Annotated in this window: 188 protein-coding genes, 7 tRNA genes, 1 rRNA gene, 1 other RNA gene, 1 pseudogene and 2 riboswitches (1 of these 200 only partly in view); of the genes and pseudogenes, 39 read left to right on the forward strand and 159 right to left on the reverse strand. The window is 49.8% G+C overall.

Annotated elements, in window-relative coordinates:
• From sufU to EDC33_RS06165, 12 genes are all read right to left on the reverse strand, one after another.
• Nucleotides 1-434, reverse strand: the 5' portion of a protein-coding gene (gene sufU / locus EDC33_RS06110) for a Fe-S cluster assembly sulfur transfer protein SufU (RefSeq protein ID WP_040105063.1). 7 nt of this gene lie to the left of the window's left edge; only the first 434 of its 441 coding nucleotides appear in the window; it begins with the start codon at nucleotides 432-434; its stop codon lies off the left edge, out of view.
• Nucleotides 424-1,644, reverse strand: a complete 1,221-nt coding sequence (locus EDC33_RS06115; protein WP_124010522.1) for a cysteine desulfurase — start codon at nucleotides 1,642-1,644, stop codon at nucleotides 424-426. Before EDC33_RS06115 ends, sufU begins: the two co-directional genes overlap by 11 nt.
• Nucleotides 1,645-1,665: 21 nt before the next feature.
• A complete protein-coding gene (gene sufD / locus EDC33_RS06120; protein ID WP_094906594.1) occupies nucleotides 1,666-2,982 on the reverse strand; it encodes a Fe-S cluster assembly protein SufD in 1,317 nt (438 codons plus the stop codon).
• Nucleotides 2,983-2,997: 15 nt separating this feature from the next.
• A complete protein-coding gene (sufC, locus tag EDC33_RS06125) occupies nucleotides 2,998-3,783 on the reverse strand; it encodes a Fe-S cluster assembly ATPase SufC (protein ID WP_040105066.1) in 786 nt (261 codons plus the stop codon).
• 213 nt (nucleotides 3,784-3,996) lie between these two features.
• Nucleotides 3,997-4,362, reverse strand: a complete 366-nt coding sequence (locus EDC33_RS06130; RefSeq protein ID WP_228310935.1) for a DUF4870 domain-containing protein — start codon at nucleotides 4,360-4,362, stop codon at nucleotides 3,997-3,999.
• Nucleotides 4,363-4,547: 185 nt separating this feature from the next.
• On the reverse strand, nucleotides 4,548-5,432 hold the full coding sequence (locus EDC33_RS06135) for a MetQ/NlpA family ABC transporter substrate-binding protein (protein ID WP_124010523.1): 885 nt from the start codon (nucleotides 5,430-5,432) through the stop codon (nucleotides 4,548-4,550).
• Nucleotides 5,433-5,471: 39 nt separating this feature from the next.
• The gene (locus EDC33_RS06140) at nucleotides 5,472-6,164 is read right to left on the reverse strand and encodes a methionine ABC transporter permease (protein WP_124010524.1); all 693 of its coding nucleotides are present in this window, start codon (nucleotides 6,162-6,164) and stop codon (nucleotides 5,472-5,474) included.
• Nucleotides 6,161-7,180: a methionine ABC transporter ATP-binding protein gene (locus tag EDC33_RS06145; RefSeq protein WP_124010525.1), complete on the reverse strand. Its 1,020-nt coding sequence runs from the start codon at nucleotides 7,178-7,180 to the stop codon at nucleotides 6,161-6,163. The genes EDC33_RS06140 and EDC33_RS06145 overlap by 4 nt, the downstream gene beginning before the upstream one ends.
• 107 nt (nucleotides 7,181-7,287) lie before the next feature.
• Nucleotides 7,288-7,386: riboswitch (SAM riboswitch) on the reverse strand.
• Between the two features lie 40 nt (nucleotides 7,387-7,426).
• Complete coding sequence (locus tag EDC33_RS06150; RefSeq protein WP_084184997.1) at nucleotides 7,427-7,744, reverse strand: thioredoxin family protein; 318 nt, start codon at nucleotides 7,742-7,744, stop codon at nucleotides 7,427-7,429.
• Entirely contained in the window at nucleotides 7,695-8,102 is a 408-nt protein-coding gene (locus EDC33_RS06155; RefSeq protein ID WP_031547483.1) for a toprim domain-containing protein, read from the reverse strand. Before EDC33_RS06155 ends, EDC33_RS06150 begins: the two co-directional genes overlap by 50 nt.
• A gap of 62 nt (nucleotides 8,103-8,164) precedes the next feature.
• Entirely contained in the window at nucleotides 8,165-8,545 is a 381-nt protein-coding gene (gene gcvH / locus EDC33_RS06160; protein WP_031547485.1) for a glycine cleavage system protein GcvH, read from the reverse strand.
• 63 nt (nucleotides 8,546-8,608) lie between these two features.
• Nucleotides 8,609-8,971, reverse strand: a complete 363-nt coding sequence (locus tag EDC33_RS06165) for a Spx/MgsR family RNA polymerase-binding regulatory protein (RefSeq protein ID WP_124010526.1) — start codon at nucleotides 8,969-8,971, stop codon at nucleotides 8,609-8,611.
• A 141-nt stretch (nucleotides 8,972-9,112) separates the two neighbouring features.
• Between EDC33_RS06165 and EDC33_RS06170 the strand changes: the two genes are divergently transcribed.
• The gene (locus EDC33_RS06170; protein ID WP_094906600.1) at nucleotides 9,113-9,430 is read left to right on the forward strand and encodes a thioredoxin family protein; all 318 of its coding nucleotides are present in this window, start codon (nucleotides 9,113-9,115) and stop codon (nucleotides 9,428-9,430) included.
• Between the two features lie 39 nt (nucleotides 9,431-9,469).
• On the opposite strand, the gene aroD is transcribed toward EDC33_RS06170, so the two are convergent.
• Nucleotides 9,470-10,213 carry a type I 3-dehydroquinate dehydratase gene (gene aroD / locus EDC33_RS06175; RefSeq protein ID WP_094906601.1) on the reverse strand — a complete coding sequence of 248 codons (744 nt, stop codon included), beginning with the start codon at nucleotides 10,211-10,213 and terminating at the stop codon, nucleotides 9,470-9,472.
• Between the two features lie 145 nt (nucleotides 10,214-10,358).
• Between aroD and EDC33_RS06180 the strand changes: the two genes are divergently transcribed.
• Entirely contained in the window at nucleotides 10,359-10,706 is a 348-nt protein-coding gene (locus EDC33_RS06180) for a DUF488 domain-containing protein (protein ID WP_094906602.1), read from the forward strand.
• 119 nt (nucleotides 10,707-10,825) lie between these two features.
• Here EDC33_RS06180 and EDC33_RS06185 read toward each other — a convergent pair whose 3' ends face one another.
• From EDC33_RS06185 to pgaC, 6 genes are all read right to left on the reverse strand, one after another.
• Nucleotides 10,826-12,283 carry a Mur ligase family protein gene (locus EDC33_RS06185; RefSeq protein WP_124010527.1) on the reverse strand — a complete coding sequence of 486 codons (1,458 nt, stop codon included), beginning with the start codon at nucleotides 12,281-12,283 and terminating at the stop codon, nucleotides 10,826-10,828.
• Nucleotides 12,284-12,387: 104 nt separating this feature from the next.
• Nucleotides 12,388-12,765, reverse strand: coding sequence for a YbgA family protein (locus EDC33_RS06190; RefSeq protein WP_124010528.1), 378 nt, complete (start codon nucleotides 12,763-12,765; stop codon nucleotides 12,388-12,390).
• Nucleotides 12,766-12,835: 70 nt separating this feature from the next.
• Nucleotides 12,836-13,873: an acyltransferase family protein gene (locus tag EDC33_RS06195; RefSeq protein WP_124010529.1), complete on the reverse strand. Its 1,038-nt coding sequence runs from the start codon at nucleotides 13,871-13,873 to the stop codon at nucleotides 12,836-12,838.
• On the reverse strand, nucleotides 13,874-14,731 hold the full coding sequence (gene icaB / locus EDC33_RS06200; protein WP_124010530.1) for an intercellular adhesin biosynthesis polysaccharide N-deacetylase: 858 nt from the start codon (nucleotides 14,729-14,731) through the stop codon (nucleotides 13,874-13,876).
• Nucleotides 14,728-15,030 (reverse strand): intracellular adhesion protein D, encoded by a 303-nt coding sequence (locus EDC33_RS06205; protein ID WP_124010531.1) that lies wholly within the window; start codon nucleotides 15,028-15,030, stop codon nucleotides 14,728-14,730. The genes icaB and EDC33_RS06205 overlap by 4 nt, the downstream gene beginning before the upstream one ends.
• Nucleotides 14,982-16,229 carry a poly-beta-1,6-N-acetyl-D-glucosamine synthase gene (pgaC, locus tag EDC33_RS06210; protein ID WP_124010532.1) on the reverse strand — a complete coding sequence of 416 codons (1,248 nt, stop codon included), beginning with the start codon at nucleotides 16,227-16,229 and terminating at the stop codon, nucleotides 14,982-14,984. The genes EDC33_RS06205 and pgaC overlap by 49 nt, the downstream gene beginning before the upstream one ends.
• Nucleotides 16,230-16,539: 310 nt before the next feature.
• Here pgaC and EDC33_RS06215 point away from each other — a divergent pair, with 310 nt between their 5' ends.
• Entirely contained in the window at nucleotides 16,540-18,186 is a 1,647-nt protein-coding gene (locus EDC33_RS06215) for an ABC transporter substrate-binding protein (protein ID WP_148087052.1), read from the forward strand.
• Between the two features lie 199 nt (nucleotides 18,187-18,385).
• Nucleotides 18,386-19,966 (forward strand): ABC transporter substrate-binding protein, encoded by a 1,581-nt coding sequence (locus EDC33_RS06220; protein ID WP_170156366.1) that lies wholly within the window; start codon nucleotides 18,386-18,388, stop codon nucleotides 19,964-19,966.
• A 111-nt stretch (nucleotides 19,967-20,077) separates the two neighbouring features.
• On the opposite strand, the gene EDC33_RS06225 is transcribed toward EDC33_RS06220, so the two are convergent.
• The 18 genes from EDC33_RS06225 to EDC33_RS06310 form a co-directional block, all read right to left on the reverse strand.
• Nucleotides 20,078-21,073, reverse strand: coding sequence for a phosphoribosyltransferase-like anti-phage protein (locus tag EDC33_RS06225; protein WP_124010535.1), 996 nt, complete (start codon nucleotides 21,071-21,073; stop codon nucleotides 20,078-20,080).
• Between the two features lie 196 nt (nucleotides 21,074-21,269).
• Nucleotides 21,270-21,692, reverse strand: a complete 423-nt coding sequence (locus EDC33_RS06230) for a universal stress protein (RefSeq protein WP_124010536.1) — start codon at nucleotides 21,690-21,692, stop codon at nucleotides 21,270-21,272.
• A 199-nt stretch (nucleotides 21,693-21,891) separates the two neighbouring features.
• Nucleotides 21,892-22,257: a transfer-messenger RNA gene (gene ssrA / locus EDC33_RS06235) on the reverse strand.
• Between the two features lie 74 nt (nucleotides 22,258-22,331).
• A complete protein-coding gene (gene smpB / locus EDC33_RS06240; RefSeq protein ID WP_040105080.1) occupies nucleotides 22,332-22,796 on the reverse strand; it encodes an SsrA-binding protein SmpB in 465 nt (154 codons plus the stop codon).
• Between the two features lie 2 nt (nucleotides 22,797-22,798).
• Entirely contained in the window at nucleotides 22,799-25,108 is a 2,310-nt protein-coding gene (rnr, locus tag EDC33_RS06245; RefSeq protein ID WP_124010537.1) for a ribonuclease R, read from the reverse strand.
• A gap of 11 nt (nucleotides 25,109-25,119) precedes the next feature.
• A complete protein-coding gene (locus tag EDC33_RS06250; protein WP_094906614.1) occupies nucleotides 25,120-25,869 on the reverse strand; it encodes an alpha/beta hydrolase in 750 nt (249 codons plus the stop codon).
• A gap of 96 nt (nucleotides 25,870-25,965) precedes the next feature.
• Entirely contained in the window at nucleotides 25,966-26,196 is a 231-nt protein-coding gene (gene secG / locus EDC33_RS06255; protein ID WP_031547522.1) for a preprotein translocase subunit SecG, read from the reverse strand.
• A 98-nt stretch (nucleotides 26,197-26,294) separates the two neighbouring features.
• Nucleotides 26,295-27,263, reverse strand: coding sequence for a carbohydrate kinase family protein (locus tag EDC33_RS06260; RefSeq protein WP_094906810.1), 969 nt, complete (start codon nucleotides 27,261-27,263; stop codon nucleotides 26,295-26,297).
• A 105-nt stretch (nucleotides 27,264-27,368) separates the two neighbouring features.
• Entirely contained in the window at nucleotides 27,369-28,670 is a 1,302-nt protein-coding gene (gene eno, locus EDC33_RS06265; RefSeq protein ID WP_124010538.1) for a phosphopyruvate hydratase, read from the reverse strand.
• A 63-nt stretch (nucleotides 28,671-28,733) separates the two neighbouring features.
• Nucleotides 28,734-30,260, reverse strand: coding sequence for a 2,3-bisphosphoglycerate-independent phosphoglycerate mutase (gene gpmI, locus EDC33_RS06270; protein ID WP_124010539.1), 1,527 nt, complete (start codon nucleotides 30,258-30,260; stop codon nucleotides 28,734-28,736).
• Nucleotides 30,257-31,009 carry a triose-phosphate isomerase gene (tpiA, locus tag EDC33_RS06275; protein WP_124010540.1) on the reverse strand — a complete coding sequence of 251 codons (753 nt, stop codon included), beginning with the start codon at nucleotides 31,007-31,009 and terminating at the stop codon, nucleotides 30,257-30,259. Before tpiA ends, gpmI begins: the two co-directional genes overlap by 4 nt.
• A 36-nt stretch (nucleotides 31,010-31,045) precedes the next feature.
• Complete coding sequence (locus EDC33_RS06280; RefSeq protein ID WP_124010541.1) at nucleotides 31,046-32,233, reverse strand: phosphoglycerate kinase; 1,188 nt, start codon at nucleotides 32,231-32,233, stop codon at nucleotides 31,046-31,048.
• 100 nt (nucleotides 32,234-32,333) lie between these two features.
• A complete protein-coding gene (gap, locus tag EDC33_RS06285) occupies nucleotides 32,334-33,341 on the reverse strand; it encodes a type I glyceraldehyde-3-phosphate dehydrogenase (protein ID WP_124010542.1) in 1,008 nt (335 codons plus the stop codon).
• 34 nt (nucleotides 33,342-33,375) lie between these two features.
• Complete coding sequence (locus EDC33_RS06290) at nucleotides 33,376-34,395, reverse strand: sugar-binding transcriptional regulator (RefSeq protein ID WP_094906619.1); 1,020 nt, start codon at nucleotides 34,393-34,395, stop codon at nucleotides 33,376-33,378.
• A gap of 118 nt (nucleotides 34,396-34,513) precedes the next feature.
• Nucleotides 34,514-34,774 carry a glutaredoxin family protein gene (locus EDC33_RS06295; RefSeq protein ID WP_040105089.1) on the reverse strand — a complete coding sequence of 87 codons (261 nt, stop codon included), beginning with the start codon at nucleotides 34,772-34,774 and terminating at the stop codon, nucleotides 34,514-34,516.
• A gap of 2 nt (nucleotides 34,775-34,776) precedes the next feature.
• Nucleotides 34,777-35,229 carry a threonine/serine exporter family protein gene (locus EDC33_RS06300; protein WP_094906620.1) on the reverse strand — a complete coding sequence of 151 codons (453 nt, stop codon included), beginning with the start codon at nucleotides 35,227-35,229 and terminating at the stop codon, nucleotides 34,777-34,779.
• 12 nt (nucleotides 35,230-35,241) lie between these two features.
• Entirely contained in the window at nucleotides 35,242-36,027 is a 786-nt protein-coding gene (locus tag EDC33_RS06305; protein ID WP_229716606.1) for a threonine/serine exporter family protein, read from the reverse strand.
• Nucleotides 36,028-36,045: 18 nt separating this feature from the next.
• Nucleotides 36,046-36,117: transfer RNA gene (locus EDC33_RS06310), tRNA-Arg, on the reverse strand.
• Between the two features lie 179 nt (nucleotides 36,118-36,296).
• On the opposite strand from EDC33_RS06310, the gene clpP reads away from it, so the two are divergent.
• The 3 genes from clpP to EDC33_RS06325 all read left to right on the forward strand — a co-directional run bounded on the left by clpP (nucleotide 36,297) and on the right by EDC33_RS06325 (nucleotide 38,266).
• Complete coding sequence (clpP, locus tag EDC33_RS06315; protein ID WP_040105091.1) at nucleotides 36,297-36,890, forward strand: ATP-dependent Clp endopeptidase proteolytic subunit ClpP; 594 nt, start codon at nucleotides 36,297-36,299, stop codon at nucleotides 36,888-36,890.
• A 116-nt stretch (nucleotides 36,891-37,006) separates the two neighbouring features.
• The gene (locus tag EDC33_RS06320) at nucleotides 37,007-37,945 is read left to right on the forward strand and encodes a TIGR01777 family oxidoreductase (protein WP_094906675.1); all 939 of its coding nucleotides are present in this window, start codon (nucleotides 37,007-37,009) and stop codon (nucleotides 37,943-37,945) included.
• 72 nt (nucleotides 37,946-38,017) lie between these two features.
• Complete coding sequence (locus EDC33_RS06325; protein WP_094906676.1) at nucleotides 38,018-38,266, forward strand: PspC domain-containing protein; 249 nt, start codon at nucleotides 38,018-38,020, stop codon at nucleotides 38,264-38,266.
• A 43-nt stretch (nucleotides 38,267-38,309) separates the two neighbouring features.
• Here the strand turns inward: EDC33_RS06325 and whiA are convergent, their stop codons facing one another.
• The 22 genes and pseudogenes from whiA to EDC33_RS06445 all read right to left on the reverse strand — a co-directional run bounded on the left by whiA (nucleotide 38,310) and on the right by EDC33_RS06445 (nucleotide 63,135).
• The gene (gene whiA / locus EDC33_RS06330) at nucleotides 38,310-39,257 is read right to left on the reverse strand and encodes a DNA-binding protein WhiA (RefSeq protein ID WP_040105093.1); all 948 of its coding nucleotides are present in this window, start codon (nucleotides 39,255-39,257) and stop codon (nucleotides 38,310-38,312) included.
• Nucleotides 39,258-39,276: 19 nt separating this feature from the next.
• The gene (locus tag EDC33_RS06335) at nucleotides 39,277-40,257 is read right to left on the reverse strand and encodes a gluconeogenesis factor YvcK family protein (RefSeq protein ID WP_094906677.1); all 981 of its coding nucleotides are present in this window, start codon (nucleotides 40,255-40,257) and stop codon (nucleotides 39,277-39,279) included.
• Nucleotides 40,244-41,128, reverse strand: coding sequence for an RNase adapter RapZ (gene rapZ / locus EDC33_RS06340; RefSeq protein WP_124010544.1), 885 nt, complete (start codon nucleotides 41,126-41,128; stop codon nucleotides 40,244-40,246). The genes EDC33_RS06335 and rapZ overlap by 14 nt, the downstream gene beginning before the upstream one ends.
• A 154-nt stretch (nucleotides 41,129-41,282) precedes the next feature.
• Complete coding sequence (gene trxB / locus EDC33_RS06345) at nucleotides 41,283-42,227, reverse strand: thioredoxin-disulfide reductase (RefSeq protein ID WP_040105096.1); 945 nt, start codon at nucleotides 42,225-42,227, stop codon at nucleotides 41,283-41,285.
• A 66-nt stretch (nucleotides 42,228-42,293) separates the two neighbouring features.
• Nucleotides 42,294-43,712 carry a tetratricopeptide repeat protein gene (locus tag EDC33_RS06350; protein ID WP_124010545.1) on the reverse strand — a complete coding sequence of 473 codons (1,419 nt, stop codon included), beginning with the start codon at nucleotides 43,710-43,712 and terminating at the stop codon, nucleotides 42,294-42,296.
• A 19-nt stretch (nucleotides 43,713-43,731) separates the two neighbouring features.
• Nucleotides 43,732-43,881 (reverse strand): annotated as a pseudogene (locus EDC33_RS12925) (DapH/DapD/GlmU-related protein); the annotation flags it as partial.
• 323 nt (nucleotides 43,882-44,204) lie between these two features.
• Nucleotides 44,205-45,029 (reverse strand): prolipoprotein diacylglyceryl transferase, encoded by an 825-nt coding sequence (gene lgt, locus EDC33_RS06360; protein ID WP_124010546.1) that lies wholly within the window; start codon nucleotides 45,027-45,029, stop codon nucleotides 44,205-44,207.
• A complete protein-coding gene (gene hprK / locus EDC33_RS06365; protein WP_124010547.1) occupies nucleotides 45,019-45,957 on the reverse strand; it encodes an HPr(Ser) kinase/phosphatase in 939 nt (312 codons plus the stop codon). Before hprK ends, lgt begins: the two co-directional genes overlap by 11 nt.
• A gap of 194 nt (nucleotides 45,958-46,151) precedes the next feature.
• On the reverse strand, nucleotides 46,152-47,303 hold the full coding sequence (locus EDC33_RS06370; protein ID WP_124010548.1) for a DUF4097 family beta strand repeat-containing protein: 1,152 nt from the start codon (nucleotides 47,301-47,303) through the stop codon (nucleotides 46,152-46,154).
• A gap of 1 nt (nucleotide 47,304) precedes the next feature.
• Entirely contained in the window at nucleotides 47,305-50,145 is a 2,841-nt protein-coding gene (uvrA, locus tag EDC33_RS06375) for an excinuclease ABC subunit UvrA (protein ID WP_124010549.1), read from the reverse strand.
• A 6-nt stretch (nucleotides 50,146-50,151) separates the two neighbouring features.
• Nucleotides 50,152-52,125 carry an excinuclease ABC subunit UvrB gene (gene uvrB / locus EDC33_RS06380; RefSeq protein WP_124010550.1) on the reverse strand — a complete coding sequence of 658 codons (1,974 nt, stop codon included), beginning with the start codon at nucleotides 52,123-52,125 and terminating at the stop codon, nucleotides 50,152-50,154.
• Nucleotides 52,126-52,204: 79 nt separating this feature from the next.
• A complete protein-coding gene (locus EDC33_RS06385) occupies nucleotides 52,205-52,441 on the reverse strand; it encodes a DUF2198 family protein (RefSeq protein WP_040105103.1) in 237 nt (78 codons plus the stop codon).
• Nucleotides 52,442-52,444: 3 nt separating this feature from the next.
• Nucleotides 52,445-53,083 carry a YfbR-like 5'-deoxynucleotidase gene (locus tag EDC33_RS06390; RefSeq protein WP_094906685.1) on the reverse strand — a complete coding sequence of 213 codons (639 nt, stop codon included), beginning with the start codon at nucleotides 53,081-53,083 and terminating at the stop codon, nucleotides 52,445-52,447.
• On the reverse strand, nucleotides 53,083-53,631 hold the full coding sequence (locus EDC33_RS06395) for a TlpA disulfide reductase family protein (RefSeq protein WP_229716678.1): 549 nt from the start codon (nucleotides 53,629-53,631) through the stop codon (nucleotides 53,083-53,085). Before EDC33_RS06395 ends, EDC33_RS06390 begins: the two co-directional genes overlap by 1 nt.
• A 157-nt stretch (nucleotides 53,632-53,788) precedes the next feature.
• Complete coding sequence (locus EDC33_RS12725; RefSeq protein ID WP_188358155.1) at nucleotides 53,789-54,919, reverse strand: LysM peptidoglycan-binding domain-containing protein; 1,131 nt, start codon at nucleotides 54,917-54,919, stop codon at nucleotides 53,789-53,791.
• 333 nt (nucleotides 54,920-55,252) lie between these two features.
• Entirely contained in the window at nucleotides 55,253-55,672 is a 420-nt protein-coding gene (locus tag EDC33_RS06415) for a c-type cytochrome (protein ID WP_124010551.1), read from the reverse strand.
• A gap of 182 nt (nucleotides 55,673-55,854) precedes the next feature.
• Nucleotides 55,855-56,968 (reverse strand): peptide chain release factor 2 gene (gene prfB, locus EDC33_RS06420; protein ID WP_124010552.1). Its coding sequence is split into 2 segments (ribosomal slippage): nucleotides 55,855-56,895 and nucleotides 56,897-56,968, totalling 1,113 coding nucleotides; the frame shifts between segments, so codons are not numbered across the junction.
• A gap of 17 nt (nucleotides 56,969-56,985) precedes the next feature.
• Nucleotides 56,986-59,508 carry a preprotein translocase subunit SecA gene (gene secA / locus EDC33_RS06425; protein WP_124010553.1) on the reverse strand — a complete coding sequence of 841 codons (2,523 nt, stop codon included), beginning with the start codon at nucleotides 59,506-59,508 and terminating at the stop codon, nucleotides 56,986-56,988.
• A 146-nt stretch (nucleotides 59,509-59,654) separates the two neighbouring features.
• Nucleotides 59,655-60,224 (reverse strand): ribosome hibernation-promoting factor, HPF/YfiA family, encoded by a 570-nt coding sequence (gene hpf, locus EDC33_RS06430; RefSeq protein WP_094906690.1) that lies wholly within the window; start codon nucleotides 60,222-60,224, stop codon nucleotides 59,655-59,657.
• Nucleotides 60,225-60,279: 55 nt separating this feature from the next.
• The gene (locus EDC33_RS06435; RefSeq protein ID WP_124010554.1) at nucleotides 60,280-60,948 is read right to left on the reverse strand and encodes a ComF family protein; all 669 of its coding nucleotides are present in this window, start codon (nucleotides 60,946-60,948) and stop codon (nucleotides 60,280-60,282) included.
• The gene (locus tag EDC33_RS06440; RefSeq protein WP_124010555.1) at nucleotides 60,945-62,195 is read right to left on the reverse strand and encodes a helicase-related protein; all 1,251 of its coding nucleotides are present in this window, start codon (nucleotides 62,193-62,195) and stop codon (nucleotides 60,945-60,947) included. The genes EDC33_RS06435 and EDC33_RS06440 overlap by 4 nt, the downstream gene beginning before the upstream one ends.
• A gap of 67 nt (nucleotides 62,196-62,262) precedes the next feature.
• Nucleotides 62,263-63,135, reverse strand: a complete 873-nt coding sequence (locus EDC33_RS06445) for a DegV family protein (RefSeq protein WP_094906693.1) — start codon at nucleotides 63,133-63,135, stop codon at nucleotides 62,263-62,265.
• A gap of 116 nt (nucleotides 63,136-63,251) precedes the next feature.
• On the opposite strand from EDC33_RS06445, the gene EDC33_RS06450 reads away from it, so the two are divergent.
• The gene (locus EDC33_RS06450; protein WP_094906694.1) at nucleotides 63,252-63,884 is read left to right on the forward strand and encodes a YigZ family protein; all 633 of its coding nucleotides are present in this window, start codon (nucleotides 63,252-63,254) and stop codon (nucleotides 63,882-63,884) included.
• On the opposite strand, the gene EDC33_RS06455 is transcribed toward EDC33_RS06450, so the two are convergent.
• Complete coding sequence (locus EDC33_RS06455) at nucleotides 63,885-64,937, reverse strand: glycosyltransferase family 4 protein (protein ID WP_094906695.1); 1,053 nt, start codon at nucleotides 64,935-64,937, stop codon at nucleotides 63,885-63,887. It lies immediately after the preceding gene.
• A gap of 143 nt (nucleotides 64,938-65,080) precedes the next feature.
• Between EDC33_RS06455 and EDC33_RS06460 the strand changes: the two genes are divergently transcribed.
• Together EDC33_RS06460 and gdpS are read left to right on the forward strand one after the other, a co-directional pair.
• Complete coding sequence (locus EDC33_RS06460) at nucleotides 65,081-66,037, forward strand: LCP family glycopolymer transferase (protein ID WP_094906696.1); 957 nt, start codon at nucleotides 65,081-65,083, stop codon at nucleotides 66,035-66,037.
• Between the two features lie 23 nt (nucleotides 66,038-66,060).
• A complete protein-coding gene (gdpS, locus tag EDC33_RS06465; RefSeq protein WP_094906697.1) occupies nucleotides 66,061-67,107 on the forward strand; it encodes a GGDEF domain-containing protein GdpS in 1,047 nt (348 codons plus the stop codon).
• 32 nt (nucleotides 67,108-67,139) lie between these two features.
• On the opposite strand, the gene ytxJ is transcribed toward gdpS, so the two are convergent.
• Complete coding sequence (gene ytxJ, locus EDC33_RS06470; protein ID WP_094906698.1) at nucleotides 67,140-67,460, reverse strand: bacillithiol system redox-active protein YtxJ; 321 nt, start codon at nucleotides 67,458-67,460, stop codon at nucleotides 67,140-67,142.
• Nucleotides 67,461-67,563: 103 nt separating this feature from the next.
• On the opposite strand from ytxJ, the gene EDC33_RS06475 reads away from it, so the two are divergent.
• On the forward strand, nucleotides 67,564-67,806 hold the full coding sequence (locus tag EDC33_RS06475) for a hypothetical protein (protein WP_094906699.1): 243 nt from the start codon (nucleotides 67,564-67,566) through the stop codon (nucleotides 67,804-67,806).
• A gap of 8 nt (nucleotides 67,807-67,814) precedes the next feature.
• Here EDC33_RS06475 and EDC33_RS06480 read toward each other — a convergent pair whose 3' ends face one another.
• Nucleotides 67,815-68,714, reverse strand: a complete 900-nt coding sequence (locus EDC33_RS06480) for an EMYY motif lipoprotein (protein WP_124010556.1) — start codon at nucleotides 68,712-68,714, stop codon at nucleotides 67,815-67,817.
• A 167-nt stretch (nucleotides 68,715-68,881) separates the two neighbouring features.
• Between EDC33_RS06480 and murB the strand changes: the two genes are divergently transcribed.
• Nucleotides 68,882-69,823 (forward strand): UDP-N-acetylmuramate dehydrogenase, encoded by a 942-nt coding sequence (gene murB, locus EDC33_RS06485; protein WP_124010557.1) that lies wholly within the window; start codon nucleotides 68,882-68,884, stop codon nucleotides 69,821-69,823.
• A gap of 44 nt (nucleotides 69,824-69,867) precedes the next feature.
• Here the strand turns inward: murB and EDC33_RS06490 are convergent, their stop codons facing one another.
• From EDC33_RS06490 to nrdI, 13 genes are all read right to left on the reverse strand, one after another.
• The gene (locus tag EDC33_RS06490) at nucleotides 69,868-70,869 is read right to left on the reverse strand and encodes a siderophore ABC transporter substrate-binding protein (protein ID WP_170156367.1); all 1,002 of its coding nucleotides are present in this window, start codon (nucleotides 70,867-70,869) and stop codon (nucleotides 69,868-69,870) included.
• Between the two features lie 132 nt (nucleotides 70,870-71,001).
• Nucleotides 71,002-71,811 (reverse strand): iron ABC transporter ATP-binding protein, encoded by an 810-nt coding sequence (locus EDC33_RS06495; protein ID WP_124010558.1) that lies wholly within the window; start codon nucleotides 71,809-71,811, stop codon nucleotides 71,002-71,004.
• Entirely contained in the window at nucleotides 71,808-72,767 is a 960-nt protein-coding gene (locus EDC33_RS06500) for an iron chelate uptake ABC transporter family permease subunit (protein WP_124010559.1), read from the reverse strand. Before EDC33_RS06500 ends, EDC33_RS06495 begins: the two co-directional genes overlap by 4 nt.
• Nucleotides 72,760-73,728, reverse strand: coding sequence for an ABC transporter permease (locus EDC33_RS06505; RefSeq protein WP_124010560.1), 969 nt, complete (start codon nucleotides 73,726-73,728; stop codon nucleotides 72,760-72,762). Before EDC33_RS06505 ends, EDC33_RS06500 begins: the two co-directional genes overlap by 8 nt.
• Before the next feature lie 142 nt (nucleotides 73,729-73,870).
• Nucleotides 73,871-74,548, reverse strand: a complete 678-nt coding sequence (locus tag EDC33_RS06510; RefSeq protein WP_124010561.1) for an SDR family NAD(P)-dependent oxidoreductase — start codon at nucleotides 74,546-74,548, stop codon at nucleotides 73,871-73,873.
• Between the two features lie 92 nt (nucleotides 74,549-74,640).
• Complete coding sequence (locus EDC33_RS06515; protein WP_124010562.1) at nucleotides 74,641-75,051, reverse strand: FixH family protein; 411 nt, start codon at nucleotides 75,049-75,051, stop codon at nucleotides 74,641-74,643.
• Nucleotides 75,052-75,188: 137 nt separating this feature from the next.
• Nucleotides 75,189-75,653, reverse strand: a complete 465-nt coding sequence (ribH, locus tag EDC33_RS06520) for a 6,7-dimethyl-8-ribityllumazine synthase (protein ID WP_094906708.1) — start codon at nucleotides 75,651-75,653, stop codon at nucleotides 75,189-75,191.
• 13 nt (nucleotides 75,654-75,666) lie between these two features.
• Nucleotides 75,667-76,839, reverse strand: a complete 1,173-nt coding sequence (ribB, locus tag EDC33_RS06525) for a 3,4-dihydroxy-2-butanone-4-phosphate synthase (RefSeq protein WP_124010563.1) — start codon at nucleotides 76,837-76,839, stop codon at nucleotides 75,667-75,669.
• On the reverse strand, nucleotides 76,832-77,473 hold the full coding sequence (locus EDC33_RS06530) for a riboflavin synthase (protein ID WP_124010564.1): 642 nt from the start codon (nucleotides 77,471-77,473) through the stop codon (nucleotides 76,832-76,834). Before EDC33_RS06530 ends, ribB begins: the two co-directional genes overlap by 8 nt.
• A gap of 5 nt (nucleotides 77,474-77,478) precedes the next feature.
• Nucleotides 77,479-78,513 carry a bifunctional diaminohydroxyphosphoribosylaminopyrimidine deaminase/5-amino-6-(5-phosphoribosylamino)uracil reductase RibD gene (gene ribD, locus EDC33_RS06535; protein WP_229716605.1) on the reverse strand — a complete coding sequence of 345 codons (1,035 nt, stop codon included), beginning with the start codon at nucleotides 78,511-78,513 and terminating at the stop codon, nucleotides 77,479-77,481.
• 152 nt (nucleotides 78,514-78,665) lie between these two features.
• Nucleotides 78,666-78,807, reverse strand: a riboswitch (FMN riboswitch).
• 126 nt (nucleotides 78,808-78,933) lie between these two features.
• Nucleotides 78,934-79,908 carry a class 1b ribonucleoside-diphosphate reductase subunit beta gene (nrdF, locus tag EDC33_RS06540; RefSeq protein ID WP_094906712.1) on the reverse strand — a complete coding sequence of 325 codons (975 nt, stop codon included), beginning with the start codon at nucleotides 79,906-79,908 and terminating at the stop codon, nucleotides 78,934-78,936.
• A gap of 32 nt (nucleotides 79,909-79,940) precedes the next feature.
• Nucleotides 79,941-82,046 (reverse strand): class 1b ribonucleoside-diphosphate reductase subunit alpha, encoded by a 2,106-nt coding sequence (gene nrdE, locus EDC33_RS06545; protein WP_124010565.1) that lies wholly within the window; start codon nucleotides 82,044-82,046, stop codon nucleotides 79,941-79,943.
• Complete coding sequence (nrdI, locus tag EDC33_RS06550; protein ID WP_040105266.1) at nucleotides 82,009-82,416, reverse strand: class Ib ribonucleoside-diphosphate reductase assembly flavoprotein NrdI; 408 nt, start codon at nucleotides 82,414-82,416, stop codon at nucleotides 82,009-82,011. Before nrdI ends, nrdE begins: the two co-directional genes overlap by 38 nt.
• 371 nt (nucleotides 82,417-82,787) lie before the next feature.
• Between nrdI and EDC33_RS06555 the strand changes: the two genes are divergently transcribed.
• Nucleotides 82,788-83,651 (forward strand): DMT family transporter, encoded by an 864-nt coding sequence (locus EDC33_RS06555; protein WP_124010566.1) that lies wholly within the window; start codon nucleotides 82,788-82,790, stop codon nucleotides 83,649-83,651.
• Between the two features lie 30 nt (nucleotides 83,652-83,681).
• On the opposite strand, the gene recQ is transcribed toward EDC33_RS06555, so the two are convergent.
• From recQ to EDC33_RS06585, 6 genes are all read right to left on the reverse strand, one after another.
• The gene (recQ, locus tag EDC33_RS06560; protein WP_124010567.1) at nucleotides 83,682-85,472 is read right to left on the reverse strand and encodes a DNA helicase RecQ; all 1,791 of its coding nucleotides are present in this window, start codon (nucleotides 85,470-85,472) and stop codon (nucleotides 83,682-83,684) included.
• A gap of 157 nt (nucleotides 85,473-85,629) precedes the next feature.
• Nucleotides 85,630-86,571, reverse strand: a complete 942-nt coding sequence (locus EDC33_RS06565; protein ID WP_124010568.1) for a 5-oxoprolinase subunit C family protein — start codon at nucleotides 86,569-86,571, stop codon at nucleotides 85,630-85,632.
• Nucleotides 86,568-86,825, reverse strand: coding sequence for a hypothetical protein (locus EDC33_RS06570; protein WP_094906716.1), 258 nt, complete (start codon nucleotides 86,823-86,825; stop codon nucleotides 86,568-86,570). Before EDC33_RS06570 ends, EDC33_RS06565 begins: the two co-directional genes overlap by 4 nt.
• A gap of 24 nt (nucleotides 86,826-86,849) precedes the next feature.
• The gene (locus EDC33_RS06575) at nucleotides 86,850-87,035 is read right to left on the reverse strand and encodes a hypothetical protein (protein ID WP_228311001.1); all 186 of its coding nucleotides are present in this window, start codon (nucleotides 87,033-87,035) and stop codon (nucleotides 86,850-86,852) included.
• A 31-nt stretch (nucleotides 87,036-87,066) separates the two neighbouring features.
• On the reverse strand, nucleotides 87,067-88,734 hold the full coding sequence (locus EDC33_RS06580; RefSeq protein ID WP_170156368.1) for a chorismate-binding protein: 1,668 nt from the start codon (nucleotides 88,732-88,734) through the stop codon (nucleotides 87,067-87,069).
• A gap of 13 nt (nucleotides 88,735-88,747) precedes the next feature.
• Complete coding sequence (locus EDC33_RS06585; RefSeq protein WP_211328325.1) at nucleotides 88,748-89,350, reverse strand: anthranilate synthase component II; 603 nt, start codon at nucleotides 89,348-89,350, stop codon at nucleotides 88,748-88,750.
• 196 nt (nucleotides 89,351-89,546) lie between these two features.
• Here EDC33_RS06585 and EDC33_RS06590 point away from each other — a divergent pair, with 196 nt between their 5' ends.
• Entirely contained in the window at nucleotides 89,547-90,749 is a 1,203-nt protein-coding gene (locus EDC33_RS06590; protein WP_124010570.1) for an MFS transporter, read from the forward strand.
• A gap of 100 nt (nucleotides 90,750-90,849) precedes the next feature.
• Nucleotides 90,850-91,107 (forward strand): GlsB/YeaQ/YmgE family stress response membrane protein, encoded by a 258-nt coding sequence (locus EDC33_RS06595; RefSeq protein WP_040105136.1) that lies wholly within the window; start codon nucleotides 90,850-90,852, stop codon nucleotides 91,105-91,107.
• A gap of 27 nt (nucleotides 91,108-91,134) precedes the next feature.
• Here EDC33_RS06595 and EDC33_RS06600 read toward each other — a convergent pair whose 3' ends face one another.
• A complete protein-coding gene (locus tag EDC33_RS06600) occupies nucleotides 91,135-91,437 on the reverse strand; it encodes a hypothetical protein (protein ID WP_124010571.1) in 303 nt (100 codons plus the stop codon).
• A 132-nt stretch (nucleotides 91,438-91,569) separates the two neighbouring features.
• On the opposite strand from EDC33_RS06600, the gene EDC33_RS06605 reads away from it, so the two are divergent.
• A complete protein-coding gene (locus EDC33_RS06605; RefSeq protein WP_094906720.1) occupies nucleotides 91,570-94,449 on the forward strand; it encodes a DEAD/DEAH box helicase in 2,880 nt (959 codons plus the stop codon).
• 35 nt (nucleotides 94,450-94,484) lie between these two features.
• Here the strand turns inward: EDC33_RS06605 and EDC33_RS06610 are convergent, their stop codons facing one another.
• The 10 genes from EDC33_RS06610 to EDC33_RS06655 form a co-directional block, all read right to left on the reverse strand.
• The gene (locus EDC33_RS06610) at nucleotides 94,485-95,816 is read right to left on the reverse strand and encodes a hemolysin family protein (protein ID WP_124010572.1); all 1,332 of its coding nucleotides are present in this window, start codon (nucleotides 95,814-95,816) and stop codon (nucleotides 94,485-94,487) included.
• Nucleotides 95,817-96,142: 326 nt separating this feature from the next.
• Nucleotides 96,143-96,994 (reverse strand): DegV family protein, encoded by an 852-nt coding sequence (locus EDC33_RS06615; RefSeq protein ID WP_124010573.1) that lies wholly within the window; start codon nucleotides 96,992-96,994, stop codon nucleotides 96,143-96,145.
• Nucleotides 96,995-97,057: 63 nt separating this feature from the next.
• A complete protein-coding gene (locus EDC33_RS06620; protein WP_124010574.1) occupies nucleotides 97,058-98,674 on the reverse strand; it encodes an ATP-binding cassette domain-containing protein in 1,617 nt (538 codons plus the stop codon).
• Nucleotides 98,674-100,245, reverse strand: coding sequence for an ATP-binding cassette domain-containing protein (locus tag EDC33_RS06625; RefSeq protein ID WP_124010575.1), 1,572 nt, complete (start codon nucleotides 100,243-100,245; stop codon nucleotides 98,674-98,676). Before EDC33_RS06625 ends, EDC33_RS06620 begins: the two co-directional genes overlap by 1 nt.
• A 50-nt stretch (nucleotides 100,246-100,295) precedes the next feature.
• A complete protein-coding gene (gene moaA / locus EDC33_RS06630; protein ID WP_040105143.1) occupies nucleotides 100,296-101,318 on the reverse strand; it encodes a GTP 3',8-cyclase MoaA in 1,023 nt (340 codons plus the stop codon).
• A 12-nt stretch (nucleotides 101,319-101,330) separates the two neighbouring features.
• Nucleotides 101,331-101,909 (reverse strand): molybdenum cofactor guanylyltransferase, encoded by a 579-nt coding sequence (gene mobA, locus EDC33_RS06635; RefSeq protein WP_124010576.1) that lies wholly within the window; start codon nucleotides 101,907-101,909, stop codon nucleotides 101,331-101,333.
• A complete protein-coding gene (gene moaD, locus EDC33_RS06640; protein ID WP_124010577.1) occupies nucleotides 101,906-102,139 on the reverse strand; it encodes a molybdopterin converting factor subunit 1 in 234 nt (77 codons plus the stop codon). Before moaD ends, mobA begins: the two co-directional genes overlap by 4 nt.
• A gap of 1 nt (nucleotide 102,140) precedes the next feature.
• Nucleotides 102,141-102,584, reverse strand: coding sequence for a molybdenum cofactor biosynthesis protein MoaE (locus EDC33_RS06645; protein WP_124010578.1), 444 nt, complete (start codon nucleotides 102,582-102,584; stop codon nucleotides 102,141-102,143).
• Nucleotides 102,571-103,038 carry a molybdopterin-guanine dinucleotide biosynthesis protein B gene (gene mobB, locus EDC33_RS06650; protein WP_124010579.1) on the reverse strand — a complete coding sequence of 156 codons (468 nt, stop codon included), beginning with the start codon at nucleotides 103,036-103,038 and terminating at the stop codon, nucleotides 102,571-102,573. Before mobB ends, EDC33_RS06645 begins: the two co-directional genes overlap by 14 nt.
• A complete protein-coding gene (locus EDC33_RS06655) occupies nucleotides 103,035-104,291 on the reverse strand; it encodes a molybdopterin molybdotransferase MoeA (RefSeq protein ID WP_124010580.1) in 1,257 nt (418 codons plus the stop codon). The genes mobB and EDC33_RS06655 overlap by 4 nt, the downstream gene beginning before the upstream one ends.
• Before the next feature lie 62 nt (nucleotides 104,292-104,353).
• Between EDC33_RS06655 and moaC the strand changes: the two genes are divergently transcribed.
• Entirely contained in the window at nucleotides 104,354-104,836 is a 483-nt protein-coding gene (moaC, locus tag EDC33_RS06660) for a cyclic pyranopterin monophosphate synthase MoaC (protein ID WP_040105149.1), read from the forward strand.
• Nucleotides 104,837-104,856: 20 nt separating this feature from the next.
• Here moaC and EDC33_RS06665 read toward each other — a convergent pair whose 3' ends face one another.
• The 11 genes from EDC33_RS06665 to EDC33_RS06715 form a co-directional block, all read right to left on the reverse strand.
• Nucleotides 104,857-105,357: a MogA/MoaB family molybdenum cofactor biosynthesis protein gene (locus tag EDC33_RS06665; protein ID WP_124010581.1), complete on the reverse strand. Its 501-nt coding sequence runs from the start codon at nucleotides 105,355-105,357 to the stop codon at nucleotides 104,857-104,859.
• Between the two features lie 10 nt (nucleotides 105,358-105,367).
• Complete coding sequence (locus tag EDC33_RS06670) at nucleotides 105,368-106,369, reverse strand: ThiF family adenylyltransferase (protein ID WP_124010582.1); 1,002 nt, start codon at nucleotides 106,367-106,369, stop codon at nucleotides 105,368-105,370.
• Between the two features lie 10 nt (nucleotides 106,370-106,379).
• Nucleotides 106,380-107,558, reverse strand: coding sequence for a nitrate/nitrite transporter (locus EDC33_RS06675; protein ID WP_124010583.1), 1,179 nt, complete (start codon nucleotides 107,556-107,558; stop codon nucleotides 106,380-106,382).
• Between the two features lie 110 nt (nucleotides 107,559-107,668).
• On the reverse strand, nucleotides 107,669-108,202 hold the full coding sequence (locus tag EDC33_RS06680) for a hemerythrin domain-containing protein (protein ID WP_094906734.1): 534 nt from the start codon (nucleotides 108,200-108,202) through the stop codon (nucleotides 107,669-107,671).
• Between the two features lie 15 nt (nucleotides 108,203-108,217).
• Entirely contained in the window at nucleotides 108,218-108,868 is a 651-nt protein-coding gene (locus tag EDC33_RS06685) for a response regulator (protein ID WP_124010584.1), read from the reverse strand.
• Between the two features lie 11 nt (nucleotides 108,869-108,879).
• Complete coding sequence (locus tag EDC33_RS06690; RefSeq protein WP_124010585.1) at nucleotides 108,880-109,911, reverse strand: sensor histidine kinase; 1,032 nt, start codon at nucleotides 109,909-109,911, stop codon at nucleotides 108,880-108,882.
• Nucleotides 109,904-110,362 carry a GAF domain-containing protein gene (locus tag EDC33_RS06695; RefSeq protein WP_170156369.1) on the reverse strand — a complete coding sequence of 153 codons (459 nt, stop codon included), beginning with the start codon at nucleotides 110,360-110,362 and terminating at the stop codon, nucleotides 109,904-109,906. Before EDC33_RS06695 ends, EDC33_RS06690 begins: the two co-directional genes overlap by 8 nt.
• A gap of 51 nt (nucleotides 110,363-110,413) precedes the next feature.
• Nucleotides 110,414-111,088, reverse strand: coding sequence for a respiratory nitrate reductase subunit gamma (narI, locus tag EDC33_RS06700; RefSeq protein ID WP_040105156.1), 675 nt, complete (start codon nucleotides 111,086-111,088; stop codon nucleotides 110,414-110,416).
• Complete coding sequence (narJ, locus tag EDC33_RS06705; RefSeq protein ID WP_040105157.1) at nucleotides 111,081-111,659, reverse strand: nitrate reductase molybdenum cofactor assembly chaperone; 579 nt, start codon at nucleotides 111,657-111,659, stop codon at nucleotides 111,081-111,083. The genes narI and narJ overlap by 8 nt, the downstream gene beginning before the upstream one ends.
• Nucleotides 111,652-113,205: a nitrate reductase subunit beta gene (gene narH / locus EDC33_RS06710; protein ID WP_040105158.1), complete on the reverse strand. Its 1,554-nt coding sequence runs from the start codon at nucleotides 113,203-113,205 to the stop codon at nucleotides 111,652-111,654. The genes narJ and narH overlap by 8 nt, the downstream gene beginning before the upstream one ends.
• Entirely contained in the window at nucleotides 113,195-116,866 is a 3,672-nt protein-coding gene (locus EDC33_RS06715) for a nitrate reductase subunit alpha (protein ID WP_124010587.1), read from the reverse strand. The genes narH and EDC33_RS06715 overlap by 11 nt, the downstream gene beginning before the upstream one ends.
• A gap of 223 nt (nucleotides 116,867-117,089) precedes the next feature.
• Here EDC33_RS06715 and EDC33_RS06720 point away from each other — a divergent pair, with 223 nt between their 5' ends.
• Both EDC33_RS06720 and pnpS read left to right on the forward strand, forming a co-directional pair.
• Nucleotides 117,090-117,788: a response regulator transcription factor gene (locus tag EDC33_RS06720; RefSeq protein WP_040105160.1), complete on the forward strand. Its 699-nt coding sequence runs from the start codon at nucleotides 117,090-117,092 to the stop codon at nucleotides 117,786-117,788.
• On the forward strand, nucleotides 117,785-119,566 hold the full coding sequence (gene pnpS, locus EDC33_RS06725) for a two-component system histidine kinase PnpS (protein WP_124010588.1): 1,782 nt from the start codon (nucleotides 117,785-117,787) through the stop codon (nucleotides 119,564-119,566). Before EDC33_RS06720 ends, pnpS begins: the two co-directional genes overlap by 4 nt.
• Before the next feature lie 88 nt (nucleotides 119,567-119,654).
• Here the strand turns inward: pnpS and EDC33_RS06730 are convergent, their stop codons facing one another.
• Nucleotides 119,655-120,344: a DUF542 domain-containing protein gene (locus EDC33_RS06730; protein ID WP_249036079.1), complete on the reverse strand. Its 690-nt coding sequence runs from the start codon at nucleotides 120,342-120,344 to the stop codon at nucleotides 119,655-119,657.
• 130 nt (nucleotides 120,345-120,474) lie between these two features.
• On the opposite strand from EDC33_RS06730, the gene EDC33_RS06735 reads away from it, so the two are divergent.
• Both EDC33_RS06735 and EDC33_RS06740 read left to right on the forward strand, forming a co-directional pair.
• Entirely contained in the window at nucleotides 120,475-121,443 is a 969-nt protein-coding gene (locus EDC33_RS06735; protein ID WP_124010589.1) for a hypothetical protein, read from the forward strand.
• Between the two features lie 44 nt (nucleotides 121,444-121,487).
• Nucleotides 121,488-122,078, forward strand: a complete 591-nt coding sequence (locus EDC33_RS06740) for an LOG family protein (protein WP_124010590.1) — start codon at nucleotides 121,488-121,490, stop codon at nucleotides 122,076-122,078.
• Between the two features lie 13 nt (nucleotides 122,079-122,091).
• Here the strand turns inward: EDC33_RS06740 and EDC33_RS06745 are convergent, their stop codons facing one another.
• The 6 genes from EDC33_RS06745 to EDC33_RS06770 all read right to left on the reverse strand — a co-directional run bounded on the left by EDC33_RS06745 (nucleotide 122,092) and on the right by EDC33_RS06770 (nucleotide 128,999).
• A complete protein-coding gene (locus EDC33_RS06745) occupies nucleotides 122,092-122,631 on the reverse strand; it encodes a GNAT family N-acetyltransferase (RefSeq protein WP_094906743.1) in 540 nt (179 codons plus the stop codon).
• Between the two features lie 91 nt (nucleotides 122,632-122,722).
• Entirely contained in the window at nucleotides 122,723-123,064 is a 342-nt protein-coding gene (locus EDC33_RS06750) for a hypothetical protein (protein WP_124010591.1), read from the reverse strand.
• Nucleotides 123,065-123,130: 66 nt separating this feature from the next.
• A complete protein-coding gene (locus tag EDC33_RS06755) occupies nucleotides 123,131-123,406 on the reverse strand; it encodes a hypothetical protein (protein WP_094906745.1) in 276 nt (91 codons plus the stop codon).
• 100 nt (nucleotides 123,407-123,506) lie between these two features.
• Nucleotides 123,507-125,222: a glutathione ABC transporter substrate-binding protein gene (locus tag EDC33_RS06760; protein WP_124010592.1), complete on the reverse strand. Its 1,716-nt coding sequence runs from the start codon at nucleotides 125,220-125,222 to the stop codon at nucleotides 123,507-123,509.
• A gap of 180 nt (nucleotides 125,223-125,402) precedes the next feature.
• Nucleotides 125,403-127,079: a glutathione ABC transporter substrate-binding protein gene (locus tag EDC33_RS06765; protein WP_124010593.1), complete on the reverse strand. Its 1,677-nt coding sequence runs from the start codon at nucleotides 127,077-127,079 to the stop codon at nucleotides 125,403-125,405.
• A 249-nt stretch (nucleotides 127,080-127,328) separates the two neighbouring features.
• Nucleotides 127,329-128,999, reverse strand: coding sequence for a glutathione ABC transporter substrate-binding protein (locus EDC33_RS06770; RefSeq protein WP_094906748.1), 1,671 nt, complete (start codon nucleotides 128,997-128,999; stop codon nucleotides 127,329-127,331).
• A 429-nt stretch (nucleotides 129,000-129,428) separates the two neighbouring features.
• On the opposite strand from EDC33_RS06770, the gene EDC33_RS06775 reads away from it, so the two are divergent.
• The 4 genes from EDC33_RS06775 to EDC33_RS06790 are packed head-to-tail and all read left to right on the forward strand — an operon-like array spanning nucleotide 129,429 to nucleotide 133,379.
• Nucleotides 129,429-130,337, forward strand: coding sequence for an ABC transporter permease (locus EDC33_RS06775; RefSeq protein ID WP_094906749.1), 909 nt, complete (start codon nucleotides 129,429-129,431; stop codon nucleotides 130,335-130,337).
• Between the two features lie 10 nt (nucleotides 130,338-130,347).
• Nucleotides 130,348-131,268: an ABC transporter permease gene (locus tag EDC33_RS06780; RefSeq protein ID WP_094906750.1), complete on the forward strand. Its 921-nt coding sequence runs from the start codon at nucleotides 130,348-130,350 to the stop codon at nucleotides 131,266-131,268.
• A gap of 16 nt (nucleotides 131,269-131,284) precedes the next feature.
• A complete protein-coding gene (locus EDC33_RS06785; RefSeq protein WP_094906751.1) occupies nucleotides 131,285-132,301 on the forward strand; it encodes an ABC transporter ATP-binding protein in 1,017 nt (338 codons plus the stop codon).
• Nucleotides 132,279-133,379 carry an ABC transporter ATP-binding protein gene (locus EDC33_RS06790; protein WP_124010594.1) on the forward strand — a complete coding sequence of 367 codons (1,101 nt, stop codon included), beginning with the start codon at nucleotides 132,279-132,281 and terminating at the stop codon, nucleotides 133,377-133,379. Before EDC33_RS06785 ends, EDC33_RS06790 begins: the two co-directional genes overlap by 23 nt.
• 38 nt (nucleotides 133,380-133,417) lie before the next feature.
• Here EDC33_RS06790 and EDC33_RS06795 read toward each other — a convergent pair whose 3' ends face one another.
• From EDC33_RS06795 to EDC33_RS06805, 3 genes are read right to left on the reverse strand one after another with little or no spacing between them, the layout of a single operon-like run.
• A complete protein-coding gene (locus EDC33_RS06795) occupies nucleotides 133,418-133,903 on the reverse strand; it encodes a DUF456 domain-containing protein (protein WP_040105172.1) in 486 nt (161 codons plus the stop codon).
• Nucleotides 133,903-135,108, reverse strand: a complete 1,206-nt coding sequence (locus EDC33_RS06800; protein ID WP_094906754.1) for an MFS transporter — start codon at nucleotides 135,106-135,108, stop codon at nucleotides 133,903-133,905. Before EDC33_RS06800 ends, EDC33_RS06795 begins: the two co-directional genes overlap by 1 nt.
• A gap of 33 nt (nucleotides 135,109-135,141) precedes the next feature.
• Nucleotides 135,142-135,999, reverse strand: coding sequence for a LysR family transcriptional regulator (locus tag EDC33_RS06805; RefSeq protein WP_094906755.1), 858 nt, complete (start codon nucleotides 135,997-135,999; stop codon nucleotides 135,142-135,144).
• A gap of 142 nt (nucleotides 136,000-136,141) precedes the next feature.
• On the opposite strand from EDC33_RS06805, the gene EDC33_RS06810 reads away from it, so the two are divergent.
• Nucleotides 136,142-137,020 (forward strand): SDR family oxidoreductase, encoded by an 879-nt coding sequence (locus EDC33_RS06810; protein WP_052443641.1) that lies wholly within the window; start codon nucleotides 136,142-136,144, stop codon nucleotides 137,018-137,020.
• A gap of 39 nt (nucleotides 137,021-137,059) precedes the next feature.
• Here the strand turns inward: EDC33_RS06810 and EDC33_RS06815 are convergent, their stop codons facing one another.
• From EDC33_RS06815 to EDC33_RS06845, 7 genes are all read right to left on the reverse strand, one after another.
• Nucleotides 137,060-137,590, reverse strand: coding sequence for a ribonuclease FAU-1 family protein (locus EDC33_RS06815; protein ID WP_040105175.1), 531 nt, complete (start codon nucleotides 137,588-137,590; stop codon nucleotides 137,060-137,062).
• Nucleotides 137,591-137,667: 77 nt separating this feature from the next.
• Complete coding sequence (locus tag EDC33_RS06820; RefSeq protein ID WP_124010595.1) at nucleotides 137,668-139,674, reverse strand: ABC transporter permease; 2,007 nt, start codon at nucleotides 139,672-139,674, stop codon at nucleotides 137,668-137,670.
• Nucleotides 139,646-140,551 (reverse strand): ABC transporter ATP-binding protein, encoded by a 906-nt coding sequence (locus EDC33_RS06825; protein ID WP_124010596.1) that lies wholly within the window; start codon nucleotides 140,549-140,551, stop codon nucleotides 139,646-139,648. The genes EDC33_RS06820 and EDC33_RS06825 overlap by 29 nt, the downstream gene beginning before the upstream one ends.
• On the reverse strand, nucleotides 140,541-140,927 hold the full coding sequence (locus EDC33_RS06830; protein WP_040105178.1) for a GntR family transcriptional regulator: 387 nt from the start codon (nucleotides 140,925-140,927) through the stop codon (nucleotides 140,541-140,543). Before EDC33_RS06830 ends, EDC33_RS06825 begins: the two co-directional genes overlap by 11 nt.
• Before the next feature lie 88 nt (nucleotides 140,928-141,015).
• Nucleotides 141,016-141,789: an SDR family NAD(P)-dependent oxidoreductase gene (locus EDC33_RS06835; protein WP_124010597.1), complete on the reverse strand. Its 774-nt coding sequence runs from the start codon at nucleotides 141,787-141,789 to the stop codon at nucleotides 141,016-141,018.
• Nucleotides 141,790-141,808: 19 nt separating this feature from the next.
• The gene (locus EDC33_RS06840) at nucleotides 141,809-142,528 is read right to left on the reverse strand and encodes a YebC/PmpR family DNA-binding transcriptional regulator (protein ID WP_040105180.1); all 720 of its coding nucleotides are present in this window, start codon (nucleotides 142,526-142,528) and stop codon (nucleotides 141,809-141,811) included.
• 55 nt (nucleotides 142,529-142,583) lie between these two features.
• Entirely contained in the window at nucleotides 142,584-143,198 is a 615-nt protein-coding gene (locus tag EDC33_RS06845; RefSeq protein WP_094906761.1) for a Bax inhibitor-1/YccA family protein, read from the reverse strand.
• Between the two features lie 262 nt (nucleotides 143,199-143,460).
• On the opposite strand from EDC33_RS06845, the gene EDC33_RS06850 reads away from it, so the two are divergent.
• Nucleotides 143,461-144,324, forward strand: a complete 864-nt coding sequence (locus EDC33_RS06850) for a CHAP domain-containing protein (RefSeq protein ID WP_124010598.1) — start codon at nucleotides 143,461-143,463, stop codon at nucleotides 144,322-144,324.
• A 57-nt stretch (nucleotides 144,325-144,381) separates the two neighbouring features.
• On the opposite strand, the gene EDC33_RS06855 is transcribed toward EDC33_RS06850, so the two are convergent.
• Both EDC33_RS06855 and EDC33_RS06860 read right to left on the reverse strand, forming a co-directional pair.
• Nucleotides 144,382-145,296 carry a Rossmann-fold NAD(P)-binding domain-containing protein gene (locus EDC33_RS06855; RefSeq protein WP_094906763.1) on the reverse strand — a complete coding sequence of 305 codons (915 nt, stop codon included), beginning with the start codon at nucleotides 145,294-145,296 and terminating at the stop codon, nucleotides 144,382-144,384.
• A 29-nt stretch (nucleotides 145,297-145,325) separates the two neighbouring features.
• Complete coding sequence (locus tag EDC33_RS06860) at nucleotides 145,326-146,474, reverse strand: MFS transporter (protein WP_124010599.1); 1,149 nt, start codon at nucleotides 146,472-146,474, stop codon at nucleotides 145,326-145,328.
• Nucleotides 146,475-146,543: 69 nt separating this feature from the next.
• Here EDC33_RS06860 and EDC33_RS06865 point away from each other — a divergent pair, with 69 nt between their 5' ends.
• Complete coding sequence (locus tag EDC33_RS06865) at nucleotides 146,544-146,951, forward strand: potassium channel family protein (protein WP_124010600.1); 408 nt, start codon at nucleotides 146,544-146,546, stop codon at nucleotides 146,949-146,951.
• A gap of 14 nt (nucleotides 146,952-146,965) precedes the next feature.
• On the opposite strand, the gene EDC33_RS06870 is transcribed toward EDC33_RS06865, so the two are convergent.
• Together EDC33_RS06870 and EDC33_RS06875 are read right to left on the reverse strand one after the other, a co-directional pair.
• Nucleotides 146,966-148,150: a dicarboxylate/amino acid:cation symporter gene (locus EDC33_RS06870; RefSeq protein ID WP_094906766.1), complete on the reverse strand. Its 1,185-nt coding sequence runs from the start codon at nucleotides 148,148-148,150 to the stop codon at nucleotides 146,966-146,968.
• Nucleotides 148,151-148,244: 94 nt separating this feature from the next.
• Complete coding sequence (locus EDC33_RS06875; protein WP_124010601.1) at nucleotides 148,245-148,751, reverse strand: GNAT family N-acetyltransferase; 507 nt, start codon at nucleotides 148,749-148,751, stop codon at nucleotides 148,245-148,247.
• 104 nt (nucleotides 148,752-148,855) lie between these two features.
• Here EDC33_RS06875 and EDC33_RS06880 point away from each other — a divergent pair, with 104 nt between their 5' ends.
• The gene (locus tag EDC33_RS06880) at nucleotides 148,856-149,140 is read left to right on the forward strand and encodes a hypothetical protein (protein WP_094906768.1); all 285 of its coding nucleotides are present in this window, start codon (nucleotides 148,856-148,858) and stop codon (nucleotides 149,138-149,140) included.
• Between the two features lie 36 nt (nucleotides 149,141-149,176).
• On the opposite strand, the gene queF is transcribed toward EDC33_RS06880, so the two are convergent.
• From queF to queC, 5 genes are all read right to left on the reverse strand, one after another.
• On the reverse strand, nucleotides 149,177-149,665 hold the full coding sequence (queF, locus tag EDC33_RS06885; RefSeq protein ID WP_094906769.1) for a preQ(1) synthase: 489 nt from the start codon (nucleotides 149,663-149,665) through the stop codon (nucleotides 149,177-149,179).
• A 94-nt stretch (nucleotides 149,666-149,759) separates the two neighbouring features.
• Nucleotides 149,760-150,455, reverse strand: a complete 696-nt coding sequence (locus EDC33_RS06890) for a DsbA family oxidoreductase (protein WP_124010602.1) — start codon at nucleotides 150,453-150,455, stop codon at nucleotides 149,760-149,762.
• A 67-nt stretch (nucleotides 150,456-150,522) separates the two neighbouring features.
• Entirely contained in the window at nucleotides 150,523-151,242 is a 720-nt protein-coding gene (queE, locus tag EDC33_RS06895) for a 7-carboxy-7-deazaguanine synthase QueE (protein ID WP_124010603.1), read from the reverse strand.
• Nucleotides 151,239-151,652, reverse strand: coding sequence for a 6-carboxytetrahydropterin synthase QueD (gene queD / locus EDC33_RS06900; RefSeq protein WP_228311059.1), 414 nt, complete (start codon nucleotides 151,650-151,652; stop codon nucleotides 151,239-151,241). Before queD ends, queE begins: the two co-directional genes overlap by 4 nt.
• A 5-nt stretch (nucleotides 151,653-151,657) precedes the next feature.
• Nucleotides 151,658-152,311, reverse strand: a complete 654-nt coding sequence (gene queC, locus EDC33_RS06905) for a 7-cyano-7-deazaguanine synthase QueC (RefSeq protein ID WP_094906773.1) — start codon at nucleotides 152,309-152,311, stop codon at nucleotides 151,658-151,660.
• 179 nt (nucleotides 152,312-152,490) lie between these two features.
• Here queC and ggt point away from each other — a divergent pair, with 179 nt between their 5' ends.
• Both ggt and trhO read left to right on the forward strand, forming a co-directional pair.
• The gene (gene ggt / locus EDC33_RS06910) at nucleotides 152,491-154,203 is read left to right on the forward strand and encodes a gamma-glutamyltransferase (protein ID WP_124010604.1); all 1,713 of its coding nucleotides are present in this window, start codon (nucleotides 152,491-152,493) and stop codon (nucleotides 154,201-154,203) included.
• 147 nt (nucleotides 154,204-154,350) lie between these two features.
• Nucleotides 154,351-155,307, forward strand: coding sequence for an oxygen-dependent tRNA uridine(34) hydroxylase TrhO (trhO, locus tag EDC33_RS06915; protein WP_124010605.1), 957 nt, complete (start codon nucleotides 154,351-154,353; stop codon nucleotides 155,305-155,307).
• 45 nt (nucleotides 155,308-155,352) lie between these two features.
• Here the strand turns inward: trhO and EDC33_RS06920 are convergent, their stop codons facing one another.
• The 4 genes from EDC33_RS06920 to EDC33_RS12870 form a co-directional block, all read right to left on the reverse strand.
• On the reverse strand, nucleotides 155,353-156,339 hold the full coding sequence (locus EDC33_RS06920) for an acrylyl-CoA reductase family protein (RefSeq protein WP_124010606.1): 987 nt from the start codon (nucleotides 156,337-156,339) through the stop codon (nucleotides 155,353-155,355).
• A 112-nt stretch (nucleotides 156,340-156,451) separates the two neighbouring features.
• The gene (locus tag EDC33_RS06925; protein WP_124010607.1) at nucleotides 156,452-157,396 is read right to left on the reverse strand and encodes a bile acid:sodium symporter family protein; all 945 of its coding nucleotides are present in this window, start codon (nucleotides 157,394-157,396) and stop codon (nucleotides 156,452-156,454) included.
• A 135-nt stretch (nucleotides 157,397-157,531) separates the two neighbouring features.
• Nucleotides 157,532-158,170 (reverse strand): O-methyltransferase, encoded by a 639-nt coding sequence (locus EDC33_RS06930; RefSeq protein WP_031547167.1) that lies wholly within the window; start codon nucleotides 158,168-158,170, stop codon nucleotides 157,532-157,534.
• Between the two features lie 124 nt (nucleotides 158,171-158,294).
• A complete protein-coding gene (locus EDC33_RS12870) occupies nucleotides 158,295-158,429 on the reverse strand; it encodes a hypothetical protein (protein ID WP_282957577.1) in 135 nt (44 codons plus the stop codon).
• Nucleotides 158,430-158,583: 154 nt separating this feature from the next.
• On the opposite strand from EDC33_RS12870, the gene EDC33_RS06935 reads away from it, so the two are divergent.
• Nucleotides 158,584-160,059, forward strand: coding sequence for an MDR family MFS transporter (locus EDC33_RS06935; RefSeq protein ID WP_124010608.1), 1,476 nt, complete (start codon nucleotides 158,584-158,586; stop codon nucleotides 160,057-160,059).
• 41 nt (nucleotides 160,060-160,100) lie between these two features.
• Here the strand turns inward: EDC33_RS06935 and EDC33_RS06940 are convergent, their stop codons facing one another.
• Nucleotides 160,101-160,295: a YwbE family protein gene (locus EDC33_RS06940; RefSeq protein WP_094906780.1), complete on the reverse strand. Its 195-nt coding sequence runs from the start codon at nucleotides 160,293-160,295 to the stop codon at nucleotides 160,101-160,103.
• 28 nt (nucleotides 160,296-160,323) lie between these two features.
• Nucleotides 160,324-161,088 carry an SDR family NAD(P)-dependent oxidoreductase gene (locus EDC33_RS06945; protein ID WP_124010609.1) on the reverse strand — a complete coding sequence of 255 codons (765 nt, stop codon included), beginning with the start codon at nucleotides 161,086-161,088 and terminating at the stop codon, nucleotides 160,324-160,326.
• Nucleotides 161,089-161,307: 219 nt separating this feature from the next.
• On the opposite strand from EDC33_RS06945, the gene EDC33_RS06950 reads away from it, so the two are divergent.
• Nucleotides 161,308-161,793 (forward strand): metal-dependent hydrolase, encoded by a 486-nt coding sequence (locus tag EDC33_RS06950; protein ID WP_094906782.1) that lies wholly within the window; start codon nucleotides 161,308-161,310, stop codon nucleotides 161,791-161,793.
• Nucleotides 161,794-161,862: 69 nt separating this feature from the next.
• Here EDC33_RS06950 and EDC33_RS06955 read toward each other — a convergent pair whose 3' ends face one another.
• The 6 genes from EDC33_RS06955 to EDC33_RS06980 form a co-directional block, all read right to left on the reverse strand.
• Nucleotides 161,863-162,462 carry a response regulator transcription factor gene (locus EDC33_RS06955; RefSeq protein WP_040105201.1) on the reverse strand — a complete coding sequence of 200 codons (600 nt, stop codon included), beginning with the start codon at nucleotides 162,460-162,462 and terminating at the stop codon, nucleotides 161,863-161,865.
• 2 nt (nucleotides 162,463-162,464) lie between these two features.
• On the reverse strand, nucleotides 162,465-163,586 hold the full coding sequence (locus EDC33_RS06960; RefSeq protein ID WP_124010610.1) for a sensor histidine kinase: 1,122 nt from the start codon (nucleotides 163,584-163,586) through the stop codon (nucleotides 162,465-162,467).
• A gap of 112 nt (nucleotides 163,587-163,698) precedes the next feature.
• Nucleotides 163,699-164,721, reverse strand: coding sequence for a Delta(5) desaturase DesA (desA, locus tag EDC33_RS06965; protein WP_124010611.1), 1,023 nt, complete (start codon nucleotides 164,719-164,721; stop codon nucleotides 163,699-163,701).
• 98 nt (nucleotides 164,722-164,819) lie between these two features.
• Nucleotides 164,820-165,383, reverse strand: a complete 564-nt coding sequence (locus tag EDC33_RS06970) for a DUF4256 domain-containing protein (protein ID WP_124010666.1) — start codon at nucleotides 165,381-165,383, stop codon at nucleotides 164,820-164,822.
• A gap of 111 nt (nucleotides 165,384-165,494) precedes the next feature.
• On the reverse strand, nucleotides 165,495-165,905 hold the full coding sequence (locus EDC33_RS06975) for a GlcG/HbpS family heme-binding protein (protein ID WP_124010612.1): 411 nt from the start codon (nucleotides 165,903-165,905) through the stop codon (nucleotides 165,495-165,497).
• 144 nt (nucleotides 165,906-166,049) lie between these two features.
• Nucleotides 166,050-166,985, reverse strand: a complete 936-nt coding sequence (locus EDC33_RS06980) for a cation diffusion facilitator family transporter (protein WP_124010613.1) — start codon at nucleotides 166,983-166,985, stop codon at nucleotides 166,050-166,052.
• A gap of 195 nt (nucleotides 166,986-167,180) precedes the next feature.
• Here EDC33_RS06980 and EDC33_RS06985 point away from each other — a divergent pair, with 195 nt between their 5' ends.
• The 3 genes from EDC33_RS06985 (at nucleotide 167,181) to EDC33_RS06995 (ending at nucleotide 169,318) form a co-directional block, all read left to right on the forward strand.
• Complete coding sequence (locus EDC33_RS06985; RefSeq protein ID WP_094906787.1) at nucleotides 167,181-167,615, forward strand: DUF1801 domain-containing protein; 435 nt, start codon at nucleotides 167,181-167,183, stop codon at nucleotides 167,613-167,615.
• Between the two features lie 33 nt (nucleotides 167,616-167,648).
• Nucleotides 167,649-168,185 carry a D-glycero-alpha-D-manno-heptose-1,7-bisphosphate 7-phosphatase gene (locus tag EDC33_RS06990; protein ID WP_124010614.1) on the forward strand — a complete coding sequence of 179 codons (537 nt, stop codon included), beginning with the start codon at nucleotides 167,649-167,651 and terminating at the stop codon, nucleotides 168,183-168,185.
• A gap of 65 nt (nucleotides 168,186-168,250) precedes the next feature.
• Nucleotides 168,251-169,318: an aldo/keto reductase gene (locus EDC33_RS06995; protein WP_094906789.1), complete on the forward strand. Its 1,068-nt coding sequence runs from the start codon at nucleotides 168,251-168,253 to the stop codon at nucleotides 169,316-169,318.
• Between the two features lie 67 nt (nucleotides 169,319-169,385).
• Here EDC33_RS06995 and EDC33_RS12645 read toward each other — a convergent pair whose 3' ends face one another.
• From EDC33_RS12645 to EDC33_RS07010, 4 genes are all read right to left on the reverse strand, one after another.
• Nucleotides 169,386-169,547, reverse strand: a complete 162-nt coding sequence (locus EDC33_RS12645) for a hypothetical protein (RefSeq protein WP_170156371.1) — start codon at nucleotides 169,545-169,547, stop codon at nucleotides 169,386-169,388.
• 97 nt (nucleotides 169,548-169,644) lie between these two features.
• Complete coding sequence (locus EDC33_RS07000; RefSeq protein ID WP_170156372.1) at nucleotides 169,645-170,244, reverse strand: class I SAM-dependent methyltransferase; 600 nt, start codon at nucleotides 170,242-170,244, stop codon at nucleotides 169,645-169,647.
• 179 nt (nucleotides 170,245-170,423) lie between these two features.
• Entirely contained in the window at nucleotides 170,424-171,875 is a 1,452-nt protein-coding gene (aldA, locus tag EDC33_RS07005; RefSeq protein ID WP_124010616.1) for an aldehyde dehydrogenase, read from the reverse strand.
• A gap of 128 nt (nucleotides 171,876-172,003) precedes the next feature.
• Nucleotides 172,004-174,139, reverse strand: a complete 2,136-nt coding sequence (locus EDC33_RS07010) for an ATP-dependent Clp protease ATP-binding subunit (RefSeq protein WP_094906792.1) — start codon at nucleotides 174,137-174,139, stop codon at nucleotides 172,004-172,006.
• A 536-nt stretch (nucleotides 174,140-174,675) separates the two neighbouring features.
• Between EDC33_RS07010 and EDC33_RS07020 the strand changes: the two genes are divergently transcribed.
• A complete protein-coding gene (locus EDC33_RS07020) occupies nucleotides 174,676-175,875 on the forward strand; it encodes a cystathionine gamma-synthase family protein (protein ID WP_124010617.1) in 1,200 nt (399 codons plus the stop codon).
• A gap of 52 nt (nucleotides 175,876-175,927) precedes the next feature.
• Nucleotides 175,928-177,100 carry a M24 family metallopeptidase gene (locus EDC33_RS07025; RefSeq protein ID WP_094906794.1) on the forward strand — a complete coding sequence of 391 codons (1,173 nt, stop codon included), beginning with the start codon at nucleotides 175,928-175,930 and terminating at the stop codon, nucleotides 177,098-177,100.
• A 46-nt stretch (nucleotides 177,101-177,146) separates the two neighbouring features.
• Here EDC33_RS07025 and EDC33_RS07030 read toward each other — a convergent pair whose 3' ends face one another.
• The 6 genes from EDC33_RS07030 to EDC33_RS07055 form a co-directional block, all read right to left on the reverse strand.
• Nucleotides 177,147-177,959 (reverse strand): SurA N-terminal domain-containing protein, encoded by an 813-nt coding sequence (locus EDC33_RS07030; RefSeq protein WP_124010618.1) that lies wholly within the window; start codon nucleotides 177,957-177,959, stop codon nucleotides 177,147-177,149.
• 483 nt (nucleotides 177,960-178,442) lie between these two features.
• Nucleotides 178,443-180,245: a glutamine--fructose-6-phosphate transaminase (isomerizing) gene (gene glmS / locus EDC33_RS07035; RefSeq protein ID WP_124010619.1), complete on the reverse strand. Its 1,803-nt coding sequence runs from the start codon at nucleotides 180,243-180,245 to the stop codon at nucleotides 178,443-178,445.
• 332 nt (nucleotides 180,246-180,577) lie between these two features.
• Entirely contained in the window at nucleotides 180,578-181,927 is a 1,350-nt protein-coding gene (glmM, locus tag EDC33_RS07040; RefSeq protein WP_094906797.1) for a phosphoglucosamine mutase, read from the reverse strand.
• Nucleotides 181,928-181,954: 27 nt separating this feature from the next.
• The gene (locus EDC33_RS07045; RefSeq protein ID WP_094906798.1) at nucleotides 181,955-182,896 is read right to left on the reverse strand and encodes a CdaR family protein; all 942 of its coding nucleotides are present in this window, start codon (nucleotides 182,894-182,896) and stop codon (nucleotides 181,955-181,957) included.
• Nucleotides 182,883-183,707, reverse strand: a complete 825-nt coding sequence (gene cdaA / locus EDC33_RS07050; protein ID WP_040105219.1) for a diadenylate cyclase CdaA — start codon at nucleotides 183,705-183,707, stop codon at nucleotides 182,883-182,885. Before cdaA ends, EDC33_RS07045 begins: the two co-directional genes overlap by 14 nt.
• Nucleotides 183,708-183,729: 22 nt before the next feature.
• Nucleotides 183,730-184,677, reverse strand: a complete 948-nt coding sequence (locus tag EDC33_RS07055; protein WP_124010620.1) for a helix-turn-helix domain-containing protein — start codon at nucleotides 184,675-184,677, stop codon at nucleotides 183,730-183,732.
• A gap of 163 nt (nucleotides 184,678-184,840) precedes the next feature.
• On the opposite strand from EDC33_RS07055, the gene EDC33_RS07060 reads away from it, so the two are divergent.
• Nucleotides 184,841-185,296: an ArsR/SmtB family transcription factor gene (locus EDC33_RS07060; RefSeq protein WP_094906800.1), complete on the forward strand. Its 456-nt coding sequence runs from the start codon at nucleotides 184,841-184,843 to the stop codon at nucleotides 185,294-185,296.
• Between the two features lie 44 nt (nucleotides 185,297-185,340).
• Here the strand turns inward: EDC33_RS07060 and rocF are convergent, their stop codons facing one another.
• From rocF to rrf, 8 genes are all read right to left on the reverse strand, one after another.
• Nucleotides 185,341-186,252 carry an arginase gene (gene rocF, locus EDC33_RS07065; protein WP_124010621.1) on the reverse strand — a complete coding sequence of 304 codons (912 nt, stop codon included), beginning with the start codon at nucleotides 186,250-186,252 and terminating at the stop codon, nucleotides 185,341-185,343.
• Between the two features lie 128 nt (nucleotides 186,253-186,380).
• Nucleotides 186,381-186,453: transfer RNA gene (locus EDC33_RS07070), tRNA-Lys, on the reverse strand.
• A gap of 1 nt (nucleotide 186,454) precedes the next feature.
• Nucleotides 186,455-186,529 (reverse strand) — tRNA-Gln (locus tag EDC33_RS07075).
• Nucleotides 186,530-186,542: 13 nt separating this feature from the next.
• Nucleotides 186,543-186,623 (reverse strand) — tRNA-Tyr (locus EDC33_RS07080).
• 1 nt (nucleotide 186,624) lies between these two features.
• Nucleotides 186,625-186,700: transfer RNA gene (locus EDC33_RS07085), tRNA-Val, on the reverse strand.
• Nucleotides 186,701-186,706: 6 nt separating this feature from the next.
• A tRNA-Glu gene (locus EDC33_RS07090) sits at nucleotides 186,707-186,778 on the reverse strand.
• A 26-nt stretch (nucleotides 186,779-186,804) separates the two neighbouring features.
• A tRNA-Asn gene (locus tag EDC33_RS07095) sits at nucleotides 186,805-186,879 on the reverse strand.
• Between the two features lie 14 nt (nucleotides 186,880-186,893).
• Nucleotides 186,894-186,987 (reverse strand): 5S ribosomal RNA (gene rrf, locus EDC33_RS07100); the annotation flags it as partial.

The raw sequence follows: 186,987 nt of genomic DNA on the forward strand, positions 1-186,987 counted from the left end.
TTGCTGTCAGCCTTGACACCTTTTTCAAGGGCCTTCCAGGACAGTGTGGCACACTTGATGCGTGCCGGGAACTGGCTTACGCCTGACAGCGCTTCGATATCTCCCATTTCTTCGGAGATATCATAGTCTTCACCGAGCATCATTTTGCTGAATTCGTCTCCCATGGAGAGTGCTTCATTGATATTCTTCCCGGTGATGGACTCGGTCATCATGGAGGCACTGGCCATGGATATGGAACAGCCTTCCCCATCGAATTTGACGTCTTCGACGATTTCATCGACGACATTCAAAGTAAGACGGATGCGGTCTCCGCATGTCGGGTTGTTCATATCCACCGTCAGTGTACCATCTTCGATGACCCCTTTGTTGCGCGGATTCTTATAGTGATCCATGATGACTGAGCGGTATAGCTGGTTGAGATTGTTAAAATTCATAAGAGAAAAACTCCTTCGTACGCTTGAGGCTTTCGATAAAGCTGTCAATCTCTTCTGTAGTGTTGTATATATAGAAACTTGCACGGGCCGTAGATGATACCCCCAGCCACTTCATCAGCGGCTGTGCACAGTGGTGGCCCGCCCTGACAGCTATGCCTTCAGAATCGAGTGCGGTGGCAAGATCATGCGGATGCACATCTTCGAGGTTGAATGTGATCAGGCCTGCACGTGACTCGGGACCATAGATTTCGATGCCCTCCACTGCGTTCATGCTTTCAAGCGCGTAGTTCACAAGTTTCTGTTCATATTCCAAAATGGCTTCCGGGCCGATGTCTTCGATATAGTCGATTGCTGCAGCAAGGCCGATTGCTTCTGCGATCATTGGCGTTCCTGCCTCGAACTTCACAGGGAGGTCCGTCCAGGTGGATGTCCTGAGATCGACAAAGTCAATCATATCCCCACCGTATTCAATCGGTTCCATATCGTCAAGCAGTTCACTTCTTCCATAAAGTACACCGATTCCCGTCGGGCCGAGCATCTTATGGCCGCTGAATGCGTAGAAATCGACATCCAGGTCCTGTACATCGACCGACATGTGGGGAACGGCCTGCGCCCCATCGACTGCGATATAGGCATCATTCCTGTGGGCAACTTCTGCGATTGCCTTGATATCATTGATGGTGCCAAGGACGTTCGAAACGTGGGTGATGGCGACGATCTTCGTCTTTTCGCCGATTGTCGCCTCCACATTCTCCATCGTCAATGTGCCGTCCGACTCCATGGGAATGAACTTCAATTCCGCCCGGGTGCGTTTGGCCAATTCCTGCCAAGGCACTATATTGGCATGGTGCTCCATCTCCGTCACTACAATTTCATCGCCCGGCTCTATCACCATGTCACCGAAACTGCGTGCTACAAGGTTGATTGCTGCAGTGGTTCCCCGCGTGAATACGACTTCCTCAAATCGCTTGGCATTGATGAATGATCTCACTTTCATACGTGCCTGTTCGTAACCATCTGTCGCTTTCGTGCCGAGTGTATGCACCCCGCGGTGCACATTGGAATTGTAAGCTTCATAATACGCAGTCATTGCATCTATTACAGGTGACGGTGTCTGACTCGTTGCTGATGTATCAAAGTAGATGAGGTCATTGCCGTTGACCTGCTGATCAAGGATTGGGAAATCCTTTCTGATATCTTTTGCATTCATGCGGGAAAACCCCTTTAACGCTTATTTTGAAAGAACTTTAAGTTCTATGACTTCTCTGAGCTGGTTTTTCACGGATTCAATCGGCAATGCACGCACTACCGGGTCGAGGAAGCCGTGGATGACGAGCCTTTCCGCCTCTTTCTGGGAGATGCCGCGGCTCATCAGGTAGAACAGCTGGATCGGATCCACACGTCCGACGGATGCTGCGTGGCCTGCTGTAACGTCGTCTTCATCGATCAGAAGGATCGGGTTCGCGTCACCGCGCGCCTTCTCACTCAGCATCAATACTCTGGATTCCTGCTGGGCGTCACTGCGCGTTGCGCCATGCTTGATGTGTCCGATGCCATTGAAGATGCTGGATGCACTGTCCTTCATTACGCCGTGCTTCAGGATATGGCCTGAAGAGTCCTTGCCGTAGTGGATGATCTGTGTCGTGAAGTTGAGCGTCTGCTCTCCACGGCCCACAACGACCGTCTTAAGGTTGGAGACGGAATTATCTCCCATGAGGTAGGTCGTGTTGTCATTGATGACATTGGAGTCGTTCATCAGACCGAGCGCCCAGTCGAGTGTTGCGTCACGGCCGACGATACCACGACGGTTGACGTAACCTGTGAAGCCTTCAGAAAGGAAGTCCACTGCACCGTAGTTGACCTTCGCGTTATCTTTCGCAATGACTTCTGAAATGATGTTGAACTGTTCATTGGATTTATCTACGTTGGAAAGGTAGTTTTCGACATAAGTCAGTTCCGAACCTTCATCCGCGACGATCAGTACGTGGTTGAAGAGAGAAGTCTTCTCATCATCATGGAGTACAACCATCTGTACCGGATCTTCAATCTGTACATTCTTCGGTACATAGACGAACAATCCGCCGTTCAGCATTGCTGTATGATAGGCAGCAAGCTTGTGCTCATCAATCTTTACGCCTTCGGTCATGAAATATTTCTCCACGAGTTCCGGGTGGTTTGCACTGGCTTCGATGATGTTTTCGATTATCACGCCCTGATCGAGCAGTTCATCGGAAACTTGAAGATATGCAGGCGTATTGTTGTGCTGTACATAGATGTTTTTCGTGTGCTCGATGTCGAGAAGGCTCTTGACCGCTTCAGGCAGTTCTTCCAGGGAGCCGTATGTCGCGCTATCCGTCACCGGCTGGGATACTGTGAAGAAATCCCACTTGTTGAGTTTCGTCTTGTCCGGTTTCGGCATATCGAGTGATTCGATTTTTTCTAGTGCTTCTTTTTTCTTGCTGATGAGAAGTTCAGATTCACCGCGTGATTCTGCACGGGAAATGACTTCATCAGCATTGATAACATATTCATTAACTTCAGTAGCCATGGTCATCCTCCTGTCCTATTCTACATCTGCAGCGATAGTTTCGTCTTCAATGCCAAGTTCTTCCTTGATCCAGTCGTAGCCTTCCTCTTCAAGACGCTTGGAAAGCTCTTCTCCACCGGATTTCACTACACGGCCCTGCATCATTACGTGGACGAAGTCAGGTGTGATGTAGTTCAGAAGACGCTGGTAGTGTGTGATGATCAGTGCGCCGAAGTTTTCGCCACGCAGTTCATTGATGCCTTTGGATACTACTTTGAGTGCATCGATGTCGAGGCCGGAGTCTATCTCATCCAGGATGCCGAATTTAGGTTCGAGCATCATGAGCTGCAGGATTTCGTTACGCTTCTTCTCACCGCCGGAGAACCCTTCATTCAGGTAGCGTGTTGACATGTCGAGATCCATTTCCAGGTAGTTCATGTTCTTGTCCAACTTCTTGATGAACTGCATCAGGTTGATTTCGTCGCCCTCTTCGCGCTGTGCATTGATTGCGGAACGCAGGAAGTCGGAGTTCGTCACACCAGAAATTTCGGATGGATACTGCATGCCGAGGAAAAGACCGGCCTGGGCACGTTCATCAACTTCCATTTCGAGTACGTTTTCGCCGTCTAGCAGAACTTCACCTTGAGTCACTTCGTACCTTGGGTGTCCCATGATCGCCTGGGCAAGCGTGGATTTACCTGTACCGTTCGGCCCCATCACCGCGTGGATTTCTCCTTGCTTGAGTGTGAGATCGACACCTTTAAGAATTGGTTTGCCGTCTATTTCGACGTGCAGATCTTTGATTTCTAGAACAGAAGCCATTTATTAACCCTCCAACAGATTATTTTGTATAAGTTTCTCCATACCAGTTTATAATAATTATAAATAATAGTCAAAGCCTGGTACGGGATTTAAATTACCATTATATTATAACGTAAATGCGCCACACTTTAAACCTTTACCCCCCTTTTCACGGGAAAAGGCCCATAAAATAGACCTCACGACTGATAATGGTCGTGAGGTAAATGAAAATGGCTACTTGATGATGTCCAGGGTGAATGGGGGTTTGTAGACTTTCCCGTCATTCGCCTGGATGGCGCCGATGATTAGGAATACATAGAATGCGATGGTGATGATCGGGCCGATGATCAGACCGATGAGGATAAAGGATGTAAGCCAGGCGATGAACATGTAGATCGTGTAGGAAAGGCCGAAATTGACTACATGCCTTAATGCTTCTCCTGTAGCAGGATCATCGTCCTTCTTAAGTACCCAGATGAGCAGCGGGCCGAGGACAGCTGTAAAGGCGGATACGATGAATGAAACCATTACGAGGGACTTGTCGAAGACGTGGACTTTTTCTCCATCTACGTTTCTTCCGTTCATATTTCCTTCGTTCATTTCTCCTCCCCCTCCAATTAAAATACTATACAGTGTATATTTACCCTAATACCTCAAAAAATAACACGCTGTTTCAATTTCTTTCCAGTATCCATTCCATGAGAATTGAAAAAAGGACAGGATTTTTTTCAATTAAAACATATTAATCGTAAGAAAACCCCCGGTCCACAACCGGGGGCCCTGCATTATTCTGTTGGAATGACTGCACCTTCATAATTCTCTTCGATGAACTGCTTGATCTCTTCACCCTGGAGCACTTCCATGAGTTTCTGGATGTCTTCACGCTCTTCATCGCCGGTGCGGACTGCCACAAGGTTGGCATAAGGGGAATTTCCATCTTCGACGACGATGGAATCCTCCGTCGGGCTCAGTCCGCCGTCCAGTGCGAAGTTGGAGTTGATGATGACTGCCGGGGCTTCATTGTTTTCATACATGCTGACAAGCAGCTCCGGAGCAGTCTGGTTATCGAATTCAAAATTCTTTTCATTTGATGTGATGTCATCGAAAGTCGCATCTTCAATGTCAATGCCATCTTCGATTTCAACCAGGCCTGCATCTACGAAGAATGAAAGGAAACGCCCTTCTTCAGCAGGGTTGTTGGACACGAGGATGGTGGATCCATCGGGCAGATCCTCCAGTGAGTCGTAATCCTGGGAATATACGGCCATCGGCTCGATATGTACATTTCCCGCACTTGTGATGTCATAGTCGTGGGATTCCTTTTCCGTTTCCAGGTATGGCGTATGCTGGAAGTAGTTTGCATCCACTTCCTCGTCAGCAAGCAGACGGTTTGGCGTCGTGTAGTCATTGACGATGGAAATATCGAGTTCTATCCCCTCTTCCTCAAGAACCGTTGCCGCTTCTTCAAGGATTTCTGCATGTGGTGCTGGAGATGCTGCGATGGATATCGTACCGCCCGCTTCTTCCGTCTCTTCGTTCTCAGCGTTCTCCGTTGTTTCTTCGCTTTCTTCACTGTCCTCAGTTACGGCATCTTCCGAACCGCCGCTGCCGCATGCGACCAATAGAGCTGCAAAAATAGAAATGGTGAGCAGCAAGAAAATCTTCTTCATTACACTTTCCCTCTTTCCTGATTGGTTTTATTTTAATGACTACCGCTTGTCGACCGCTTTTGCGGTCAAGTCCCCAAGAATCTGGATGACAAAGACGATAATCAGTATTGCTACAGTTGCGACCAGGGTGACATCACTCTGGTTTCTTGTGAAACCGACCATATATGCCAGGTTGCCGAGGCCCCCCGCACCGATGACGCCGGCAATCGCTGTGGAGCCGACAAGCATGATGGCGGTGACGGTGATGCCTGAAATGAGCGCCGGCAATGATTCCGGCAGCAGCACCTTCCAGATGATCGTCCATGTATTGGCGCCCATGGATTCGGCGGCTTCAATCACCCCTTTGTCTATCTCCTTGAGCCCGATTTCAACGAGGCGTGCATAGAAGGGCGATGCACCGATGATGAGTGCAGGCAGTGCCCCCTGCGACCCCATGATCGTCCCCATCAGCACCTTCGTGAATGGAATGAGGAGGATGATCAGTATGATGAATGGAATCGCACGGAACAGGTTGACAAGGAAAGCAGTGACGCCATAGACCGGCGCACTGGCCGCATGCTCGCTTTTGGATGACAGGAAAAGGATGATTCCGAGAATCAGCCCGAATATGAATGTAAACGCAGTGGAAATGACGGTCATGTAAAGCGTTTCGTTCGTCGCCGTAAAGACATCATCCCATTTGACGTTTTCGAATGAGAACATCTCGGCGAATGCATTGATGAATTCGCTCATCCTTCCACCTCCACTGTCACAGCATGTTCAGCCAGTTCCTGCTCCAGGCTTTCAAGGTCCGCATCATCAATGTCGATTGCCACATACAGGTGGCCATAGGACTCATTGTTCGTCCGCTTGATATTGCCCGAGAGGATGTTCAGATCAAGATTGTATTTCTTGACGACCTGCGAGACGATCGGCGCTTTGGACTGAGAGCCGACAAAGCCGAGCTTGAGTATTTTCGAGGTCGGGAACATCTCCCTGACCTCCTCGAATGACAGGGCCGTCTCCTCATCGTTGATGTCATCTTTGACAAAGCGTTTCGTCACGCCATGCTCCGGATTCTGGAACAGCTTTATCACCGGCCCTGTCTCCACGACCCGGCCATTTTCCATCACTGCCGCACGGTCGCATATCTTGCGGATGACATGCATCTCATGGGTGATGAGGACGATGGTGAGATCCATTTCATCACGGATCTTCACCAGCAGCTCGAGGACCTCGTCGGTCGTTTCGGGATCGAGCGCACTCGTCGCCTCATCACACAGAAGCACTTCCGGCCTGTTGGAGAGAGCCCGTGCAATGCCGACCCGCTGCTTCTGACCACCGGAGAGCTGGCTTGGGTAGTTATCTTCGCGCCCCGTGAGACCGACGAGGTCCACGAGCTCGGCTACACGGCGCGCACGCTCCTTCTTCGGTACACCGGCAATCTCCAGCGGGAAGCTGATGTTTTCGGCGACGGTCCGCGACCAGAGCAGGTTGAAGTGCTGGAAGATCATGGAGACCTTCTGGCGTTTCCTGAGCAGGTTTGCCCGGGTCATCGCACTGATGACATCTTCGCCGATCACCACTTCGCCCGAAGAGGGCTGTTCCAGCCCATTCAGCATTCTGATCAGCGTGGATTTGCCCGCACCAGAATAGCCGATGACACCAAATATCTCCCCTTCCTTGATATGGAGATTGACATCATCCACAGCCTGGATGGTATTGTTCTTTGTCTTGAAAACTTTCGTTGCTTTCTTTATATCGATCATACGTTTCACCCTGACTTGTATATTGGAAAGGTCGTACATTTTCCGTTCCACTAAAGAAATAAAAAGCCCACTCAAAAGTTGAGTAGGCACCGGTTTTATCCATCAGCCTCTCATCTTCGACCAGTCGATCAGTGAATTGGCACCTTGTCATAAAGACGGTTGCCGTGGTTTCATCGGGCACTTCCCTCCACCACTCTTGATAAGAGTTTCATTATTAGATTGTTAATAATACTATCATCCGCATTCCTATTCGTCAACAAGGAATTCATCGAACACTTCCGTCAGATGGGTCACCGACTGGAAGGCATATACTTCCCTGATCAGTCTGCCCTTCCTGAACAGAAGCAGTGCGGGCGCCGATCTGATTTCATACAATTCAATGAGATCCTTATGATAGTTCAAATTTATGGAAGTATATGAAAATCCCTTCATTTCAGAGACGATATCGAGCATCCTTTCCGCAATCTGGCAGTTGGCACATATCGGCGCATAGCCATAGAGCACGAACGTCTCCTCAGATTGAATACGGCTGGTAATATCGATTGTCCTTGGTTCTTTCATCATTACTGAACTTACCTTTCATGATCAAGCTTGTATCTACATAGAAATCGTGTCTCATAAGGAGGTTTGCCAAGTAGTCGCGTGGGCAGCGGCCCACTTCACCGAATTTCGGGTCAATATATATGTGAGTACTTTCACTCAGATGTTTTTTAAACCATTTCCTGATGTTTTTTCCCTCTTTGTCCGCGTCGGACAGGATATAGATGTCGGAGCCATTCAGCTGGTCGAGAATCTCATCCAATTTTGAGATTCCCATTGTACCATGGGTGCATATGATCTGTACAGGTTCAATCAATACTTCTTCGATGCGCCGCTTATCCGTCTTTCCTTCGACAATGAGCACTTTATCGGAAAAATACATTGTATTCACCCCTGGTATCATATTTGAAAAAAAACTCCAGACGATGTCCAGAGTTTCAGTTTTTATGCATCCACCATTTCTTCGTAGGCATCCGCATCCATCAGTTTATCAAGTTGTGATTCATCGGACAGTTCAATGACCACCATCCATGCTTCCTCATAAGGAGATTCATTGACAAGCTCAGGGCTGTCCTCGAGTTCTTCATTGATTTCGACTACTGTACCACTGAGCGGCGCATACAGTTCGGATACCGTCTTAACGGACTCCACACTGCCGAACGATTCCCCAGTAGTAATTTCATCGCCTTCAGCAGGCAGCTCCACAAATACGATATCACCGAGTTCGGATTGGGCGAATTCCGTAATACCGATTGTTGCCTTGCCATCTTCAAATTTGACCCATTCATGGTCTTCTGAATACTTGAATTCTTTAGGTGTTGCCACGACAAAAACCTCCTTTTTCTTATACACTTATATAATCTCATAGTTCACACTATTTAGGCAAGGCTAATTCTGGCTGTTCACAAATTGTTTGTATTCCTCTTCCTTGAAGCCGAGCACTACGCTGGAGCCGTCATAGAGAAGGGGGCGCCTGATCAGCATGCCGTCTGTTGAAAGCAGTTCAACCTTCTCCTCTTTCGTCATTTCATCGAGACGTTCCTTGAGGCCGAGTTCCTTGAACTTCTTGCCGCGCTTGTTGAAGAATTCGTCGATATCCCTGCCCGAGCGCTCCACCAGTTCGGACAGTGTGCCGGCTGCCGGCGGCTGCTTCACCATGTCTATGCTCTCGAATTCAACGTCATTTTCCTGCAGGAACTTCTTTCCTTTGCGACAGGTCGTGCATTTCGGGTATTCATATAATGTAATCATCCATTACCTCCAGAAGGGTTGTTATCCATAATATACTTGCAAATAAATGCATATTGCAAGCGGAATCGGACTGCCCGTTTCATATTCCGTCCGAAAGATGATAAAATGGATGATAATCACACTGTTAAAGGAGCATTGATAATGGAAGCAATCAGACAATATGATGACTATAGCAAGAAAATACAGGGCGATGACAAGATCATCATCAAATTCTTCGCCGACTGGTGCCCGGACTGCACACGCATGAACATGTTCATCGATCCGATCCTTGAGGAATACAAGCACATCGACTGGTATGAACTGAACCGTGACGAAGTGCCGGAAGCGGCGGATGAAAATGATGTCATGGGCATCCCGAGCCTGCTCGTCTTCCAAAATGGGGAGAAGCTCGCGCATCTCCACTCTGCAGATGCGAAGTCCCCCGAATCGGTCAAGGATTTCCTTCAGAAAAGCATATAGCACAAGGAAAGCGTCCAAAGTTGGACGCTTTTCTTATGGCTATTCGAATATCTTCAAGTTCTCCTTGAGGACCTCGGCATGAACCTGTCCCGGGGCCGCCTTATGGGAGATATACCCGTATGTCAGGCAGGAGCCGAATACTCCGCCTGCAAGACGTGTGATCCTGCCCATCTCACCCATCGCAATCCCGACTATCTGGCAGTTGAACTTTTCCCGTGCGTCATGGACGGCGCTGAGTACGCTGAGCACATCCCGTCCGTCTGAGGGCTTGTAGGCAAGCTTCAGTATGTCTCCGCCCCGTTCATACATATTCATATATGTCGCCATCATCTCATCAAAGTGCGGTGTATCCTTGAAGTCATGCTGGCTCAGAATGACGCCGACACCCTTCTCCTTCGCCTTCTGGACAAGGTTATCCACGATATCCTCATATTTGAAGAATTCGATGTCGATGATGTCGATGCTGCACTGTTCAAGTACAGCATTGAGCAGGGATTCGTACTCCGCCGCCGTCTTCTGCCCCTTTCCGCCTTCATTCAGCGTACGGTACGTATAGATGATCGGATAGTCCTTCATCTCTTCGACGATGTGGTTGATCAGGTTGATGTGTTCTTCATGACTCAATGCGTCGAATGCATCACTCCTGATTTCGACAATGTCGAATATCCCCGGGTGGGATAGCGCCGACTCGATTTCTTCGTCGATCGTCTCTTTGGAATGGTTCGTAAAAGAAACCACCACCTTCGGTTGCCCTGCTCCAATTTCTACACCTTTAATATTCATATGGATCCCTCTCGCAATCTCTTTTTATTTATATACATTATAGAAAGTTTAAAGAAAATTCAATCACCTTAATGGAATATATGTAAAATTCCTATATTGTTTATTCCCTTAATACAACGGGGACAATCATAATGAGGTGATGAAAATGCTGAAGATGAAGCGGGCTTATGATGATATATCGAAGCAGGATGGAAGAAGGATACTCGTCGACGGTATCTGGCCGCGGGGCATCAGCAAAGAGGACCTGGCACACGACGAATGGTACAAATCCCTGGCGCCCTCCAAGGAACTCAGGCAATGGTTCGATCATGACCCCGGGAAGTGGGACACCTTCAAGGAAAGGTACTTCAAGGAACTCGACGGCCATAAGGAGACCCTCAAAGAAATAAAAGCACAGAGCGCGGGTCATAACGTCACACTCCTGTATGGAGCGAAGGATGAAAAGCACAACCAGGCCGCAGCCATAAAGGAATACATTGAAAATATGGATTGAGCCACTGCTTCAAGGGTCATCTATATTCCTTGAGCCGGTTGGTGATTGTATGGATAAAGTATCCATACAATCATCGTGAAGAGGACACTTCCGATTGGAAGTGTCCTTTTACGTTTACCCTAATCCTCCAGATACTGCAGGATGAATTGCCTGTCATCGTGGGCAATCACATCCCCCCTGTAATGCTGGGGTTCATTGATGCCCGTCAATAGTATGATCGTATCCGGACCGGCATTGCCGATGGCCCGCATGATGCCCTCCTGGCGTGATAATGCCGTAGTGGTGTTGGAATCATCATACGATGGTGGCAGATGCTTCTGCATCATGCCGACGATCTTCTCCTCATCTTCATAGCCGATCTGCTCTGCAGCCAGCACCAGGTGATGCAGCCCCTCAGGGACCAATTTCATCGTCATCCTGATCTTGCGATATCCCCTCATTCCAATTCCAGTCACCATGACGATCAGCTTCTTCTCCATCTTTTCCGCATATTTCATCGCGTTGATGATGGATTCCTTGATTGCAACCGGAGTGTGGGCGAAATCCAGTATGAATTGATGCTGTCCTTCTGAAAACAGCTCGAAGCGGTGTATTGGAGGCGTGACCACATCTGCTGCCCGGATCACCGCTTCAACATCATGCCCTAATTTCAACAGGGCGAATATGCCCGTCGCCAGGTTGATGTAGTTATGCTCACCGAGGAATCGGGGCCTGACTTCATAATGGACATCCCCTACATGGAGGTCGATATGGTCGATGTCCGTCCGATAGCGGTAGTAGGTATCCTCGTGCTCAGAAAAATGATGCCTGTCCTTCGCCAGTACCCGGTATTCGGAGGCATCCATATTGACGAGCACCTCGTCACTCAGCTCGGCCAGGCTCAGCTTCGATTCGAGATACCGTGACATCGTCCTGTGGTAGTCCAGATGCTCCGGACTGAAATTGATGAATACCGCCAGGTCATTGCGTATGAATCCCGTCCGCCCCTGGTCCAGGGCGATGGATGTGGCTTCATAGACGATATAATCATATTCCCTCGTTGAAAAGTACTTGATGATTTCAGCGAACTCGAAGTGCATCGGAGTGGTCGGCGTCGTGTGTGCAAAGTCCACCTTTTCGTATGCGCCATCGAACACCCCGAGGGTACCGATCGTCGCCACTTTATAGCCGAGTTCCGACAGCAGGCGTCCGATGAAATGGCTTGTCGTCGTCTTGCCGTTCGTCCCGGTCACCGCGATATATTTCAGGTTTCTGATGTGCTCACCGTAGAAGAGTTCCACTAGCCTGATCGACACCCTGGCGAAGTCATCGACATAGCAGATGGCGACTTCATCATGGAAATCGATGAAGGCATCCTCTTCAAAATCAGTGATGATGAGCACCGGTTTCCGCAAAATCGCCTCCTGAAGATACTTTGCTGAGTTTTTTGATGCTTTGAGCATGAAGATATGGTCTTCCCCGAGGTTCTGGTACATCGAAGTGATGCCCTGCACCACTTCTTCATTGTGCATTTCTGTATTCACATTGTAACCAGTGATGTTTTCCCGAATCGTTTCGAATACTGTTGCCGCCTTCATCAAAGTCCCCTTTATTCCTTTAATTGTAAATTCACCCTATGGTTGGTCCTTATACTATACATTAAATCACCCCGTCATAATACCTCCGGGATAAAATTTTTGCGCTATATATATGATTCCATAATCGACGAATTGAGCAGATACTGCTCATGATATTTCTTTGAGAGGACAGCCAGGAAGTAAAGCAATGCTTCAGCCTCCACTTCACCTTCCAGAAGATGCTCCTTTAGTCTCCTGTACTCCGTTTTCTCGTCCTCATCGCTGCAATTCCTGAAATAGCCCCACATATGATCGATGGCATTCATCATAGACCCTTTGGTTGGCGAGACCTTGATTGCTTCCATGATCAGCCTTTCGACCGTCTCATAGGAAGCGGCACCCTTCAGGACTTCGCGGATTTCATTGTAGTGCTTCTGGCTGTGGAACATCACCCGGTATTTTTCATGGGCCCACAACTGCTCCATTCTGCCCCTTTCCTTCATATCCTTCCCTCCTCCTTCCCATTCTACCCATGATAAAAAGCCTGCAACCGTTGGCTGCAGGCTTTGGTGGTTATATCCTGTCTATCTTGTAGGGCTGTTTTCCGATCAGGAATTTGAAGATCGGGAACTGCTTCAGTATGATTCCGATGCCGAGGCACATTCCGATCGTCAAGAGGAGTGAAGTCAAGATGAAGATGATCGTCATATCTGCAAACACAGAGGTTGTACTGTATATTCCCGGCAATATGATCGGATGGAACAGGAAGATGAAGAATGAGAAGCTTGATATCAGGGCATACACGTTCGGCGCCAGACCTGTCAACTGTGTAGAGGTATTCAAAATGAAGAGGAACCCTACAGTATGAAGCGGCATGAGTGCATAATCAAAGCTTGTCACAGTATAGTAATCTCCACGGTTCATGAATATCAATATCGTGTAGGAGATGATGACCAACAATAGGATGATGGCAATCTGATCATGGATGAAGGCCAGCACCTTTTCATAGTTTGCACCAATATAGGCACCAAAAAAGTAGAAGAATATCCATCCGAGTATAAACGTTTCATTGCCGAACGGATAGATGTTATCCACAAGGTTTCCTGTGAAGCTGTGATTATAGTAGCTGTACAGGAATGCAAAGTTCACGATGAATGACACGAACAGCAGCAGCTTTGAATTCAGGATCTTTGGGCTGATTCTGAATATGATCCAATTAAGAACGAAGAACTGCATGATGACCAGTATGAAATAGCCATACCAGTTGCCCAGCAGTACGCTGTCCAGAAAGATTTCCCAGAACGTATCCTCCCTGAAGGTGTTTTCTGTAAAGGCATAGATGATGCCCACCATCAGGTAGGGAACCAGTATGAACTTGACCCGGTTCCATAAATAGTTCTCCGGGAGCTTTTCCCTGTAGTTCATTGTGCTGAGCAGTACTGAGAGTATGATGAAGCCCGGTGTCGCCACGATGAAGATGTTTCTGATCCAGTACAGTACCTGTATCTGGTTTTCATCCGGTTCGGTGCTTATGGCGTACTGGGTGAGCAGGTGGGTCAGGACGATGAATACACTCAGTATGACACGCAGATAATTCAGTTCTGTCTTCATTTACCTCAACCCTTCCCAGTCCTCAATCAGCAGTTCGAAGGCGTCTTCACTGACCAGCACCCTAGGAATATAATAAGGATGTGAATCCGGCCGGATTTCCTTCTCTTCCAGAGTGAAGCCGTAATCTATCCCCTGGTCTCCAAAAACTTCTGTAGCCGTGTCATTCGCTTGGCCGAACGGATACGCTATCGAGTTGATATCTTTACCATCAAACTCAGACTCGAAGTAATCCTGGCTCGCTTGTGTATCAGCTTTCACCTCTTCTTCATTCTTAGTCAGCAGTCTCGCTGTATTGCCGTCCAGATGATGGAAATCATGGGTATGTGTCGAAAATTCCCAGAGTCCCGACGCTTCCATTTTATTCAGCTGTTCCTGCTCCAGCAATGAAATATTATTGAAATCTTCATTGCCCACTTCACCAGTTATGACAAAGCCGGTGGCAGGGATGCTGTATTTTTCCAATATCGGATGGGCATTCTCACGGATTGTCGTATCCATATCATCAAAACTGACCCAGACGCAGCGTTCCGGGAAATTCCCTTCTTCATAATATCCGATCAGTTCCTCCATGGTGACGAAATTGGCATCCTGGTCACGCAGGAATTTCATCTGAGATTCGAATGCTTCCGTCGAGACACTGTAGACACTGAGTTCCTTGTTGCTTGAGAGGAACCTGAAAACATTCTCCACCACTCCGTAATCCCTGACCCTGTGATAGTTCAGCCCCACACAGCTGTTCTCTTCATGGGCCAGATCTTCGGGCCTGTCCTGCTCGGGATATTCCGTAGAAAGGTTAGCTTGATTCAGTATAAGCGACATCATCATTGCACCGGACATCATCAATTTTAAAAAAGTCATTTTGAAGTCACCCTAACTAGATTGGCAAAATAGGTTGCCAGAAGATAAACGAATGAAACTGCAGCACCAATGACTACTACCGTGAATATGAACTCGATGTCAGCCGGATCCACATTCAAAATCGTGCGGCTGAGCTGGACATAGTAGGTGTCCAAATTGAGCAGCGTGAAAGATATTGTCATAAGCGCCACTGTACTATACATCCAAAGCAGCAGGGAAAATGCCGAGATGAACACTTCCCTGAGTATATTTAAATTTGATTTGACTGTTGGATATCTCCTCTGTCTGGACTTTTCCATGTCGCAAATTCCCCTTTCTTACGTTTGATTGCGCGCGGCAGTGCAATGACAGCCACTACAGCATTGATCAGCCAGTAGAATACCGGATACCAGCTCAGGAAGACGATGTAGAGGAGGTTCTTCTTCTCATACCTGCTGTCTATCAGGACTGATATCGTAAATTGTATGACGTTTACAAAGGTGAGTACGAAGGCTGACAGGAATACGAGGTTCAAGTTGAAGGCATAGAAGTAATAATCCAGGAAATTGGTGCTGAGCAGTGCATATAGGAGAGTCGCAATGATGGAGTATACCCAGATTACTGAGAACACCTGCTCAAGGTAGAGTATCCATAATGAAGGGTTTTTCACTTTGAGCATGTTCTTGAAATCCCTGATGAGTACTTCCTGTCCTCCCTGTGCCCACCTCAACCGCTGGGTGAAGAGTCCCCTGAAAGTCTCGGGCACCAGCATCCAGCAGAGTGCACGCGGTTCATATTGGATCTTGTATCCAGCAAAGTGGAACTTCCATGATACTGCAATGTCTTCAGTAATCATGTCCGTATCAAAATATCCCACATCTTTCAGTGCCTTCTTGTCAAATAGGGTGAAGACCCCTGAAATCGTGTTGACGAAGCCGGTCAGCACCTGTGCACGTTTGATGCATCCGATGATGCTGGCATATTCGACCGTCTGTATTTTCGCAAGCAGCGAAGATTTGTTCCTTATTCTCGGGTTGCCGGTGACGGCACCGATGTTATTGAATTTTTTGAAGTTCTCCATCATGTAGTACGGCGCAGCATCATCCACCATCGTATCTGCATCGATGACCATGACATAATCATGGCTGGCGTTTTCAACCGCAGTGTTCAAAGCATTCGCCTTGCCCCTGTTCACCTTCAGGTCGATGAAAGTGAAGTCATATTTGGCATTGAGTTCGTGCAGAACCTCAGACGAGCGGTCACTGCTTCCGTCATTGACGACCATTATTTCCTTTTGGGGGTATTTGAGCGCATCGAGGCTCACGATCGTCTCCTTGATGGTGTCTGCTTCGTTATAGCAGGGGACGATGAATGTAATCCCTTCTACATCCTCCTTGTCCGTATCGATCTTCCTGCTCAACCATACTTCACGCAATACGAAGAACATTATCGTGCCGATGAGCCAGAAGACGGATATGACAATCGGATAGAAAAGAAGCAGGTCAAGTAGTATTTGCATAGTTCAACACACTCCTAATAACATTTCCAATACCTTCTATTGGGTGCATTGACTATCGTAAGGCGATATGCTTGTCCAGAAAAGGGACAATTAATCATACCGTGTCCATATTAATTCGCCAGTTATCAATTAATTCAATATATTGTAAGCGCTACCATTGTATATTCCGGATATAGTTGTATAATGAAAGCGAGTATACTATCGTATTTGGCAACATGGACAAGATTGAAGATGGTGTCCTTGTTTAATGTCTTTCCAGATGTCTCCCCCCTTTTACCAGAAGGAATAATGCATAAGTGAGGTGTTTCTCTTGATCTATTTGGATAAAAAACTGCTGCTGCTTTATGATTTCATCGAAAATCATGAATTCGACCGCCGGCAAATCGCCGAGAGACTGGAAGTGTCGGACAGGCATTTGACGAGATTATTGAACCTTTGGCACGAAGAAGGAGTGATCGAGTACAAAAAGGGGCAGGGCCGGGGCATCCATTCTGAAGTGCTCTTCAAAGTCAATCCCGAGGAACGTTTCGTTAATGAATTCATGAGGAATATAAACAAGCTTACCTTGGGCGATATAGAGGAGACATTGAACCTCCCCATCTCGGACATATCAAAGATGGTGATAAAGGAAAAGACCGAAATGCTCCTGTACCAGCACCCTGTACAGGAATCTCCCGGGGAAGAGGGTAATGTGTTCGTCGACTATATGGATCCGGTTCCGGATAGGGAGCTGGAAGAGGCGGTGTGGCATGCACAATCGGACCATATCCTCTTCAATACCATGTGCCGGCTGTACGACCTGGATGATTCCGGTGCAGTCAAGAGGGGTCTTGCATCCTTTGATGAATGGCATGGCAACAGGCTCAGGATCTATATCAGGAAAGATATCCAGTTCTATAATGGAGACATACTTTATGCGACTGATGTCGTCGATTCCCTGAACCGATATCTGCAGAACCAATCCAGCGATGTGATGGACGGAATCATACAGTCCATTGAAGTGCTTTCTGCGTTTCAATTGGAGATCCGGGCAGCCTACCGCACCGATCTGCTTAAACCAATGCTCACCTCACTTGAAGCCGGCATCTATAAAATCGAAGGCGAACAAGTCCTGACCACCGGACCTTTCTATATCGACACTTCCAATCATAGAGGCATCACCCTCTTGAGGAATCCATACTATATGAACCCGGCAGGAGACCTTAAAAAGATAAGGCTGATAAGCGACATAGAACAATACCTTCCATATTTGAACCAAAGGGATATGGAGACACGTTCAGTTCCACTCCAAAACAGGGTCGAATATGCATTGGTCAACCCCCACAGCGACGCTTTGGACCATAACCAGAGGCTCTACGTACTCTCGGTCATGCAGAAATTCAAGGAAGAATATGTTAAAGGGGAGCAGAAGATAGACCACAAGACCTTTCAGCAGTATAAGGAAAGACTCGCAAGCAGCGGATTGGATGCCGTCAGTTTCGAAAAGCCCCTGAAACTGCTCTGCATCGACAGAGTGTCCTTCGGCACAGATCAATTGATCCATTTTCTCATTGAACACGACGTCCCTGTGCTGGTCACCTATATGAGCTTGGAAGATTACCATGAGATGGACACAAGATCACTGGAGGTGGACATTCTCCTGAACTGCGAGTTCGTTCCCAGTGCCTACAAATACCTGCATCTGGTCAGCCATGCCAGATTCAGTGGCTGGTTCAATGAAAGTCCCATCGCAAAAGACCTGATTCATGTATATAAAAACAAGCATAGAGAGTACTGGACACATATGGAAAACCGGTTCATCAGCCACCTGGTCAATCATGCATATGTTCTTCCGTTCACCTACTCCCAAAAAAGAGTCAATGTGCCGGCATCCTTCAGGAACATAGCAAGCAGCCCATTTGGTGTCATCGACTACAACCGGATTATGGTCATCGACCAAGAGGAGGCAAAACAGTAAAGCATACATAATGAAGGGGGTGTTACCTAAATCCAATTAAGGGAGAATGGTGCATTTTAAGGGGGTGCACCATTTGAAACCAAATCAACGGAGGGTGCATTTTAAGAGGGTGCACCTTCTGAACCTAAGAGGGGATGCACTATGAAAGGGGTGCATCCGAAAGGGTGCAGGACGAATGATGGATAAGCGTCTACTCATTTTGGAAAGATATTTGGAAAAGTATAGACAGGATTTCACGCAGCTGAGCGATGAATTGAATGTTTCATCCAGACAGCTGTCCAGAATTTTAAGGAAGTGGGATGAAGAAGGATATATAAAATATATTCCGGGTCACGGTAGAGGTGTCAAAACGAAAATCAAACTCAATATGGATATTGCCCGGGAACTGTTCAATGAGATGAACAAATACAGAGATGAGCTCTCTATTGAAGAGTTCAATAGATATCTCGAACTGCCCTGGCCTGTCGAGTACATCGAATCGATCGGAAAAATCATCGAATATGAACGTGGACAGGCTCCTGCGACTTCCAACTCCATGGCAATGATGGATTATCTGTATAAGGTGCCGGAAACATTCATCCCTGCCTTAAGTATCGAACATGCTTCCACACTGGTCGGACTGCAAGTATTCGAGACGCTCTACAGAAATGATGTGAATAAGGAAATCAAGGTTCATCTGCTGAGGTTTGATGAATGGAGGGGGGATGAACTCCACCTCTTTCTAAAAGGCGGGATACAATTCTCAGATGGGGAGATGCTTGACAGCACACATGTAAAGACGGTATTGGAGACATTGAAGAATGAAAGTGTCTACACGGAGATTTTTCAGCTGATGGGAAAGGTGAAGGTATACGACAATCTGCATCTGTCGCTCCATGTGAAGGACGCCAGCCTTATGATGAAATATTACCTCGCTGAGCCAATGAGTGCCATTTTCAAGTTTGACAAAAATGGAAGGCCCGTGGGCACAGGTTCATACAAGGTTGAGAAATACAACAGCAGGTCTGTCATCCTCTCCGAAAACAAACATTATACTTTCGGTCTCCCTGATGTGAAAAGGCTTCATCTCATAACCAACGAATCGAAAATAGAGAAATACCAGCAGAATGCTTTCGAAGGGACATACTTTCCTGAGATCTACATGTGGAATATCTTCATTTTATTCAACCCGCTGAAAAACCGGCTGTCATTCGAACAGAGAAGCTATCTGAAACAGATCTTCCTGGATGCCACTTATAATGGGAGCACCAGCGAAAATGAACTGTACCGAAAAGCTTCTGCTTTTACACCGGAAAGAAGAATGATCACACCCAAATTCGATTTCCCGATAAAGTTGATGCTGGATAGGTTGAATCCAAGCATCTCGGAAGATATAAGAAGAAGGTTGAGTGCATCCGATATCGAAGTGGAATTTGTCGAGATGGATCTGCATGAATATCTCGAAACAGATCTGAAGACACTCGATGTCGACATGATCCTGATGAAGGAAAGCTATCATCAAAGCCATCCCTGGCAGCTGATTGATCTTCTGACCCACTGCAAGTTCCGGGAATGGTACGGTGGACTTGAAGAAATGAAAGGGTTTCTCGGCATGGCCCACGCCAATGACGAAGAAGCCCGGGACATGAGCCAGAGAATATTGAAGCATATCAATGATAGTGTCTACATTGTCCATCTATTCAAAAAGTACCGGAAGGTCTTTCTGCCTGCCGGTCTGAAGAATATTGTGGAAATGGATTATGGCGCTGTGGATTACAGCAGCATCATTGCTGCAAAATAAATGAAGGACAGACATCAACGGGCTCCTTCATGGCCCTTCTCCTTATGCTGCTCTGTTCAATGAAAAAGCCTGCGACTTTGGTCGCAGGCTTTTTCATTGGATGACAATCGATCAGTTCCCCTTCCTCGGAAACAGAGGATACCATCCACCCTCCTCCCACCACATGACAAGAGGGCAATGGTCCGAGATATTCAAGTGTGAAATATAATATGAACCGAAACCGAGTGTCCTGGAAGCATCATATCCCAGAGGCTTCATATAGACTTCCGGCTTCATCATATGATTGACGATCTCTACCCCCTTCTCGAGGAAGAGCTTTTCCACCAGCTTCCTGTTCATGGCCCCTGTAAAGTATGCATCGGATTTTGGATGTCCGCTTTTACGCAGTATGGGCACTCCTTCATCCCGGACATTGGATCTCATCTTCACGATACGGCTGATGTAGTCGGTGGTTTCTTCATTATAGCCGATTCCTGAAGAGGGCCAATAGCCCTCGTAAACCTTCTTCGCATCATCCAGCCTGTTTTTGAATTCGATGAAATGCCGCAAGTATATTCTTGTGTGCGGCAGAAGCCTTTCCATTTGTGCGGTGATATAGTCCAGATCCCTCGTGTGGACAGCGAAAACGATGATGTCCAATCTCTCTATGGACTGGAGATCATCGAAGGTCGCCACCCATCTCCTCAGTCCGTCAACGAACCGCTCACCCGACCAGATTGCTTCATCGATGTAGATGTATGAAGCAACCTCTCCTTTCCCACATTCAGCCATGGAGATGCCGTATACTTCAGAAAGGGCTTCATCGAACATCTGCAGAACCATCTTCTGGTTCCCTTCCGCCTTTCTTGGATCCATGAACTTAACCGATTCCACGCTGTCCGGGAATATATTAGCATCCGCTGTGATTTCACCTATCATCCGCTTCATTTCCATCCTGGAAAGATATGACCTGCCCAACACATTTGCCAGTTCCTTCAATATGACCTTATGATGTTCCGCAGGAAACTGCTCCAGCCACCTTTCAACATGTCCATCGCTGAAGTTTATGTTCCCATAATCGCTGACAGCAGCCAAAAGCGAAGATATCAAATCCCCTGTATCCTTCATCAGCACTCCCCCCTGAAAGGCTGTACCATATTTCCTACCATCATCTGCCTGTACCTCGTAATCATATGTAATTGAGCTGCGTCTTCCACTTTTATGGCCAAAAAAAGCCTGCATATGGATGATGCAGGCCGGTGCGATGGACCCTTCTCCTAATCCCGGAAAGTGGCAGAGCCGGGTCGGAAGGGATTCGAAATCGTTATTTGATGATCAGGACCGGCGTGTTGACACGTTTTGCCACTTTGTGTGTGACATGTCCAAGTACATGTTTGATCTCACGTTTTGAACGCCTGTTGCTCATGACGACAACTTCATAATTGTTTTCATTTATCTCCTTCAGAAGCTCGTTCGTCACACGTCCTTTACTGAAGCGGGTCGTATAGTTCAACCCCCTTTCCTCCAGTTCTTCGAGGAAAGGTTTGAGCTTCTCCTCCTTATCGCGGATGATTTCCTGAAAATGTTTGCCCTGATACTTTACGTTATCCACCATTTCGCTCTCCGGAATGACATTGAAGATCGTGATCTTCGCATCCTCGCTGTTGTCGGTCAGTTTGACCAATTGATCCGGTACGTTATTGAAGGAATTCCCAAAGTCGTAAGGCAGAAGTATATCCTTGTACATAGTCACACACCCTTCTGTTTTCTTAAGTTTCCTGCCTCTAAAATAACAGATTTCAATAAGTTTATCCAATAATTATTCTGAATTTTAAAATTGTGCTCATCCGGTAGTTTTTTGGCCGCCTCTTTCATTTGAAGGACTGCAGAACCCTTTTAGCCGGAACCACAAAAAAGCCCCCGGCCCGATGATGGGCCGGAGGCAGATATGGAGACGGCGGGAGTCGAACCCGCGTCCAGAGACTTTGGCACAACTCTTTCTACGTGCGTAGTCCATTTTTCAATTTCGCATGGCTGATGGTAATGAACGGACCATAGATCCATGCTAGTCTGATTGATCTCTTCACCCGGTTCTCCAGACGGAAGAACCGGATGCGTATCCTGTTAAGGTTGAATCATCCGATCACGACGCACAGGAAACGTCATGGGATGATGCAGAGTGCTCTTAGGCAGCTACTGCGAAGTTATCTTGTTTGCCAGTTATTATTAACTGAGTATCGTTTATGACGGAGCCGATACCTCCGGCACGCTTAAGTTGCTCAAACAGCCCCTGTCGAATCCGGAACGTCCCCGGATTAAAAGGTACATCCCTCTCGAGACGTATACTATATAATACCATATTCCGGAATGAAAATCAAGGTGGATGCTACTGCATACGGTCCTTGAGCGCGCGGTCGACGTCGCGTTTCATCTGCTTGCGCTTCAGGTCTTCCCGCTTGTCATACTTCTTCTTGCCGCGTCCGACACCAAGCAGCACTTTGCAGAAACCGTTCTTGATGTAGAGCTTCAGCGGAATCAATGCATATCCTGCCTCCTGCACCTGTCCCTGCAGCTTGTCGATCTCCTTCCGCTTCAGCAGCAGTTTGCGTGTCCGCAGTGGATCGTGGTTGTAGCGGTTGCCCTCCTCATAGGGGGCGATATGCATGTTGTACACATACATCTCACCCCTGTAGACCCGCGCATAGGCATCCTTCAAGTTGGCCGACCCCCGTCTGATGGACTTGATCTCGGTCCCCCTGAGCTCGATGCCCGCTTCGATCGTATCTTCAATATGATAATCGTGGCTCGCTTTCCTGTTCTGTGCAAGGGGTTTATCATGTGTCTTCTTCATAATTACTTCTTCCTCTTACTTTTTTTGGCGCCTTTGTAGAATGGCTTCTTGTTGGTCTTGCCCTTATCGAAGTTTTTCTTGCCATCCTGCTTCTTATCACCGGCCTGCTTCTTTTCACCATTCTTCGGTTTGGACTTGGCCTTGATCTGGACAGGCTTGTCCCTGCGTTCCCTCGGCTGTCGTTCAGGCATTCCGACGACCTTGAAGTCGATCAGCCGCTCTTCGAGGTTGACGCTCAACACTTCCACTTCGACAGGGTCCCCGATGCGGTAGACGGTGCCCGTACGGTCGCCGATCAATGCCATATGACGCTCCTGGTACTGGTAGTGGTCGTCCGTCATATAGGAGACATGGACAAGACCTTCTATGGTATTCGGCAGCTCTACGAACATGCCGAAGTTCATGACGCCGGAGATGACGCCTTCGTACGTCTCGCCCACATGCTGGATCATATACTCCGCCTTCTTCAGGTCATCGGTATCCCGCTCTGCTTCCTGGGCCCTTCTTTCCCTGTTTGAAGTGTGCTCTGCGATATCAGGCAGCTCGGCATCGATCTCATTGATCGTCTTCCGGTCCGTCTTCCCTTCGATCAGATACTTCCTGATCAAACGGTGGACGACGAGGTCGGGATAACGGCGGATCGGGGACGTGAAGTGCGTATAGTACTCGGCCGACAGGCCGAAGTGTCCAAGATTATCCTCCGCATACCTTGCCTGCTGCATGGAACGCAGCATCAATGTACTGATGACCATCTCTTCCGGACGGCCTTCAACTTCTTCGATGATCTCCTGCAGCGCACGCGGATGGATTTCGTTGCCCTTCCCTTTGACGATGATGCCGAAGTTGGTCACGAATTCGAAGAACTGGCGCAGCTTCTCCTCTTTCGGGTCTTCGTGGACACGGTAGAGGAACGGGACTTCCATCCAGTGGAAATGTTCAGCCACCGTCTCGTTGGCGGCAAGCATGAACTCCTCGATCATGCGCTCGCCGACGGAACGTGTACGGAGGACGACATCCGCCGGGGTGCCATCCGCTTCAACGAGCACCTGCGCTTCATTGAAGTCGAAATCGATGGCGCCGCGCCGCTCCCTTCTGCCACGGAGTATCTTGGCCAGTGCTTCAGCCTCCTGCAGCATCGGATAGACGTCACTGTATTCGGAAATCAACGCTTCATCTCCGGAATCCAGCATATTGTTGACTGCGTCATATGTCATGCGGCGGTCCGAATGGATGACACTCTGGAAGATGTCGTGGTTGACGACCTTGCCCGCAGAATCAATCTCCATCCGGCAGCTCATCGTCAGACGGTCGACATCAGGATTCAATGAACAGATGCCGTTCGACAGCCTGTGCGGTATCATCGGGATCACCCGGTCGACCAGGTACACACTCGTCCCCCGCTCATATGCTTCCTTATCGAGGGGAGAGTCCTCCTCCACATAGTAGCTGACATCAGCGATGCTGACGATGAGTTCATGATTGCCGTTGTCGAGCTTCTTGACGGAAATCGCATCATCGAGGTCTTTCGCATCGGCTCCGTCTATCGTAATCGTGAACTCATCACGCAGATCCGTACGGCCTTTGAGTTCTTCCTCATTGATCGTATCCGGTGCAGCCTCCGCCGCCTTCATCACTTCATCCGGGAACTCGATTTCTATTCCGTGTTGGAAGATGATGGATAGTATATCCACTCCAGGGTCATTCTTGTGGCCCAGTATCTGGATGACGTGACCTTCCGGATTTGATTCCTCTTCACGGTATTTGGTGATTTCGACGAGCACCTTATGGCCATCCACTGCTCCGAGGTTCTGGTTCTTCGGAATGAAGATGTCATCGACGACCTTCTTCGAATCGGGGACGACGAATCCGAAATGCTTGCTCGCACGATACTCCCCGACGACACGTGTCGTACCCCGGGTCAGTATGGTCGTGACCTCGCCTTCCTGGTTGTCCCCCTGCGAATGCTTCTGCACTTCCACAAGGACGATGTCCCCATCGAAGGCACCATTGATGGCATTCGGCGGAATGAAGATGTCCTCCATCTCGATGTCTTCCGGACGCAGGAAACCGAAGCCGCGCTTATGAAGGGAGAGCTTACCTTTGACGAGGTCCGTTTCGCTCATCTTCATGTACTTGTCCTTCTTCGTCCTGTAGACTTCCCCCGACTCTTCAAGGGCAACCATCTCTTTCACCATTTCCTTGAAGTCTTCGGAGTCATATGCAGACAGTTCCTGCTGGAACTGGTCCATTGTCATCGGCCGATAATCTTCGGATCCGATCATTTCCAGAATCTTTTCTCTATAGTTACCCATGAATATGCCTCCTATTGCTCATTCCAGTCCAACTGGTTCATAAATGCGTGTATATCTTCGAACAGTTCCTTCTTCTCTTTATCTATCGTCAGTACATGCCCTGATTCCGGGTACCACTTCAGCTGCTTCTCATCTTCTTCAGTCCCGGACTCGTCATGGATGATGTTCGCCGAATCCGGATTGATCATTTCATCCTTTTCAGATTGGGCGATGAAGAGCGGTACATGCACATCCGGCAGACTGTCTTTTGCCGTCTCGATCATATCCCTGACCTCATCCAGCATGACGGTCGGTTCGAATGCCGCCATTTCACGCTCGATCTCCCCTTCCGACTTGCCTTCCATCTTCTTGAATCCCCGTGCGTATTCAAGCACACCCTCATACATCGTTTCGCGATCCTTGAGGTACATCGGGCTGCAGATGGTCGAAACGCCCACTACATCACGCACTGTCGCAAGACGCAGTGCAAATACACCACCGAGTGAAAGGCCGGCTACGAATATCTTTTCATATCCCTTATCCACCAGGAAATCATAGGCTTCAAGCACCTGGGCCCACCATACGTGCGGGCTTGACTTCAGAAGGTTCTCCGGGGGTTCGGCATGCCCTTCGTAATGGGGGGCATAGGAAGTGATCCCCTGCTTCTGGAGATGGCGTCCGAGCTGCCTTACATCCGATGAATTGCCGGTGAATCCATGGAGCAGCAGGACCGCCTGCTCCCCCTCCTCGAAGAAGAATGGCTGCGGTAACTGAATCTTCATTATTTATACCCTACTTTCAATTCATTAATTTCATTGTACTTTAAAAATCGTGCTTATAAAAATAAAAACCCCCTATGACATAGGGAGCTTCATATATTAGCTTAAATATGTGAGCAGCAGCATGATCAGGAAGAACAACAATGATAGAATGACGGTTGCCCTATGAAGTATAAGATCCATGCCACGCGCTTTCTGTTTACCAAATAATTGCTCTGCACCGCCACCGATTGCACCTGAGAGGCCGGCGCTTTTCCCTGACTGTAGCAATACCACTGCAATTAAAGATATACAAACGATAATCAATAGCACGACCAGTAGTGTTTGCATGTGGTAATCCCTCCGAATGATATTAACATTATGCATTTTATCAGATATGACGGGTGATTGCAAACTGGGAAGAGCAACCGCAGTGCCCTTCCGTCCACCTACCTGCAGTCCCTGATGAACGCTTCAACTTCCCCCTGTTCAGGGATGCTCGTGATGGCGCCTCTTTTAGATGTGGAGAGGGCACCGACTGCATTCGCAAAGCGGAGCACCTCCGGGCCGTTCTGCCTCAGGGTTTCAAGGGCGGACCCGGAGTCCGAGGAAAGCTTACGGAGCACTGCCCCTATGAATGCATCCCCTGCGCCGGTCGTATCGATGGTCTCCACTTCAAAGCCCGGATGCTCACAGCGTCCGCCTTCCCTGAAGAGTATCTCACTGCCAAGCGGCCCTTTCGTATAGATGACGGCTTCTGTATCCCCTGTGAAAAGTGCGCCCAGGGCAGTGGATTCCCTACTGATTCCGGTGATGAACTCAAGCTCTTCATCCGACACCTTTATGATATCGGCAAAACCCATGAATTCACGCACCGCTTTCCGGCACGCCTCTTCATCTTCCCACAGCGGCAGGCGGATGTTCGGATCGAAGACGATGGTGCCGCCCGCCTCCTTCACCTTCTGGATCACCGTCCGGTGTGTCTCCTTCATGACACTCTCCACAAGGTCGACCGAACAGAAATGCAGGATGTCGGACTTCGCGAAGTCGATTCCGCTGACTGCCGCACTGTCATATAGAAGATCGGCCGAAGGGTTCCTGTAGAACGAAAAGTCCCTGTTCCCCGCCTCATCAAGAGAGACGAAGGCAAGTCCCGTATTCGCTTCATGTGTCCGGGTGATGTACGCCGTATGTACCCCCTTCGCTTCAAGGAGTTCCAGTATACGGTCACCGAATGCGTCTGTGCCGAGCTGTGTCAGAAGATGGGATTCCCCGCCGAGTATCGCATGTGCCGCAGCGACATTCGCCGGTGCACCCCCGACCTGTGGCTCGAAGCCATCGACATCCTTCAGCTTCCTCCCCTTTTCTGAAGGTATGAAATCGATCAGTGCTTCTCCGATAGTATAAAGGCGTTTCAACATCACCATCTCCATTCTTATGCTTGTTGCGAGAATTATATCATATGAGCGGCAGCGGTTTCTCCATAAAAAAAGCCTCCCCTGGCAGGGAGGCTATGATCTGTACTACTTCTTGTCCAGATTATAGAAGGAGGAGAGTCCTTCGTATTTTGCCGTTTCGAACAGTTCGTCTTCAATCCTGAGCAGCTGATTGTACTTCGCCACCCGGTCCGTACGGGATGGTGCACCTGTCTTGATCTGTCCGGCATTGACCGCAACAGCGATGTCTGCAATCGTCGTATCTTCCGTTTCGCCAGAGCGGTGGGAGATGACGGCTGTGTAGCCGGCACGTTTTGCCATTTCAATCGCTTCAAATGTTTCTGTCAGCGTTCCGATCTGGTTGACCTTGATCAGGATGGCATTGCCGACACCTTCATTGATTGCGCGGGCAAGTTTCGTCGTGTTCGTCACGAAGAGATCATCGCCGACGAGCTGTACCTTGTCACCAAGCTTCTCGGTGAGCAGGCGCGTACCTTCCCAGTCGTTTTCATCCAGGCCATCCTCGATGGAGATGATCGGGTATTTCTCGATCATTTCTGCATACCAGTTGACCATCTCTTCAGATGTGTAGGATTTGCCTTCACCTTTGAGTTCATATTTGCCTGTTTTTGCATCATAGAACTCACTGGAAGCGGCATCCATTGCGAGACGGATCTGGTCGCCTGGTTTATATCCTGCCTTCTCCACTGCTTCAATGATTGTTGACAGCGCCTCTTCATTGGATCCAAGGTTCGGTGCGAATCCACCTTCATCACCAACACCAGTGTTGTAGCCTTTATCCTTCAGCACCTTCTTCAGGTTATGGAAGATTTCAGCTCCCATGCGGAGGCCTTCCTTGAATGACTCTGCGCCGACAGGCATGATCATGAATTCCTGGATATCGACGTTGTTGTCTGCGTGCTCTCCGCCGTTGATGATGTTCATCATCGGTACTGGAAGCTGCACAGCACCGAAGCCGCCCAGATATTTATAGAGGGGCTGGCCGAGGAGATCCGCTGCAGCTTTCGCTACGGCCATTGAAACTCCGAGGATGGCATTGGCGCCGAGCTTCCCTTTATTTTCAGTACCATCGAGTGCGATCATCATCTTATCGATCGATACCTGCTCGAGTACACTGAAGTCGCCATCTACAAGTTCAGGCCCGATGACTTCATTGACGTTCTCGACTGCTTCTTCGACACCTTTTCCGACGTAACGTGTGTCATCGCCGTCACGCAGTTCGACAGCTTCATATTCTCCTGTGGAGGCACCTGAAGGGACGAGTGCACGTCCAAAGGCGCCGCTTTCCGTCAATACTTCCACCTCAACTGTCGGATTCCCGCGGGAATCGAGGACTTCGCGTGCATAAACATCTGTAATTAATGGCATATCAATGTCTCCTTTTGTGTTGGTTTATATATTTGTCAGGAAAGGATACCTTTCCGGCAACAACTATCTGATTAGACTTTCACCTGTCATTTCTTCCGGCTTATCGATGCCCATCAGGTCGAGGAGGGTTGGGGCAAGGTCGGCCAGACGGCCGCTTCCCACTTCCACGCCCTCTTTGGTGACGATGACCGGCACAGGGTTTGTAGTATGCGCAGTCATCGGTTCCCCTTCGATGGTCGTGACTTCGTCGGAGTTGCCGTGGTCTGCGGTGATGATTGCTGTACCGCCCTGGGCGAGTATCTCATCGACGATCGGGCCGAGACACTCATCCACTGCTTCAATCGCCTTGACGGTCGGCTCCAGCTTGCCGCTGTGTCCGACCATGTCCGGGTTGGCAAAGTTCAGGATGACGAGGTCGAGGTCTTCCTTGGCAAGCTCATCCATGCAGCGGTCCCTCACTTCGTAGGCGCTCATTTCGGGCTGGAGATCATAGGTCGGCACTTTCGGGGAATCGATCAGCGCACGGCGCTCACCGTCGAATTCATTGTGCCGTCCCCCGCTCATGAAATAGGTCACATGCGGGTACTTTTCCGTCTCTGCAATGCGCAACTGTCTCTTGCCCGCCTTGGAGACGACTTCCCCTATCGTGTTGATGATGTCATCCTTTTCAAAGACGACATCCGCCACTACATTGTCACTGTATTTTGTGAAGGTGACGAATTTCAAGTCCGAATACTTCTCCTCGATTTCGAAGCCCATGAACTCCTCATTGGTATACACTTCGGACAGCTGGGCTGCACGGTCGGGACGGAAATTGTAGAAGATGACTGCATCATTATTCATGATGCCGCGGTCGTAGTCGCCGTCCTGGCCGAATACGATGAAGGGCTTGACGAACTCGTCATGGATGCCTTCTTCATAGCTCGCACGGATGCCTTCTTCAGCATTATCGAACCTTTCACCGACACCATTCGACATCGCCTGATATGCGAGCTCCTCACGATCCCAGCGCTTGTCCCGGTCCATGGCGTAATAACGGCCGCTGACTGTGGCAAATTCACCGATGCCGATTTCCTCAAAGCGCTTTTCCGACTCTTTGACATAGTTGATGGCGGATTCCTGATTGACATCACGGCCATCGAGGAATGCGTGTACATAGACATTCTTCAGGCCTTTCTCCTTGGCCATCCTGAGGATAGCGAACAGATGCTCATAATGGGAATGCACCCCGCCGTCACTGAGCAGGCCCATCACATGCAGGGCACTGTCATTCTCATTCACATGATCCATAGCATCAAGCAATACTTCATTGCGGAAGAAATCCCCATCCTCTATGGACTTGTTGATCCTCGTCAGGCTCTGATAGACGACGCGGCCCGCACCGATGTTCAGATGCCCGACTTCCGAGTTGCCCATCTGCCCTTCCGGCAGACCGACATCAAGACCGCAGGCACTGAGTTCATTATGCGGATATTTATTGAAATAGCGGTCGAAGTTCGGTTTGTTGGCCGCCTTAACGGCGTTTCCTTTCACTTCATCCCTGTTGGCGAAGCCATCGAGGATGATGAGACCTACTGGTTTTGCCATCATTTAGCACCTTCCAACAGTTGAACGAAGGACTCGGGTTCCAGTGAGGCACCGCCGACCAATGCACCATCGATATGCTCCTGTGCCATATACTCCTTGATGTTCCCAGGCTTTACGGAACCGCCGTATTGGATGCGGATTGCATCTGCAGTCTCCTGGTCATATAGTGAAGCGACCGTTTCACGGATGACGCCGCACATTTCATTGGCATCGTCGCTGGTTGCGGATTTGCCTGTACCGATCGCCCAGATCGGTTCATAGGCGATGACCGACTTCTTGACCTGTCCGGCATCGAGGCCTTCAAGTGCCTGTGTCACCTGATCCTTGACCTTGTCGGCCGCCTTGCCCGACTCGCGTTCCTCATCTGATTCGCCGCAGCAGATGATCGGCACGAGACCTTTGGAATGGAGCGCATGCGCCTTCTTGTTGATGTCCGCATCCGTTTCATTGAAGTGCTCCCTGCGCTCGGAGTGGCCGATGATGACATAATCCACGCCGAGGTCCTCCAGCATGGCCGGGGATACTTCACCCGTATATGCACCGCTGTCCTCAAAGTGGCTGTTCTCAGCACCTACACCCAGTTCCATTCCTTTCGTCTTCTCAACGAGGGAAGGGAGGTGGATGAACGGTGCACATACCGCACTTTCGACCTCACTTTTCTTCGGCAGGTCGCCGAGTGCATCGATGAACGCCTCACCTTCAGAAATCGTCTTGTTCATCTTCCAGTTGCCTGCTATAAATGGGGTCCTCATAAATCTTCCTCCTCATATTATAAAATCAGTCCATACCTATTTATCGTCTATGACGGAAAGTCCCGGCAGTTCCTTGCCTTCGAGATATTCGAGCGAAGCGCCGCCTCCTGTGGAAATGTGGGAGAAGTCATCCGCATATCCCAAGTCCATGGCTGCTGCTGCGGAATCGCCGCCGCCGATGATCGTCTTGGCATCTGTAAGTTCCGCTATCGCCTTGCATACACCAATCGTCCCTTTGGCGAAGTTCTCCATTTCGAACACGCCCATCGGCCCGTTCCATACGACGGTCCTTGCACCTTGAAGCACTTCCTTGAAGTTGGTCACCGTGTCCTCTCCAATGTCGAGCCCTTCCATATCTGAAGGGATTTCATCTACAGAGACGGTCCTGTGCTTGGCATCGGCATCAAAATCTTCTGCCACTACGATATCAATCGGAAGCACAATCTTATCGCCAGCTTCTTCAAGGAGGGATTTTGCAAGTTCCACCTTGTCCGCTTCAAGCAGAGAATTGCCGATTTCCTTGCCCTGTGCCTTAAGGAAAGTGTAGGCCATACCGCCGCCGATGATCACCTTGTCCGCCTTGTCGAGCACGTTCTTGATGACACCGATCTTGTCGGAGACTTTGGCACCTCCGAGGATGGCTACGAATGGACGCTCCGGTGAATCGATGGCGCCGCCGATGAAGTCTATCTCCTTCTGCATGAGGTAGCCGGATACCGTTTCAATGTTCGAACCGATGCCGACATTGGAAGCATGGCTCCTGTGGGCCGTACCAAATGCGTCGTTGACGAAGACATCCCCAAGGGAAGCCCAGTATTTTCCGAGCTCTGCATCGTTGCCGCTTTCCTTCTTCCCGTCGATATCTTCAAAACGGGTATTTTCAAACATCAGAAGTTCCCCGTCCTCAAGCTTGTCGATCGCCTGTTCAAGGGCATCTCCACGTGTATGCGGAACAAAGGGTACATCCTTGTCGAGCAGTTCAGCCAATCTTTCGGCTACAGGCTGGAGCGTCTTATCCTTCTTGTCCTCCTCGCTCTTCACTTTCCCGAGGTGGGAGAAGAGGATGACCCTTCCGCCCTGCTCAAGTACATACTTAATCGTCGGAAGCGCCTGTACGATACGGTTGTCATTCGTGATCTCCCCGTCTGACATCGGAACGTTCAAATCAGCGCGGAGAAGCACCTTCCTGCCTTTCAGTTCTACATCTTCTACAGTCTTCTTCATTGCCATGCCTCCTATACTTTTCTGTCCATTCTTATTATACCCATATGTAAATGGGAATAAAATAAAAACGGGCGGTTCCCCGCCCGTTTATTCATCGGCATTACTTATTGTTCGTCACCATGTGGTTCAGTGTTCTTACAAGCTGGGCAGTGTAGGACATTTCATTGTCGTACCATGCTACTGCACGTACAAGCTGTTTTCCGTCGACATCGATGACACGTGTCTGTGTGGCATCGAACAGGGAACCTTCTTTGATTCCGATGACATCAGTAGATACAATCTGATCTTCAGTATAGCCGAATGAAGGGTTCTTGGCTGCCTTCATCGCTTCGTTGACGTCTTCTGCAGTGACCGTCTCATTGAGTACTGCCGTCACTTCAGTGAGCGAACCTGATTTTACCGGTACACGCTGCGCACCGCCATCGAGCTTGCCATCGAGTTCAGGAAGCACGAGGCCGATCGCCTTTGCAGCACCTGTGGAGTTTGGCACGATGTTCTCTGCTGCTGCACGGGCACGACGGTAGTCGCCTTTCGCGTGTGGCGCATCCAGTGTGTTCTGGTCACCTGTATAGGCGTGGATCGTCGTCATCAGGCCGCGTTGGATGCCGTATTTGTCATTGAGCACCTTAACGACCGGAGCGAGACAGTTTGTTGTACAGGATGCAGCTGAAACTACCTCTTCAGAACCATCGAGTACATCTTCGTTCACACCGTATACGATCGTTTTCATATCGCCTTTGCCGGGAGCGGAGATGAGTACTTTCTTGGCGCCTGCATCAAGGTGTTTTCTTGCATCTTCTTCATTGGTGAAGAAACCAGTACATTCCAGGACGATATCGATATCGAGATCTCCCCAAGGAAGTTCTGCAGGATCTTTTCTATTGAAGGATTTGATTTCCTTGCCATTGATTTTGAATCCACCGTCAATCTGCTCAACTTCACCTTCGAAGCGTCCTTGAGTGGAATCATATTTGAAGAGGTGCGCGAGAAAATCGTCATCTGTAAGGTCGTTTACTGCCACCACTTCCATATCGTCATAGTTCAGAATTTCCCTTGCCGCCAATCTGCCGATGCGTCCGAATCCATTAATTGCTACTCTAACCATAATTTATGTCCTCCTTGATTTCATATATCATTATTATTTAACTGTCCAATAAAAATTCTGCGATGGTCTCATCAATAAAAAGCACGGTATTCCTGGGTGCCATCTTCATGTAGGCTCTGACCGCCTCTTTCTTGCTGCTGCCGCCAGCTACGGCCAGAATGGCCTTCTTGCTTTCCAGATCTTCGAGCTGGAGGCCGATTGTTTTGACTTTTCGGACGATGTCCCCCTCTTTGTCGAAATAATAGCCGAAGGCTTCACCCACTGCGCCGCTATCCTTCAACCCGGCGAGCGTCTCGTCGTCCACATTGCGCCGCTCGGCCATCGTAAAGGCTTCTCCGATGCCATGGATGACATAGTGCGATTGCCTGTTCAGTTCAGCGATTTCCTTTACGGATGGCTCGGCCTTCAACGATTCAAGTGCACTTTCACCGACGTTGTCCGGGGCATAAAGCACCTTGTGTTCACCACCGGTTGCTGAAGCCAGCCGGCTCGCTATCGAGTTCGCCTGGTTGCCCAGTTCCTCACCAAGTCCGCCACGTGCCGGAACGAACAGCAGCTTTTCATCTGCGGGGTGCAGGTACTTCCCGACATTGGCCATCGTAGAGCCGCCCGTCACGGAAATGACTGCACCATTGAAGAGCATCTTCTGGAATTCCTCGGCCATGAGCTTCGCCAATTCCTGCTGAAGTTCAGGACTTTCGTCTGCATCACCACGGATGATGAAGAAATCCTGCAGCCCATATTTGTCCCTGAGTCTGCGCGCAAGATCGGTTCTTCTGTCCAACGTGGTCATGTAGGGGGATAAATCCCGCAATACTTCAATACCCGATTGGGAGATGGATATGCCTTTTTTATCTATATCTATCAACCCCAGGGCATAAAGCGAATCCACTTCTTTCCTTAAAACTCTTTCCGTCATGTTCAATTTCCTCGAAAGTGTCCGGCGCCCTATCGGCTGATGGGCTTCAATCTGCTTGAGTATGCTGGAGCGCTTCTGCAATTCCAGGACAACTTCCGGGGCGATGCGTTTCTGGATGTCCAACAGTTTCTGCCACATGAGACTCAACACCTCTCGTCAAAGTGAGACGTATTACGTCCCACAAGGGACAAAAAATAATTACATCATTTAATATATCATAAATATTAAAGAATGCAATTATTTCTATTGCGTTATTCTATTCTTTACCCACAATATCCTTAAGATAATCATAGACGTATACAAAATCTATGATGCCCTCCTGGATGACCTGCCCTTCGTGCATGAGTACAGGGACCCGGATCATATACTCCTCCTGGAGTGCATCATCCTGATCGATGTCGATGCTCCGCATCTTTACATCACTGTATCTGAGTTCCGACAGGGCAAGCTTTATCTGCTCTATCCCTTCGTCGCATAAAGAACACCGTTCCCTCGTATAATATGTCAGTTCAAGCACATTTATACCTCTTCTCTCTTCAATTTCCTTCTGATCGTCTGCAGAACCTGGTCGGCCATCTCGGTACTGATGATGCCCATGGCGATGGCAAGCGAAATCAGTGCAGCTTCGAATCCATACTCCAAAGCGGTCATATATTCATTTAATACTACGTGGCGCATCGCATCATATGCCAATCCACCAGGGACGAGCGGGATGATCCCACATGTGATGAACAGGATGATCGGCATCTTCCTGCGCCTGGAATTCAGGATGGCGATGGCGGAGAGTATCAGCGCACCCAGAAAGGAGGAAAGGACGAGATCCGTCCCACCCTCCCTGAACAGGTAGAAGACGATCCAGCCGAAAGCACCTGTGGTACCGCAGCTGATGAGCGCATTCCTCGGCGCATTGAAGAGCACACCGAAGCTGGCGGATGCAAAAAAGCTGAGTACGAATTGATAGAAATAGATCAACAGCATCCCCTCCTATACCAGCATCAATACGAGTCCGACACCCGCACCGATGGCAATCGCAGTCAGGCCGGCTTCAGCGCCCTTCATGATGCCAGCCATCAGATGGCCACGGATCATTTCCCTGATGGCATTCGTGATGAGCACGCCCGGAACAAGCGGCATGACGCTGGCGATGATGATAGTATCCAGCATGATGCCATACCCGAGCTCGACAAAGATGACTGTCACCGTCGCTATATAGAGCGCTGCGAAGAACTCTGTGAAGAACTGGACCCGTGTATAACGCTGGATGCCCTCCATCAGGAAGACGCCTCCGGCACCTCCTATGAAGGCAGCCGGAATATCCCTTGCGATCCCCTCGAAAAGCAGCAGGAACATGATGCCGATGACGCCGCCCGAGAGGACGAGGAGCCACAGTGGGAAAAACCGCGTATTATGTATCTTTTCCATTCCCCTTATCGCCTGCTTCAAAGGCAGCCCGTCGGAAATCCTCCTGGACAGCTCGTTGACGACCATGACCTTCTCCAGATTGTTGGACCGTTCCTCGATACGCAGCGTCTGGGTCAGCGCATAATCGTTCAGGGAAAAAATAATGACCGTGGGAGTGACGAAAACCTGGGCATTTTCAATACCATAGTTCGAAGCGATGCGCAGCATCGTATCTTCAATACGGTATGTTTCAGCTCCACTCTCCAACAGCATCTTCCCGCAATTGATCGCAATGTAGAATACATCGCGTACAAAATCTTCGCCAAGGACTTCATCTGGAGCTTCTATAACCTCAAGTTCGCCACTCACACGGCCCACCTCGATTGACACCCCCGGAGAGAATCGAACTCCCATCTCAAGAACCGGAATCTTACGTGTTATCCATTACACCACGGGGGTATGATAAAATCATATTAATATTTCTTAATAAAGCATATACAAGTATAGCAATAATTTCAAATGAATTAAAGGCTTAATTTTACTCTTTATAGCAGATGTTTTTCTTTTGACCTAATTTGACTAATGTGGTATAAATGAATTAGTGAATGATAGCAATCATATTCCCAGGAGGTAATACAATGAACTTAATACCTACAGTAATTGAACAGACAAACCGCGGAGAACGTGCCTATGATATCTACTCTAGACTGCTCAAGGACAGGATCATCATGATCGGCACAGGCATCGACGACAACGTAGCGAACTCCGTCGTCAGCCAGCTGCTCTTCCTGCAGGCACAGGATCCGGAAAAGGATATATTCCTCTATATCAATTCCCCAGGCGGCAGTGTGACTGCCGGCATGGCGATCTATGATACGATCCAGCACATCAAACCGGATGTACAGACGATCTGCCTCGGCATGGCGGCATCCATGGGCTCATTCCTGCTCGCTGCAGGTGCCAAGGGCAAAAGGTTCGCACTGCCTAATGCTGAAGTCATGATCCACCAGCCGCTCGGCGGGGCGCAGGGTCAGGCGACAGAAATAGAGATCGCAGCCAAGCACATCCTGAGAACACGCGAGAAACTTAATAAGATCCTTGCCGAGCGCACCGACCAGCCTCTGGACAAGATCGAAAGGGATACGGACCGCGACTTCTTCATGACAGCGGAAGAAGCTAAGGAATACGGCCTCGTGGACGAAGTGATGGAGCCTGAAAAGCTTAAAGGCTGATCCGTTCCAGATGGAAAGCGTCGGGAGAGATTTTCTCCCGACGCTTTCTTTTTTTGGGTGAATCCTGATTATACATATACTTTAAAGGCTATAAAGACACTAAGGAGCGTGATGATATGAATATATTGATAACAGGCGGTTCAGGTTTCGTCGGTTCCAGGCTGACGGATATATTGAAGCAGGAGCAGGACCACGTCTATATACTCAGCCGCAGTGACCGTAATTCGGACCACCCTTTCGTGCATTATATACAGTATGACCCGGATCATCCGGAAGATGATTCCTGGATGGAGGATATGCCGCTCAAGGTGGACGCCATCTACAATCTGGCCGGCGCTTCGCTTCAGGAGAAATGGAGTGATGAACACAAGGAGGAAATATTCAATTCAAGAGTGACTGTCACCCGCATGCTCAGGCGCTGGGTGGAACAGGCGGACATCACCCCGAAAGTGCTCGTCAATGCCAGTGCCATCGGCTACTATCCGGTCAGCAAAAGTGTCCGTTATACTGAAGCGGATCAGTTTGCGCCCCATGATTTCCTCTCCAGGGTGATTGTGGCCTGGGAAGGCGAGGCGGAGAAGTTCGAAGATTTGGGCGTCCGTGTCGTATGTGCACGATTCGGCCTTATACTTGACGCCGAGGAAGGGGCACTGCCGAAGATGAGCATCCCCTATAGGCTGGGGGCCGGCGGGCCCCTGGGAAGTGGTGAGCAGTGGTACAGCTGGATCCATATTGATGATCTCCTGAACGCCCTCCTCTATGTGGCGGTACACTCGGAAATCTCAGGACCGGTCAACTTCACCGCGCCCATGCCGCTCAGACAGAAGCAGTTCTCAAAATACTTGAGTTCCGCACTCGGTCGTCCGGATTTCATCAAAACACCGGCATTCGTGATAGAGAAACTGCTCGGGGAACAGTCACTCCTCATCTTGAAGGGACAGTATGTACTCCCTGAGGTGCTGATGGAAAACGACTTCAAATTCCTTTTCCCGACCCTTGAAATTGCACTCGAGGATATATTCGACCTTGAGGACAAGAAGAAGACCGTCGGCTGATTGGAACACTAATCTTTTTATCCCCCCATCAGCAAGTGGTATAATTGAGGCGCTTTAGAAAGGAGATTGTATATGGACAATAGGAAACTTGTACGCTCCTCAACCGACTCCTATATCATGGGAGTATTCGGCGGCCTTGGCGAACGGACCGGCATCGACTCGACGATACTGCGGATCATCTTCGTGGTACTGACTGTGGCGACAATGAACATCTTCCTTGTAGTACTGTACTTCATCGTCGGCTTCATCATGCCGACCGATGATGAAACCGGCCGTACTACCGGACGCCCCAGCGAACCTTTCGATTCCGATTCATTCTGATCCATGCAAAAATGCTTGTACTCATCATCGAGTACAAGCATTTTTATTTGAAGGTGACCTCTTCGCCGCTTCTAAGCTTGTCTGCAATCTTATCAAGCTTTCTGAGGCGGTGGTTCACACCTGATTTTGAAATGACGCCTGTGGACATCATTTCTCCAAGCTCCTTCAAGGAGACGTCCTGATGTTCCACACGCAGCCTGGCAATCTCCCGAAGCCGCTCCGGCAATTCGTCAAGGCCGATCTCCTCATCGATGAACTGGATGTTTTCCACCTGACGCATGGCAGCGCTGATCGTCTTGTTGAGGTTCGCCGTTTCACAATTGACGAGACGGTTGACTGAATTCCTCATGTCCCTGACGATGCGGATATCCTCGAATTTAAGGAGGGCCTGGTAGCCGCCGATCAGGCTTAGAAATTCAGCAATCTTCTCCGCTTCCTTGAGATAGGTGATATAGCCGCGTTTCCTTTCGATGAACTTCGCATTGAGCTGATATCCATTCATCAGTTCTGTGAGGCTTTGTGCATGTTCTTCATACAGCGAGAATATTTCCAGATGATAGGCTGAAGTTTCGGGATTGTTTACAGACCCCCCAGCCAGGAAGGCCCCGCGCAGATAGCTGCGGATGCAGCACTCCTTCTCCTTGACCGAATCGCTGATTTCATGTGAGAGTACGCCGCCCTTCATGATATCAAGATCCTCCAGCACCTTCCGGCTGTCCTTCTTTATGCGGGAGATGTAGACATTGTTCTTCTTCAGCTTCATCTTCCTGCGGACAAGCAGTTCTATCTCGACACCGTAGAGATTCCGTATCAGTGAAAATATACGCCTTGCGATGGCGGCATTTTCGGTCTGGATATTGATGATCCATTCCCCATTGAAATGGCTGAGTGCCCCATTCATCTTGATGAGTGCAGAAAGTTCACTTTTCATGCAGCACGTATCCACTTCGATTCTTGTCAATTCATTCTTCATCTCGGAAGCAAATGACATGCAATCACGCCCTTATCGTTTATTTCTTATATTGAAGCGTGCTGATTTCCTTGAGTGCAATATCGTATATGATCTCTGCCAGCACTTTGTTGTTGTGGCGCACGGCGCCCTCTTCATCGATCTGGACCAGATGATCGTCTGTGACCACTGTGGCCCCCATCTCCTTCAGACGCTCCCTGTCGCTTTCAACTGTCGTCATATCGTTCCGGCTGTAGTAGTCGGACACACGGCCCTTGATGTCCTCTTCGTTCAGGATGATGAAATCGACGACGTTGCTGCCCATATGCCTGTTGATCGCTTCCAGGTGATCGGCTGCGGAATACCCGAGCGTCTCACCCATCTGCGTCATTATGTTGGATACATAGACCTTGATGCCTTTGGCATCCTCCACCGCTTCCCGCATCCCTTCAGGAAGCAGGTTCGGGATGATGCTGGTGTACAGGCTTCCAGGCCCGAAGACGATGACATCGGACGCCTTGATGGCTTCTATCGCCTCCGGCGTCGCCACGGTGTCATTAGGTATAAGATAGACTTCCTCTATCTTCTGCTTCACTTCCGGAATATAGCTCTCCCCCACGATGATCGAATTGTCCTCCATGCGTGCTGCGAGCTTCGGACTGATGTTCGTGGATGGAATCACCGTACCCTTCACGTTCAATATCTTGCTCAGTTCCTTGACCGCCACGGCGAAATCCCCAGTCATATCATACATCGCAGCGAGCATCAGGTTGCCGAGGGCGTGACCACCAAGCGCTTCCTTTTTGAAGCGGTAGGCAAAAAGGTTCTCAAGCTTCGTCTCCACATCACTCAGGGCTGTCAGCACGTTCCTGATATCCCCCGGTGCAGGCATATCGATCTGGTCCCTTATCAATCCCGTCGAACCCCCATCATCGGCAACGGAGACTATTGCGGAAATATCCACAGGATACTTCCTGAGCCCCCTGGCCAGTACGCTCAGGCCCGTACCACCACCGACCAGTGTGATCCTAATCTTCTTCATTTTCCGTACCTTCAACCGGCGCGTCCCTGTGGACTGCGCGGATAGCAAAATCAAAATCGTCGCTGAGGTCCCTGACCAGTTTTTCAGCAAGCGTCACCGAGCGATGCTGACCGCCTGTGCATCCGATTGCGATGACAAGCTGCGACTTCCCTTCCTTCATGAACTGGGGGAGCATGTATTTGATGAGGTCATAGAATTTCGCATAGAAGGTCTTCGTTTCCTTCCACTTCATGACATAGTCGGCTACAGGCTTGTCGAGTCCCGTATAGGGCCTGAGTGCATCGACATAGTGTGGATTCGGAAGGAACCTCACATCGAATACAAGATCCGCATCGATCGGTATGCCGTGCTTGAAGCCGAAGCTCATCACATTGACGTTGAAGACGGAGCGGTTTTCACCGGCGGACATATCGAACATCATGCCCCTGAGCTCTTTCGGGGTCGTCTGTGTCGTATCGATGATGTGGGTGGCCCGCCCTTTCAGGTCACTCAACAGCTCCCGCTCCTTTGTGATGGAATCCAGAAGGTTCGCTTCATTGTCGAGAGGATGGGCGCGCCGTGTCTCTTTATACCGTGTAACGAGGCGGTCGTCGGCTGCATCTATAAAAATGATTTCAAGGGCCAGGTTGGGATGGTCCCCTATCTTTTCGATTTCGGCCACAAGGTGGTCGAAGAACTCCTTGCCCCTAAGGTCGATGCCAAGGCCGACACGGTCCATCTGACCATCAGTCGTCTCCATCAGTTCCACAACCTTCTGCAGTAGGATCGGCGGCAGGTTGTCGATGCAGAAATATCCTATGTCCTCCAATGCTTCGATGGCTACGGATTTCCCGGCACCGCTCATTCCCGTTACAATAATCAGCTGCTTCATTGCTCCACATCCTCTTGTCTTTTTCGTCTTTCTTTTCCCTCAATTAAACCACGCCTGAAGCTTTGTAGCAATATTATATGATACGCCCTATATGTGCTGTTTTCAATCGAATGGCTCAAAAAAATCCCCAAGGGAGATGTCCTTGGGGAAGCTGCTATTTGCTTTCCTGCATATCTGCAAGCTTTTCGATATAATGCTGTGCATTCTGTGCAGCAATGCTGCCGTCGCCTGTAGCTGTAACGATCTGGCGCAGCGTCTTGTTGCGCACATCCCCTGCTGCAAAGATGCCCGGGATGGATGTTTCCATTTCATCATTGGTTTCCACATACCCAAGTGTATTGAGTATACCGAGACCCTCAAATGGGGCTGTCAGAGGCTTCATGCCGACATAGATGAAGACGCCGTCTGCATCATACTCGTATTTGGAACCCGTATTCTTGTCGAGCAGCGTGACGCTTTCCACTCTGCTGTCCCCATTGATGGACTGGATTTCAGTGTCCCAGATGAACTCGATCTTATCGTTCTTGAATGCACGGTCCTGAAGGATCTTCTGCGCACGCAGCTGATCCCTTCTGTGTACGATGGTCACTTTGCTGGCAAACTTGGTCAGGAATACACCTTCTTCGACTGCGGAGTCCCCGCCGCCGATGACGACAAGCTCCTTCTCCTTGAAGAAGGCACCGTCACATACGGCACAGTAGCTGACGCCGCGGCCGCCGAGGGCATCCTCGCCGTCGACGCCGACCTTCTTGTATTCAGCACCCGTCGCAATGATAATCGTACGTGTAAGGATGTCTTCGCTGCCGGTCTTCAATACTTTGTAGTCGCCTTTATCCTCTACGGATTTGATGTCTCCGTATTTATATTCGGCACCGAACTTCTGGGAGTGCTCGAACATTTTCGTGGACAGCTCCGGACCCGTGATGAAATCAAATCCAGGGAAGTTCTCCACTTCTTCAGTGTTGGCCATCTGGCCGCCCGGCATGCCGCGTTCCAGCATGACCGTCTTCAGGTTGGCACGGGAAGCATAGACGGCAGCCGTCATACCTGCCGGTCCTGCACCGATGATGACGACATCATAGATATTTTCTTCAGTCATGAGATAAAACTCCTTTTCTTCTGTATCAGCTATCAAATATTATAAGGGCTATCGTCCGATTTTTCATCAAATCTGCTTGACCTTCTCGAGCGCCTTGTTCAGGCGGTAGAGGGTCGTATCAAAACCATCGACGAGTGCCTTCTTGGTGAGTTTCCTGCCGCGCTGATGAAAGTACAGCGTGGCTGCTGCGAAGGCATTGATGTCCTCAAGTTCCACCTTGCTTTCATAGAGGGCGTGGAACGTCTCTATCCAGGCCAGCTGGTCCTCCTCCTCTTCGTATCCCGCACGGCGCATGGCTTCAAGCCCTTTATGCATACGGCCGAGGCGGACGAGCTTCAGTCCCTGGAAGAGGAAGGAGATATAGAGTTTCTCATAGTCTTCCAAAGCTTCTATCGTCTCCCATACATCGTGGCCCAATATGGCATCGCGCGGCACTACATTATAGATCTTGTATAGACCGAGCAGACGCACATAGGGGTCATCATCCTTCAGGTAGAATGCCTCAAGATCGGCAATCCGCTGCGTTGCCTCCTGGCGCTTCCATGGACTGTATATTTCATTTACCTGATGGAATGTCTGCATCCGTTCCCAGAACATCCGGGCTTCCTCGTCATGCCCTATATGATAGCTTGCATGACTGAGTGCATGAAGGAGCTGGAAACTGACGAACGCCTGCTTCTTGTACAGTGGGAACAGCAGTTCATAGGATCGTTCATACTGCTGGAGGAAATTGAGGACGAGCCCGACCTTGAAGCGATCGTCATCATCAAGCGGCTGGACGACTTCGAGCTTCTTGAGGAAGGTCCTGTATTTCTCCTCCTCCCCTGTATGATAGTACAGCAGTGTCATGTGGCTGAGGGCGTGCATGTCCGTACGATCCTCCTTCAGCAGCTGTTCAAGCAGTTCGTGCGCCTCTTCGTAGCGGTTCAGGAACAGCGCCGCCATCGCTTTCTGGTTGCGGAATTCCCGTTCCTCCCGGATCGATTCGGGAATGGTGGAAAGGAAGTCCAGCGCCTCTTCTATGCGCGCATTCATGAAAAGATGCTGGAACAGGTGCTGGCCTGTGAAGCGGACCGCTTCCCGCTCGACTTCATCCTCATCCTGGATGCTGACCTCGAACATCTGCTCGAGCTCCTCATCATAGCCGGATTCCGGCTCATGCTGGACGTACTGCACGCCGAAGAGGAACGCCTTGTTGGGGTCGTTCATGATGATGTAGAGCTGGCTCAGTATAAAATAAAATTCAGCATCATACTGATGCTGAATGAAGGCATTAATCAATATATGTTCAGCTTCTGCTCCGCGTCCATTTTCAGCAAGCAGGTATGCGTACTGGGAAAGGTATGCCAAGTTGTTCTGATCGAGCTCGAAGGCCTTATGAAAACTCTTCAGTGCCGCCTGCTTCTTATTCTGTTCTGTTTTTTTCAAGCCCTGATTAAAATGGAACTCTCCATTCTGATCGAAAGGGATCACTTTCCTATTCATTATTCCTACTCCTTACTATAAGCGGGTTGCCGTAGCAGATTGAATGGTCGGGAACATCTTTCGATACCACACTGCCCGCACCGATGATGGCGTGGTCTCCGATCACCACACCAGGCAGAATCGTCACATTCGCTCCCACCATAGTATCGTGGCCGATGCGCACGTCTCCGATCCTGTACTCATCCACCAGATATTCATGAGTCAATATTACTGTATTATACCCGATTATACTGTTTTTGCCAATGTAGATACGCTCGGGATGCATCAGATCCGGCATCGCCTTGAATGCCAGGGAGACATTATCTCCGAGCTTCATTCCAAGCAGAGTGCTGTAGAGTCTGTGCTTCCATTTCGTCGACGGGCAGTAGCGTCCGATTTCAATGACGATGAAATTCCTGACGACCTTGAATCGGGAGATGGTCTGGTACATGTTCCACAGGGGATTGACCCCGGCCGCCTTGATCCTCTTCAATCTTCTCATGATCCATCCCCCTATCTTCCTTTGTATACACCTTCTGTATCCTTGTATCTCGGCAGCTTGTATTTCATTTCACGATAAATCCATACAGCAGCCGCTGCCACAATGATCAGTATGGAGATGAACTGTGCAGTCCGCAGGCTCTCCCCGATCATAAGGCTGTCCGTGCGCATGCCCTCTATGAAGAAGCGCCCGATTGAATAATAGACCAGATAGAGCAGTATGGTCTGACCGATCTTCAGTTTCGGACGGAGCAGGATGAGCAGGACGAAACCGATGATGTTCCACACCGATTCGTAGAGGAACGTCGGGTGGTAGTAGGCACCGTCTATGTACATCTGGTTGATGATCCATTCCGGCAGCATCAGGGATTCCAGGAAGCTCCTGGATACTTCGCCACCATGGGCTTCCTGGTTCATGAAGTTCCCCCAGCGTCCGATGGCCTGGCCGAGTATGAGGCTCGGCGCTGCAATGTCTGCAAGCTGGAAGAAACTGAAGCCTTTTATCCGGCAATAGATGATGCCGGCGAGAAATCCACCGATGAGTCCGCCATGGATCGCCATGCCGCCTTCATTCACCATGATGATGTCGAGCGGATTCTGGCTGTAGTACTCCCATTGGAATACGACATAATACAGCCTCGCCCCGACGATCGAGGCGATGATGATGTAGAACATCAGATCCATGAAGAGCCCTTCGGGCAGACCTTTGCGGTTCGCTTCACGATCTGCGATGAAGTAGCCGATGAGCATCCCGGAGGCGATGATGACACCATACCAGTAGATGCTGAGCGGCCCGAGTTCTAGAGCGACGGGGCTGAAGGGGGCATTAAAGATCATCGATCATACCTCCATTGACCTGGATCTGACGGTTCAGACGGTCGTTGAATTCCTGGGCAGCGTCATACCCCATGTACTGCATCCGGTAGTTCATCGCTGCAACCTCTATGATGCCGGCCAGACTCCGTCCGGGACGGATCGGAATCGTCTTCTGGTCTATCTCCGCATTGAGTATGCGCATCCGTTTCTGGTCGAGACCTAGCCGTTCATATGTCTTGCCGGGCTCCCATGTCTCCAGATTGACATTCAGCATGACCCGCTTCTCCTCAAGTATGCTGCCCGCCCCAAAGAGTGTCATCACATTGATGATGCCAAGCCCCCGGATCTCGAGCAGATTGCGGATGAGCGGCGGCGCCGAGCCCATAAGGACGTTCTTGGATACTTCCTTGATTTCGACATTATCATCAGCTACAAGGCGATGCCCGCTCTTTACGAGTTCAAGTGCCGTCTCGCTTTTGCCGACACCGCTTTCCCCGGTGATCAGCACACCGATGCCGTATATGTCGACCAGGACACCGTGCATGTTCGTTTCTGGTGCCAGCGCCTTTTCAAGGAAATTCGACATGCGGCTGATGAAGTTCGTTGTATTATCCTCCGTAACCAGCAAAGGTGTATGCGTCTGGTTGCACGCCTCGATCAGCTCAAGGGGGGCGCTCAAATTACGTGTGATGATGATGCACGGGGTCTCTTTCCGGCACAGCCGCTTCGACCTGTCCTCCCGCTCCTCCTCGGTGAGCATACGTTCGAAGAATGAGGATTCCGTCATTCCAAGCACCTGGACGCGGTCTGAGGAATAGTGGGAGAAGTATCCGGCCACTTCAAGGCCTGGACGGGATACATCGATGTTCTCGATCTCCTTGTCTATCCCTTCGTTACCGGAGATGAGTTTCAAATTGAATTTATCTATTATCTTCTTTACTGTAAGCATCTTGTCACCTCGGCTGTTTATTACTTCAACTATAAAGAATCGGAAAATCATTTTCAATAAATCGGGTTGCAGGCGAGCGGCAATTTGGGGCCAACCCCCTTATTTCACAGGGCCGCCATATTTGTTCCAGGCGGGTGTTCCGTACAGAACGAACAAAGCCCGGCAGAGGCTGCCGGGCCATGGGTTCATCCTATTCAGCTGCGGTGCAGCGTTACGCTGCCGAACTTCGTCCCCACTTCCAGGAGGAGCGCCTTCTCATCGGTATCATTGACGAGCATGAGCTCCTTGAAGCCGATATCCTGGGATTTCATGAACCTGGCGTCCAGATCCGGTGGATAGTTGATCTGGCCGACGACGGTGCTCAACCGTCCTTCCAGGGCACGGTCATGCGGCACATTTATATTGATGCTGCCCATGTTCGCATTGATGGTGGCCGATTCGGTACGCTCGTTGAGGGAGATGTTCACCGAACCATTGGATGATACGGTGACATCCTGTGCATTGAGTGTTTCGGTATTGATCGTCCCGACCATCGAGATTAGTTCAAGGGCGCCGTGGGCACCGCCTTTGACATTGACGTTGCCTCTTGAAGTCCGTATGAAGGCACTGCTGCTTGCCGTCTCGTCCAGATTGATGCTGCCGTTCAGCAGATCCACGGTCAGATCATTGAATTCCTGTCCCTCGATGCTGACGTTTCCGTTTGACCCGGATACGATCAGCCTGTTGACGATGGATGGGTTCACCTGCAGCTCGACGTTCACCCGTGCTGTCCGGATGTCGGAAACGATGATGAGCTCGTCATTCTTGACTTCACAGATGATGTCCTGGAAATAGTTCCTCTGCTTGTCGAGCTTGCGGTAGAAAGGCGTGACTTCGAATTTCGCCGTCGTCACCCTGTCCGTCGGCACCACCTTGACATTGCCGTTCGTAATATCGACCGAGATGTTCGAATAGCTGTCTTCGATCGTTTCAATCAGACGGTTCTTCGACCCTTGTGTGAACATCGAATCGATTGTGCTGTTTTTGACATTATCGAATGCCTTTTCAAAGGTCTTGTAGACCTGCGCCGTCTGCTTCTGCCCTTCAAGCCTGCTCTTCACCTGGCTGAATGCCTGATTTGCCTTATCGGTATTGACGTATCTCTGGAATTCACTCATGAACTGCTGGAAGACATCCTTAGAATCTTCTTCGGCTGTATTCCTGGTGTGTTCCTGGCGGCTGCCTTCATTTTGCTCCGTCTGTCCCCTGTCCGGTTTGGACTCTATTGCGTCGAGAAGCCGGACTGCTTCCTCGGATGTGATCTTTCCTTCTTCCAGCATTTTTAGAATGCGGTCTTTATTATCCATTTCAATCCCCCTGGTGGTTTCTGTCCAACCATTTTTTTAGATGATGGCCCGTATAGCTGTCCGCTTCCGCCATGACATCCTGCACGGATCCTTCGACCACGACCGTGCCGCCGCCATCGCCGCCCTCGGGACCCAGATCGATGATGTGGTCCGCCACTTTGATGACGTCGAGATTGTGCTCGATTACGATGACGGTGTCCCCGTTGTCGACGAGCCTCTGTATGACGGTGATCAGCTTTCCGATGTCTTCGGAATGCAGTCCTGTCGTCGGCTCATCGAGTATATACAGCGATTTGCCATCGGACCGCCTATGAAGCTCGGAGGCCAGCTTGACACGCTGGGCCTCCCCGCCGGACAGTGTGGTCGCCGGCTGGCCAAGCCTGACATAGCCGAGGCCCACATCGAGCAGCGTCTTGATCTTGCGCTTGATTTTCGGGATGTTCTCAAAGAAATAGTACGCCTCTTCAACAGTCATCGCCAATACGTCTGCAATGCTCTTATCCTTATATTTCACTTCGAGTGTCTCTCTATTATAACGCTTTCCATCACATACTTCACATGGTACGAACACATCCGGGAGGAAATGCATTTCTATCTTGATGATGCCATCGCCCTTACAGGCCTCACAGCGCCCGCCCTTGACATTGAAGCTGAAGCGGCCCTTCTGATAGCCCCGCACTTTCGCCTCGTTGGTCTGGGCGAAGACATCGCGGATATTATCGAATACCCCTGTATAGGTGGCCGGGTTGCTCCGCGGTGTCCTGCCGATCGGCGACTGGTCGATGTCGATGATCTTCTCAATATTTTCCGCCCCTTTGATTTCCCTATGCTTCCCTGGTATCTGCTTCGTCTTGTAGAGTTTCGAGTGCAGTCCCTTATACAGTATTTCATTGATCAGGGTACTCTTCCCGGAACCGGAAACCCCCGTCACGACATTCATTACAGACAGAGGCACCTTCACATTGATGTTCTTCAGGTTGTTCTCCTTGGCGCCGCGCACTTCAAGGACGCGCTTCATGTCCGGCTTACGGTAGTTTTCGGGCAGCGGTATCTCCTTTTTGCCGCTGAGATACTGTCCGGTGATGGAATTCTCATCCTTCATCACTTCCTGCGGGGTGCCCTGGGCCATCACACGGCCCCCGTGCTCCCCTGCCCCCGGACCGATATCGATGAGGTGATCGCTCGCAAGCATCGTATCCTCATCATGTTCTACGACGATCAGCGTATTGCCGAGATCCCGCATGTCCTTAAGGGTTCTGATCAGCCGGTCGTTGTCGCGCTGATGGAGGCCGATTGACGGTTCGTCAAGTATATACAGCACTCCGCTCAGCCTCGAGCCGATCTGGGTCGCCAGCCGGATGCGCTGGGCTTCGCCGCCTGAGAGCGTCCCGCTGCGGCGGTTGAGTGTGAGGTAGTCGAGACCGACATTGTACAGGAACGTCAGCCGTTCATTGATCTCCTTCAGGATCGGTGCCGCAATCTGCCTGTTCTTCGGCGACAGTTCGAGGCCCGTGAAGAACTCAAGCGCCTCCTTGACAGGCTCGTCGACCGCCGCTCCGATATGACGGCCATCGATTTTGACGGCCAGTGCCTCCTCGTTCAGGCGGTATCCCCCACATGTCTTGCATTCGATTTCCCTCATGTAAGTGCTCATGATGCCGCGTGTATACTCGGAAGGACTTTCCTTATACCTGCGTTCGATATTGTTGACCAGGCCTTCATAAGGCATTCTGCGCTGACGGACGATGCCATTGCTCTGCCTGAATTCATAGTTGACCATCTCACCTTTCGAACCATAAAGGAGCAGGTTCTTTTCCTTCTTCGGCAGCTCCTTGTAGGGCGTCTTCATATCGATGCCGAAATGATCGCACGTCTGCCTGAGCAGCGTCGGATAATAGTCTGAACTGATCGGCTGCCATGGCACAAATGCACCATCTTCAAGGGTAAGGGAGTCGTCGGGGATGACCAGGCGCTCATCCACTGCCATCTTCATTCCGAGGCCATCACAATCCGGACAGGCACCATAGGGGGCGTTGAACGAAAACAGCCTCGGCTCCATTTCCGATAATGTGAATCCGCATTCGGGGCATGAGAAATGTTCCGAGAAGTGCATGTCATGCCCATCGATCACATTGACTGTGACATTGCCTTCGCCTTTTATGAGTGCGGTCTGCAGCGAGTCGCTCAGACGGGATTCTATGCCCTCCCGGACCGCCAGGCGGTCGACGACGACATCGACGTCATGTTTCTTGTTCTTCTCCAGTTCCGGCACAGATTCGATATCATACATCTCACCGTCTACGATGACGCGGGCGTACCCCTCCTTCGCCAGCTCTTCGAACACTTTTTCATGCATGCCCTTGCGTCCTTTGATGATCGGGGCGAAGAGCTGGATCTTTGTCCTTTCAGGCAGTTCCATGACACGGTCCACCATCTCCTGGATCGTCTGGGAAGTGATTTCTATATTATGGATGGGACAGTATGGCGTTCCGGCACGTGCATAGAGCAGGCGCAGATAGTCATAGATTTCCGTGATCGTCGATACGGTTGAGCGGGGATTGTTGCTCGTCGTCTTCTGGTCTATGGAGATTGCCGGGGAAAGCCCCTCGATCGAATCGACATCCGGCTTCTCCATCTGTCCAAGGAACTGTCTTGCATATGCGCTCAACGATTCGACATAGCGCCGCTGGCCTTCTGCATAGATCGTGTCGAATGCCAGGGAGGACTTGCCGGAACCGGACAGTCCCGTCATCACCACCAGCTGGTCCCTTGGGATATCTACATTGATGTCCTTTAGATTATGCTGTCTTGCACCTCTGATGCTGATATTTTTATTTTTCAAAAATGATCACCCTTCTGCTTTCAGCTCAAACAATGCGTCTCTCAACTCTGAGGCAGTCTCGAAATCGAGTTCCTTGGCCGCCTGTTTCATATCTGCTTCCAGCTGAGCCATTATTTTTTCTCTTTCCTTCTTCGTCATCTTGCCTTTCTTCTTGCCGTCTTTCTTTCTGCCTTCCTCTTTCAGGTCGACCTGGGCGCTGATCGTGTCGCGGATCTCCTTCTGGATGGTCTGCGGCGTGATGCCATGCGCTTCATTATAGGCGATCTGCGTGTCCCGGCGCCGTTGCGTCTCATCCAATGCATACCGCATGGAATCGGTGATCTTATCACCATACATGATGACATGACCACCGCTGTTCCGCGCTGCACGTCCGATGGTCTGGACGAGGGAACGGCTGGAGCGCAGGAATCCTTCCTTATCGGCGTCGAGTATCGCTACAAGGGACACCTCCGGGATATCCAGACCTTCCCGGAGCAGGTTGATGCCCACGAGGACATCGTACGTGCCCATGCGCAGCTCCCGCAGTATTTCTATCCGCTCGAGCGTCTTGACCTCGGAATGGAGATACTGGACCTTGACGCCGGACTCCTTGAGGTAGTCCGTCAGATCCTCGGACATCTTCTTTGTAAGTGTGGTGATGAGTACACGCTCGTTCCTTTCGGTACGTGTGACGATCTCCTCGAGCAGATCATCGATCTGGTGCTCCGTCGGCCGCACATCGATGGTCGGATCGAGCAGGCCGGTCGGACGGATGATCTGCTCCACCATCTTCTCGGTGTGTTCGATCTCAAATGGTCCCGGCGTCGCTGAGACATACAGCAGCTGCTGGGTCTTGGCCTCGAATTCCTCGAACTTCAACGGCCGGTTGTCAAGCGCACTCGGCAGCCTGAAACCATGGTCGACGAGCACTTTCTTCCTCGCCTGGTCACCGTTGTACATCCCCCGTATCTGCGGCAATGTAACGTGGGACTCATCTATCATTACGAGGAAATCATCAAAATAGTCGAGCAGTGTGTACGGCGTCGATCCCATCGGACGGAGGGTGAGGTGGACGGAGTAGTTCTCGATGCCGGAACAGAAGCCCATCTCCCGCATCATCTCAAGATCATAGTTCGTCCGCTGCTCGAGGCGCTGGGCCTCAAGCAGCTTGTTGTCCTCCCTGAGGATCTGGAGCTGTTCCTCAAGCTCACGCTCAATCCGTTCGATCGCCACTTTCATCTTCTCTTCACGCGTGACGAAGTGGGATGCCGGGAAAATGGCGAAGTGTTCCCTTTCGGCGAGCACTTCCCCTGTAAGATAGTCCACTTCCCTGATGCGGTCGATTTCATCCCCGAAGAATTCGACACGGATGCACTGTTCGTCCCTTGAAGCAGGGAAAACTTCCACTATATCTCCCCTTACCCGGAATGTCCCCCGCCTAAAATCGATATCGTTGCGTGCGTACTGGACATCGACCAGTTTGCGGAGAAATTCATTTCGGTCCATCTGCATGCCGACACGCGCACTGACGACCATATCCTTATATTCTTCAGGATTACCGAGGCCGTAGATGCAGCTGACCGAAGCGATGATGATGACATCATCACGCTCGAACAGCGAGCTTGTCGCAGAGTGCCGCAGCTTGTCGATTTCGTCATTGATCTGGGCGTCCTTCTCGATGAATGTATCAGTCTGGGGCACATAGGCTTCCGGCTGATAGTAGTCATAGTAGCTGACGAAATACTCTACCCGGTTGTTCGGGAAAAATTCCTTGAATTCGCTGTACAGCTGGCCCGCAAGCGTCTTGTTGTGGGCGATGATCAATGTCGGCTTGCCGACCTCCTCGATCACCTTGCTCATCGTATAGGTCTTCCCTGTACCCGTGGCACCGAGCAGCGTCTGGTGCCTGTTGCCGGACTTGATCTGTCCGCTTATCTCTTCTATCGCTTTTGGCTGGTCACCTGCCGGCTTGAACTTGGAAACGACTTCAAATTTTGCCATTCGACTCTTCCCCCATTTTTTACTCAAACACTATTCTACAAAATAAAAATAGAAATAACAAACATTTGTTCGGTTATTTCTATTCTTCATCCACTTGATCTAAACTGTATATTTCCACCAGCATATAGCCGATGACTATTGAAATGGCATCGATGAAAATGACCCATTCGGAATGATAGAATCCACGATAGATCGACACGCCGAAAATGATGAACGTCAAAAGGACGGCCAGAAATTTATTGCGTGTCAACCGTGTGAATACCACAACGGTAATTGCAGGAACGACCATTGCCATCATGTACCAGTAAAGCGCCATCCATCAGATCTCCTTGTTCATGATGGATTCTGTAATATCCATCAGTTCCGTTTTCGGTATAAAACGCTCTTTCAGCATATCCGTAAGTATATTCTCGAGAAAGTCCTGCACGCACGTGAGGTGGGAGAATTTTCTTATGGTAAGGAGGGACATCTCATAGATTTCGAAGAACAGGGGTTCCGGATTCCGCTTCTGTATCTCACCGAAGGATTCGTACAGGAGGTCGATCTTGTCGGCTACGGAGAGGATCTGCCCCTCCAGGGTCCCGTCCTTTCCCTCACGGAGGCGCTTCAGATAGATGTCATGATACTCGGGCGGAAACTCTTCTTCTATAAAACGGGTCGTCATGCTTTCCTCCACTTCCTTGAAGAGCATGTTGAGCTCCCCGGATGCATATTTGACCGGTGTCTTTATATCACCTGTGAAAATTTCCGGATAATCATGGTTCAGTGCTTTTTCATACAGACTCTTCCAATTGATTTCGTTTCCGTGGTACTCTTCCACAGTCCCAAGGTACTGTGCAATCTTCGTCACTTTGAAAGAGTGGGCTGCGACATTATGATCCTGATATTTGAATTTGCCCGGGCACCTGACCAGTTTCTCCAGGTCATTCAGGCTTTTGAAATACTGATGGACCCCCATTAGGATTCCTCCTTGACGTAGTTAGTATAATCGTTGATCAGATTCTGTTCCACTTCGCCGACATATGCCCTGATGATTTCACCTTCACCATCCACAAAGAATGTGGTGGGCATGAGATGGATGTTATACGATTCGATGGATTCAGCCTCATCAGCAAACTCGAATACCGGATATGCCACTTCGAACTCCTCCAAAAAGGCATCCCTGTTCGAAGGCTTATCGTCCACATTGATGCCGACGATGGCGACCGGCTCGTCTTTTTTCCCTTCATGGAAAGCATTCAGTTCCGGCGTCTCCCTGCGGCATGGATCACACCAGGAAGCGAAGAAATTGATGACGGTCACCTCGTTCGATCTGATGATCGACTCAAGGGAATCCTCATCATTGCGGAGGCCCTTCATCGGCTCACCGAGGATGTTCATGCCGACGGCATGATGGTTGTCACGCCCTTCAGAATCCTGAAGCGTCTGGAGGGACTGCTCCTTGAGCCCCTCTTCCGACATATTCACAACAGCTGCAATACCTGCACCGACAAAGAAGAAGAACACTGCCAACAATAAAATTATGATTATATTTTTCGTTTTCATCATTCAACATACCTTATGATTTATTTAGATTAGTTTAACATAATAGGTCTCTGCTTACATTGTTTTAAGCATGCAAAAAAGGTCAGAACAAAGTTCTGACCCTGTAGATTCATATATATTAGTATCTGAAGTATCCGTCTATCGTACCATTCACATAACTTACAGCACGTTGTCCGACACCTTCGGAAGGGTTGAGTGCATCAACCATCTGGCCGTTTCCGATGTAGATTCCGACGTGGGAACCACCGTTGAAGAATACAAGGTCGCCAGGCTGTGGATTGGATACCTGGGTGCCTGCCGCCATCTGAGCTGCAGCTGTTCTTGGAATGCTCTTGCCTTTATACGCCTGCATGAACTGCTGTGTCAGTGCCGAGCAGTCCACTACTGAAGCAGAGTTTCCACCATAAACATATGATTTGCCTGCCGCTACGGAGTGGGCAACGGATGCCGCATTCCCACCGCCAGTAGAAACTTGCTGGGATTGTGCCTGTTGAGCTTGCTGCTCCTGTGCTTCTGCCTGCTCTGCTTCACGTTGCTGGATTCTTTCCTGACGCTCAGCTTCTGCCTGTTCAGCCGCTCTCTGCTCTGCTTCTGCCTGTTCAGCCGCTCTCTGCTCTGCCGCTGCCTGTTCAGCCGCTCTCTGCTCTGCCGCTGCCTGTTCAGCTGCCTGGTTGTCATTTTGTGCAGCTGCTGGTGCAGAAGGCTGGTCCTGTTCAGTCTCTTCAACTGCTGGTGCTTCTTCCACGACTTCAGCCTGCTCTTCTTCGACTGCCGGTGCTTCTTCCACGACTTCACTCTGCTCTTCAACTGCTGGCGCTTCCTGTACTGCTGGCGCTTCTTCGACGGTTTCAGTAGCCGGTGCCGCGCTTGCAGCTACAATCAATGTTTTGCCTGCATAGATCATATCTGTAGAAAGATTATTCCACTCCATGATCTTCTGATAGTCTACATCGAACTTCTGTCCGATTTCAAAAAGCGTGTCACCGGATTTGATGACGTATGTACCGTCATTTTCCTGAGCATCTTCTTCTGAAGGTTCTGCATCGACTTCAAGTACATCTCCTGGAACAATGAGATCTCCGGAAAGTTCATTGACTTCTTTAAGAGTGGAGACGGATGTGCCGCTTTCATTTGCAAGGCTCCATAGTGTATCTCCACTCTCTACCGTGTACTCTGCTGCTGATATATTGTGTGACGCGATCCCTGTAAGTGCTGTAACTGTTGCTACTGACAGTAGTGTCTTCTTCATAATAAGTAAATCCTCCTAATTTCTTTTGAACCTTAATTGATGTTTCATTGTTTATATATGTCCCCGACCGGGTAATTTTCTAATGTTAGTTTGTCTTTAGGCATGTCCTTTTGACTACGGTGCACACTATAGCACACAAAAATTGCTTTATGGGCATTTGTAATTGACTTGTAATGTAAACGAAATGAGGGGAATGGACTGTAATATGCAGTATCACCCACCCCCAAACAAAAATAAAACAGGCTGAGCCCCATGCCCAGCCTGTTTTCGCTATTTTTATGGATATTCAATTGATGCATTTCTTTCTCTTATTGAAGTGTCATTGTAATATTTCTATTCACCGGTCTGAGTGGACAGCCATTGAACAAGAGCATCCAGTTCCTCTTCATCACTTACCAGTCCGGATGGCATGCCGTTCCCGCCCTCTTCGATCGTAGTGCGGATTTCATCCTCTGAAAGGCGGCTGCCTACATCCGTCAATGCCGGACCGCTCGCACCTTCCAGGTCTTCACCGTGGCAGCTCATGCAGTTGTTCTGCTGGAATGCTTCCTGTGCAAGCTCGGAATCGCCGGCATCTGCACTGTCGGACTCCTCAGTACTTTCCTCGGTCTCCTCTTCGGTGCTCTCTTCCATTGTCGTCTCTTCAGTTGTTGCTTCATCAGTAGCCTCTTCTGAATCTCCACCGGAATCTCCGCCACAAGCACCAAGTACAAGCACCATCGCAAAACTCATAAGTAACCAGAACTTTTTCATCAGCCTGTCTCCTTTACCAATATAATTGTTTATATTAGCTCCATACCCCGGGGCATTGAGTACTTAAACACCATTTTCGGATGTTGGGGCAGAATTATGAATTTTCTAAAGTCTGCCTAGAGCAATCCAATGAAGTTTTCTGGCCATAAAAAATGTTCCCCCAACCGGGGGAACATGATTCATCATCCTTCATCATCCATCGTCATTCGGAGATAGGCATCGATGAACGGACCGATATCACCGTCCATGACCTTGTCGGTGTTTCCGACCTCCATATTCGTACGATGGTCCTTCACCATCGAATAGGGGTGGAAGACGTAGGAGCGTATTTGGCTGCCCCATCCGATCTCCTTCTGTTCACCCTTGATGGCATCGATCTCTGCCCGCTGCTCCTCAAGTTCCCTCTGATACAGTTTGGACTTCAGCATCGTCATCGCCTGGTCGCGGTTTTTGATCTGTGACCGCTCATTCTGGCATGTCACGACAATGCCGGTCGGATGGTGGGTGATCCGTACTGCAGAGTCGGTCGTATTGACGTGCTGCCCGCCGGCGCCGCTTGCTCGGTAGGTGTCGACGCTGATCTCTTCAGGCTTCACTTCGATCTTGATGTCCTGGTTCTCAAACTGCGGTGTAACTTCACATGAAACGAATGAAGTATGCCGTCTGCCTGATGAATCGAAAGGCGAGATGCGCACCAGGCGGTGCACGCCCTTCTCGGCCTTCAGCAGCCCGTAGCTGTTGAGGCCCTTGATCAGCAGCGCGACACTTTTGACACCTGCTTCGTCTCCGGCCTGGTAATCGAGCGTTTCGACTTTGAAGCCCTGCTGATCGGCATAGCGCTGGTACATGCGCAGCAGCATCTCCGCCCAATCCTGGGATTCGGTGCCGCCGGCGCCGGGATGAAGTTCAAGTATCGCATTCAATCCATCATGCTCGTTGTTCAGGAGCATATTGAGTTCGAATGCCTGGATCTGGGCGCGCACCTGGGACACATTCTCTTCCAGCGTACGGTACATGTCTTCATCGTTTTCCTCTTTAAGCAGCTCATATGAAACCTCAATATCCTCGACGGCTGCTTCAATGTTGTGGAATTCATCGACGACTTTTTTCAGGTTGTTGTTGCTGTCGATGACCTGCTGCGCCTCCTCCTGGTTGTCCCAGAAGCCAGGGTCGGTCATCCTTTCTTCATACTCCCTGATCTGGATCTCTTTTTCCTCTAAGTCAAAGAGACCCCCTGAAGTCATCAAGTTTCCCGTGCATGTCACCAATGAAATTCCTTATCTCATACAATTCCATAAATATCCCTCTTTCATCTATTTTCCATGACAATTCTTGTATTTCTTCCCTGAACCGCATGGGCATGGGTCGTTGCGGCCGACTTTCATTTCTTTCTTGGCCGGCTCTTTCTTCACTTTCTCCTTGCTGTCTCCGGCATGCATCTCACCTTTGTCGATGACCTGCTCGCGCCGGATCTCTTCGTCTGACTTCACTTCAGTCTTCATCACATACTTCGCCGTATCGTCCTCGATGGATACAAGCATGTCCTCAAACATCTGGAGCCCTTCATTCTGATACTCCCGGAGCGGGTTGATCTGCCCATAGGACCGGAGGTGTATGCCTGTCCTGAGCTGGTCCATGCTGTCGATGTGCTCGACCCACTTCTGGTCGATCGTCCGCAGCATCATCATGCGCTCGAACAGCCTCATCTTGTCGGCACCCAGCCGCTCTTCCTTCTCAGCGAGTTCATGCTCAATCTTTTCGAGGATGAGTGGAACGATCTCTTCACTTTCCTTGCCTCTGACATCCCCAACTTCAATTGATTCTTCAGTCAGGTACATGTCTTCCACCGTCTTGATGAACTGCTCGTAGTCCCTCAGTTCCTCATCTTCAAGTATATAATAGTTCGTCGTACGTTCTACAGAAGATTCGATCATCCCCATGAGCTGCTCGCGTACATCTTCCTTGTCGATGATCTCATTTCTTTCTTCGTAGATGATCTCCCTCTGCCGCCTCAATACATCATCATATTCAAGCAGTTTCTTCCGGGAGTCGAAGTTGTTCCCTTCGACGCGTTTCTGTGCAGACTCGACTGCCCTGGCGATCATTTTGGAGGTCAGTTCCTCCTCTGCCATGCCCAGACGCTGCATCGTGCTCTGCATACGTTCGGAACCGAACCGTCTCATCAGGTCATCTTCAAGTGATAGGTAGAATGTACTGATACCGACATCACCTTGACGTCCGGCACGCCCACGGAGCTGGTCGTCTATACGCCGGGACTCGTGACGTTCAGTACCGATGACGGCGAGCCCGCCGACTTCTTTGACGCCTTCACCGAGTTTGATGTCCGTCCCACGTCCGGCCATGTTGGTCGCGATCGTCACAGCGCCTTTCTTGCCGGCGTTTGCAATGATTTCCGCTTCCCTTTCGTGGTTCTTCGCATTGAGCACATTATGCCGGATGCCTTTCTTGCGCAGCATTTCCGAGATGTACTCGCTTGTCTCGACGGCGACTGTACCGATGAGCACCGGCTGGCCCTGGCGGTACCTTTCCACCACTTCATCGATGACATGCTTGAACTTGTATTCCTTCGTCGAATAGATCTTATCTGTACGATCGGTTCTGGCGATCGGTTTGTTCGTTGGGATCATGGTGACCTTCATATTGTATATGTTGAGGAATTCTTCCTCTTCCGTTTTCGCTGTACCCGTCATACCCGACAGCTTATTGAACTGCCTGAAGAAGTTCTGGAAAGTGATGGAGGCCATCGTCTTGGACTCGTTCTGGATGTCCATACCTTCCTTGGCTTCGATCGCCTGGTGCAGACCATCCGAGAAGCGGCGCCCCTTCATCTTACGGCCGGTGAACTGGTCGACGATGACGATCTTTTCGTCTTCCACGACGTAGTCGATGTCACGCTGCATGGAGAAATGCGCCTTCAGCGCCTGATTGATGTGGTGCAGGAGGTTCACGTGCTTCACATCATAGAGGTTTTCCACCTTGAACCATTTCTCCGCCTTCTCCATCCCTTCGTCGTTGAGCTGGATGTTCTTCGTCTTGACGTCATACGTGAAATCCTCATCTTCCTTGAGCATTTTGACGAAGGCATTCGCCTGGATGTACTGTGTATTGGACTGGTCCGCCTTGCCTGAAATGATGAGCGGTGTACGCGCTTCGTCTATGAGGATCGAGTCGACCTCATCGATGATGGCATAGTTCAGGCCTCTGAGCACCCGGTCCCTCCTGTAGGTGACCATGTTGTCCCTCAAGTAGTCGAAACCGAGCTCGTTGTTCGTCGTATAGGTTATGTCCGCAGCAAATGCCTCACGCTTCTCCTCGCTGTTCTTTGCATTGAGGTTCAGTCCTACGCTGAGGCCGAGGAAATTATACAGTACCGACATTTCCTCCATCTGCGTGGCAGAAAGGTATTCGTTGACCGTGATGACATGGACGCCCTTTCCGGTCAGGGCATTCAGATAGACCGGCATCGTCGCAGTGAGGGTCTTACCTTCACCCGTCTTCATCTCGGCGATGTCCCCTTTGTGGAGGGTCACCCCGCCCATGATCTGAACAGGATAGGGTTCCAGCCCCAACGTGCGCTTTGAGGCTTCCCGCACCGTCGCAAAGGCTTCAGGGAGGATGTCATCCAACATCTTCTCCTGCTGCTTCTCATCTTTGGCTTCGCCAAGCTTTTCCTTGAATTCATCGGTCTTCACCCTGAGCTGCTCATCGCTCAACTTGGCGAAATCCTCTTTATATTCCTCTACTTTATCAGCAACTTTACGGAGTGATTTCAGCTCCCGTTTATTGCCGTCGTAGATCTTATCCAAAATACCCATGGATTTCTCTCCCCCGCTCTATCTCACTGTTAATTCATTTCATAATAATATCATTAAATGGGGTAAAAATAAAATGAACACAATCAGAAGGAGTCCCTGATTGCATGCAATCAGGGACTCCTTGTAATTATGGATGGAACGCGTCATCAGACGCCTTCATTCGTTTCGATCAGGCCATACTTGCCGTCGTTGCGTCTGTAGACGATGCTTGTACCTTCCGTTTCCCTATCATTGAAGATGAAGAAGTCATGACCAAGCATATTCATCTGCAGTACCGCCTCTTCAGAGTCCATCGGCTTCAGCTGGAATTGCTTGGAGCGCACGATATCGATGCCTTCATCGCTCTCCTCTTCCTCTGTACCATTCGCGCCCGCTTCCAGTGCTGCAAAGAATTCCTGTTCCGGATTCTTTTCCCTGAATTTGCGGTTGATCTTCGTCTTATGCTTTCTGATCTGCCTTTCCAGCTTATCTATTATAAGGTCGACAGCTGCATATAGATCATCATGTCTTTCCTCTGCGCGTAGTGTCAGGTCTTTCATAGGGATGGTGATTTCAACTTTGCCCTTCTTGTTGCCGTATGTCTTGATGTTGACATGGGCGTGTGTATTTGGAGCATTTGTGAAGTAACGTTCCAGCTTGCCCACTTTCTCCTCTATGTGGCTTCTGATTGCATCTGTCACTTCGATATTTTCTCCACGAATTTCACATCTGATCATGGTGAAACCCCTCCTTAAGTACGTTATTCTTCCTACTTTCATTATACCAAACTGTTCAGGCTTTTGAAAACGTTAACACATCGATGATGCCGGGGAAAAAGGTGTATAGTTTCTCCATTGCCTGATGCACCGTCATCCCTGTCGTGTAGATGTCATCGACCAGAAGGATACGCTTGCCTTCAAGATCTTCACGGCGGCAGTTCAGAAGGAATGGATTATCCCTACGGGCCCTCTCTGCCTTTCCAAGTCCGGACTGGCGGCTCCTGGTTTTCGTTTCGAGAAAAGGGCTGTAAGCCACTCCTTTTGCCTCCAGCACCATGGTCGTCTGGTCATAGCCGCGCTCTTCCATCCTGGCCTTCGAGATGGGTATTGGTATGATTACATCATATTCCCTGAAACGGCTGTCGAGAAACATCGCAACCACTTCGGCGAGTGCACAATCACCTGTGAACTTATAGCGGTGGAAAAGCATTTTTACTGCCCCGTGATAATCGAGCAGACAGGTGATGCTCTCAGGTGGACGGAAGCGGCTGGACAGGAAGCGGCAGTCCAGGCACACCGTTTCATCGGTCTGCATCAGCCTGTGGCAGAATCCGCAGCGCTTCCCGGCGCGCCATCGGGAGAGTGCATCGCGGCATCCATCACACAGGGGAGCCCTTTTCTTGAACAGATTGACGATATCCACTTCTTCCTGCATTGCTTCATGACAGTAGTAGCAGATCATCCTTCCACCCTCCTGCGGTTGAAGTCGTGGATGGTGCTCAGGGTCTTCCTGATGCTGGCACTCTGATGGTGGGCGATGAACCAGATGCGGCCGACTGGATCCGTCGTCTTCCTCCCTACACGGCCGCACATCTGTATGAGGCTTTCCGAATTGAACCTTTCCGCATGGATGATTATGGCATCGAGCCGGTCGAATGTGACACCCCGCTCAAGAATCGTCGTCGTCAGCATCACTTCAATCTCCCCTTTCCGCATCCGCTCCACTTTCCCGCTCCGTTCGGGGTCACCGCTGTGCACCGAGGCGGAGGCTGGAAAATAGGCGCTGATCAGGTCGAAGAGCGTTTCCATCATGTGGATTTCCGGCAGGAATATGAGCACCCGCCTTTCTTCTGCAAGTATGGCATCGATCAGCATCATCAATTTTTGGGGAAGACGCCCATGGCCAAGGTCCCGGGAGACATTATGCCAGACCAGCTTCGGCACTGCCAGATCATGTCCGTGGTACCTTCTCGGCAGTGTAATGACATTATCCCTGCCCACCTCCCGGATCAGCTGCCGGGAAGGCGTGGCCGTCATGAATATGAAGGAGGCACGGGGTGACGCTGCACGACGGACCACCTGCATGAGCAGCGGATCCTGCGGCAGCGGGAAGGCATCCGTTTCATCGACGATGATCAGATCGAAGTGTCCGATGAAATTGTACAGTTGATGGATGGTGCATACGGTGAAGTGATGGTTGTACACTTGCTTGACCCCGTCATGCATGAGGTCGATGTCACTTCCCTTGAATGCCACACAGAGGCGCATATGCACTTCCTTCACCACATCTATCCTCGGGGAGGTGAAGGCCACATTCAGCCCGTTCATCCGTGCCCATTCGATACTTTCAAAGGTCATCTCCGTCTTGCCGGCCCCAGTCACTGCATGGACCAGCAGGGAGCCGCCCGTCTTCACCGTTTCAAGGATCCTTTCCGAAGCACGGGTCTGTTGGCTGCTGAGGGTGAAGGAGAGTCCATATGGACTCTCTTCCGCCACCCTTTCAGTGTCCCGGCATCTAAGCGGGGTGACGCTGTCCGAGCGGCCCAGATTGACGCATTTCATGCAGTAGATGACCACCGACCCATGAAAATCCGCATAGTAAGTGTAGAAATAACGCCTATCCCTGTTTCCGCAACGGTGGCATAGCGGCGGTTCGGCCTCCACACCTGCAGGTTTGTAGGTGATGTTGCCTGTATGGTCGAGTATCATCAATCGGCTCCTTTATTTTGGAATGAAAAAGGACGCAGCAAAGAATGCTGCGTCCCTGATCTATAGTTCAGTAGTCTGTATCGATTTCATAGGTCGTATAACCGAGCCCGAGCGCACCCTCACCAAGATGCGTTGCAATCACCGGCCCAAAGTAGCTCAACCTGAATGTTATATCCGGATAGTCGGCCTGCAGACTTTCCATCCATTTTCTACCCTCTTCTTCTGCATTGCTGTGGATGACGACCGCTGTTACCGGTTTGCCCTTATGGCGCTCCATCTCCTTGGCGAACACTTCCTCCACACGGGTCAATGCCTTCTTCTTCGTCCGTATCTTTTCGAAGGGTACGATCCTGCCCTCTTCGAATGCAAGTATTGGCTTGACTTTAAGCAGACTGCCGACCAGCGCCTGTGCATTCGTCAGCCGTCCGCCCTTCTGAAGGTTCGAGAGGGTGTCGACGACGAAATACGCATTCGTATGCTTCTGGCGCTTCATTTCCTCCAGCCGCTCCAGCAGCGTGTCCAGGGGAAGACTGCTTTTGTTCTGCGCAGCATAGAGTGCCATGAATCCCTGGACGTAGCAGGCGACCTCAGAATCGACTGCATGGACTTCGATTCCTTCAACACTCTGGCCCGCAGCCATCGCATTCTGGTAAGTGCCGCTGAGTGCACCTGAAAGATGGACGCTGATAACATCCGTGAAGCCTTCGCTCCTCAAAGATTCCAGGAGGAGGATATAGTCACCGATTGATGGCTGGCTCGTTGTCGGCAGTTCATCCATCTGACGCATCTGTTCGAAGAATTCTTCGTTGGTGATGTCTTCATCCTCCCTGTACACCTGGTCACCCATGAGGACATTGAGCGGGATGGTACGGATATCGTATTCTTCTTTCAGCCCTTTGGGCAGGTAGGATGTTGAATCCACTACTACCGCTATCTTCATTCTCGTTCCTCCAATTTGCATTCACACTTCTATTTTCCATTCACACTTGATATACAGTTTACTACATTCCTAAGGAATCCGTCCATGTGTTACTATGTTCTAGAGGTGAACATATTATGGAACAGCAGTACATGAACAGGGTGGACACGACCACCGAAACAACCATCAACAAGTCACGCTTCATCGCTTACATCCAGCGTACCGACTCGGAGGAAGCGGCAAAATCCTTCATAAATTCAATCAAATCACGGCATAAGGATGCCAACCATAACTGCAGTGCATACATCCTCACACAAAGCGCCCTCATACAGAAGGCTGATGACGATGGAGAGCCCTCCGGCACTGCCGGTGTCCCCATACTCGAAGTGCTCAAACGGGAAGGACTCTATAATGTGACCGTTGTGGTCACCCGGTATTTCGGCGGCATCAAGCTTGGGGCCGGCGGATTGATACGCGCATACTCTGGAGCCGCTTCCGATGCTGTGAATGCAGCAGGCAAGGTAGTGGAGATCGACATGATCCCGTACAGGATTACGATGGACTATACGTATACGAACCGCTTCGAACATGAGCTCGAAGCATCCGGCATCGCCATCAGCGACACGGTCTACACGGACAAGGTCACCTATCTCGTACATGTGGAGGAGGATGCCCGGGGGGCATTCCTCGACCGGGTACAGGAAATCACCAAGGACACCGCCACCCTGGAAGAAATGGAGATGATCCAGGCTGAAAGCCCCGTGGAATGATCAGGGGGACATGCGGTGGAAAATCCTTCTGGCAAAGTCCAGGACGGGTTTTTTATCGCTGTCGATGAGGTTGGTCGCCTCAACGATGATCTCCGTCGTAAGGATGAGCAGAAGAAAGATGATGACCGACCCCGGGATGGTGGACAGGTAGAGGATGATGCTTGCCCCTGAGTACAGAAGGGCGATGAAATAGATCAGCACCACGCTCTCTGCATGTGTATATCCCATATTCTGCAGCCTGTGGTGGAGATGGCTGCGGTCCGCCTTCACGAGCGAGACATTGCTGCGGTAGCGCCGCAATGCGGCAAAGAACATGTCTATGAAAGGCACCGCAAGAATGATGATCGGGAAGAACAGTGAAATCAGTGTAATGTTCTTGAACCCCATGAGCGACACGACGCTGATGATGAAGCCGAGCAGCATCGCTCCATTGTCTCCAAGGAATATCTTGGCCGGGTGGAAGTTGTATACAAGAAAGCCCAGGCACGCGCCGATGAGAATGACGCATATCATCATGACGAATATATTGCCCTGGAGGATGGTGATGAAGCCGATGCTGCTCAACGCAATGATGGAGACCCCTGTGGCAAGTCCATCCAGGCCGTCGACCAAGTTGATGGCATTGATGATTCCCACCATCCAGAGTATAGTAATCGGAATCGCCAGTACGCCGAATTCGATTTCAACGCCGAACGGTGTGATGCGGTCGATGAGGATGCCATATGAGACCGGGACCAGGCTCGCCGCTATCTGCCCGATGAGCTTGAGTCCCGGTTTCAGATCATACTTGTCATCTATTATCCCCACAATGACGATGACGATCCCCCCGAGGATGATCGCTTTGTATTCCGCCTCGATGGGACGGGAGATGAGCACACCGATCGCAAAGGAGATCAGAATGGCCACACCTCCGAGGTATGGTATAGGTTTTAAATGGACTTTTCTGCTGTTTGGGTAGTCTACAAAGCCGAACTTGCGGCTCCCCCAAATGAAAATCGGCATCAGAATCAATGAAATCAAGAATGACACCGTCAATAGAAATAGAGTATACATATCATCACCGTCTTAAATATTTCCAATTCACTATATCACATTCCACTTTAATTATGGAACGCGCATCCATTTTTGCACATTTATATTTTTCATTGGTCTGTGTTTCGTTGTATAATTATGTCACTAAGACAAAGGAGAATTCTATGAAAAGAACAGAAAGAAGAAGGATGCATCCTGCATTAAAGATACTGCTCGCTGTGGTCCTCATATCAGTCCTTGTTTTCGCAGGACTCATCGCGTATGTGTACTTCCAGCTTAAAGGCACTACCGGTCAGGTGTTTGACGACGATTTTTCCAACGCCACTTCGGAGCTCAGGGAAACGGATGTCAGCTTCCGGAACGGAGACCCGATCTCGGTCGTACTGTTCGGCACGGACGACGACCAGGAACGCAATGAAAGCGGAATGGGGCAGCGCTCCGATACGATAATGGTCGTGACCCTGAACCCCAATACCGACGAGGGAAGAATCGTCAGCATCCCCCGGGATACACGTGCTGAAATAGCAGAACGGGGGACGGTGGAGAAGATAAACCATGCATACGCCTACGGTGGTCCTGAGATGGCGAAACGCACTGTAGAGAATTTCCTCGACCTGCCCATCGACCACTTCGTCTCCATCAACATGGATGGATTTACGACGATCATTGATGAAATCGGCGGCGTCACCATAACGAGCCAAGATACATTCGAGCAGTCGGGTTACCAGTTTACAGCAGGCGAGACCTATGAGATGGATGGAGATATGGCCCTCGCCTTTTCAAGAAGCCGGAAGGCTGAAGGTGCCGGCGGCGACGCGGGGCGCCAGAATAGACAGCAGCAGGTGGTTCAGGGCATTGCCCAGGAGATCATGAGTCTCCAGACGCTCACCAACTTCAATGGTGTGCTCAATGTCCTGAGCGACAATGTGAGGACGGATATCCCATTCGGTGAATTGAATGCGCTCCGTTCGGATTATCAGGAGGCTGCACGGAATATGGACCGTCTGACATTGGAAGGTACAGACCAAAGACTGGATGATGGCCTGTGGTATTTCCTCCCGAATGACGAATCGTACAATGAGTTAAGAAGAGAATTGCGGGAGAACCTGGAACTGGAATAAGAAATGGAAGGGAGGACAAGTATATGCTCATCGATTTCGTACTGAATATTTCAATCACCATCACCGGCATATACCTGTTCCACCGGCTCCAGTACCTGGAAGACCGCAGATTCATCGATTCGGACATCTTTCAGGCGCTGCTGATGACCACCCTGTCCGTACTGCTGCTGATGGTGCCGATACATATGTATGATATGGTCTTCAGCCTTTATTTCATTCCATTGCTGATTCTCGTCAAGTACAGCGTCCCCTACCTGATCATCGTTTCGGTGCTGATCGTCTTCATGTTCCACCATATGATATTCAACTTCGACTGGCAGCTCTACCTCATATTCTTCATCCTCTATATACTGATCATGATGATACTGCCTTTCCTGAAATTCCAGAAGTTGAAGGAGCTGACTGCAGCAAGCATCATCTTCACTTCACTCTATGTCATCAGCATCCACATCTTCGTACAGCCACTCACTGCGTTCCAGATGATCGTCTTCATCCTGGCGAGCACCCTCGTGATGTTCGTTGCAATGATGATGTACGAGGACATCAATGCAATCCTAAGGCTCCTTAAACGCTATGAGGAGGAGGAATATAAGGATTTCCTCACCCAGCTGGGAAATGTCAAGGCGCTGGACAACGCTGTCGTCGAACTTCTGGAGGAGAGTGATACACTCAGCATGCTGCTCATCGACATCGATAATTTCAGTCTGATCAATGATGAACACAGCCACGCTTCAGGGGATGCACTGATTAGACAGATGGCGCACCTTCTGAACAACCATGCCCCGACAGGCGGGATGCTATTCAGAAGCAGTGGAGAAGAGTTTTCCATGGTCATACCGGATCTATCCTTCGATAGGACGGTCAGGCTGGCCGAAGCAATCCGCAACAGCGTCGAGCGTGCAAACTTCCATATAAGCGATACGGACACGGTACACCTGACCGTATCGATTGGTGTCGGATACCAGGTTGTCGTCCCCAATACGAAGGGAAGGCTGCTCAAGGAAGCGGACGATATGGTACACGCTGCAAAAAAACAGGGGCAGAACCGCGTCATGTTCAATCCATTATAAAAAAACCAGGATTGCATATCGCAACCCTGGTGCTAGTCTTCTACCGAGGAAAGGTTTTTAAGTGTAATGTTATGATGTGAGCCACTCCACTTCAACTTTCCACCCTCAAAATAGAAAGCCTGGGGAGATTCATGTTTGATATCAAAATGTTCAGCGATATAATTGGATAGGTTCCGATGGTCCTGAACGACCAGGTAGTATCCATCCATATCCCTTTCATAATGGAATTTCTGGAATTCGTCGAAGGCACCAGCCGAAATCGGACATGTACTGCTATGCTTCATAAAAAAGAAATCTTTATTATCCTGCAACAACTTTTGAAAAGCTTCAACCGATGTTGTTTTTGTTAGCATTTCATCACCTTCTCATTAAACTGTTAATAACTTATCATTTATTGCTTCATTTAGCAAATACCATTCTTTGCTGTGTTATAATGACTTTGATTGGAGGATTCACATGAATAATAAACCACTTAAAAGATGGACCTTCCTGGATACCATCAATGCAGCCCTGCTGATAGTCGTTCTGCTGTTCATGCTCGATTTCGAGAACAACAGAGCCGTATCCATCATTCTTCTGGCTGTATTTGCATTCTGGATTACAACCGTGATCCTGAGGAACGTCTTCATCTCCAAAATTGAAAAGGACCCGAACCATCCGATGCATAGGCAGCAGTCGGGTAAAGGGGAAGATAAATAGAGAGCGAACTATGACAGTTCGCTCTCTATTTCGTTGAGCTGATCATAATACTCCTGATCCAGCTGCTGATAAGTCTCCCTTAATGGGAGTATATTCTGCAGCTGCAGTTCCTGGAGCTGTTCATTGTACTGCATCGTGTTCTTGCGCTCTTCGTAGTACTTTTCAAAACCATAGTACATCTCAAGGGTGAGGCTGCGGACACGTACTCCCTTATCGGTCTCGAGGTTCATTTCATTCAGTGATTGTATATGTTCGTTAATGAGGGGGAGCATGACTTCATCGATATGCTCCATCTTCTCCGCCCTGGATTCATCCTGCTGCAGCATCTCGGCCTCTTCTTCGAGCGCCGTGCTATTTTCATTGATCTGGGTGACGATTGCATCCATCTCTTCCGTCTCAGCTTCATCGCTGATCGAATCTATCACTGCATCCCTCTCCTCCTGGTTTTCCATGAAGGTCTGGCTCAGTTGGATGAGCGACTCATTGGAACGGACGGACATATAATACGTTTCTGTATAGTCACTCAGCTGCTGGACGAAGGTCCCCTTCAGCTCCAGGCTCTCAAGGTACGATTCATGGATTTCCGCCAGTTCCTCATTTGAGACTTCGATGCCTGCCACTGCCTCTTTCATCTCCGAGACAATGGGCATGATCTCCTCATCCAGCGTTTCAATCAGGGAAGCAAGCCTTTCCATATCAATCTCCTCGTTTCTGGGAGAGAGCGTTTCGGGCAGATCACCGATTTCCAGCTGACTCATCTTCTCGTCATATTCGGAATCAAGCACATGCACATCATCCATGCTTGCCATATAACTTTCGACATCCGCCTGGAAACTGGAAGTGCAGCCCGCCAACAGGAGGATACCCAGCACCATGGATACTATAATTGAAATTTTTTTATTATGCACGGAAGGTCACACTTTCATATTGTTATAGTGAGGCGGCCTCTGCTCCAATTGCTAAACAAAATATAGCACACATGATGAATCATAACAATGGAATGGATATTGGATTGGCAAACCGGGGGATATTGCCTTATAATGGTGATAAGTATTTTCTCTTGAAAGGAAAAGTTATGGTGAACCATACTCAAATCGAAGAAGACTTAAGGTCTCTATTAGATCATTCAGAAATAAAAACATATGAACCCTTAAAAAAATATACATATACGGAAACCGGAGGTCCTGCAGACTTCTACATCACCGTCCATGATATCGAAGACGCCTCCCGCGTCCTCCAGTACAGTTACAGTAATAATATTCCTGTAACTTATCTTGGCAATGGCTCCAACATCATCATAAGGGATGGCGGGATCCGCGGCATTGTATTGAACCTGCTCGAGTTGAATTATTTATTCGAGTCGGATGACATCATTACAGTAGGCAGCGGACGCGCCATCATTGACGTCTCCAACTATGCAAGGGACCTCTCGCTGACCGGTATGGAGTTTGCCTGTGGCATCCCCGGGAGTGTCGGGGGCGCCGTCTATATGAATGCAGGTGCCTATGGCGGCGAAATCAAGGACTGCCTCCTCGAGGTCACCGTTTTGGATGAAACCGGCAGAAGAATCACTTTGAGGAATGACGAGCTGGGACTCGAATACAGGAAAAGCATGGTCCAGGAAAACGACTATGCTGTGGTCGAAGCCAAGTTCAGACTGAAACCCGGGAAACTGGATGAGATTCAGAAAATGATGGATGACCTGACGGAACGCCGGTCAACCAAACAACCTCTCGAGTACCCCTCATGCGGGAGTGTCTTCCAGAGGCCGCCCGGCAATTTTGCAGGTAAACTGATCCAGGAGGCTGGCCTTCAGGGCTACCGTATCGGTGGCGTCGAAGTTTCGAAAAAGCATGCCGGCTTCATGGTCAATGTGGATGGCGGCACAGCAGGTGACTATGAAGCCCTGATTGAACATGTGCAGAAAAGGGTCTTCAACCTTTTCGGTGTCACCCTGAACCGCGAAGTGCGCATCATCGGTGAACCTGCCCATAAGCAGGTGGAACCCTACAAGTGACGTTCCGTATAATAAAAGACCCATCAAATGATGGGTCTTTCTTTTTATTGCTCCAGAGCCTGCTCGATTTCTTCAAGCTGGCCGATTGTCGTCATCACACCGCCTGAAGCGAGGTACCAGAGTTTTGCGTCGAGGTCGACAACCCTGTCGTTCTTGATCGCGTCCACATCCTGTATGACATTATTGTCAAGGACTGTGCTGGAGGAGGACTCTCCACCAATGGCGCTTCCCCTGTCGAGGGCAAGGATGATGCCTGGGTTCCTATCATTGATATATTCGTAACTGATGGCCTGGCCATGCCTTGTAGTCGAGATTTCCTCATCTACCGGTTCAAATCCAAGGTCTTCAAAAAGGAATCCGTAACGTCCACCTGGTCCGTGTGCTGAAAGTTCACCTTCATTTGCCATGACGAACAGCATCGTTTCATCTGTATCCGTCACTTTCTGCTTCACTTCCTCTATCTTGCTGTCAAGATCTGCATTCAGTGACTCAGCTTCTGAAGATTTGTCGTAGATGTCCCCGATCATCTGTGTATAATGTTTGACTTCTTCGAAATAATTTTCATTCGAAGGTGCGACATAGAGCACTTGGGCATCCGGTGCCGCTTTCTCAAACTCATCAATCATTGCGGAAGTCGCCTGACGTCCTGAAATCATGATGACCTCAGGCTGCAGTTCAGCAATCTTTTCGAAGTCCGGATCTTTCAGTGTACCGAGGTTTGCGTACTCATCTCCCTGAAACGCTTCAAGTTCATCAGGCAGTGTGCTTGCACTTTGTCCTTTAGGCAGTCCGACGACGCTGTCCGCCTCGCCGAGTTCATGGATTGTGGAAAGTGCACCATAGTCGAATACTGCGACTTTTTCCGGATTCACCGGCACTTCCACAGTTTCCGAAACTTCTTCACTTGCTTCTTCTCCTTCTGCAGCTTCATCGGAAATCGTGAACTGGTTTTCCACTTCAACAGTTTCCTGCCCTTCCGATTCTGACGCTTCACTTTCAGAGGTACTTTCTCCATTTCCACATGCTGCAAGGACCATGAGTACCATTACAGTAAACAATAAGTAAAATTTCTTCATTTTCCATTCCTCTTTCCAATTAGTGTTTTCAGCCCCCACTAAAAACATCCATATATCCGATAAGTCCCCATCACCTCCTTAAATGCATACGCCTCACATATACTATGCCCGTACCTGGTCTTCGATGAAATCATCCACCGAAGCATCTTGATGCTCGTCGAAGTACACGCATATCTGCTGTCCATAGATGCACTCTATATTGATGTCCATTTCGTATATGTCCTCAAGGATTTCCTTCTTGATGACATCATCCTTCTTGCCGCTGACTGCCACTTTCCCGTCTTTCATTGCAACGATGTTATCGGAATAGCAGGAAGCGAAATTAATGTCATGGATGACGATGATGATCGTCTTATTGCGTTCCCTCACGAGCCTCCTCAAGATCTGCATGATCTGCACGGAGTGCTTCATGTCAAGATTGTTGAGCGGTTCATCGAGGAAGATGTATTCAGTATCCTGGGCAATCGTCATGGCAATGTATACACGCTGCCTCTGGCCGCCGGAAAGTTCATCGATATAGCGCTCTTCATATTCCTCAAGTTCCATGTAGCTGATCGCCTCATCGATGATTTCGTGGTCCCTTTCGTTCAGCCTTCCCTTTGAATAGGGGAACCGGCCGAAACTGATCAGTTCACGTACCGTGATCTTCAGATCCATGTGGTTGGACTGCTTCAGGATGGCAATCTTCTTGGCAAGGGCATCACTTGGTGCCTGAAGGATGTTCTTCCCTTCCAGCAGCACCTCTCCACTGTCCTGGTCGAGCAGGCGTGTGATCATGGACAGCAGCGTACTCTTGCCGGCGCCATTCGGTCCGATGAAGGAAGTGACTTTCCCTTTGGCAATTGAAACGGATACGTCATTGACTACTTTCTTTTGGCCGTAAATTTTTGATATACCTTTAAGATCGATCATCTTCGACTCTCCTTAAGCATTAATATGATGAAGTACACACCGCCGACAAGGTTGATGATTACACTGATCTCAACCGCCTGGTTGAATACGTACTGGGTCAGCATCTGACCGAGGAGTAACGTAATCACTGCAAGCAGCGTACTCCCGAGGAGCAGGTAGCGGTGTTTGAACGTTTTGAACATTTCATGCGCCAGGTTGACAACAAGCAGGCCGAGGAACATGATCGGCCCTACGAGTGCGGTCGATACCGATACCAGAACCGCAATGATGAGCAGAAGCTGGGAAACTTTTCTATCGTAGTTTATACCCAAGTTTATCGCATGATCCCGTCCTAATGCAATCACGTCCAGGGAATGGAAGTCCCTGAGTACTATGATCAGCATGAGGAGGACGATTGCACCGGTGATCCAGATCAGGGAATCATTGATGGCATTGAATGATGCGAACATCGAATTCTGCAGGATCAGGAAATCGTCCGGATTGATCAGCATCTGCATGAACGTCGACAGGCTGTTGAAGAACGTGCCCAATATGATGCCGATCAGGAGCAGCAGGAATACATGGCTGCCGGTAAGCTTGAAAAGATACTTGAATACCAGGACTGTAAAGATCACAAGCCCGAACATGCTGACCAGATAGTTGACGAAATCATTGGTGAGCAGCGGGGAATTGGTCCCTACTATGAATACGATGATGGTCTGTATGAACAGATAGACCGAATCAAGCCCCATGATTGATGGGGTCAGAATGCGGTTTTTCGTGATCGTCTGGAAGATGACTGTCGAAATCGCAATCGCTATGCCTACGATCAGCATCGTCACCACCCGGTTGACCCGGGAAGGAAGCTGATAGAACAGTATGTCGAAATTCAACTGATAGAGGACATAGAACCCTGCAATCGCCAACGTCACAATCGTCAATATGAGAAGCAGGCGGTTGTTCTTTCCATTATGCATTTGATTTCACCCTCCTGAATATCATGATCAAGAAGATGAAACTTCCTATGACACCGATCATCAGCCCGATTGAAATTTCGTACGGAAAGATGATCACACGTCCAAGAATATCACATATCATTACGAACACTGCCCCAAGTACTGCTGTTTGAAGAATCGTATTCTTCAGGTGATCCCCCTGAAATATGGAAATGATATTCGGAATGATCAGACCAAGGAATGGCAGCATTCCCACAGTAACGACTACAAGCGCTGTAATCACTGCAGTAATAAGCAGACCTATGTTTATGACCCTTTTGTAGTTGAGCCCAAGATTCTTTGAAAAATCCTGTCCCATTCCCGCAATCGTAAATTGATTGGCATACAGAAGTGCAATGATCAGGAATGGAATGCTTATGTATAGGACTTCATACCGGCCGGAGATGATGATCGAAAAATCCCCCTGCAGCCAGCTTGATAGGGACTGGACCGAATTCGTCCTCAGGCTGAGGAAGGTCGCCACGCTGGAGACCACATTCCCTAGCATCAGCCCGATGAGTGGAACGAATACCACATCCTTGAACTGTACACGCTGTATAATCTGCATGAACAGCAGTGTACCTGCCAGGCTCAATGCCGAAGCGAAGAGCAGTTTCACAAGAAGGCTCGCCGTCGGGAAGAACATCAGTGCGATCAATATGCCGAGCCGTGCCCAATCCATCGTACCCGCAGTGGTGGGAGAAACAAATTTGTTGCGGGTCAGCTGCTGCATGATCAGGCCACACACACTGAGTGATGCACCTGCGATGATGATGGCGATGGTCCTTGGAAACCGGCTCTCCATGATGATGTTCTTCTGGTTGTCGGTCAAGTTGAAAAGATCACCAGGAGCAAGGTCGACGACGCCCACAAACATCGAAATAATTGATAGCACGACCAATAATATAATCATGATGTCCAGTCTGAATAGTTTATGTATCATATTAATCCACCTTAATTGATAATGATTATCACCGATAATCACAGTTACAATTATACACTGAAAGCTGTTATTTTCAAGCGTTTACACGATTCAGATAAAAAATAAAGCCATCCAATTGAACATCAGATGGCGTGTTTTAGTATCAGTTGATGATGATGGTGTTGCCGTTCGGCGCCTCTTCCGAGCCTGAAAGGATGGACATGACCGTGTTGATGGCCTCGGAATTCGAGCGTTCCGGTGATTCCTCATATCTGATGGAAGGACGGTAGCTGAGTGCATACACATCGACATCCTCCTTCCTAAGCTCTGCAGCAGTGGAATGTGTGAGTGCCTCGATGGCCCCGGTCACCGTATAGTACAGGTTCCGTTCGAAGACATCTTCAAAGGATGGTTCGATGACATTGATGATCTTGGCGTCCCGCTCATCCTTCAGCATGGGCCGCAATGTACGTATGCCGAGATAGGTGCCCCATACATGCTCATACATCACCTGGTTGAACTCATCAAACGACACATCATATACGGAACGGTTTTCTGTAAATATGGTATGGACGAGTATGATTCCATTCAATGTATTATAATCCTGCTGTATTTCCTCGACGGTAGCCACCCAGTCGATCTCCTTAGATTGCTCCAGAAGGACCACCTTATGATTGCCTTCCGAACGCTCCTGGAGCGCCTTCAGAAGATTGTCCAGCTCCACGTGTTCAAGCCCTGCAAGAATGACATTTGCACCCTGCTCTGCCAGATGCATGGACAGTTCCTTGCCGAGCGGTGTGACAGCACTCGATACGATATAAGTTTTATCCTGCAAATTCATGGTTTCCTCCTGATTTCAAGCTTCCAATCTATATATATTGTAAACCTTAAGAGGCCACTTTACAAACAGCAGTATCTGCATGAGGAACCGGTCTACTCTACAGTGATCTCGGCTTGTGGCATAGTATGCAGTTGCATTGCGTCGACATGTGAAATGACCGTATAGGTACCCGCTTCTTCGAATGTATACTCCATGGTGTACACCCCATCCGCGTCATGCTGCGCTTCAATATTTTCCAGGCTCTCCTCGCCAGACAGTACTTCGTACATCACTTTGTCCGCATCCGTGATATCCTCGCCATTTGAATGCACGTGGGCGCTGAATTCGACTGTATCGCCGGCTTCTGCAGTCTCCGGCACTTCCAGGTCGACTTCAAGTGCATGCACTTCATCCTCGCCTGGGTTGTCATGGTTCATTTCAGCCTCAGTCTCCCCACCATTGCCGCAGGCCGTGAGAAGTGCCAGACTGAGCATCATTGCAAACATCATAAATTTCGATTTCATGGTTATTGCTCCTTTTATAAATCTATATATGAAATCATAGCACGGAAAAGGACAGCACGTTTACACCCTAATTGTCATTTGTTTGAAAGCATTGTGTCGGAAAAATGACAAAAAGCCGATTTTCATCGGCTTCCTGATCATCGTATCTTTTTCATGAGGTTGGCCATTTCTATGGCGCCGGTTGCAGTTTCCGCACCTTTGTTCCCGGCCTTGGTGCCTGCACGCTCGATTGCCTGCTCGATATTTTCAGTGGTGATGATGCCGAACATGACGGGGACACCTGTAGTGAGCCCCGCCTGGGAAATGCCCTTGGCGGCCTCATTGCAGACATAGTCATAATGCGTCGTACTGCCGCGGATGACACAGCCGAGCGCCACCACTGCGTCATAATTCCCCGACTCCGCCAGCGTCTTGGCTGCAAGCGGGATTTCAAATGCACCCGGCACATAGATGAGGTCGATGTCTTCAGTATCGACATCGTGGCTGACGAGCGCCCCTTCTGCTCCGCTGACGAGCTGGGATGTGATGAAGTCATTGAACCTTCCGGCCACAATGGCAATCTTAAGGTCTGTACCGATCAATTTTGTGTCTATTCTATTCATATAATTTTGCCTCCTAGAGCAGATGTCCGAGTTTTTCCTTTTTGGTCTTCAAATAATCCTGGTTGACGACATTCGCCTGAACAATGTGGCTCTGCCGGTTCACCTTGATGCCTTCCTCTTCGAGCCCCCTGATTTTTCTTGGGTTGTTGCTGAGCAGTGTCACCTCATCCAGCCCGAGCTGGTGGAGCATATCCGCAGCAACATCGTATTTCCTCAAGTCGGCATCAAAACCGAGATGCTCGTTTGCACTTACCGTATCATAGCCCTGCTCGATCAGTTCATAGGCTTTGAGCTTGTTGATCAGACCGATCCCCCGGCCTTCCTGCCTCATATACAGGATGATGCCATCCTGGTCGTTTATGATGCGCATCGCACGTTCCAGCTGTTCTCCACAATCGCAGCGCTGACTGTGGAAGACATCCCCGGTCAGGCATTCGGAGTGGATCCTCACTGTCATGTTGTTCTTCAGTTCGCCGTGTACAAGCGCAAGATGTTCCTTGCCCGTGTCATTGTCTACGAATCCGTACATCTTGAACCGGCCATAGTCCGTCGGCAGCTGGACGGTACTTTCCAGGGTGACGCCTGTGAATTTCTGCATGTGCCGCTTCAGATCTTCTATCGTTATCATTTTGAGGTCATGCTTCTCCTTGTAGATTTCAAGGTCGTCCACACGCGCCATCGTGCCGTCATCATTCATGATTTCACATATTACTCCAACCGGCACCGCCCCTGACAGGCGGGCCAGATCCGTCGATGCTTCGGTGTGTCCCATGCGTTCAAGCACTCCGCCATCCTTTGCCACCAGCGGAAATATATGGCCGGGGGCGTTGAAATCAGAAGGCTTAACCCCTCCCTCCGTCAGCGCACGGATCGTATCATACCGTTCATGGGCACTGATGCCGGTCGTCGTGGAGACATGGTCGATGGAGGCCGTAAAAGCCGTCCCATGGGGATCTCTGTTGTTGTTCACCATCGGGGAGAGCCCGGCCTTTTCTGCAATTTCACCGGTCAGCGGCGTACAGATCAGGCCGCGGCCATGGGTGGCCATGAAGTTCACTTCATCGGCTGTAATATACTCTGCGATACCTACCAGATCCCCTTCATTTTCACGATCCTCATCATCCACCACAATGATCAGTTTCCCCTGCTTCAGATCTTCAACTGCAGATTCTATCGTATCAAACATGGCGGTCACCCACTTCTTCGAGCGCCCCGATATTCAAGGTGCCTCCTGAGTGGAGCAGATGGTCCACGTGCTTCATCAGCATATCCGCTTCGATATTGACCCGGTCGCCCGCGCCCTTTTGTGCAAGCGTTGTCCGTTCCTGGGTCTCCGGAACCAGGTTGAGGATGATTTCAGACGCTTCCAGATCGACGTCGAACAATGTCAGGCTGATGCCATCCACTGCGACAGATCCTTTCTTCACCATATATTTCATCAATGATGAAGGGCATGCGATATGCATGACAAGCGCACTGCCATCATCATTGACGGAAGTGATTTCACCGGTGCCGTCGACATGGCCGGAGACGATATGACCGCCGAGCCGTGTGGACAGTGTCAATGCCCGCTCGAGATTGACGGGCATTCCCGCTTCGATCTTGTCGAGGCTCGTTATACGCTTCGTTTCATTGACCATCTCGACAGTGAAGCTGTCCGCATCAATCCCGGTCACTGTCAGGCATGTTCCGTTCACACTGACCGAATCTCCAAGTTTCAGGTCATCGAATGTCCCTGTAAATATTTCAAACACCGTATGTTCTCCTGTATCCGCCGCTTTCTTCACTTCGCCGATCTGTTCGATAATTCCTGTAAACATTATGCTCAAGCCTTTCTGTAAGTTAATTTAAGGTCGGACCCGAGCTTTTCAACATCAACCATCTCAAGCTGAACCGCCGCTTCCATCGAAGCAAGCTGTTCCTTATATAGTGTGTGTCTTGATTCACCAAATATCTTCGGGGCAACGTAAGTCAATATCCGGTCGTATAGTCCTTCTTTTATGAAGGCAGTCAGGACGCGCGCGCCCCCTTCCACAAAGAGGGATGAAATGCCTTTGCCATAAAGGTCGTCCAGTATGGCTTCGGGGGACCATTCCCCCACCCTCACTTCGCATTTTCCATCATGCTTCAAGTTTGCTTCATTCGTCGTATAGATGATCGCCCGTTCCGGATGCTCAAATATCTTCATCCCATCCGGCAGTACATGACCTCCGGCCATCACCACCGGCACCGGTGATGCGCCACCGCCTTCGATCCTTGCGGTGAGCATCGGATCATCATGGAGAAGTGTGCCGCCACCGACAAGTATCGCATCGTGGACATGCCGCTCCTGATGGACATCAGCCCGTGCCGCTTCACCTGTGATCCATGTGCTTGTCCCATCATCGAGTGCAAGTTTGCCATCCAGGCTCATTGCACATTTCAGAGTCACATTCGGCCGATGCCGTTCCAGATGACTGAAGAAAGGTGCATAGAGCTGATCGATCGCTTCATCCGGCTGGTGAAATACATTCAGCCCAGCATCAGCAAGCACTTGATGGCCGCTCACCTCCGGGTTCAGATCCTTGGCCCCGTAATGGATGTTGCTGAGGCCGGCTTCCATGATTGCTTCAGTGCACGGCGGTGTCTTCCCATAATGGGAACACGGCTCCAGTGTGACATAGATGTCTGCGCCCGCCGGGTCCTCACTGCAGCTCGACAGTGCCTGCCGCTCTGCATGAGGTTTGCCGTAGCCGAGGTGTGCCCCCATGCCGATCACTTTTCCTTCTTTGACTATGACGGCGCCCACTGCAGGGTTCTTCCCCGTCTGTCCCACTGTCATGCGGGCCAGATCGAACGCCATCTTCATATATCGATTCAAGTTTTTCCCTCCTGAACATAAAAAGCGCCAATGAATAGAAATATCCATCGGCGCTGTAAAAATATATGCAGAAATAAGCATTGCTGGCAATGCTGAATAAGCACTACTGTATGAAGGTATGACAAATAGCCCCATCTCCATAATAGGCTCTGCAATTCTTTCTCCCATCCAGACTCTCACTGTCGGCTCCAGACTTCCACTGGATCAGCCACATCGTCAAAGACGATGCAGGTCGCGGGCTTGCTATAAAGCTTTACCGCCGGTTGGGAATTTCACCCTGCCCCGAAAGAATGATTGTATTCAGTTGAAAAACTCTACCCTTATCATATGACATTCATACGAATTGTCAATACAATTGCCTATATTAAAAATATAAAAAGGCTCCAGCGTCCAATATATCGGACCTGAAGCCTGGTTTTTCTATTTTACTTCATCAAAGATGAAATCCTCATCCTGAATCGGCTCGACATTGAGTGCGATCACATAGCCGTCGCCTTTGACACTGAAGAAGTCATGGTTCTTCGTTGTCGTATCGAGGGCATTCTCGATGATCGGGTTGAATGTCTTCTCTTCAAAATATGCATCGAAGCCGAGATTCGAGAGCGCCTTGTTCGCATTGTACTGGACATAGTTGAGGACATCTTCCGTCAGACCGAGTTTATCATAGAGGTCTTTCGTATAGACTTCCTCATTGGCGTAGAGTGCTTTGAGCAGCTCATACATCTCCTTGTCCGCCTGCGCCTTTTCTTCAGCCGAGAGTTCTCCCCTCAGGGATTGTGCATCCAGGCCTGTAAACACACCGTGGATGGATTCATCGAGAAGGATTTTCCTGATGATTTCACCACTTGTCGTCATCCTGCCCTGACCGGCAAGATACAGCGGATAGTAGAATCCGGAATAGAACAGGAAGGACTCGAGGAATACACTGGCGACACGCGCCATGTACTGGTCGTATACGGAAGCTTCCTTGCCATAGAGTTTATGGTAGTATCCGACAATCTTATCCGCCTTGTATTTGAGCTGTTCGTTTTCGATCACCCAGACATCCAGGAGTTCATTCGTGTCCTTGGATGACAGGAGTGTCGTGAATATATGGGAATAGGATTTTGCATGGATCTGCTCCATCATTCCCATGAAGGAGTACACTGCTTTTTTACGGAGGTCGTCCGTATGGAGCATGATGAGCGGCATGCCGTCATCGGCCTGGTGTGTATCCAGTCCTGTGAGCCCCGCGAGGACCTTTTTGAATGTGTCCTGTTCATCTTCTGTCAGGCTTGACCATGAACTCAGATCCTTGGAGACCTTGAATTCCGATTCCACCCACATCTGTGAGATGTTCTGACGCCAAAAGACATTCGTCATGTCGTCTTCTTTATTCCAGTTTACTGCAATCATTTTAATGACTCCTTTATCGTCGCTCGATTATATTATATGGAACAGCTTGTGCATTCTTCTACGCTGAGCAGTTTGTTCCTTGTATAATAGAGGGATTTCAACCCTTTATGGTGCGCATATATATACAGTCTTGCCAATTCTCTTGTGGAAATATCGGAGTTCACATACAGGATTGTGCTGATGCCCTGGTCGATATGCTGCTGGATTGTCGCAATCATATCGAGGAGTTTCATCTGATCCGTATTGAATGCACTCTTGTAGTACCACATCGTCTCCGGAGAAAGGAACGGCATCGGATAGAATGTTTCGGAATTGCCGTATGTCCGGCGTTCGATCGTATCCACGATCGGCATCACGGAACTTGTCGCATTCTGTACATAGGAAATGCTCTGTGTCGGCGCAATTGCCAGGCGGTATGCGTGGAACAGACCATTTTCCATCACTTCATCACGCAGTGCCTCCCAGTCCTGCTGACTTGGGATATGGATGTTCGAGAACAGGCCGGCAACCTTTTCGGATTTCGGCTCCACCGCTTCTGAAATGTAACGCTCGAAATATTTGCCTGTCGCATATTCGGACTTGTCGAAATCCTTGAATGTTTCTCCGCGTTCCTTGGCGATCAGCATTGATTTCTCAAGGGAGTAGAAGTTGAGCAGCATGAAGAAGACATTGGCAAAGTCCCTCGCCTCTTCGGATTCATAGCTGATCTTGTTCTTCGCGAGATAACCGTGGAGGTTCATCGCCCCAAGGCCCACGGAATGCAGTTCATCATTCGCCTTCTTGACGCCCGGCGCATTTGCGATTGCAGTATCATCACTGACGACGGTCAATGCTTCTATGCCGTCATGGACGGAATCGCGCACCTTGCCGGACTCCATTACATTGGCGATGTTCAGTGAGCCCAGGTTGCAGGAGATGTCACGGCGGATTTCATCATCCGTACCGTAGTCATTGATTGTGGATGTCTCCTGAAGCTGGAAGATCTCGGTACAGAGGTTGCTGATTTTGATCTGTCCGATATCCTTCAGCGGGTGGACCTTATTGGCATTGTCCTTGAACATGATGTACGGATAGCCGGACTGCAGCTGTGTCTGTGCAATCGTATTGAGCATCTCGCGTGCATCCATCTCACGTTTCTTCACCTTATCGTTTGCGACGAGTTCATCGTACATCTCGTCGAGATTCATATCATCCAGAGACTGGCCGTATTCGCGTTCGACCGTATGCGGTGCGAACAGATAGAACGGATCGTTGTTTTTGGCCAGGTCGAAGAACTTGGATGGCACGACGAGTCCAGTGGAAATCGTCGCAAGGCGGATATCTTCATCCGCATTCACTTTCTTCGTATCCAGGAATTCCGGAAGGTCATAGTGGAAGATGTTCAAGTAGACAGCACCGGCACCGGGTCTTTGGCCCAGCTGATCGGCATAGCCGAATCCGCCTTCAAGCGCCTTGGCGACCGGCAGTACACCTTTCGCTACGCCTTCAATGCCTTTTATCGCTTCGCCACGGGCACGCAGTTTCGACAGGTTGATTGCAACCCCGCCACCGATCTTGGAAAGCTGTTTGGCTGTGGAATCGATGTAGTTGATTGAATTCAGGCTGTCATCGACTTCAAGCAGGAAGCAGGAGACCATTTCGCCGCGGCGTGCGCGTCCTGCATTCAGGAATGTCGGTGTCGCAGGCTGGTAGCGCTGTTCGATCATCGACAGGATGAAGCGTTTGGCCTGTTCCTTGTTGCCCTTGGCCAGGTAGAGGCTCACGATGACCACGTGCTGCTTGTAGTCCTCGAGGTACTGCTTCTTGTCGTTCGTCTTCAATGTATAGTCCTTGAAGAACTTGCTTGCTGCCATATAGCTCTTGAACTGGAATGGGATGCTGTCCGCGTATGTGACGATGTCCATCACATCCTCATCGGAATACTCCGCAAACAGGTCATAGTAGAAATCGTTGTCCACTAGGTAGTGCAGACGTTCGAGCTCGCTGTCGAAATGGATGGTCTTGTCCTTGACCTCCTCCATGAAGACGGCCAGTGCCTCCTGATCCTTATGCAGCTGATAAAAACCTGTTTCATCGCGCTTCGTCACTTCGTTATTCAGTTCAATATGGTTGTATTTCTTTTCGTCCAAGACTTTCATGCATAGCCCCTGCCTTTTCAATGAATTCTTCTCTGTCTTTCTGGTTTCCATGAAGCTCAAACTTCATCAGCAATGGTACTCCGTATTCGTCACTGATATGCTCTCCGGCACGTGCAAAGTTGTTCCCCCAATTCCGGTTGCCGCTTGAGGCGACACCCACCATCAATTCGTGGTTCACTTCAAGAAACGTCTTCACTTCATCGGGTACTCCGCCGAACCCGTAGGTTCCGGTAACGAGTATGAAGGGTTCCCGGATCTGCTCGCTGCTGTTTGAAGCATTGATTTCGTAAGTATCATACTGCTCCGCCACCTGCGCGTTTCTGATGAAGCGCCTGGTATTCCCCGTCATGGAATAGAATGCAATCATCATGCCATCGCCTCCCCATTCCTTCTCCTGCAAAATAAAATAATCGAACTCCCGTCCGACAATCATGGTTGCATCTATTATCTCTTTACACGCTTCTTAAAGCAGGTAAACACTATATATTGTGTCCTACGGAAAATTTACACACAATATATGTGTATTGCACGTTCTATAATGACATAATCATACAGAATTATCAATGGCATAATAAGACATTTCATTGGGAATAATATCACTTAAATATAGACAAAGTCGCATCATATGTATGTTATACTATAGCAAAAATTCGACCAAAAATTTTTTGGTAAAACTCTCTCTGCATATAACTGTGAAATAAAAATTTCACCAAAAATTTTATCATGGAGTTGTTTCTTAAAATGAACAATACGACGAAAGGCATCATCGCCCTTCTCATTTCATCCCTCGGGTTCAGCCTGATGGCCCTGCTTGTAAAATACAGCGGAGATCTGCCGACGGTCCAAAAGGCATTCTTCAGGAACTTTGTGGCGATGCTCGTCGCCCTCACCCTCGCATTATACTACAGGGAGAAACTTTTTGGCCGGAGGGAGAACCAGGGGCTGCTCATGCTGCGTTCGACCTTCGGTGTACTCGGAGTCTTACTCAACTTTTTCGCAATCGACAGGATGGTTCTGAGCGATGCGGACATCCTCAACAAATTGAGCCCCTTCTTCACCATAATACTATGCGCCATATTCCTTAAGGAATACATACGGAAATATCAGATGGCCGCAATCATCATCGCCTTCATCGGCGCGATCTTCATCATCAAGCCCTCCATGTCGAGTGAGACGCTGTATGCCGTGGTCGGCGTACTCGGCGCCCTGCTGGCAGCTGGCGCCTATACTGTGCTCCGGGTGCTCGGGAGCCGGGAGAAGTTCTACACGGTCGTCTTCTATTTCTCCTTCTTCTCCTCGGTTGTTCTGCTGCCCTTCTTCATCTGGCAGTTTGAACCGATGACCGCCTCGCAATTCTGGATGCTCGTCTTCTCCGGCCTGTGCGCAGCTTTCGGCCAGTTTGGCCTCACCATCGCATACAGTTTTGCACCGGCCAGGGAGATATCCATATTCTTCTATTCCACAATACTCTACACGGCTATCTTCAGCATCGTCTTCTTCAATGAAGTGCCGGACATGCTGTCCGTCTTAGGTTATATCATCATCTTTGCAGCCAGCTTCTACATGTTCATGAAGAACAGGCCGCCGAAGCATTCCACAATGTAACTATAATAGCCGGCCAAAGGCCGGCTTGAGTCATTCCATTTCAGTCGTCTGCTTCTTGTAGGCGTTGATCGTTTCCAGAAACTCTGGACAGTAGTGCTTCAGCTTATAGTTCCCGACTCCCTGGATATGCACCATATCCTGCTTGGTTTCGGGAACTTTTTTGGCAAAATCCCTGAGGACGTTGTCCGTGAATATGGATGTTTCCTCCACATCATGCTTTTCGGCAAGGCGGCGTCTTGTCTCCACGAGTTTTTCATACAGTATCTCATTCGGGGAGGATGCTGTGCTGATGTCCACCTTTTCATTGAAGTATCTCCTGAAAGGAACGGTGTAGAGTGTGGCCGACCCATTCATCACCCTCCTGCTCCGGTCGACGATATAGAGCTGCTCATCCCTCAGATGGACATAGCCCCTGTAGATGAGCTCCTCCAGTATATGGTTGAGTTCGCTCGTCAGATAGCTCTCCATCGTGCCGAAGGCGCTCAGAGTGTCGAGGTTGAAGGCAAGGATGTTTTCGGCCGATTCACCCCGCAGTATCTGGATGGCCTGCTCCTTCGTCACAGGAATCTCGCTCTGTGCCAGAAGGTTCAAGACAAGCTTCGCCTCCAGTGTCATGTCATAGGTGCGCTCCGGATTCAGACAGTTCGAACACTGTCCGCACTCGACCACATATTCATCGGCATCAAAGTACTTGATGATGAAGCTGCTCAGACATTTGTTCGTCCGGTTGTACTGGATCATCCTGTCGAGCTTCGCCCGCATGTGGTCCTTATACTGCTCGGTCGAGCTTGAACGGTCTATGAAGAACTGGTGGAGGTTGACGTCCCGCGGGCTCGACAGCAGGATGCATTCACTGGTCTTCCCGTCCCGTCCGGCACGTCCGATTTCCTGATAGTAGCTTTCGAGGTCGCCCGGCAGGTTGTGGTGGATGATGAACCGGATGTCCGCCTTGTCTATCCCCATGCCGAAGGCATTCGTCGCCACAGCGATGTCCACTTCCCCTGTAATGAACAAACGCTGATTGCGGTTCCTCTCCTCTTTGCCGAGGCCGCCGTGATAGATGACATTTTCAATCCCATGTTCCTCGAGATGGAGGGATATCTTTTCCACCTCTGCGCGTGTAGCCGCATAGACGATGCCGGGAGCGCCGGGACGATCTTTGATGTAGGATTCTATGAACTGTTCACGCTGGTATGTCGGGTTGACGCTGAGATGCAGATTATCCCGCGCTACACTTGTGCTGTAGACACGTGCCCCTTCGATGTCGAGGAGCTCCTGGATGTTCTCCTGGACCTCCTCTGTTGCTGTGGCGGTCAGCCCGACCGTGGTCGCTTCCGGCACGAGTTCCTTCAATACAGGTATGATGTTCTGGTAGCTCGGCCGGAAGTCATGGCCCCACTTCGAAATGCAGTGTGCCTCGTCGAATGCAATCAGTGAAACATCGAGCCTGCTGACCAGCTGTCTGAACTCCTCGTTATTGAACCGCTCCGGCGCCACGTAGAGGAACTGGTAACGGCCCGACTCAAGGCCTGCCATCACAGCTTCTATTTCCTTCTTCTTCAAGGTTGAATTCAAGTAGGCGGCAGGAATGCTCTGCGCATTCAATGTTTCCACCTGATCCCGCATCAATGAGATCAACGGGGAAATGACAAGCGTCAGGCCGTCCATTTCCAGCCCCGGCACTTGGAAACAGAGCGACTTTCCGGACCCTGTAGGCAATACTCCCAGAGTATTGTGGCCGCTTACGACCGATTCTATGATTTCCTTTTGCTTAGGTCTGAAATTTTCAAATCCAAAATACTGCTTCAAGATTTTTTCCATATCGAAACCGATCCCACCGTTCACTGGTCATTACCAATAACCCATTATTTCTGATATGTCATTATACCTTATTTTTCATCGCAATTGTTGCTGGTAATCTAAATTCCGGAAGAAATCATCAAAAAAATTCCGGAGCATGGGCCCCGGAATCCGCTTCCTACATCTTCTCTTTTATGAGCTCTTTAGACAGTTTATAATCGATTGCCTTGAATAGGCTCTTCACCCACAGGTGATGGGCGTAGAGGTTCGCATGGGCGTCGTCCGCGCCGATGCATTTGAAGCGTATATGGGACCCTGCCCGCTTCTGGACGAGCTTGTGCAGATGATAGGAAGGTATCGTACCGATATGCGGAGCAGTCGTATAGTCATTGAAATCATTCAATGCAAGTACCGGCTGGCCATCGGCGATATATACTCCACCCTTCAGGCCCGGGTGTTCGATGCCCTCGGTGTCCATGTCGACCCCTGCTCCTTCAAGGTAGAGGGCGGCACGGTATTTCTCATTCCTTACCGTATACTCGTTTGCCTCGAGTGCTTCGTAGACCGCATCCGGCACATCCGGACGCCTGACTATATGGTATGTGTCCGATAGATATACTTCCACGAGCGCATATGTGTCCACACCCCAGCTCACTTCCTTCTGCTGCTTGAGCATATTGAAGAGCTCATCATGCTGCGGAGTGTAGTCGCGGCACATGATGACTTCGTCGCCGGACCGGAGGACATTCGACCCTTCGACTTTTATGCCACCGGCAACAGCAAGGTAGACCCTGTTTCCTCTTGTGGACTCGCCGAAGATGAGTTCATCCCCACGGTCGAACAGATATATCCTGTTGATGAATATATCGCGGTCCCCGGACTTCGCCTTGAACTCTGCACCCGAGAACGCGACGATGGTCGGTTCGGTGAATTTGATGGCCCCGGGACGCAGCGTCATTTCGATGGTCGGCTGTTCGGGACTGTTCCCCACAAGCTGGTTGGCCAACTGATGGGCCAGACGGTCGCAGGCCCCGTTGTATTCATTGCCTCTGGCGGAAACCTCAGGGTCCAGCGTCTGCAGAAGTGTCAGCATTCCGCTATCCTGTATGATCAGGCTCATATTGAAAACTCCATTCCTGTGAGAAATTCCCGGACTTCCTCTATGATGATGTCACTAGGTTCGATGGTGTTCTGCTCCTCCATCACTTTGATGGGTGAATAGTAGAAAGTAAGGGTGTGCTCGGTCGTGATCATGCTGTTCAGATAGACATGCTTCCCCTCTTCAAATGCCTTTTCCAGCTCCACCCGCTTCGTGGAATCGATCGGGTCAGGCTGCTGGTACGTGATATAGCAATCCCCATTTGCAAAAATCATGACTGGTTCCTCCTAAATGTTCTTCTAATTGTCCCTGTAGAAAATATCCAATTCATCCGCCACGAAATCGGTGACGCCACTGATGATGAACTGTACGATGATGATGGCTGCGATGACTCCGACGAAAGCAAGGAGCACCCCCACGATCTTGACGTCATTTTCAATGAGGTATGTCACTACGAAATGGGTAAACATCACAATCGCAATCACCAGTATTATTAAAAAGAGAGTTAACATGCATTCACCCCGGAATATTCAGATTGATCCGCACCCATTCTTTCAGGCTGTTGATCATGTATATTTTTATGCTGCCGTCTTCGAGCTTCTCAAGGAACGTTTCCATGGGATAGCCCCGCTCCTCCAATCTTCCATCCGCCATCAGACTCTGGCGCATCACGCCATCAAGCAGTCCGCTGGTGACAGGTGGTGTATAGAATCTCCCGTCTTCCTCGACGACCAGGTTGCCGATGTTGAATTCGGTCAGTTGCTGATACTCATTATAATATAAAACGATGGGGAAATCATCGCCCACACCATGATAATGGTGCCTGACCGTCGTTTTGTTCGTCAGGAACATCGGAGGGGCCTTGATCGCCGCATCCGCAAGCCTTGCATCTGCGTACTCCACAGCTTCAACTTCTCCATGTGAGAACGTCATCTGTCCCGAGGCATCCGCAACTGCACGCAGCCTGTAGATGTCGTCTGCTTGGTCCAGACCATGCCTTTTAACGTATGCCTCGACCTCCTCCTTGAAATCCGGTGTAGAGAAGGCCAGGGCATCCGCCGATTTCAGGATACGCTTCTCGTGGAGCGCGAACCGTCTGACGGTCCCGGATTCGATGCGCATGGTCTCGATCAGCTTGTATCTTCCGTCCTCAAGGAACGCAGTCTTTGCGACCATTTCATCATATTCGCTCTCTGGAATCGAGTCGTAGGTGATGCCGCCGCCTGTCCCGTATTCATAGCGGCCGCCTTCGATATACAGTGTGCGGATGGGGACATTGAAGACTTGGGAACCGTCCGGGTACATGATGCCGAGTGTCCCGCAATAATAGCCCCTCGGCGTGCTCTCGAGCTTCCGTATGATATCCATGGTGGACTGCTTCGGTGCACCGGTGATCGAACCGCAGGGGAAGAGGGCTTTGATCAGCTCGGGCAGGCCCACCCCTTCCTCAATTTCCGCCTCGACCGTCGAAGTCATCTGGTAGACCGTATCGTAGCGTTCGATGGTAAACCGTTCCGGCACATGCACGCTGCCCTTCCTGGCCACTTTGGAAAGGTCATTGCGCAGCAGGTCGACGATCATGACATTCTCCGCCCGGTCTTTACCCGAATGCCTCAGGAAATCGAAGCTCTCCTGGTCCTTCACTGGATCGTCATACCTTCTCGCCGTCCCCTTCATCGGACGTGTGGAAATCCTTCCGGAAGCATCGACTTCAAAGAAGAGCTCCGGCGAACAGCTCACTATGGACGTGCCCTTCCAATGGATGAACATCGTATAATCACCATTGTTCCTTGCGATGAGCTGTTCGAACAGTGCATGTACATCCCCGGAAAAAGTGCCTTTGAGCCGGGTCGTATAGTTGACCTGGTATGTATGGCCATCCCTTATGCTGTTCCGGATCTCTTCAATATCGGACATGATCTTCCCAGGCGCCTCCGTAAATGCCGGCTCCCCCATCATGTAGACACCTGCACCATCATAAGCCTCGAGAAAAGCTGTCCTGTCCACTGGCGCCCCAAAGACGCCGATGACGAAGGGGCCGCCTTCCTTCGCCTCATAGCTCAAGGCCGGAATCACATACCGTCCCGTATCAGCATGCTTCTGGGCGCTTGCCAGTGCTTCTTCCAGACTCATGTACTGTCCGGTCAGCACTTCAAGCGGCTCCGCAAAATACAGTTCTTCCATTCTCTCCGCCTTTTTAAACTTTACATGGACCTGCATCCATTTCACCTTCCTTAAGAAAACTGATGAACCTGCCCAGCTGCTCCCTGCCATACTCGGACAGGATCGCTTCAGGGTGGTACTGCAGCCCGTAGATTGGATAGTCCAGATGTCTTATCGCCATCACAACCCCATCTGCGGTCCGGGCCGAAACGGTGAATCCATGAGGCGCTTCCCCTGAACATACAAGCGAGTGGTACCGGGTTACTGCGAACACCTCCGGGAGTCCCGCGAACAACCCCTGGCCATCGTGGGTGATTTCAGACACGTGGCCATGGACCGGGCGCACTCCACGTCCCACCATCCCCCCAGCCATATGCCAGAGCATCTGATGTCCGAGGCAGATGCCGAGGATAGGATGTGAAGACCAGCAGCTTTCGATGAAATCCATCACTTCCCGACGGTCTGCAGGATGTGAAGGGCCTGGCGATATGATGACGCCCGAAATGTCTTCCAGGCGGACCTGCGAGAGTTCATCTGGTGTCCGGACCAGAACTTCAGCCACTTGCGGGACATCTTCCAGGTAATGGACAAGATTATATGTAAAAGAATCGTAATTGTCTATCATGAGTATCTTCATCAATGCACTATTTCCTTTGTTTTTGTTTCCTATAATTCTACCACATTCCGTTTTCTTTAAGAAAACCCAAATATACGCTTCAGGATGGATGAAAAATTAATTTCATTGTTGTAGAATGAACATTATTACTTTTTTCGAAAATCGAAATAAAATTATCTTTATAAAAAACAATCAAAAGTAAGAAGGTTGAAATTACATGTCGGATACAAAACAGAAAATATGGACTAAGGACTTTATACTCATCGTCATCGTCAATTTCTTCATATTCACTGCCTTCCAGATGACCCTGCCCACCTTGCCGCTGTTCGTACAGGAAATCGGGGCAAGTGACCGCTGGATAGGAATCGTCGTAGGGATATTCACCTTTTCCGCACTGCTCATACGTCCAAGCGCCGGCAAACTGCTGGATACGAAGGGACGGGCTCCGGTGTTTCTGACTGGACTTGCACTCTTCGTCATTTCAATGTTCTCGCTTGCAGCAAGTTTCACGATTCTCATGCTGCTGATGGTCAGGATCATCCAGGGGGTCGGATGGGGGCTCTCCAGTACTTCCGCAGGGACGATCGCCACAGACCTCGTGCCAAAAAAGCGCCGCGGGGAAGGGCTCGGTTACTATGGTTTGAGCGGCAACATCGCCCTTGCCTTCGGTCCCGCCCTAGGCCTCTTCCTCGTCAACCATATCTCCTTTACGATGCTGTTTGCGATATGCGGCCTGCTCGGCCTCACGGCCATCATACTCGCCGCCAACATCAAATATGACAAGCCGGAAAAAGTCGCCGACACACGCAAGCAGAAGGAGTCCTATCCACACTTTGACATTGTGGAGCGGCGGGCGCTCGCTCCCGCGTCACTCCTCTTCTTCATCACCGTGACTTTCGGAGGCATCGCCACATTCCTCCCGGTCTATACGTATGAAAAGGGCTTCGACTCCACGTATATCCAGTTCTACTTTGTGATATATGCAGCTTTCCTGATGCTCTCACGCATACTCGCCGGCAGACTGTATGACAGGCACGGCATCACCATCGTATTCATACCGGGCTCCCTGTCCATCATTGCAGCAATGATCCTGCTCGGCTTCCTGCCGGCTCCGATCTTCCTGTTCGTGGCCGCGGCACTCTACGGCTTCGGTTTCGGCTGTGTACAGCCGGCACTGCAGGCCTGGGCCGTCAACCGCGTCGAGAACAACCGCCGAGGCATGGCCAATGCGACATTCTTCTCCGCCTTCGACCTCGGTGTCGGACTCGGTGCCATCAGCTATGGTTTCGTCGCCGAAGCATTCGGCTACAGCACCATCTATTTCTCCAGCGCCGTCAGCGTCACAGTGGCACTCATCCTCTTCCTGTTCATCATGAGGAGGTACAGGAAAGACACGATGGACACAGCAAAAATTTCATAATTTTGTTTAGAAAAACCAATCCATGGGTATCTATTCTACTAGAACGAAGTTTTATTTCTACTGTTAAAACGGACAATCATGACATAAGGAGGAATCACCCATGGGTTGGATTATCACATTGATCGTAGGCGGCATCATCGGATGGCTCGCCGGACTCATTCTCGGTAAAGACGTGCCATTCGGCATCATCGGAAACATCATCGCAGGACTTGTCGGTGCTGCAATCGCAAATGCACTCGGTCTGAGCTTCGGACCTGAAGTCGGCGGTGTAAGTATTATCGGTGGCCTGCTCGGTGCAATCATTTTAATTCTTATTGTTTCATTCATTATGAAAGCACTTGGCGGCAACAGGGCATAATACGTGAAAACCCTTCGTAAATTCATTTTACGAAGGGTTTTTTTCTTTATTTTCTTCAGTAGTATCCTTGATCAGCCAGCGTGACTCCCTGGATTCATCCAGACGCCGCTGTCCGCTTTCCTCCTTCATGCGGTCGAGTTCAAGCTGCATATGCTTGTTTTCAAGCAGGAAATTCTCCTGTCTGAGCCGTTCCAGCTCTTTCTCCTCCTGGAGCCTGCGGATTTCAAGCTTCTCCTTCTTCTGCCTGTGGCTGACGTTGATGGCATAGAGCGGGATGGAAAAGAAAAGTGCGACCGGTACGATTGTGACAAGAAACTCAAAAATACCCATATGGACACCACCCTCGTTTGTTACCTACAGTTTATCACACCCCCATATGCAATTGCATATTTTGAAAATGGTCATGGGATCTTGGAAAGTATCTGCGGTTCCCATATAATGAAGAGAAAGAGGTGTCATTATATGGAATTGAACAGAGATAACTTATTGAATGCATATGAACAAGGTTTTCTGGACAAGGATACGCACAAGATCGGACATCACCCTCCTCGCATGATCATCAATTCCAAGGAGGAGAATGTACTTTCTTCCATGCTTGATGAAATGGAAAGCTGCCTTTCTTTCTCCATATCCGTCGCCTTCATTACAGAAGGTGGTCTGGCTACCTTGAAGACGGCACTCTATGAACTTGCAAAGCAGAACAGGGGCGGGAGGATCATCACCTCTACATATTTGAACTTCAATAAACCCAAAGTATTCAAAGCTCTGCTCAATATACCGAACCTGGAGGTCAGAGCAGCAGATAAGGAAGGTTTCCATGCGAAGGGCTATGTCTTCCGCAATCCCCACTATTCCTCCATGTTCATCGGCAGTTCTAACCTTACCGACGCTGCCCTGAAGAAGAACTACGAATACAACCTCAAGCTGACCAGTCTTGAAAATGGCGCCGTTATCCAGCATTTCAACAGTCAGTTTGAAAAGTTATGGGAAGAGTCCACCGCTGTAGATGACGAATGGATACGGAGATATGAACAGGCCTATGTTGAACAGCCGGAACAGCGGAAAGTCCTGGAAGTCATCGAAGACCGTTCAAGATATCATCACCAGACGATGACCGGTCAGGTCATCCAGCCGAACATCATGCAGAAGGAGGCGTTGATGGAGCTTTCTGGCCTTCGGAAGGCCGGAAAGGACAAGGGTCTTGTCGTCTCTGCTACAGGCACCGGAAAGACATATCTGGCAGCATTCGATGTACAGCAGTACCGTCCCGGGCGCATGCTCTTTCTGGCACACCGCGAACAGATTCTTGAAAAGTCCATGAATGATTTTTCAAAACTGCTCGGCGAATCCCTCTCCAACTTCGGGCTCTACAGTGGCAGAAGCAAAAAAAGCGAAGCGAAATATCTTTTCGCCACTGTACAAACATTATCGAAAGAAGCCAACCTGGGACAGTTCAATCCGGATGAATTCGACTACATCATCGTGGATGAGGCCCACCGTTCCAGTGCTGCAACATATACGAAGATCCTCAATCATTTTTCCCCCGGTTTCCTGCTTGGAATGACAGCCACACCTGAACGGGCGGACGATATGGAGATATTCAGCCTGTTCGACTACAACATCGCGTATGAAATCCGTCTTCAGCAGGCACTGGAGGAGGAGATCCTCTCCCCCTTCCATTACTTCGGCGTCACCGACTACGAAAAGGATGGCATGAGCGTCGATGATACAACTGCCCTCGGACAGCTGACGAGTAATGAACGCATCGCCCATCTGATTGCAAAGATCGAATACTACGGCCATTCCGGCGAAACGCTCAGGGGCCTGATGTTCGTATCCAACAGGGCAGAAGCAGCAGAACTGAGCCGATCGCTCAATCATCACGGTTACAGGACCCGCGCCCTGACAGGTGATGATTCCCAGCAGATGCGCCTACAGACGGTCAGGGAACTGGAGGGTGGGATGCTCGACTATATCATTACTGTGGACATCTTCAATGAAGGCGTCGACATCCCTTCCATCAACCAGGTGGTGATGCTCCGCCAGACGCAGTCGAGCATCATCTTCATCCAGCAGCTCGGCCGCGGGCTCAGAAAACATGATGACAAGGAGTACCTGACCGTCATCGACTTCATCGGCAACTACAGAAACAACTATATGATCCCCATCGCCCTTACAGGCGACAGATCCTACAATAAGGACAGGCTCAGGAAATCACTGATGGACCGGAATACACTCACCGGTGTTTCGACCATCAACTTCGAATCGATCGCAAAGGAAAAGATATACAAGGCCATCAATACCACCACACTCAACACCCAAAGCTTCCTGAAGGAGATGCACCTGTATTTGAAGAATAAGATCGGCAGGCCTCCTGCACTCATCGATTTTCATGATGATGCGGATGTCATCGATCCTCTTGTGATACTTCATAAGTACAGCCATTACCTGGAATTCCTGGTTAAGATCAAAGAGAAGCATCTGACCATATCAAAGAATGACCATCAGGTCCTGAGCTTCCTTTCCAAGGAAATCACCGAGGGCAAGCGTGTCCATGAGACCCTCCTGCTTCAGCAGATCATCGAATCCCCGGTCAATATGAGGGACTTTCAGTTGGAGATGCATCGACGGGGCTACCATATGACGGATGATACGATGCGCTCGGTCCTCAGAAACCTTACCCATGCTTTCCATACGCAGCAGGATCTCAAAAAATATGGCGGCCCCCTCATAGAAGTGGCAGACGACCTCATCCGCCCCGCCCCTGCGTTCTCCAGTGCATTGGAGAATCCCGAAATCAGGGCCCACATCACCCAGGTGCTGGAGCTGTCCCTCGCCCTAAGCAGATCATATGACCAGTCGAAACCCCTGACAGTCAACCGCAAATATTCAAGGAAGGACGTCTGCCGCCTGCTCAATTGGGATAAGGATGAATCCTCCACATTATATGGATATAAATATAAGCATGGGACATGCCCTATCTTCATCACCTACCACAAGGACGAAGAGATTGAAGATACAATCCGATACGAAGACCGCTTCCTCGACCTGAATACGCTGAAATGGTTCACCCGGAGCAACCGCACCCTCCAATCCAAAGAAATCAAAGCCCTTCTCGAGGGCCACAGGGAGGGCGACCCCATCCACATCTTCGTAAAGAAGGACGATGATGAAGGAAGCACATTCTACTACCTCGGTGAGGGTCACATCGATCATCAGACATTGGAAGAGACGAGGATGAATGATGGTACGGGCAAACCGGTAGTGAAGATGAACATGCTGATGGAGAATCCGGTCGACTATGACCTATACAAATACCTGGAATCCGGTACACACGAATGAAAAAATGGAACCCCACGAAACGTGGGGTTCCATTTCTATTCCTCTTCTTCGTCACCATCCGGCTGGTTATAGCCTTTGAGCAGGGCGACCTGCTTGATCAGATGGCTGTCCATATCGAGTACGATCCATTTGTCTTCTTCCGTATTGACATAGTCATCCGTTTCAATATCAGTATTGATGCTCTGGAGCCAGCCGCCGATGGTGTCGATGTCATCACTGTTATCGAATGTGATGTCGAACTGTTCATTGAGGTCGTCGAGCAGTACACGTCCATTTATGTGGTAGATGTCATCTTCCACTTTGACGATATCAGGTTCTTCATCCTCATCGAATTCGTCCCTGATTTCTCCGACGATCTCCTCAAGGATATCCTCCATGGTGATCATGCCGGCAGTACCACCATACTCATCGATGATGAGGGCGATATGCACACGTTCACGCTGCATCTTCACCAGTGCATCGCTGATGCGTGATACTTCAGTAAGCATCGGTATTTCATGTATATGATCTTCCGGCCTGACTTCCTCGTCGGATACATGGTTGGTCAGGAACTCCCTCACATTGAGGAAGCCGATGATCTGGTCCTTGTCCCCGCTCTCATCGGTGACCGGATAGCGGGTATAGTTGTGCTCTTTGACATTCTCCAGTACATCTTCGATGTTTACGGGATCCGTCAATGTGATCATCTGCGTCCTTGGCACCATGATGTCCTTTGCGAGCCTTTCGTCGAAGGAAAAGATGTTCTGCATATATGCAAGTTCTGTCTGATTTATTTCTCCACTTTGATAACTTTGTGTCATTATAATCTTAAGCTCATCTTCCGAGTGCCCCTGTTCTACAGCCACATCCTTGAATCCGACCAGTCTGACGAGGAATCTTGCAGTACCGTTCATCGTCCAGATCAGTGGTTTCATGATGACACCGAAGAAATAAAGGGGCCCTGAAATTACCAATGCCAATTTTTCTGCATACTGGATTGCAACTGTCTTTGGTGCAAGTTCACCGACGACGACATGGATGAAGGTGACGATGATGAATGCCAGCGCTACGGTCAATACTGTGGTCAACTGGTCCGGTATTCCGATCAGTTCAAAAAGGGGATGCAGTACGACTTCAAATGTCGACTCCCCGATCCAGCCGAGACCGAGGGCGGTTACAGTAATACCCAGCTGGCATGCAGACAGGTAGTAGTCGAGCTCCATCGTCATCTTGCGCACACGGCGCGCTTTCCTGTTGCCCTCTTCAATGAGCTGATCGATGCGTGACAGCCTTGCTTTGACGAGTGCAAATTCAGATCCTACAAAAAGCATTGTGAGTATTATAAGGATTACAAATAAAATTAAGTTCCATATCGTGGTTATGTCCAATTAGTTCCCTTGTCTAGAAGGGATTCACCTCCGGTAATATTTGACTACAATCTTTGCGTATAGTGCTTTCTGAAACAGGGTAACGATTCTCTTCTAACATCTCAGTCGGCACATGAAATTTCAAATCCGCCTTCCCAATTGTAGTCACCTCCCAAAAGTTAATAATTATAGTCATTTTACCATAATCACTTTTCTCCTTGCTACATCTAATCACTTTTCAAACTATATAATATGTAGGTTTTATGTCGAAGCGACGTTTTCCGGCACTCCCGCTTCCTTGTTTGCATAAAAAAATGCGATCCGGAACTGATTCCGAATCGCATATCCTATCGGCCTTTTGTAAATCCAAATCCAATTGTACCATGTCCGGTATGCACGCCGGCTACAGTTACCAGAGGCTCTACCATCAGGTTGACATCAGGCAGCCTTTCCTTGATCTTCTTCTTCCATTCGTCCACCAGGCTTGCACTTCCCGCATGTACGAGGCCGAGCGTCTTCACTCCCTCTTCTTTTACGTGTTCCTCAAGATTAGCAAGCACTGCATTGTATATCTTCTTTTTCGTGCGCAGTTTCTCTCCGATAACTACTTTGCCGTCATCGAATTCGAGCTTCAGGTGGATGTTGAGGACGGAGGCGAGCATGGACTGGGAAGCGGATACCCGTCCGCTCTTCCTCATCTGGCTGAAGCTCTGCGGCAGAAGGTAGAGCTGGGTGCTTCTGGTCATCTCCCTGATTTCCTCCACCACTTCTTCAATATCCTTGTCGGACTCCCTCGACTCCACCGCATGTTCGACCATCTGCTTCATCGGATAGCTGCCGATGCGCGAATCGATGACATATACAGGTTTTGACATGTCTTCCGAAGCACTGAGCGAGCTCTGGTATGTCCCCGTCAGTTCACTCGACGCATGTACTGCAATGACAGCTTCATACTCATCATCCGCTTCAATCGCTTCATATATCTCCATGAATTCCCCTATTGTCGGTTGGGAGGTCTTTGCCCCTTCCCCGCTCTCTTTCAGCATGTCATAGATTTCCTCAGTCGTCGCATCAATGCCGTCCCTATAGGCGACGCCATCGATGATGACAGACATGGGCAGCACCTTGACATCATGCTTTTCCCTGTATGCCTGATCGACGCCCGAGGCGGAATCCGTCACCACTGCTATCTTTTTCATATTAATCCCTTCCTTCGTACCGCGTAATGTTTCAACCAGTGTAGCATTTACTCCCATATAATACTATAAATAATCCCTGAAGCGCTGTACCGCCTGATGGACGGCACCTTTCTCCTTCATCAGGGCTTCATATGAGCCCGATTCGATGATGCGCCCCTGCTCCATATAATGGATGAAATCGAATGATTCGAGTCTGCTGAGATCGTGTGTGCTGATGATGAGGGTGGGCTTTGACAGTATGCGGTCCCACACCTTCTGCTTCAGACTGTCATCCAGGCGTGCCGTCGGTTCGTCCATGATCCACCATGGCTTATCTTCTGCCAGCATCCGGATGAAATGCAGCCGTTTCTGTTCCCCACCCGACAGTCTGCCGGTGAATTCGATGGGGGTATCAGGACTGTAGTATGCCATCCCCATCTCTTCCAGATCGGCCGCCACTTCTTCCGGTGACCTGTCGATATGGCCAAACAGAGTGACATTATCCATTACAGTCGCATTATAGAAATCCAGCTGCTGGGGCATGATCGAGGCATTGCCGGCCAGTGCCCCGTAATCTGTTTCGCTGCCCCCGCTGTACACAGTGACTGCAGGATCTGCATGGATGATGCGCTCTATCAGCGTCGTCTTTCCTGAACCGCTGCTGCCGATGATTGCATGCTTCTCCCCTTTTTTGAATGTCACAGAAATATCCTTCAGTACATCCAATGATGCATTCGGATAGCGGAAGTTCAGACCGTCCGCCCGGATGGCCGTCAATTCCGCCCCAATGTCCCGCTGTTGAGAAGCAGGGACATCCGTCTCCAGTTCGGCAACTGCCGACTTCACCCTTCCATATTGGCTGGCAGGATTCATCACGGGCATTATCAGGTCGAAATAGCTCAAGGCAATGAGCATCACCATCGGTACCCAAAGCGGCGTATCTTCATAGGTCAGGACGATGATCAGAACGATGGCTGCAATCTGGACTGCCTGGGCGATGAACTGCATCATCGCTTCGTATGCGGCGAGCCGGTCCTCGTTTCTTCTGATGGCCCACAGTTCAGGGGAGAGTCCTTCCCTTTGTGCGTCAGCTTTCTTCGTCACCCACAAATCGGTATAGTCATGGATGAAGTGGTACAGTTTTCCGTAAAGTGCATCATCCGTGGCTTCCCTTGCCTCGAGTGCTTTTGCCATCCTTCCTTCAAACATCTTGGGGATGGCGAATAGCAGTGTGAGTGCAATTGCTCCTGCCAGCGCCGCAAAAGCAGGACCGAAATAGATCGACAGCACTATGAGCAGCAGTGAGATCAGTACGGCTACGATATAGGGATAGATGATCCGTATATAATAGTTCTCCACCTGCTCGAAATATTGATTCAGCCTTTGGATGAACTTTACGCTATGCGTATTCCTGCCGGTGCGGATCGTACTCCTGAAATAATCCAGCCGAAGCCGCCCGATCAGCTGGAAGGTCGCCTCATGCGAAAGGAGGCGTTCTATATACTTGAATGCCCCTTTCATCATTCCGAAAAGCTTGATGACTGCGATGATCAGTATGATGACGAAAAAAGGCGGGTCAAAGAAGCTCAGACTGATCATGTAGCCGCTGAGGCCAAATAGCGCGATGCCGACAAGACCGCCCGAGAGGCCGAGGATGATGCTGTAGAGTATCTGCTTTCTTTCATTCTTTAAAAATTCCATCACGATGCCCCTTTCGCGAGGGTGATCTGCCTGTTGCTGAATGTATAGTGGCGGTCTGCAATATTGAGCAGTTTCCTCCGGTGGACGACTGCCACGATCGCCGCCTCCTGTTTGAGTTCCGCCAAGTGCTCCATGATGAGCGCTTCAGTCGTAGCGTCGAGGAATTCCGTCGGCTCATCCATCAGTATGATGCTGGGGCGCCTTATCAGGACGCGCGCAATCTTGAGTCTGACGATTTCCCCGCCAGAGAGGGGGATGTTGTGGTTCACTATCGGTGTATGGATCCCTTTCTCCAGGTTGTCCAGGCTGTCCATCAGTCCGAGCTGATCCAGTATATGGACAACTTCCTGCTCCTCATACTCGCCATCCGATACATAATCATGGATGGTCGTGTCGGAGAAGTAGACTTCATCTGAAATATATCCGATATCCTCATTGGAGAGGGCGACTGTACCCTGCTCCGGCGGATGCAGTCCAAGCAGCATGTGTATGAAGGTGCTTTTGCCGATGCCGGACGGTCCGGTGATGGCGACGAATCCCGTCTTCGGCAATGTCATATCGACATCTTCCAGCAGCATATCCTCACCGTAGCCGAGCGAGACACCTTCGAGTGCAACCGAATCGGAGGTGGCTCCGAATGTTCTGTAGTCCTCCCTGGCAGAGTCAGTGGCGAGCCACTCTTCGATGCGTTCCAGATGACCCTGCGAAAGCTTGCCATTATGGAACTCGATGCCGAGCACCTTCAGCGCATTATAGAATTCAGGCGCGAGCAGCAGGGTGAAGAACGCCGCATAGAATGTGATGCCATCAAATATGATGATCTGAAGTCCAACCTCCAGTGCAATCAGTCCGATGCCGAGTATCGTAATGAATTCAAGCATCAGTGTGGACTGGAAGGCATACTTCAGAATATGCATGGTCTCCCTGACATATCTTTCGTTGTACTGTTTGAGCTTCCCGATCACCGTATTTTCAGCCCCGGTGTGCCTCACCGTGTTCTTTCCCCTGATGAGGTTGAGGAAAAGTGTCCCGAGCTCATCGAACTGGGCAGCCTGCGCCTCCGATTCATCCTTGGTGCGGAGACCCACAAGCACATAGTAGAGCGGAACGAACGGCGCCGTAAACAGCATGATGAAGGCTGCGTTCCTGTGGATCAGGAACATCGCAGCAATGATGACGGTAAGCTTGACCATCGTCTGGATGACTGTCGGGATGAAGACCTTCTCGAATGGCCGATATTTCTCGAGATGTACGAAGATGGCGTTGAGCATCGACTCAGAATGCTTCCGCGTCTGATCGTCTATAGTGGAGACCACCCGGCCAGCAAGTGCTTCAATCCTTGAATTCGCCACACGTGCTCCGACAACCTTGTAGAGTGCAGACATCAGGGCATAAAGAAGGAAGAACAGGGCCACCCACATCAGGCCGTCGACACCCGGGGCAGCGCCCTCCATTACGATATCCTCAAGCATCATGGACAGATGATGTCCGAACATGATGAATGCTGAAACTCCAAGTGCGGACATGAGGGCATACAATATAAGGTATTTCTTTGGCATGTTCAGCTTCATATTATTCCCTTCCTGTCGACAAAAAACGTGAAGGTATACTCCACGTTTGATCAGCCGCCTATATAGCTCATATTGATTTTATTCCTCTTGCGCCGGTTTTCCGCTGTAATCTCGGTCCGGAGATCCGAATACCGGTCATCGCGCTTGTTCCATACACCTGTCAGCACTTCAACCAGTTCATCGTCTGAAATGCCTTCCCGCATAATCTGCTTGATGTCGAAACCTTCCACAGCAAACAGGCAGCCATAGAACTTGCCGTCGGATGAAAGCCGCGCGCGTGTACATGTGGAACAGAAGCTTTCCGAAACACTTGTAATGAAGCCAAGATAGGATTCTGCATCTTTATGGCGGTAGACTTTTGCCACTTCGCCATAGTAGGCGGGATTCAGGGGTTCAATATCGAACTCGTCCTCGAGCATCGCAAGAATTTCCTTCTTCGTGATCACCTTATCAAAGTTCCAGCCATTATCGTTGCCCACATCCATGAATTCTATAAACCTGAGCGTGACGGGCATCGTCTTGAAGAACCGCGCCATAGGGAGTATCTCATGTTCATTGAGGCCTTTCTGGACAACCATGTTGATCTTTATTTCAAAGCCGAGGGATATGGCATACTCGATCTGCTCGATGATCCTCGATGTACCGATGCCGCGGTCGTTGATCTGACCGAACAGCTCATCATCCATCGCATCAAGGCTGATGTTGAGCCTTCTCAGCCCCGCATCATACAACTTCTTGCCATGCTTCTTGAGCAGCAGCCCGTTTGTCGTCATTCCGATATCTTCGATGCCTTCTATTTGGTTGAGCCGGGCGATCAGCTCGTGCAGATCTTTTCTCAACAAGGGTTCCCCCCCTGTGATCCGCAGCTTTTTGACACCGAGTGACGCATAGATTTTTGCGATGCGCTCCAATTCTTCAAATGAAAGGAGCTCGTCCTTCTTCATGAATTCGAAATCGTCCCCGAAAATCTCCTTCGGCATGCAGTAGCTGCACCTGAAGTTGCAACGGTCAGTCACTGATATCCTCAAATCACGGATCGGCCTGCCAAATTTATCTGTAATGCTTTCTACCATAGGTATTCCTCCTCAGTGAATGTCCGTCTTTCTGTTTATATTCATGAACGTTCCGTTATCGATGTCATGAAGCGCTGCATCCACTTCGATCATTTCCTTCTTTTCAAATAAAGCACGCATGCTCCGCCGATTCTCTTCCAGCAGCTGTCTGATGGTTCTCGACAGATCGCTGCCCTGGTACACGGCAATGAGCGGGTGGAGGCGTTCGGCTTCCTTCGTAACGATGATCGCATCTTTATGCTCGACCGCCCGGTCATGCAGTATCTGCAGCCAGGACGGCGACACATAGGGGACGTCACATGTTACGACGAGGAGCCTTTGTCCCGGAAAAGCTTCCGCCAATGCAAAGAGTCCCCCGAGGGGACCCTGATCCTGGAATTCAGGATGGTCCACAACCGTCTGATGGCCGTTGAAGTGTGCTTTCAGACGTGCATTTGTACTGATCGCTATCCGGTCGCACTCCCCGGATTCGACGAGGGCATCGAGAGCATGCTTGTACATCGGCCTGCCCTCCAGTTCGAAGAATGCCTTGTCCTCTCCGAAACGCGTTGAGTTGCCCCCGGCCAACACGATGCCGATTGTCTCCGTCATCCACCGCTCACTGGCGGAATCAGTGCAACCTCATCGTCGTCATCTATGACCTGGTCATCCTTGACGAACGACTCGTTGCAGGCCACCTGGAACACATCCCCCTCGAGTGATGGGAACTGCGCGTATATTGCCTGCTTCAATTCGCCGGCCGTCATGGCGCTGGGGCCATCCAGTATAATCCGGCTTTCCCCGACCTTTTCCTTCAATCCTGCAAACAGCATTACTTTCATATCATTTCTCCTCCAAGCTTGGATGATACTGGCGCTGGTCGCCCATCCATTCTTCTCCGTCTTCCCATACTTCCTTCTTCCAGATGGGGACGATCTCCTTGATGCGCTCGATGGCATATTCATTGGCGCGGTAGCTGTCTTTTCTGTGTGGGGCACTCGTCACGATGACGACCGCAATATCCGAAATTTCAAGCTTTCCGACACGGTGTGCAATCGTCGTCCGGACTCCCGGCCAGCGTTCGCTGATCTCTTCCCCGATCTGGGCGAGCTTCTTCTCCGCCATCGGCTTGTATGCTTCATATTCCAGATGGACGGTCCGTGTCCCTTTCGTCCACTCCCTGACATGTCCGGTGAACATGCATACGGCGCCCTGCTTTTCATCTATTGTATATTCGTGATACCGATTGATGTCAATCGGCTCATCCACTACTTCAAACTGTTTCATCATCAGAACTCCATTCTTCAAACCATTGGATAATATTACCCTCATCATACCGCATATCAGCATGCTTTAAAACATTCCGGAGGCCTATTTTATCTACATTTGTGTGACCATCCGTAAAAGAGTGGGTGAGTACGATTTTGGGGTATTCCTCCCGTTTGTAGCCTTCTATCAATAATACATCGACCTCCCCGGCAAGCTGCATCATCTGAGCCTCCAGGGACGGCTGTACATTTTCAGTCCGCACCGACATATTCGGCGTATTGAGTATTGTGAAATCTGCCCCTTTTTCAAGGAAGCTGCCTGTATCTGTACCTGCATCGATGACACCTTTATCCAGATGGTGGTGCTTGATGACTGCCACCCGTTTACCTTTTGATTTCAGCAGCGCAACCATACGCTGGATCAGGGTCGTCTTGCCGGTATTCTTGAATCCGACGACCTGCAGAACCTTCATAGGTCGAATTGCGGTGTGCCGGTCGTCATGTCGGTCATCATGACTTTGACACCGTCCCCTTTTTCATAGCCTCTCGTGCCCCCGGGCAGGACGATGATGCCGTTGCTCCTGGCAATCGATGTGACCGCATTCGATTTGTTGAAGCCGGCTGGTCTGGCATATACCCGGCCGTCACGGTAGTCGATCTCAGCCCGGACAAAGCGGGTGAAGGGGTTCGCCTTTTTGAAGTCTCCATCAAGCACCGCATCAAGAATCGGCGCATGGATGCGGTCGTGCCCCATCATCTTGAGGAGAGCCGGCCTCGCGAAGAGCTCGAAACCGGTATAGCAGGCCGAAGGATTCCCGCTCAGACCAAAGAGCGGAGTATCATCGAGCATGCTCACCGTCGTGACGCTGCCCGGCCGCATGCCGACCTTATTGAACAACTCTACAGCACCCAGTGCTTCGTAGAGCTTCGGAAGATGATCATAATCGCCGACGGAGACACCGCCGGTCGTGATGATCGCGTCCACTTCCTGGAGCATCTCGCGCACCCTTCCGAGGAGCGCATCAAAATCATCCGCCTCCAGTGCATACATGCGTCCGTCGATATTCATCCGTTTCAGTTGGCTCAAAATCATCGGTCCGTTGGAATTCCTTATCTTTCCGGGCTTAAGCGGGGCATCGATGTCCACCAGTTCGCTGCCGGTCGCAAGTATCCCGACAATCGGCTGACGGTATACCTTCACATGCTTATAGCCGAATGTTGCCAATGTTGCCACAGCGCCTGGATTGATGAAGGTGCCCTCGGGCACTATCTTTTCGCCCTCCCTGCACTCCTCACCCCGGATGGCGATGTTTTCCCCAGCATTGAATGATTTCCTTACAGTAAATGTATTTCCCGCCTGCCGCGTCTGCTCAAACATGACGACTGCATCGGCACTCTCTGGGACCGGCGCACCCGTCATGATGCGGAAGGCTTCATTCTGCTTCAGTTCGTAGTCGCTTGTCGAACCGGCCGGGACCTCGGCGACGACTTCAAATTCGACCCTATTTTCCCCGGATGCCCCCGAACTGTCTGCTGCGCGGATTGCGAAACCATCCATCGCAGATTTGTCGAACAACGGCACATCCATGGTCGCCTTCAAGTCTTCACCAAGAATACGGCCATAACTTTCTGTATGGGAAACCGTTTCGACAGACAGTGGCTTTATGCGTTCCACGACCCGCTCCACTGCTTCCGTCACTGGGATGGGTGTACGATTCAAATTCATATCATCACTACTTTCGTCTTGTAGATTCTGTTATACTCATTGTACTAGAAAGGAAGATTCAAATGTCGGAATTCACTCATTTCAACCCGGAGGGCAGAGCCCGCATGGTCGATGTATCAGATAAAGAAGTGACGACCCGTACAGCCGCCGCCAGAAGCATCCTCGGCGTAACCGAGGAAATCCATCAGGCAATTACCGGCGGCAAGGTAAAAAAGGGGGATGTCCTGTCAGTGGCACAGGTTGCAGGCATCATGGCAGCGAAGAACACACATCAGATCATCCCGATGTGCCATCCGCTCCCCCTTTCCGGCGTCGATATATCGTTCCATTGGGATCTTGAGGACGGCCATTTCCTTCATATCGAGGCGACGGTCAAAACGACCGGCCGGACAGGCGTGGAGATGGAGGCCTTGACCGCAGCCAGTGCCGCCGCCCTCACCGTCTATGATATGTGCAAAGCCATCGACAAGGGCATGGTCATCCATGAGACGGCGCTCCTGTCAAAAACCGGAGGAAAGTCCGGAGACTACCATATCAACAAATAAGGCGTGCCCGCGGGCACGCCTTATTTGTTGAGTTCATGTACAAAGTGGTTCAGCTCAGGCACGATCAGCCGCTCCATGCCAAGCGTCACCGCTCCTGTGGAGCCGGGCAGTGCAAAGATGACTGTCCGCCCCATCGTCCCGGCCACAGCCCGCGAGAGGATGCTCCGTGACCCGATATCTTCAGTGAAGCTCAGCATCCTGAAGATCTCACCAAACCCTTCGATTTCCTTGTCGAACAACGGACGCAGCGCTTCGATCGTCACATCCCGATGGGCGATGCCCGTGCCCCCGGTCGTGATGACGGCATCCAGTCCACTATCGACCATATGCTCGATGGCCTCTGTGATTTCAAGGGCGTCGTCCTTTACGATCATGTAGTCGCCCTCCCCAATGACAGCATTCAGCGTCTCCAGATGCTGAATGACCTTTCGTCCGCCTTTGTCGGTATCCTTCGTCCGCGTATCACTGATGGTGATGACGCCCACTTTGATGTCCCGATCGATTCTGCCGATGATGCTCATAGATATCCTCCTAGCCAAACAGTTGGTTGACGAGTGTTTTCGCCTTGTTCATTTCATCCAGTCCATGAATCAAGAGCCGCCCATTCCTGAAACATACGAACCGGTAGCCGTCATACTGGAATTCCTGGAAATACGGAGTCCGGTTCACCTTCGTGCCAAGACGGCCTACCGCATGATCCACCGCTGCTTCGGTGATCCGGTCATCCATCACCTGGACCGTATCCCTCCCGCACAGGCGCATCGCCACATCAGCCTTCATATCAAGGGCCGGGTAGGTCGGGGCTTCCCCGCATGTTTCGCAGGATGCCTCCTTCATACCGTCGATGCGGTATTTCATATGATCCATATCCCATACATTCCCGATACGCATGTAGAATGGCGCTTCGTACTGTTCCGTCAATATCTTCAGCGCTGTGGTGACCTGTTCGGCCACTGCCATCTGGACAGCCGGCGCGATGATGCCGGCTGTATCGCATGTCAATGTGGTCGTCGGCAGCACCGGCACGAGGCAGCGGTAGCAGGGCGTCGCCCCCGGGACGAAACCGCAGCTGCTGTAGGAAGCCTCCACACATGCCGCGTACACCCATGGCTTGCCGTACTTGTAGGCCACATCATTGATCAGAAGGCGTGTATCGAAATTATCGGTGCCATCCAGAAGAAGATCCGCCTCCTCTGCGAGATCTTCAAGCAGCGGCCCGTCACAATGTGCGATGTGGGCGTCGATTTCAAGATCCGGACGTATTTCCAGCAGCCTTTCCTTGGCTGCAATCACTTTCGGTTTCTTCTCGTCTGCATCCTTTTCCGTGTACAGCGTCTGGCGCTGCAGGTTGGAGTACTCCACATAATCACGGTCGATCAGTATGAGCTTCCCTACCCCGGCACGTGCCAGCAATTCACCCGAAAGAGAACCAAGCGCCCCGGTCCCGACGATGAGTACCGTACGGGACGCGATGAGGCGCTGTCCTTCCACTCCTATTTTATTGTATAGCATCTGTCTCGAATAACGTTCCATATTATCACTCTCATGCCAGTTCATTTTTCTTAAGATTACTATTCATGTAGAACATTGTAAACAAGGCGATGATACAGAATACGGCCAGGAGTATGAACCCGAGCGCATAGCTCCCTGTTAGATTATGCGTCTGGTCGATGACTATCGGCGGGAAGAAGCCTCCAAGTCCGCCCATCATGGCAACAAATCCGTTGCTGATGCCCGCCTGTTTGGAGAAGTATGTCGGAACGAATTTGAATACGAGACCGTTCCCGATTCCTGCACATACTGCAGCCAGCAGGCTGCCCACTGTAAACAGGAAGATGAAGTTGTACGTGAAGGCCAGAAGCAGCCCGGAAATTGCCAGTCCAACAAAAGTGATAATCAGGGCATGCAGTGCATTGAACTTGTCGCCGATCATCCCGCCCACCGGCCTGAGCAGTGTCGCTATAATGATGAATACCGCTGTCCTGACACCTGCATCAAGCGTGGTCAGACCAAACAGTTCCTCATTTGTAAGGAAGCTCGGCAGGAAGAGGCCGAACGCGACGAATGCACCAAATGTGATGAAGTACCACAGGTTGAAGAAGTAGAACTTGTAGTCCCTGATGACTTCCTTGAACTGTTTCGCAAGCGGAAGGTTCACCTTCTTCTCCTGCTTGTCTCCAAATATAAATTGCAGGATGGCGAAAAGTGCAAGTACTACAAGATAGGTCTGTACTGCTGCCTGCCAGCCGCCGAAGGCGAGTGCCAATGCAGGTGCCCCGAAGCTCGTCACCGCAGTACCGATGTTGCCCATTCCATATACACCGTTTACGAAACCATGCTTCTCTTTTGGATAGTATTTAGGAAGACTTGTAACACCAATACTGAATGTTGCACCACCGATACCTAGGAATACGGCTGCGATCATAAGATCCGTTACAGTGCTTGCAATACTCAGATAGAATACGGGAATCAGCAGGAATATGAAACTGAATAGGAATACTGTGCGCGCGCCTGTCTTATTTGCGAATATACCGAAAGGTATGCGCAATACGGAGCCAAGTATTACCGGCAGCGCAACGATGAGCGCCTGCTGTTCTGCAGCTTCCGGTATATCCTTTACAATTTCGGGGAATAGCGGCGCCAGCAGTGTCCATACCATGAATCCAGCGAGCAGGCTGAATGTATGGAGGATAAGCTGTTTTTTACCCATTTTTTCATTCATACGGACTAACCTCACTTACTTTAGATTGTGATTTATTATACAAATGTATTATATAATCTGTTGGCAATCTCTGTAAGAAGGGAAAACCCTACATTTGGGCAGCGGGGTCCCTATTCGGTAATCAGGGTGTTCACCTGCTCCAGAAGCACTTCTTCGTCGACTTCCTTGAGCACTTTATCGGCCATCGTAAACAGCACGGACTCCTCTTTCACCATATGTACCATCAGCACTTCGTATGCTTCCATGACATCCTTTACCATTTCATTCATGCTGTCGAGCGACATTTCATTCATATCGTGCATCGAATGATGGAAGAAGTGTTGGATATAGGCATCGATCTCCTGATGCTCTTCCTCTATTGAGAGGATCGGTCCCTGCTCCAGTCCGATGTAGGCACCGAGCATCGGGAAGAAATACTGCTCCTCCTTTGCCTGATGACGCTTCAGGGGCTTCTCGAACGCCGTCAGCTTCTCCCTCAGATCCTTTATGACCATGAGTCCTTCGAGGCGGCTTTTGACATCATCGTTTTCAAATTTGAGCACCAGCTGGAACCATTCATTCATCAGATATTTCAGGTACCTGTGCTCATTCTCCAATACACGCAATGCTTTTACTTTAAATTGAAACTGTTCCTGCTCTACCATTCCATTCACCTACATTCAAAAATCTATCAACTTTTTCTTCATGGCATATTCTACAAGTTCAGGGCGTGTGGAGAGGCTCAGTTTCTCCATGATCCTTGCTTTATGCGCTTCCACCGTCTTGACTGAAACGAACAGCATTTCTGCTATATCCTTATTGCCGTAGCCTTTAGCGACCAGCGGTAGGATTTCCAGCTCCCGCTTCGTAAGGATGCTGAAGGGTTCTCCCAATTTCTCCGGGAACTCTTCATCATTCAGAAGCTTTTCCATGTTCTCATCCATAAGGACCGGGTCGATATACCTTTCCCCATCGTGGACTTTCCTGATTGCCTTGATCAGTTCCTCATCTGGAGAGTTCTTAAGAATATACCCCTTTGCCCCGCTCCTGAATGTGTGCGTAATATATTCCTCATCGTCATACATCGTCAGAATAAGTATCTTTATACCAGGAAATGCATCATGGATGCGGCTGGCAGCAAAAAGGCCGGACTCTCCTGGAGGCATGCTGAGATCCATCAGGAGCACATCCGGCCCGAGTTCCTTCACCTTTTCGAAAGCCTGTCTGCCGTCAGCTGCCGTGCCGACCACTTCCATATCCGGCTGATAGTTGATCAGCATGCTGAAGCCTGTGCGGACTACTGCATGGTCATCAGCAATGACAATTTTCATGCTATCTCCTCCTATACTGGAATGGAACCGAAGACTCTGGTGCCTTTTCCGGGCATGCTGTCGACGCTGACAGTGCCGCCCACGCTGCTGGCCCTTTCCGACATGCCGAAGAGGCCGAGACCTGTACCAATCGGAGTGTCCCCGGTCCGGAAGCCCAGGCCGGAATCTTCAATTTCGAAATGGACATGTGGGCCTGTTCCGTCATCCATTTCCTCAAGCCTTACATTGACCGTATCCACTTCAGCATATTTGGCAGCATTGAATATCGCTTCCTGGATGATCCGGTAGAGCACCGTCTCCACTTCCGGATTGAAGCGCTTCCGCTGGATGTCGAGCGTGCAGTCCACAGTGATTCCATACTGCTTTTCGATCCATTTGAAATGTGTCTTGAGCGCTGCTTCTATACCCAGGTCGTCGAGGCTCGCCGGACGCAGTTCTACGGAGATGTTCCTGACATAATCGAGCAGCCGGCTCAGGGAATCCTCCGACTTCATCATCTTTTCGTTCAGTTCATCACGGTCATCGATATACTTGAAGAGCCGCATCTCCAGAAGCACATTGAGCAACTCCTGGGTGACGCCGTCATGCAGATCCCTCGATATGCGCTTCCGCTCACCTTCCTGTGCATGGATGATGCGCTGCGTCAGCCTCTTCTGGTGCTCGATCTCCTGCGTCCTGAGCTGCTCGGACAATGGATTCAGCGTGAACACACTGATGTCGTTTTCCGGGTCGATGCGCTGGAAGTTGGCGATGAAGGGTACAACATCGCCCTCCCTCGTGCGCATATATACTTGGAAGGTCACCTTTTCATCGACATGCAGATAGCAGTTGTTGCACTCCACACGCCCCCCGGCAGCATACATGCCCTGGCAATGTGTGCATATATGCTGAAATTGGCTTTTGTCATAGTTGGTATCATCCAGTGTGGCTGCGGCATGGGCATTCATATATACGATTTCTCCATCATTGTTGACGAACAGTATCATTTCTTTTGACTGGTGGAACATTGCTTCAAGCAAATTGACCAGGCTTGTATTATTCATTAACCATCAGCTCTTTCAATATTTGTTGTCTGAGGGTCGTTTCTACATACTGTTTGATTGCTTTATACTCTGTGTCGGTAAACGCCCTTTCCCTTCTATTACCCATCAGCAGAATGCCTATAACCTCTTCATCGTCGTTCCATATCGGAAAGGCGATGAAGCTTTTCAGATGCTCCATCCTGAGTATGGGATAGCGGAAAAGGCTCATCGCTATCTCCGTTTCTGATATATCCTGGACAACCATCGTCTTGCCGCTCTTCATGACCGCCCCGGGCACACCTCTGCCGGTGGGGAGCGCAATTTTCCTCCACCTGGAATTAGTGCTCCCCACATTATACTTCCATTTGACCGTATACTGGCCACGTCTGTTCTTCACATCCGTCAGCGCAACTATATTAAAATTGAATGTTTCCTTCATGTCCATCAGGACAGATTCTGTTTTCTCTACCATCATACTACTCCTCCATCTCAAGGAGATCCCCTCTGCCATGTTTTCCTTCTGCTATCTGTTCCTACGGTAGACGACATAGCTTCTGCCCAGATAGTTGAAAGGCAGGCTCCATGCGTGAACAAGACGTGTTGCAGGCCATAGTGCAAAAATCAGGAATCCGGTTAATACATGTATTTTAAAGGTCAATGGTACATCCGTCATCAGATTTGCATCAGGTGAAAAGATCAGCAGTCCCCGGAGCCAGACAGAAATCGAGGCCCGATAGTCGAAATCGGTCACCACCGCATTTGTTACGAGCGTTGCATACACGCCGATGAAAGTGATGAACAGCAACAGAAAGTTGACTGTGATATCCGATGCTGAACTCAACCTCCGTACCGATGTCTTCGTGATGCGGCGGAAGGTGAGGATGATCATGCCGAGGAGCATGACGACACCGAAGAACCCACCGACATATACAGCCCCGATATGGTAGAGGTGTTCAGTCACACCGATTGCTTCCAGCCAACGCGCAGGAATAAGCAGCCCGACCAGGTGGCCGAAGAAGACAGGAATGACTGAAAAGTGGAACAGGATGCTCCCGATCATGAGCTGCTTCTTCTCGATGAACTCGCTCGATTTGGCGGTCCACCCAAATTGGTCAATCCTATACCGCCAGATGTGTCCGACTACGAAAACCGCGACACACAGGTATGGGAAAATCACCCATAGAAATTGGTCAATCATTTTCCACGCCCTCTTTCTCCGACACTTCCACACATGCTTTGAACGTTTCCCTCAATCCTTTGATCAGATTGAAATATGGGCTTTTATTCTTTTCAAGCGCCTGGATGATATGGTAGGTGCCGTCTTCAAGCACCATGATGAGCAGTGCCATGCTCTCCTTCGCCCGGTCATCCCCACGCCAGTCTGCGGCGTAGAGGAATTCGAGCATCAAAGGCAGGTAGTCGCTCAGTTCATTGTCCGGCATCTTCAAGCCGAACATTTCATAAAGTACCTTAAGCTTCGCGAGCATCTGCCCGCGCTCTTTCTGGTCTTCGAATTTGAAATACGTCATATAGAGATTCGTATGCTTGTCGAAATCGAATGTCTGAGTATAGACCTGCTGGATGTCATCCAGTCCTATTTCATGCATATCCTCCCAATATTGCTGAACATAAGGGTAGGCGGGGTGGCTTTCCCAGAAAGCCCCCTCGAATTCCCTTGGGTGAAAATCCAGCTTTTCAGGATATGTGAGCTGGTTGGCAAAAAAGCCGAATGATTCTTTGTATTCATATAATTTTTCGAGATTAATCACGCCATATTCCCCCGTAGAAGTTCTCTTCATAGACTTCCTTACCAGATTTCGCTACTGACGCCTGAGCGAGGGATGGTCCACATCCGTCACAGTCCGATCCGCCGAAACCGAAGCCGCTGCTGCCCTGTGAACGGTATGGGTCTGCATACTGCTCCCTGTGGGAACTCGGTATGACGAAGCGGTCTTCGTACTTGGCGATCGCCAATAGGCGATACAGAGATTTTGTTACATTGGCATTCATGCCGACACGTTCCAATCTTGTTTCATCAAAGTCCTTGCCGCTTGAGATGGCCCTCATGTACTGTCTCATCATCGCCATCTTCTGGAGCGCTCCTTTAACCGGTTCCACATCGCCGGCAGTCAGCATGTTCGCCAGGTACTGCAGTGGAATCCGCATTTCTTCGATTGCCGGGAAGATTGCATCCGGATTCTTGATGGAGTCCTTGCCCTCGAAGTAGTTCATGATCGGACTGAGCGGCGGGCAGTACCATACCATCGGCATCGTGCGGTACTCAGGGTGGAGCGGGAATGCAAGCTTGTATTCCACCGCCAGTTTGTATACCGGTGAACTTTGGGCTGCTTCGATCCAGTCTGCTGAGATGCCGTCGCGTTCCGCCTGCTCGATCACTTCAGGGTCATTCGGATCGAGGAAGAGGTCAAGCTGCGCTTCATACAATGCCTGCTCATCTTCAACGGACGCCGCTTCGAGTACGCGGTCTGCATCATAGAGCATGACGCCGAGGTAGCGCATTCTGCCTGTACAAGTTTCTGAACATACAGTCGGCAGCCCCGCTTCTACACGCGGATAGCAGAATGTACATTTTTCAGCTTTGTTCGTCTTCCAGTTGAAGTACACCTTCTTGTATGGGCAGCCGGTCATGCAGTAGCGCCAGCCGCGGCAGGCTTCCTGGTCGACGAGTACGATGCCGTCCTCATCACGCTTGTACATAGCACCTGAAGGGCAGCTTGCCACACAGCTCGGGTTCAGGCAGTGTTCACACAGTCGTGGCAGGTACATCATGAATGTCTGCTCGAAGTTGAATTTGATTTCCTCTTCGATCTTTTCGATGTTCGGGTCCTTTGGTCCTGTAATGTGGCCGCCGGCAAGGTCATCCTCCCAGTTCGGTCCCCATTCGAGGTCCATCTTTTCTCCGGAAACGACCGAGTGGGCCTTCGCTACAGGGCTGTGTTCACCCTCTTCTTTAGTGATGAGATCGTGGTAATTGTACGTCCACGGCTCATAGTATTCTTTCATTTCAGGCATATCCGGGTTGTAGAAGATCTTCCCGAGCGCAATCTTTGAAAGTTTCGTGCCGCTTTTGAGTTCCAGACGGCCGTTCTTGAGTTTCCAGCCGCCTTTATAATGTTCCTGGTCTTCCCATCGTTTCGGGTAACCGATCCCCGGTTTCGTTTCTACGTTATTGAACCACATGTATTCTGCACCCGGTCGGTTCGTCCATGTACTTTTGCACGTTACACTGCACGTATGACATCCAATGCACTTGTCCAGATTCATCACCATTGCTACTTGCGCTTTAATCTTCAAGCCAATTGACCTCCTTCATTTTTCTTACTGCCACATACACATCCCTCTGGTTCCCTATCGGTCCATAGTAGTTGAAACCGTAGCTTGTCTGGGCATATCCCCCGACCATCTGTGTCGGTTTCATGTGTATTCTCGTCGGCGCGTTGTGGCTGCCGCCCCTTGTATCCGTAATTTCAGAACCCGGCATCTCAATATGCTTGTCCTGTGCGTGATACATGAACATCGTCCCTTTAGGCATCCTGTGGGAAACGACTGCCCGTGCGTTGACCACGCCGTTGCGGTTGTAAACTTCAAGCCAATCATTGTCGTTGATGTCGTGCGCTTCTGCATCCAGCCTGGAGAGCCACACTGTCGGTCCGCCCCTGAAGAGCGTCAGCATGTGCAGGTTGTCCTGGTATGTGGAGTGGATATTCCACTTGCCGTGCGGCGTCAGATACCTCAGTACGAGGCTGTCGACGCCTCCTTTGACCTGCTTATCCCTTGTGCCGAACACCATCGGCGGCAGCGTCGGTTTATAGACCGGCAGCGCCTCCCCGAACTGCAGGAACATGTCATGGTCCAAATAGAATGACTGGCGCCCTGTCAGTGTCCTGAACGGTACGTTATGCTCAACATTTATCGTGAATGGGCTGTAGCGTTTGCCTGGTCTGTTGTAGCCCTGGAACACTGCAGTCGGCAGCACTTCCCTTGGCTGTGCGGTAATGTTCTTGAAGGTGATCTTCTCATGTTCACGCTCGGCTGCAATGCCTGTGACCGACATGCCCGTCTGATTCTGCAGGTTTTCATAGGACTTCCTGGACACTTCACCATTCGAGCAGGAAGCAACATGGAGGATGACATCGGCAACATTCCTTGCTGTGCCCATCTTCGGCAGGCCATCCTTGATCGTACCGTCGGTATAGACTCCGAGCATATCCTTCAGTTCCTCGTACTGGTCGCTCACATCGAATGAAATGCCATGTGCCCCGATATTCGTCTTGAACTTTGGTCCGGCAGTGATGAACTTGTCGTACACTTCCGTATAGTCCCGCTCCACCACTTTCATTCCCGGCATCGTCTGCCCAGGAATGGCTTCGACCTCTCCTTTCGACCAATCCTTCACATGGCCGAGCGGCTGTGCGATCTCCTGTTTCGTATCATGGGCCAATGGTGCTGTGACAAGGTCCTTATGCTTGCCCGGCAGATGTTCTTTCGCCATGTCGGTGAACCTTTTCGACAGGTCCTTGAATATGTTCCAGTCGGATTTCGACTCCCACAGCGGGTCGACCGCAGGATTGAACGGGTGGATGAACGGGTGCATGTCGGTACTTGAAATATCATGCTTCTCGTACCATGTCGCCGCCGGCAGGATGATGTCCGCATAGATCGGTGTCGCCGTCATCCTGAAGTCGAGTGCGATCATGAGATCGAGCTTCCCTTCGACATCATCGCGCCATTCGATCTCTTCAGGGATGAATTCATCGTTCGGTGTGGCGAGCAGGCCGTTTTTGGCCCCGAGCAGGTGCTTCATGAAGTACTCCTGCCCTTTCGCAGAAGAGGAGATCAAGTTGGAGCGCCAGATGAACAATGTTTTAGGGTGGTTCTCCTTCGCACCCGGATCTTCAATCGCAAATCGTGTTTCCTTATTCTTCAGCTGATCGACTGCGAGGTCGATGATGGCCTGATCGGAGTCATCCCCCTTGGCAGCGGCCTCCTTGGCAAAGTCAAGGCTGCTCTTATTGAACTGCGGATAGCTCGGCAGCCATCCAAGTCTCGCTGCAAGTACGTTGTAGTCCGCAGGGTGCCTGTAGTCGATCTTCTCTGCTGTCGGAGACTGCAGTGCATCTGCACCAGCCTCTTCATATCTCCATTGCTCTGTAGCAAAGTAGAACCAGCTCGTTGCATTCTGCTGGCGCGGTGGTGCCTGCCAGTCCTTCGCAAATGCGACATGTCCCCAACCTTCATAGGGACGCACCTTCTCCTGTCCGACGTAGTGTGCCCAGCCGCCGCCGTTCTTGCCTTGACAGCCGCACAGCATCACAAGGTTCAAGATCGCCCTGTATATCGTGTCGGAGTTGAACCAGTGGTTGATGCCGGCACCCATGATGATCATGGAACGGCCGTCCGTATCGACTGCGTTCTGTGCAAATTCACGTGCAATCTGAATGACGAGAGATTGCTTCACACCGGTGATCTCTTCCTGCCATGCTGGCGTATAGATGCAGGAAGCATCATCATAGCCACGCGCTTCATTTTCAGTGCCGAAGCGGTTGACGCCATACTGGCTGGTCATCAGGTCGTAGATTGTCGCCACATAGCGCTCCGTACCGTCCGCAAGCTTCACTCTGCGTGCTGCGATCGGACGCTTGAATACGCTGTTGCCGGCATTGTCGAAATACGGGAATACGACTTCGATCACTTCAGCATCATGTCCTTCGACAGTGAGCGCCGGATCGATGATTGAACCATCCTCCTGTTCAAGTCTGAGGTTCCACTGCTTGCCGTCTTCCCAGCGCTGTCCCATCGTGCCATTGGGAGCGAGCAGCTGATCCGTGTTGCCATCCAGGATGACGGGCTTCCACTCTGCGTTCGTGGATTCGATGCCAAGATCGCTTTCCCTCAGGAACCTTCCCGCCTTCAGAGTATCCTGGAAATCGTCCAGCATGATCAGGAACGGCATGTCGGTGAAGCGTTTCGCATAATCTATGAACATCGGCTCCTGCCTCTGATGATAGAACTCGTCCAGGATGACATGCGTCATTCCCTGTGCGAGTGCTGCATCCGTGCCCGGATTCGGAGCAAGCCAGTTATCCGCGAATTTGACGTTCTCTGCATAGTCCGGTGCCACAGAAACGATTTTCGTCCCCTTGTATCTCACTTCCGTCATGAAGTGGGCATCCGGTGTGCGGGTCAACGGTACGTTCGACCCCCACATCATCAGATAGTTGGAGTTGTACCAGTCCGCCGATTCCGGAACATCCGTCTGTTCGCCCCAGATTTGAGGTGAGGCGTTCGGAAGATCTGCGTACCAGTCGTAGAAGCTGAGCATCTCGCCGCCGAGCAGAGAGATGAACCTTGAACCTGCTGCATAGCTGATCATGCTCATTGCAGGAATTGGCGTGAATCCTGCAATGCGGTCAGGGCCGTATTTCCTGATCGTGTAGATGAGCTGGGCCGCGATCAGCTGCGTCGCATCCTTCCACGTGACGCGCACGTGGCCGCCCATGCCCCTTGCCTGCTTGTAGGACTTTGCCTTCTCTTCATCCTCGACGATGCTTGCCCATGCCTGGATCGGATCATCCTGTTCTTCGAGTGCCGTCCGCCACAGACGCCACAGCTTGCCTCTCATATATGGAAACTTGATGCGCATCGGGCTGTATTCGTACCATGAGAAGGAGGCGCCGCGTGGACATCCCCGCGGTTCATATTCCGGCATATCGGTACCGCAGGAAGGATAGTCCGTCTGCTGGTTTTCCCATGTTATGATGCCGTTCTTGACGAATACCTTCCAGGAGCAGGAGCCTGTACAGTTTACCCCGTGGGTCGTCCTGACGACCTTATCGTGACTCCAGCGCTGCCGGTACATCTTCTCCCATTCCCTGCTCTTATCTTCCATTATTGACCAGTTACCGTTGAATTTTTCCGTTGGTTCGAAAAACTTCAGACCGAACAATTTCTTCATCTGTGCCACTCCTATCAGAATATCTACTATGACTCTAAGATATATCCATTATCTGACTGTTTCAGAAAGAATGATATTAGGGAAATTCCTACTTTTCCAAAAAGGCATAAAAAGATTGTGACAAGTATGTAAAGTTTTCAAATTTTCTGTGACTCCATGGTAAAATATAACGGCTGAGATAATTAGACATAAAAAACCGATCTATATGGAAGGAGCTATTACTGTGCATAAGATCCTCGTAGTGGATGATGAGCCATCCATTGTTACATTGATGAAATTCAATCTGGAAAAGGCCGGATATGAAGTGATTACGGCGGAGGACGGGCGTCAGGGCCTGGACCTTTCCCTGACTGAGAAACCTGATCTGATCGTACTGGATCTGATGCTGCCCGGCATGGATGGGATGGATGTATGCAAGACACTCAGGCAGGAGAAGGTCGACACCCCGATCCTCATGCTGACGGCAAAAGATGAGGAATTCGACAAAATCCTTGGTCTCGAGCTCGGCGCAGACGACTACATGACAAAACCCTTCAGCCCAAGGGAAGTCGTCGCCCGCGTCAAGGCGATCCTCCGCAGGACACAGGTGCAGCAGGCACCCGATGATGCATCTTCAGTCATCAAGCTCGGGGCACTCGAAATCCATACCGACACCTATGATGTGTACGCCCGCGGTGAACAGCTCGTACTCACCCCAAAGGAGTACGAGCTGCTGCTCTACCTTTCAAACCATAAGAATAAAGTGCTCAGCCGCGACCAGCTGCTGAACGGTGTGTGGGACTTCCATTATGACGGGGATACACGGATCGTCGATGTCCATATCAGTCATCTGCGCGAGAAGATCGAAGCCGATCCGAAACGCCCGGCCTACATCCGGACCATCCGGGGATTCGGATACAAGCTTGAGGTTCCGGCAGAATGAAGCGGCTATGGTTCAGGATTGCTTCCGCCTTCTTCATCCTGATCCTCGTCCTGATTTTCATCCTCGGTTTCTTCCTGGCAGCTCTGCTGAAGAATGCCTATACCGATATGACACGCAACCATCTCGTCGAAAATGCAGAGATGGTCACCCAGCTCATCGTCGCCTCGGAAAGCTACGGTGAACGCGAACAGCTGCAGGAACTCATCCAGAACTTTGAACAGCCCATACAGATGCGCTTTACGGTTGTTGATACGGAAGGTGTGGTCCTTGCCGATTCCGAAAACGACCCTGCAGAGATGAATAATCATTTCAACCGTCCTGAAATACAGGATGTGCTGGAGCAGGATGAGGCATTCGGAGAATCAATCCGCTATAGTACAACACAGGACTTCAATATGATGTATGTCGCCCTGCCGCTTGTTTCCGAAGGCGAGACTGTAGGAGCAGTCAGGACCTCCCTGTCCCTCGGCGTCATCGATGATGCCATGAATCGGCTGTGGTTCAGCCTGTCGATTGCCCTCGGCCTGATGTTCCTCATCGCCGCCATCGCAAGCACCATGCTCGCAAGGAGCATTACACGCCCGATCGACAGCATCATGAATGTCACTTCCCGCCTGAGGAAGAATGACTACAGCAGCCGGGTGAACACGGAGGCGAAAGGGGAAATCGGCGACCTCTCCCAGTCCATCAATGCACTTGCTGCAAGCCTGCAGAGGCAGATGAAGGAAATCGAGGAGAACGAACAGCAGCTTACGAGCATCATTTCCAACATGGTAAGCGGCGTCATGCTCGTCAACCAGGATGGGAAGGTTGAACTGCTGAACTCGGCGATGGAGCGATTCCTATCCCAGCACAAAGGCAACCTCATCGGCCAGCCCTATGAAAAGGTGGGTGAGCGCTTCGCCCTCAGTCCGCACATACATGCCGTCTTTGAGACCAATGAAAAGGTGCATGAAGAAGTCCACTCCTATTACCCTCAGGAACGCATCATGGATGCCCATCTCGCCCCCTATTATGGCCAAGGGTGGCAGCAGCGGGGTGTGATCGTCGTCCTCCACGACATTACAGAGATAAGAAGGCTCGAAAAGATGCGCAGCGACTTTGTTGCGAATGTATCCCATGAACTGAAGACCCCCGTCACTTCCGTCAGGGGGTTCTCGGAGACTCTGATGAGCGGGGAAGTGACCGATGAGGAAACAACTAAGCAGTTCCTCAAGATCATACACGATGAAAGCCAGCGACTCGACCGACTCATAAGGGATCTTCTGAACCTCTCCAAGATTGAAAGGCAGAAGATGCCGCTGAACCTTGAAACACTCAACATGACAGCACTTGTCCACGAAGTGTCCGTTACACTGCAGGGGGCCATCGAAGAGAAGCAGACGAGGCTGGTGCTCCCCGACCCATCAAAGGATGTATATCTCCAAGGGGATGAAGACCGTCTCAGACAGATCATACTCAATCTGGTGGGTAATGGCATCAACTATACTGCCGAAGGCGGTACTGTCACAGTCTCATTGAAGGAGAATGTCGAAAAGGTCCGACTCATCATCAAGGATGATGGCATCGGTATCCCCGAAGAGAGCCTCCCCCGCATATTCGAACGCTTCTACCGTGTGGACCGGGCCCGTTCCCGCCACTCCGGTGGTACAGGACTCGGCCTTGCCATAGTCAAGCACCTGATAGAGTCCCACCATGGGGAAATAGAAGTGGAGAGCCGCGAAGGTGAAGGCACAACCTTCACCGTCATACTGCCGAAAAAGCAGGAAGAAAAATAGAAACGGTTGTGTCCATCAACATCCGGCCATATTAAATGGAAAGGCCCCCTGCTTCCTAAGGAAGCAGGGGGCCTTTCGGTCTGCACTTCTATTGGTCATGGGTCTCCCTCACCCTTTTGAAGAGAATATTATTCTCAAGGTGCACATGGTCGAGGGTGGCTTTCTCAAGGTTTTCCAACCTCTGATAAACGAATCGGATGATTCCCGGATCCCCTTCTTTCGCCGTATAATCATTCGTCAGATCCCTGAAGCGCCAGAACGCTTCAGCGGCATTGCGGTGTTCATCCTCAAGCTCTGTCATATGCGGTTTCAGGGCCTCCCGTTTATCATCTGAAGGCGCCTCAATGAATGACTCCAGCATCGGAAAGACATTGTCATCTTCATCCCTCGTATGGTCAAGGAGTGCTTCCTTCAAGTTCAGGAAGATGTCCTCGACAGCTTCCAGGCTTGCATCCTCCTTCACCATCTTCTCTACATAGGATTCAAGGACAGGAAGCTCATCCTTCAGATCTTCATGATATTTCCTCTGTATATATTTGATGATGCCCGCTTCATCCATATATTTTATATCAATGCCATCCTGATTTGCGGATTCCTCTGCATTAATCTCATACAACAGGTTTTCCAATGGAAGCTGGTGGTTCAACGCCGCTTCCTTCAATGTCCTGTTTCCATCATTGGCGAAATCGATTCTCTGCTTCCTTAGAATGTCTCCTGATTTCGGGATTTCTGTTACTATGTCACCAAGCGTCATCTTTTCAGTAATTGTTTTCACCATGCATTCCTCCTCATTTACTGTAACCATACCTTTATAATGCTTTAATTAAACGAATTTGTTTACAGTTTAATGAAACATCCCGAAGGGTATATTATAATCATCATATACGAAGTTTCTGGAGGTTAGATAAATGAATGATAAAGTGAAAATGGCAGCTACGCTGCTTCCTGTTATACTCGTTCCTCTTTTTAATGAAAGAAAACGGATCAAAAAGCATCCTGATGTGCAAAAGATCGGAGAAGCATCGACCACCGTCTATCATGCAGCTAAAGATAAGGGCAGCAGTGCTGCCGAATCTGTAAAGAATGCAGGTACATCCACATATCAGACGGGCAAATCAGCCGTTTCCAAAGTAGGCGGCGCCGTCACCGACAAGCGTATGAAGCACACCTACAAAAAAGACCAGAAACAGTATGAGCAGAGCCTGAAACAGGAGGAGTCCCTCCTCAAGCAATTTGAGAAGGAAAAGGAGAAGCATAGGAAAGACCGTCTGAAAGAGCAGACGGAAAGCAGGATTTCCGTTCCAAAGATGCTCCAATCAGGCCCTGAGGAGAAGAACGGGGATAAGTCACAGTCAATGACAGTGTCCGATGATCATAGGGAGCCCGATGCCGTCTCACCTGAAGCACAGGCGGAGAAAAAGTCCAATCCGGACAACTATGGAATCGCTGTCGAATATGACACCGACCAATCCCGCAACCGCGCCAGCCTTTCGGAAGACGATGAAGAGAGATTGGCTATGGATACCAGTGAAGAAACAGGCGCCCAAAACAACGATGAACATGAAAGGCTGGACAACATGAATCAGAATATCAACCATTGGATCGACAAGAAAGTAAAAGGTCATGATGAGGACACTTATGAAAACGGGGAACTTTTTACAGAGCACAAGAACGTCCTGGACCCGAGAAATGCAGAAACCAGGAATGAAAATACTGAACAGGACAATTCACTTTTCAACCAGCACCGGGCACTCCACGAATCCCAAGTCTCTTCCATAGGCAGAAGAACAGGGGAAGCGGGTGCAGTCAAAAAGTCCAGAAAGCAGAAAAAGCTTGAAAAGAAAATCAACAAGCACAGAAAGAAGCAGTACAAATAATAGTCTGACATTATGAACTGCAATGCAGAGAGGGGCGGCAGACGATGAAGATCAACAACATCACCATATTCTGTGGTGCCAATACTGGAACTGACCCTATATACGAAGAGAGTGCCTATGCACTTGGACAGCTGTTGGCAGAAAAAGAGATAGGTATCATATTCGGTGGAGGCGTTGTAGGACTGATGGGTGCTGTAGCTGACGGTGCCCTTTCAAAAGGCGGCACTGTAACAGGGGTCATACCACAGTTTCTGGTGGACCGCGAGATGGCACACCCAGAAGTTCAGCATATGGAAGTCGTCGAGAGCATGCATGAGAGGAAGGCACGGATGGAAACACTCGGCGATGCGATCATCACGCTGCCGGGTGGCGCAGGAACGATGGAAGAGTTCTTTGAAATGTTCACCTGGGGACAGATTGGTTTGCAGAAGAAGCCGATTGGCCTGTTGGATGTGAATAATTTCTTCGATGCCCTTACCGGCCTTTTCGAAAAACTCATTGAAGAAGGGTTCCTCGACGAGAAATATATGGGACAGCTTTTCATCGGAGACGATGCCAATGAAATATTGAAAAGTTTTGAAGTCTACAAACCCATTGAGACAAGAACATATGAAACTGAAAAACGACGCCGCTAGGACGTCGTTTTTTTTACATTTCCAACTTATATACAACGTGTTTCCTCAAGGAATGGCCTTCCATTATCAGCGGATGGTCAAACTCCTCCACCCTGGCCATGCCTATCTTCTCCATCACATGGATCGACGGCCAGTTCCGCTTCGCTGCGAGACCATATACTTCCTTGATATCAGTATGGCGTTCGGCAAACTTGAGCACCCCCACCGCGGCCTCGGTCGCAAATCCCTGGTTCCAATGTTTCTTCATCAGACGCCATCCGATTTCTATGCAGGGAAGGAACTCAAGCCTGAAAGGTCCGTCTTCTTCCAATACCTGGATGCCTGTAAAACCGATGAATTCCCCGGTGTCCCGCCTTTCAACCGCAAACAGGCCAAATCCCCTATCTTCGATATCCTTCTGTGCATCCACTATGAACTGCTTCGATGCCTCTGTCGAGAGCTTCTCCGGAAAATACCTGCGTACATCCGGATCTTGATTCATCGCGATGAAAGGGGCAGTATCACTCTGCTGCCAATCACGCAATATCAAGCGCTTTGTTTTGATGTATTTCATGCTTATCCTCAACCATTCTCTCATTTGTATAATGACTGTGTTCGATAGCTCCATCCATTAAAAATGAAAGAGAAAGAGGGCAAGCATCCCTCTACTCCTCCACTTTTTCACTCTCATTCCCGAGCGGAGCATCCATACGTTTGTAAGTAATGAGCTGAATCCTCACTTCTTCATCATCAAAATCATAATCTTCAAGATTTTCTTTCTGATCGGTAGTGAACACTACATCTACAAAGTCATTTGAATCCTTGAAATCGTATCTCACATTGAACGTTTCGAATTCCTGATCCACATCTGGTTTTTTGGAGACGAACCGGGAAGCTTCACCATCAAAGCTCTGGACGCCCATCCCGGTAATCTCCTCTATTTCATAGCGCAATGCCTCAAGTGTCATTTCTTTGCCTTCGATGATATTGAACTTCTCTTCGTGCATAACTATCCCTCTCTCTCAATTGTTTACATCACATATTCCCTTTTGAGAGGCATTTAATCTTAGCTGCTATTCTTCCGAAGGTTCTTCTTCGCTTTCCTCACTGGCCTCTTCTTCGTTGGGCTCTTCTTCACCGGATGCGTTCTGCTGCAGCTCTTCAAGCTCCTGTTCCTTCGTTTCGATATTGTCTTCCAGCTGGCTGTTCTCACTTTTGACGTTCTGTATTTTATTTTCCAGTGCCTTATTCTCCTGGTTCATCTTCTCCAGATCCTTTGCAGCCTGACTTTCATCTTCACCGCATCCAGCAAGAAGGACCAGTAGTGCCACTGCGAATAGACGTTTCATGGCCTCACCCTTTTTTTATCCTGATACAGATTATATCACTTTCTGGAATCCATGAAAATTTAAAATGGCACCCCGGAAGATTCCGGAGTGCCATAATATATTATTCGCCTATAGTGACTTCGTCCAACTGATAGATGCCGAGGGCATCCACTTCAAAGTTCTGTACCTCTGTACGCACACCAGTCAGATAGTTCTGGTGGTGGATATATGCCATAGGGGCGATATCCACGAGCATTTCCTGAGCTTCCGAGTAGATTTCCTGACGTGCTTCAGGGTCAGTTTCCTGACGGCCTTCTTCAAGCAGGGCGTCCACTTCATCATTGCTCATGAATGAACGGTTACCCGGGTCGCCATGCATTTCAGAGTGGAACAGCGGGTACATGCCGTAGTCCGCGTCGCCAGTAACTGTTGACCATCCAAGAACGAACATGTCATGCTCACCCTGTGCAGTCCTCTCAAGATACGCGCCCCACTCGAGCTGTTCTACATTCAACTCGATGTTGAGCTCCTTCAGGGACTCCTGCAGATAGACTGCCGTATCGATACGTTGTGGGCTGTCATTTGTCCAGATTTCAAGTGAGAAGCCATCTTCATATCCGGCTTCCGCCATAAGTTCCTTCGCACGATCCATATCGTAGGAGAGGCCTTCAACGCTTTCGTCATAGCCGAATACATCCGGAGCAAGTGGACCTTGTGCCGGGATACCTACACCATCATATACGCCATCGATGATTGCTTCCCTGTCGATGGCATGTGAAATCGCCTGACGTACGAGTGGATCATCGAGTGGTTCCTTCTCCATGTTGAAGCCGATGTATGAAAGTGAAAGTGATTCTGTGTTGTCGAGATATGTTTCTTCGTGGGAGTCAACACGTTCCATGTTGTTGGACTCCACTGCACCTGCAACATGGCTGTCGCCAGTTTCAAGTTCAGCAATGCGTGCAGCAGTTTCCGGTACCACTTTAAATGTTACCGTGTCCAATGCTACAGGCTCTTCGTGATAGTCATCGTTTCTTTCGAGCACGACTTCTTCACCAGCTGCACGGGACTGGACCTTGAATGGACCTGTACCGATTGCATTCTCGGCAGCATGCTGCCCCATGTTTTCGGAGATTGCATTCGCAACTTCCTCATGCTCTTCGCCGCCATTGTCGCGAAGTTCATAGTACTCTTCAAGTGTCATCTCTTCACCAGAGTCGGACAGTGCCTGCTCATAGTCTGCATCGATGACGTCTTTGCTCAGCATACCTCCTGCATCGTGTGCAAGGTGTGCGAGGAGTGGGGCAAATGGATATTCTGTCGTGATTTCGACAGTATAGTCATCGACCGGTTCCACGTCCGTAATCATCTCATACAGGAACATACGTGGAGACGCCATTGCCGGGTCTGTGATGCGTTTCAGGTTCGCTTCGACAGCTTCAGCATTGAATTCAGTTCCATCGTGGAACATGACGCCTTCCTTGAGAGTGAATTCCCATGTATTGTCATCCACCTGTTCCCATTCAGTCGCCAGACCAGGCTGAACTTCCATGTTCTCATCAAGGACAGTCAGTGTGTCATAGATGTTTGAACGTACGTTACTTGACGGCACGTCATTGTTGCCGTGCGGATCGAGACTGACGACGTCGCTCATTTCGGAAATGACAAGATCTCCGCCTTCTCCGCCTTCTCCGCCTTCAGTATCACCTGAAGATTCTTCTCCGCCGTCTGCAGAATCGCTCTCCGGATCGACATTGCTATCGTCCGTACATGCAGCCAGCGCAAATGATAAAATTAAAACCAGGCTCAACATTAGAAGCAGTTTTAAATTTTTCATTTTGGACCTCCTAATAATTTTTAATTAAATGCAAGATTTAATCAACTTCATGATACAGGAATAGGTAAGCGCCTTCAAGATGAATTTTCCCACATTTTCAAATAATGGAAAGAATAAAAACTGGAAAACACAAGAAGTGTTTTCCAGTTTCTGGTTTATTCAATCATCCGATGAAGGCCACTATTCATTGATGGTGGCTTCACGGAGATCGAAGATGTTATAGCTGTTGATGTCGATGCCTTCAACATTATTATTGTAGGCGTTCAAGTTTTCAGAGTGACGTACGAAGATTGCCGGAGCTTCGTCTACAAGCAGTTGCTGGGCCTCGACATATAACTGCTCACGGGCATCCTGGTCAGACTCACGCTTTCCTTCATCCAGCAATGCATCGAGTTCATCGTTTTCGAAGAAGGACCTGTTTCCTGGGGCCCCGACCATGTCGGAATGGAATAATGGAGAAATGCCATTATCCGGGTCCCCTGTTGAGTTGGACCAGCCAAGGATGAACATATCATGTTCGCCGTTGCCCGTCATTTCCAGGTACGCGCCCCATTCCACTTGTTCGATGTTCACATTGATGTTGAGTTCGGCCAGAGATTCCTGGAGCCATACAGCCATGTCCACACGTTCTGGATTATCATCGTTGACCATCAGATTGACATCGAATCCATCCTCATATCCTGCCTCTGCAAGCAGTTCCCTTGCCTGTTCCATATCGTATTCCAGGGCTTCGATATCCTCACTATGACCCATCACACCAGGCGCAAGTGGACCGACTGCCGGTGTACCGGAGTCATTATATACACCGGAGAGGACCGCATCCTTATCAAACGCATGGGTGATTGCACGTCTCACCTGCGGATCATCGAACGGTTCCTTTTGGGTATTGAAACCGATGTAGTCGATGGAAACGGAGTCCGTGCGCTCAAGCGTCACTTCCTCATTACTTTCTACACGTCCGATGTTGCTGGACTCGACCTGTGCAATGAAGTCGGAGTCGCCGGTTTCCAGTTCCGCAAGCCTGGAGCCTGTTTCAGAAACGACCTTGAATGTGGCCGAATCGATCGTCGGCGCGCCATTCCAGTAATCTTCATAGGCAGTCAGTTCGGTTTTCTCACCCGGATTCCTGCTTTCAAACTGGAGGTAGTTGGAGCCAACAGGATTCTGCTCGACCATGGTACCCATGGCACCACCGATTTCGTTTGCCGCCTCTTCATGCTCATCTCCGCCTGCTTCGCGGAGCTCGTAATACTCTTCAAGTGTCATATCGAGTCCTGCTTCATCGATTGCATTCTGATAGTCTTCATCGATGAGGTCTTTACTGATCATTTTGCCTGCGCCATGCGTCAGGTTATTGAGCAGCGGAGAAAACGGGAACTCTGTAACGAGTTCGACTGTGTAATCATCAACAACATTAACCTCGCTTACCATTTCAAGCAGGAAAGACCTTGGAGAGGCCATTGCAGGGTCAAGCAGACGCTCGAAGTTCGCCTTCACGACGTCAGCATTGAATTCACTGCCATCATGGAAAGTGACCCCCTCCTGCAGGGTGAACTGCCATGTAGTATCATCGATCTGCTCCCATTCGGAAGCCAGTACCGGTTCTATTTCAAAGTTTTCATTCTGCGTCACAAGCCCTTCATATATTGTATCCCGGACCTGCTCGGATGGTACATCGTTGCTTCCATGCGGATCCATGGATACAGCATCACTCGGGAAGGCCAGCACCATGTCGCCCCCACTGGAAGACGACTCCCCTTCAGCGCCACCTTCCGGCTCCACCTGGCTGTCATCCGTACATGCCGCCAGTACGAGTACAAGCATACTGAGCAACATCAATCGCCAAAAATTCTTCATCCTACTCCTCCTCTGAAAAATCTCTCCCATCCAAATATGTAAGACTTTTTTTGGGGTAAACCCATTTTATATCACCATAAGATTTCTTTCAATAAGGAATATTCTGAACTTTAAAAAATAACTTTGCTTTACTCAAAAAACTCTATTTTCAGATGAAGAGCGCTTTTGAAATGTTTTCACTCGCAAAAAAAGCCCCCTTGGTGCCAACAGGCATTCAAGGGGGAGAGTGAACTTTGAGATATTAATCAGTTACTCTATTGTTACATTCCTGAAATCCGGCTTGTTATACGTATCGATTACTAGACCCTCCACTTCGTCCCTGTAGGCGTTCATGCTTTCTGCCTGGCGCATGAATATTGAGGGTGCTTCATCAATCAACAGTTCCTGTGCCTCCCTGTATATCTCTTCACGGACTTCTGTGTCGGTTTCACGACGTCCTTCCTCCAGAAGGTCATCAAATGCTTCATTTTCGAAGAAGAACCTGTTCCCCTGATCACCCATCATCGACGAGTGGTAGAGGGGCCATAATCCATGATCTGGATCCCCGGTTGCATTTGGCCAGCCGAGTATGAAGATGTCATGATCTCCGGTGCTCGCCGCCTCCAGATAAGCGCCCCATTCGAACTGGTCCACTGTAGCATCGACATTGATTTCCTGAAGCGCTTCCTGCAGGTAGACAGCCAAATCCACCCTTTCAGATGCATCATTGGTTATGATGGAGATTTCAAAACCATCTTCATAACCGGCCTCCGCCATCAGTTCCCGCGCGCGCTCCACGTCATAATCCAGTCCTTCAATACCTTCATCGTAGCCCAGAACTTCCGGTTGGAGCGGACCTTCGAGCGTCCTGCCGGTACCACTGTATATGCCATTGATGACTTCTTCCTTATCAAAGATATGTGTGATGGCCTGTCTTACCCGTTTATCATCAAGCGGCTCCTTCTGTGTATTAAAGCCGATGTATTCCATTGCGATATTGTAGAAAGTATACATATGGGTCTCTGGATTGCTTTCAATCCTCTCTTTACTTGAAGGTTCAAAACCGCTGATCATATGGGATTCCCCGGTTTCCAGCTCTGCAATTCTTGAGCCTGTTTCCGAAACAACCTTGAAAGTGACAGTGTCCAACTTTGCAGGTTCCTGCCAATACTCATCGTACCTGGCAAGAACAGTGTTTTCACCCGGTGTCCTCTCTTCAAACTGCAGATACCCTGTTCCTGTTGGTTTCTGTTCCACTACAGTATGCAGATACTCGGAAACACTCTCTGCAGCATCTTCATACTCTGCACCACCTGTGTTCCGCAGTTCATAGAACTCCTCAAGCGGCATATCGAGTCCCGCTTCCTCTATGGCATTTCTATAGTCTTCATCTATGACTTCTTTACTGATCATTCCCCCTCCGTCATGGGTGAGATGGGCCAGCAAGGGCGCAAATGGATACGAGGTCACTATTTCAACCTGATAATCATCAATTACATTCACTTCTTCCACCATCTCGAAAATATTCAGCCGCGGTGATGCGACTGCAGGATCAAGCACCCTGTCGAAGTTCGCCTTAACGACTTCTGCATTGAAGTCACTGCCATCATGGAAAGTGACATCCTCTTCCAGAGTAAACCGCCATGTGGTATCATCCACCTGTTCCCATTCACTGGCGAGTAATGGAGCAATTTCGAGCGCTTCGTTTTGAGTGACAAGCCCTTCATATATCGTATTCCTCACCTGGTCGGAATACAGATCATTGCTTCCATGCGGGTCCAGGGAGACCACGTCGTTTCCCACCGATAATATGAAGTCCCCTCCTGCAGTCTGGCTGCCCTCATCACCACTGTCACTCCCCGGGTCAGCATCACTGTCGTCCGTACATGCAGTCAGCACGAGGAGCATCCCAAGCATGAACATCCCCATAAATCTTTTCATCAAATCCCACCTTCCTCTTTCGGCTAATCCCTAGTTTTTAAATAGGTTTTATAGAGGTAATAATATACTAGTTCAAGAGGATGTTCAATACAGTGTTCATTTTTCATCTCAGGCTCTATCATCAAGCGCACCCATCCAAGTTTCATTTCCCTTTAAGCATGAGGTAATGAAACATTTAAATTGATTGAATATACTGAATTTTTGACAGTTACATTAAATATACATATTTTAGACATAAATTTAAATATATATATATAAAATTAAAGTGTTTTATTACACAATTTTAAGAAAATTTCTTCATAAATGCGTGAAAGCCCTTTCATTGTTTTGTAGAAAATATTGAAAAATTCACTTTATGACTGTATCATTATAAGAAGCAATTCAAGGATTTGTCATAAAATTCAATCAGAATTATTAGGAGGTCAATTCATGGCAGTTGCATCCAAAGAAAGAATCCGGGACACCAAACCGGTCAATCCACGGGTTAAAAGCATGAAGGATTTCTATAAGCGCCTGAAGAAGAACAAATCGGCCCTTACAGGCTTCTATATACTATTGTTCTTCTTCATTGTATCGATTTTTGGTGCAATCGATGCAAACTATGGTCTTACAGGAATCAGTTCAAATGCAACCAGTCTGACAGAAAAGTTGGAAGGTCCTTCAGCCGCGCATTGGTTCGGTACGGATCACCTCGGCAGGGATATCTTCATCAGAATAATACACGGCATGTACATAACATTAGGGGTAGGGTTTGCAGCAACTTTCCTTGCAGGCCTTGTGGGTGTGCCACTTGGAATTCTCGCCGGCTACTATGGCGGCTGGCTTGATACCATCATCATGAGACTCATGGATGTCCTGCTCGCTTTCCCGGGCATCCTGCTTGCGCTTGCCATCGTCAGTGTACTTGGCGGCAGCACAATCAACGTGACCATCGCCATCGCCATCGGTGCCGTTCCACAGTTTGCACGGATCGTAAGAGGGTCGACATTGACGACAAAGAAACTGGAATATGTGGATGCGATCCGTGCCCTCGGTGCACGTGACGGCAAGATCATCTTCCAGCACATACTGCCGAATATCATGTCGCCGATCATTGTAAATACTACTCTCTTCATCGCTACAGCAATCCTTTCAGCAGCAGGCCTTTCATTCCTCGGCCTTGGCGTACAGCCGCCGACACCTGAATGGGGTGCCATGCTCAATGATGGAAGAAACTATATGTACCAGGCAGGACACATCACATTCTTCCCTGGCATGATGATCGTCATCGTTGTACTTGCATTCAACTTATTCGGAGACGGATTGAGAGATGCACTCGATCCGAAATTCAAGAAATAGGAGGCATCATATGACTACATTCATTATTCGTAGGCTGTTGCAGGCCATCCCCGTTCTCATCGGGGTCACAATTCTCGTGTTCAGTCTGATGCACCTTACTCCGGGTAACCCAGCGGTTATTATGGCAGGAGAAAGTGCGCCTCAGGCGACAGTACAGGCAATTGAAGAACGTTTGGGTCTGAACGATCCGCTTCACATACAGTATTTCAACTTCCTGGGCAATGCCCTGCAGCTGGATCTTGGTACGTCCATCCGGGACAACATCCCGGTATTCGACCATGTCCAGTCAAGATTCCTGATCACATTGGAACTTTCAGTATACTCGATGATTTTTGCGATAGTGCTTGGACTTCTGGCAGGCATCATCTCAGCAGTGCGCCAGTACACATTCTCTGATGTTGCCATCATGATTGTTGCCCTGTTCGGACTGTCCATGCCGAACTTCTGGCTCGGCCTCATGCTCATCCAGTGGTTCGCCATTAACTTGGGATGGTTTGCGCCGACAGGCTGGGGGGATGCCGACCAGATTGTTCTGCCGGTCATCGCACTCGGTACAGCCGGTGCCGCAATCATTGCCAGGATGACACGGAGCAGTATGCTCGATGTCATTTCACAGGACTACATCCGTACTGCCAGGGCAAAAGGGGTCAAGGAACGTGTAGTCATATTCAGACATGCGCTCAAAAATGCAATGATTCCGGTTGTCACTGTAATCGGTCTCCAGTTCGGCTATTTCCTTGCCGGTTCGGTGCTCACCGAGAGTGTATTCGCGATCAACGGCCTTGGCCGCCTGATCATCGATTCCATTCTGCAGCGTGACTTCCCGGTTGTACAAGGCGCCATCCTGGTCATTGCCGTCACCTTCGTTCTTGTAAATCTGGCAGTCGATATTTCCTACAGGTTCCTGAACAAACGGATCGACCTAAACTAAGTTAGGAGTGACACATGTGTCAGAAAATATTCTTGATATAAATGATCTCAGAACTTCCTTCTTTGTAGAAGGAAATGAAATAAAGGCAGTCGACGGGGTAACATTCCAGGTGCCTAAAGGAAAGACCCTCGGGATCGTCGGTGAATCGGGATCGGGCAAGAGCATCAGTGCCCTGTCCATCCTTCAGCTCATCGAGAACCCTGGCAAGATCGTCGGCGGCAGCATCAACTTCAAGGGTGAGGAGCTCACGGAAGCGAAAAATTCCAGGATGAGGGATATCCGCGGTAACGAAATCTCCATGATCTTCCAGGAGCCGATGACTTCACTCAACCCTGTCTACACGATTGGCCAGCAGCTTCGTGAATCCTATAAGATCCACGAAGGACTCGGCAAGAAGGAAGGGACGAAACGTGCCATCGAAATGCTCGAGCTCGTCGGCATCCCTTCCCCTGAAAAGCGCATCAACCAGTATCCATATGAACTTTCCGGCGGAATGCGGCAGCGTGTCATGATCGCCATGGCACTTGCCTGCAAACCGGAACTGCTCATCGCGGATGAACCGACCACAGCACTCGATGTCACCATACAGGCGCAGATCCTCGAACTGATCAAGGAACTCCAGGATGACATCGGCATGAGCGTCGTCATGATCACCCATGACCTTGGTGTCGTGGCCGAAACCTGCGACTATGTTGCCGTCATGTACTGCGGTAAAGTCGTCGAATATGCAGATGTGGAGACATTGTTCGATAACCCGAAACATCCCTATACGGTAGGGCTGCTCAATTCACTGCCCCGCCATGATGTGGACCAGGACGAACTTGTACCCATTAAAGGGAACGTGCCTGCACCGGATGAAATGCCGACCGGATGCCGATTCGCACCACGCTGTCCGCACGCCTCCGACATATGCAGCAAACTGCCTGAACTCGAAACCCAGGAAGACGGCAACGACGTAAGATGCTGGATCTACACTGAAGAGTGGGACGGCGAGAAGGGAGTAGAAGTCTATGACAGAGAATCCACTACTTAAAGTAGAGAACCTTAAACAATATTTCCCGATCAAAGGCGGACTCTTGGGGCGCACAGTAAACAACGTCAAGGCGGTCGACGATATCTCCTTCACCATCGGCAGGGGCGAAACGGTCTCCGTAGTTGGTGAATCCGGTTGTGGAAAGTCCACTACAGGACGTGCCATCCTGAGGCTTGATGAACCGACTGAAGGGAACATCGAGTTCGATGGCAAGGATGTACTCGGCAAGAGTGCTTCTGAAATGCGCAGCATGAGAAGCGAAATGCAGATCATCTTCCAGGATCCATATGCCTCCCTGAACCCCCGCAAGACTGTCCGCCAGACGCTCAACGAAGCCATGGACATCCATAACATCGTTCCAAAGAAGGAACGCAACGACCGCATCATCGAGCTTATGGAGACGGTCGGTCTGCAAAAGCACCAGATCGACCGCTTCCCCCACGAGTTCTCCGGCGGCCAGAGGCAGCGTATCGGCATCGCCCGTGCACTGTCGGTCAATCCGAAACTCATCATCTGTGATGAAGCAGTCAGTGCCCTTGATGTATCCATCCAGGCACAGGTTCTGAACCTGCTCAAACGTCTGCAGCGTGAGATGGGTCTGACATATCTCTTCATCGCCCATGACCTTGGGGTCGTACGCCACATATCAGACCGCATCATCGTCATGTACCTCGGCAAGATCGTCGAGATCGGTGATACGAAGAGCATTTTCGAGAATCCACAGCACCCTTATACGAAAGCCCTGCTTTCTGCGATACCGGTGCCGGATCCGAAGAAGAAGTCGGAACGGATCTTCCTGCGCGGAGACGTCCCTTCCCCGATCGATCCGCCGACAGGCTGCCGCTTCCACACAAGGTGTCCTTTCGCCACGGACAAGTGCCGTGACGTGGTACCGGAACTGGAAGAGAAGGATGAAATCTACAAAGGCAAGCACAGCGTGGCCTGCCACTATGCACTGGATATCCAGCAGGGCAAGCATAAACCAAAATATAATATGACGGATGTGCGCAAAAGCCTGGGAGATGAAGACACAGATAACCAAAGTGCTGAAAAAGAAGTGGAAAAAACACAGAAATAAAATAAAGCTCCCTCACATTGAGGGAGCTTTATTTATGTCTAGAACACGAGCGCATCCAGCAGGAACCATGCCACCATCAGCACATAGACGACTGCATTGAATACGGCGCTTGATACGAAGGCAAGCAATGAACCGACGGATGCCTTCAATGCCTGGTTGAAGTCCTTCGAATTGATTGCTTCTACAATCAATACCAGTACAAAAGGCACGAAGATGATGCCAAACGGTGGATACAGGAACATCCCGATGACCACCCCGACGATTGCGGCATACTCACCGCGCTTGGTACCCCCGTATCTTTTTACGAAATAGCTGTTTGCGATGAAGTCGCTGAAAAGCACCAGCACCGTCAGGACGAATACGATGATCCAGAACATCCATGACAGGGTCTCGCTGTTGAGTGCAAAGTGGTAGACGAGAAAACCGATCCAGAACATCAATACGGACGGAACGACCGGAAAGACCAGCCCCAAAAATCCGATGATGAACGAAGCGATGACAATGAGCCACCATATGATTTCCATTATATTTCCCCTTTCCTGATTTCACTTCTAGTAAAGAAGAACAGTATGAACGCTAGGAATACGAACGTTCCCGATACAAAGAATGAGTACTCCAATCCTACAACATCACTGGCCATTCCACCAAGCAGGTTGCCCAGAAGCTGGCCGATGATCATCGCATTGGCGAAAAGCGTCGATGCATATCCCGGGAAATCCGGAAGCAGATCCTGGAAATAGCTGATGCCGAGCCCGAGCAGGACTGCGAGGAATATCGCCAGTGGCACTTGTCCGATCACCATTGCTGTGAAATCATTGAAGATGCCGATCGACATGAAATAGAGGCTGCCGAGAAAGGCTCCGAGAATCAACAGAGATTTGGAGCTGATCCTGCCTGCAATCATCCCCATGAATATCATGAAGGGCACTTCAAGGCCGGCACAGAGACTTGACAGTATCCCTACACCGCGCTCCCCTTCCCCGAGGTATTTCGTCACATAGAGCGGCATATTGAGGAGGTACATCCATTGTCCCACATGCAGCATCGTAAACGCTATGAATGGAAGCAGCAGCGCAGGTGTCCTGAGCAGGTTGGGCGCAATCTTTTCCTCATAGCTTTTTATATCAACGGCGCTCTGGGGCACGACCTTCTTCTCTGCGGGACGGATCAGGAAGGACAGTCCCAGTACAAGTATGAACATGATGACAGTACCCGTAAACAGACCGTTGAAACCATAGATCCCGATCAGCACGGAGCCGATCAGCGGGCCGAACAGGAAGCCGAAGGAGAACATCGACCTGAGCACGGTATTCGCAAGGACGGCAATGCTCGACCTGTAGGCGTTTATCGATTCACGTGCTGAAGCATAGAGCTGCGGCATTGCAGGCGCCCCGAGTGATGCGAACAGTATATATGACAAGGCCAGAAGCCAGACATTGCCAATGATGAGATAGCTTGAGAAGGCAATGATCATCATCACCAGGGCGCCGATGATGAGATACTTGCGGTCAAAGGCCATCCGGTCGCTTTTCCTTCCGATGAAAGTGTTCATCATGAAACTTCCAACGGCAACCGTTGCCATGAAAAGTCCGTATGTGGCGGTCGGCATGCCATGCGTCTCCGTCATGAAGATGACAAGGAAGGGAGCTGTGAGTGAGACGGCCATCCCGAGCAGTGTCATGTTCAGCAGGAAGAGGCGATAGTTCTGGATGTGAAAGAGTTCTCTCATTGTCTTAACCATTCTTTCTATACTTTTTAGTCATTAATTTGCATTGACGAACGTCCGCACCAGTGTCAGGAAAGCTTTGACCTGGGGCAGTTCAAGTACGCTTCTGTCGAAGGCGATGTACGTATCGCGGGTGATTGGACGCTCTTCGTAGAGCACTTCATCGATATTGAACTGTGTGCTGTCGAACCCTTCGACCACAATTTCAGGCAGAACGGTCATGCCGATGCCTTCAAGCAGCAGCGCGCGGCATGTCGCAATCTGATCCACCTTGATCTGGGAATCATATTTGCGGTTGAACCGCCGTTCGAAAAACTGCTCGATTTCACTGATGTATATAGGGTCCGCCTGAAACTCTATAATGGGAAGCCGCTTCTCATCATCGGTCGTTTTCGGTGTCACCAGATAATGGCGGTCCACAAACAGCAGTTCATTCTGCTTGTTCAGTATCCGGTTTCCCCGCACGATGCATATATGGAAGTCATTCTGCTCGTTGATGATCTGCTGCGAAGAACCGACCTTGATCTTGATGTTCACATTCGGATAGAGCTTCAGGTACTGGGCCAGTATTTCGGGAAGTATAGTATGGCCGATCAGCGAGGAGACGCCTATGGAGAGGTTTCCCTGTATGGAATTCTGGTTGATGCGTATGTATTCCTTGACCAGCGACTCACGCTCTACGACATTGCGGGCGTGCTCGATGATCTTCTCCCCTTCCCCGGTTACATACAATTCCTTCTTCGTGCGGACGAATATCTTCACTCCCCACTCGTCTTCGATGGATTTCAGACGCTGGCTCACAGCGGGCTGGGAAATGAACAGCTTTTCTGCAGCACGCCGCAGGGTCCGCGTCTCATCCAGTGTGACGAGCAGCTTATAATCATCGACTTTCATTCATTCAACACCCTTTCATCAATAAGAAAATCTTATCACAAATAAATAATTGTACAATCCTTGATTTCGAATAAGTGTAGCGCAAGTACTCTTTGGGTATATGCCTATTGATCAAATCATTGTAATGGGAGGCAATATTACTATGAATGAACAGAACAAACATGAGAAGATCGATGAAAAAATCGAAGGCTATACACTGGAGCGTCAACCCGGCATTGAGGGTGAGATGGACCCCAAGCCGATATTCGAAGACGATGAATACAAAGGCAGCGGCAAACTGAAGGACAAGGTCGCCATCATCACCGGCGGCGATTCCGGCATCGGCCGTGCAGTTGCGGTCGCTTATGCCAAGGAAGGTGCCAATATGGTCATCGCCTATCTGGATGAGCATGACGATGCGAATAAGACGAAGGAAATTGTCGAGTCCTACGGGGTCAAATGTGAAACCTACGCATTTGACGTCAAAAAGAAAGCCGAATGTGAAAAACTCGTTAAGTTCACCATCGACAACTTCGGCAAACTGAACGTGCTGGTCAACCACGCTGGCGTCCAGTATCCAACAGAAGATTTCCTCGATATCGGAGAAGACCAGATCAGAGAAACTTTCGAAACAAACATCTACGGCATCATATTCATGTCCCAGGCAGCACTGCCGTACTTGGACAAGGGTGATGCCATCGTCAACACGACAAGCGTCACCGCCTATAGGGGTTCACCCGGACTCATCGAATATTCCGCAACGAATGGAGCCATCACGTCGTTCACACGCTCGCTGGCAGGCAACCTTGCCTCAAAAGGCATCCGTGTCAACGGCGTTGCTCCCGGTCCGATATATACACCGCTCATCCCTGCAACATTTGATGCGGAGAAAGTCGAACAGCACGGCGGGGAAACACCGCTTGGACGCCGCGGCCAGCCAAGTGAACTTGCCCCAAGCTATGTGATGCTCGCATCGAACGATTCAAGCTATATGACGGGGCAGATCATCCACGTCAATGGCGGAGACTTCATGACCACTTAAACGAAAAACAGTAAGGAGAAAAAATCTCCTTACTGTTTTTTACTGGTCGATTGTCCGTTTACAGTGCTCTGCAAAACGTCTGAAGCAGTCAAAATCCACTTCAATATCCTGCATCAGCTGGTTGGCGACCACATAAGCGTAATCATGCTCCGCTTCAGTGATCTGCCCTCTTTTCACCGCCCGCTTTATATCCCGTTCGTCGACGAGTTCGTAGCGGCCATCGGGCAGAACGAGCACATCAAGATAAATATCCGTCCGCCTGGCGTCGCCAAGCTCCAGTATATGTTCGATATTGATGTCAAAGTAGTACTGCAGCACCTGGCCCCTATCATCATACATGACGGTAAGACTGTAGTTCCCATTCTTCGGCATGATCTGCAGCCATTTGTAGTGATTATCACATACCCGGACCTTCTTATCCAATATCGGCACCGTTAGCGGAGACCGGACCTTATGGATATCAAGCAGTCCGACCAGTATTTCCTCACCTTCATGGTGGATGATTTTTTCCTTGTAGTCAGATCGGAGGAGACGTCTCCATCCTCTCTTATCGAGGTATTTGGTTTTCATCACGTTCATCTCCTTCCCCCAATTATACAAAAATCGGGGAAAGAATGTGAAGGAATAAGGATCTTAAATATTACAGGCTATTCGATGCCGATCATATAGTGTGTATCAGCGGCAGCATTCCTTTCCATTTCAGGACCGAATTGCTGCATGAATGCAGGTGAGTACAACAGCACCTGATCTGCAGCCGCATCCAATTCCCCTTCGTTTAAGGTCTCCATGACTTCAGCGCGGTCGCCATCCCCCAATTCCTCCAATGGATACGCTTCATTCAATTCATCGAATGAAAGGGTCTGATAATCTGAGAAGAAGTCCTCTTTTTCATCATTGGACAGTGAGATTGTATGCATTGTCCGGCTGTCCGTCGCTCCAAGGAAGTCTGCTATATCCTGATCTTTTTCCACTACATCCAGAACCGCAGGGTTATAGATGGATGCCCGGCCCTGGTAATGATTCAATTCGAAGCCGACCGACACATTCACCATCGGAACATTCGTATTGCTGACCAAAGCAGGAATCTGCTCATCAATCCTGGGCGCATGTCTTTGATAGTCCTTGACGAAGTCTGCTATTTCTTCAGAAGAATAAAGGGCCACATAGCCGTTCACGCCAGAAATTTCCATATTTCTTATATCTCCAGCATCGGTGATGTTATAGACGATATCATAGGATGTTGAAAAGCTGCTGCTGTTCAAGGTTTCGAGGAGGGTATCATATTGTGTGTTATTCAGTGTAATCGTTTCGTATCTTCTATTGACGTGATCCCCATCCTTCATCCGGTAGGTGATCTCGAGTGCCTCTCCATCATATTCATTGGTTCTTGGAGCCGACTGCCCGACTGCTGCCTGATGGAGGGAGAGGGTCTGGCCGATGACCTCAGGATCACTGATGAACATATAATCTTCACTCATCCCATCAGCACTGCCTCCACCCCTTCCATACATGCTCGCCCAGTGTGCGTTGATGCTGACACTGTCGACTTCCCCTTCCTCTGGAACATATGATGTATACTGCTGCCAACCGAAGACAAAGAAGATCCAGAAGAGGACTATAGATACTGCAGTGATCACTAGGGAGCGCTTCCTGAACTGTATTTTTGCCGTACCCTGGAAGAACATCTCCTGAACAATATACGAAAATACCGCTCCGATGATGAAGGCCAATATGAAGACGAGCGTCAGCCTAGGCAAAGCGAAGGAAATGGCAAGCCCGAGAAGAAGCATCCCTGAAATCGTGATGAAAGCAACCAGTATATCCCGCACCCAAGTATTGGTGAAAGTATGATGGATATCCTCATTCCGGCTTCTATTGTAGATTACATAGGAGAACACGATCAATATTACGGCCAATAGGGACCATATTATCGTCTTCCATAGTATCAGTCCCTCCATGGCCTGCTGAACAGCAAAAATGGGGAATGTATTGTCCGTGACGACACTAAGCAGTCCCCCTCCACCTGTAGTCGGAGCAGTGACGATCCCATCATAAAGCATGTCTGCCACCGCTACGGTCAGCCCCCAGAAGACAAGGGGCAGAAAGAAGACGATGATGACCAGCTGCATATGGACGAATATGCTGTTCACAAGAAAACCGAGGAAGACAGCCGAAGCAAAGACGACGATCAGTACAAATAGGGTGTAGAAGAACCACTCCACAATCTGAATGAAGGTGATCTCAAAGGCCAGAAAGTACCTTTCGAAAAATAGGATGAGGGCTGTTACGGCAAGCGGCACGATGATATTGATGATTCCGGCAGCTAGTGCATGGGTGAGCAGCCCTCCCCTTCTGATCGGCAGGCTGTGCATGAAATCGACTGAAGCCTCCCTATTTTTGTAGTTGAAGAGGAACATCACCATAAACAGCACATAAAGCATGCCGCCGGCAAGCTGGAAACCAATCATCATATCCAATGGATTTTCCGGCAGGGCTCTCCTGCCGCCCATCATCTCGAAATTGGATGATGCAATCCATAGTGCCAAAGGTTGGATCAGTACATTTCCGATGAGGAACAGTACCGTCAGCCAGAATATTCCACCCATGAAATGATTGAGCAGCGTCCTATTCAACAATGATGTTGCTGATTTCATAGCCTTTTTCCCCCATTTCATAAGCGAATATCTCTTCCAGTGATAAAGGCAGGATATCGTACATCAACGGGTGATATTTCGTCACCTTCTCTTCAATGTGTTTCATATTCCCTTTGATGATGCACGTGATGACCCGTCCCTTCACTTCATGATGGACGACGCCCATCTCCCTGTAAAAGCGTTCATCGGGAAGTGTATTGAAGGCGATCTGCAGCTTGCAGTGAGAGCCTTTGATTTCATTCAGGTCGCGATGGAACAGAAGTTTCCCCTCATGCATGATGGAGACGGAATCACATAAATCCTCCATCTCCCTCAAGTTATGGCTGGATGCGATGACCGTCATGTCATGGTTCGCGATATCCTGCATCATGATGTTTTTCACCTGACGGCGGACGATCGGATCGAGGCCATCGAAAGGTTCATCCAGCAGCAGGACCTTCGGCCGTGCTGAAAATGCCAGGACAAACGATGCCTGACGCTTCATCCCTTTGGATAGCTGCGAAAGCGGCTTCTTTATATCCAGACTGAAATGTTTGGCCAGCTGCACAAAACGTTTCTGTGACCATCTGGGATACATCGACCTGTAGAACCGTCCCATGGACTCCAGCGTGGCACCATTGAAAAAATAGGGGATGTCATTGATGAACAGTACATCATCCTTGATGCCGGGGTGCTCGAATACAGGCGACCCATCGTACAGCACCTCCCCCGCATCCGGTTTATAGATGCCGCTGAGCAGTTTCATGAAAGTGGTCTTTCCTGCACCATTGGAGCCGAGAAGGCCATGGATGGTGCCTGAAGTGACGGTCAATGTCACATCATCGACCGCCTTCTGTCTGCTGAAAGCCTTGTCCAGCTGCCTGGTCTCAAGATTCATCTTCCTCTCCCCTTTCCTTTTCCAAATCTTCGATCAGATTGATGAGCTTCCCTTTGGAGGCACCAAGATAGAGCAGTTCGCTGGTCACCTGTTCAAAATCACGGGTGAGCGACTCGACCTTCCGGTCGTTTTCATGTCCTTCCACACGACCGACGAAGCTTCCTTTGCCAGGCAGGGAGTAGATGTAACCTTCCCTCTCCAGTTCACGGTAGGCCTTCTGAATCGTGTTCGGGTTGATCGTCAATTCCTGTGCAAGACTTCTGACTGAAGGAAGCTTCTCATCCGGCTTTATGACGCCCTGTATGATGAGCTGCTTTACTTTGTCGACAAGCTGTTCGTATATGGGCACACGGCTTTTAAGATCCAAGTTGATCACCAGACTGCCTCCTCCCTACTGTATTAATTATAATAATACAGTTAATATGGATTAAACGCAACAAAAAAACGCCCGAAGGCGTTGATGATCAGAGTGCATAGCCGGAGCCGCCATCTATATTGACAGCGTCCCCGCTGACATATGAAGCAAGGTCGGAACAGAGGAATGTGATGACATTGGCCGCTTCTTCCGTATCCCCGATCCTGCCGAGCGGAATATCATGTTTATCGAGCCTGGAATATTCCTCCCATGTAAGGTCAGGCGCCTCCCTTTTCCATTTTTCTTCTATCTGCTCGCTTCTGATGAGCCCGATGCATACCGTATTCACCCGGATGCCGTACTTACCGAGATCCTTGCTCATCGCTTTCGTCATCGCCATGCCTGCCGCACGGGACACCGACGTCGGCAATGAGGAGGCGGGCGGCGTCTTGCCGAGGACCGCAGTGAGGTTGAGTATCGCTCCGCCCTGCTTTTTCAGATGTGGCAGTGCGGCATTCGATATCCTGACCGCAGCCATCAGTTTGAGGTCGAGATCCTGCTGCCAATCCGAAACAGACACTTCCTCAAATGGTTTTGCGAAGGAGCCGCCGGCATTATTGATGAGCACATCCAGCCGGCCGAACTTTGCAACCGTCTGTTCAACAATCTGCGATGCCGCTGCATCTTCCTTCACATCAGCAACAACATAGTCGACCTCCCCGAACCTGGAAATCTCCTCCTTGGCCTCTTTAAGCCCCGCTTCACCTCTTGCGACGAGCATGACTTTCGCCCCAAGCTTCACCATCTGCTCCGCTGTCTTTCGTCCGATGCCCTTGCTGCTGCCCGTGATGACCGCTACCTTTCCCTCATATCCAAAATCCATTGCTGTTATCCCCCTTTGATTATTCACCCAGGTTGACGTTGTGGTAGATGTTTGAAACATCTTCGAGGTCATCCAATGCCTCGATCAGCTTTTCAAACTGCTCCTGGGTCTCCTCTTCCAATGATACCTCATTCTGCGCAATCATCGTCTGTTCGGCGACTTCATAATCTTCCACGCCCATCTCATCGAGTGCTTCCTTGATTTCATGGAAGGCCTGTGGCGTACCATAGACGACCGTGAAGCCGTTCTCCTCCGTCACATCTTCCACATCGACATCCTTCTCCATCAGCTCCATCATCGTATCCTCCGGATCGAAGCCAGTGAACACAAATACAGACTTCGCATCGAACATATAGCTTACCGCTCCGCTGACACCCATGTTGCCGCCGTTCTTGCCGAAAGCCGCACGCACATCTGAAGCGGTACGGTTCACATTATTCGTCAGTGCATCCACGATGATCATCGTGCCTTCAGGACCGAAGCCTTCATAACGCAGCTCATCGAACGCTTCATCGTCACTGCCCTTCGCCTTGTCGATGGCCTTGTCTATGATGTGCTTCGGCACGGAATAGGTCTTTGCCCGGTCCAGTACAGCCTTCAATGCCTGGTTGCTCTCGGGATTCGGTTCCCCCTTCTTGGCAGCGACATAGATCTCCCGCCCGAATTTCGCATTGACCCGGCTCGTATCCTTATCCTTCTGTGCTTTCTTCTCTTTGATATTATTCCATTTGCGTCCCATTCGTCATCTTCCTTTTTAGCTGGTTTATATCCTCTAATATATCATTTTATATCATTCATCGCCTATTGTTAACGTACTGGTAGAGCCTGAGCAGCCTTTTGATGATGATCAGGAGGTTGATGAAGAGGTTGAAGCCCATTTCCCTCGGCCTGAACTTCTTGTTCTTCATACGGTTGAAGTCATACATCGTAAAGAGGATGTAGAGCACGAGACCCACTATCGTAATCACCAGTGTCATATACGGCAAGTTGATGAAGAAGTTGAGCAGGGAGGCGAATATGAGTATGAGCAATGCAACGAACAGGTACTTCCCCCAATGGGTGATGTCCCTCAGGAAGAAGTAGCCGATGAATCCGAAGAATACGAATACGATGATTCCGAGAAGTACTATACGGTAGAATATATCCGCCCCGAAATCCGCTATGAATGACTCGAACAGGCCGAATGACACCAGGCCGACCAGAAAGGCATAAATATGGCTTATGATCGGGCCGCTATGATTGAACCCCCTGACGAAAAGTGAAAGCATCAGCAGGCCGAACAGCACCATCGAAGCAGTCGGCCGCCATTCCTCCGGCAGATACTGGCCGAAATATGTCCCTATGCCGAAAATCACCCAATAATAAAGAAAATAAAGCCATACCAATCTATAATCATGACGGTCCGCCATTTGAATACCCTCCATTTACTTTGCATTAATACAGTTTCTATACCCCAGATCGCCTAAAACAACCAGAGCAGGTTTCCGTTCCATTACATATAGCTGCAGAATGTATTAGTAATGTTTTAATTATATTACAGTTGTATTACATTGTCCTATTTCCGCCATTTATTTGCTAAGATATGTTCTGTAAACATAGACAGCCAACCTTGGATCTCACATAAACATATATATATAATCTACAAACACAACTCAGGAGGATTACTCACTTATGAAAAAAGTCATTACTGCTTTGACAGCAACAGCAGCCATCACTACATACGGACTTTCAGACGATGCGGAAGCTTCTTCCTACAAAGTTCAAAGTGGCGACACACTTTGGAAGATTGCAAACCAGAACAGCGTATCCGTATCCCAGCTCAAGTCCTGGAACAACCTTTCTTCTGATATGATCTATGTAAATCAGACGATCAAGACCAGCTCAAGCAGCTCTGCAAGCTCCAGCAGTTCTTCTTCAAGCTCTGCAAGCTCCAGCAGTTCAAGCTCTACAAGTGGTACATATACAGTAAAATCCGGCGACACTCTTAGCAAGATTGCAAGAGCGCACGGCATGAACTACAGGACATTGATGAACATAAACAACATTTCTTCCCATCTCATATACCCAGGACAGAAACTGTCCGTAAGCGGAAGCAGCTCAAGCAGTTCTTCAAGCTCAAGCAGCTCTGCAAGCACTAGCACTTCAACAACTCAGAACGTTTCAGCACCGGCACCAACAAGCGTTTCATACGGCACCAACCACTACTACTGGGGCGACTGCACATGGTATGTTTTCGAACGCCGTCAGCAGCTTGGCAAACCGGTCGGCAACAATTGGGGCAACGCATACGACTGGGATAACAGAGCAAGAAGCGCAGGCTACAGAGTCAACAACTCTCCATCCGTCGGTGCAATCATGCAGGCGAATGCATGGACCAACTACGCTTGGGGCCTTGGCCACGTAGCAGTTGTTGAAAGAATCAACTCCAATGGCTCCATCCTCGTTTCCGAAATGAACTTCGGCAGCGGCAAAGGTGTCAAAACCTTCAGGACCATCAGTGCTTCCCAAGTTTCTGGACATAACTTCATCCACTAATAAAGCATTGAATCATAAAAAGAGTGCAGCTCCCTTCCGGGAAGCTGCACTCTTTTTCTATTCCCCGTTGTATGGGCGGTTATGCGATCCCGGGGCTTCATTGTTGATGGTCATCTCCACCTGATATATACGGTTGACCAGTGTATACAGGGGAGCCTGGGTGAGCAGATAGACGGCCCATGGGGATTTTGGCTCGAAGTCATGCAGCGCCATGATGAACTCCTCGCGTCCGGGCAATTCCCTGAACTCCAGGCGGGGTGTCTTGTTCGACATCCGCTTCGACAGGCCGCCGCCCTGTATCCTGTATATTTCCACACCATTATAGCTTCTTTGCGCATCGTATTCCACAACCAGCGCTGGGCTGTCCATCTTCGCAAAACGGATTTTTATGAGGTGTCTGTCGTATTCTACATTGATCAGGTCATACAGGATTTCATTCAGCCACTCAAAATAGTATCTTCCCACATCTCTGATGTGCCAGCCGGCCGGCAGTGGAGCCCTCTGCACACTTCTGACACTGTTGTAGTCGGACGCCTTATACGATAGGGTTTTCCCGTACCTCTTGACGGGTGTCTGGGTAATCTTGACTTCCGTGCCATAGGCACCAAGGACCTCGGCTGTATATTCACTGCTGACTTCATCCGCAACAAAGATGATCTGTTCCACTTCCCTTATCTGGGAGGCACGGGCGATATTGTCTGCCAGAAGTATATAGAGGTCCTCAAACCTGCCCTGTGTCTGACGGTTGAGCCTCATTATCGGATCCTCGAAGAATATCACAATGTCGATCCCCCTCAAAGCCTCTTCCACTTCCGGGAGTATGAACAGATCCTTCTTCAGAAAGGTGACATCGAGATTCTTATCGTCCTGATTGGCGCTCGAGAATGCATAGAGGTTGAATGACCCCTTCAATTCCCTGTAGAGATTCTGGCCGATTCTGCCATTCACACCCATTAATAGGACATTTTTCACTTTATCACTTCCTTAGACAACTTATTTCCCTAAAATGTCTGTTTGAATCCACTCTTTTCATGTGCAGCATAGATTGCAGCAAGCAGCATGATGAGCATCAATCCGATGAACAGGAAGGGGGTCTCGAAATATGTGGCGAATATACCGGAAAGGTAGGATCCCGCCACAGACCCAAGGGAAAAGAATGAATAGAATATTCCATTTGCCTTCCCCCGCTCATGCATCTCCGTATTCTGTCCGATGATCTTGTTCATCGATGGGAAGATGAAGCTGAATCCGATGCCATATATGACCATCGCAGTATAGATGAGGGACACGGTCGGCACGAAATGCAGAAAGATCATTGCTGCCCCCACGATGAATATTCCTGTGGAGACGAGGGCGACCGGACTGTACTTCGAGTATATCCGGTTGACCGGCGTGGCAAAGACCAGGATGGCCACGATGCCAAAGACACTCAGCATGGCTCCTGTCGTCTGGTCAGACAATCCGACTGCTGCCACTTTCAATGGAAGACCGAATGCAAGGGAACCGTTTGAGACCATCAGCGTGAAAGCGGAGATATAGGCGACGATCAGAGAGGGGCGGGTGATGATCTGTCCATAGTTCGTCGCATAATGGATTTCCCGGCTCTGCTCCGTCGTACTCTCCTTCACTGTAATGAAAATCAGCAGGATTCCGAATACGAATATTCCCGACATGACGAGATACACCATCTGATAGCTCGTCTGGCTCGAAATGATGCCGCCGAGTGCAGGCCCGAGTACGGCTGCCGTGCCGATCGAGACGCCCGTCAGGGCCATCGATCTGCCGATGGCTTTCCTTTTCGATATATCTGCCACCAGGCTGAATGCAGCAGGCGTCAGCAGGCCGCTTGAGAATCCGTGCACTACACGGATGAGGATCAGCAGCCCGACAGTGGGCACTATCGTGTACGTAAGCAGTATGACCACCTGCAGCCCCATGCCGAGGAGAAGCATATTCCTGCGTCCGAACTTATCGGAAAAAAAACCTCCAAAAACGTTTCCCACCATGTTGAAAAGGGAATAAATTGCTACTATGATGCCTGCCGTATACTCATCCGCACCGAGTGAAATAGCGAACGGAGTGATGATCGGCAGCTGGACGAACAGATCCAGAAAACAGATGACTATGATTAGGTACAAAAATTTATTCATGACCAGTATCCTTTTTTCTTATTATCGTATCTATCATTATATACAATTTTTCACTTTTGGGGGAATTTGATGGCTCACGCTTTCCTTGGCATACTTGTCGTTCTTTTATTGCTCCAGCTTGGTGCGTTCGCCAGAAAGAAGGGGGAACTCTCGAAAACGCATAAACTGTCACTGGATTGGCCCCTGTATTTATACATATTCACGGTCCTGCTGTCCATCATGTTCATCTTCGCAATCATCTACTATGTCATTTCCTTGAACACACCCATCCTGATCAATGGGACGAGCGGGGAAGAAGTCGTAAACTATACTTTCCTTCAGACACTCTACTACAGTGGGGTAACATTGTTATCTATAGGATACGGGGATTTCACACCCATCGGTCCAGCGCGTTTCCTCTCCATCTTCCAGGCCTTTCTGGGAATCGTCATCCCCACCGTCATATTCATCAAAGAAATTACAAAAGACCGCACGTAGCGGTCTTTTGTGTATCATCCATTCAATTTTCGTTCATATGCATCGATGATGCTGCTGACTGCACCATCCCCCGTGATGTTTGCTGCAGTACCGAAGCTGTCCTGAGCCATATAGAGCGCGATCATGAATGCCACGGCCGCTTCAGTGAAGCCCAGATTCGTCATGAGCACACCACTTGCTGCCATGATTGCACCACCCGGCACACCTGGAGCCGCAATCATTACGACGCCAAGCAGCATGATCGTCCCCAGCATCGTGAAGAAGCCTGGAAGTTCATAGTCCGGCAGAACAGACATGACTGCAATCGAACAGCTGACGATCGTAATTGTACTTCCCGACAGGTGGATATTGGCACAAAGCGGGATGACGAAGTCTGCAATCCTGTTGCGTATGCCATTCTCCTTCGTCTGCCTCAGTGTGACCGGTATCGTCGCAGCACTGCTCATCGTACCCAGCGCTGTAAAGTAGGCGGGCATCATCGTCTTTATCATCTTGAATGGATTTTTTCCGAGCAATGCACCCGCTATCGTATACTGTATGGTGATCCAGACCCAGTGGAGCAGTATCGCCACAAGAAGTACGACACCAAACACGGCAAGCGTGTCAAACACTGTCCCCTGGGATGCCATTCCCGCGAATACCCCTGCAATATAGAAGGGAAGTATTGGAATGACAACCTTTTCAATCAGGAATTCGACGATATTCTTTCCTTCTTCGAACCATTTCTGCATAAGCTCAGAACGCGTGATTGTAATGACGATTCCAAAAGCGAATGCCAGAACGAGCGCTGTAAGGATGTCCATGAGCGGTGCAATTTCAAACTCGAAGAACGGCTCGAGTCCTGCACCTTCCTCGGGGACACTTCCCCCATCAGTGATGCGCGGCATGACCATCATCGCGACCAGATATGCGAGGATGCCGGCACCGAGTGTCGATATGTATGCTGTCCCCAATGTTGCACCGACGACTTTGCCGGATCCCGTACCGATCTTGGATATTCCGTTCGCAATGAAGAACAGGATGATCAATGGGATCATGAAGAATATGAAGCTTCCCAGAATGGACTCCAGAGTGAGCAGCAGCCTGACCAGGAATGCCAGTACCGATTCCATCCCTCCTGATGCATCCACACCATAATACAGTGCACCGACCCCGATACCAACGACGATGCCGGCGATCAGCTTAAGTAGCAGTTTCACTAAAAATTCCCCCTATTTTCATATATTCCATCATTCATCTTACACTATAAACAGAAGGAAAAAAACAAAATTCATGAATGCGCCTTCACCCTGCTCAGCCGAGCACCTTTTCGTAGGCGACATACCAGTCATCCGCGTTGTCATCGAGATGCAGCCTGCCCCTGAATATGTAGCCGTTCTTTTCGAACTGCTTCTGCATCCTTTCATTTTCAAGGGATGTGTCCGTATGGATGGCCCTGGCACCTTCCGCTTCAAGCCGGTCTTCAACTTCCTGCATCATTTTGCGGGCGATGCCCCGTCCCTGTCTTGAAGGATCCACTGCCATCCGATGCATCGCCCTGCTTTCGGTACGCGCAACTTCCCACTCTATTCCGTCATATGGCTCTGGGTGGTCATTATCCACAACGACAAAACCATCCAATATACCATCCTCTTCATATACATAAAGCGACCCGGCCTCCACATCTTTCCTGAAACGGTTCATATCAGGATATTCCTCACTCCATTGGGTATTGCCTGCACCGATCATCAAAGGGACCACCTTCTCCTTTATTTCCACTACCCTCTCCAGATCTTCATATACTGCTTTTCTGATACTCATCTTGAACCTCCTAGTTTTTCTATAATTCACCATTTTCTATTTTCTCATATACACATTATAGTGTATAATATGGTTGAAATGAATACGAAGGGGAATCTTACAATATGTTCAAGTTCGACAAATATACACTGCCCTACCACATTACGAATATGATCTTCTATGCGTTCACCTTGGCGGTTATCGGATTCATCTATGTCTATATCTTCTATCCACCGCTTTCCGATGTCGCCACACAGGAATTCTTCGCCACTTTCGGACTGCGGGAATTCGGCGGCCTGTTCTTCTTCCTGCTGCTGATCATCACACCCCTGCTTGTCCTGTTTGGTGCAGTACACCACTTCTACAGGATCATCACCTACAGAAAATCCAGCCGCACTGCTGCTGAATAGGAAAAGGAGCCCTTTTGGGCTCCTTTTTTCGTCAGTTCATCTATTGTCCACTTTTTCAGGATACAAGTCATGGTTCATCATGCGGTAGTCCGCCATTTCTTCATACTTCGTCCCCGGACGGCCATAGTTGCAGTAGGGGTCGATGGAGATGCCGCCACGCGGGGTGAATTTACCCCATATTTCAATATATTTCGGATCCATCAGCTTGACCAGGTCGTCCATGATCATGTTGACGCTGCTCTCATGGAATCCGCCGTGGTTCCTGTAGCTGAAGAGGTAGAGCTTCAGGGCTTTGCTTTCAACCATTTTGACATCCGGGATATAGCTGATATACAGCGTTGCAAAATCAGGCTGTCCGGTTATCGGACATAGGGTGGTGAACTCCGGACAATTGAATTTGACGAAGTAGTCCCGTCCTGGATATTTGTTGTCAAATGTCTCAAGGACATCCGGGTTGTAGTCAAAATCATATTTTACATTCTGGTTCCCGAGAAGACTCAGGTCCTGTGTATTTTCTTCACTCATCTTTCCTGCTCCTTTTATACATGAAGGCCGCGCGGCCTCCTATGCATCCTAGTTTTTTATAGAGGGTAGCTAAGGGACCTCTATATTGAATTTTCTACTCGCAACCGTCCCTGCCGCAGGATGCCCCTGCGTCTCCACTCATGTCGACGAGCGGCTGCTCTTCCTCATAGGCCTTGTTGACCGCTTCAAGAAAAGCCTCTGGAGGCTGTGCACCGGACACACCATACTTCCGGTTTATGACAAAGAACGGTACGCCCTGGGCACCCAGCCGTGTGGCTTCATTCTGATCTGAGATGACTGCTTCCTTATAGTCATTTGAGGCGAGCTTCTGCTCCACCGTCCCACGGTTCATGCCGAGGGTCTCGGCAATGTCTAGGAGCACTTCTGCATCAGCGACATTGCTGCCCTCTGTGAAGTATGCATGATACAGATGCTCAAGAGCTTCGCCGTCCTTCCCTTCACCTTCCGCCATCTTGATCAGACGGTGGGCGTCCATCGTATTGGAGGGGATGACCGCATCCAGATTGAATTCGAGTCCGGCGGCTTCTGCTGCTCCGCTGACCTGCCTGTTCATCTCTTTTGCCTCTTCAAGGCTCTTTCCGTACTTTTTGGCCAGCAGTTCAGCCATGCTTGCGTCGGGTGCCATCGGTGCCGAAGGGTCGAGGCGGAAGCTTTTATGGATGACGTCCACCTCATCTTTCCCGCTGAACTGCTCAAGTCCCGCTTCAAAATTACGCTTTCCTATATAGCAGAACGGACATCCGATATCAGACCAGATTTCAATTTCCATAATCCTGCCTCCTTCACTGAATAAATCCTATTCATAGTATAACATTTCAAGGAGCTGTCATCTCCCGTCAGACGCCCTGTTTATTGCTCCACAGCAGTGTATGAAGCTGCGGCAGCACTTTCGCATCATTCATGCGCGGGTCCGCCATGGCCATGTCGACAAGCCACTCATAGCGTTCCAGCAGTTTGAATGTATGGCCTTCAACATTGTCCCCCAAATAGGGGTTGCCGACCTGGAGATAGAAGTCCACATGCGGATATTTCCCATGGACATCCGCTGCATACTCGAAATCCTTTTCATCGAAGACGACGACTTTGAGGTTGTAGTGGGCAGTACCTTCATCCAGACCGGCCATCACACGTTCCAGCTTTCTGAAGTCGGTATCCATCCCGGAACTTGGCGGTTTGGGGCTGATCGTCACATCATCGATTACAGCAAGCCATTCCTGGAACATCGTCCCCTGCGTTTCCACAGCCAGCTTGATGCCGCGCGCCTTCGCCTTCTCCACAAAGTCCTGCATATTTTTCAGCAGTGCAGGGTTTCCTCCGGATATGGTCACATGATTATAGTTGCCAGGCGCAAGATCATCCAACGCCGCCAATATATCATCGCCATCCATCATACGGATCTTGTCCTTCTGGCTGCCATCCCATGTGAAGGCGGAATCGCACCAGCTGCAGCTGTAGTCGCAGCCGGCAGTTCTGACGAACATGGTCTTCTGGCCGATGACTGCACCTTCCCCCTGGAAGGTCGGACCGAAAATCTCTAGTACAGGCACTTTCATCAGTTCCGACGCTCCTTGGGACGATAGATCACGTAGCTTGTCGGCGTCTCCCTCAGGTAGACCTGCAGGCAGACTGGCCGGTTGTCCAGTCCATCGACAAATTCCGCCACCATATCGTATATCGTCTCCGCCATGGTCTCCGTAGTCGGCGGGCGTTCCTGGAACCGCTCGTGTTCATTGAGCAGTGTATGGTCGAATGCATCGCTGATCAGGGATTTGAGCGACGAAAAGTTGACCAGGAATCCGAGGTCGTCAAGTTCATCACCGGCAATCGTGATGTTGACGAAGTAGGTATGACCGTGGACATTGCTGCATTTTCCAGCACGGTCATCAGGTATAAAGTGTGCTGCGGAGAAGTTCAAATCTTTGTTGAGTTCAAATCTATAATCATGATCGGGCGTTTTATAGCTCATCATTGTCACTCCTTTTCATTCAGATATGCCTGCAGTCCATCGTTCCTCAGCCTGCATGCCGGGCATTCGCCACACCCGTCTCCAATGACGCCCTCATAGCACGTCAAAGTTCTGTTCCTTATATAGTCGAGCTGTCCATATTCATCGGCCAGTGCCCATGTCTGTTTCTTGTCGAGCCACATCAGAGGTGTTTCGATGACAAAGTTCCGGTCCATCGCAAGATTGGCAGTGACATTCATCGATTTGACGAAAATATCCCGGCAGTCCGGATAGCCGCTGAAGTCCGTCTCGCACACACCTGTAATGATCGTACCGGCTCCTGTCTGGTAGCCGAGGGCGGTGGCGAAGGACAGGAAGAGCATGTTTCGCGCTGGTACGAATGTGTTGGGCACGCCCTCATCCTCCGACTGGGTGATGTCCATGCCATGCTCGGTCAGTGCATTCGGGCTCAGCTGCCCAAGCAGCGACATATCAAGCACATGATGCTTGAGCCCCTGTTCCTCGGCAATGCTTTTTGCCACTTCAATCTCTTTGCTGTGGCGCTGTCCGTAATCAAATGTCACCAGTTCCACAGTTCTGTAATTTGCCAGAGCATGGAACATGCATGTCGTACTGTCCTGTCCGCCGGAGAAAACGACGAGCGCTTTGTTTCTGTCCATTCTTCATCTACCTCTCATCATTCGATATCCAATTATATGATTTTACCAATTTTTAAGGTGAATTTCCACTCTCCAAACCTTTTATTCCTCATCCTTCAGGCTGAAAGTTGTGTTTATCATTATACTTTTTAGGCTATGAAACTATATCTCGATTTAAAGAAGAACAGGAGAGATTGATAATGGCAAACCTGGAAGAGATTTTTAAAGCGCAGGAAAAATATTATGATACAGGCAATCAGATAAAAGGCGACACCGGCAAGTACGGGATGGTCGCAAGTGCCATCAAGGAGGCCACCCATGCCGGCAACCAGATGCTTGATCAGGGCGGCAATGCATTCGATGCACTCATTGCAGTGCAGCTCTCACTGGCAGTTGTTGAAGGTATGAATACCGGCATCGGCGCAGGCGGTTTCATCGTGTGCCACGAAGAGGAGAAGAATGAAACCAAAGTCATCAACGCACATTCGCGGGCGCCGGCGGAACTGGAACCGGAATGTTTCGTATATGACAACGGCGAAGTGATTCCATTCGACAAACGTTCTACCCATGGCAGTTCGGTTGGTGTGCCGGGCATAATGAAGGGGCTCAAGCATCTGCATGAAAATTATGCCACCCTGCCCCTTGAAACATTGATTGCGCCTGCAATCGAACTTGCCGAATCTGATTTCCGTGTGAACTCTTTATGGGAACGTACACTCCACCTTTTCGATCATCGCCTCGGGGAAGAGGCACGCAAGAAATTCATGCCGGATGGCAAGCCGCTCAGGGAAGGCGACACCATCGTCCAGCCTGAACTTGCGAAAACTTTGAAGATCATCAGGGACGAAGGTTTCGATTCCGTATATGAAGGGGAGATTGCAGATGCCATCGTAGAAGCCGTCCAAGACCAGGGCGGAGTCATGACCCACCAGGATCTCATCAACTACCATGTCAAAATTGAAGAACCATTATGGAGCCGCTACAGAGGTTACGACATTGCGACACCTGCGCCACCAAGCGGCGGCGGCATCGCAGTGGCCCAGCAGTTGAAAATACTTGAAAATCTCGACATTTCACAATATGATCCGCATTCCGTTGAAAAATACCATCTGCTTGCACAGACGATGCAGCTTGCACTCGCGGATAAGAATACGCATATCGGTGATGCAGACTTCCACGAACTCCCGATGGATGGCCTGATGGATGAGGAGTATATAACAGAACGCATTCAGCTGATCTCCGAAGAAAACAACGCCAGAACTTATGAAGCGGGAGACCCTTGGAAATATCAGCCAGGCAGGGACGGTACGATTGAAACCGACAGATATGCAGGCAACGAAGGCATGGAGACGACCCATTTCACTGCAGTGGACCAATGGGGCAATGTCGCTTCCTGCACATCTTCCATAGAACGGATCTATGGCTCAGGCATCATGGTGCCCGGCTACGGGTTCATCATGAACAACGACCTTACAGACTTCGAAGCTGAGCCGGGACAGGTCAATGAACCGAACGGCCATAAGTATCCGACAAGCTCCAAATGTCCAACGATACTGTTCCACGAAGGGAAGCCGTTCTTCACACTCGGCTCCCCTGGCGCGCAGACCATCGTCGCCTCCGTCGCCCAGACGATCATCAACATCATAGACTACAACATGTCGCTCGATGAAGCGATCAGGGATCCGAGGATCTATGTGACCCGTGACCTCGAAACACAGTGGGAGGACGGCCTCGAAAAAGAGGTTCTTGAATCACTCAAGAAGCTCGGCTACTCTTTCGACCAGTCGTTCAGGGAGCAGACTGCGGACACCCGCCTCGGCGATGTACAGGCGATCATGATCGACCAGACGAACGGCCATAAGCTCTATGGTGCAGCCGACTCGCCGCGCCCGGGCGGTGCAGAAGGCCTGTAGCAATGAATTGAATAATTATTGACAGGTGTAAAAAGTCCTTTCAAATGCATTGTTTAATTGATATAATAAACAATTGCATGAAAGGACTTTTATTCCATGCAACTATCAGGTATATCCTGCAAATATAATTGATAGGTGGAAAAGACAATGAAATATCAAGTTTTACTCTATTACTACTACACAGACATTGAAGATCCCGAGGGATTCTCATCGGAGCACCTTGAGCTGTGCAAAAGCATGAACCTCAAAGGGCGCATCCTGGTCGCGAACGAAGGTATAAACGGCACCGTATCCGGCACCGTGGAAGATACCGAAAAGTATATGGAATACATGAAGAATCATCCACTTTTCGATGGCATCGTGTTCAAGATCGATCCGTCTGAAGGCCACACCTTCAAGAAGATGCATGTACGTCCCCGTCCTGAGCTCGTCAACCTCAGCCTTGAGGATGACATCAATCCCCGTGAAATGACGGGTGAATACCTCGAACCAAAGGATTTCTATGCGCAGATGCAAGACGAAAATACGATTGTCCTCGATGCAAGGAACACTTATGAGTATGATGTCGGCCATTTCCGTGGCGCCATCCGTCCGGATGTGGAGACATTCCGGGAACTTCCGGAATGGGTGAGGGAGAACCGCGATATGCTCGAAGGCAAACGCATCCTGACATACTGCACCGGCGGCATACGCTGCGAGAAGTTTTCAGGCTGGCTCAAGCGTGAAGGATTTGAAGATGTCGGACAGCTCCATGGCGGCATCGCAACATACGGCAAAGACCCTGAAGTCAAAGGGCAGAACTGGGATGGCATGATGTATGTCTTCGATGAAAGGTTGACCGTACCCGTAAATCAGGTGGAACACAATGTCGTCGGCAGAGATCATTTCAACGGCACACCATGCGAACGCTACATCAACTGTGCAAATCCGGAATGCAACGACCAGATCCTCGCTTCGGAAGAAAATGAAGCGAAGCACCTTGGCGGCTGCTCGCTGGAATGTACAAAGCACCCCAGAAACAGATATGTCATTGAAAATGATCTGTCGGCAGAAGAAGTGGATGCACAGATAAAAGTGCTCGAAGAAGAAGCATACGCTAAATAAAAGAGGACCCCTCATCCAATCTATGTTGGATGAGGGGTCTTTTCATCAGAATTTGACGATGACGCGGCCACGGACCCGCCCTTTAAGGATATCCCGCAAAGTACCCGGGAGCTCCTCGAGTGATACTTCATGGGAGATATGCGTTTCCAGGGCAGAAGGTTTCAGTTCGCCAGCGAGGCTCTCCCAGACCTTTTTTCTCGGCTCCATCGGATATTTGACGGAATCGATCCCGAGCCAGTTTATTGCCCGGGAAATGAATGGAAGGACGGTGGTCTCCACTTCTATGCCGCCAGCGAGTCCGCACGTGGCGACTGAACCACCATAATCGAGGCTGCTCAATATATACTGCAGTGTCTTGCCGCCAACCGGGTCGATGGCTGCCTGCCATTGCCGCTTCCGGGTGGACTTCCCGTCGGTGTCGGTCACTTCATCCCGGTGGATGACTTTGGCTGCCCCGAGGGATTTCAGATATTCAGCCTCTTCTGTCCGACCTGTGCTTGCCACGACCTCATATCCCTTATCCGCGAGCATATTGATGGCAAGACTGCCGACCCCGCCGCTTGCGCCGTCGACGAGCACCTTTCCACTCCCGGGCTCAAGTCCATTCTCCTCAAGCCTCTTTACACACAGTGCGGCCGTGAAACCTGCGGTGCCGAGTTCCATCGATTCCTTGAGCGTCAGTCCTTCAGGCAGGGGGACGACCCATTCCGCAGGAATCCTGGCGACTTCACTGAAACCGCCGCTGTGCCGCGTACCGATATAGTAGCTGGTGGCGATCACTTCGTCCCCTTCCTGAAAACGTTCATCTTCAGATGAAATCACCGTACCTGCAAGGTCGATTCCCGGTACAAGCGGGAACGTCTCGGCAATGCTGCCCGTCACTGCGACCATGCCATCCTTATAGTTCACACTTGAATATGCAACTTTGATCGTCACTTCCCCTTCAGACAGATCCTCCATGCCGATCTCCTTGATATCCATCGTTGTACCCTCATCCGCCTTGTCTATGACCAATGCCTTGAATCGTTCCATATGTAGCCTCCTCATAAAATGATGAATCTTCAATATTTCACTATACCCATTTATGGAAAATTTATGTGTGCAGTCCGTAAAAGTAGAAGCCACACTTCAAAGAGGGGTGGCTTCAACCATTTCTGTATGTCTGATAGCGTATCATTCCCCTGCTTGCGAAGGAGGCAATGAGCTGCTGGAACAGCATGCAGAAGACGACGGGCATCGCAACTTTTGGCGGGAAATAGGCAGTCGCGATGACCACCCCTACCGAAATGTTCCTCATTCCCACATTATAGGTGAAGGTCGTAACGATGGACGGCTCCTCGAGCAGATAGTGTCCGGTAACCAGTGCAAAGGCATATGCAGATAAAGTAATGAACAGGACAAGGAGCAGTATGCCGATGATTTCCCAGGAAAAGTTCTGCAGGTATGGTGCGATGACACTTCCGTTGATCATGATGATGAGCAGCAGGCTGATTTTCGAAAAAGGCGCCAGCCGCCTTCCCAATGTGTCCTTCACCCTGCCTTGTGTCACTTCGTTCATCAGGATGCCGGCCAGGGTCGGCAATACGATCATCCACAGCAATCCCATGATCAGGGCCCCGGAATCGATGGTAACGGCTGTGCCTGCAACTGCTACAAGTATGAGCGGCAGTATCAGCGGGGCGAGCAGCGTATCGAGGAGGACGATGGAGAGCGCAAGCGGCAGATTGCCCCGGGTGATCGTCACCCATATGATTGAAGTCACACCGGTGGGCACTGCCACCGCCAGTGTGAAACCGATGGTCAGAAGCGCATCATCCAGCAGGACCGTCGCCAGCACATAGCCCCACACCGGCATCAGGATATGCAGGAACAGTATGCTCAGCAGTATCGTCCCCGGATATTTGACGACCATCCTGAAATCCTTGAAATCCATGCCAAGTGCCCCTGTGAAGGTCATGAAGGCAAAGAACCAGGGAATCAGGAAGAGGAAGTGCGTCCCCATTTCACCAAGCAGCACACCGATGATCAGACTGAGTGGTGTGAGGAGCGCAATCCATTTTTGAATGAAAGCATTGAAACGCGTCAGCACCGTATCCCCTTCTTTTCAATTTTATATATACTCTACCATAACGGCCATGCGCCGGTAAGGTATGCCAATAAAAAGCTCAGTATCAATCCACTTTAGTAGGTTGATACTGAGCTTTTTAATTTGTATACTCTTCGGTTAATCCAATACTGCCATGACGAACCCGTCATGTCCTCTGCTGCCTACCGTCTGAACTGCCGTTGCATCTACACGGGGATGCTCTGTAAGTATCTGCAGGAAACGCTGCATTTTAGGGCATTTCGCCTCTTCTTCTTCAAACGATTCCATGATCTTACGTTCCGTTACGATGACCGAGCCGCTCTTGGCCATGTTGATTGCCGCTTCAAGGTAGTCCGGATAATGCTGCTGATTTGCATTGATATAGATGAAATCAAAGCGTGGATATCCTCTCTCAAGCAATTTCGGCAATGTATTTTCCGCCGGCGCCTCGATGACTTCAACCTTGTCATCCAGTTCAGCAGCCATAATGTGCTCGAACGCTGTTTTTGCATATTCAGGGTTGGACTCGATGGTGGCCATCCTGCCATCTTCCGGCAGTGCCTTACCCAGCCATAATGTACTGTAGCCACTCAATGTGCCTATTTCCAACACCGTTTTTGCACCTTTGATTCTCGCCAATAACTGAAGAAACTTTCCTTGACCACTCGTCGCTTCGGTTCTTTCTTCTTCGTTTTCGAGAATTCCCGTAATTACCTCATCATCAGCATTCAGCTGGGAAGTAAAGTACGCGTCCACATCATTCCAAAGTTTGGACATGTTAAATAGTTCGCCTCCGTATTTTGTATACACTTATTTATAGTACATTTCAATATTTTCCGAATATTTAAGAAATATACTATAGTTTTGCATACTACACTAAAGGCGTATGAATTGCAAATGCTCATTTGTATTTTTTCACTATTTTTTTGACCCGGCTGTCGGATCCATATTTGCTGCTGACCATCCTGCGCGCTTCTATATGGGAACGCGCCTTTGCCTCCTTCGTATACAGCGCACCATCTTTTTCGAATGTCACAATGAAGCATTCCGTGCCACATCTCATATGCTCCGCTCCTTTTTCTGGAAATCTTCAAGACTTAATTCTTGTATAATCGCTTCATCCATAATAATATATTCAGATGCACTTATGCACCAAACATTCAAATCCAATACATACAGGAGATCTATATATGGAAAAAGACAGTGCCAGACAATATGAATATCTATCGGAAAACCCCGATATCAAAACCCTCCCGATCATGCTGTCGCTCATCATCGGGGCATTTTTTGCAATTTTGAATGAAACGCTCCTCAATATTGCGCTTACGACATTAATGGATCAATTCGACATCACCTTGCCGACCGTGCAGTGGATGGCTACAGGCTTCATGCTCGTCATGGGCATCGTCATTCCCGTCTCGGCCCTACTGATCCAATGGTTCACCACCCGTCAGCTTTTCCTGGGGACGATGATCATATTCACTCTCGGTACAGCCATTGCCGCCTCCGCCCCGACATTCGGCATCCTGCTGACCGGCCGCCTGATACAGGCAGTGGGCACCGGCATGCTGATGCCGATCATGTTCAATGTGTTCCTGCTCATGTACCCGCCCCATAAACGTGGCAGAATCATGGGAATCGTCGGCCTCGTCATCATGTTCGCTCCAGCCATCGGCCCGACACTTTCAGGCATCATAGTAGAATACCTCGGATGGCGTTTCCTCTTCATCACCGTCATTCCGTTCTCATTATTTTCCATAGTATTCGCCTATTTCTTCCTGGTCAATGTATCGGAAGTGACACGGCCGAAAATCGACATCCTGTCCATCTTGTTCTCCACCGTCGGTTTTGGAGCGACCATATATGGGTTCAGTTCGGTCGGTGAGAGCGAAGCCGGGTTCCTGAGTCCAGTGGTGCTCGTTTCCCTTCTGCTGGGAATCAGCGGCATCTTTCTGTTTGCCTACCGGCAGCTCCATCTGGATGAGCCCATCATGGATTTCAGGGTGTTCAAGTATCCGATGTACCGCCATGCCGTCATCATGTTCGTGATCATCATCATGGCCATGTTCGCCTCGGAGATCATACTGCCGATCTATATGCAGGGGCCCTTGGCACTGAGTGCCGCCACTGCAGGTATTCTTCTGCTTCCCGGCAGTCTGCTGAACGGTGCGCTCTCCCCTTTCATGGGTCAGCTGTTCGATAAGGTTGGCCCAAGGCCGATGATGATTCCTGCAACACTTGTGCTGAGCGGCACCATGTTCATGATGAGCCGCCTGGACACCGGCAGTTCGGTGTGGATGATCGTCATCGGCTTCCTGCTGCTCATGATCTCCGTTTCGGCAATCATGATGCCTGCCCAGACCAATGGGCTCAACCAGCTGCCTAAGCGGCTCTATCCGCACGGTACCGCCGTCATATCGACCTTGCAGCCAATGGCCGGAGCCATAGGCGTTTCGGTCTTCATCAGCATCCTCAATGCCAGACAGGCAAACTACCTCTCAGATGCAGAGACCCCGGACGATCCGGCAACGATCGACTTGGCCATGGTGGCTGGTGTGGAACTCGTCTATTTCACCGCCTTCATCTTTTCCATCGTTGCGGTAGTGATGGCACTGCGCGTGTATCGTGCGCGTCCCGATGACATTGCAGACACGAAAGTTGAATAGAAATAACGCCCCACCAATTTCGGTGGGGCGTTATTTTTCATTCATCCCAATATTTCCTTTACTCTGCCGACAGTGCCATCTTCGAGCTTCACTTTGATTCCGTGGGGGTGTGTCGCCGAGTTGGTCAGCAGTCTCGCCACCGTCCCTTCGGTCAGTTCCCCCGACCGCTGATGATGCTTCTGTACCACTTTCACTTTGACGCCTGGTTTGATATTTTCCCTTTTTGTTCCGTCCATGATATTCTCCTTAATGATTGATATGCTATTATTCCTTAATCGTCTGACCACCATCGATGATCAGCTCTTCCCCGGTGATGAACCTGGCTTCATCCGATGCCAAAAACAGCGCTGCATATGCTACATCTTCCGATTGGCCCAAATATTTGAGCGGCACAGCAGCAATCAGTGCATCCCGTATATCCGCATTCGAAGTCAGATACTCCGTAGATGGTGTCTCGATATAGCCTGGGTGTATGGAATTCACCCGTATATGGTCCCCACCGAAATCTCTTGCCGCACCCTTCGTCATGGTGCGGATTGCCCCTTTCGAGGCAGAGTAGGCAGTGAGTCCCCCAAGACCGCTGATGCCGGTCAGGGAGGAAATGTTCACAATGGAACCCTGGCCATTCCTTTTCATCTCGGGAATCACATGCTTCATGCCGAGGAAGTTCCCGAGTGCATTGACATTCATGACCTTATCCCATTCCTCAATCGTCAACTTGTTCAGTGTAAATTCTGTAATGCCTGTAATGCCCGCGTTATTGATGAGTATATCGACTTTGCCGAATGTGCCGACAGCCTCCTCCACGATATGCTGCCAGTCCGCTTCCTTAGACACATCCTGCCGCAGGCCGATTACCGCATCAGGATACTGTTCCCCGAGCCTTTCGAGCAGTTCACCGAGATGTTCATCGTTCATATCCGTCGCTACAACCTTCGCGCCCTCCCGGGCGAAAAGCTCCGCTTCCATCGCTCCCTGGCCGCTGCCTGCACCAGTGATCACCGCCACTTTGCCGTTAAGTCTTCCCATACTTATCCCTCCTGGTATACCGGGGCCTACATCCGTTCATGTAGGGCAGAACGCCATCACCACCCAGCATTTTCCTTTGTTTCTACATTCCCTTTCTCATCGGATGTAATCCTCGACTTCCCTGAGCTGCATATATTCTACAGCACATTCAAAAAATACAGTAAAAATGCATATAATATATTATAATGATACTTCAGGCAAAATTAAGGAGGCGACATCATGACTGGAAAAACACATATAATGGGCGGCATCACAGCAAGTCTTGCGGTTGCCCACGCAGCGAATGAAAATCCACTGATCATGGTAGGGGCCGGCATCGTCGGTGCACTTCTGCCCGATATTTGCCATAGTGGAAGCAGGATTGGAAGAAGATTCCCCATATTATCACGCATCATCAATCTTCTGTTCGGCCACCGCACATTTACCCACAGCCTCCTGTTTCTGGTAATCGTTTCGTTCCTCATCGACCGGTTCTTTCCAAACGATATACTGAAATATGGATTACTGACGGGTATGGTCAGCCATTACATACTGGATATGGCGACAAGAAGCGGCATCAAGCTCTTCTTTCCGCTCGACCTCACCGTCCGCTTCCCCCTCACCATCAGGACCGGAAGCAAGGTGGAGAACCTGATTTTCAGCATTCTTGCGCTTCTATCCTTCTACTTTGGATACGAAACGCTCGGTTGGTTCAGGTTCTGGTAGTCAAAAACATATGCGCGCCTCATCCCAGTGATGCGGTGCGCATCTTCATTTTGTGGAAGCCAAGCAACACTACTTCAGCCACCCCTTCTCCCTCGCCTTCGAGATGGCTTCGATCCGGTTGTCGACATACAGCTTATCCAGGATGATGGATATATAGTTTCTGACGGTCCCGTTCGACAGGTGCAGCTCCTTCGCAATGGCCTTCGTCGTTCTGCCCGCCTCCAGCAGCTGGATGATTTCCATCTCCCGCGGGGTAAGGGGATTCGCAGCTTCGAAAGCCACGTCAATCAGTTCTGGCGAATAGATGCGCCTCCCTCCGATGATGTGTCTGATCGACTGTGCGAGCGTTTCACTGGAGCTGTCCTTCAGCAGATAGCCGCTCACCTGCGCCTGCTTCGCCCGTTCGAAATACCCGGGGCGTGCGAAGGTCGTCAGCATAATGACTTTGCATGAGCCGCCCTTCAGGCGTTCTGCCGCCTCCAGCCCGGTCATCACCGGCATCTCGATATCCATGAGGCACACGTCCGGAGACTCCGCGGCAACAAGGTCCAGAGCTTCTGCTCCATTCTCCGCTTGTCCGACAACAGTCATATCTTCTTCAAGATCCAACAGCGCACCGAGCGCACCCCTCAGCAGGTTCTGGTCTTCAGCCAGTACAATGCGGATCATATTCATCCCTCCTCAATCTCTTTCAATACTTTCGGCACCGCGATATTGATTTCAAAACCACCGTTGTTGTTGACGATCTGCATCTCTCCATTCACGAAGGAGAGGCGTTCACGCATCCCGTGGATGCCATGGCCCGACTGGAAGATTTCCCTGCCCTCTCCATTATCCATGACCTTAAGGAGTATATCCTGATCCGTCTCGATCAGCTCGATCACGCACAGATGCGCCTGGCTGTGCTTCACCACATTGGTGACCGCTTCCTTCAGACACATGCTCAGCACATTTTCAACAAGCACGGGTATATTGTTGAAGCTTCCTTCGACAGTTATATCATACCGTATCTGGGCAGCATCCATCAGCTTTTTCACGTGCTCCACTTCACCCTCCAGATCGACACTCTTCATATCACTGATCATTTCCCGTACTTCCTTCAGTGCCTGTCTCGATGTCGACTGTATGTCTGCGAGCTCGCGCTTTGCAGCATTGGGATCCTTGTCTATCAGCTTCTTTGACAATTCACTCTTAAGACCGATCATCGACAGCTTCTGACCGAGCGTATCATGCAGATCACGGGCGATCCTGTGGCGTTCTTCCACTATCGCAAGTTCTGCAATCCTCATGTTAGCATCTTCAAGCTGCATTTCCAGTTCCTCCTGCTTCAGGCGGTTGTACTGGCTGATCGGAAGCAGGATGACGCCTAGGACGGTCATGATGAGGAAAGGCAGATGGCTGAGCAGCAGCGTATAATTGTAGAAGAAGCCGAAAGTGATTGCACCGACCGTCGTCACCAGATGAATGACGTACATAGAGATGAAACCGGCCCTATTCCTTATGTTGCCGACATAGAATGCTGTGAAAAGCGCAAAATAGACATAGCCGTAGAATATGGTCATCGCAATATTGATGCAGAATTCAATGCTCAGACCTATGTAGATCAGGGGGCCACGCGTATTGAACGTCAGCCAGTATATGGTGAAGAAGAGCACAGTCAAAGCAACACCCGAGAAGATCTCCCATGAATCATTGGAACGGAATATGAAATAGAACGGCAGGATGCAGAATATGATCCATATGTACAGACTGAGTCCTGTATTTTTAGGAAATATATGATACCAGTCGCGCATGGATGACCGCCTCCCTTCACCTTATTTGTTCCAGTGTAACAGTTTTATGGAACGATGGGCCCACCAAAAATGTATAAAAATAAATCCCCCTGACTGATCAGGGGGATATCATCTAGTCTGTACTTGGCTGATGCTTTTCATTCAATTGCGCCTTCATCTCACGGAAGGTCACGAATGTCTTCTTCTTCTCGTCATACAGACGGAAGCGGATGGATTCAAGGCTCGACTTCAGGGTGATGGTCGTCGCCTGATGGAGCGGCGGCGTACTCTCATGTGCTTTTTCCAGTGAATAGTTGGGCACTCTTGGCGCCAGATGGTGCACATGGTGATAGCCGATGCTGCCTGTCATCCATTCGAGCCAGCGGGGCAGCTTGTAGTAGGAGCTGCCGTCCACTGCCGCTTTTACGTAATCCCATTCGGATTCATTTTCAAAATAGGAGTCTTCGAACTGGTGCTGGACATAGAAGAGCCAGATGCCGAGCATGCCTGCAACGTAGATGATCGGAAGCTGTACGAGCAGCAGTACATGCCAGCCAAGCGTGAAACCGATCAGACAGTAGATTGCCACAAGTAGCCCATTGATCAGATAGGTGTTCATGCGTTCCTTCTTCTTGGCGCCTTTGCGGTTGAAACGGTTGTCCAGCAGGAACAGTGACAATGGTCCAAGGCCGAACATGATGAGCGGATTACGGTAGAGGCGATATTTCAGCCTCTCCCATTTTCCTGCTTCTTCGTATTCTTCGACCGTCATGACCCAGATGTCACCGATGCCCCGCTTGTCCAGGTTGCCGCTTGTTGCGTGGTGGATCGAGTGTTCCCGCTTCCATTTTTCATACGCAAAGTGGGTGATGACGCCGGTGATGGTGCCGAATATCGTGTTCCACTTCTTGCTCTTGAAGAATGACTGGTGGGCACAGTCGTGGAAGATGATGAACGTCCGGATCATGAAGCCGGCAGCTCCGATGCTGAACAGCAGACTGAGCCAGAATGAAATGCTCAGTGACTGGTACGCCAGGAACCATAACGCAAAAAATGGAAGAACCGTGTTGAAAAGCTGTATGATGCTTGTCTTCGTCTGTGACTTGGCGAACGGCATGACGTCTTTCCTCAGCTGTGCCTGTTTCTGTTTTGACATGTGGGCCAACCTCTTTCCTGTAATCTTATTGGTTTTATTTTAAGCTATGCCAACAAGCGGGTGTAGAGGCAGGTGTCAGCAATAATACATGACATTTGTCATATAAGGAGCATGGCCCGGAACCCCCTGGCACTGTAATAGGATTCCGCACCGTTATGATAGATGAACATCGCGCCATATCGGTGATCCCCAAACAGGGCGCCTCCCAGCTTCCTGATGTCGGCCGGTGTCCGGATCCAGCTTGATGTCTTCCGATCGACCACTTCAATGGTCTGGAGTTGCCGGTAATCCGCCTCGTCAAGGAGTTCCACCCCCATCTCCTCCGCCATGCCGACTGCACTGTTTTCAGGCTTGTTCTTCTTTCTTGCCTGGAGTGCCTCATCGTCATAACAGACCTTACGCCGCCCTTCCGGGCTTTCAGCTGAAAAATCATAGAATATTATTGCTCCATCCGCCTCAGCTGCCACATCCGGTTCCCCACCGGTCCGTTCCATTTCGCCCAGGGACCACAGCTTTTCGGGATGGCTGTCGAGACGTGCTTCAACATCTCTCCACTCCATATCCTCATGACGGTACATATGCGATTCAAAGCGCACTTTCAATACACTGAGCAAATGCCGGCTTTCCTCATTCGTCAACTTCCTTACATCTGTCATATCCATCCCTCCCATCAATATGCCCCTTCATCGGTTGCAGGGGACAAAAGACCTCCCTTCAGATGTTCCTTTCCTGAGGGAGGTCTTCCAATACTCATAAAATTATAGCAGGTTCAACTATAGCGCCTTGAATGCTTCGACACCCGCTTCGGCCACCTTCACATCATCCGGTACACTGCTGCCGCTGACACCGATGGCTCCCACAACCTTGCCATCCGCTTCAAGCGGGATGCCACCACCAAAGACGACGATGCGTCCCTGATTCGTCGTGTTCAGGCCGAATAGCTCTGCATTCGGCACCGTCGCCTCTTCCAGATTGGATGTCGGCATCTTCAGGGCCACTGATGTCCATGCCTTGTTCTGCGCAATATCGATGCTTGCGAGCCACGCATCATCCATGCGGTGTACCGCAACCAGATTGCCTCCTTCGTCGATGACGGAGATCACCATCTGTACACCGATCTCTGACGCCTTCTGCTCTGCGCCCTCAATTATCTTCTTTGCATTTTCCAGATTGATCCTACTCATTACGCTTCCCCTTTCAAACTTTCGATTTTGAATCGAGTGTGGTGTTACGCATATGGCAGTTGTTTCTGTAATATCAACATATCCATCATATACAAATCGGAAAATTCAGTCAAATAAAGCAGTGCTTCATCTTTTTGGCTGTTCTTAATCATGTGCTTCATGCATCCTTTCATTAAGATGGCACATCAATGCTTCATCATGCGGGTGGGATTCGCCCTCCACCTGTATGGTCACGTGGCCGATACCCTCATCCCCAAGCCTCCGTTCCAGTTCATGCAGCAGCTCACCACTCTCCTTGATCGTCATGGTGTCATCGACCGTCACGTGGCATGACATGGCGTTCTGTCCACTCGTGATGCTCCACATATGGAGGTCGTGTATATCGATGATCCGAGTGTCCGCCTGCATGACACTTACGATGTGCTCTACATCTACACCAACCGGCGTCCCCTCCATCAGGACATGGATGGCATCCTTCGTCACCCGCCAGCCGCTGATGATGATCAGGACAGCAACGATGACGCTCGCCAATGGGTCGGCCAGCCCCCAGCCGAAGAATATGATCAGGAGGGCAGCGGCGATTGCCCCGATCGAGCCCAGCAAGTCTCCCATCACATGGAGGAAGGCGGCCCTGATGTTCAGGTTTCCCTCTGTATCACCCCCGCGCATCAATATCCATGCGACGATGATGTTCACCACAAGTCCCATTGTAGCAATCACCAGCATGCCCCCCGACGCGACTTCAGGCGGATCCATGAAGCGTTGGAACGCCTCGTAGAAGATGTAGGCGGAAATGAGTATGAGCGTCACACCGTTGAAGATCGCCGCCAGTATTTCAAACCGCTTGTATCCATAAGTCTTGCTGTAGTTGGCTGTCTTCCGCCCCAGACTGAAGGCGAGGACCGCCACACCCAGTGAAATCGAGTCACTCAGCATATGCCCCGCGTCGGACAGGAGTGCGAGACTGTTCGTCAGCCAGCCGCCGACCGCTTCAACGAGCATATAACCGGTGATGATGAAGAAGCTGATCAGAAGAACCCTCCTGTTCGCTCCGTGCGAATGATCATGCGGCATATCGATCCCCCCTGTAGCATCTTTTCACATTCAATTATATCAGCATGAATGTCTTTGCACAGTGAATATGCAACCCTTGGTGCACGTAGTAGGCCTCCATGTTCCTGCAGCATGACCCAGTCAAAGTATTTTTGCATCCAATCATGAGGATTTGTGGTTAAATGGAAGCATGACCAATCCTAAAATGAAGGAAGTGGCAATATGGACATTGAAGAGTATATCAGGCAGATCGACGACAGATGGCAGGATGCTTTTATAGGAGTTTGGAGGACGATCGGAGAAAACCTCCCTGAAGGATTCCAGACGGAGATGCAGCACGGCATGCCGACTTATGCTGTACCGAAAGAGACGTATCCGGAAGGCTACCACGTGGATGGTGGAGCCCTTCCCTTTATAAGCGTCGCCGCCCAAAAAAGGCACCTCGCCATCTATCATATGGGGATATACAGTGACGATGAACTGTACGAATGGTTTACAGACGCCTACCCGGAGCATATGGCAACCAAGCTCAACATGGGCAAAAGCTGTATCCGCTTCTCCAACCCACAAAATATTCCCTATGCACTGCTTGGGGAACTTGCCGGGAAGATGACAGCGGATGAGTGGATTGAACTGTATGAATCAAGGAAGTCTTAGTATGCAGGAATATGAATTGAAAGGGGACCTCTTATGCATAGGGCAGTATTTCTGGATCGGGACGGCGTCATCAATGAAGTGCTCAATCACCGGGTGAAGTTCGTGAACCGTCCCGAAGATCTCCACCTCCTTGAAGGTGTCGAGCAGGCCATCAGGCAGTTCAATGAGGATGGATGGAAAGTGTTCATCGTCACCAACCAGGGCGGTGTCGGCCTTGGCTATATGACTGAGGATGCGCTCGGGGAAATACATGACAGGCTCTTGAATCTTCTCGGGGCCTCGGGTGCCAGGGTGGATGATATCGCCTACTGTCCGCACATGCCCCATGAAGGATGTGGATGCAGGAAGCCGGAAGCGGGGATGATCCTGAATCTCGCAGAAACACATGATATCTCCCTTGGAGAGAGTTACATGGTGGGCGACAGGGAACCGGATATAAGTGCCGGCCGGAATGCAGGCACGCATACCGTCTTCATCGGCAACAGGAAAAATAAGAAAGTCGGCGCAGATCATCATTTCGCGGATCTCCTTTCATTCTCCAACTGGCTGGTGAACAGGGGATGGACGTGACAACTCATGTTTATGTTCATCTGCAGGGGGAAATTTAACTTAAAAAGGGTTCTAAGGAGGATACCATGGATTATATCTATCTCGGAAATTCCGGTTTGAAAGTGCCCAAGTACATTCTCGGGACGATTCCTTTCAGTGGGACCAATGGATTTGAACCGGCCGGAAACATTGATGCGGAAACCGCAAGACGCCATGTGGATATCTGCCTCGATGCAGGCATCAACATGTTTGATACAGCCAACCTCTATTCAGAAGGAGATGCGGAAAAGGTGCTCGGAGAAGCCATCAAAGGCAGGAGGGAGAAGGTACTCCTGACATCCAAGACAGGATTCGACCTAGGGGAGGACCCAAATGCGGGCGGTGCTTCGCGCATCAATATTGAAACGTCGATCGACCGGACCCTGGAACGGCTCGGCACCGATTACCTGGACATCTACTTCGTCCATCTCTGGGACGGGCGCACTCCAATTGAAGAGACGATTGAAACGATGAACGATCTCATCAAATCCGGCAAGATCCGGTACTGGGGCGTATCGAACTACAGCGGCTGGGCCTTGGCCAGAACTTATACCATTGCAGAACAGAAGGGGCTCATCCCGCCCATCACCCAGCAGATTTACTATACACCTGAAGCGCGGGAAGCGGAATACGAGCTGCTGCCGGCCGGCAGTGAACTCGGCATCGGTTCAATGATATGGAGTCCCCTCGGCGAAGGCCTTCTGAACGGAAAGATCGACCGCAATAATGAGGCCCCTTCAGGTACCCGTCAAGGTGGCGGATGGCCAGAGCCCTGGGTGAAGGATGAGGAGCGTCTGTATGATGTCATCGATGCACTCAAGGAAGTCGCAGAAGAGCGCAACGCTACAGTGCCGCAGATCGCCCTTGCATGGGTCAAGGACCGCCCGAATGTGGGTCCTGTGGTCATTGCGGCAAGAAATGAAGAGCAGCTTCATGAAAACATTGCTTCCTACAACATCCGCCTGACCCAGAAAGAGCATGACAGGATTGAAGCAGCAGCCCGGCCTGAGCCATATTATCCACTGTGGCACCGGGCGATGAACAGCATGGACAAGGGCTCCCCATCAGAAATCTCCTATTTGGAGGGCTATAGGAAATCGATGGGACTCGAATAGAAGAGGACACTCAAACAGAACACTCCGGAGGCCGTCTGGCCTCCGGAGTGTTTCATGTATGTAGATGTTACTCCTGGCTGTTTCCATCAGATCCGTCCTGGCTCTGCTGGTTCATCGTATCATTTATCGTCTGCTGCTGATCAAACTCATTGGAATCATTGTTCATTCCACATGCTGCCATCAATGTACTGAGCATAGCTGCTGCGATCAAAAGTCTAAAACGTTTCATTTGGACTCCTCTCCCTTTCTGCTATTTGCTCCTTTCCCTGAAGTTCATACATTCAAACAGGGCAGAAGATGACCCTCTGCCCTGATTCAACCAATATTCAAGGTTTTACCCACAGCATATAAAGGCAGCCGGCCAGATGCCTCTCCTCCTTCACGATCTTCAAATCGGAATGCCTTACAATGTCTGAGATATTCCTGTTCTGATGGCATCCGAGCACCTTCATCGAAACCGGGTCCACTATATTCAGTGCCCCTGCGAGCAGACGGTTTGTACTCTCGCCATGTTCCATCATCAATATCGTTCCTTCGGGCCTGCACCATTTTGCAAAATTCCCAAGTACATCATCCGGGTGCTCATAGGCACAGAATGACAGCGTGGAGACGATAGTGTCAAAACTGTTTTCATCAAAATCCAGCTCTGCTATATCCGCCTCGTACAGTGTCGCTTCAAAGGGATAGGCTGAAGCTGCCTCCTGGGCCGCATTAATCATTTTGGGACTGAAGTCGACACCTGTCAGCTCAATATCAGCTTCGTAGTACGGAAAATTCCCTCCGGCACCAATACCCACCTCCAAAACCTTACCTTCAGCTTCCGGAATGATGCGCTCCCGGTATTTATCGGTAGGATCGTTGCCCCTCCGCTTGTCATACGTTTTTGACTGCCGATCGAACTTTTTGACCATTGTCTGGTTTTTCATGACTCCCCTCCTCATCAATTGGGATTTTTTGAAGGACTCAATTATGTATAGCCTCTTTAAGTGTATTATAACACCATTGTGGAGCTAAGTGGATTATCTTGGACTGCGGCATTGAAAGATGGGCTTTATGTATTGAAAAGATGCAGAACCGGAGGGCTCTGCATCTATTGATCATTCTTCTATTTTTTGTTTTCCTTATACTGCATATAGACCACCTGGGTTACAAGGAAATCCTCTACTCCGTATTTGCCGTCTGTGCCGCCAAGGCCAGATTGGCGCATTCCTGCATGGTATCCCTGAACAGCCTCGAAGTTTTCACGGTTGACGTAAGTTTCACCGAACTTCATCTCATTGATGACACGCATCGCTTCGTTCAGGTCCTCCGTGTAAACTGATGATGAAAGTCCATATACGGTATCATTGGCTTTTTCAATGGCCTCATCCAATGTGCTGAACGTTGATATCGGCAACACCGGCCCGAATATTTCATCCGTCATGATGTCGGACTCATGTGTAACATCTGTGAGGATCGTCGGTTTATAGAAGAATCCTGCGTCGACATCTGCGGCTTCTCCACCCGTAACCACTTTTGCACCAGATGAAACTGCATTCTGCACCATCTCATCCACTGTTTCCAGACGGTCCTGATTGACGAGGGGGCCGAGATCCGCCTCCTTGTCTTTGCGTGGATCTCCGAATGTCTGCGCTTCAAACTTCTCCTTGAGCTTACGGGTCAGTTCCTCAGCAACACTCTCATGGACATAGACACGCTCCGCATTTGTGCAGGCTTGCCCATTATTGGCAAGCCTTGAAGTCGTGATCTCTTCTGCCGCAAGATCGAGGTCTGCATTTTCAGTCACTATGGCGGGCGCCTTGCCACCGAGCTCGAGATTCACTTTTGTAATGTTCTGCGCCGCTGCCTCCATCACTTTTGTACCGGCGGTGATGCTGCCTGTCATCGTCACCATGTGCACGTCCTTGTGTGAAGCCAGGGCATTGCCGATTTCAGAGCCTGCACCTGTTACGACATTATATATGCCTGCAGGAACCTCTGACATCTCATCTACGATTCTGGTGAATTCCATCGTCGTGTTCGGTGTATGCTGACTCGGCTTTATTACAACGGTACAGCCGGTCATCAGTGCAGTGGCCACTTTCCGTGCCAGGATGAAGACCGGGAAGTTCCACGGGATGATCCCGGCCACTACGCCGATCGGCTTCTTGTAGACAAGGATGTTCTCATTGGACCTGTCACTTGGAACGATATCGCCTTCGATTCTTCTCGCCCATTCGGACATGTATTCGAAATAGTCTATCGCCAGATCCACTTCACCGCTTGCCAACTCGTAATCCTTCCCCTGCTCTTCCTGGAGCAGATCTATGAAAGTCTCTCTTCTTTCGGCGATCTTCTCACCCATCTTGCGTACAATCCTGCCCCGCTCGATGTTCGGCACCTGCTCCCATGCAGGCTGGGCCTGGGAAGCAGCTTCCACTGCCCTGTCCACATCTTCTGATGTGCCTTTAGGTGTCCTGGATATCACTTCCTCGGTCGCCGGGTTGATGATGTCGATCCATTCGTCTCCGGTCGAGGATGTATATTCGCCATTTATATATATTTGATGGTCCTTCACAGTATCTCCTCCTAGAGTATTGTTGGAACACTCTTCCCGTATGCTGCAAATATGAAACAACACCAGAGAATATAAAAGGCTGCCATCCCTTTCGGGACGGCAGCCTCCATTTATATACAAGTGCGAAACTAGCCTTTCACAACTGCAATCTCTTCGTCTTCCAACTGTACTCTCACATTATCTATAGTCTCTTCCTCCAGGATGAGGTCGGTCAGCTGATCTTCTATCTTATCCTGGATAACCCTGCGGAGCGGCCTTGCACCGAACCGTTTGTCATAACCGAGCCGTGCAAGTTCACGCTTGGCTTCATCAGTGATTGTGATGCTGATGTCGTTCTCCTCGACAGTCTCCTGAAGTTCTGCAAGCATCAGGTCGACGATTTCAATCAGGTTGTCTTCAGTCAATGCATTGAAGTTGATGATTGAATCGAAGCGGTTCAGGAATTCAGGCTTGAAGTAGTCGCTCAAGTTGTCCAGCGTCGATACGGATTCATGCTTGTCCGGATTGAAGCCGACGCTTGCTGTATTCACGCCAGTTCCTGCGTTGCTCGTCATGATGATGACGGTATCCTTGAAGCTGACCGTACGGCCATGGGAATCTGTCAGATGACCATCTTCCATGATCTGCAGGAACATGTTCTGTACATCCGGATGGGCTTTTTCTATCTCATCCAGCAGAATGATGCTGTAAGGGTTGCGGCGGACCTTCTCAGTCAGCTGCCCCGCTTCTTCGTGTCCGACATATCCCGGTGGTGAACCGATGATCTTGGACACTGTATGCTTCTCCATGTACTCACTCATGTCGAGCCTGATCATAGATTCACGGGAGCCGAAAAGCTCTTCAGCCAGTGCCTTTGTCAATTCCGTCTTACCGACACCCGTCGGTCCGACAAATAGGAATGACCCGATTGGACGATGCTTGGACTTCAGCCCGGCACGGCTGCGGCGCACAGCTTTGGCCACCTTGCCGACCGCCTCCTCCTGTCCGATGACCTTCTTGGCAAGTTCACCTTCAAGATCCCGCATCTTCTTCTGTTCATCGGCCTGAAGTTTCGTTACAGGAATGCCCGTCTTCTCTTCGACGATCAATTGGATGTCTGAAACTTCGACATCGAGCACCTGTTCCTTATCCTTGGCCTTCTCAAGCTGCTTTTCAAGCTGTATTTCCTGATACTTGAGGTTTGCAGCTCTTTCATACTCTTCACGCTCAGCTGCCTCCTCTTTTTCCCGGGCGATTTCATTCAGACGCTGCTGGATGGAGTTCGAATCGCTTTCCGCATTAGAGAGGTTGAGGCGTGAGCCGACTTCATCCATAAGGTCGATTGCCTTATCCGGCAGGAAACGATCCTGGATATAGCGGTCACTTAGTGTAACGAATGCATGGATGGCATCGTCGGAGTAGCGTACTTCGTGGAATTTTTCGTAACGGTCCTTAATCCCCTGGAGAATCTGCTCCGCTTCGTCCAGTGTCGGCTCTTTTACGAGGATCGGCTGCAGACGGCGTTCAAGGGCCGCATCCTTTTCAATCTGGCGATACTCCTTAAGTGTCGTCGCACCGATGATCTGCACTTCACCACGTGCCAATGCCGGCTTCAAAATGTTGCCTGCATCCATCTGTGAACTTTCCGCTGTCCCTGCACCGACGATCTGGTGGATCTCATCGATGAACAGGATGACATCCTTGCGTTCCTGAAGCTCAGCAATCAGCTGCTTCATGCGCTCTTCAAATTGACCGCGGATGCCTGTATTCGCTACGAGTGATGCCACGTCAAGAACGTAGATCTCTTTATTGGTCAGTTTGGCAGGAACTGCCCCTTCGGTGATCTTGAGTGCCAGACCTTCAGCAATAGCGGTCTTACCGACACCCGGCTCACCGATCAGTACCGGATTGTTCTTATTCCTTCTGTTCAGCGTTTCGATGACACGCTTGATTTCCGTATCACGTCCGATGATCGGGTCTATGTTGCCTGCCCGCGCTTCATCGGAAACGTTCTTGCCAAGCTGATCCAGCAGACCATCGCCTCCGGCAGCCTGTTTCTGTCTTGTTCTTGTTCCGGCCTGGCCGTTGCCATTCCCTTGAAACTGCTTATCATTGGACCCTGAATTTTCGAAAGGAGACCCCGAAAAGAAATCACCGCCGCCCATCATCTGGCCTCTGATTTCACGGAAACATTCATTGCATAAGTGGACTTGTGTCTTCTGGTTATTGATGTTCATTGCCAAATTGACATTCGCATCATTGATACCACAATTTTGACATTTCATGAATAGATTCCTCCTTCATTTTAATATATATACGTCTCATTTATATTTGACTTTATTTGACTATAAAAGCATTATAAAACCTATGGAACATTGATTCAACAATACTGCTCATTGATATATCTAAAGTCAAAGCCATAAAATAATAAATTACTGACTAACTTTGACCTTAATTATATTATACATTGACCTTATTTGACTTTCAAGCATTTGATCCTCTATACCAAAAAAAATAGGACTGCATACAGCCCCTTTCTGCTCATCGCCAGAATGTATCCACCCCGTCCTTATCTTCAATGTTAAACTCGATGATCCTCTTCAGGAGCGCATAGTCCACTTCCCAATCCTCTGCCTATGATCACTGTCATCGATTCCACTGATGAATTCTTCAAATACCGCCATCTTCATTCCCCCTGCTTTTAAATTTTTTCTTCATTAAATTAGTTCATTTTCATTTATAAATATACCCTTTTAATGGTATAGTACACTAAACGTATATTTATGTAAGCGTTTCCATTATATTAAAGGGGTGTGTTAAAATGAAGAGAAATGTAGATCATGCAACGGAAGCTGTTTGGGCAGGGGAGAAGGCGTACCGGGTACATGGCGCCAGCCAGGTGCCGGTCGTGAACAGCGTCGCCTATAACTACGACGACCTCGACCATTGGTATCAGGTGGCCATCGGAGAAGAAGACGGCCATATCTATGGGAGAAATACGAATCCGACCGTCGCTTCATTCGAGGACAAGATCAAGCAGATGGAAGGTGCTGAAGCGGCTACAAGCTTTTCCACCGGGATGGCTGCAATCAGCAACACCCTGCACACCTTCCTCCGTCCAGGGGACCGTGTCGTCAGCATCAAGGACACATACGGTGGAACAAACAAGATATTCACGGAGTTTCTGCCGAAGCTCGATATTGAAATTGAGCTGTGTGAGACAGGCAACCATGAAGCGATGGAAAATGAAATCAAAAAAGGCTGCCGGCTAATCCATCTTGAAACACCGACCAACCCGACTGTAAAGATTACTGATATCGAAAGGATCGCAGAACTTGCCAGGGAGCAGGATGCCCTGCTTGTCGTGGACAATACATTTGCAACTCCAATTCTGCAGAACCCGCTGTCACTTGGAGCCGACCTTGTCGTCCACAGTGCCACGAAATTTCTGGGCGGACATGCAGATGCACTCGGCGGGGTGCTGTGCGGAAGAAAGGACCTTGTCGAGCAGGTCTTCCACTATCGTGAAATCAATGGTGCCACAATGGACCCCAATGCCGCCTACCTGATGATCAGAGGAATGAAGACATTGGATCTCAGGGTCTGGAAGCAGACCGAAAACGCAGGCAGGCTTGCTGAATACCTTTCCGGCCACCCTGCTGTGGCTGAAGTATTCTATCCGGGACTTGAGAACCATCCGAACCATGAAATCGCAAAAAAACAGATGAAAGGATTCGGCAGCATGTTCAGCTTCTCCCTGCATGGCGGGATGGAAGCTGTCAAAGAAGTGCTGCCACGGCTTGAATTCGCAAACAGGGCAGCCAACCTGGGCGCCGTCGAAACAACAGTCGGACCGGCCAGGACGACCAGCCATGTGGAATCCACTCCGGAAGAGCGGGCGGAACTCGGAATCGCTGAAGGCCTCATCCGTTATTCTGCAGGCATAGAATCATTCGACGACTTGAAGCAGGACCTTGAAAATGCGCTGCAGGCACTCAACGTGTCCAATGCCCAATCCTGACCCTCCACATCCTGCCTTTTAGCAATAATCCACAGACAAAGGGGAGAGGCCCATGTTCTCCAAAGAAGAATATGATATCAGAATGAACAATACGAAACAGAAGATGCTGCAGTATGGGGTTGAGGGTTTGATCATATCCAATCCCTCAAACATGTATTATCTGACGGGATACGATGCATGGAGCTTCTATGTAAATCAGGTCGTCCTGGTCTTCATCGATATGGACGAACCCATATGGATCGGCCGGCAGATGGATGCCAGTGGAGCAATGATGACGACATGGATGAAGGAATCCAGCATCCGCTTCTATCCCGACAATTATGTACAGTCGACCATCAGGCATCCCATGGATTACGTGGCTGAAGTACTGATCGAATGCGGCCAGGATGATAAGAAGATCGGTGTCGAAATGGATTCCTTCTACTATACGGCAATGTGCCATGAACGTCTGCAGATCGGTCTCCCCAATGCCGAGCTGAAGGATACCGGCAACCTGGTGAGCTGGGTCAGGGTCCTTAAAAGCGATACAGAAATCAGCTACATGAAGAATGCTGCACAGATTGTGGAAAAGGCCATGCAGGCCGCATACGACACCGTCAATATCGGTGTCCGGGAAAATGAAGTAGCAGCGGCCATTACACATGCCCAGATCTATGGCAGCGATGATTTCGGCGGCGACTATACTTCCATGGTCCCCATGTTACCTGCCGGAAAGATGACCGCCAGTCCCCACATTACATGGTCGGACAGAAGATATATCGAGGGGGATATACTGACACTAGAAATTGCCGGATGCTATAAACGGTATCATACGCCACTGGCCCGCACCATGATCCTCGGTAAAGCCCCTGGGCACGTGCAGGAGGTGGCAGATGTAATAAATGAAGGCATCAATGAAACGCTCTACCACATGACCCCGGGCACTACAGCCGAAGAGGTGAATGAGGTGTGGACCCGCACCATCGGCAAGCACGGATATGTGAAGAACGCCCGTATCGGATACTCCATCGGACTCAGCTACCCACCCGACTGGGGGGAGCATACCATCAGCTTCAGGGCGGGAGACCACACCATGCTTCAGCCGAACATGACCTTCCACCTCATGCCCGGCCTATGGTTCGACAACTTCGGTGTCTCCATCACCGAATCGGTCTATATCACAGAAGGCGGGGCAGAGACTTTCGCCTCCTTCGACCGCAAGATTTTCGAAAAGACGGCGGAATAAAAAACAGCCTCCAGTTCAAACTGGAGGCTGTTTCTCTTTTGTCTGATTATAGATGAACCGTCACATCTGCATCTTCACGAAGCTCTGAAGCGAGGTTCTGTGCAGCCATTGTTTCCTTCTCCATCTTCACCTGGTCTTCAAGCTGCGGCTTGATCTCTTCAAAGGAAGGGACTTCCCCTTGGCCCGATTCTTCCTGCTGCGCCGTCATCTGATCATACATTGCCTGAAGTTCTTCCTCTGTAGGGTCAATTTCGCCAGTCTCTTCTTCGATCATCTTCGTGATTTTACTATCCGTTTCAATCTGGGATATCACTTCTTCTTTTGCCATGCCCTGCTCTTCAAAGGCAGCGAAGAGCTCATCTTCAGATTCGAATCCATTCTGTTCGACCAGCTGTCCTACGATTTCATCGACTTCCTCTTCAGAGGCACTCATATCACGATTGTCCACTTCCTGGATGAAGAGCCTCTGACTGATCATGCCATCGAGGATGTCTTTTTTCATCTGATCCTGGTCGATTTCTTCACCGGTCATCTGCTGCTGCATCGCTGCCGACTGGAATTGATTGGTGTATGTCTGCTCGAATTCTTCCTTCGTGATTTCCTCACCGTTCACTTCAGCAACGACATCCGGTATGCCTTCAAGATCCGGTTCCGGCATTTCAGGATGTCCTTCACCCTGCTCTGCTTCAGCAGACTTATCACTATTTTCAGAAGCTGCTTCCTCATTATTGCCTGATGCCGCTTCCTCCTGTGTTTCCGTTTCTTCATTTGTATTTTCTGCAGATTCATCTCCGCCACCACATGCTGCCAGAACAGCCAAGGATGTGCCGAGGGATAGGCTGAATAATAATTTCTTCATAAAATCATTTCTCCTTCTAATACATATTGTCCGTTATTTTATCACATCCTTATGAAATGTAAATTTATAAGATGGGGAAAACCTGAAATTCCTCTTGAAATGTGGCTATAAATTGTCTGACTTCAACGATAAGGCCACGCACCTCTAATTCTCAATAGTGAACCTTTCCTCCCATGAATCATTGTACAGTTGATATCTTACAGCCCTGTATGCACACGCTCCTGTCCGGAACCTTTTCATTTCCGCTTCAAACATCCTTTCGGGTGGATAGTTAGTCCACATCTTCTTCCCTGCAGTCTTCAATGTGATATGTATAGGCCATAACTGATGCATTAATAGACGGATACCCTAAATGTCCTGCGATATACGCCGCAGATCTTCTAAAGACGCCACTCCACATTCATTTATGTCTTTCTTCATTTTAAGGCATTAAAATAACCTCTAACGGCCTGGACCGAAGAGGTTATTTCCAAGTACTATATACTATTCCACTGTGACGGACTTCGCCAGGTTGCGTGGCTTGTCGACATCGTTGCCGCGGTGCAGTGCTGCATAGTATGCGATGAACTGGTATACGACTACAGATACGAGTGGTGTAAGCATCTCATGGACACGCGGGATGACATATGTGTCGCCTTCCTGGTCCAATCCTTCCATGGATACCATACACACTTTGGCGCCGCGTGCTTCTACTTCCTGCGCATTGCCGCGGATGTTCAGGTTCACTTTCTCCTGTGTAGCGAGTGCAAAGACCGGGGTGTTCTCTTCAATCAGTGCAATCGTACCGTGCTTGAGCTCCCCGCCGGCGAATCCTTCTGCCTGGATATAGGAGATTTCCTTGAGCTTGAGGGCGCCTTCGAGTCCGACATAGTAGTCCATCGTCCTTCCGATGAAGAATGCATTGCGCGTCGTCTCAAGGTACTCGTTGACGATCTGCTCAATCGCGGGCGCATCGTCAATGATGGCCGTGATGGCCGTCGTGACTTTGGCAAGTTCCTGCATCAGGTTGATTTCCGTACCCTTGTCAAGCTCCCTTGCCGCTACCTGGGCCAGGATGGAAAGGACGGCAATCTGAGCTGTATAGGCCTTCGTTGAAGCGACGGCAATCTCAGGTCCCGCATGCAGGGTGAGTGTCTGGTCTGCTTCCCTTGAAAGCGTGGAGCCCGGTACGTTCGTCACTGTCAGGGATTTGTGGCCAAGCTTCTTGATTTCAACCAGTACGGCACGGCTGTCTGCAGTCTCACCGGATTGTGAGATGAAGATGAAGAGCGGTTTCTCCGACAGCATTGGCGTATTATATACGAATTCCGAAGCGACATGTACTTCCGTCGGCACACCTGCCCATTTCTCAAAGAATTCCTTGCCGATCAGACCTGCATGATAGCTGGTTCCGGCAGCGATGACATAGATGCGGTCGGAGTCCTTCAGCTGGTTGATGATTTCGGCATCGATCTTGAGGTTCTCGTCTTCATCCTGATACTCCTGGATGATCTTGCGCATTGCAGCCGGCTGATCGTTGATCTCCTTGAGCATGTAGTGGTCATATGTGCCCTTCTCGGTATCACTTTCATCGATTTCTGCAATATATGATTCCCGATCCACTTCTTTGCCGGTCTTATCCTTGATGATGATTTCATCTCTCTTGAGCAGTACGACTTCGCCATCCATCAGTTCGACGAATTCATTCGTCTGCTGCAGCATCGCCATGGCATCGGAAGTGATGACATTGAAGCCATCGCCTCTGCCGAGCAGCAGTGGGGATTTGTTTTTTGCAGCATAGATGACATCCGGCTCTTCCTCATCCAGCAGCCCAATTGCATATGAACCGTGGAGGATATCCAGTGTCTTAGTGAATGCTTCTTCTGTAGAGAGGCCTTCCTGTGCGAACTTGGACATGATTTCAACTATGATTTCAGTATCAGTACTTGAAACAAGTTCCACATCAGGAATGTGCTCCTGTCTGACCTGTTCATAGTTTTCGATGACGCCATTATGGACAAGCGTGAAACGTCCGTCAGCACTCTGATGCGGGTGTGCATTCTTGACGTTCGGCACACCGTGTGTCGCCCATCTTGTATGGCCGATGCCCACTGTCGCATCAAAGTCCATATCCACCTTTTCACGCAGATCCTTGATCCTTCCCTTTTCCTTGAAGACTTTCACTTCATTTTCATCCCTAACCCCGATGCCTGCAGAGTCGTAGCCACGGTACTCCATCTTCTCAAGCCCGTACAGCAATATTTCCTTCACATCTTTATTTCCAATATATCCAACGATTCCACACATTAAAAAACGCCCTTTCTCTCTCTTATTATATTTAGTTATCTTTTGCCAGTGCTCTGTCCCGTCGGTCACCCGATGGCTTTAACAGCTGGCCTTACGAATACTTCAGTATCCGGGACAGTATCCGCCGATGATCGATCACTGTCCTCCTCGTCAGCAAGCCGATGCTTGCCCAGGCGCTATTCCGATTTATAGTATACCTATACCCTACCCTCCTTATTCTTCACCATCCACATTGTAAGGGATACCAGTCCATACTTCAATAGAATCATGCATTTATCATATATTTTGGAAGAAAAAACCTCCAACCCGGAAGTTGGAGGTTTTTGTCATCATTAGTCGAGACCCATTTCTGCCTGGACCACTTCAGCGATGTCATTGCTGTATTGTCTTGCCAGTTCTTCCGTCTCCGCTTCCACCATTACGCGGACGAGCGGTTCCGTGCCTGACGCTCTGACGAGGACGCGGCCGTTGCCGTCCATCTCTTTTTCGACTGCTTCGATCTTTTCGGCCACCAGTGCGTTATTCGCCACGTTATATTTATCTGTAACACGTATATTCACAAGCTCCTGAGGGAATGTTTCCACCTGACCTGCAAGTTCACTCAGTGTCTTGCCTGACGATTTGATGATGGATGCGAGGTGGACGCCGGTCAACAGGCCGTCTCCCGTCGTGTTGTAGTCCATCATGATGATGTGGCCGGATTGTTCGCCACCAAGGCTGTAGCCGCCTGACCGCATCTCTTCGACGACATAACGGTCACCGACTTTCGTCTTGTCACTCTTCAGGCCATGTGCCTCAAGTGCCTTGTAGAAGCCCAGGTTGCTCATTACAGTAGATACGACCATATCATCCTTCAGCATGCCTTCAGACTTCATGTGCTGGGCCAGAATGAACATGATCTTGTCTCCATCGACAATGTTTCCTTTTTCATCCACTGCAATGATCCTGTCGCCATCTCCATCAAAGGCAAATCCAAAATCACAGGATTCCTCCTTGACGAGTTCGACGACCTTTTCAGGATTGGTGGAACCGACACCGGCGTTGATATTTGTGCCGTCCGGGTTGCAGCCTACAGTAACGGTATCCGCTTCAAGATCCCCAAAAAGATACGGCGCAAGGGAATATGTGGAGCCGTGGGCACCATCGAGCGCAATTTTCATACCTTCGAAATCCTCATCGACTGTCGACTTGAGGTAGCTTACATATTTCTGGCCGCCTTCATAGTAGTCGGATTTATTGCCCAGATCGGCACCCGTAGGCCTTGGCAATGTATCTTCCTCCATGTCCAGAAGTTTTTCAATTTCCGCCTCCTGGTCATCAGTGAGCTTGAATCCATCCGCACCGAAGAACTTGATGCCGTTATCCCCTACAGGATTATGGGAAGCAGAGATCATGACTCCAGCATCCGCCTCCATCTCCTTCGTCAGGTATGCGACGCCCGGCGTGGAAATGATGCCGAGCCTCATGACTTCCGCTCCGATGGAAAGCAGTCCAGCTACGAGTGCCGACTCGAGCATCTCTCCTGAAATACGCGTGTCGCGCCCAACCAGTACCGTCTTATTCTCACTTTTTTGTCCTGCCAGTACGTAACCGCCGAATCTTCCCAATTTGAATGCAAGTTCCGGGGTCAGTTCAGTGTTTGCTACACCTCTTACTCCATCAGTTCCAAAATATTTACCCATGACGTTCTCCTTTTTTTATGCAATATATTATCCGTTATTCTGCTTAACTTCTATATCCGCCCGAAGAACCGCAGGTTCTGTCCTGTCGACATCTTCAGGCACATCGATATCCACGTCCCGTGTAGTGGATTCGTCAAGACCTTCCACATCCACTTCGACATTTATCTCTTCGAGCTCCTCCAATACCTCTTTTGTCCCGTAGACTTCTACAGTATCATAATTGAGCCCGACATCTTCCAAAGTGTAGCCTTCTTCGACTTCACCGTTCACTTCATAATTCACAGAGACTTCCTTGCTCCGTTCCTCGACATTTATTTCCACCCGTACATGCGTCGGGTCGATACGGACATCAAGTTTGTTGAATTGTGTATCAAATACGCTTACTTCGGCTTCTTCGACACGATCTTCAGTGATTCTTGCATTGTCGTTCAAGGTGGCCCGTACATACTGTATACGGTTCATTTCACTTTCTCCACCCATCACGGTAACAGTTTCGGGTTCAATCTGTACAGATTCAAGATCATGATTTGGCCCGACACGGCTTTCACTGACTTCCGCCTGCACTTCAAATGTCCGCGTCACCAGTTCCTGTATATTCACATTTGCAGTTTCCGGGACTACTTCAGCAGTTACATTCTCGGGCAGCCCATCTACTGTGAAATGCTCTTCATATTCACCGACTTCCCGATTCCTCAGATCCAGAAAGACTTCGAAATCCCGGGTGGTCTGAAGCCGCTTCACATTGGATGTATTGCCGAAAAGCTGAACATTGACCTGATCCGGAGCCCCGGATATATAATGTTTTTCATCATCATAAAGCACTTCCACCGGCATGCCCTCGATCACCTCCGATTCAGGTGATTCTCCATTCGAAGCAAGAAATTCATCGAAGACATCATTGACCGATAGAAACATGAACAGTGCCAGCAGCAGCGCGACAAACCTTAATCCCCATTTACTTTCTAGCAAACAGACCGCCCCCTTCCTTCAACGGTGGAAGAATGCTCCAATGTGACTTGAGCAGTTCGTCAAGTTCATCAAGCGATATTTCTTTTGTCAGCTTACTGTCATAGGTGACGGATATGTTGCCTGTCTCCTCTGAGACGACGACCGTAAATGCATCAGTCACTTCAGACAGCCCGACAGCTGCGCGATGTCGGGTACCAAGGTTCTTCGCGATCTTGCTGCTGTCCGACAGCGGCAGATAGCTGGCCGCTGTAGCGATCTTGTCCCCCTGTATGATCATTGCACCATCGTGGAGGGGGGTATTCGGGATGAAAATGTTGATCAGGAGTTCTGAAGTGATGTTTCCATTGATCGGTATACCGGTCTCTATATAGTCTTTCAGTCCCGTTTCCTTTTCAAAAACAATCAGCGCACCGATGCGCCGCTTGGCCATGTACCTGACGGATTTCACCATCGCTTCCCTCAGCTTGTCCTGCTCAGTTGTGGAGCTTGCACTCCCATTGGTGCGGAACAGGCTGCCACGTCCGAGCTGCTCAAGTGCGCGCCTCAGCTCAGGCTGGAAGATGACGATGATTGCAAGGAAACCCCATTCCAGGACAGTATCGAACATCTGTGTAGTTGTCGTCAAATCGAAGAAGTTACTGATTGATCGGCCGATGAGGATGAGAAATATCCCTTTTATCAGCTGGATGGCCTTTGTGCCCTTCATTACAGTAATCAGAAGATATATTACATACCATACAATCAGCAGATCGACAATACTTGCTATTATGGTTGCCGTAGTGACATTTTCAAAAAAATTGCCTGTCTGCATAATGCGTCCCTCACTTAATCATTCATATGGACCCAAGTCTCTTTTCCAATTCTTCATGAATATTGGAAAGGACTTCGTCTTGTCTGATCATCTCCACATCAGTTCCAAGACCCTTGAATCTTTTTTCTGCTTCTCTTATATTTCCATTCCTATACTTTGCGTAGCTGTCGAGCAGCTGCATTACTGGAACTCCCGACTCCGATACCATTGCTTCGAGTGCTTCCGTCTTGCCGAGCATAGCGAGGTTTTTCCCTTCAAGGAGGGAAAGCTCGTCCTTCCTATAGTCGATATTCAGCATCCTGGAATGCTTTTTGATGCGTGTCACGAAACGGGAAGAAGTAAAGTATTCCCCAGCCTTATGATAGCACTTTGCCACCTCAAACAGGATTCTTATGACCCCAAGGTCAAAATCGGAAAAACGAAGGATGGTATAGAGCGTATCTTCCAGCAGGTCGAGCGATGCTTCGTACGAGTCCTCTTCACCCAGTAATTCCACTTTGAGGATGACTGCGTCGATATAGGCCTGGTTGATTGAGACGGTCGACAGCAGTTCAAGCGCCCGGTCAATATGTACCCTCAGCTTCCTCCGGTCTCCCGTATGCTTGAAGTACTTGGCATAAAGAAGATGGACACGCCCGCTGTCTGGTGCTGTAATCTGTTCCACCTCTTCATATTCCTTCTCTATGAAATAGTGGAGCGACGAATAGTCCCCCTGCTCCATCTTCTGTTCATAATAGGCGATTTCACGCAGAATCTCCACATCATTATAACGGAAGTGGGAAACTTCCTGCATAAAATCGTTGACCGAGCAGTTGAGCCTTTCGCTCAATTTGATCAATACATTGGTTGAAGGGTGCACGCTTCCCTTTTCGATCAGGCTCAAATATGTCCTGGAAATGATGCCGTCTGCCAACTCTTCCTGTGTAAGGTTGTTATTATTGCGTATTTCCTTGATCCGCTGTCCGATCATAATGGTGCCCCTTTCACTGTCTTAACAGTTCCATCATACCAAAATGGCAAAAATGCAACAAATGTTACAAGTGTGATCAAGCAAATATTATCGATGTTCATTTTATTGACATCGCTTTTATACTTAATCATACTATAAATATACATTATAAGGGGTGTTCTACATGAAAAAATTATTGGTTATCGATAACCTCGCCCAACTGAAAAGCGTAAGTGACCCTTTCAGGATCCAGCTCATGACCATGCTCGCAGAGAAGCCGAAAACCGGCCAGATGCTTGCTGATGAGCTCGACATCCCGCGGGCCAAAATCCATTACCATCTTAATGAACTTCTTAAGAATGGGATTATTCATGTAGTAAAGACCGAGGAAAAGAACAGCATCATCCAGAAGTTCTATGAGCCTGTGGCCAAAAAGGTCGTTCCCAACATCGATCTCCTGAAATACAGCGCTGATGAAAAGAAGAAGGACAGCATGTCGTATAACTTGAGGATGAAGGAAGATGATCTCAAGCAGTTCAAGAAGGAACTGAAGAATTTCGTGAAGGATAATTCGGAGAAAAAAGGAAGCAAAAATACAAAGGACTACAAGGTCCAGATCCTGCCCATAGGAGAAGACTAGCCATTAAAGAACTGCATCCCGTCAGAGATGCAGTTCCTTTTTGTCTAAAGCTGCTTCTTGCCGAAAAGGGAAGCAGCGATTTCAACAGCTTTCCCAGCAGTTTTATTCCTGTCATCGAGCAGAGGATTCACTTCAACCAGATCCATTGAGGTGATTCGGTCCGAATCATTCAGTATGCTCATCGCCAGCTGCGTTTCGGATAATGAAAGGCCACCATCGACCGGTGTACCTGTACCGGGTGTCTCCATAGGGTCCAGCCCGTCGACATCCAGAGAAAGATGGATGCCATCGCATTTTTCCACGAGGTGGTCCAGTGCCTGCTTCATCACCTCAGCGATGCCCATCATTCTGACATCCGTCATTGTAAAGGTGAGGATATCATTGTCATGGATGTATTGCTTCTCCCCTTCATCCAAATCACGCATCCCAATCAGAACAATGTTCTCCGGCTTAACCTTCGGTCCCGCATCATATAGATTGACGAGGTCTGTATCTCCAATACCACATGAGATGCCGAGGGGCATGCCATGAATATTGCCGGATGGTGATGTCCTGCTGTCATTCAAATCTCCATGCGCATCATACCAGATGACGCCCAAATTTTCGTAGTGCCTGCTGATGCCGGCAAGTGATCCTATGGCCAATGAATGGTCTCCACCAAGAATCAGTGGGAATGCCCCATTGGATAGGGATGCATCGACAGCCCCCGCCAGTATGGTATTGAAGTCTTTAACAGCATCATAATTCAACAGATTATCATCATTCTTTATATTGTGGCACTCTGCTTCGACCTCGAAGTTTCCTTTGATGTTGCCCTTATCGGTCACAGAGAGATCCAATTCCTTCAACATTTTTGTCAGCCCCGCATACCTCAGGGCATCCGGACCTAAATCCACACCAAGTCTCGGTTGTCCAAAAGCAGTTGCAGCACCGATGATATGTACATTCTGATTCATTGAATTCCCCTTTCCATTCGTCTCACAAATACTATAGTATACAACCTTGGATTTTTATGCAAATATTATTGCATAGACGAATAAAAGGGAACAAAAAAGGCACCTTCCAAAGGAAGATGCCTTGTGAGTGAGCCATAGAGGATTCGAACCTCTGACCCTCTGATTAAAAGTCAGATGCTCTACCAACTGAGCTAATGGCTCATGGCTGGGCTAGCAGGATTCGAACCTGCGCATGACGGTACCAAAAACCGTTGCCTTACCGCTTGGCGATAGCCCAATACTTTTAAGAATGGAGGGGGGCAGATTCGAACTGCCGAACCCGAAGGAGCGGATTTACAGTCCGCCGCGTTTAGCCACTTCGCTACCCCTCCGTGGTGGAGAATGACGGGTTCGAACCGCCGACCCTCTGCTTGTAAGGCAGATGCTCTCCCAGCTGAGCTAATTCTCCAATCAATGACCCGTACGGGATTCGAACCCGTGTTACCGCCGTGAAAGGGCGGTGTCTTAACCACTTGACCAACGGGCCAACATATATGTAATTAAACAAAAAAATGGCTCCACAGGTAGGATTCGAACCTACGACCGATCGGTTAACAGCCGATAGCTCTACCACTGAGCTACTGTGGAATAAACAATGAATTGCCCGGCGGCGTCCTACTCTCACGGGACGTCAGTCCAACTACCATCGGCGCTGGAGAGCTTAACTGCTGTGTTCGGCATGGGAACAGGTGGGGC

Source organism: Salinicoccus roseus (genome assembly GCF_003814515.1).
In the GTDB taxonomy this organism is placed as follows: Bacteria; Bacillota; Bacilli; order Staphylococcales; family Salinicoccaceae; genus Salinicoccus; species Salinicoccus roseus.

Excerpts from the sequence above, each read along its gene's own strand:
- EDC33_RS06585 (WP_211328325.1), bottom strand. The coding sequence starts at position 89,350 with ATGAAGATACTCATGATAGACAATTACGATTCTTTTACATATAATCTT.
- EDC33_RS06675 (WP_124010583.1), bottom strand. The coding sequence starts at position 107,558 with ATGAATGAAAAAATGGGTAAAAAACAGCTTATCCTCCATACATTCAGC.
- EDC33_RS06945 (WP_124010609.1), bottom strand. The coding sequence starts at position 161,088 with ATGGGAAGACTTAACGGCAAAGTGGCGGTGATCACTGGTGCAGGCAGC.
- EDC33_RS06190 (WP_124010528.1), bottom strand. The coding sequence starts at position 12,765 with ATGAAGGAAAGGGGCAGAATGGAGCAGTTGTGGGCCCATGAAAAATAC.
- EDC33_RS06615 (WP_124010573.1), bottom strand. The coding sequence starts at position 96,994 with ATGAAAAAGATAGCAGTGGTGACGGATTCCGCCTCGGGCGTCGATCAG.
- EDC33_RS06995 (WP_094906789.1), top strand. The coding sequence starts at position 168,251 with ATGGATTATATCTATCTCGGAAATTCCGGTTTGAAAGTGCCCAAGTAC.
- EDC33_RS06880 (WP_094906768.1), top strand. The coding sequence starts at position 148,856 with ATGTTCAAGTTCGACAAATATACACTGCCCTACCACATTACGAATATG.
- glmM (WP_094906797.1), bottom strand. The coding sequence starts at position 181,927 with ATGGGTAAATATTTTGGAACTGATGGAGTAAGAGGTGTAGCAAACACT.
- EDC33_RS06590 (WP_124010570.1), top strand. The coding sequence starts at position 89,547 with ATGTCGGATACAAAACAGAAAATATGGACTAAGGACTTTATACTCATC.
- EDC33_RS07030 (WP_124010618.1), bottom strand. The coding sequence starts at position 177,959 with ATGAAGAAATTATTATTCAGCCTATCCCTCGGCACATCCTTGGCTGTT.
- mobB (WP_124010579.1), bottom strand. The coding sequence starts at position 103,038 with ATGAAGGTTCTGCAGGTCGTCGGATTCAAGAATACCGGCAAGACGACC.
- lgt (WP_124010546.1), bottom strand. The coding sequence starts at position 45,029 with ATGATCTTTAATGCCCCCTTCAGCCCCGTCGCTCTAGAACTCGGGCCG.
- EDC33_RS06655 (WP_124010580.1), bottom strand. The coding sequence starts at position 104,291 with ATGAATTTGAATCGTACACCCATCCCAGTGACGGAAGCAGTGGAGCGG.
- EDC33_RS06600 (WP_124010571.1), bottom strand. The coding sequence starts at position 91,437 with ATGGGTATTTTTGAGTTTCTTGTCACAATCGTACCGGTCGCACTTTTC.
- EDC33_RS12725 (WP_188358155.1), bottom strand. The coding sequence starts at position 54,919 with ATGAAGAAGACACTACTGTCAGTAGCAACAGTTACAGCACTTACAGGG.
- clpP (WP_040105091.1), top strand. The coding sequence starts at position 36,297 with ATGAACTTAATACCTACAGTAATTGAACAGACAAACCGCGGAGAACGT.
- EDC33_RS06690 (WP_124010585.1), bottom strand. The coding sequence starts at position 109,911 with ATGAATAATACAAGCCTGGTCAATTTGCTTGAAGCAATGTTCCACCAG.
- EDC33_RS06490 (WP_170156367.1), bottom strand. The coding sequence starts at position 70,869 with ATGGTACTCATGGTCCTTGCAGCATGTGGAAATGGAGAAAGTACCTCT.
- secG (WP_031547522.1), bottom strand. The coding sequence starts at position 26,196 with ATGCAAACACTACTGGTCGTGCTATTGATTATCGTTTGTATATCTTTA.
- EDC33_RS06290 (WP_094906619.1), bottom strand. The coding sequence starts at position 34,395 with ATGTGGCAGAAACTGTTGGACATCCAGAAACGCATCGCCCCGGAAGTT.
- ribH (WP_094906708.1), bottom strand. The coding sequence starts at position 75,653 with ATGAATAGAATAGACACAAAATTGATCGGTACAGACCTTAAGATTGCC.
- EDC33_RS06530 (WP_124010564.1), bottom strand. The coding sequence starts at position 77,473 with ATGTTTACAGGAATTATCGAACAGATCGGCGAAGTGAAGAAAGCGGCG.
- EDC33_RS06515 (WP_124010562.1), bottom strand. The coding sequence starts at position 75,051 with ATGAAATCGAAATTTATGATGTTTGCAATGATGCTCAGTCTGGCACTT.
- EDC33_RS06250 (WP_094906614.1), bottom strand. The coding sequence starts at position 25,869 with ATGAAGATTCAGTTACCGCAGCCATTCTTCTTCGAGGAGGGGGAGCAG.
- EDC33_RS06820 (WP_124010595.1), bottom strand. The coding sequence starts at position 139,674 with ATGAAATCAGCAACATCATTGTTGAATAGGACGCTGCTCAATCATTTC.
- EDC33_RS06150 (WP_084184997.1), bottom strand. The coding sequence starts at position 7,744 with ATGATGAAAGAACCAAGGACAATCGATATTACCAGCCGTATTCAATCT.
- EDC33_RS06890 (WP_124010602.1), bottom strand. The coding sequence starts at position 150,455 with ATGGAAATTGAAATCTGGTCTGATATCGGATGTCCGTTCTGCTATATA.
- EDC33_RS06195 (WP_124010529.1), bottom strand. The coding sequence starts at position 13,873 with ATGAAGACAGAACTGAATTATCTGCGTGTCATACTGAGTGTATTCATC.
- EDC33_RS06970 (WP_124010666.1), bottom strand. The coding sequence starts at position 165,383 with ATGGATATGACAGATGTAAGGAAGTTGACGAATGAGGAAAGCCGGCAT.
- EDC33_RS06390 (WP_094906685.1), bottom strand. The coding sequence starts at position 53,083 with ATGGGGGTCCATCAGTATTTCAAAAGCCTGAATGACCTGGAGAAACTG.
- EDC33_RS06755 (WP_094906745.1), bottom strand. The coding sequence starts at position 123,406 with ATGAAACGTCTATTCGCAGTGGCACTACTGGTCCTTCTTGCTGGATGC.
- EDC33_RS06665 (WP_124010581.1), bottom strand. The coding sequence starts at position 105,357 with ATGAGCATCATCGGCAGAATCGATCGGGACATCAAAGTGGGCGTCATC.
- EDC33_RS06810 (WP_052443641.1), top strand. The coding sequence starts at position 136,142 with ATGAATGAACAGAACAAACATGAGAAGATCGATGAAAAAATCGAAGGC.
- queC (WP_094906773.1), bottom strand. The coding sequence starts at position 152,311 with ATGGACAGAAACAAAGCGCTCGTCGTTTTCTCCGGCGGACAGGACAGT.
- EDC33_RS06180 (WP_094906602.1), top strand. The coding sequence starts at position 10,359 with ATGCTGAAGATGAAGCGGGCTTATGATGATATATCGAAGCAGGATGGA.
- EDC33_RS06325 (WP_094906676.1), top strand. The coding sequence starts at position 38,018 with ATGGACAATAGGAAACTTGTACGCTCCTCAACCGACTCCTATATCATG.
- queD (WP_228311059.1), bottom strand. The coding sequence starts at position 151,652 with ATGAGCTATAAAACGCCCGATCATGATTATAGATTTGAACTCAACAAA.
- trxB (WP_040105096.1), bottom strand. The coding sequence starts at position 42,227 with ATGACTGAAGAAAATATCTATGATGTCGTCATCATCGGTGCAGGACCG.
- EDC33_RS06985 (WP_094906787.1), top strand. The coding sequence starts at position 167,181 with ATGGACATTGAAGAGTATATCAGGCAGATCGACGACAGATGGCAGGAT.
- EDC33_RS06975 (WP_124010612.1), bottom strand. The coding sequence starts at position 165,905 with ATGAGTAGGATCAATCTGGAAAATGCAAAGAAGATAATTGAGGGCGCA.
- ggt (WP_124010604.1), top strand. The coding sequence starts at position 152,491 with ATGGCAAACCTGGAAGAGATTTTTAAAGCGCAGGAAAAATATTATGAT.
- EDC33_RS06860 (WP_124010599.1), bottom strand. The coding sequence starts at position 146,474 with ATGAATAAATTTTTGTACCTAATCATAGTCATCTGTTTTCTGGATCTG.
- EDC33_RS06815 (WP_040105175.1), bottom strand. The coding sequence starts at position 137,590 with ATGAAAACCAAATACCTCGATAAGAGAGGATGGAGACGTCTCCTCCGA.
- EDC33_RS06140 (WP_124010524.1), bottom strand. The coding sequence starts at position 6,164 with ATGAGCGAATTCATCAATGCATTCGCCGAGATGTTCTCATTCGAAAAC.
- nrdF (WP_094906712.1), bottom strand. The coding sequence starts at position 79,908 with ATGATTGCAGTAAACTGGAATAAAGAAGACGACATGACGAATGTCTTT.
- EDC33_RS06170 (WP_094906600.1), top strand. The coding sequence starts at position 9,113 with ATGGAAGCAATCAGACAATATGATGACTATAGCAAGAAAATACAGGGC.
- cdaA (WP_040105219.1), bottom strand. The coding sequence starts at position 183,707 with ATGCAGACAGGCAATTTTTTTGAAAATGTCACTACGGCAACCATAATA.
- EDC33_RS06205 (WP_124010531.1), bottom strand. The coding sequence starts at position 15,030 with ATGGAAAAGTCCAGACAGAGGAGATATCCAACAGTCAAATCAAATTTA.
- EDC33_RS06230 (WP_124010536.1), bottom strand. The coding sequence starts at position 21,692 with ATGTACAAGGATATACTTCTGCCTTACGACTTTGGGAATTCCTTCAAT.
- EDC33_RS06770 (WP_094906748.1), bottom strand. The coding sequence starts at position 128,999 with ATGAAAAGATTTATGGGGATGTTCATGCTTGGGATGCTCCTCGTGCTG.
- EDC33_RS06580 (WP_170156368.1), bottom strand. The coding sequence starts at position 88,734 with ATGGAAGAACTGTATTTTGCGGAGCCGCTTGAAGTGCTGACCGGACAG.
- EDC33_RS07020 (WP_124010617.1), top strand. The coding sequence starts at position 174,676 with ATGAAGAGAAATGTAGATCATGCAACGGAAGCTGTTTGGGCAGGGGAG.
- EDC33_RS06865 (WP_124010600.1), top strand. The coding sequence starts at position 146,544 with ATGGCTCACGCTTTCCTTGGCATACTTGTCGTTCTTTTATTGCTCCAG.
- EDC33_RS06440 (WP_124010555.1), bottom strand. The coding sequence starts at position 62,195 with ATGATACTCGACCATACAGGCAACATCACCTACAAACCTGCAGGTGTG.
- EDC33_RS06695 (WP_170156369.1), bottom strand. The coding sequence starts at position 110,362 with ATGGTAGAGAAAACAGAATCTGTCCTGATGGACATGAAGGAAACATTC.
- EDC33_RS06735 (WP_124010589.1), top strand. The coding sequence starts at position 120,475 with ATGAATGATAAAGTGAAAATGGCAGCTACGCTGCTTCCTGTTATACTC.
- EDC33_RS06510 (WP_124010561.1), bottom strand. The coding sequence starts at position 74,548 with ATGAATTTGCAGGATAAAACTTATATCGTATCGAGTGCTGTCACACCG.
- EDC33_RS06335 (WP_094906677.1), bottom strand. The coding sequence starts at position 40,257 with ATGAAGAAGATTAGGATCACACTGGTCGGTGGTGGTACGGGCCTGAGC.
- queF (WP_094906769.1), bottom strand. The coding sequence starts at position 149,665 with ATGAGTGAAGAAAATACACAGGACCTGAGTCTTCTCGGGAACCAGAAT.
- EDC33_RS06745 (WP_094906743.1), bottom strand. The coding sequence starts at position 122,631 with ATGAAATACATCAAAACAAAGCGCTTGATATTGCGTGATTGGCAGCAG.
- EDC33_RS06570 (WP_094906716.1), bottom strand. The coding sequence starts at position 86,825 with ATGATTTTTGCAAATGGGGATTGCTATATCACGTACCAGCAGCCTGAC.
- EDC33_RS06595 (WP_040105136.1), top strand. The coding sequence starts at position 90,850 with ATGGGTTGGATTATCACATTGATCGTAGGCGGCATCATCGGATGGCTC.
- sufD (WP_094906594.1), bottom strand. The coding sequence starts at position 2,982 with ATGGCTACTGAAGTTAATGAATATGTTATCAATGCTGATGAAGTCATT.
- EDC33_RS06350 (WP_124010545.1), bottom strand. The coding sequence starts at position 43,712 with ATGAATAGGAAAGTGATCCCTTTCGATCAGAATGGAGAGTTCCATTTT.
- mobA (WP_124010576.1), bottom strand. The coding sequence starts at position 101,909 with ATGACGGAGACAATCGGCATCGTGTTGGCCGGGGGCAACTCAACGCGT.
- EDC33_RS06280 (WP_124010541.1), bottom strand. The coding sequence starts at position 32,233 with ATGAAGAAGACTGTAGAAGATGTAGAACTGAAAGGCAGGAAGGTGCTT.
- EDC33_RS06155 (WP_031547483.1), bottom strand. The coding sequence starts at position 8,102 with ATGTATTTTTCCGATAAAGTGCTCATTGTCGAAGGAAAGACGGATAAG.
- EDC33_RS06765 (WP_124010593.1), bottom strand. The coding sequence starts at position 127,079 with ATGAAGAATTTTTGGCGATTGATGTTGCTCAGTATGCTTGTACTCGTA.
- EDC33_RS06620 (WP_124010574.1), bottom strand. The coding sequence starts at position 98,674 with ATGGAATTTTTAAAGAATGAAAGAAAGCAGATACTCTACAGCATCATC.
- EDC33_RS06370 (WP_124010548.1), bottom strand. The coding sequence starts at position 47,303 with ATGGATAATAAAGACCGCATTCTAAAAATGCTGGAAGAAGGAAAGATC.
- EDC33_RS06625 (WP_124010575.1), bottom strand. The coding sequence starts at position 100,245 with ATGAAGCTGAACATGCCAAAGAAATACCTTATATTGTATGCCCTCATG.
- EDC33_RS06145 (WP_124010525.1), bottom strand. The coding sequence starts at position 7,180 with ATGATCGATATAAAGAAAGCAACGAAAGTTTTCAAGACAAAGAACAAT.
- EDC33_RS06165 (WP_124010526.1), bottom strand. The coding sequence starts at position 8,971 with ATGATTACATTATATGAATACCCGAAATGCACGACCTGTCGCAAAGGA.
- EDC33_RS06875 (WP_124010601.1), bottom strand. The coding sequence starts at position 148,751 with ATGAGTATCAGAAAAGCAGTATATGAAGATCTGGAGAGGGTAGTGGAA.
- uvrB (WP_124010550.1), bottom strand. The coding sequence starts at position 52,125 with ATGGCAAAATTTGAAGTCGTTTCCAAGTTCAAGCCGGCAGGTGACCAG.
- EDC33_RS06685 (WP_124010584.1), bottom strand. The coding sequence starts at position 108,868 with ATGAAAATTGTCATTGCTGATGACCATGCAGTAGTCCGCACAGGCTTC.
- EDC33_RS06940 (WP_094906780.1), bottom strand. The coding sequence starts at position 160,295 with ATGGACGGAACAAAAAGGGAAAATATCAAACCAGGCGTCAAAGTGAAA.
- EDC33_RS06495 (WP_124010558.1), bottom strand. The coding sequence starts at position 71,811 with ATGATCGATCTTAAAGGTATATCAAAAATTTACGGCCAAAAGAAAGTA.
- rnr (WP_124010537.1), bottom strand. The coding sequence starts at position 25,108 with ATGGGTAACTATAGAGAAAAGATTCTGGAAATGATCGGATCCGAAGAT.
- EDC33_RS06475 (WP_094906699.1), top strand. The coding sequence starts at position 67,564 with ATGAATAATAAACCACTTAAAAGATGGACCTTCCTGGATACCATCAAT.
- smpB (WP_040105080.1), bottom strand. The coding sequence starts at position 22,796 with ATGAAGAAGACACATGATAAACCCCTTGCACAGAACAGGAAAGCGAGC.
- EDC33_RS06935 (WP_124010608.1), top strand. The coding sequence starts at position 158,584 with ATGGAAAAAGACAGTGCCAGACAATATGAATATCTATCGGAAAACCCC.
- EDC33_RS06930 (WP_031547167.1), bottom strand. The coding sequence starts at position 158,170 with ATGTCCAAACTTTGGAATGATGTGGACGCGTACTTTACTTCCCAGCTG.
- EDC33_RS06130 (WP_228310935.1), bottom strand. The coding sequence starts at position 4,362 with ATGAACGAAGGAAATATGAACGGAAGAAACGTAGATGGAGAAAAAGTC.
- hpf (WP_094906690.1), bottom strand. The coding sequence starts at position 60,224 with ATGATCAGATGTGAAATTCGTGGAGAAAATATCGAAGTGACAGATGCA.
- EDC33_RS06950 (WP_094906782.1), top strand. The coding sequence starts at position 161,308 with ATGACTGGAAAAACACATATAATGGGCGGCATCACAGCAAGTCTTGCG.
- moaC (WP_040105149.1), top strand. The coding sequence starts at position 104,354 with ATGTCGGAATTCACTCATTTCAACCCGGAGGGCAGAGCCCGCATGGTC.
- gpmI (WP_124010539.1), bottom strand. The coding sequence starts at position 30,260 with ATGATGGCAAAACCAGTAGGTCTCATCATCCTCGATGGCTTCGCCAAC.
- pnpS (WP_124010588.1), top strand. The coding sequence starts at position 117,785 with ATGAAGCGGCTATGGTTCAGGATTGCTTCCGCCTTCTTCATCCTGATC.
- nrdI (WP_040105266.1), bottom strand. The coding sequence starts at position 82,416 with ATGATGATTGCATTCTATTCCATGACGGGGAATACCAGGCGCTTCATC.
- EDC33_RS06750 (WP_124010591.1), bottom strand. The coding sequence starts at position 123,064 with ATGCACGAAGAGAAGTTCAATATCATCGAAGGCAAAGAAATGACACTT.
- EDC33_RS06805 (WP_094906755.1), bottom strand. The coding sequence starts at position 135,999 with ATGAAAGTCGATGATTATAAGCTGCTCGTCACACTGGATGAGACGCGG.
- EDC33_RS06955 (WP_040105201.1), bottom strand. The coding sequence starts at position 162,462 with ATGATCCGCATTGTACTGGCTGAAGACCAGAACCTGCTGAGGGGTGCG.
- EDC33_RS12645 (WP_170156371.1), bottom strand. The coding sequence starts at position 169,547 with ATGAAACGTTTTAGACTTTTGATCGCAGCAGCTATGCTCAGTACATTG.
- EDC33_RS06135 (WP_124010523.1), bottom strand. The coding sequence starts at position 5,432 with ATGAAGAAGATTTTCTTGCTGCTCACCATTTCTATTTTTGCAGCTCTA.
- aroD (WP_094906601.1), bottom strand. The coding sequence starts at position 10,213 with ATGAATATTAAAGGTGTAGAAATTGGAGCAGGGCAACCGAAGGTGGTG.
- EDC33_RS06455 (WP_094906695.1), bottom strand. The coding sequence starts at position 64,937 with ATGTATACTCTATTTCTATTGACGGTGTCATTCTTGATTTCATTGATT.
- EDC33_RS07025 (WP_094906794.1), top strand. The coding sequence starts at position 175,928 with ATGTTCTCCAAAGAAGAATATGATATCAGAATGAACAATACGAAACAG.
- EDC33_RS07055 (WP_124010620.1), bottom strand. The coding sequence starts at position 184,677 with ATGATCGGACAGCGGATCAAGGAAATACGCAATAATAACAACCTTACA.
- hprK (WP_124010547.1), bottom strand. The coding sequence starts at position 45,957 with ATGCTTACAGTAAAGAAGATAATAGATAAATTCAATTTGAAACTCATC.
- eno (WP_124010538.1), bottom strand. The coding sequence starts at position 28,670 with ATGCCATTAATTACAGATGTTTATGCACGCGAAGTCCTCGATTCCCGC.
- trhO (WP_124010605.1), top strand. The coding sequence starts at position 154,351 with ATGAAATATCAAGTTTTACTCTATTACTACTACACAGACATTGAAGAT.
- EDC33_RS06775 (WP_094906749.1), top strand. The coding sequence starts at position 129,429 with ATGGCAGTTGCATCCAAAGAAAGAATCCGGGACACCAAACCGGTCAAT.
- EDC33_RS06740 (WP_124010590.1), top strand. The coding sequence starts at position 121,488 with ATGAAGATCAACAACATCACCATATTCTGTGGTGCCAATACTGGAACT.
- gdpS (WP_094906697.1), top strand. The coding sequence starts at position 66,061 with ATGCTCATCGATTTCGTACTGAATATTTCAATCACCATCACCGGCATA.
- EDC33_RS06645 (WP_124010578.1), bottom strand. The coding sequence starts at position 102,584 with ATGAAACAGTTTGAAGTAGTGGATGAGCCGATTGACATCAATCGGTAT.
- EDC33_RS06185 (WP_124010527.1), bottom strand. The coding sequence starts at position 12,283 with ATGAAGGCGGCAACAGTATTCGAAACGATTCGGGAAAACATCACTGGT.
- sufC (WP_040105066.1), bottom strand. The coding sequence starts at position 3,783 with ATGGCTTCTGTTCTAGAAATCAAAGATCTGCACGTCGAAATAGACGGC.
- EDC33_RS06320 (WP_094906675.1), top strand. The coding sequence starts at position 37,007 with ATGAATATATTGATAACAGGCGGTTCAGGTTTCGTCGGTTCCAGGCTG.
- EDC33_RS06670 (WP_124010582.1), bottom strand. The coding sequence starts at position 106,369 with ATGGAACGTTATTCGAGACAGATGCTATACAATAAAATAGGAGTGGAA.
- EDC33_RS06825 (WP_124010596.1), bottom strand. The coding sequence starts at position 140,551 with ATGAATCTTGAGACCAGGCAGCTGGACAAGGCTTTCAGCAGACAGAAG.
- EDC33_RS06790 (WP_124010594.1), top strand. The coding sequence starts at position 132,279 with ATGACAGAGAATCCACTACTTAAAGTAGAGAACCTTAAACAATATTTC.
- EDC33_RS06920 (WP_124010606.1), bottom strand. The coding sequence starts at position 156,339 with ATGGAACGATTCAAGGCATTGGTCATAGACAAGGCGGATGAGGGTACA.
- EDC33_RS06415 (WP_124010551.1), bottom strand. The coding sequence starts at position 55,672 with ATGAAAAAGTTCTGGTTACTTATGAGTTTTGCGATGGTGCTTGTACTT.
- EDC33_RS06760 (WP_124010592.1), bottom strand. The coding sequence starts at position 125,222 with ATGAAAAATTTAAAACTGCTTCTAATGTTGAGCCTGGTTTTAATTTTA.
- narI (WP_040105156.1), bottom strand. The coding sequence starts at position 111,088 with ATGATTGACCAATTTCTATGGGTGATTTTCCCATACCTGTGTGTCGCG.
- ribB (WP_124010563.1), bottom strand. The coding sequence starts at position 76,839 with ATGTTTGATACGATAGAATCTGCAGTTGAAGATCTGAAGCAGGGGAAA.
- EDC33_RS06990 (WP_124010614.1), top strand. The coding sequence starts at position 167,649 with ATGCATAGGGCAGTATTTCTGGATCGGGACGGCGTCATCAATGAAGTG.
- desA (WP_124010611.1), bottom strand. The coding sequence starts at position 164,721 with ATGTCAAAACAGAAACAGGCACAGCTGAGGAAAGACGTCATGCCGTTC.
- EDC33_RS06835 (WP_124010597.1), bottom strand. The coding sequence starts at position 141,789 with ATGGATTTTGGATATGAGGGAAAGGTAGCGGTCATCACGGGCAGCAGC.
- EDC33_RS06605 (WP_094906720.1), top strand. The coding sequence starts at position 91,570 with ATGGAATTGAACAGAGATAACTTATTGAATGCATATGAACAAGGTTTT.
- EDC33_RS06460 (WP_094906696.1), top strand. The coding sequence starts at position 65,081 with ATGAAAAGAACAGAAAGAAGAAGGATGCATCCTGCATTAAAGATACTG.
- EDC33_RS06845 (WP_094906761.1), bottom strand. The coding sequence starts at position 143,198 with ATGGCGGACCGTCATGATTATAGATTGGTATGGCTTTATTTTCTTTAT.
- EDC33_RS06680 (WP_094906734.1), bottom strand. The coding sequence starts at position 108,202 with ATGGTAGAGCAGGAACAGTTTCAATTTAAAGTAAAAGCATTGCGTGTA.
- EDC33_RS06565 (WP_124010568.1), bottom strand. The coding sequence starts at position 86,571 with ATGAGCCTGATCATACAGGATAGCGGAATGCTGACACTTCTGCAGACG.
- EDC33_RS06225 (WP_124010535.1), bottom strand. The coding sequence starts at position 21,073 with ATGAAGGATACAGGGGATTTGATATCTTCGCTTTTGGCTGCTGTCAGC.
- whiA (WP_040105093.1), bottom strand. The coding sequence starts at position 39,257 with ATGTCATTTGCTTCCGAGATGAAGAATGAATTGACAAGAATCGAAGTG.
- rapZ (WP_124010544.1), bottom strand. The coding sequence starts at position 41,128 with ATGAAGCAGCTGATTATTGTAACGGGAATGAGCGGTGCCGGGAAATCC.
- EDC33_RS06115 (WP_124010522.1), bottom strand. The coding sequence starts at position 1,644 with ATGAATGCAAAAGATATCAGAAAGGATTTCCCAATCCTTGATCAGCAG.
- EDC33_RS06730 (WP_249036079.1), bottom strand. The coding sequence starts at position 120,344 with ATGGTGAAAACAATTACTGAAAAGATGACGCTTGGTGACATAGTAACA.
- EDC33_RS06960 (WP_124010610.1), bottom strand. The coding sequence starts at position 163,586 with ATGCGCGACTGGTATCATATATTTCCTAAAAATACAGGACTCAGTCTG.
- ytxJ (WP_094906698.1), bottom strand. The coding sequence starts at position 67,460 with ATGCTAACAAAAACAACATCGGTTGAAGCTTTTCAAAAGTTGTTGCAG.
- pgaC (WP_124010532.1), bottom strand. The coding sequence starts at position 16,229 with ATGCAAATACTACTTGACCTGCTTCTTTTCTATCCGATTGTCATATCC.
- moaA (WP_040105143.1), bottom strand. The coding sequence starts at position 101,318 with ATGGTAGAAAGCATTACAGATAAATTTGGCAGGCCGATCCGTGATTTG.
- EDC33_RS06795 (WP_040105172.1), bottom strand. The coding sequence starts at position 133,903 with ATGGAAATCATATGGTGGCTCATTGTCATCGCTTCGTTCATCATCGGA.
- EDC33_RS06385 (WP_040105103.1), bottom strand. The coding sequence starts at position 52,441 with ATGGCGCTTTACTGGTACATGATGGCAATGGTCGTTCCTGCAATTACC.
- icaB (WP_124010530.1), bottom strand. The coding sequence starts at position 14,731 with ATGACTTTTTTAAAATTGATGATGTCCGGTGCAATGATGATGTCGCTT.
- moaD (WP_124010577.1), bottom strand. The coding sequence starts at position 102,139 with ATGAAAGTAATGCTGTTTGCAGGATTGAAGGAAAAGGTCGGGGAAAGC.
- EDC33_RS06850 (WP_124010598.1), top strand. The coding sequence starts at position 143,461 with ATGAAAAAAGTCATTACTGCTTTGACAGCAACAGCAGCCATCACTACA.
- EDC33_RS07010 (WP_094906792.1), bottom strand. The coding sequence starts at position 174,139 with ATGAAATGTCAAAATTGTGGTATCAATGATGCGAATGTCAATTTGGCA.
- EDC33_RS06435 (WP_124010554.1), bottom strand. The coding sequence starts at position 60,948 with ATGATCTGCTACTACTGTCATGAAGCAATGCAGGAAGAAGTGGATATC.
- EDC33_RS06780 (WP_094906750.1), top strand. The coding sequence starts at position 130,348 with ATGACTACATTCATTATTCGTAGGCTGTTGCAGGCCATCCCCGTTCTC.
- EDC33_RS06555 (WP_124010566.1), top strand. The coding sequence starts at position 82,788 with ATGAACAATACGACGAAAGGCATCATCGCCCTTCTCATTTCATCCCTC.
- EDC33_RS06445 (WP_094906693.1), bottom strand. The coding sequence starts at position 63,135 with ATGAAGATAGCGGTAGTAGTGGATTCAACATCCTACCTGCCCAAAGGG.
- EDC33_RS06505 (WP_124010560.1), bottom strand. The coding sequence starts at position 73,728 with ATGATACATAAACTATTCAGACTGGACATCATGATTATATTATTGGTC.
- EDC33_RS07000 (WP_170156372.1), bottom strand. The coding sequence starts at position 170,244 with ATGAAAAACCAGACAATGGTCAAAAAGTTCGATCGGCAGTCAAAAACG.
- recQ (WP_124010567.1), bottom strand. The coding sequence starts at position 85,472 with ATGGAAAAAATCTTGAAGCAGTATTTTGGATTTGAAAATTTCAGACCT.
- nrdE (WP_124010565.1), bottom strand. The coding sequence starts at position 82,046 with ATGAAAGTCTTGGACGAAAAGAAATACAACCATATTGAACTGAATAAC.
- EDC33_RS06800 (WP_094906754.1), bottom strand. The coding sequence starts at position 135,108 with ATGAGAGAACTCTTTCACATCCAGAACTATCGCCTCTTCCTGCTGAAC.
- murB (WP_124010557.1), top strand. The coding sequence starts at position 68,882 with ATGGTGAACCATACTCAAATCGAAGAAGACTTAAGGTCTCTATTAGAT.
- EDC33_RS06450 (WP_094906694.1), top strand. The coding sequence starts at position 63,252 with ATGGAACAGCAGTACATGAACAGGGTGGACACGACCACCGAAACAACC.
- glmS (WP_124010619.1), bottom strand. The coding sequence starts at position 180,245 with ATGTGTGGAATCGTTGGATATATTGGAAATAAAGATGTGAAGGAAATA.
- EDC33_RS06500 (WP_124010559.1), bottom strand. The coding sequence starts at position 72,767 with ATGCATAATGGAAAGAACAACCGCCTGCTTCTCATATTGACGATTGTG.
- EDC33_RS06840 (WP_040105180.1), bottom strand. The coding sequence starts at position 142,528 with ATGGGACGCAAATGGAATAATATCAAAGAGAAGAAAGCACAGAAGGAT.
- EDC33_RS06715 (WP_124010587.1), bottom strand. The coding sequence starts at position 116,866 with ATGAAGAAATTGTTCGGTCTGAAGTTTTTCGAACCAACGGAAAAATTC.
- EDC33_RS07060 (WP_094906800.1), top strand. The coding sequence starts at position 184,841 with ATGAAAAAATTATTGGTTATCGATAACCTCGCCCAACTGAAAAGCGTA.
- rocF (WP_124010621.1), bottom strand. The coding sequence starts at position 186,252 with ATGAATCAGAATGTACATATCATCGGTGCTGCAACTGCTTTTGGACAA.
- tpiA (WP_124010540.1), bottom strand. The coding sequence starts at position 31,009 with ATGAGGACCCCATTTATAGCAGGCAACTGGAAGATGAACAAGACGATT.
- secA (WP_124010553.1), bottom strand. The coding sequence starts at position 59,508 with ATGGGTATTTTGGATAAGATCTACGACGGCAATAAACGGGAGCTGAAA.